The sequence below is a fragment of the Marinobacter changyiensis genome, from assembly GCF_009193265.1.
Taxonomy (GTDB): domain Bacteria; phylum Pseudomonadota; class Gammaproteobacteria; order Pseudomonadales; family Oleiphilaceae; genus Marinobacter; species Marinobacter changyiensis.
This window is the reverse complement of the sequence record NZ_VZZZ01000004.1, coordinates 288,358-519,043: the sequence shown is the minus strand read 5'-3', so window position 1 is coordinate 519,043 and position 230,686 is coordinate 288,358. Positions and strand designations below refer to the sequence as shown.

The window sequence follows — 230,686 nt, the reverse complement described above, 5'->3', positions numbered from 1 at the left end:
CAGGTCACTACGCCCTCGGTTTCTTTGCGTTGAAGCGATGAAGGTACACTTTCCAATCCCGAGCCCTGGATCTGCCTCTGATTCGGAATACCGTGCATGTAAGCATAGCTGCCCTGCCCGCCTCTGGATAAACTCTTACGACGACTCTGGCCCTGCAAGCGTGAGTTGCTTAGCAATTGGAGATGCCTTGGTGACGAAAGAACGAAGTTGGGTTTGGTCGCAAAGCGAACATTCAGATTTGGGGATAACGCCGCGTTCACCGGCTTGTCCGGTGCAACTCTTTGTTAGCATGGCCTTCCATTTAATGCGTGATTAATTATATAAGTTACCCAATCACCTGTTTTTCTGATCAACTGAGGGATACCCACCCCATCCAACCTCAAACAAGGAAACCCATCATGGTCGAAAGCACCGACCTATGAATTTTATGGTTTTGATAGTCGACTATAGTGCGTGTCCTAGTCGACTATAGTGAGTGTCCTTTTAGTCCCTACGACTTGTCCTGATAACTCCTGAATGCGCTCTGTCCCCCGTGATTCGTTCTACGGTATGCACCTCAACGGATTTGCCCCCGGATCTCTCCGGGAGGATTGGCCAACGTGTGCACGTTGACGTAAGCATTTCCCAAGCGCATCGCTGTCAGCACGTCGTCGATACTCGCCCAGCCACAGGCGTTACCGGTACTGGAGCCGGGTTCAGAAACATTCCCACTGGCCAGCGTGCCATCGGGACTCACCGGTCCGCCGCTGAACAGAGTGACGCCTATGGGGCCATTGAAACCCTCGGGCGCGCAGTGGATGTGCGCAGCGACGACGTCCTCGATATTGGCCACGATGAGCCGGAACGACAAGTGATTCGTTGTCCGGTTCATTTCAAAATTGGCCTGACCCTGCGCCCGCGTTTCTATCGCCGGTACCTCTTCGCTGCCGGAGAGGTGGGTGCGGAACCGGTCGGGAGCTTTTCCCTGACCGTTGACCATGCGCAGGACGACTCCGGTATCGCCGAACGGCGTCCCGGTTTCATTGGCCAGCACGTATAGCTCGCCGAATGCATCCTGGCCAAAGCCCAGCAGTGCGAGCCCCAGGGTGTCTCGGTCCCGCAGGTCCAACTCGAAGATGCGATCGTTCTTACCCAGGTAGAACAGCCGGCCACTGTCAATGTATGGCTGTAAGTAGTCGCCAAAAACGTAGCGCCCCATCAGGTTCGGGATAAACGACCCCCGGTAGACAAAGCCGCCGATTACCGCGATGCCCTCGTCGTGATCATACTCGGCCACGGGCTCGACCAGACCCGCCGGCGCGTCACCGGGCCCGCAGTTGAATACAAACCCCGGCTCGGTGCCGTTGGGATGGAAACAGAAGGAGCCCTCCTTGATGGGCCAACCGTAGTTGCCACCTGGAACACCGACATCAACCTCCTCGATGTCATTCTGACCCACATCAGCGATCATCATCTCGCCGGTGTAGGCATCGAAGGAGAAACGGAAAGGATTACGGAACCCGTAAGCGAAAATCTCGCCGACCGCGCCGACGTCGCCGACGAAGGGATTATCCACCGGCACGCCATACTGGCCGTTGGCGGCGTTGCTGCCCTGGGGATCGATACGCAGGATGGTGCCCAGCACGTTGCCCGGATCCTGGCCATTGCCGCCGGGTACGTGGCCGACCCCCTGATCGTCAGCCGCGCCGCCGTCGCCGAGCGAAACGTAGAGCATGCCATAGGGTCCGAACGCGAGCGTACCGCCATTGTGGTTGAACTGTGGCTCGTCGATCCGTAGCAGTTCCGACGGGAGGTGGGATCAACAACGGCGCCGCGCTCGCATGACGGCGCTGGGACCCACCATTCGTTTATGACGCTTTGGTGGTTCGCATCGACCCCATCCGGCATGGTCGAGAAGTCCGCGGGGCCGGCGACCGGCTCCGATGTGTAGGTATAGAGCAGGCCATTGTTGGCGAAGTCGGGGTGGAACGTGAAGCCCAGCAGGCCCCGTTCATCGAATGTGCCCGGCCCGGCGACGCCGAGTGAGACCAGTCGGCCGCTGACGTCGAGAAGCACGCTCTTGTCGCCGGTGTCGATGTCGACAGCCCAGAGGATACCGTTCTGGTCTGACACCACCAGCCGGTCCTGGAGATTGGTACAGCCGGGCACGTCGCCACCCCAGTTCGGGGCCGTCATGCCAACGGCCGACGTTTCAAGAACGATCTGCACTTGTCCCGAACCTATCGGCTCGGGGATCGGATCGTCCAGCGCTTCTTGGGCGCCGGCCACCGTCGACAGAGCCAACGTTCCGGCCAGCAATAGAATGGGGAGATTCGCGTTGCATCGGAGAAGCACGTTTCGCATAAGATTCCCTCCTCACCGCGGGGCACAGACAGGACCCGTCGGCTATGGCCTGATTATGGCCACTGCAATCGGCGGCTAATTCCTATATGCCGCGCCTTCCCATCAACTGCACGGGTACCCCCTAGGCTCTTGGAAAACAGTCGTGCAATGGCCCCTAAAAACCAAAGACTTAAAAGCAATTCTATTTTAGAACGCACCTCGGTAGCTTTCAACCGCGTGATCCACGGCCGAGTCCGAATTCCAGGGTCAGCTATGACCACGCCAACAAGGATATATATGGACGCCCTGGCCTTGTAACATGGACATGGACATGGACATGGACATGGACCGTAAAAACCATGTCAAACCACCACCACATCATCCTTCATATCATGGCTGAGCAAGCCAAGTCTTGGAGCATGGACGAAGTCATCGACCGTTGGCATACCCTATTCAAGGGTAGCGCCCTGACTCAAAGCTATCTCGCTAATAACCCGTTCCTAGAGCATGCTTGGACACCCATCCCAAAGTAATCGATCGCTGGCATACCCTATTCAAAGGTACTGTTCTGACTCATCGATACCTCGCCAACACCCTTCAAACCGAGGCCGAGCTTGATGTCGTCAAAGACCTGGTCGCTAAATGGCGCGAACAACTCACTAGCATCAGTTGGTTCATGCGGGTATTGAACGAGGGCATCGCCCGGGACGCCAATAAAGAAGACCAGTGCACGGGCCGGTTTAGTAAAGACCATCCATGGTCTTTACCGAAGGCTCGCTTCGGTCATGCCAATTCGCTCCCGGCGAATTGGTGGGAAGGACGTCTCAAATCCCAAGCCTTACTGGATACCCGCGCCCTCTCACCGGCTTTTACGACGCGTTGGAGCGATTTGCCCCGCGCAAGATGCGTCCGACCATTGATTTTTTTCGACTCCCCTATCCCCGTCGCAACCACTATTCCGCGGTGATGGCGCAAGGCTCCCTTCCAGTAGGGTGAATCAAGATTTCTGACGTTGAAGGTGGTGCGCTTTCCGACTTCGAGCCGATCTTCATTTGCAGTGCAATCGAACCACCAGGTTGCATCGACCAGACGTGGCTTACCCTCTTCCTGAATGATCAGCCCCCGAATCTGGCGAGCCGAGTTACCCCCAAAAGCCGGATAGATTTGCTCCATCCCTGCCGGTGCTTGGCTTACCAAAGGCTCAAACAGGTCTCCCAGGCCAAGCTCTTCCAGTAGTTCAGCGACTTCCGGACTATCGGTTACGCGACGAATGTATCCACACATGGAGTCCCTCCCGTTCAATGTCTATTAACAATAATCCGTTGCACCTGGTGTGCCCAGCACGAACATTCCGTTGTGTAATCCATACCCTCATACATAGCGGAGCTTATCAACTTCATATCAACGTAAAATCCCATTGGGATTCGCTGGGGGCCTTTGCTGATATCCGGTTGGTTTCGTGCCTGAGGCGCAACACTAGTATGAACACTCTAATTTTTTGCCCTATCATCGCCTCAATCTTCACAGACGCCGACCACTCGGCCGGCTGTCGCAGTCAAATATAGCAATGATCGGGAGATCAATTATGGGTAAGCTTAAAACTTGGCAGGAACAGCTTCAGGAAATGGTCGACAATGGCATCAGTGCCGCTGAGGAAGCGCAGAAGAATCTGTCTGCGAAGCCGTTCGACTACGCTGAGAAGCTCGAAGCGGATGTGCGTGAGTACAGCGTCAAGTCCCTGCACAAGCGTTACAGTGATCTGAGCAGCACTTTGTTCAATCAGCTGCGTTCGGTCAACAACCGTGTAGGCGGTTATGCCGGTAATCTGGTCTCCAAGCTGGAAAAAGAAGCCGTTGAGCAGGCCGACACGGTCTCTGAAGCCGCTGAAGATGCGGGACAAGAAGCGTCACGCACCGCCAAATCCGCAGGTCAGGAGGTGTCACAAACCGCCCAGTCCGCGAAAAAGGCAGTGACTGGTGAGACTTCCGAATCTTCGTCCACCGCCAAGACAGCCAAGTCTGCGCCCACTGCCAAGAGCAGCACCGCCAAGACTCAGGCGTCCACAGCGAAGAGCGAAGACGAGAGCAGCTCTACCAGCGCCTGATGCTGGACCTCCGGGAGTGGTTACGGCCACTTCCCGAGGCAGACAGAAAAGCCGTCCCCCGGGGCGGTTTTTTTTGCGTCTGCCCTAATAGAAATAAATCCCAGATTACGCGCAGTGGATCATCCCCTCCCTCTTCAACTCTGACCCGTTTTCACTGGCTTTGTTTTTTATTCCCCATTGTTACTTCTTATCCGTAATCCTTGGAATTTCGATAGATCAGCACCGGATTACCCAGGGACGCATGATGCAGTTACTGGAAGGAGCATGACAAAGAAAAGGCCCGGCAGCTGACGGAGATGTAGCTGATCGAACCGATGGTAGATCATGAGGAGAACGGGTGGGTGCCAGAGGAAAGAACGTAGCGCTAATCTATTGGCACAGGTCCTCGCCAAGCCGAACCATTTCCTGGCAGCTCATCCTGAGGCCAGGGTTTCAATGCTCGCCCACTGGCTCTGCTGCTTACCCGGCTCGGCGACCACAAACGTATCTCGGCCCATATCTTTCGCACAGTAGAGAGCTTGATCAGCCGCCAGGATCATGTTTTCCAGAGAAGCGAAATCGGCAGCGAGACCCTCGCAGATTCCAATGGAGCAACTGAGGAACTCTCCACACAGCGTCAGGATTTTTTACAGCTCGCCTGTCATACTTTTCCACAGCCTTGTAAAAACACAATGTTATACGCACGGCTCGTTTGTTGCTTGCGTAATCCAAAGATAGAGGCGACGCATCGTCGTTTTCGATTCATCCATACACAGCTGTTCTCGGCCGAGGTGCGCGGCGCCTAAAAGGCCAAAGACGTTTTCTCACAGTAAGAGTGTCTCCAAGCTGCTCAGTGTCGCGCGGAATTCGGCTAACGGAGGAGTCTTCATGTATACCCATCTACAATTGCGAACAAAACTAGCCAGTTTATTGGCAACCGCTCTAGTGACGTTTTTTTGGGCCATCCCAAGTTTTGGTGATGCCCCCTGTAATGAGCTTGGTGAATGCCGGGTTCTGATTGAAATTAATGCCACGGATGGCGATATCGGCTTTCACGTTCTATTCGACGCAGAAGGCTGGCGGCAGGCAAGAATCGTGGGTCCAAACGGGAAGCTGCTGTTCCAGGAACAAGCGCAAAAAGCGCTCGAGGATCAGAAGTTGACAGAAAACTTTTTCGAGAGCGCCGAACCCGTGTGTGAAGCAGGTCTGGTTGAGGAGCCCGGAGACGAGGTAGTGACCCTTCCTGAGTTTCTGGATCGTTTCCAAGCCGGATTCTATGAATTCCAGGTCAAACTGGATAACGGAGGAGTCCTTGCGGGGACGACGCTGTTATCTCACTTCATTCCGGCAGCCCCGGCCGAAGTCGATTTTGATGGCTCCACCATCACATGGAGCTATGGTGACGATCTCGGCGAATGCACCACCCAGCCGGAGGGATTTGTATTGGCAGGCGAAGGTGACATTGTGGCCTACGAAGTGGTCATGGAACCTGACGATGACGCTCTTGCCGCATTCACATACTCGGTGCGTGTTCCCGCTGGCGTAAACAGCGTGAGCGTTCCCTCCAGCTATTTGGCCGCGCTTCCCGCCAATGCACCACTGAAAGTGGAAGTCGGGGCCATTGAGCGACGGCCAAATGGGTCTTTCGGGAACCAGACCTTCTCGGAGGAAGACGGTTTCTGCAACAACTCCGACCAGGAGCTATGCCCTGAAGAAGAGGATTAGCAAACGGATTGACCTTGCTGGAACCGGTAATGCTTTTGTTTTAACTGTTGGCATGTACAAAACATTACCGGTTCCACCTCCGGAACACTCTCTACGCAACCATTCTCATGTTAACAGCTTCACGACGGAGCCACTGGTGAACACGTTGATGTCCGAACCTGCAAGGTTCGAACGCAATGGCCTTGATGGGCTCTGGCAGTTCACTCTCCGATATCAACTTCTCACCTGATCGGTTAATCCAACTAATCCAGCCAGGTGAGGAAGCTGCCACCCGATTCCGGACACCAAGTTTGGCCTGACCTGCCCCAATCACTGCTTAGTCATGTCGGTTAATTTCGACCCTTTACCGGTAGCTAGCGGCGAACTCCAGTGGCGTCTGGTAGCTCGAAGCTGCATGGTGTCGGTTTTTGTTACAATCTTTTCGCCATTTATCGATTGTTCCTCGGGCTGCCCAAAGACCGCGCTCAGAACTCTCGTTTATCGCAAACCCTCTTAGACAGTGTCCGCGACGAAAACAGCCTTAAAGCTGCTCAATAAAGCCGCATGTATCTCTCTGGTTATGCCACCATATTACAGCTGAAGAGTGTCACCATAACTCGGCCGTTCCGGTCGCCAAAGCGAACATTGAAATCTTGTGAAGTATGGAGTCAGAAGACCGCAAACAATCCAAGCTTACATGTCCGAAATGAGACAGACTGAATTGGAGTTCTACAAAAAGCAGGGCTGTGGTTGCCATCAAAGAAAAATCAAAAAGGAGTTGTTTTCAAAGCCTAGACTCTTGAATGGGCTGATTCAGATTTGTCGGTCGCTAATTGCAACTCCACTAGGGTGGCTTTATAGTTGAAACCGCTTGAACGAAAACAGACCCAATTCTCTATTGAGAAACATCAAAAAACATAGATGAAGCCAACACCGATCTCCGCTTCATAATCATTCCGAGATATTGGGCTATCTGAAACGTCACTCCCGTAGACTTCGTAAAGAGCTTCACCGAAGACCTGCCAGCTCTCGTTCAAGTAATTTCGATAGTTAACATTGAAACCAGTTGATCTATACCCGCTATCAACATCGGTTTCTGGAAGACCTGAATCTATGGATTGCTGTGTGTTCACACCAAAGTCCCGGTTGGCTAGCTTACCATCGTGGAAAGTGGCAACAGCGCCAACTTCCCAGCCAGTGCCGTTAGGTTGGCAACCCAAACAAGTTCCTGCGCCGAAAATCCCGAGTGTGCCGATTTCTCCTGTTAATACACGGCCATCTAAAAAGTAGCGCCAATCTTCTGTAAGGGCATGACGCACTTCCAACAGAAATGTCACCCCAGAACTCGATTCGCCTAACCCATCCAGTCTGCCATCTTCTGAATCGCCCTCTTCACGGCCTTCTTCGTAGCCTAAAGAGGTTTGAAACAACCAGGCATCCTTGGCCAATGTTCGCCACCCAATTGCTTCACCTGCCCAGAAAAAAATATGGTCACCAGTTCGCCACTGAACACCCCCAGCCGGATCGATCTCAAGCTCGAATTCGTCTGAACCCTCATAAGCAGACTCATATTCAACGCCCAGCCCAAGCCCAACACCCCAACCATCGCCATTTGTAAAATCGTCGATAGAAGGAAGCGGAACGAGAGGAGCTTTCGTCTCTGTCGCATTTACCAATCCATAACATAAAAGAGCGCCAACAAACGTGGCGACTTGAAGGACTATTTTTTTCATGGTTTCCCCCTAACAAGCAGTAGGTGTAGTACGACTTACTCATCACTATAGATGATTAGTTTTAACTCGCACTCCAACGCTTTAGTTATCATCGTTCCGCGGCCTCATCGAAAAAATGTCCACCTTTTCAATTGACTAAGGCCAAGAAACCCGCTATCGAGACCGCGTTGGGCTTCGCAGAAATACCCCTCGACTTATTGTCGCCCGGCGTTTTCGGGTTTAACGAGGCCCATTCTGAAGATTTCCACAGATTTCACTTATAACTGCACTTATGCACAGTTAACTTCGCCGGGGTTTGATCGATTCCATGGAGTCATTCAACGGCAGACTCCGCCAGGAATGCTTGAACGAGAACTGGTTCCTGTCACTGACAGGTGCCGAGCAGAAGATTGAGACCTGGAGAACGTTCTATAATCAAGTCAGACCCCACTCCGCACTGGGGTGGTCCACATCCTCTGACTACGTCCAAAACACGCTATTTCAGGTCACCTGGAACCGCAATTAGAGCCGGATTTTTCTGGCAATGAGCGGTACTGAAACGGGGTCAGGGTCAATTAACCGGCATTACTAAGTAGTGAGTGGTTCAGTAATTTGGGGCAGGTCAAACTGCCCTTACCTGTGATGTTTAGGTCTTGTTCTCATCCGCCGAAAGCCAAGGTGCCTTTCTTATAAGAAGCTTTGCATCACTTAAATCAATACCGTCCAGGTTTTCGAAAACTCCAGCAATGATCTTCAAAGTCGTCTTGTACCACCGGAAAAATCAGAGCCCACTCCTTTCAGACCATGCCTCATAGATCCGTTCTTCCCACTTGTTCTGGAAAAAAGCGATAGCGGCTTTTTGATCGTCTGTCGAGAGCCTGCCATCGAAGGCCGGCATTTTTCCGCCCAGGGGAGCCCCTCCTTGATTGATCGTGGCCATCAGCGTGTCAAGAGAATGGTGCCAGGCATGGCCCGTTCCATTGAGCGGTGGCGGCGGGTAGGAGCCATCCGTCAATGGTTTCTTCCAACTGAAGGCGCCTTGAGCATTGCTGCCATGGCAGCCTGCACAATTGCCCTCGAATACCTCTGCGCCGCGCTCAACCTGGGCCTGAGTGAACCAGCGGTCTTCTACCGTCTGTTTACCGCAGCCGCCGATTAGCGCGACTGCAAGAACGCCTACTAAGATAGCTACCACATGCATTATTCTCGTTCCTCGATTTTCTTGCGCCTAAAATTCTTCAACCGCGGAATAAAACGGGGAGTTCTGGCTGCATAGACCCGCCAATCGGAGCCGAACGTTTTTGCTGTTTCACGCTCCTCGTGCAAAGACAGGCGCGAGTACATCCAGACCAGCACCGGGAACATGGCCAGCGTTAGCAGCGTGGGCCACTGCAGCAGAAAACCGAACATGATGAGCACGAAACCGGCGTACTGAGGGTGACGAACGTGGGCATACAGGCCGGTTGTGGCCAACTGCCCTGCCTTTTGCGCGGCATACAGGGTACGCCAGCCGGCAGCTATCAAGTAAAACCCGAGCCCAATAAACACCGTGCCTAGCAAGTGAAATGGGCCAAAGTGTGGCGAGCCTTGCCAACCAAACAACATCTCCAGCAAGTGACCACTGTCGTGAGCCAACCAGTTAACGTCGGGATATTGGCTCTGCAGCCAGCCTGACAGAAAGTAGAGCGTCAGCGGAAACCCGTACATCTCGGTGAACAGGGCCACCAGAAACGCGCTGAAGGCACCAAACGAACGCCAATCCCGGCGGGTCTGCGGTTTAAAGAAACTGAAGGCGAAGAAAATAAAAATCGCCGAATTCAGCACCACCAGACTCCAAAGGCCATAATCCGATGCGCCATTAGTCATCGCGCTGCTCTCCACTCTTGCCACGTTGATCTCCGTGGTGGCCGTGCCCTCCATGTCCGCCGTGCCCCCCGTGCATAAAAATATGCATCAGCGGGCAAGCAAGCAGTATCAGCCAGGGCAAGGCGCCAAGCAGGTGAACCTTGTGCTCTCCCCACAGTAAAACCAGTGCGATAACGGCAAAAAGTGCCATAGTGATTTTGAAGCGTCGATCCATGAACGGTTCCTCCGCCAAGAGCAGTTTCAGAACAGGGTACTATTGGGCCTCGAGGGAGATCTGGTGGCCTATCCCATCCAAGGCAATTTCATCAACCACTTCAAGGGATTCCGGGTCGAGCACCCAAAGTTTGTTCTCCGCGCGACTGGTCACCAGTAGCTCACCATCGTAGGGGGAAACAGCGAGATGATAGGGCGCCGGAGCAAGTGCCGAGGTTTCGCGGGTCCCGCTGGCCAGCTCAATCCTGACCACCTGATTGTCGCCCTGACTGGTGGCGTAAAGGGTCTCGCCATTCGGGCTCAGGCCAACGCCATGAGGCGCCTCACCCACTTTATAGCGGTTTGCCACTGTGCCTGTGGCAAGCTCAAGGACAAGAACCTGTCCGGAGGCGACGTCATTCACGTACAGCCGATCGTTGTCCGGTGCCAGCACCATATGCTCTGGACTACCGCCAACCCGCAGGTTGCGCTCGACAAACCAGTGCCCGGTATCCACTAGACTAACGGTACCATTACCGCTGTTGCTGACCAGCAGGGATTGGCCGTCGTCCGTTGCCACCAGGTAGTTGGGAGCGGGCCCCGTTGCCACGGTTTTGACCAGTTTCCCGGATGCCAGATCCACAATGCTGATGCTGCCACTGACGGGATGCGTGGAAACGGCATAACGACCGTCTACTGTCACCAGCACATGGTGCACCGGCCCGGGCACCTCCAGTTTGCGGTCAATCGCCCTTGTAGATGTATTTACAATATAGAGCAGCCCGGTACTCGCTGTTTCTGATTCGGTAGCCTGCCCGCCACCATGATGAGCCGCGTGATCATCTTCGGAAATGCCTTCGGGGCGAGTAACCGGCTCCCGGCGATCAAAAGAAGACAGACTGCTCACAACCAGATATTGGCCATCCGGGGTCAGTGCCGAACCGTGGGTATTCAGGGTTCCTCCAATGGACGAAGTCATTTGTCGGTCTTGCAGATCAATAACGCCGACGGCATTCGCAGTGCCCATCGGAATAAATGCCCGATTTGTGTCTGCGGCCACCGTCAGCGAAAAACTCATAGCGACACTGGCCGTGATTCCTGCAAGCCACTGCTTGCGCAACGAATGTTTCATAAGATGGCCTTTTAAAGTAAGAAGGTTGCAGTCAAATTGCCTCCCCCGGTGTCTGCGCCCCAGGATAGGCATGCTCACTAACGATCAGTGCACCACGCCAAGCTGAAACAAGCCTGAAAACGGTTGAGAAACATGCATCCGTTTGACCAGAATCAATTTTGAACGCTTCAACATGACGATGGAGGCCCAATGCAAGACGTGCCGCAGGCAAATGCGGCGGTACCAAAGAAAATTGGTTGGCATTCTTGCAATCGAGTCGCTCACTTCAACTATTCGTGCACCAGCGGTTTCTCTGACAGCACAATCTGCGGCTTCAGTTGGCCAGTCAATTATTAAGTTAGAACAGCAGCTTATCAACACCCAGGCGCAGATAAAGGAACTCACCAAATCGCTTTCAGAGCTGGAGCAAGACGAAGCAGCCCAGAAAAACAAACTCGAGGATGAAGTTGCTCGGCAGCGGAATACTGAACTAGCGATCAAGGATGCAATTGCGCGAGGGCAAGCCGCACTCACGACGGGTAGCACATCCGCTGACTTCCTTATCAAGACGGGTGACAAATCAAGCTCGCAGAACGGTATTGACTCAGATGACTTAACAGGACTGATCAAACAAATCGTCGATCACATATACGGTGCGAACCATTTTGACGGACTGTGTTTCGAGGCGTACTTGAAAACAGATGCCGCCGATACGGAAGCAATCGCAATGTTGAAGCAAATTTGTGGAACAACTCGTGGCTCAATTTGGACCAATAGAATACGCCCAACAATGGAAATCGACACCCTGGACCAGAGCCATCACCGAGCCGGACGACGACTTTAGCACTTTGTGTGGAAACCGAAATGAGCGCTCTATTCTAGAATCTACTTTAGGTTTGTTTAGCACTTTACGTGGAAATGAGCCGCTAACTAGTTGATTTATGGTTTAGCCGGTTTAGTACTTTCTGTGGTCGATCAGCTCAACTTGATAGCTCGGGAACCTCGGTAACGACTAACGAAATCAGCGACTGTATGTCGCTGATTTCGTGGCAAACCGTCAAGCTATTCCAGGACGTGTTCCTGTCATCCTTAGCTCAATACTTCGCGAATCTCATCCATAATTGCCGCCTGCTCCTTCCGCGCGGCAAGGGCAGTCTCCATATTCACTTTCACGAACCGTACTGACATATTCGGCTGTAACTGGCCAATCAAATCCATGTCAGCCGAAATAACAGTACCTAACATGAAATACCCCCCACCCGACACTGCATCACGGTGCAGCACGATCGGCTCGGACCCGCTGGGTACCTGTATTGAGCCGTATGGATAACAGGCGTCGGTAATGTTGGATGGGTCGGCCCCGGCACTGAACGGCTGTTTACGTTCCACAAACTCAAGTTTGCGTCCGCCCTGAAAGCGATAACCCATGCGGTCGGCTTCGTTAGCGACTTTCCAGGTATCCTCAAAAAAGTTGCTCTGGGCCTGTTCAGTGAGTCGGTGCCAGTAAAGCCCGGGCAGCACACGTAGCTCGGCCGGGTTGGACGGGCCGCGGCGTAGCGCCTTGGGTACCGATAATCCGTCTTTGACCATTTTGCTGCTTGTGCCGAGCGGCAGCGAATCGCCGGGCTGGACAGGGCGGCCATTAACACCACCGAGCGCCCCGATCGCATAGGTCGAGCGGCTGCCAAGGTACATGGGGGTGGTGATACCGCCGGAAATCGCAATGTAGATGCGCGCGCCGGATTTCAGGAAATCGAAGGACAACACCTGGCCGGCTTTCACGGTGAAGGCGGTCCAGGTATCACGCGGCTCACCATCCACTTTCGGTGGCAGTTCCGCGCCGCAGACGGCGACGGTCGCATCCTGGGTGAATTCAAGTTCCGGCCCTACAAATACGGATTCGAGCCCGGCCGCTCCCTCATCATTACCAACAAGCAGATTGGCGGTTTTCAGCGCCAGACGGTCCATGGCCCCACCCATTGGAATACCAAGATGATAATAGCCCGGCCGTCCCAGGTCCTGGATCGTGGTGGCAATACCGGCTGAGATAACATTAACGGTCATAAAGGGCCTCCATCAGCTTGGCGTTGGTACCATCCATATCGGCATTGAATTCGCTTAGCGAAAAACGAACGTTTTTGGTGCGGGGCATGAACTCACCCGCCTGCACCTGTGCAATCGCCGCGTCATACTCTTCCCGGTTGATTGGCTTAAACTTGACGATGTCCCCCGGCTTGAAGAAGACCAGGAAATCCTTCAGATAGGGAACACTCTGCTCAGGGTCATAGATCGGCATCGGGGTAATGCCGAACATCTGGTAGCCGCCGGCGCCACGAACGGAATAGATGCAGGAGAAACTGCCCCCATAGCCAACCGTCTGCCGTGGTGTGTCGGTGCGCGGGCTAAGGTATTTTGGTACCTGGATCTGACGAGACCGGTCGACCATCTGATAGAGAAACGGCAAACCGGATACAAAGCCGACCATGGAAACGAACCAGGGTGCTCCAGAATGCGCATCAATAAATTTTTCTACACTGTCATAGCCATTTATCGAGGCTGCATATTCGATGTCGGTCGCGCTAGGGTCCTGGTGGCGTTCACGGAATCGCATCAGGGTATCGTGCGTCCAGGGATCCTGATAATAGACGGGGACTTCAACAATGCGAGTCTCCAGAACATTGTCGCCCTGCTCCGCCTCGGCTTCCAGTCGCTTCAATTCCTTCATCATGTCGTTGGGGTGAATCACATCCGGATCAAACTTGATCTGGAACGAGGCGTTGGCCGGGCAGATTTCGGTAACGCCCTTGATGTTGGCATTGCGCACAGCGTTGGTCATGGACAGCGAGACAAAGAATGCCTCAAGCGACATTTCTTCGTCGACTTCTACGAAAATGTGCTCATCGCCGCCAAATGTGTATCGACTACTCATGAGTTTGAGCCCCTTTTTGTTTGATGAGATCAAGATTGGTTTCCAGCCACGGCTCCAACCACCGGGTATGGACTGCACCTTGCTGCAGCTCTTCGCTCTCGAGCAAAGCCTGGAACAGCGGTGCGGTGGTGGGCAGTCCCTCGACATAAAACTCGCCCAGGGCGCGTTTGAGGCGCAACAGTGCATGGTCGCGGTCTTCGGCCCAGACAATCAGTTTGCCGAGCAGCGAATCGTAAAAAGGCGGAACGGCATAGCCCGGATAGAGCATATGATCGAAACGCACACCCGGCCCATCTGGAGTGATCAACTTGCCGACGGTGCCTGGAAACGGCATGAAATTGTTGGCCGGATCCTCCGCGTTTAACCGCACTTCAATGGCGTGCCCGGTTCTGTGTATCGTCTCTTGTGTAACTCGCATCTTTGTGCCGCCAGCAATCAAGATCATCTCAGCGACCAGGTCGAAACCGCAGATCATTTCTGTCACAGGATGTTCGACCTGAATGCGAGTATTCATCTCAATAAAATAGAAGTTTCCTGTCTCGTCATCGTAGAGATACTCGATGGTACCGGCGCCTTTATAGTGGACAGCCTTTGCCAACGCTACGGCCGAGCGGTGCAGTTCGTCGCGAGCCCGATCATCCAAAGCGGCCGACGGAGCTTCTTCCCACACCTTCTGGCGGCGGCGCTGCAAAGAGCACTCGCGCTCAAAGAAATGAACGACGTTTTCGCCATCACCTAATACCTGGACCTCAATGTGCCGGGCGCGCTCAATAACTTTCTCTATATAGACGCCTCCATCACCAAACGTTGCCGCCGCCTCCGAGGAGGCCTGGGGAGCAAGCTTCCGGAATTCATCGGCGTCGTGGGCAACACGGATGCCGCGACCTCCTCCTCCGGCCGCCGCCTTGATCATGACTGGAAAGCCAATTTTCTCTGCCATTTTCGCCGCGGCGTCCATGTCCTCTATGACGCCGTCACTGCCTGGCACCGTTGGTACATTCGCTTTTTTTGCCTCACTCCGCGCAGCCGCCTTATCGCCCATCAGGCGGATGGTATCGCCATCCGGTCCTACGAAAAGGAGGCCTGCGGCGGCTACGGCGTCTGCAAAGTCTGCATTTTCGGCGAGAAAGCCATAACCCGGATGGATAGCGTCAGCACCGGTTTCCTTCGCCGCGCTCAGGATCGCATCGATAGAAAGATAGGACTTTGCCGCTTGCGGTGGCCCGATGTTCACCGTTTCATCTGCCATCTGCACGGCTCGACTTTCGGTGTCAGCGTCGCTGTGGACGACCACGGTGGCTATACCAAGATCGCGCGCAGCGCGGATGATTCGAATTGCTATTTCACCCCGGTTGGCAATCAGCAATTTTTGAATGCCTCTGTTTTTCATGATCACCTCAGCTCAGTTCGGCAATAGTCTGCCCAGCCATGACGGGTTCACCATCACCGACCGGAAAGTCGCCAATCGTTCCGTCGGCATCCGCTTTCACTTCATGGAAGGTTTTCATAACCTCGACAAGACCAATGGTGTCACCTTTGGTGACGGTATCACCGACTTGGAAGTAGGCCGGCTGGTCCGGTGACGGTTTACGGTAAAAAGTTCCTGGAATTGGTGATTTCACTTCATGCATAGCCATCGGTAATACCTCCTGATTGTTGTTGTTCTGGCGCTGTCTCAAGCCGTTTCAAGCTGATTGATTGCTTTGCGGACCGCCTTGGCGATGTCAACGGCATTGGGTGTATCGGAGTGAACACAGACGGTTTCAGCGCGCACGATCAGTGACTTTCCGTTGACGCTCTTCACGTGGCCATTGCGCACAGCGTCGAGAACTCGCGATGCCGCGTAACCTGGTTCAACCTCGCCATGCGTCCGGGTGATGATCAGACTTCCGTTATCATCGTATTCCAGGTCGGCAAAGAACTCCGCCAAAAAGGGGATACCACGTTCCTTGTAAACCATCTCCTGCTGGGTGCCAGCCAGGCCAAGCACGGGTACACCATAGACTTCGGCGGCATCGGCAACTGCATGGGCGATGTGCTCCATGCGCGCTGCCATTCCATAGAGTGCGCCATGCGGTTTGAGGTGAGACAGCGCGACACCACTGGCGTCAAGGAAGCCCTTTAGCGCACCGATCTGATAGAGGATGATATTGGCCATTTCCTCACGGTCAATCTTCATTTCGCGCCGGCCGAATCCGGCCAGATCGGGAAGCGAAAAATGTGCGCCAATTTTGACGTTATTCTTGCGCGCCAGTTCTACAGTGCTACGCATGTGGTTCGGGTCGGAGCCATGGAAACCACAGGCTATGTTGGCCTGGGTGATGTGCGGCATCATGCCTTCGTCGTCACCCATCTTGTAAAGGCCGAAGCTTTCGCCCATGTCACAATTCACATCTACATGCATTGTTTGTTCTCCTTAATTCTTGAGAGAGGCAACGTAGCGAAGCCTGATCTGGTCTGCGATGACCGCAAGTATCAGCAGAGTGCCAAGCACTACGGTTTGTAAGTAGGATTCGATTTGCGCCAGGTTCATGCCGTTCTGAATCAGACCGATGAAAAGTGCACCGAGTACGACGCTCTCAAGGCGCCCCACACCACCTCTCAGACTTACCCCGGCGATGACGCAGGCGGCAATTGATTCCAATGGCATCGAAGCGCCAATGTTGGCCTCCCCGGTATCAATTCGTGCCGTCAAAAGCATACCGGCGACAGCGGCGAAAAAAGCGCTCAGAACATAGGTGAAAAACAGCGTGGCTTTGGTGTTAATGCCGGACAGTGATGCCGCCTTAAGATTACCGCCGACCGCATAGAAATACCGGCCCTGAGGCGTACGGTAGAGGAACACATAGAGTGCAATCGCCAGCAATACAGCGACAAAGACTGGCGCGGGCATACCGAGCAGGGAACCATAGCCAAAGGTGTCACTGAAGGCCCGAGGCATCCCGTAAACAGGCACGCCACCGGTCAGGTATAGCGCGACACCGAAACCGACCGATGCCATGCCTAGCGACACCATGAAAGGCGACACGTTGAAGAAGGCGACGCCCGCACCGTTGACGACACCAATCATGACGCCTGCCAGAATGCCGGCCAAACAGCCAACGGCGATGGCCAACCAGACCATGTCGGGAGCCATCGAGAAGATGGTGGCCATCACCAACGCCCCGACCACTGAGCTCAGTGCCAGGGCCGTGCCAACCGACAGGTCAAAGCCCCCGGTGAGCAGGGCCATCATCTGGCCAAGTGCAACAATCATGAGGTAGACCGATTGGCGAAGCACGTTCATCAGGTTTTGTAGCGTGAGAAAATTCTCCGACAACAGCGTGAACACAACCATGGCGATAAACAGGAGAAACGGCAGAATGCCAAGCTTGACGAACAGACGCTTGGTTAAGTTCCCAAGGCCGCCGATAGCTGGCGCGTTCGTCGGAGTAACAGATTGCTCAGCCATTAACAGGCCTCCTTTTCGAAGAAATGGGCAAGCACCTTCTCCTCAGTGAGTTGATCGGCCTGTAATTCGGCCTGAGTCCGTCCATGGAAAAAAACATAGGCGCGGGTAGTAAGATGCAGTATTTCTGGCAAATCAGACGAGATAAGGACGATGGCCACGCCGCCGCGAGCGAGCTCAACAATAAACTCATAGATGGAAGCTCGTGTACCAACATCTACGCCGACTGTTGGTTCGTCGAAAACGATCAGGTCATATTTTCGGGTCAGGGCCCGTGCGAGCATCACCTTTTGTTGATTGCCACCGGAAAAATGTTCGACCGTACGTTCAATCTGCGGCGGCGACAGATTGAGCCGCGTGGTGAGGGCTTCGACCGCCTTTTTTTCGCCACTACGATTGATAAAGATACCTTTTGAAAATGGCTCAATATCGAGTGAAGCGAGCGAAACATTCTCGCGCACCGAACGCGTCATCATCAGGCCCTCATTGTGCCGATCTGCAGGTAAATAGAGGAAACCGTCGCGTATATTGCGTTTTGGTGTATGGCCGGTGATACCTTGGCCATTCAGCATCACAGTCCCGGTACGGATTGCCAAACCACCAAAACAGGCCTGCATCAGCTCCGATTTGCCTGACCCAACCAGGCCGGCCATCCCAACAATCTCGCCAGCCCGCACAGTCATCGATGCGTCGACCACTGCACCGTCGTTCGTCGTGACATTGCTGGCTTCAAGCACCACATCGCCTGGCGCATTCAGGTTCAGCTCCGGAAAAATGGCGCCGACCACACGACCGGTCATAAGCTGAACCAAATCATCCTCCGTCGCTTCCGCCGCATTGACAGTATCGATGTAGCGGCCGTCGCGAAGAACAGTGATGCGGTCGCCAATGCGGCGAATTTCGGCCATTCGGTGAGTAATGTAGATGACTCCGACCCCACGTTTCTTCAAACCCGCGATCAATTCGAACAACTGATCAGTCTCGTGCGTGGTGAGTGAGGCCGTAGGTTCATCGAGGATCAATACCTGGAGCTCGGAGCGAAATGCCTTGGCTATCTCGACCATTTGCTGCTCTGCACGGGTGAGGCGATCGACACGCTGGTCGGGTCTCAGCGCAAAGCCAAGCTCATCAAGCGTCTCTTGTGCCTCACGGCTGATGCGGGCGCGGTCGAGTAGTCCGGCCCGTCTTGGTTCGGCACCAAGAAACAGGTTCTCCTCTACAGTCATTTGAGGGATCAGTGAAAATTCCTGGAAAACTGCAGATATTCCGAGGGACCGAGCGTCGTGAACCGAGGCCAGTGTTACTGGCTCACTTTTATAAGTGATTTGACCGGTGCTCGGCTGGTTGGCACCAGCCAGAATGGAAATCAGAGTCGACTTTCCCGCTCCATTCTCACCGAACAGCACATGCACTTCGCCGGCAAGCAGTTCGAAGTCGACGTCATCGAGCGCCCGAACACCGGGATAATCCTTGGTAATGGCCTGGGTCTGGAGGAGTGGGAGCGGGGTTGCCCCCACCTCCTCACAGCCCTGCTGTTTGTTGATTGAATTCAACATGGCTCATTCTACCGAGAATACAGGGCGGAAACCGTCTGGTGCCAAGGTCGAAGCCGGGTCAAACTCGTCGTAGTTTTCCTGTGTTACCACATAGAGCTTGGGACCGACGTGCTTCAGATAATCCTTGCCTTCCAGTATCCGCACGGCCTGGTCGACAGCGATGCGCCCCTGGATGACGGTGGAATCGGTTGGTGCAGCAAGGATCTGGCCACGTGCGATACCCCGATCAACACCCGGAGCATAATAATAGGAAACTACCTTTACTTTGTCTGCCAGACCGCGTGAACGCAGGATAGGGATCGCCGCTTCTGCTGTGACCGCAGTGCCGACAATGTAATCAAGATCCGGATAGGTCTGGAGGGTATCCTCGACGAGCCTGGCCTGGGCTTCCTTACCGGTGTCACCGTATTTCGTTTCTATCATCTCAATCGCGGAACCCTCTACCGCGCCCAGAAAGCCGGTATTCCCCGCTTCGACCCAGCCGGCACCGGCAGGCCCCGGGAACCAGGCAACTTTCGCGGACTCGCCCCCGGCAGGATGCAGATCGGCCAGGAATTCACCGGCCTTGGCACCCATTTCGCCAAAGGAAACCAGCGACTTGGCAGAGAGCTTGTCGGACGACATGCCGTTGATGACGTCGATGACCGGGACACCTTTCTCACTGATCTCAGCGACCACGTTGTTAAGCCCGTCATAGGCGATGGCGCCGATAATAACGGCATCAGCACCTGCTGAAACGCAATCCTCGATCTGCGAGATCTGGGTATTCAGGTTGGTGTAGCCACCCGCATCAGTCACAGTGGCTGCCACACCGAGCCGTTTGGCTTCTTCGGTGATGCCGTAGTTGACGCCTAGCCAGTAGGCATCCTTCATATGCGGGAAAGAAACGCAGAGATTCCATTTTTGTGCTGCTGCGTCGAGTGGAACGTAATCCGCCTTGCTGCGTGGGCTATCCATGTTGAACGGCGGGGACCAGACTTCGACGGGATAGGGGTACCATTCTTCGGCGATTGCGCTGCCAGATACGGCAAATGCCATTACCATGGTCGCAGTCGACGCGCTGAGAATTCTTTTCATTATTTTTTCTCCTGATATGAACGGAGCGGTAATGCCGCAACACCAATCCCCTTTGGAAAGGCGATCTAAAAACCTTAGGACGGAAGAGCAAATTTGTATAATACGATTTTCGGTGACCCAATATCTTATTAACTGATATCTTGATTTATGCTCCGCGGCGGCTAATGTTTTCATTGCACGGTGGCTCAACCGTCACGGGGGTATTTCTATAAGCACAAAATTAAGGGAAAATTGAAAAGGTACGGCGACTGCAACGACGGAGGACGTCGTTGCCTCAGTGCAATGCGGTATTATTTTTCACTCAGTTTTTTAAATAGTTATTATAAAAAATATGAATATACCTACACTTCGACAAATACGTTACTTCATTGCCGTCGCCAATTTAGGACAGATTTCACGTGCAGCCCTAGAACTCAATGTTTCCCAATCTGCAGTGACGACGGCTGTGAAACAGCTCGAGGAAATCGTTGGAACCCCACTGCTAGCAAGGCATGCTGGTGGTGTGGTACTGACCTACGAGGGCAATATCTTTCTTGATCACGCCCGGCGAATACTGGCTGCGGTGGAAGAGGCGGTCAGGTCGCCGCGTCGCTTGCGCGATGACGTAAAGGGCACTCTTCGTTTAGCAATGACCTACACGGTTTCTGGCTACTATATTCCAACTTACATCGAGCGGTTTCTTCGCGTCTTCCCCGGTGTGGATCTTCAGTTGACTGAAGCGTCGCGAACCGAGATTGAAGACGGGCTATCTTCGGGAATGTTCGATCTTGCAGTGATGCTGACCTCTAATATCGTCGATCAGGAGGGAATATCCTATGAGATTCTGCTGCAATCACGCCGCAGACTCTGGTTGTCAGCGAACCACCCCCTTCTAGACCTGCCATCGATCTCTCTGGCCGATGTTGCTGCCCAGCCTTACATCATGCTGACGGTCGACGAAGCCAGTAACACGACGCAGCGCTACTGGAATCGCACGAGCTATCGACCACATACAATTTTCAGAACGAATTCAGTCGAGGCCGTGCGCTCAATGGTTGCCAGCGGCATGGGAGTCACGATTCTCTCTGACATGGTTTATCGGCCATGGTCACTCGACGGCCGCCGCGTCGAGGTCACCTCACTGTCCGACCGAATACCGAAAATGGACGTCGGCCTCGCCTGGGCCACCAATGTCGAGCAAAACACCGCCGTTTCCGCTTTCCGCGAATTCATGCATGTTGGTGAAGAGCCTGATGTGCGATGAACACACCATCGACACTTTTACATGTTTTTATGCGTTAGAGTGAAAACTGCCGACTGTAAAGCACGGACACGTTTGCCTGCAGAAACCATCTGCCTTCTATTCATAAATCTGGCCAGCGAATTTAGTACTTTATGTGGAAGACCAAGCACCTTCATAAATCTAGACAGTTCGCTTTGGTGCTGCTATAAAATACTAGGATTTAAATAATAAAATCAGTCCACTAAACACTACTTTTCAAATCAGTCTCATCTAATTTTGAAAAATAGGTGGAATATCTCGTGAAGAATTTGAGGCCAAAATTCGCTCATTTCAAATCCCTCCTATAAGTCCCTGATTTCCTGAAGTAGCAAGTCTTACATACGTTTGAAATCTACAATGGACGACCACAGAAAGTGCTAAAGAATAGCTGGATGCCCACTCAAAGTACTCAATTTCCCAACGAAAAGTGCTCAATTTCCACACAAGACGCTCAATTTGGCGTCCGCCGAAACGTAATCAACTTTAGTTAGGAAGTATCTCGTCGCCTGGCCTGCAAAGGTTAATTTAAAGCTCTAAGGTCAGGAATATGGCTCCAGACATATCGTCCTACGAAGTGCGAATATGGCGCCCGAGTCACTCCGATAAGCCCTTGGTTGCCGGAAATAGCAAATCTTATTCGTTTGAAACCCACGAAAACACATTCCGGCTAACTATTCCTGACGGCCAAACTGCCAGCGACCCATAAAGAAATCCAGAAACACCTGAATGCGCGCGGCTAAAGTCGTGTTCCGATAGTAAACTGCGTTTACTAATTCTCTGGGATTCGGACGAACCAAATGATCGGGGAGAACTTCTATCAACTTACCGTGTTTGATATCAGCTTCGACCATGAACAGCGATAGATACGCCAAGCCGTTGCCCGCCAGGCAAAGCTGACGGACCGCCTCACCGCTGCTGGCCCGGATTGTTGGCTGGACTCGAACACCCTCGCCCAAATGCCAGACATTCAGTGACTCTGGCGCTGTAAATCCAACAATACTGTGATGCATTAATTCTTTTGGAGAAGCACAACCACCTCTGCTTTTCAGATATTCGGGTGATGCCACGATGGACAACGGTGAACGCCCCAAAGATTTCGCATGCAGGGTAGAGTCCTCTAGAGGGCCTATTCGAATAGCCACATCAATCCGTCTTTCGAGCAAATCAACAATCTGATCACTTGCTGTTAGCTCAAGCTCAATTTCCGGATAGACTTCCCGGAACTCCCTAACAAAAGGCACGATTTGGTGTAGCAAAAACGGATTGGCGGCATCCACTCTGAGGCGGCCCGCTGGGCGTTGTTTTCGAATGCTTAACTGCTCCTCCGCCTCTTCCAGGTTTGCCAGTCCCGCACGGACCTTTTCGACGAATAGTCGACCCTCTTCCGTCAGATTGATTCTTCGAGTTGTTCGGTTCAGTAACGTGGTGGCCAGGCTTTTTTCAAGCCGAGTAACTGCTCGCGAAACCCTCGTCACAGAAACCTCTGACTGTTCCGCAGCGGCACTGAAACTGCCGCTATCGACCACAGCGAGCAAAAGGAACAGATCGTCCGCCCGACTTTTCATTTTCAATATCCGCAAAAGTAATTTTCACAAAGCGCCGTTTATCGCAAAAGTATGGAAGACCACACTAGGCAACGTCAATCAACTCCAATGGAGATACGTTATGCCTATTGCATTATTTGCACTTACATTAAGTGCCTTTGCAATCGGGACCACCGAATTCGTCATCGTCGGACTGGTTCCAACCATCGCCCAGGATCTGGGCGTTACTCTGCCTTCAGCTGGCCTCTTGGTCAGCTTGTATGCGCTCGGTGTCGCAGTTGGCGCCCCTGTACTTACTGCGTTAACGGGTCGCTGGAATCGGAAATGGGTGCTGCTATCCCTGATGAGTCTTTTCATCATTGGTAATGTTCTTGCCTGGATGGCCCCGAATTACACCTCGCTGATGACCGCCCGAATCCTGACAGGGCTCGCTCACGGCGTGTTCTTCTCGATTGGCTCAACGATTGCGACCAGTCTTGTCTCAAAGGACAAAGAGGCCAGCGCAATAGCCATCATGTTCACCGGTCTAACGGTGGCACTGGTTACAGGCGTTCCACTGGGCACGTTTATCGGGCAGACCTTCGGCTGGCGTGCTACGTTCCTGACCGTCGCTGCCCTGGGTACCATTGCACTGATTGGCAGCGCGCTGCTGGTGCCGAAAAACCTGAAGAAATCAGCGCCGGCCACGCTCCACCAACAGCTTGAAGTCATCACCCATCCGCGATTGCTGCTGGTGTACGCCATGACCGCCGTTGGCTATGGCGGCACCTTCACGGCCTTCACCTACCTGACACCGATTCTGGAGGATGTCACGGGATTTGCGTCTGGCATGGTCAGCGTGCTGCTGCTGGTTTATGGCATCTCTGTGGCCACCGGCAATATCTGGGGCGGCAGGCTCGCAGACCGCCTCGGGCCGACCTCGGCGCTGTACATCATTTTCGGTGGTCTGGCTGCCATCCTCTTTGTGCTTACCTTCACTGCCTACAATCCGATTGCAGCGGTTATCACCCTGCTTGTTTGGGGTGCCTTTGCCTTCGGCAACGTACCGGGCCTGCAGGTCTATGTCGTCCAGCTCGCTGAGCGGTATACGCCTCATTCCGTTGACGTCGCATCCGGATTAAACATCGCCGCATTCAACATCGGTATTGCCGGCGGCGCCTGGCTTGGTGGGCACGTGGTCGAGGATATGGGGCTGATGAACACGCCTTGGATTGGCGGAGTTATCGTCCTCAGTGCGCTTCTCCTGACCCGGCTTTCAGCATCGCTAGACAACCGCAGAACAGCAACTGCATGAGACTTGAGGGGCCTCCCGAGAGGGAGGTCCAAAGAGGTTTGTTATGACTATTTCAAAGTTGACTTCAGGGCCTCCGACCATTGGCCTTGAACTGCCATTGGACAATGACTGGACCCAAAAAAGCCAACGCCAACAGCTAATCCGAAAAATGGACCGAGTTGGTCAAATCACGAGAGCTTTCTTTTCTTTAGTCGAGGCTCAGCCAGTGCTAACCGCCCTTAGCGTCCTCTCCTGTCCAAACAAAAAAAATCCTTTAAAATAATACTATTATGGATTATATCTTCGCCCTCTCCTTTTGCGTTGACGTGTTACCAGAAGCTATCGGTCAGGCACGCATTCTCATCCCGAAAGTTCGTTCATCTCTACAGGGTTATCCAAGAACATCGCTACACAGAAAAGAACTTGGCGCTGCTTCAGATAAGCACTAATCTTGAACTGCGAATCCAAAAATTCCGGAATCAGCAAGGCGGCCCCTACTCCCAGAACTCTCTGCAAGAGCACCTCGCGCCAATGCAGAGCGCGCCTACATTTCGCCTATCTGGTACAACCCTTGAGGCAGGCTCGCAGGAGGCACCATGACGATACTGAAGGAACCTTTTTTTCACTTCCTGGCGCTCGGCGTTTTCATCTTTGCGACCTACGCCTGGCTGGGCGACGGCGACGACGCGGGGCAAATTGTCGTCACCCGCGGCCAGCAGGACAATCTGGTTAGCACCTTCAGGCAGACCTGGCAGCGCCCCCCGACGGCCGAGGAATTCCAGGGACTGCTGGAGGACTACATCCGCCAGGAGATCGCCTATCGGGAAGCCAGCGCGATGGAGCTCGACCGCAACGACATCGTTATCCGCCGACGCCTGAGGCAGAAACTCGAACTCCTGACTGAGGATCTGGCCTCCATGACGCCGCCCACCACCGAGGAGATCGTTGCTTTTTACGAGGTGCACAAAGAAGACTACCGAGCTGACCCACGCTATTCCTTCCAGCAGCTCTATTTCAGCGCCGACCACCGCAACGAAAAAGCCCGTGAGGACGCCCTTGGCGCGCTGCTGCAGCTCGAAGCCGGCGGCAGCGAGGCGGAAACCGCCGCTGACGTCATCTCCCTGCCGCGAGCCATGCGTGACGCCACCCGTCGTGAAGTCGCAGCCACCTTCGGCACCGGTTTCGCTGATGCTCTCGCCGCGCTGCCAGAGGATAGCTGGGCTGGACCCGTGGAGTCCGGGTTCGGCCAGCATCTGGTGAGAATGGCCGGCCACACCGAGAGCCAGATTCTTCCGCTTGTGGAGGTCTGGCAGACCGTGCGAAACGACCTGCTGGCCGAACGACGCCAGCAGGCAGTAGCAGACCTGTATGACAACCTGGCCGACAATTACAGGATCACCGTCGAGCCCTTCATGGGCGACAGGGGGCGCTAGCCCATGCTTTGTCTGAGATGCTGGCCGACATGGCTGTTGCTCTTCAACTTCCTTCTCACGTCCTTGCCCGCGTCGGCCCACGAGGTGCGGCCCGCCTACCTGCGCATCCAGGCAAACTCGGATGACTCCGCAGTGGGTCCTGCCGAGACCTATGATGTGTTGTGGCGCCGGCCCACCGGCGGCGAGGTAGAACTGCTCATCGCCCCCGTTTTACCGGCTAATTGCGAAAGCCGCGGCGAAGGCAGGACCTGGCTCGACGGAGGCGTCGAAACTTCACGCTGGCTGGCCAACTGTCCGGGCGGAATCGACGGCGGCGAGTTGCGTATTGCAGGTCTGGAGGCCACTGTCACCGATGTGCTTGTCCGTTACGAGCGCGCCGACGCAACCACCCAGATTGCCCGACTGACGCCCGACCAGCCCGCCGTTACGCTGACGGAGGCGGAGAGTCTCTTCATGGTCGCCGGTACCTACTTCGTACTCGGCGTAGAGCATATTCTCTTCGGCATCGACCATCTTCTGTTCGTGCTGGCGTTGCTGCTCATCGTTGAAAGCGGGCGCAAGCTGGTGGCTACCATCACCTGTTTCACCCTTGCACATAGCGTTACCTTGGCGGGCGCCTCGCTGGGCTTGGTCAGCGTGCCGGGCCAGCCGGTCGAGGCCGTAATCGCTCTCAGCATTGTGTTCGTTGCTATGGAGATCGTGCACTGGCGTCAGGGGCGGCCGGGGCTCACCCGAAAGGCGCCGTGGGTTGTCGCCTTCGCGTTCGGCCTACTGCACGGTTTTGGCTTCGCCGGGGCGTTGTCAGACATCGGCCTGCCAGAGCATGCGATTCCCTCGGCCCTGCTCTTCTTCAACATTGGGGTTGAGGCCGGGCAAATCGCTTTCGTATTAGCCATGATCGTGTTGCAGATGGGGCTCAGTCGCCTGGCGATGCCCTCCTGGGCCTGGCGGATACCGGTTTACAGTATTGGTGGAATGGCGGCATTCTGGACTATCGAGCGCATCGTCAGTTTTGTTTAGTGGCGCTTTACCATGAGAGTTCGGTCGAGGACATGGGCCAGAACAAAAATGGGCAGCTAGTGTCCCGTCTGGTCTTTTTGAGCGTATTGGCTATTATTCAAAAAAAACGTAGTTAACCCACGAACCGCCAGTCGGCTCATCACAGGGTGGAGAGCTACCATGCCATTCGAAATCAAGCAGACCCACGGAATCCTATCCGGTTTAACCGTTTCAAGTTCGCTCGCTGCAGCACTGCTTACTGTTTCGCCCGTATTCGCGCAGGAATTGCCTGCGCCGCATTCAATAGGTTCAGGCGACGTAAAATATTCACCGTACCTGAAAGAGGACTTCCCGAATCAGGTTTTCTTCGGTGATACCCATCTTCACACGGCCTTTTCCGCCGATGCGGGGCTTGCGATGGCAACGACCACTCCAGATGATGCCTATCGTTTTGCCAAAGGTGAGGAGGTTATTTCGTCGCAGGGTATTCCTGCCCGGCTTCAGCGGCCGCTCGACTTCCTCGTTGTCGCAGACCATTCTGAGAATCTCGGAATCGCCATTGCCCTTGAAGAAAAGAACCCGATCCTCGACTCCAACGATTGGGGGCGAACTCTGGCTGAAACCTACGCGCCCAAGACAATCGACGCGCGCAATGAAACCTATGTCCAATGGTTTGGTGCTGTGAACACCGTCGGAGGCTCCGACCCAATGGAGGGTACAGGGCTTGACGAGACGATGTGGAAACGCGTAACAGAAGCGGCTGAGCGCCACAATCAGCCTGGTAGCTTCACTGCGTTCATCGGTTATGAATGGACATCCGGCCCAAACGGCAACAACCTTCACCGGAATGTGATCTTCCGGGACGGCAAGGAACTCGCTGACCAGATCTTGCCTTTCTCAACCTATGATAGTGACGATCCGGAAGACCTCTGGCAGTGGATGGCAGACTACGAAGCAAAGACAGGTGGCCGCTTACTGGCTATCCCCCACAACGGGAATCTGTCGAACGGACTCATGTTTGATGACGTCACTTTGTCCGGGGAACCCTTGAGTGCTGACTATGCCGAACGTCGCCAGAAATGGGAGCCGATTTACGAAGTAACGCAGATCAAGGGCGATGGTGAGGCGCACCCGATGCTCTCACCAAATGACGAGTTCGCGGACTACTACACCTGGGACAAGGGGAGTTTCGGGGAAGAGCCCAAGACACCGGAAATGCTGCCTCGTGAATATGCGCGGTCTGCCTGGAAGCGTGGCCTGACCTACGAGGCCGAACTGGGCGTGAATCCCTTCAAGATGGGCGTTGTGGGATCAACCGACGCACATACGGGCCTTTCTACCGCTCAGGAAAATAATTTTTTTGGCAAGATAACTTTTGTCGAGCCAACCGCCGATCCGATCCGTTTTGAAGAGCAGATTACCGGACGTTTTACTCCTGATGATCCCTCTGACGATCAGATCGTCGGCGATGGGCTGGCCGCAGGAATCGCGGCTGTCTGGGCTCGTGAAAACACCCGCGAAGCACTTTGGGACGCCATGAAACGCAAAGAGACCTTTGCGACAACCGGCACCCGGATGCGCGTGAGAGTCTTTGCCGGTTGGGGCTTCGAGGAAATTGACCTTCAGCGATCGAATTTTGCGGCCCATGGGTATGAAAATGGCGTCCCCATGGGAGGTGACCTCAGCGATGCTCCTGACGGTGGCGCACCAACATTGCTGGTTCGCGCCCTGCGTGACCCCGACGGAGCGAATCTCGATCGGGTTCAAATTATCAAGGGATGGACAACGGAAGCGGGAGAGCCGAAGGAAAAGGTTTACGATGTCGCCTGGTCTGGCGACCGACAGCCAGGAGCGGATGGCAAACTGCCCCCGGTCGGTAACACGGTAGACTTTGAAAAGGCGGAATACAGCAACTCAATCGGCGAGCCGTTTCTTCAAACTTTCTGGAAAGATCCGGACTTTGATCCCGCTCAACGTGCCTTCTACTATGTCCGTGTTCTTGAGATCCCGACCCCAAGCTGGCTGATGTATGACAGCGTCTTTTTCGGCGTTGAGATCCCTGAAGGAAAGCGCAAGACTCAACAAGAACGGGTCTACACGTCGCCGATCTGGTACACACCCCAAGGCTAGGGAGTCTTTTTTACGGGCCGTGCAGAACTTTTCGAAGCATCCCTCTCTTTACCTTGGCCGTTTCCTGCATTGGTGCATGCGTAATTAGAGTCCTAACCCATTGATTTCTTTTTCGGATAATTCAGTACTTTCTGTGGTCGTCCATGACATGAACGACCACAGAAAGTGCTAAAGAGTAGCCACAGAAAGTACTGAATTTTCACAAGAAGTACTAAATTCGTCGTCGTTACAATGAGCCCGAAATTCCAGTTTGCTGATCCGATCGTCTCCGTCAGCGTCTGTAATCTGCAGAAATCTTAGTCCAAGATCGAAGTCAGTTTTTGCCGGTCGCTCTTTACCTGACTCTGGAACACTCCCACAAGCGAGATCTTCTCCGATACCGCATTGGCGCAAATATACGAGCTCAGACTGATCAATATATTCATTGCCATTACGGTCCGCGCATTTAAACTGAGCTATCGGTGAGTCGGATGTCTTTGTGGCAGTGTCAGAGAGCTCGGAAGATTTCATTGCAGAGCACCCGGTCAGCCCAATGCCTAATGCAAGACCGAGTAAGGTCGATGGTTTTGTTTTCATCTGGCTAATCTCCAGCAATTCGGATAATTTTCAAAGGATTCAATAGCCTTATCAGATTAGGTCACTTTTTAAGGTTTAGGAACACATGGAATAATATCGGGCTAGTCACGAAACCCTTCCCCTAATTCGGATCGCCAAACCCAAACTGGGACAGCAAAAAAGACAACTGGGGTCGAATTCTCCATCTCTGGGTCGGCCTAATGCGAGGTCATGGTCAATCTTGATCAGGACGACGAATTTAGTACTTTGTGTGGAAATTCCGCCCTAACCAGTTGATTTTGGGTTTCAGGCATGGCGTTTTCCGGATCGCGCGGTTCAGAAGTCGCCCGTCTGGCCCGACTTACCCACGTAGACGTAGACCGAAGAGCTCCCCCGAAACGCCACCCTGTGAACCGACACACCCGGATCGGCTGGATCTGGTGATTTGAAATGGGTTGCTACACCGGCTTTGTCGCCGTCCCGGACGCGATCCCTTTCGGCCGATTGCCAGGTGTTTCCAATACACTGGGATGTGGAGCTGACCGCTGTGTCGTAACGTGCGGCGGCCACCTCATCATTGGGCGCATTGACTGAGCAGACATAGGCCGAATCGTTGTTAGCCCAGGACCATATCTCACAGTGGCCCTTGATGATCTGCTCCTTTGCCGAAAAAACTGTCATGGTGTTGAAGTTGTTGGCGCTTCCGCGGTACTGGGCAAATCCCGACGGATAGTCCGCAATAATGGCCTTCAGGGAAGCGCAGGGATCGTCCACGCCCAGGGTGAGCTTCTGGGTAACGGAGCAGCCTGTGAGGGTCAGGGTCAGGCCCAGAATCATTGCAATAAACGGTTGGGGAGTGCGGCTTGTCATGGGGGCGCTCATTCGGTGAAGGATTTTTGGAGTTCGCGGACGACGACGCGAGAAAACTCGCTGGTGGCCTGTTCCAGGGATTTCGGGTCGACGGTACTGGAGAACATCTGCCAGATGGAGTCGCCGGATTCACTGTCAAAGAGTGTGGTACGCAAAACGTATCGGGTTGATTCCTCGAAGCGTTCCGGTATCACCATGGTTTCCATATAGGTAACGGACGCGAGCGGTCCAATGCTTGTTTCCACCGGATTAAACACGACCTGGCCGGGAATGTGGTCAACCTGTTTTTTCTTGTTAACCAGAGAAACGGTTAATACCCCGTCGGCCCCTTGTGGCTGCCCCCGTTGCTGAACCCTCTTTTGCAGCGATTCGGGATCGTCCCAGGGCATCGACGTCACAGGGCCATAGGCTTCAGCTTGGTATCCGGCATTTTTGAGGCGGGCCACCAGGGCTTTCTCCATTACCGCCCGAATTTCCTCATCGGAACTGATCGCCAGCACCAGCAGATTCCGGGGGGATTGCGAAACGTCGGGTGACTTGCGAACGCTTTTTACCTCCGGGCCATAGGCGCACCCGCCAAATAACAGGAAGGCAAGGATGGTGGCGATCAAAAAACCGGTGGATCGGGGGCATTTCTTTGTGGCGTTCATTTTTGATGCATCCATGAAGGAAACCGACTACCACCTGCAAGTGCAGCTTGGGTCATATTCGATAGAAACATAGCAAACATTCACGGCGACGGTATGCCCTCCTCCAGCAATTATCGGACCGCTTGGTCCTCGAATTGCGGGGGGTAACGTTGGCTACTAATGGCAATTCATCCTATGCTTTAATCATAGGAGCAGTTGATTCTTTATCCAATCTTTCATTGGTATCGGGAGTGAATAAAAGAAACCCTGGTGTATTGCACACGGAAAACGCGCATGCAGAAACTCAGCATGCTGCTTGGTCTCTACACCCTCGGCTACAATGCGAAGCCCAAAAAACTCCCCAAGTTTATAAATTGTTGCAATTATTGCGGTATCCATTGGGTCATCCGGCGCATTGAGCACGAAGCTCTTATCGATCTTAAGTTCTCTGATTGGAAGCCGCCGTAGATAATGGAGCGAGGAATATCCGGTACCGAAGTCATCCACCGAGAATTCTATGCCTAAATCGGTTAAACGCGTCATTTTCTGAATAACATCGTCCATATCAGTCGGTAGCGATACACAGAGTCACTGACGCCAGCAATTCGGCAGGCTCGGCGGGTGCTAAGACCATGAGCCTGCTTGAGGTAATCCACCAGTTCTCATCGAACGGCCGGCTTTACAGCTTTTTCAATCACATCCTTCAGCAGTTTGTGATCCAGGCTCAGCTCCGCGTACATCTGCTTCAGAACCCTGACGACCTGTTGGTAGATAGAAGCAACCAGGCGATCTACCGCTCAATCATTCACCGGCTTGTTCATCGCCAACCATTCCGCGACCACTTTATTGCTCGGCCGCGTTCCCTGCTCGGTCACGGCAGCTTCGAAGATTTTCGATTCCTTACTGTCATCCTCCTCGTCCAATTGCCGAAATTCCCTGCGCATTACGACCAGGTTTTTTGCGGCTTGCACGGCGTCTTTTCTTACCGCCATATCCTGGGATTTTATTTGCATGCGCCCGCCGAAGTAGAAGCCGACGATGACACTCAGCAACGCCCAGTAGCCGGTGGGCATGAGGCTGTAGGATTCGGCGATCAGGAGGAACCTTTCCGGACTTAAAGGCGCGATAATAAAAAACGCCAGCACGCCAAAGGTGATGATCGGGCGCACCGCGCGATTTAATCCGTCGATTAGCGAATCCCACCAGGTGCGATTTTTTCGGTCGACGAACTCAGCAGCGAATTGCGACATCACGGCTTTGTCGCGGTCGAGGTCAGCAATGACTTCGACGTGTCGGTGCTGTTCTTTTTCGGTGGCGTTGGGCTTGAAAACCTCGACAACTTCTTTGCCACCCGTGAAAATATCGCCGATTGCGCTCCACCAGGCCATTAGGCTACCTCCTGCTCAAATTCGTCCACACGGTTCATCCAACCTCGGAGGAAAACTTCCTGTGAAGGGCGGGCAGCGACGATGGTGCGGTAAAAGTTGCGCCGCTCTTCCAATAAGGCCTTGAGAAAATAGTCGCCCATGATGTTTTGGGCCCAGGCAGCGGCTTTGGCGGTGTTGGGGCCCATGGCGCCGTCCTCGTCCAGGGGCGGCTCCTTACCAGCCTGGTTGATCACGCTTTGCACGAATTTTATCGCCCGGCGCGGGCCATGGTTGACCGCGCAATCGAAAATAAAAGGCTGAATTTCTTCCGGTAGGCGGTGGATGCGCGGACCTTCGAAGTAGTTGCTCTCGTAGATATCCCGGGCTACGTCTTCACTGAGATTCCTGACTTCGCTTTTTAACGCGGCGCGGCCGATATAACGGGAAAGGGTGTTTTGGGTAATTCCAAAGTTGGTGGGCCCGCCGCGATCGGCGGGGTGGTCCACATAGCCGCCTTCGCGACGCAGTATGTCGTCAATCATTTCCTCGATGCCAGCCATGATCTCTCCTTAAACTGGTCAAGAAGCTATAATGGTGAGGCTGGTTGCCGAAGGACTTCAACACCATCGAACATTAGCCTATCTCGATGTTGCGAAATTCCAACTGCCGTTCCAATGATTTTTGCCAAGAGATGGAATTAGACCTAATTTAAAAATAGCTTACCTGAAAATAAAATCCTGCAGTATTTCTGTGGGAAATCAGATAAACCCAATATTCTAGAATCTACTTCAAGCTTCTTTAGCACTTTGTGTGGAATCCTGAACCCAATTTATTGATTTTCCTTTACTGTGATTCAGTACTTTCTCTGGTCGTCCACCCACCTCTAACCGTTGGGTTTGCTGGCGAGCTCCTTCAGTGCTTCCATAGCCTCATCGATTCGATCGTTGGGTACAAACATGTGGTCGTGATAAAACCCTGCTATGACATTGGTGGTAATGCCCCGCTCGGCAAGCAGGCTCGTCACCACGGATGTGAGCCCCAGAGCTTCAAGACTGGAGTGGCCTTCGAGCGTGATGCGGCGGAAGACTCTGTAGTAGTCCAGGCCCTCGGCCTTTGCCTGCTCCAGAGGAATGACCAGGGTAAGACCTTCCAGTTCGGCAATGCTGACAATGGGTTTCAGCATTTCCAGTTCGCCATACGTTGCGTGAGCCACTGTGCAGTAGACATAGGATGTCGAGTCCAGTTTTGGCGAGAGCTGCTTGATCAAATCCTGAAGAAACTTTGGTCGCTTCATTTTAATATCCTCTGGCTGGATGTCGTGGGCATCTCGAAAATTTAGCACTGTCTGGGTCGTTTAAGGTAATGGAACGAACTCTTCCTCATTTCCAGAAACCTTGGAAGTCTTCCCGCGCTCCAGTCAGCATTTGCCTGGGCAATACGCTGTTTACGGCTCCGGCGTTCCCGAGAAGTATCATTTCATCACATTGCTTCCTCCTAGGTATAACGCTGGATCACACCCGCGCACTTTAGTGCCTCCGAGATGCAGCCGACAAGGCCACCTCCTCCCGCAGCCATTGCAACAAGTGGGTGTAGGCTCTGGTCGCGGCAAACTCGTGCGCGACACGGTCCAGCGCGCGGCCCCATTCGCCGATCGTGGCCTGCGCTGCCTCCAGAACGATTCGGCCAACCTCAGTCGGGGTCAGCGATCGTGTCGTCCGCAGGAAGATCACATGCCCCAGCATGTCTTCAAGAGACCTGATGCGATGGCTTACAGCTGTCTGATGCAACCCCAATCGCAAAGCCGCACGCGACAAGCTGCCTTCTTCGGCGATGGCGATCAGGACCGGCGCAGCGGCCGCTAGACGCGGAATGCGTTCATTCATCTCGGCCAATTAATGAGGCTCTCTCATGCACATATGACTCCGGATGCAGTTCTGACCGTCAAATTTTGCTGACATACTTGATAACACAAGGTATAGCGCAAGGAGACAGTCATGCAAAACCTTCATGATGTGACCACTATCGAGGTGCAGATCATCAAAAGTTTTGTCTCTGGCGACGACATGGGGGAAACCCAGCCGGAGTGGTTCTGGACGCCGACGGTTTGACTGAAACCGAAATGCTAGCCGCTGCCGCGCACCTTGGACTGTCCGAGATTGCCTTCGTATCGGATGCGGCGGGCGGGACTTTCAGGCTCGACTTTTTTACGCCAAAACGGCGTATCGCGCATGGCGGCCGGGCCGCTGGCTTGCCTTCTTTATGACCACATGGACGTCGCGAAGCGCCGCTACCAGATCAAGCAAGGTGAGTTCATGGTCCCGGCTTCACCAAGCCTCATCACGGTTGATCTGGATATTGGGAACGATGGCATTCGCGGGCTGATGGCCGGAGGTCGCGCGCGGCTCGTGGAAACCCGGACCGTACATATCGGACCGACAGGAGTATCGGGGCGAATCGTCAGCTGGACGACTTCGAGACCTTGAGTATGCCAGATCGGGCTCTCCACTATTCCTTTTGGTCTGTTGTGCGCTCTGCTCCGTCAGCCAGATGCGTGCGCCAATGCGGTTAGACGCGGAGTCGAGGAGATCGGCGAGCGCCCGCAACTGCTCTCGTGAATACACTCGGCCCGTGGGGTGGTCGTCCAACGGTTTCCTGATCAAAGGGCTCGTCCTCGGCCAATTCTCTAGTGTGACCGTGTCTGCCCTGGCATCAGTAACTTCCTTAGGGTATGAGTTCCAATTCCTTGCGTATTTCCTCGGCGGTCGGCCGCAACTGGGCGAGCCCCCTCCTCGCCCGCCGCTGAGCCAGATAATACAGAATTGGCGACGCGATAAAGACCGAAGAGCTGGTACCAATCACAATGCCGAACAGCATGGGCAAGGCAAAACTCGCAACGGCCGCTCCACCGGCAATGCCCATGGGCAACAGTGCCAAAAAGGTCGTTACCGAAGTAAACACAGTGCGAGTAAGCGTCGATGAAATACTATTGTTCAGCAGATCCAGCATGGTACGTTCAGGTGTCTTCCGGATGTTTTCCCGGATTCGGTCGAACACCACCACCTTATCGTTGACCGAGTATCCCATCAGCGCGAGTAGCGCCGCGACCGCCGTCAGGTTGAACTCCACGCCGGCGAGGGCGAAAAACCCGATGGTTTTGGTGAGATCCAGTGCAATGGTCAGCGTCGCAGCCCAGGCAAAGTGTGACTCGAAGCGGAACCAGAGGTACGCCAGCATACCGGTACCGGCCAACAGGATGGCCAGAATGGTGGCATCACTGAAGCCACCGCTGACTTTCGGCCCGACCATATCCACCTTCGGGAACTCGGCATTCGGCGCGATCGATGTGACGGCGGTTTTGAGCAATGTCACCTGCTCCCCCGTTGCCCCCGGCGTGCCCTGCTCTGCCGGCAGGCGGATAAGAAAACGCCCATCAGCGCCAGCTTCCTGAATGGCTGCGTCCATAAGGTCCTGGGCCTGAAGCGTGGTTCGCAATTGATCCACCGTTACCCCCTGGGCCTGTACCTCCACAACGGTACCGCCAGTAAAATCAACGCCGTATTTCAGTCCCGGCTGCACAAACAGAGCGATTGCCGCAATGGAAAGCACCGCCGATACCACGAGACCTATCACGCGACCGCGCATGAAATTTACGCCCCGCTCGCTCAGGCGGTCAAGCAAGGCAATACCTGAAATCACTAACGGATCCCGCTCACGGCCCCGGATGTGCCACTCCATGATCAGGCGGGTAACCGCTATCGCTGTAAACAGGGAAGTCACCAGACCTATGCCAATGGTGACGGCAAAACCCCGGACCGGACCGCTGCCAAACAGGAACAGCAGGCTGACCGCGATCAAGGTAGTGATGTTGGAATCCAGAATCGTCCTGTAGGCCTTGCCAAATCCCTCCCGGAGGGCCATCCAGGCTGGCTTCCCCAGGCGGGATTCTTCACGGATACGCTCGTTGATCAGGATATTCGCATCCACCGCCATGCCAATGGTGAGGATAATTCCGGCAATTCCTGGCAGGGTCAGGGTCGCCCCCAGCAGGCTCAGTATTCCGAAGACCAGACCGATGTTCACCGTCAACCCGATACAGGCGATCAACCCCCAGCGTCCATAAAGACCTATCATGAAGGCAATCACCATGGCGGCGCCCAGCAAGCCAGTGGTTAATCCCATGGCGATAGCGTCACTGCCCAGGTCGGGGCCCACGGTACGTTCTTCCACCACATGCAAGGGCGCGGGCAAGGCACCAGCCCGCAGGAGGAGGGCCAGGTTGCTGGCTTCTTTTGCGGTAAATCCGCCGCTGATCTCTCCGCTAGCGCCAATGGCGCTGCGGATCACCGGCGCTGTAATCACTTCACCATCCAACACGATGGCCAGGGGCCGACCAATATTGTCCCGGGTCATGTCCCCAAACAGCCGGGCACCTTTGTCGTCCAGTTTGAAACTGACCACCGGCTCGCTCGTATCCGGATTGAAAGCCAAGCGGGCATCGCGGATGTGCTCGCCCGCCATGGCAACCCGTTTTTCCAGCCTGTATTGTCTGTCTTCATGGGCACCCGGCAGGGTAATCGTTGCTACATCTTCCTCCGCAGTTTCCCGGGCCGCCCATTGAAACGTCATTTTCGCCGTGGTCCCGAGCAATTCACGAATCTCGCTTGGGTCGGCAACTCCCGGCATCTGGACCAGAATGCCGTCGCTGCCCTGGCGAGTGATACTGGGCTCTACCAGTCCGGTTTCATCGAGCCGCCGCCTGACCACTTCCAGGCTTCGCTCTACCGCATCCCTCGAGACACTCGCCCGCCAGGACTCGGTCAGCGTCAGGACCAGGCGCCCGCCATTGATATCGACGTCGAACCGGCGCGTGCCATCCGGTGTTTCCGAAGCCAGTTCACGGGCAAGGCCAACTGCTTCGGACGTCCGTTCGGACTGTCGCACCGGTAGCTCGATACCTTTATCGGTACCTTTATCGGTAATTTGGAGGCGCCCGTAACGAATGCCTGCCTCACGCAAGGAAGCAGTCAACTCGCTGGCAATCGCTTCGTGCTCGCTGGCAAACAGTTCCTGGATATCCGCTTCCAGCAGCAGGTGTGAGCCCCCCTGAAGGTCCAGCCCCAGGGACACCGTGTTCTGCTGGTACCAGTCCGGCAATTTATCGGACAGAGTGGGGGAAAGAAGGCTCGGCAACGCGCTCAGCAACCCGAGCACAATTACCAGGCCGTAAACGACGGCCCGTGTATGCAACGATTTCATGGGTAATCCTCGAAAAAAACTTCACTAACCGACATGGCTGCCCAGATGCACAGCCATGAATAAGCGGAGGACTACGCCAGAGGGGGTGCGCGAAGAAGGGGAATCAGAAAACGAGGTGATGCAGGGGGATATCCCGCATCCGCAGTGATGATGCAGCTGTTGCGGCAAAGACCGGCCCACAAGACCATCGGCCTGTCACGCCACCAGTCGGGAAGATCCGGACCACCATCCGCTACGGCATCGTTCTTGGGGTTGCCGCTCGGAGTCCTGATGGATTCGTTATGACTGGTAACAACCAGGTGATCCAGGTTTCCAACAAACCCATGGTCTGCCCTTGCAGATGAGGCCTGCTGGTGGGTAATTGAGGAGAGAAAAACAAGCAGCAATGCCAGTAGTGGAAGCACTACAAGAGGCATTTGGATCCGTGCGCGAAGAAGGTGATGGTTGTCGTTGGTCATGCTGCGGTCTCAAGATGTCGAATGAATCTTGAAATGCGAACCAACCGAAGTCAACGGATTTGTGTAGCCGGTTAATGAAATTACCTAGCAGGGCTTGAGGATCGAGTAGCGTCAGTATCCGGCCATTATTCGGGCCACAGGAGAAAAAGATACCCGAAATACAGTGCCAGCAGCACGCCGCCCTCCACCCGGTGCAGCCTGCGCCCGGTATACAGCAGCGGGATCAACAGCACGCTAAACATGATCATCACTCCGTAATCCAACGCCGAAATTCCGGGTGCTTCCATGGGCGAAATGACCGAAGCCACTCCCAAAATTCCGAGTACATTGAATATATTTGATCCAACGATATTTCCTATGGCGATGTCAGGCTGCTTGCGGAAAGCGGCAACCAGAGAGGTTGCCAATTCCGGCATGCTGGTTCCCGCAGCGACAATCGTAAGACCGATCACCGCTTCGCTTATTCCGAAACTTCCAGCCAATGCCACAGCATGCTCAACTAGTAGGCGTGACCCAACAACAAGAACTGCAAGACCAGCGAGGATAAACGCAATATCCATACCCCAATGACGTGACTGAGTGACAGCCAGAATGTCCTCGTTATCCGCACTGGCGGGGGAAGCTTCTCTGCGTGCCAAAATAAAGCTCATCCAGGTGTAAGCGACAATTCCAGAAAACAGAAGCACCCCCTCAAAACGGCTGAGTGTTTGATTAAATAGGAGCAAAACCAACAGAAGTGCGACCCCCAGGGCGACAGGGGCGTCTACCTTGATAACCTGGCGGTGGACCGGTATCGGGCACACCAATGCAGTTATTCCCAGAATCACAGCAATGTTGAAAATATTTGAGCCCACCACATTGCCCACCGAGATATCACCCTGGTTAGAAAGCGCCGCTTCCACGCTTACCACCAGTTCCGGTGAGCTGGTGCCAAATGCAACGATGGTCAGACCCACCATCAGGCGACTGAGACCCGCTCGCAGTGCCAGTGACGAACTGCCCCTGACAAGCCCCTCTGCTCCAATGAAAAGGAGGACAAGCGCGAACGCGATATACACAATGTTGGCGAGCAATTTTATCCACCTCTTATTCTGTTAGTGGCGCAATCAGGATTCGTTCTGTGTCCAGTCGTGAGCTACCCTACTCAGGAAGCTGTTGTCGTGTCTGTTTACCCGGCTCGTATACCGAGCGCCTAAAAAACGACCGAAGTATCACTGCGGTAGGCAACTGCAAAATTAACACTTTAAGGTTAGATCATTAATGAATTCCCTAGAAAAAAAGTTCGAGCAGTTTCTGTGGTACTCCCGTTTTCTGGTGCTTATTGCGGTGCTCGCCAGTCTTCTGGGCTCTCTGACGTTATTTATTGTAGGGACTCTGGATATTTTCCAACTGGTGATGGCTACCGTTAATTATTACCTCGGCTCAGGTAAAGAAGACATCCACGATTTTCTGGTGACTGACATCATCATTGCAATCGATATCTATCTGATTGCTGTTGTGCTGCTCATTTTCGGGCTGGGCATATACCGGCTGTTTGTATCGCCCATCGAGGCGTCAGAGGAGAGTGGCAGGAGCCATCCTTTCAATGTGCAGTCGTTTGACGAGCTGAAGAATAAGATTGTCCGTGTGGTGATCCTGGCAGTGATCATCGAGTTCTTCAGAGCAGTTGTGGATATTCGCTTCCTGACACCGCTGGACATCATCTATCTGGCTCTTTCGGTACTGGCCTTGGCGGCTTCGCTGTTCCTGATGGGTAAAAGCCATACCAGTCATCACGATTGACCTGATTGCTCGGAACTGGAGACGGCTTCCAAGGCTTGGTGGGTTACTCTATTTATCCACCTTTTATGGGAATGGTTGAAGGAATGCACCCCCTGCGAACGTTGGAGTAGTGAGTCCCATACGCCTTGACCGAAAGAGACGCCTGGGGTCTCCGACGACAAATTAGTTACAGGTTCGGCTGCCCGATAAAGCGGTTGGTTTCGACCAGACGTTCGCCGCCGTCGTTTACTGGGTCCAGGTGAAACGCTATATCCGTCACACCACGATCAAGGGCCTCCGGCACCGCAGTTACTGATACCGGCATTTCACGCCATTCGCCCGCTTCCACGAGGATGTTCTGATGTCCAATCAGGCTCAGTCCGTCCATACCACTGACACTTAACTGGAAGGTCTGGCTATCCTGACTTTTGTTGAGCACTTTCAGGATATAGCTGTTCTCAATATTCCCCTTTCCGTCGAACCGGAACAGTCCCCTGTCTTTGACCACGTCAAACTCGACCATGGGTCTGGCCATCACAGCCCAGGAAAAGATGGCAATAAACGACACCAGCAGAGCGCCGTAACCCAGTAACCTTGGTCGGAGGATCCTCAGTCGTCCACCTTCCAGCTCCCTCTCACTGGTATAACGGATAAGGCCCGGAGCATAGTCCATTTTGTCCATGATGGAATCGCAGGCATCAATACAGGCCGCGCATCCAATGCATTCCATCTGCAGGCCATCGCGGATATCGATGCCGGTTGGGCAGACCTGAACGCACATCTGGCAATCGATGCAATCACCGAGGCCTTCAGCCTTGTAATCCGAGCCGGCTTTGCGGGCCCCCCGGTTCTCTCCCCTCTGGGCATCGTAGCTGATGACCAGGGAATCCCTGTCCAGCATGGAGGACTGAAAGCGCCCGTAAGGACACATGTGCAGGCAGACGTTTTCGCGAAGCCAGCCGGCATTGAGGTAGGTGGCGGCTGTGAAGAAGAACACCCAGAACGCGGCCATGCCAGTGGTCTGCAGGGTGAACAGATCCGTAACCAGCTGCCGGATTGGGGCAAAATAGCCAACGAAAGTCACAGCGGTTGCCAGGCTGATTGCCAGCCACATTCCGTGCTTTAACGCCCGCTTGTAGATCTTCGACGGTGACAAGGGCGCCTTATCCAGATTTTTGCGTTGGTTTCGGTCACCTTCTGCCACCCTTTCGGCCCACATGAATACCCACATCCAGACACTTTGTGGACAGGTGTAGCCACACCATACACGACCGGCAACGACCGTTATGAAGAACAGTCCGAACGCGCAAATGAGCAGGATAGCGGACAGAAGTATCAAGTCCTGGGGCCAGAAGGTGCTGCCAAAGATATGAAACTGTTTTTCGGACAAATCCCACAACACCGCCTGCCGGACGTCCCAGGACAACCACACGGTACCGAAATACAGGGTAAACAGAATTGTTCCGCCGGCAATTCTCAAGCGTCTGAAAAAGCCCTGGAACTTACGGGTGTGGATTTTGCCGTTGTCATCAGGCCCTACGGCAAGGTTACGTACAGGAATGGCGTTACTCAACGGATACTCTCCCCGACAATAATTGGACTGTCAGGGAGAGTAATGCTCAGCACCTAATGGGCACAGGCTCAATTAATATAATCTTGATGGGTACAGATATGTAGGCACAGTCAGACGTTTCTACTCGTTGTGCAGTAAACCGGGCAATTGCCGGAGAGCGGCCATTCGGGATTTGTTCCAGGGATGGGCGAAGCTAATTCTCAGGCAGTTTTCAAACTGGCCAGATACCGAAAACAGCGGGCCCGGCTTGATGATCATGCCGTGCTTCAGGGCATTCGGGTATGCCGCCAGTGTGTCGACCGTCTCCGACAACTCCACCCAGACGGTCAGGCCACCTTGCGGGGAACTGACGCGTACCTCCCGGGGCCAGGTATGGAGCGACGCAATCAACCTGTCCCTGTTAGCCCTCAGTTCATGGCGCTGACGGCGAAGGTGGGAGGTGAAACTGCCATCGGCCATGTAGTCCGCCACGCCCTGCTGGAGGTACCGGCTGCTGACCAGTTGGGTAACCAGCTTCAGGTGAAGGATCTTGTCGTGCCAACGCGCACCGGATATCCAGCCAAGCCGCAAATCCCGGGACAGGGATTTGGAGAAAGAGCTGCACAGGATCACCCGGTCCTCAACATCCAGGGCCTTCAGCGGATCGGGAGAACGATCAAGTGCAGTATCTCCGTAGATATCGTCTTCGATCACCGCGAGGTCATGTCGTTCCGCCAACGAAAGCAGGCGTTTTTTGTCTGGCTCCGGCATCAACGCACCTCCGGGTGTCGAAAACGAAGGAGATACAATACAAGCTCTTACCTTCCACCGTTCCAGTACTTCCTCAAGGGCATCCATGTCCATGCCCGTTTCCATGGACGTGGGCACTTCCACCGCTTTGAGGCCAAGCTGTTCCAGAAGTTGCAATGCACCATAAAATCCCGGGGATTCGACAGCGACCACAACCCCACGCTCACAGGATGCCATCAACGCCAGAAACAGGGCATGCTGGCAACCTGAGGTGATGCAAAGCTGTTCCGGTGAGACGGTCCACCCCCGCCTGGCATGATGGAGCGCCAACTGCTCCCGCAAGCCGACAAACCCTGCAGGCTTATCGTAATACTGGAAGTCTTCGCCCTTTTGGCGCCTCAGTGCCCGGCCTATCGAACGGTTCAGAGTCACTATTCCTGGCGGAAGGTCGCCACTGTGAAGATCCGGCAGTAAATCAAACGCCGCACTACGGCCCATGATATCCAGCAGCAGATCGCTTACATTTACCGGGCGTGGGGCTTCTATCCGGGCACGACTAACCGGCTTCTTCACTCCGTCCGGCTGCAAGGAAACAAAATAGCCGGCTTTAGGGCGAACCTCGATCAGGCCCTGGGTCTCCAGTCGCTGCAGGGCGTGCTGAACCGTTGCCTTGGACAATTTGTGTTCGGCACACAGTGTTCGGATCGAAGGCAGGCGCTCTCCCAACCGCCAACGCTGCTCCAGGATTCCCTTCAATAACCAGCCTTCCAGTTGCTGATAGCGGTACTCGTCAGTCATTTATGGCCCTTACCCTGTCCTGATGCATCGGCAATTTCATACACCTGCACCTATTTATAATGCAAGTCCGGGCACACTCATCCCCCGATACCATCCGGCTATTCTAGCCTTCAATCTTCAGATTAATTGGATAAACAAACTGACCGACCAATATCGAGCGAACTGAGGTCAAAAACATGAGCAATCTCAGCAATACCATGGAATCCGAATGCAAAATCACGTGAAGTGCTTGCTGTGGTCGTTTACCCCAAAAAAAAGAGGCGGTGCCGAGCACCGCCTCCAGCAAACAAAGTCACAACTTCGGTTAATCTTTACCGTTTTCGGCGGAACCTGAACCGTACTCCTTCAGGATATAGAGCCCACCGTTACGGTCAGACGCATAAATCCATGGCTCATTCGGAACCTTGTAAATTCCCCAGATATCCTGGATGCCGCCGTTTTCAGCTTCGAACTCGGCACCGGCGCGATGGTATCGAGCAACTTCAACAGGAGCATACGGATTGGTGACATCCACTACCACGACACCATCGGAATACCAGGAAATATACGCTTTCACCTTATTCCCACTGGTCTCAACCAGGACATTATGGCTCGAATAGGTTCCTCGGGCGTCGCAATTGCCACCAGGCGCGGTCGAAGCCGAACACTCGGTGTCGAAAATCGAGGCCAGTACGGGATTGGCCGGGTCGGAATAGTTCCAGATACGAATTCCGCTCCAAGGTGTAGAGTTTGGATTGTTGTTGGTCACGACGATTGCGCCAGCTCCTCCGTTTGACGCGTTCACGGACTTCTCCGCAAACGAGCAGGCACCGCGGCGAATGACAGCAATATCACCGGCTCCGAGCGGATTGAGAATCGGATCGCCGTTACAAGCCTGCCCTATCCAGACGAAGTTACCTGCGTACGAACCTTCGCCAAGCGGGGAGTTGTTTCCGCTGAATTCATTGGCCCCGAAGACCGAGCCGGTCAGCGGCCCACTTGTAACTTCCACGCTGGAGGCCGTTATGAACCCGCCGTTGCCTGTCTGGCTTGCTTCAAATGCATCGCCCGTCGAGGTTGCCGCCATCACACCCGGAATGGGGTTGCCGTTGCCGAACGTCACATTGCCAGGGGCAACCGTGGCCTCCCAGGCGCTGAAGTCCTCTTCACCTTCGACCACGATCGTGCCGTCCTCACTAGGCCAGACTGAGTGGCTGTTGACCTCGCCATCGAGTGAGCCATTGGCTGGATCCAGGGCTACCGAAACGAGTTGAGGATTAGCCGGGTCGCTGATGTCCAGGAGAACCAGGCCCGCATCCCAATTGGCAAGGTAAGCTCTGGTGCCGTCGGCGGTGATGGTGACGTCGTGCAGGAATCGGTTTGCAGAAGCACCGAATCCGTCCAGAAGCCAGAGGGCTGCATCCAGGTTTCGACCAAAATCTCCGCTGGCAACTACGCCCGGGTCGAATAACTCTTCTGCACCCCAGTAAGATACCAGCACTGGGTTGGCTGGATCAGTGATCTCGTATATGTGGAAGTTGCCGTAGGCAGTCTCGGTCGTTACGCCCACATAGTCCTGTGCACCCTGGCTGAAGAGCCAAAGATGGTGCACACCAACGTCGGTGATGGACCCAAAGATAGATGGAGTTAGAGGATTTGGGTCGTCAATTCGAACTGACGCCAGGTGGACCGGATTTGATGGGTCGTCAACGTTATAGACCTCATATCCGCCAGGGCCTCCGGCGCAAGATTCGTTTGAATGTACCAGGATATCGCCCGAACTTAATGTCGCCACCCGGACGTCGTTAGTGCGACTACCGACCGGTGACTGGATGATGCCGACAAATTCCGGCTCGTTTTTGTTGTGAGCGTCCCATATCCAGATACCCGCCTCCGGGTCGCCGCCACAAGGGCTATTAAAAGTGCCGGTATACGCATAGTTACCCAGCGCCCAAACATCTAGAGCCGTTTATGGAAGGAAGCTAAAGCCGCGAGTCTGAGTGATGAAGATGTGACCAATTGGCATAGCAAATTTGAGCTTATGGAACCGGATAAGCATCAAAAGTTTTTAGAGATGCTGGATTTTTCTTCGCTGCTCAGGAAAAAGATAAACTGAATTGTTCATCTTGACCCTGACCCCGTATTAGATTCAACGGTGAGCGGGTACTCGAAAGCCCCGCCCTTCCCAAACTAACTATTTGGTCGTGATGCTTCCCTGCGCTCGGCTGGTCCAGGCGCGCCCATCGCCGCGACGGGACATAATGGTCGACGTTCCGCTACCGGTGGCGCCTTCATATGCACCAGTACCGCCCATTACTGTCCAATTCGCTGGCTGATCTTCTGAACCAAGCAAATAGGAAATATACAGCATGTCGCCGTTGTCCGAGATACTCGTGCAATAGCCGGCGCCTCCAGCTTGTCCTGAACCATCGACGCCTTGGTGTCCTGTGCACCATTGGCTAGATACGTCGCCGTCTGCCTGAACCACGGTTGCATGGTTTCTGATGACCGTTCTACCTTTTGTCCCATTAGGCATCTCCACAACTTCCCCCGGGGCAGTTTGTATCCAATAGAGAGTGCTGTCGACCTTCTCGGTATCTGCGACGGCAGTGAACGCTACGCAGATTGCAAAAGCGCCAATTGCGCCGGCATATATTTTTTTCATGATTGCGACCCCTATCAGTTGTTATGACTTTTTTGTTAAAGAGGCGGTGCCGAGCACCGCCCCCAGCAAACAAAGTCGCAACTTCGGTTAATTTTTACCGTTCTTGGCTGAGCCTGAACCGTATTCCTTCAGTATATAAAGCCCTCCATTACGATCGGACGCATAAATCCATGGTTGATCCGGAATCTTGTATATTCCCCAGACATCCTGGATACCACCGTTTTGAGCCTCAAACTCGCTGCCGGCTCGATGATAGCGTGCAACTTCTACCGGATTGGCCGGGTCGCTGACATCCAACACCACAACGCCATCCGAGTACCAGGAGATATAAGCCTTGTTATCCTCAACAATCACGTTATGGGAAGAATAGGTGCCGCGTGGGTCACAGCTGGGATCGATCGGATTGGCACTGCATACGGTGTTAAACGTGGACATCAGGATCGGATTGGCCGGGTCAGCGTAACTCCAGATCCGCATGCCGCTCCAGCCATTTGGAACCACCGCAGCTGTAATCGTCTCTCCCGGAGCACCAATCACCAGTTCAGCAGCGCTCGCCACTCCCATGATCGCGAGGCCCGTGGAGTGCCCCACGAAAACGCCGGGTAATGAAACAGGGGAACCGCCCATCGTGACCAGTGCATCGCCACGGGCTTCGTCATTGAAGACCACCATTCCGCTATAACCGGCGGCGATGACGTTCTCGCCTTTCGTTGTGAAGGCGCATACCCCGCGTTGGATCAGCGCAATCCCGGTGCCCGGCGGCACAGAAGCCACGTCACAGGCCAAGCCTACGTAAGTAGTCTGCCCGCTCATTTCGGCGCCAGGTTCATCGGTAATGGGTGTCGTGATTGATCCCTCAGAGGACGCATAAGTGCCGGCATTCGGCCCCGTATCTATTGCGAACTGAGAGTCGAACGGAGCGAAATCCTCTTCACCTTCAACCACGATAGTACCGTTTGCATTTGGCCAGACCGAGTGGCTGTTTACTTCTCCATCCTCGCTGGTCGGATCAATAGCAATCGATACCAGTTGTGGATTGCTTACATCGCTGATGTCGAGCCTGATCAGGCCAGCATCCCAGTTCGCCAGGTATGCCGTCAGGCCATCTGGGGTAATGGTAACGTCATGCAGAAAACGGTTTTGCGAAGCGCCAAATCCACTTATGAGCCAGCTTGCTGCGTCCAGATTTCGGGAAAAATCGCCGCTGGCAACAACGCCCGGGTCGAATAATTCTTCTGCCCCCCAAAACGACATCAACACAGGGTTTGCAGGATCGGTTATGTCGTAGATGTGGAAGTTGCCGTACGCTGTTTCTGTGGTTACTGCCACATAATCATTTCCTGCCTGCCTGAAGAGCCACAAGTTGTGCACACCAACGTCTTCCACAGGCCCAAAGATTAATGGAGTGATTGGGTTCGGGTCATCAATGCGAACCGATGCCAGGTAGACAGGATTTAACGGATCGTCGACGTTATAAACCTCGTACCCGCCAGGTCCTCCGTCGCATGATTCGTTCGAATGCACCAGGATATCCCCTGAGCCCATTGTTGCGACTCTGACATCGTTAGTGCGGCTGCCAGTTGGTGATTGAATGATCCCGGCAAATTCTGGCTTGATTTTGTTGCGCACGTCCCATATCCAGATACCCGCCTCCGGGTCGCCGCCACAAGGGCTATTAAAAGTGCCGGTATACGCATAGTTACCCAGCGCCCAAACATCGGTTGTCGAGTTTGCAGAAAGCCGTTCTCCGCGGCCGGCTTCGCCGAGGTTCTTGATAACTTTGGCGAACGGCGCATCACTTATGATGTCGGCCACTGCAGCATCGTGTGCCACGAGGGGGGCGCTCGGATCGGCGCGGACAAAGCCGTCCGAAATGCTTAGTAGATGTTGAGATTCGTCATGGGACTCGTCGTGGGGATCGTCAGTAACCACCGGTGGCGGTGCCGCTAAAACCGAGAATGTCATAAAGCTTGAAATGACTATAAAACCAAGCTTGAACGCTTTTAATTGCTTCATAGTGCCCTTCCCTATGCTCATTTTTTATTGTTGTCTCGACGACTACATAATTCCCTCGGACATGAGTTGCGTGGTTTTTTTAGACCAGCGAAAAACAAGCCACATGCATGCCATGCAACAGTTACGGCTTAATTTTAGAGAGTTACGCCAACCAGTGGTTCGGTGGAGGGAGTAACATGTAAAACATTCTGACACTTTATTGTATCTATCGGCTCAGCGGGACAAAGGTAGAGCCGTTTGAGGCCTGGCTGCCATCCTGATCGAGGAACGGCCTTCCAAAAGGAAGGTCTATTAAGGTAATGGTTTAAGTGATTCAGCTTTTTGAGTAGCGGTCTAACCGGCCAGTAATAATTCTCCCGAGATTTGATGGAGGTCATTACGGGGCAATGTCACTTGATTCAATCTAGAAAAGAGTCGAGTAATCGTCGGACGTAGTCGTGTCTCAGGGTAACGACAAAGGATTTCGTGATGAATAGGCTTCTCCCAGCCCTGCTCCTGTTTCCTTTGTTTGCGGTCGCTGCCGAGTCGTCGCCTGGCGGCGAGGAGCTGGTCGATGGAATGGAAGACACCCTCTGGGGCGATTCCAATCATGGCCGCTTTACCATGCGCATCGAGACTGAGTACTGGACCCGCGAGCTGGACCTGGAAGCATGGATGGACCGGCCCGAAAAAACTCTGATTCGCATCCACGCGCCCAAGAAAGAAGCCGGCATCGGCTCGCTACGTATCAAGGATGCCATGTGGAACTACCTGCCCAAGGTGGATCGGACCATCAAGATCCCGCCCTCGATGATGCTACAACCCTGGATGGGCTCCAACTTCAGCAATGACGACCTGGTCAAGGAAAGCTCGTTCGTCAACGACTACAGCCACGAAATCACCGGCAGCGAGGAGCAGGACGGGGTGACCGTCTACCTCGTGCGCTCTACCCCCAAGCCCGACGCTCCGGTCGTGTGGAGCCGCCTGGAATTCAAAATCCGCGATGACCATATACCCGTAGCCGTGACCTACTTCGGCGAGCGGGATCAGTCGGTGAAGGAAATGACCTATAGCGCCATCGAGACCATGGGCGGGCGCCGCATCCCGACCCGCTGGACCATGGTGGATTCCGACGACGCCAAATCCCGCACCGTGATCGAGATTGAGTCCATAGAGTTTAACGTCCCCCTGGAGGAAGAGCTCTTCACCTTGCGCCGCCTGCGCAATCCACAGTGAGGACACGTCATGGCGATTGTGAATGTGGAAAAAACCTCGCGCATCTACCGTCAGGACAGCGTGGCGGTCAAAGCTCTCGATGACGTTTCCGTGGCTATCGAGGCCGGTGAATTCACTACCCTGGTGGGGCCGTCCGGTTCCGGTAAGACCACCCTGCTCAACCAGATCGGTGCCCTCGATGAACCCACCTCCGGCCGTATCCAAATCGATGGTCAGGAGATCACCGGCCTCAACCGCAGGAAGCGTACCGCCTTGCGATTGTGGAAGATCGGTTTCGTGTTCCAGGAATACAACCTGATCGGTGTGCTTTCGGCCCAGGAAAACGTGGAATACGTGCTGATGCTGCGCGGCGTGCCGTTCCGCGAGCGGCGCGAAAAGGCGCGGCAGATATTGGCAGAGGTCGGTCTGGAAGGGATGGAAGGCCGTCTGCCCAACGAACTGTCTGGTGGCCAGCAGCAGCGGGTGGCGGTGGCACGGGCCATTGTCAGCCAGCCGGCCATCGTTCTGGCCGACGAACCCACCGCCAACCTCGACTCCAAAACCGGCGCCGCCCTGCTGGACATGATGCGGCGGATGAACGACGAACACGGCGTTACCTTCGTCTTCTCGACCCATGATCCCATGGTGATGGAGCGAGCCCGCCGGGTGGTTCACCTCAAGGACGGGCGCATCGAACGTGAGGAGCACCGGTCATGATGGCCTGGCTGCGATTGGCCCTGAGCAACCTGAGCGCCAACCGCCGCCGCACCGGCATTACCCTGCTCTCCCTGACCGTCGGTGTGGCCGGACTGGTGTTCCTGTGGGCCTTTATCGACGGCATCAACGCCCAGATGATCAATAACATGACCGGCTACGTGACCGGCGACCTCAAGGTGCACAAACGCGGCTTCCACGACGATCGAGAAATGAACATCGCTTTGCCGCAGCAATGGCAGCTGAGGGAGGCTGTCGCCGATGTCCCCGGAGTGGACGCCGCCACGCCCCGGGTCACCGGCCACGCGCTGGCCAGTCTCGCCGACCAGTCCCGGGCCCTGCAGGTAATGGGGGTCGCGCCAGAGCAGGAGCGCTCCGTCACTCGGCTGGACCGATCCATCGTCCAGGGCCGCTATCTGCAATCCGGTAACGAAATCGTGCTTGGTACGGGCGCCGCCCGGGCACTGGAGGTGGCCCTGGACGACGAACTGGCCCTGGTGGTGCAGGCAGCGGACGGTTCCATTGGCGCCGACCGCTTCAAGGTGGTGGGACTGTTTGAAACCGGCGTGAAACGCATAGACGGCGGTGTGGCGCAGATCCCTCTTGATGCAGCCCAGTCCCTGTATGCCTTCTGGGGCCGGGTTACGGAAATCGCCGCCCGGGTGGATGATCCCGACCGCCTCACCGGTGTCGTGGCAACCCTGGAGACACAGTTGGGCGAGCGTGGTGTGGAAGTCCTCGACTGGCCCGCCCTGATGCCGTCGCTGATGCAAATGGTCGATTTCCACAACGTGGTGACCTACATCGTTATCTTCGTGGTGTTTGTGGTGGTGGCGGCCGGAATCGTCAACACCATCCTGATGTCCGTGATGGAGCGCGGCCGGGAGTTCGGGGTGATGATGGCTTTGGGCACGTCCGGTTCGCGTATTGTGCAACTGGTGCTGATGGAAACCACCCTGCTGGCCCTGGTGGGCTATGCCCTCGGCCTGATCCTGGGCCTGGCCGTGACCACCTATTACGCCAGCCACGGCCTCGACTTTACCGCCTACATCCAGGCCATGGACACCATGCCGGGGCTGAGCGGTATCGTTTATCCCACCACCAGTCCCGGCCGTTGGCTGATCATTGGCGTGGTGGTGATCATTGTGGCCTTGCTGGCCGCTGTTGTGCCGGCCTGGATTGCCAGCCGTCATACGCCCCTGGAAGCCATGGATGCCCATCGCAGCGCCAGCAACCGTCTGCGCCGCGTCCATGCCGACGTCACCGCGAACAATCGTTTCCTGATTTTTGCCCAGATGGCCCTGCGCTCGGTGTTCCGCAATCCGCGCCGCTCCCTGATCACCGCCTCAGCTACCGCGTTCGGGCTCGCCGCCTATCTGTTCCTGTACGGTTTCACCGATGGCTTCTTCGAGCAGATGATCCGCAACTCCACCCAACAGTTGAGTGGCCATGTGCAGGTGATGCAGCGGGGCCATGATGTGGATCTGTCTCCGGCCCTGCGTATCTCCGATACCGCCTCCCGCGTGCAGGCGATGGCGCAGCGGCCCAACGTCGAAGCCGCCGCCCCGCGGGTGCTGGTCAAGGCCATGGTCGCCAATCCCAAAACCAGCCGCCCGGTGGAGGTGGTGGGCGTGGACCCGGAGCGGGAAAGGCAGGTGACCCGATTGGCGAATTACATCATTGAAGGCCAGTATGTGGAACCCGCCGGCGACGGCATCGTGATCGGCCAGAAACTGGCAGACGATCTGGACGCCCGCCTGGGCGACAAGCTGGTCGTCACAGTCCAGCAGGCCAGCGGTGACCTCGCCTCCAGTGCATACCCGATCGCCGGAATTTACCGCACCGGGAGCGACCTGTTCGACAGTGAGTACGTCTTCACCAGTCTCACCAGGGCCCGGACCCTGCTCGGTTTCCAGCCTGACCAGGTCTCGCGTATCGCCCTGCGGTTGCAGGACCGCAGCCAAAGCACGCTCCTGGCCCGGGACCTTAACCGCACCCTGTCCGGCGATCTGGTGGCCCAGGACTGGGAAACCCTGTTACCGGTAGTGATGCAGATGATCGACATGACCCGGATCGACTTTTACCTGATCCTGTCGGTGGTGTTCGTCGTGGTTGCGATCGGTGTCATGAACACCATGGTGATGTCGGTGATGGAGCGCACCCGTGAGCTGGGCGTGATGCTGGCGCTGGGAACGCGCGGCTCCCAGGTAGTGCTGACCATCCTCTTTGAGGCGCTTTTCCTGGCGTTACTGGGCATGGCCGCCGGCAGTATGGTCGGAACGCTGATCGTGGCCTGGTATAACCGCAGGGGGATCGACCTCTCGGCCGTCGCTCATTCATTTGAAGCCGTTCCCGGAGTAACGGACGTGATTTACCCGGTGCTCATCTTCGACCACGTCTGGCTGCCTGGTCTGCTGCTTTTCATCTGCTCCGTGCTGGTGGCCCTGTATCCGGCGCGACGGGCATCAAGACTGGATCCGGTGGAGGCGATTCGCCATGGTTAAGCGCACATGCACTGCAATCGCGGTGAGCCTGATGCTGGCGTCGCCCGCCGGGGCCGACTTCAGCCATTCGGGCTCCCTCAAGAACCTCACTGTGGGTTCGCGTTCGCTGGTGGACGACGATCCGTATGTGTCGAACCTCACCCGTCTGCGCCTGGAACCGCGCTATCGCCAGGGCGACTGGACCCTGGAGGCGGCCTACGATGTGGAACTGGTCACCGGCAGTTTTCTCGACAGCCCCGAGTTCGCCCTGCTCAAGGACGCCCCGGATCCGCGATACTGGGACCTGCAGGGAGAGCTGACCGAATCCGGCGATCTTGTGGCTCGCCACCAGTTGTACCGGGGCACGGTGCAGTGGCGTTCGCCGGCGGGGGATTGGCGTCTCGGCCGGCAGCAGGTGAACTGGTCCACCGCGCTGATCTGGAACCCCATGGATATCCTCAACCCGGTGAGCCCCCTGCAACTGGAACCGGATGAGCGCATCGGCGTCGATGCCCTGCTCTGGGATACGCCCTGGGGCGCCCTGGGCCGGATCAGTGCCGTGCATGCCCCGCAGCATGAGGACGACGAGGCCAGCACCGCGGCCCGGGTCAAGCGCTTCGTGGCCGGTGTGGATGCCAGTGTGATGGCCGGAACCTTCGCCGATGTCACTAAGGCTGGTATTGGCGGCAGTGGTTCACTGGCCGGCACCGGCTGGCGCATGGAAGCGGTGTGGAGCGAGCCCGACGAGGAAGCCAGCTACTGGCAGGCGGTGGCGGATCTCAACTGGTCGTTCCGCAACGGCGTCAATCTTGCCCTGGAATACTTCTACAACGGCCGGCCCGCGCCAGATCCGGGACTGTCTCTCAGCCGCCTGGCGGCCGGAGAGCCCCAATACGCGGACCGCCACTACACCGGCCTCCTGGTTTGGCAGGACATCAATCCATTCTGGCAATACCGTGTGGTCGCCATCCGCAACGCCGACGACCACAGCTGGGTGGTCTATCCCCGCTCCACCTGGACACTGCCGGTGCCCATAGAGGTGTATCTGACAGCTGGCGTGCAGCTGTTTGGCGGCAATGACAACAGTGAATACGGGGCCCTCAACAACCTGGGTTTGTTGGAAGCCCAGTGGTTTTTTTGATAGGCGGGCGAGGCTTTTCTGGCTAAATTGCGCCACGTCAGCTGAATTGCCCTTTTGTTCCGAATCCCCCAATCCAAACGTTTAGGCCAGGACTTGAGCGACCTCCCGGTTAATCCACGAAACGAATGCACGTACTTTGTCCGTGCGAAATTTTGCCTCCGGAGCGACAAGGTAATACTGGTATTCCGCGGGAACTGAAATATCGATTGGACACCGGAGTACGCCTGATTTCAGAAGGTCGGCTACCAGGCTGCACCTCATGAGAGCGACTCCTCGCCCAGCGAGGACTGCTTCGACCAGCGTTGTGCCCTCTGTAACCCGAAGCTTTATAGCGCTGTCAGGTATCACCACTCCGAGTTTGTTCTGAAACGACTTCCACGAAACTTCCATATCGATGGATTCATCGATGAGCCATGGCAGCCCGGCCAAAAACTCAGGTGTCACAGCCTCCACCTCAATGAGCCGACTGTGGCAAACCGGTAAAAGCTTTTCTTCCAATAATGGACGGCATTCCAGGCCGGGGTAATTGCCGTTTCCAAAACGAATGGCGAGGTCGACACCATCACCCTGAAAATCCACCAGCTGGAGATTCGGCTGCAGGCTTAATCGGATGTCGGGATGGGCTGACTGAAACGAATCGATTCTGGGTACCAACCAGCGGCTGGCAAAGGAAGGCACCGCTGCAACCGTTAAATGGCCCGGATCGGAGTCGGGTGCAAAGAGAGCAATCCCTTTCTCAAGCTCTTGAAAGCCTATTTCTACATAACCCGAAAGCTTTCTGCCCTCTGGCGTTAACTTCACCTCTCGCGTCAACCGAACGAACAGCTTCAAGCCAAGAAAATCCTCGAGGCCACGAATGTGGGTACTGACGGCCGCCTGAGAAATATTCAGGGTTTCCGCTGCTGCCTTGAAACTCAGTTCCCTCGCGGCGTAACGAAATGCCTGCAGCGCCCTCAGTGGCGGTAGCTTCTGCATCGTCTGAATCCCAGCTGTCCATGGTTAATGTGAGATTAAGCATAGTTCAATTTTACCCGTTTGTTCCATGGAACTGCGATTGAAAAACTAACGGTGTCAAACATTGCGGAACTCGCAGGCTTGTCCGATTTCATTCTGAAATATCTCGGCATCTCCAAAAGTCAGGATGAACAGGAATTCGAAAAACCAATCTGGAAACGTTGAGGAGTGACGGTCATGAACATTGAGATTCCAATTGTCAGTGCTTTTGTTGACGGCAATTCTGGCGGGAATCCGGCGGGCATTGTTCTGAACGCAGACCGGTTCAGTACTGGCCAAAAGCAAAAGATTGCAGCAGCTGTCGGTTTGTCCGAAACGGCGTTTGTTTCTCCATCTGATTCAGCCGATCTAAAGCTGGAGTTCTTTACGCCAACGCAGCAGATCGCCCACTGCGGGCACGCGACCATCGCTACCTTCAGCTATCTGCGTCAAAACGGTTTGCTGGCAAACGATCAGTCATCCAAGGAGACGATTGATGGGTACAGATCAATCAAGATGGAAGGCGACTTTGCGTTCATGGAACAAAAGGCGCCTCTCTATACGACGCTCAGCGATCCTGACCTTCATTTGACTCTACAGGCACTGGGGTTAGCACAATCAGATCTCATTGATGGCACCGAACCGACGATCGTGAATACGGGCAACAGCTTTGTACTGGTCGGCATTCGCGACGTCGAGAAGATGAAAGCCCTTCAACCTGATTTTTCGATGATCGAGAGGCTGAGCAAGGCGTTCGATCTGATCGGGTTCTACGTTTTTTGCCTGGACGGCGTCGCTTATGGACGGGACGCCGGGGCCCGGATGTTCGCCCCTCGGTATGGAATACGCGAGGAGTCCGCAACCGGCATGGCTGCTGGACCTCTTGCGTGCTACCTGTACGATACACTTGGCGTAGAAAAAGGGGAATTTGCCATAGAACAGGGTCGCTGGATGCCCTCGCCCTCTCCCAGTGTGCTAACTGTGCGGCTCGAAATTGACCACAATGGCAGGATCCAAGGTCTTTACGCCGGCGGAAGAGGTGCCGTGCGAGAGAAGAAAGCCATCGTCATTTAACCCAGGCAATCGATGTGAGTTCGAAGTACTGAATGTCTTCAAACCAACACATCACTGCCATTTCTGCCCTACCGGCACAGGCGACTTTAGCCGACCGGAAATCCGACGAAACTGTTTTTTCAGGAGCCCAGCCGGCCCCTATAGCGGCCAAGTCGTTATCCGTGGTGAAGTGCAGCCAGAACACCACGTCTAATACCCAAGCGTTTGATTTGTGTATTAACGCTGTAAAAAGCGGCCGTGTCATCGCGGCCGCTTTGTCCACCCACTCAATCCTTTTTCTGGAATTTCAACTGCCTGTGGGGCCAACCTATGGCCCCACAAACTGAGCGGTTACTTGTTTGCTGGAACCGGGTCAAGTCGGTCCCCATGCCGAACTCGTTCTTCGGCCTTGTGAACCATCGTGTACGCGTAATCCACGCCCATCCCGTAGGCGCCGGAATGCTCTTTGACCAGTGCCATGACAGCGTCATAGGTCTCTCGGTGCGCCCAATCCCGCTGCCATTCAAGCAGTACCTGCTGCCAGGTCACGGGTACCACACCAGCCTGGATCATGCGTTGCATCGCGTAATCGTGGGCATCAACCGAGGTACCTCCGGATGCATCGGCCACCATGTAGATCTCGTAGCCTTCATCGTGCATCGCTGACAGGGCAAAGGTGCAGTTACAGACTTCTGTCCAGAGGCCAGACACAACAATTTTCCTGCGACCGTTCCGCTTGAGTGCATCCCGAACTTTCTGGTCATCCCACGAGTTCATTGAGGTGCGCTCCAGCAATGGAGCCTCCGGGAATACCTCCAATAACTCCGGATAGGTATGCCCTGAAAAAGTGAGCGTTTCGACGGTTGTGATGGTTGTCGGAATGTTGAAAATCTTTGCCGCCTTCGCCAGGCCTACGGTATTGTTTTTCAGCGTCTGACGGTCAATGCTCTGCACACCGAACGCCATCTGAGGCTGATGATCAATGAAGATTAACTGACTGTTGGCAGGTGTGAGAACTTCCAGTTTGGGGTCGGTCATCTCTTACTCCTTGTTTTCTTTTGGGCAGTTTCAGTGCGGCCAACGCTTTTCAAAAGGCGAAACAACCGCACCCCAGGATTCCCCAAAACGGGGTTTTCAGTGCACGGGAATGCATATCCCAATGATCACAATGGGAATGGCCGTGTGCTAAACAGAAATCCGAACTCATTGGCGCAACATGAGCCGCCTTCGGGTGGGCCTGGTTTCCAAAATGCCTGACTGGAGACCAATACGGGCTTGCGGGAGGGATTGGAGGTGCCAGGGATACGAAATTGTCAGAGGCATGAACGACTTTTCCTCCAACAATGGTCAGTACCGAATGGAGATCTTTAATTTCTTCTTCGGGAATGGAGAAATAATCCGCTGAAAGTACCGCCAGATCCGCGTATTGCCCCTCTGCAAGCGCACCTTTAAGGTCCTGTTCACCCGAAAACCATGCGCTGCCGCGGGTCCATAGACTCAGTGCCTGAGAACGTTCCAGACAACGAGATTTTGGATACAGTGGCAAGCCGCCAACGGTCTTTCCGCTCACCAACCAGTAGAGTGAGACCCACGGATTGAAGCTCGCGACCCGTGTCGCGTCAGTCCCCGCTCCCACCGGGATATTAGCAGCCAGCATATCGATGATTGGCGGTGTACTTTCTGCCTCGCTTGCTCCATACCGCTCCACGAAGTACTCGCCCTGGAAAGCCATTCGATGTTGAATTGCGATTCCACCACCCAACTCATTGATGCGGTCGATACTGGCCGGCCTTACCGTTTCCGCGTGGTCAATAATGAAACGTAACCCGTTGAACGGTGAATCCTTATTGACCTTTTCAAAGACATTGAGGAAGCGCGCTATAGATTCGTCATAAGTGGCATGAATCCGAAAGGGCCACCGGTTCTCGACCAGAAGGCGGGTGACTCGTTCCAATTCGGCGTCCATGTCTGAAACCAGTCGTGGTCGTGGCTGCAAAAAGTTCTCGAAATCAGCCGCTGACCACACTAGATTCTCGCCCGCACCGTTCATTCTGAGCATGTCATCACCATCACCTGGCTTGACCATGCCGACCCACCGCTCATAATCGGCGAATTCCGCCCCCTTCTCCTGGGCGAAAAGGTTGTAGGCTATTCGGAGGGTCATTTCTCCACGTTTATGCAGCTCCCCTATCACCCTGTAGTCATCGGGGTAGTTTTGACCACCGCCGCCGGCATCAATGACGCTGGTGATTCCGAGCCGGTTGAGTTCTCGCTGGAAATGCCGTGAAGAGTTCAACTGGTCTTCAAATCCGAGTGTTGGCCCTTTGGCCAGCGTCGAGTAAAGGATCAGAGCGCTGGGCTCAGCAATCAAAAGCCCGGAAGGATTACCTTGACGATCCTTATATATCACCCCGCCCGGAGGGTCTTTTGACTCCTTCGTGAACCCAACAGCTGCCAGTGCTGCGCGATTGAGCAACGCCCTGTCGTAGAGATGCAGTATAAAGACGGGGGTATCGGGAGCGACCGCGTTTATCTCATCCAACGTTGGCATGCGCTGTTCAGCGAACTGAAATTCGCTCCAACCTCCCACTACCCGCACCCATTGCGGCGCAGGCGTTCGGTCGGCCTGGATTTTCAACATCCTTAATGCGTCCGCGACAGACGGGACGCCCTCCCAGCGGAGTTCCATATTGAAATGAAGGCCTCCTCGAATGACGTGTGTGTGGGAGTCATTCAATCCAGGGATAACGGTGTGTTTATTCAAGTCGATGAGCTTTGTGTTCGCCTCTTTCAACGGCATGACGTCGTTTTCGCGACCGATGGTACGCACCAAACCGTCTCGAATCATGACGGCTTCTGCTCCAGGACTTGAGGGATCCAGTGTCGTAATTCTGCCGTTGTATAAAATTGTCGATGTCATATGACAACTCCTCATGGAACTAAGGAGCGGGAGGAGACAGCAAAAGTTCCTTTGAATCGGTCCAGTCCGCGATCGCTCCGTACCTAAACGTTGCCTCCACTGTCCTCAAGGATCGACGAAATTACGTTACCTGAAGGCCCAGTGACTCTCCGGCGAGAAGACAAAGTAGCAGAAAGGCAATAAGGCATCTGGACGACATGGGAGCCTCTTCATCGAGAATCCTGCCAGGGAGTCGACCGGTCATTGGAGTTTTATAATTATAGCCACAGAGTGCTTCGCTTGGCTTGTGAGAAAGGTCGTTATACCGGCGCCCGAAATCAACAAAAATGGGACCCTGTGGTCGGTCGCAAAGGGCACAGGCGCGTTAGATTTAACCTGTCTCGGGTTAGCGAAATCGAGCATAAAAAATCTGCCGAGCTAACGGACTTGCGGTCCATGCTGGGCAGGGTGTTTTGGCTATGTAAATAATCAATGAAGCAGCGACTTGCCGTTTCTGCTCCCGGGGCTAGCGGCCTCGAAGTTCGAACAGCAAGGCTTCGACACTTTTGTCCGCTTCAATTTCCAATTCTTCCTCTCCAGTAATATAAGCACCATCGCCGGAAGCAAGCGGAGTTTCGTTTAGGGTCATTTCACCTCGTGCCACCTGGACATAGTAAACTCGGCCCTCGCCGGGATGAAATACCGCTTTCTCCCCTTCCAGCTTTACCTGGTACACATTAGCATCCTGGCGAATTGGAACGGAGCCGGCTCTTCCATTGGGTGAAACCACAAGGGTAATCCCCTTTGCACCGGAAAAATCTTTCTGCGCATACCTCGGTTCGGAGCCAGCTTCATTCGGTATTATCCAGATCTGGAGAAAGTTCAGCTTCTCCGTTTCTGATGCATTAAATTCACTGTGGAACACGCCTTTACCCGCGCTCATCACTTGCACTTCACCGGTCTGCAACTGCGATACATTATTCATGGTGTCTTTGTGAGCGATGGTTCCTTCGAGAACATAAGTAATGATTTCCATATCTTTGTGCGGGTGCGCTCCAAATCCAGCGCCTCCATCGACCCAGTCATCATTGATCACTCGCAAGTCTGAAAATCCCATGAACTGCGGATCGTAATACTCGGCGAAAGAAAAGGTATGACGGGAATCCAGCCAACCATGCTTAGCGTGTCCTCTTTCGTTCGAAAACCTTACATTAATCATCGCTACCTCCCCATTAACCATATTAATTCATCAGTCTGACTGATGTACCAAATGAATATATAGTGGTAGTAATAGCAACGAAAGTTCATTTTATCGCACTTTATGTTCAAAAGTTTTGCATGAACAAGAGGCCTTAATATTCAGCTACTCCGCCTACCACCATACCGAATCATCTACTAAATTTAGAGATAAAGTCCCCTTCGCGGATGTCCGGATTAGAAACTGCTCAGAGCGCGGACAGATCAAGGACTCTCGCAACACAACTGACTGGCAATCGCACCGCGCTTAAAGCGGCTGTCTATGCTTGGCCCCTGACTGTCGTAACAATCACGGACTGACACGATGGATAATGAAACAGCGGAACCTACACCAAGTACGCACTATAACGCTGGTCGATCGATCATTATTCGACATATTGTTCGCCCCGAATTCAGGGACCGCTATGAGACCTGGCTCAGACAAATCATCGCTGCTGCGGCTGAATTTCCGGGCCACCAAGGCGTCCATATTGTCCGTCCTTCGGAGGGGAACGACACCTTCGAGATAGCCGTTCGGTTCTCCAACAACAAGGAAGCAGAAGCATGGCTAGAATCAGACATTCGAAAGGAACTGGTTTCTTCTATTGTCTCTGCTCTCGCTTCGGATGAGCAGGTGGAAATAAAAAGTGGAATCGATTTCTGGTTCACACCTCCGGCATCGAAAGCCAAACAGCCGACTCGATGGAAACAATGGTTGCTCACGACAGCTGTGATATGGCCCCTGACCATCATCGTTCCGGTACTGTATAAACCGATATTCGGCATCATTCCGGAACTCTCAGTCTGGGGTATTCGCCATGGAATTGTCGCCGCAACCATCGTTGCACTTGTGGTTTATTTAATCATGCCCCGCGTGGTTCGACTTGTCGCCGGCTGGTTGTTTCACTGAGGCTCAAGTCGAACCGAGGGCTCTGCCTAACAAACATCTGGAGGAACATCTTGTGACACTGAAACTTCATACCATAATCTGCAGCACTCGCCCCGGGCGCGTGGGTCCTTCCGTCGCAACCTGGTTCAATGGTATCGCCAATGCAGAAGGTCTTTTTGACTCAAGCCTGGTCGACCTGATGGACTTCCGCCTGCCGATTTATGACGAACCCAACCATCCAAGGATGCAGAAGTACCAACACGATCACACGAAAGCCTGGTCAAAAAGCGTGTCCAAGGCAGACGCCTACGTATTTGTTCTCCCCGAGTACAACTACTGCCCTCCATCCTCCTTCACCAATGCGCTTGACTATGTCTACAACGAATGGAATTACAAACCCTGTGGGTTTGTGAGCTACGGCGGCGTTTCCGGTGGTCTGCGTTCTGCGCAACTGGCGAAGCAGTTGGTTACGGCGTTAAAGATGATGCCAATGATGGAAGGGGTGATGGTGCAGATGCCCTGGAATTTGTTGGATGACAATAAAGCCTTTTTGCCGAACGAACACCACGAAGCCTCCGGAAAGGCGATGCTGCGCGAGTTGGAGAAATGGGCCAAGGCATTGCGAACTATGCGCCAGGACCTGTCCAGTTGAGGTGCACTGTAATCGTCCCCTTCAAAAACACCAATAAGAACCTAGGGAGGAATCAGTGTGTAAGCAGTTGAAGCCAACATACTGGCGCACCGGTTTGGGTGTCAGAAAACGCAGTTTAAGTGTTCTGGTCTTTGATCTGCTCGTACAGTGCATAACTCCAAAGACCACTGAATTCCCTGAGCAACCCCAGACGTGAATATGGAACAATGCCCGCAGTGAATGCGATGGAGGTCATCAGTATCGGACGCAACCGCAGGCGGCACGCCTCAATGATCGCCTCTAGGTAGGACTTACCCTGGTGATTCGAATCCCGGGCAAAAAATGCCAAGTGGGCTATCTGTGTTCGGGCAAAATTCAAATGTCCCAATGTTGAGGCTTCGGGCCCCAATCGCTCCTCATTCAGATCTATAGAACGTGAATATGTGGCGGATCTCGCCGATTGGATTGGATCGTTTCCATGGCCATCTCCACCCTTATTTGACAGTGTTCTTGTAGATCACGCCGTCCTTCATGATCATGACGAAGTTCTTGTCCGGGTCTGCGACAAGATCCAGGTTCTCCAGCGGATTGCCGTCGACCAAAAGCAGGTCAGCGAGGGCTCCTTCTTTCACCGCGCTGATTTCGCCGGGGTACGGATCGCGGGGCCCACACAATTTGATTAGTTGCGAATTGTCGTAGGTGGCCATTTTCAAATTCTCGTAGGGCGTGAACCAGCGCTCGAGTTTGGCCAGGAACTTGCCCTGTTTCACGTCTAACCCTGGGGTCCAAACTATGTCAGTACCGAAAGCCATTTTTACTCCCAGCTTTTTTGCAGCTTTGTATACACGGTCCGTACCGTCTGTCGTTTGGACCCATTTGGCATGTCTGTCAGGGTCGGGGAAATCAAAGGCGTCTTCATCGTTCAATAAGGGCTGGATGCTTAGCCACGCTGACCTGCCCCCAATAACTGAACCACTCACTGCTTAGTAATGTCGGTTATTGACCCTGACCCCGTTTTATTACCGCTGATTGGCAGAAAAATCTGGTTCCTGGGCGTCAACGTCGATAGATGAGCCTAAATGCTCGCTGCGGTTTACAAATTCCCAGGCTGCTCGCGCAGCAGCCTTGTGAAGCTTCCAGTGTTGGTTTAATGCGTTTTCTGGCGGTCCCGTTTTAGTAATTCCTCGAAATCATCCTGGCGAAGGGGCTTAGAGAACAGGAAACCCTGGGCATAGTCACAGCCGGCACGGGAGAGGAATTGCAACTGCTCGTCCGTTTCAACGCCCACTGCAATCACTTGGACGTCTATCGCGTGAGCCATAGCGATTATGCCTTTCAGTATGCGATCGGGTTTTCCACCCTGACCAGCGTCCTTGATCAGTTCTCTGTCTATCTTGACGCTGTCCATCTCGAACTCCTGAAGAGCCAATAGCGAGAACGGTTCGATACCAAAATCGTTGACTGCCAATTTTAATCGCACATCTGGCAAACCCAGGCTCTTGCTTGGATTGAACCCAGAGGCATGAATGACGTTAAAGGCGGCCGGGGTCAGTTCCATAGTGATCCAGCTCTCGTTAAGGCCAATTTGTGTCAGCCGCGCTCGCCATTGGTCCACAAGGTTTTGGGTAACAAAGGTCGTTGGTGATTCGTTAATGTGGATCGGAAGGGCCTCTCCACGCAGGTCACGCCACCGGATCTGGCATTTCACTGCTTGCTCCAGTACGTACGCGTTGATCTCGTCCGGAATGCGGTGCTGTTCAGTGGTGCTGAGAAAGGTAGCCGGAGTCAAAAGTCCCTTGTGAGGATGATTCCATCGGAGTAAAGCTTCTGCTCCGTATATGGCTCCAGTGCGGATATCGATGATCGGCTGATAATAAACCTCCAGTTGGTTCTCGCTGAGGGCATCATCCAGTTCTCTGCTCAACCGTAGATCCTCGGCTTTGCTTTGCGCCATCGAGGAATCGTAGGCCTGAACCTGCTGGCCTCCCTGCTCTTTGGCAGCGTACATGGCCTGATCAGCATTATGCATCAGTTGGTCCACATCCGTGCCGCCGCCAGGGAAGACCGCCAGGCCGATGCTGCTAGAGACGTGTACCCGGTGAGAATCCACCTCAAAAGTCCGTTCGAGGCTGGTCAGAAGTGCATTGGCGGCTTCTTCCGCACCCTCCCTGTCTGTTTCCTTCAAGATCAGAGTAAATTCGTCTCCACCAAGACGGGCCACCGTATCCATGGCCCGGACCCTGGTGACAAGCCGTTCGGCCACCATCGCCAGAAGCTGATCACCTGCCTTGTGGCCGAGCTGGTCGTTGGCTTGCTTGAAACCATCCAGGTCGACGAATAGCAAGGCAAAGGAGCTATCCAACCGTTGGGCTTCCAGCAGGGTCTGCTCAAGACGATCAATGAACAGCCGTCGATTGGGGAGGCCGGTGAGCAAATCAAAATTGGCGCTTCGCCAGATCTGATGTTCTGCCTGTTTGCGTTCGGTGATGTTCCGAGAAGTCTTCACGACTGCCTCAATCTCGTTTCGGTCGTCAAAAACCGGGACAAATTGGCACTCTAAATACGCCTCATCGCCTGATGGAAAACAGTGACGATGCTCCCAACGCTCAGTCTGGCCAGTAGTAACTGATTTGGTGATTGCATCGTGTATTCCGGAGGCCAACTCCAGATTCAGCTGTTTCGGGGTTTTACCAACAACGTCCCGATGCGTCGCATCGACCAGACCGGCCATAGCATCGTTAAGAAACAGATATTTACCATCCGGTTCGAATACGGCGGCGGGGTCAGGGGATGCTTTCAACATGGTTTCGAACAGGCGCGTTACCTGATTTTTGAGAGCTGAGAAGCTCGACATTGAGGTGGCAACCAACTGGTCGATGGCTTCGTTGAATCGCACCAATTCATCGATGTCCTTTGTGGTGAGGCCTCCCTGCTCATCGCCCCAGGCCTTGGTGACCCGAGCCCGCAGGGCCCGGAGTTCCTGTACCAACTGGTGCATGGACATTTCCTGCCGGAGACGGTGCTTACCATGCTTTTCTCCGATCCCCGAAACAAGGTGTTTGCCTTTGCCAACGGCCTTGCGTGCCACCTCCTCCTTGCTTTGAAAGGTTAAGAGGTCTTCTGTGATGAAATCCAGCATCTCACGGGCATGATCCCTCAGGGCGCGGCTATCTTCACCCTTCAGCTCCGGGGCGATTTCCAACACAGCTTCTTCCCAGTCTTCGAGCAATCGCTCCATGTTCGTCTGGATAAATTGGGCCAGCTTCATAGCGAGGGATCTCTTCCGTTATGTATTGGCGGGTGCCTACGTGGTTCTTTAGTCATAAATAGCTTAGTGGGCGGCAACCCATTAAAAATGGGGCCAGTAAAGCGTGTCAGGATATGCAATCAAGGCTACACATTAAATACAGATTTGACACTAATCTGAGCAGCCTCACAAACCACTTCAGGAAAACCAGCGCTTCTACGTATTACTAAGTGTTCCGTCGAATACCACTGCCAGCACTGATGTACTGGAGAGTGCTTCCTCAAAGATTCCCGCGATATCCGAAGTTGTTCTCAACTGACCGCTAATCCTTCTCTATCATCAGCGACCGGCGTCCATCTGTGCGACAACGAACAGTTGATGGTGTTGTTCTTATTAGTTGGCACCCGCGCCAGCACATCGTTCAGATAGGCATAGGGATCACCGGCCAGGAGTTGTAGCTTTGGTTTTTATTCGTAAAATTAACCTGCTCCCAATCACTACTTAGTAATTTCGGTTAATTTCGATCCTTTTCCCGTAGTTCGATAGTCAGCGGCAAACTCCAGTGGTGTCTGGCAGCTCAAAGCTGAATGGGGCCGGTTTTCATTATAGTCTCGTCGCCAGTTACCGATGATTTCCCGGGCATGGGCCAGATCACGAAACCAGTGCTCGTTCAGACATTCGTCGCGGAAGCGGCCGTTAAAGCTTTCAATAAAACCGTTTTGGGTAGGTTTCCCGGGCTCGATCAGCTTCAGCTCCACACGGTTGTCATAAGACCATTGGTCCAGGGCCTTGCTGGTGAATTCCGGTCCCTGGTCTGTTCTGACAGCCTGCGGGTAGCCTCTGAAGGCTGCTATGGCATCCAGAGTGCGGGCAACCTGGTCACCGGAGATGCCATTGGCTACCGGGATGTCGAGACACTCCTTGGTGAAGTCATCGACAATGGTCAGGCATTTTATCCGCCGACCACACTCCAGTGAGTCCATGACGAAATCCATGGACCACGTCTGGTTCGGAGCTTCTGGCAACACCAGGGGCTGACGCTCTATGGCGATACCTTTGCGGCGTTTGCGCTTTGGCACGGCCAGACCGGCCTCTCGGTAAAGTCGGTAAACCTTTTTATGATTCACGTCTACGCCTTCCCGTCGCAACAGTTGGTAAACCCGTCGCCAGCCTCAACGGTGGAGCGGTAGTGAAACGAAGCGCGGGATAACCCGACGAGAAAACAGGCCCTGCGCTGTGAAATCGGCGTTTGCTCTTGCATCGCCCGCACGGCCTCGTGCTTGTTCTCGACGGTCAGTACTTTCGGTTGAGAGCGGCCTTCAGGGCTTCATTGTCCAGAAGAGACTCAGCCAGCAGTTTCTTGAGCTTGGCGTTCTCGTCCTCGACCGACTTCAACCGGCGGGCTTCTGAAATCTCCATGCCGCCAAACTTCTTCCTCCACGTGTAGAAGGTGGCGTCAGAAATGTTGTGCTTGCGGCACAACTCCTTCACCGGCAAGCCAGCTTCGGCTTCCTTCAAAATGCTGATGATCTGCTCGTCTGAAAATCGCTTTTTCATGTTCATCGTCCTCTGCTGTGATGAACATTACTAAGCTGAAAACGGTTAAGCTAGAGGGGAGCAGGCCAAGTGACCCTCTGAGAATCTGATTGATGTCTCCGACGACCAATTAAGCATTCTCCTGAAATCACGAGCATTGGAGCCTCCGTGTACGAGGAAGATTTGGCGGAAGAGTTCTTAGAGGACGCGAGGAAAGGACTATGAAACGATCACTTCATCTTTCGGTAACCAGACCTTTTCGGAGGAGGATGGCTTCTGCAACAATCCCGACCAGGAGCAGTGCCCTGGCGAATAGGGTTAGCAGACTAAGGTCGTCCACTGTCTAAGTAGATTCCAGTTCCAGGTCTCTGGTGGCCGGCATCGCATTCGCTGGCCCGACAATCAGTAAACCAGCTTCCTTCATCGGCACGGCCAACACTTCGAGCTGGTTTTCGTGAGTACGGTAGCCGCCCATTGTGGCCATGGCCTGCCGCACGTCAGGGTTTCTGAACAGCACGTGTTCCGAAATGCGGTACTGAATCACCAGGCTGTTGCCCCGGCGCATGGCAAAGGCCTGAGCGGGCTCACCGCCCACGGTCGTTTGCCAGGTGGCAAGTAGACGACCACCTGCCAACTTGGCTGGGGCTGAAATGTCAGCGGTATTTGCCGGCGCAGGCAGGTCCGTGAGAGCCACCTTCTGATAGTCTGCCAACGCATCACTCACCATCCGGATATGGTCGTGACTCCTGAGGCCCACGTCGGGCAACAACAGCACCCCGGCGAGCACCAGTGCCACTACCCATCCTCCGGCACCGACCACCGCCGGGCGGTACAAGCCGGTCAGCCATTGCCTGAGATTGAACCTGGAGGTTGTTCTCGGGGCCGGGGCGGAGTAATCCGGTGCGTCTGCAAGCGCCTTATCCAGTCGCTTTTGCAGCTCAAACGGCATGCGAGTTGTCGGCACCTCCTGGAAGCGTCGGCTCATGACCTGCTGACGGGCAACGTCCGCACGACAGGCTTCGCAGCCGGCCAAGTGCGCCTCGACCAAGGCTGTGTGATGGTCATCCAGCTCGCCATCCACGTAGCCTGCGAGCCAGTCCTGAAGTTCGAGGTGGAGTTGAGAAAAGCGCCCGGCTTCTGATTTTTCGACATCGTTCATGTGGGTTTACCGCCGTGTATAGAGGTTGCAGCCAATCCATCCCCGGATTCCGTCCTGATAAGCAGGCTGGCTAAAAGCCGCCGCCCTCTCGATAACCGGCTCATAACCGTGCCCTGTGCAATGTCCAGAACCTCTCCCACTTCCTGATAATTCAGTCCTTCAATATCCCGTAACAAGACAACCTGGCGAAAATTATCCGGTAGCGCCTGCACCGCCTTCATGAACTGGTCATTGCTTTGCGTTTGCACGGCCTGCTCGAACGGTCCGGCGGACGTACAGGCCTGCTGCTGCAAAAATGCGTCGCCGGTGGTGAGCATCGGCGCCAGTTGGTCTCGCCGTGCGTTACGCCTTACGTCATCAGCCACCACCCGATTCAGGATCTTCAGCAACCACGCATACACCGCCACCTGATCGGTAAGCTGCGCGAAGTCACGCCACGCCCGAAGCAAGGCCTCCTGCGTCCAGTCCTCGGCTACCTCCCGCGACTGGGCCTGGCGCAGCGCGACAGCGAACAACCTGTCACGCCAGGGGCGAGTCAGGGCATCGAACTGCTGTTTACTCCGGGCTTTGCGCATCCATAGTGCCTGTATGAGTGCCTATAAGAGTGCCAATATGGGGCCGTACTTCAGGGGTTGCCGGGAACAGCAACCCAGAACGGGAATTTGCCGTCGACAGGCTCCTGGCGTACCACCTGCAGGGACTCCACATCAATAACGGTGATCAGATTGTCTGCCGTCACGGACGCATACAGGTAACGGCCGTCGGCACTTGCGCGCACGCCATGGGGCCCGGTGCCGACTTCCGGATTGGCCACGACAGTGAGGCTGTCAGCATCAATCACCGTCACCCGGGATGCAGAGATGGCTCCCGTGGCCACATACCGACTATTCGGAATCACGTCGATGCCTCCGTGGCCTGCGCCGACCTTGAATACCTTGAGAACCTTCTCACTGTCCAGGTCCAACACACCCACGTGACCAACAAAATCACGAATCCATAACCGACGGCCATCCTCGGAAATATCAATATTGTGGGGGCTATCCAGCCCTGGCGTGGCTATGTCGCGCTGTTTGTCGAGCGTTGTCATATCCACCACGGCTAACGCGCCCTCGCCCTGTAAGGTAACGTAAGCGAGGCTGCTATCCTCGTTAAAAATGATGTTGTGGGGCGTGTCACCCACATTGACCTTTTTGACCAATGACTGGGTTTCCATATCGATGACGGCAATTTCTCCCAGCGTGGTTGCCACGGCAAGGCCATAACGTCCATCGGGGGACACTTTGACGCCCTGCACCACCTTGCCGATCGGAAAGCTTGCCTGAATCTCGCCGTTATCCGTGTCCATGATGTAGACATTGCCGGTCTTGAACCCGGACACCATCAGCTGTTTACCGTCCGGGCTCAACGCAGTGTAGTGAGCGCCCTCCACACCCGGCCAGGTGGACTTTGAAGGGAAACGTTCAACAACACCGGAATTCTGAACTGCAGCATAGATCGGTTCAGGAACGGCCTGCTCTAATGACACTTTGGCCACCGTGCCAGTAGCTGACGCATCCTGAGAGGCGGCCGAGCCTGAACTCTGCTCATCAGTGGCCATGACCGCCTGCCGCAACTGGTGGACGTCTTTCCCAGAGAGATCCTTGCCAGAGAGCGCGCTCACCTCCTCGGCGGTATAGGGTTGGAAATCGGGGGATATTCGCTCCCGATTGCCAAACGCCGTTAACACGTAATTCAGGACATCCGCAATTTGCTGGTCGCTGAGCGAACCGCCCCAGGCGGGCATATTGCCGTTGTACGCTGTTCCATCGACGTTAATCGGGCCGGTCAGGCCGTATTGCAGCACATGGGCCAGATAGTCTCGCCCACCGATACCGCCACTGGCATTGAAGATGTTTGCAGCGAGCCCCTTCTGAGGCGGGAACGACCCGGGAATGCCCTCACCTCCGGCCTGATGGCAGGCGGCGCATTGCTGGCTGTAGACCTCTTCTCCCCGGGCAATACTGTCTTCTCCCGGCGCTGCTGTGACACCACTGGCGCCGGAGAAAAGACCGATTGAAAGCACCAGTTTTAACATCGGCGAAATACGTTGGTTTACCATTGTTAGAGTCCTGATTCCCATGTTGAACCGCGAAGCATTCAGCTACTGGCGGCCGTTGCTGTGACTTCGTAACGTATAGGCCGCGCAAGCTTCACGGGGTCAGAAAAATGTTTACAGTCCTCTACCAAGGCGTCACTGGTACGCGATTTATTCCAACATTTGCGATTTATCGGAAAGACTATAATGTCAATACAGAAGCCCCTTTGATGAGACTTCTGGTTCACTCGCGTGTGAGTCACAACCGTGCGTCCGAAAACATCAGATGGAGGGGAAGACAATGACGTTAACTTCAATCGTACAACGAGGTTGGGCCGCCGTTGGCGCCGGGGATTTTGATAGCCTGGCGGAAGACTATGTCGAGAACATGGTCTTGGTGATGCCGGGACAAGACGATGTTCTGGAGGGCCGGCAGGCGTTTCGGTCGGCCCTGGACGGTCTGGGCGGGATGCTCCCGCCGGGTTTCGAGATTACGGAGCTTCGGTATCTGGAAGGCGAAAATGAGGTGGTCTCGATCGTCGAATGGAAATCGTCGAAGATCGGTGGCTCCCAGCTGTCGGTGCTGTTCCGCTTCCGGGACGACAAGATTTACGAAGAGCGCTGGTTTATAGATACGGAGCAATGGAAACGCGCGTTCTGAGTCGCGTGATCATTTATCATGTTTAATTCCTGTCGCCCATGGGGGAATGGTATTCTCTGCTTTCGTTGAAATTCAACCACCGACTCGACACATTGAGATTGATGATTTCGGCCGTTCACCAAAGAAAACTGCTTCCGACGCTCGTCATGCTGTTTGCATTGGCGGGCTTGTCACTGTCGGTGATTGGCGAGTCATTCTCTCACGGTGTGGCTGAGTTGGCGGGCGATTGGGAGTCACAGCTCAGCGGCTATCCAGGCAGTCAGGACGGGCATGGGCACAGCCACGATTTTGGCGAAGAGCCAGAGACTTCGTCACTGCACCATGACGCTGGAAATCACACCCATGAGACGGTGGACCAGCTAAGAGTTCCGCTTGTTTCCCAAAATCTTACTGTTCTCCGGCAACCGGTGCCCTTTGCCGGTGATTCTCCCCGCAGTTTGCGCTATCGACTCGAACGTCCCCCCAAAGCAGCCCTTCCCGCTTGATTCTTGCCGCTTATGCGGCCCCAGGAAACAAATTCGATTGGAGTCTTTATGTTGTCAAACTGGCTTAGCGGTTGCCGTTGTGTGTCCACAATGGGCGCAGGCAGTCGTCTGTTTTGGATATTTCTGACACTTGGCCTACTGGGTCTGAGTACCGATGCACTCGCTCATGCTGTTGCCCAGGGCGATAAAGGTTACATCCAGGAAATCACCGGTGTAAACCTCATTGCGTTCACCTACCTCGGGGCCAAACACATGGTCACGGGCTATGACCACCTGCTGTTCCTACTGGGTGTCATTTTCTTCCTGTACCGCATGCAGCACATCGCCATTTACGTGAGCCTGTTTGCCCTGGGGCATTCCATCACGATGCTACTGGGGGTGTACTTCAACGTCGGCATCAACAGCTACATCATTGATGCGATTATTGGTCTGTCGATCGTCTACAAGGCGCTCGACAATATTGGTGCCTATCAGCGTTGGTTCGGTTTCCAGCCCAACACGAAGGCCGCGACCCTTATTTTCGGGTTCTTCCATGGCTTCGGCCTGTCCACCAAGATCATCGAATACGAGATCTCGCCGGACGGCCTGATTCCAAATCTCCTCGCCTTTAACGTGGGCGTGGAAATCGGGCAGCTCATCGCCCTGGCCATGATCCTGATTGCCATTAGCTTTTGGCGCAAAACCGACGGCTTTTTCCGCCACGCTTACACCGCCAATGTGGCCATGATGAGTGCAGGTTTCCTGCTTTTTGGTTATCAGCTCACCGGTTATTTTGTCGCCTGATTCTGGAGATTCGCTATGTACAACACCGATATACCAAACCGTGAAGAACTGCCCAGCACCGCCAAACTGATTCGATCAACTGTCATCGCAGCTATTGTGGCATTGGTTCTGCTGGTTACCGCTGTAATGCCCGCTGAGTATGCCCTTGATCCGACCGGAGCAGGCCGACTGCTGGGATTGACCGAGATGGGAGAAATCAAGGAACAGCTTTCCGAAGAGGCCGCCGCAGATGAAGCTGCCCAGATGGTTGCCGTGCAATCCTCGGCTGATCAAAAGGCACCGCAAGTTTCAGAAACTGTGATGGCCGAATCTGCCGAAGAACCGGTCTCTGCTCCCGAAGCAGAGGTTACGGCGACCGAGCCAAAGCCTGCGCTTGAGCCGGAAGCTGCTGAGCCGCAATGGCAGGATGAAGTGCTCGTGGTTCTGACGCCGGGTGAGGGAACCGAATTCAAGCTCACTATGGAAAAAGGTGCGGTAGCCCGATTCTCTTGGGTGTCTGAGGGTGGCCCTATCAACTTCGACACCCATGGCGATGGCAGTGGCCAATCCATCTCCTACGAAAAGGGGCGGGGCGTTCCTGAGGATGAAGGCGAACTTGTGGCCGCCTTTACGGGCAACCATGGCTGGTTCTTCCGCAATCGGAACGACAACGATATCACTCTGGTGCTTCGTACCGGAGGGGATTACGGGCAGTTGAAAAAGATGTTGTGATATTCACCACTGAATAGACGCGACGAAGTTCGGGCCCATGTTTTAATGGGCCCGAACAGCACTTTGTCATGGTTTCAACCCGGGGCGTAGCCACTCAATCCAGTGATTGCTACATCACCAATACCCATCACGCAGGCACCCTCCATCTGGGACCGGATGCGCTCAGGATTGGCCTGGGGACCGCAGTCGAAGGCAATGTCGGCCCGGTGAATGGTGAATTCCCCGGCATCGTCCACCTCCACGTCAAAAACAACAGCGGTGTAGGAAACAAAGCTGTGGTGGAAAGCCAGACCAAGGCCCCTTCCCTTTGGCGTTTCCTTGCCCCAGCCGGCTTCGTCTGTGGCCCGTTCAACCACGCGCCGCTTACGAGCCACGTCAATCGGGTACAGATCCGGATCTTCACCGTAATCCTTGATGGTCTCCAGACCGTTCAGTACATCCATGTCACCGTCGTCAATAATGAAATCCCCGTCCGCATTGTTTTTCATGTGGTCGGGGTTAGCAGTTTTGGCCAATGGCAACAGGCCCAACTGCAGGTCGTATCGGATGCACAATTGCGGCACGGAGACATTGTATTTCTCGGCCATTGCGACGATCGACTCATTCTTGAACAGCTCGCCGTGGCCGACTGGCGAGTACGCCTCAACGAGCATGCCCTGTTGACGTGAGTACTCAATCAGCTCACCCGGCACGTTAGTGACATGAGCCAAAATCTGATTGACCATCGGCGCTGCGGTGCAGGCATTCAGAATGTTGTCGATGTCTTGGGCCTGAAAATTCGACAAGCCAATGGCCCGAAGCTTACCGGCTTTGTAGGCATCTTCCAGTGCTCGCCAGGCGCCCTGGTTTACAGCCACAAACCGGTCATCCTCGCCAAAGTGGTCCCAGGGCTGCGGGCTGTGGATGATCATCAGGTCGATGTAGTCAAACCCCATCCGCTCAAGGGAAGCGTCAATGGCCGAAGCGGCACACTCATAGCTCTTAAATTGTGTTGCCAGCTTGGTCGTTACGAAAATATCTTCGCGGTTTATGCCACTTGCCCTGATACCCGGCGACTTCAGCCTCATTGCCGCAGTCCTGAGCGGGCCAGTCAAAAGGGATTGATTCTTCTCTCGCGGGCTTCCCCGGGAACTGATTTACATGGTTAAGATGACTTGCTAGCCCGGCTGAGCCGCCATCCGCCTGTTACGTCGTTGATGGCTTAGGTAAAGCAGCACGATAGCCCCGAGCAACAGCGCCATAGCGATGTAACGTGAGGCACCCAACGGCAGCTGGGCATTATTCAGCCAACCAAAGTGATCAATCAGCAGGCTCATAACCAGTTGTCCGGAAATAACCGCCACCGTCGCTGCAGCTGTGCCTACACGGGGTACCGCGAAAACAATAGCCAGCATATACACCACGCCAAACAGCGCACCGGTTAACTGCCATTTAGGCACGCTGAAGAGCGTCGCTTGCTGGACTGGTTCAAAAAAGAACATCAGCAAGAAGGTCAGCACGGCGCCCATGATAAAGGTCAGCCAAGCGCTTTCGATGATGCCCGTCTTGGCGCCCAGGCGTCCATTGATAGAAGATTGGGCGGCCAATACCGCGCCGCCCACCAGCAACAGAATAAAGATCAGAGGAAGTACCACAGTATTGCTCCTTAATTACATTAACCACAGAGCCACAAGAATCATGACCAACGCAGCGACCCGGTAGCCGTCTACTTTGCGCTCTTCGCTCCCCAGCCAACCAAAATGGTCAATGGCCATGCTGGCCGCTATCTGTCCGCTTAGAATGCCAACCATAGTCATTCCGACGCCGACCACCGGTGTGGCCAGCGTCAACACGATGACGTACACCGGGCCCAGAATACCGCCCGTCAGCAACCAGCGCGGTTGTTTAAATAACGCTCCCAACTGGCGGCGTGGCACAAACACTAACGCCAGCGAAAGCAGCAATGCCCCCACCATGAAAATGGACAAGGTGGCGGATAAATGGCCAACCTGCTCGCCGAGAGGCCCCAGTAAGCCAGCTTCGACTGACAACCCCATCCCGGCGATAAGCACGCCGAGCAAGATAAGTGCGTGTTGCATACATGGTCCCGCTGAAAGAATGAGAGCCAGCACTGTAGTGAGTTCGTGTTATTGCTACAATTCGTCAAACAGACAAAGGACTATTGCATTTTGGACAACTCACTACGTTTGCTGGCTCTTCGCTTATTCGTTCGCGTTGCCACAAACGGCAGCTTCGCAGAGGCGGCTCGCTACTATGATCTACCTGCTTCCTCTGTTTCTCGGCATATCGCAGGGCTGGAACGAACATTGGGGCAGAAACTGCTGTACCGCCACACACGTGCGGTAAGACTGACCGATACCGGAGAGCGTTACTATCAGGACGTTCGACATGTGCTGGATAGCCTGGACCTTGCCACTGAACAGGTCATAGGCGGCGCCAGGCACCCTCAGGGCCTATTGCGGATTAACGCACCGGTTGCGTTTGGGCGCCTGCACATTGCGCCTTTATTGGCGAGCTTTCAGGACGCCAACCCGGGTGTGGACGTGGAGCTGACGCTGAGCGATGCTTTTATCGACCCTGTGCAGCAAGGCGCAGATGTCGTGATAAGGGTTGGTGCGCTCAGCGATTCGAGCCTGGTTGCACAACAATTGGCGTCGCAAAACTTTGTGGCATGCGCATCCCCTGAGTATCTGGCGCGCAATGTTGCGCCGCGATGCCCGGAGGAATTAAACAAACATAATTGCCTCGTCTATAAAGGCACACGCGGAGTACAAGGGTGGTATTTCCGTGGTAAAGCTAGCGATCAGGCTCAGCATTACCCCGTGAAAGGCAATTTTCACAGCAATAACGCAGAAAGTCTGGTGGAAGCCGCCCTCCAGGGCCAGGGTATCGTGCTATTTCCCACCTGGCTGCTATTCGCGGCGTTGCGCGATGGACGACTTGCTCCCGTTTTGGAACACTACGAAGCTCTGGGTGGAGCGACCCGCGAAGGAATCCATGCGATCTATCCTGAAAACCGCTTGCGCTCATCCAAAGTAGCTGCTTTTTTGCAGCACTTGTCCGTGGAAATCGGCGAGCGGCCTTACTGGGACTGCTGAATTAAACCCTGGACGCCCAATTTAGCAAGTGGTCGTCCAACGGCCTCACGCTTGTTCTCGACGGTCAGCACGTTCGGCTCCAGTGCGGATGTCGATTATAGGCCTGGAGTAAACCTCCAGTTGGTTCTCCCTGAGAGCATCATCCAGTTCCCTGCTCAACCCCATAGGCTCCGATTCGCTCTGCGCCATCGAGGACTCGTAGACCTGCACCTGTTGGCCTCCATGCTCTCTGGCTGCGTATTTGGCCTGATCGGCATTGTCCATCAGCTGATCGACATTCTGGCCGTCATCGGGGAAAAGAGTCAGGCCGATGCTGCCGGAAATGTGTATCGGGTGAGAATCAACGTCGAACGACCGTTCAAGACTGGTCAGAAGTGCCTTGGCGGCTTTCTTCGCACCAACCCTGCCGGTCTCCTTCAGGATCAGGGTGAATTCGTCTCCGCCCAGACGGGCCACGGTGTCCATGGCCCGGACCTTGCTACTTATCCGTTCAGCAACCTGCGCCAGAAGCTGGTTACCGGCCTCGTGACCGAGCCGGTCGTTGGCCTGTTCGAGCCAATCCAGCTCGATGAACAGCAGAGCAAAGGAGCTGCCCTCTCGTTTGGCCTCCAGAAGGGTCTGATCAAGCCGATCGTTGAACAGCCACCGATTAGGTAGGCCGGTGAGCGAGTCAAAATTGGCGCTTCGCCAGACCTGATAGTCAGCCTGTTTGCGCCCAGTGATGTCCCGCGAAGTCTTGACGACAGCTTCAATTTCGTTACGGTCGTTAAAAACCGGGACAAATTGGCAGTCAAAATTTAAGGGTAAACAGTGATGAAACTCCCTGTGCTGAGTCTGACCGGTGGTAACAGTTTTGGTGATCGCATCGTGCAACTGTGTGCTCAAGTCCAAAACCAGCTCAAGTGGGGTTTTACCAATAATGTCCCGGTGCGACGCATTGACCAGATCAGCCACCCCCGTATCGGTAAACAGGCTGCCATAGGGATAGAATATGGCGGCGGGATCAATGGAGGCTCTCAGCATGGTTTCGAGCGGCCGTGTCTCCTGTTCTCTTCGGGCGGAGTAACTCGACACCGAGTTGGCAATTAACCGGTCGATAGCTTCATTAAACCGCACCAGTTCATCGATATCTTTTTCGGTAAGGCCCCGCTGTTCATTGCCCCAGGCCCTGGTTACCCGAGTCCGGAGGCCCCGGAGTTCCTTTATCTGAAGCATGGACAGGCCCTGCTCCAAACGGTCTGTGCGATGCTCTCCATCGATGCTCGAAACGGCGATTTTGCCTTTGCCAAGGGCTTTTCGTGCCGACACGTCGCGAGTCTGGGAGGTCAAGAGGTCTTCGGTGATGTACTCCAGTACCGAACGGGCATGATCCCTCAGGGCGCGGCTGTCTTCGACCTTCAATTCCGGGGTTACTTCCAGCGCGGTGACTTCCAGGTCGTCAAGCAGTTGCTCCATTTTCGTCTGGATAAATTGGGCTAGCTTCAAGGCGATAGGCCTCCTCAGTGATATGCTATTAGCTACTCGCTACTAGCGTGATCTGGGCAACCTCTCCAGGAAAATCAGCGCTTCCAGGCGCTACTACCAATGGTTCGATCGATACCGTCCCCGGGGGTGAGATGCCGGAGAGTACTTGAGCAAAAAACCCCCCGACCCTCGAAATTCTTCACAAGCCCCAGCTAATAATAATTTATCAATAACGCCAGACTTCCATCTGTGCGGTAACAGACAGTCGATGTTGTTGTTCTGAGTTCGCTGCCGGGCCAACCCATTTTGGAGTGTGTCCCCTTAGTAGAACAAGGGAGTTAGCTGCCTCCATTCGAAGCCGCTGTTTTTGACACAGGTCATTCTCTGTACAAAATAAACCTGTTAGGTTGACAAATGCGTTTTAGGGATAGAGCGACTACAGAATCTTACCGGGGGTCAAAGTGGATCGTACCCTTCAATCTCAGGATCGTTATTTTCTGCCGCGACAGAGCTTCCAGTCGCTTATTGATCAGTTGGCCCTGCAAGGATTTAGCTGTGTCGGCCCCACTATGTGGGACGGGGCCATTATCTTTGACCGGCTCGATACGGTTAGCCAGTTACCCCAGGGAGTTAGCGACCGCCAGGCCCCAGGCTACTATCGGTTGGAAAGTGGCGGAGATTCACGCTGGTTCTCATGGGCCAACGGGCCGCAGGCGCTAAAGCCTTATCTCTTCCCCTCTCGCGAGGTACTCTGGGAAGGTACTGTAGACGAGAATGGTGGCCTCAGCTTTAAAGAACGGTTAACCGAACCGGAACCCTTGGCCGTGCTGGGAGTGCGCGCGTGTGATCTGGCAGCGCTTGCGATACACGATGCGCATTTTCTGAAAGGTCCTTCCCCGGATGCCCATTACGCGCGCCGACGCGAGCAACTTTTCATCGTAGCCGTCGATTGCAGCCATCCGGCGTCAACCTGCTTTTGTGTTTCTACCGGAGATGGTCCGGCAGCAACCCGAGGTTATGATATTGCGCTGGCTGAATTGGATGAAGGTTTCATCATCGATGCGGGCAGCGATCGCGGAAAACTGATCCTGGATCAGCTTCCCTTGTCAGAGGTTAACGAGGAGCAGCTTGATCAGACTCGTAGCGAGCTGGACGCGGCGATAGCGGGCCAGACAAGAGCGCTGCCAGAGGGGCCCCTTAACCGGATACTTTTCGATAATCTGGATCACCCCCGATGGGATGACGTTGCCCAGCGCTGCCTGGCGTGCGGCAACTGCACCTCCGTGTGCCCAACCTGTTTTTGTGCGAGCGAAAACGAGGTGCCTTCTCTGGACGGTTTGAGCAGCGAACACAGCCGTGAGTGGAGCTCCTGCTTTACCCAGGGACATTCCTATATCAGCGGCCACGCTATCCGGCCGGACACCCGTACGCGCTATCGCCAATGGCTTACCCATAAACTCGGCAGCTGGATTGACCAATATGGTCGTAGCGGGTGTGTCGGTTGCGGCCGTTGTATCGCCTGGTGCCCGGTGGGCATTGACCTGACGGAAGAAGTAGGGGCGATTTGCAGGGAATCCGGTGATGAGTAATGCCGCCCTGACTCACGGCGGCCATATTTCGCCCCACTCGCCCTCTTTAAAGTCTCGTATGCCAATGGTGGCGGAGGTTATCGATCGCATCCAGGAATCGGACAAGATTTTTACCCTGCGCCTGAGCCTGCACAATCCGGAGCAGCGGCAGGAATACCGGTTCACGCCAGGCCAATTCAACATGCTTTATCTGCACGGGGTTGGCGAGGTCGCTATTTCTATCGCCTCCGACCCGGATGAGCCCCATATTCTTGCCCATACCATCAAGATGATCGGGCGGGTTACCAAAGCCATGGATAGACTGATTGTCGGTTCACAAATCGGGCTTCGTGGTCCGTTCGGCCAGTCCTGGCCGCTAATTCAGGCCGAGGGTGGCGATATACTGGTAGTCACCGGCGGTATTGGTTGCGCACCGACCGTCGGCGTCATTAATTATGTTCTGATGCGCCGGCATCGCTATGGAAAACTCACTATTATCCAGGGCGTAAAGCATGCGGATGACCTGATCTGGCGGGAGCGCTACGATTACTGGCGTACTTTTCCCAATACACAGGTTCTGGTGGCGGCCGATCATGGCGGTCCCCTCTGGCCGTTCCGCGTCGGCCCCGTGACCGAGGTATTCGATGATGCCGGGATTGCTCCTGACGACACCACTGTGATGATGTGCGGGCCGGAAGGCATGATGATCGCCGGCACGAAGGACCTCCTTGAGCGTGGCGTGCCTGAGCAGCGCATCTATTTGAGCATGGAGCGAAATATGCAGTGTGCGGTGGGGCATTGCGGGCATTGTCAGTTCGGCGCTCAGTTTCTCTGCCGCCAGGGCCCCATCTTTCAATATCCCGATGTGAAGCCTTTGTTGGGCATAAAGGGGTTTTAATGGAAACCAGTAGATCGGGAATCAAACCTCGCATGGCAGTGCATAAGTTTGCCTCTTGTGATGGTTGCCAACTGACCTTTCTGAACATGGGTGAGACATTACTGCAACTGGCGGACATGGTCGAGCTGGTACATTTTGCAGAGGCCGGGCCCGTGGCTCCTGACGCGAAGGTAGATATTGCCTTTATTGAAGGCTCGGTAACCACAGAGCATGACCTGGAACGCATCAGGCAGATCCGCTCCCACAGCGGCTTCATCGTTGCCTTCGGAGCCTGTGCCACTGCGGGAGGTGTCCAGGCGTTACGGAATTTTTCGGACGCACGGGAATGGCTCAGTGAGGTTTACGCCACACCGGAGTATATCGATAGCCTCGCCACATCCACACCCATGTCAGACCACGTCAAGGTCGACCTGGAAATTTGGGGCTGCCCCCCAAACAGGGACCAAGTGCTTGGTGCAATCCGGGCGTGGCTATATGGCACCCTGCCAGAGCAAAGCCAGGACAAAGTCTGTATGGAGTGCAAGCGGCAACACGCAGTGTGCGTGCTTGTCGCTAAGGGTATGCCATGCATGGGGCCTGTCACACAGACTGGTTGCGGAGCTCTCTGCCCGTGCTTCGGTCGCGGCTGTTATTCCTGTTACGGGCCCGCAGAAGCACTTAACAGTGCTTCGCTCGCCGGATGGTTCGAAGGGCTGGGCCTCTTGCCGGAGGAAATCACACGTCAATTCCGGCACGTGAACAACAGTGCTCCCGAGTTCCGGGATGCTGCCTCAAACATCATTGCTACGGACGCCGGCCATGGTCGCTAATACACGAACCGTCGCACTGCAGGTTCCGGTTCTGGCCCGGGTCGAGGGCGAAGGCGCCCTGCACCTGCGGATCCGTGATGGTCAAATCGAAGACTTACGCCTGGAGATATACGAACCACCCCGTCTGTTCGAGAAATTTCTTGAAGGCCGCTCTTATGAGGAACTGCCGGAACTGGTGGCGCGGATCTGCGGCATATGCCCGGTTGCCTATCAGATGAGCGCCATCAATGCTATTGAAAGCCTGTCGGAGACGCACCCCGGCCCCTGGGTGCAGGCCATGCGCCGGCTTATGTATTACGGTGAATGGATTCAAAGCCATGCACTGCATATTCATTTACTGGCCGCGCCGGATTTTTTCGGCTACGACAGCGCTATCGCCATGGCCAAGGACTATCCACAGGTCATCAGGCGCGGCATGCGCCTGCAGGATCTCGGCAATGCACTGATTCGCTTGCTGGGGGCACGATCCATTCATCCGGTCGGTGTCAAGATGGGGGGCTTTCATCGGGCACCTTCCGTGCGCGAGGCAACGGCACTGAAAGTCCAACTCGAAGATGCCTTGCAGGATGCACAGGATCTTGTTGCATGGTCGGCGGGCATTGCGGTTCCAGAACGGGACCAGGACGTGACTCAGCTGTCTCTTGAAGAACCGGGCAACTATCCCATTCTTGGCGGCAACATTGCCTCCAACCGGGGCCAGGTTTTTGCCGTTTCGGACTTTGAAGGGCATATTTTCGAACATCAGGTGGCCGGGTCCACCGCCCTGTTCAGTCTGTTCAACGAGCAGCCATACCTGGTCGGGCCTTTGGCCCGTCTAAACCTGAACCTGGACTCTTTACCCGAATCGGTGCGAGCGCTTGCTGTAAACACCGGGATTGACTGGCCATCCGGCAACATGTTCCACAGCATGACGGCACGCGCCATTGAGATCTGCTATGGCATCACCGATGCGATCCGGATTTTAAAAGACTACGGAGAGCCCGGTGCAGCGTCGGTGCCAGTCAAGCCCCCGGCAGGTGTTGGGTATGGCGCTACTGAGGCTCCGCGGGGCTTGCTTTGGCATAGGTACGAACTGGATGAGGCGGGCTTGATCCGGAACGCCCGCATCGTGGCGCCGACCAGTCAGAATCAAGCCCGCATTGAGCGGGATTTGCACTATTCCCTGATGGCCTTAGGTCTGGACAAGCCAGACAAAGAATTGCAATTACACTGTGAGCAGGTCATTCGGAATTTCGACCCTTGCATTTCCTGCGCCACACACTTTCTCCGTTTGTCGACGGAGCGCCTATGAGCAACTGGCGGGTGTTGGGCATAGGCTCCCCCTTCGGCGACGACCAAGTGGGCTGGCGCCTCGTTGCAGCGCTGGAGTCTCTGGACAAGACCACAGCATCGGGTGAGGCCGGTCAATGCTCGGCGTTGGCTCTCGACAGACCCGGCACCGGCTTGATCCACGCGCTGGCGGGGGCCCGGGGAGCGATCGTGGTTGATGCCCTTCAGGGTACGGGGGAACCCGGACGTATTCATCGCTTGTCTGTGGCCGAACTGACACAGGCTAATGGCTGCTTTTCTTCTCACAGCTTCGGCGTGGCCGAAGCGCTAGCCCTCGCGGATGAACTCAAACTGCTGCCACGGTATCTTTTAATTCTTGGCGTCGAAATGTCGGAATCAGCGCCCTCCGAGGATGTATCTCCGGCGGTTGCTGCGGCTGTTCCCGAGCTCTGCACTCTTATTCATGCAACATTAACCGCATGGCGTAGCCATTGGCCGGGCCTCAACCGCGAGGTGAAAACATGTGTCTAGGCGTGCCAATGAAGATCGAAACCATTAATGGCGGGGTTGCCCGCTGTCAAGCCAGAGGCATTTTCCGGGAGGTGAACCTGATGCTGATGGCCGGCACGGCTCTGGGCCCCGGCGATTTCGTGATGGTGCATGTGGGTTATGCGATCCAGAAAATCGGCCAGGCAGACGCTCGCACCTCATGGGAGCTCCATGATCAAATGACGCGGGGCGGTAATGCATGAGCTGAGTCTTTGCCGGAGTCTGCTCCACCAAACGCTGGAGGTAGCAGCGCGGCATCGGGCTGTGGCCGTAACCGCGTTGCGTTTGCAGATTGGCCCTTTGTCCGGAGTCGAGCCCGAACTGCTGAAAACCGCTTTTCCCCTGGCAGCGGCCGGTACCATCGCTGAATCAGCGGTACTTAACCTGACGGCAACCTGCATAGAGGTCTATTGCAAAAGCTGCAATACCAGATGTCAGGCGACACCCAGCCGACTCTGCTGCGCCACTTGCGGTAGCTGTTCCACCCAGTTGGTTAGCGGTGACGAACTGATGCTGGAGAGTGTCGAGCTGACTCTCGACCAACCATCGGCCATACAGTGCCCGTAAGGTAAGGAGCGGATCATGTGTGTAGACTGCGGTTGTGGCAAGCCCCCGGGAATTCCCGAACCACATGAAACAGCGACCATTTCATTATTCCAAAACCTGCACCAGCAGAATCAGGACCTGGCAGCCCACAATCGCGAGCACTTCCGTTCGTCCGGTACACTGGTACTGAACCTGATGTCCTCACCCGGCGCCGGCAAGACCGCACTGCTGGAAGCCACGCTCCGGACGTTGCAGAAGAATCACCGATGCGCAGTTCTGGAGGGCGACCTGGAGACCGAGCTGGACGCACAGCGGATCCGCGCCCTGGATATCCCGGTCGTTCAAATCACCACTGGCAGCACCTGTCACCTTGATGCCCAACTGGTGCACAAAGCCCTCCACAGCATGAATCTGGCGGAAATTGACATTCTTTTTATCGAAAATGTCGGCAATCTGGTCTGCCCTGCGAGCTTCGATCTGGGCCAGCACCTGGATATTGTTCTGCTGTCAGTGACCGAGGGAGACGATAAGCCCGCAAAGTACCCAGTTATGTTCAGAACCGCCGACCTGCTGGTGATCAGCAAATTGGACCTGCTCCCTTATGTGGGTGATTTCCGGATTGACCGGGCCGAAAATTTCCTGCGCGACCTGGCCAGCTCCGCTCCCATTATATCCCTGTCTGCGCGAAGCGGACTCGGCCTCGACGAATGGCTTGCATGGGTGCATGCACAAAAAGCCAAATCGTCCGTTGATGGGGCCATGGCGGTTGAGAATGGAGGCACGGGGTGAGCGCTGAAGCCAGGCACTGGTTGGATCTTATTCACCGGCTGACCCTGAACCGCAGCATCAAGATTATGAATGTCTGTGGTGGCCACGAACGGTCCCTAAGCCTGGCTGGGCTGCGCACCCTATTGCCGCGAAAAATCGAGATCATTCCAGGACCGGGATGCCCGGTGTGTATCTGCCCGGAAGAAGACCTGTATCAGGCCATGCGATTAGCACTTGATGAGCAGGTCCTGTTGTTAGCGTTTGGAGACATGCTGCGGGTGCCCATTAACCTGCCCCGCTCACAGCCACGCTCACTCGATGCAGCGCGGGCCGCCGGCGCCGATATTCGCCCCATTGCCAGCCCTATGGACGCGGTTGCCATTGCGAAGGAACATCCGGAGCGCGAAATCGTCTTTTTTGCGGCGGGGTTCGAGACTACCATGGCACCGGTTGCGGCGCTGTTCGGGGAGAGCCTCCCGGATAATCTTTCCCTGCTCATTTCAGGGCGGCTCACCTGGCCTGCTGTGGCAATGCTGCTTGAGTCAGAAAGGTGTGCGTTTGACGCCCTGATTGCGCCCGGCCACGTCGCCACTATCATGGGCCCCGAGGAATGGCAGTTCGTTCCAAAACGCCATGCTTTGCCAGCAGCCGTGGCCGGATTTACCCCCGAATCCCTGCTTGCGGCGATTTATTCATGCCTGCGACAAACACTGGAGGGCCGGTCCTTTCTGGACAATTGTTATGCTGAAGTTGCGCTCCCGGACGGCAACCCGACAGCGCAACGCTTTCTGAAGAACGCATTTGACGTTGTTGACGCCAACTGGCGTGGCATCGGCACCCTTCCCCGCTCCGGCTTCAAATTGCGAGAGACTCACGCCTCACATGATGCGCGGGATCGCTTTCCCGATCACACCAGCGAGCCACGTCGTCGCGCGGAAGAGATGCCGCCCGGTTGCGCCTGCGCCAAAGTCGTCATGGGCCAGATTTATCCCAGCCAGTGTCCGCTCTACGGTCGGGGGTGCACACCGAAGAATCCGGTCGGCCCCTGCATGGTTTCGGACGAAGGCGCTTGCCGGATATGGTGGGCCAGTGGTGTCCGGAGCCAGAAAGAAGCGCCGACATGCCCCCAGTAGAGGAACGGAGCGCATGCCGCTGGCTGATAACCGGCCGGGTCCAGGGGGTAGGGTTCCGGCCTTTCATCTATCGCCTTGCCAGAGAACTCGGGCTGCATGGCTTTGTGCGAAACCGGTCTGGCACAGTGGAGGTCGTAACCGAGGGTGATGCCAGCAGCATCAACGCTTTTGCGGCCGCGGTGCAACAGCATGCGCCCTCGCTGGCCCGACCAGACATCACTTCCCGCGAGAAAGTCCCTGTCCGGCCTCATAAGGACTTTCGAATCCTCGCAAGCAGCGTCAGCGATGCCGATGTTCATATTCCACCGGATTATTCTGTCTGCACCCATTGTTCCGAAGAAATGCAGGACCCCTCGAACAGGCGCTATCGCTATCCGTTTATCAACTGCACGCAGTGTGGCCCGCGCTATAGCCTCATCAAAGCCATGCCCTATGATCGCTCCCAAACCACCATGAGCGGGTTTCAGTTATGCGGTGCATGCAGGGCAGAATATGAAAATCCGAATGATCGCCGCTTCCATGCCCAACCTCTTGCCTGCAGCGACTGCGGTCCTGAGCTCTGGTATGGCGAGCCGGGGCGCGCAGTGGTTCACGGCAACGAGACCGCACTGGCGGTCGCTGTGGCTCAGCTAAAGTCGGGCCTGATCATTGCTGTAAAAGGTGTGGGCGGCTATCACCTGATGGTCGATGCGCGGAACGAGCGCGCTGTGGCAAGACTCAGAATCCGCAAACACCGACCCCACAAGCCGCTCGCGGTTATGTTTCCTCTAACGGACGATTTAATCGCGTTACATGAGGCAGTAATCGCAGATCACCCGGCTCTTTCGGTGCTTGCGTCACCAGGCAGGCCTGTGACAATCCTGCCCAAACAGCCACAAACAAGTCTGGCAGATTGCATTGCTCCGGGCCTCAGTCAGTTGGGCGCGATGCTGCCTCATAGTCCGTTGCACCAGCTGCTCTTGCAGGACTTTGGCGGAGCTCTGGTCGCTACCTCCGCCAATATAAGTGGCGAACCCGTGGTGACCGAGCCAACAGAGGCCGAAACGCTCCTCGCAAAAGTGGCGGACGGCTTTTTGCATCATAACCGGCCCATTCTGCGTCCGATCGATGACTCCGTGGTTCAGCCCCGGGCAAAGCAACTTCGCGCCACGCGAGCAGGAAGAGGGTTTGCGCCACTTGAACTGCAACTCCCGTGGCCGATCGCCGCTCCCACCTTGGCCACCGGAGCCCACCTGAAAAACACCCTGGCTCTGGCCTGGGACAACCGGGTTGTTATATCACCGCACATCGGCGATCTCGATAGCCGGCGCTCCCAAGCTGTTTTTGCTCGCGCAGCATCGGACCTCCAAAGACTTTATAACGTGAGGGCAGAGGCTGTTATTTGTGACGCCCACGATGGTTATGCCAGCACCCGCTGGGCAAAGGAGTCTGCACTTCCGTTGCAGCGTGTGGGGCACCACCAAGCACACGCCTCGGCGCTGGTGGGCGAATGGCCCGAGGATACCGGTAACTGGCTCGTGTTTACCTGGGATGGGTTAGGGCTGGGGTCTGACGGCACCCTCTGGGGTGGCGAAGCGCTTCTCGGCAGACCGGGACAATGGCGTCGGGCGAGCTCATTCCGCCCTTTTCGTCTTGCGGGCGGCAGCCGAGCCGGCCGTGAACCCTGGCGCAGCGCCGCGGCGCTATGCTGGACTGCGGGTTTTGACTGGAAAAGTTCCCTGCTGGCCAAAGAAGCCTGGCAGAAAGGTCTCAACTGTCACGAAACCTCTTCTGCCGGGCGTCTCTTCGATGCAGCCGCTGCTATGATCGGATTGATGGAGATAGCGAGTTACGAGGGCGAGGCACCAATGTGTCTGGAAGCAATTGCCGACCCGAATATTCCGGCTTTGCCCCTGCCATTGCACCGAGACGCTCAAAACGTCTTGCGCACAGACTGGGCACCGCTGATTCCATTCCTGATGGATGGCAGGCAAAGCCCTGCTGCGCGAGCTGGCCTGTTTCAGGCCAGCATGGCGCTGGCGCTGGTGCAACAGGCGCTCCGGATCCGCGCGAAGCATGGAGAAGTCAATATCGGACTGGCTGGAGGCGTCTTCCAGAACCGTCTTCTGGTCGAAAAAATCCTGGAACTGCTCGACGAGGAGAATTTTACGGTCCGGCTCAATGAACAGGTGCCCTGTAACGACGCTGGCATTTCTTTTGGCCAGGTAATAGAGACTCTTTATGGCGACTTCTGAAAAGGGTTTGATCGAGTTATGCCACGGTAACGGCGGTCGGCTGATGCATCAGTTAATTGAGGATATCATCCGCCCTGCCCTGGCTAACCCGATGCTGGATACGAAACTGGATGCGGTGCAGCTGCCCGTTCTTGAAGGGCCGCCGGTCATAACCACCGATGGCTTTACGGTTCAGCCCCTTGAATTTCCCGGTGGCGACATTGGCTCGCTCGCCGTACATGGCACGATAAACGACCTGGCCGTCAGCGGCGCAGTGCCGCTTTACCTGACTCTGAACCTGTTTATCGAGGAAGGCTTCGAGATAAGCCGTCTGGCAAGGCTGATGAAGAGCCTGGGAGAGGCCGCGGAAGCGGCTGGTGTTGTCGTCGTCGCCGGTGACACGAAAGTACTTCCCCGCGGCCAATGTAGCGGCCTCTATCTGGCGACCACAGGGATAGGTATTCTGTCTCCCGGCACTAACCTGAGTATGGATTTTGTTCAGTCGGGTGATAAAGTGCTGATCAGCGGCCCCGTCGGCGATCATGGTACTGCCGTGATGCTGGCCCGCGAGCAGTTTGGCCTGGCCGGCACCCTGCTATCCGACTCCGCCAACGTCCTTCCGCTGACTCGTGCCCTACAAGACCTGGGTGGCGTTCGTTTCATGCGTGATCCGACGCGGGGTGGACTGGCAACCGTTGCCTGTGAACTGTGCCGAGCCACTGGCCTCGGGATAAACCTCTGGCAAGAAACAATTCCCGTAAGCGAACAGGTTCGTGGCGTCTGCGAGTTACTGGGATACGATCCTTATTATTTGGCTTGTGAGGGCCGTGTCATGGCAGTTGTCTCGGAGCACGATGCGCTGTTGGTACTCAAACGTTGGCAGGCGTTGCCCGCGGGTTCACAGGCTGCAATTGTTGGCGAGATTCAGTCGAGCCATTCCCAGGTGGTACTGACAACAGACTACGGGGGTGAGCGTATCCTGGAAGAATTGGAAGATGATCCCTTGCCACGTATTTGCTGAGCATATAGGGACTCCATTCTGTCCGCCCGCTGCACTACGATTTCCACCTGGAGGTGATTGCACGCGGATCATGGAGGTGGCTAAAACTGGTCCGGCATAGGCTCGGCCTGAGCCTTTCCCGGCTCCTCGATTTCGATCATGGTGGCCTCGCTGAGCAACAGGGTTCCCGCGACCGAGACCGCGTTTTCCAATGCTACGCGCACAACTTTGGTGGGATCGATGATGCCCGACTTCATCAGGTCCACATACGTTTTTTTCGCCGCATCGAAACCGATATTCCCTTTGCTCTCCAGCATCTTGGCGACTACGACGCCGCCGTCCACGGCGGAATTCTGTGCGATCTGTCGTGCCGGTATCTCCAGCGCCTGACGAAGGATCTGCAGGCCGGTGCGCTCATCGCCTGCCGCCCTCTCCTCTTCTTTCAAAAGCTTGCCCGTGCATCGCAGCAGGGCCAGGCCACCGCCCGGCAGAATTCCCTCAGCCACCGCGGCCTTGGTGGCACTGATGGCGTCGTCCAGAGCATCTTTTCTGGCCCGCATTTCCGCTTCGGCCGGAGCACCGACCCGAATGACGGCCACACCTCCACTCAGTCTGGCCAGGCGTTCACGGAGTTTCTCCCGGTCGTAATCCGAACTTGTCTGATCAACCTGGAGGCGCAGTTGCTTTACCCGCGCCGCAATCTGGTCGGGTTGACCGCGACCACCAATCAGAGTGGTGGTGTCCTTGTCGATCACCACACGCTCCGCCTCGCCAAGTTGATCAGGTTGAACGTCTGCCAATGCCGCACCGGTTTCCTCGGCGATCACGGTGCCACCACAAAGGATGGCGATGTCCTCCATCATGGCCTTCCGCCGGTCGCCAAAACCGGGTGACTTGACGGCGGCGCACCGCAGAATACCCCGCAACTGGTTGACCACCAGCGTGGCCAGGGCCTCACCCTCAATGGATTCGGCAATCACCAGCAAGGGTCTGCCGGTCTTGGCCACTTGCTCCAGCAGTGGGACCATGTCCTGGATGCTGCGAATCTTCTGATCACAAATCAGCACAAAGCAGTCCTCCAGAACCGCTTCCATCGACTCCGGCTGGGTCACGAAATACGGCGAAATATACCCACGGTCGAACTGCATCCCCTCTACTACATCCAGTTCTGTCTCGGTACTTTTCGATTCCTCCACCGTGATAACGCCTTCCTCGCCCACCCGCTTCATGGCTTCGGTGACCAAGGCGCCAATCTGGGGATCATTGTGGGCCGAGATGGTGGCAACCTGTTCCTTTTCGAGGTCAGTGGAAACGGGTCTCGACAAGTCATGCAGGGCATCGACGACAATACCCAGACCCCGGTCAAGGCCGCGCTTGATATCGATGGCACTGGCGCCAGCGGTTACGTTGCGCACCCCCTCAGCGTATATGGCATAGGCCAGCAAGGTGGAGGTGCTGGTGCCATCACCGACCACGTCTCCGGTTTTCGCTGCAGCCTGGCGTAGCATCTGCACGCCCAGGTTTTCGGCGGGGTCCTCTAACTGCATTTCCTTGGCGATGGTGACGCCGTCGTTGCAGACTAAAGGATTTCCCCATTTACGCTGGATCAGGACCGACTTTGACTTCGGACCCAGGGTAATACCAACAGCGTCGGCTAACTGGCTGACACCGTTGAGGATCTTTTCTCTGGCAGCAGACCGGAACAACAGTTTTTTGTAGGACATCGATCAATCCTCCTGTTTTTAACCAGCATTTCACTAATTCGGTACGCTGTATTGATCTCGGTCAAGTTCCAGTTCGGGCAGTTTGCGGCGCCTTACCAGTAAAGTTCGAGCAAGTTATCCCCACTGCTTCGTATACCGACTCCGGATTCCCGACTGACCGCCGCCAATCGATCGCCCAGCCAGGTCACATTTTTTGCTGTGGGTTGATGCAGTGCGAAGCCCCTGGTTTCCAGGACCGCCATGTCCAGGCGTTCGAGGTCGCCGCGGTGACCCAGCAGGGGAAAATAGATCACCCGCAGGTTCGGGCGAAACACCTCGTATCCGGAAATCCCCTCGTAATCGTTGATCAGGTCCCCACAACCATAAAGGATCAGCTTATTGCGATAGACTTCGATACCCTTTGGATGATGGGACGAGTGACCGAAAACCAGATCCACGCCCGCTTCATCGATCAGCGCATGGGCGAATGCCCGATGCTCTTCCGGTACGTCGTAGCCCCAGTTGCCGCCCCAGTGCACGGAGTAGACCACAACATCATCGTCCCGACGCAGGGGTTGAATGGCTTCGGCGATTCCGGCTGCGGTCCGCGACGAAAAATCCCGGAGTAAATGGACTCCGGCACGATGGGGGGTGGCTGCCCAGCCGGGGTCAATGCCACTGTTCGTGTGGCCTCCAGCAAGTACCAGTACCCGTCCTTGGCCTGTCGGCTGCACTGCCGGTGTCATCGCTTCTTTGAGTTCATTTCCCGCGCCCGCGGTCTTGATCCCGGCACCACGCAAAACCTCCAGCGTTTGCAGCAGGCCGGTCTTCCCCCAATCCAGCACATGGTTATTTGCCAGGGTACAGACATCCAGTTGCGCTGCCTGCAGGCATGCCACGTTGGCCGGATGCATGCGGTAGTTGATGCCCTTGGGCTGGCAATCGTCACTCGTGGTGACCGCCGTTTCCAGGTTGGCAATGCTGACGTCGGGTAACATCGCCTGCATCAACGGCAAGGCATCCCCCCAGATGTAATCGGGCCCGACATTGCGGGGAATCGGCCCGTAACGCCTTTCCGCCAGGACGATGTAATCCACAGCTGACCGCACCACGGATTCAAACAGAATGGGATCGACGGACCGGGGCATGATCTGATCGATGCCCCGCCCGGTCATCACGTCACCACATAATAGTAGGCGTAAAGAATTCGTCATCCGTGCTTCACCTGATGGGCCAGTGGCAGCTGTTGTTGACATCTGATGTTCATATTTTGAGCCGATCAGCGTTGACTCAACTTGATTGACGTCAAGATCACGCCGGTGCCTGGCCCGGACGACAAACCCGGTACTTTCAGTGGAATTCGACAGGCCTCGATTTCCCGGACTATCCCTTAAGTCTCTTTGGCACTTTGCGTGGGTTAGCGCACAGACGGACATTTGATTCAAAGACACCATCATATATTCATTGACGGCCCCAGATTCAGCCGTTTTGCGTATCCGTCCTACGATTCCACTCGATGGCGACAGGGCCAAAGGAGAGAATGATGAATAAGGCTACATTCAGGGGGAAGGCGAAAGAGCAGTGGGGCGAGCTGAGCAAGGACCGGCTTGATCGGATTGCTGCCAAACGGGACCGGCTGGAAGGTGAGATTCGGCAGGTTTACGCTATTATAAAACAGGTAACCGAAAAGCAGGTTAGAGAGTTTAACGAGATCAACAGGCACTGACCCAATTCAAAGGCATGGCTGGGCCTCGCCACTCCGGGCAGTATATGAGCGTCCGGAACAATGACGCCCAGGGAGGAAAGTGCAGCTGGGTTGGGCTAGAATCAATTATTGAATACCCACAGATGCAGACACCGATATTGCTGTGGTATGAGTCTTTCAGAAATTTTTTGGAGGCATGATAATCATGAGTGGAACAAAAATTGTCGGCTGCCTGCTGGTCTTGAGCTTCTTCGGCACCGCCCTCGTGAGCGCAGAGCCAGCACATGACTACCCGACTCAGGAAAGAGTCGAGTATGTATTTGGATGCATGGAGGAGCTGGGCGGAGCCAATTACACGAGCCTGTACAAGTGTTCCTGCAGCATCGACCGAATTGCAGACGAAGTCAGTTACGACGAATACCTGACGATGGTGACGTTCAAGCGCGGCCAACAAGCGGGTGGCGAGCGACCGGAGGTTCTGCGCGAAGGCGCCATGGCAAGCCGCTACAGGCAATTGCTGGCACAGACCCAGAACAGTGCTGCCGAGCAGTGTGGCATCAATAAGTCATACAGCGCTCGCTAGTGCCTCCCAAGGGCCTGCATATAGTCCTTTTGTACAATATTTAATCAGCGAATTTTCCCACAGTATAGAATAGTGGAATTTAATGGAAATTCCTTTTGCTCAGGCGATGCTTTAAGAGCACAGATCGTTTCCGGATATCTGGCGCAATATAAAAGCAACGCCGATGATGGAGAAAACACCATGGTTACTTCAGTTAAGATTCATCCCTCAGTAGACAATGGAATCCCCCCCACCAAAGAAGGTTTCGCTGGTGGGGAACTTACCTGTCATTGCTCGGAGAATCCGGTCAAGGTAAAGGTAAGCGCCCAGACTGCCCATAACCATGTCTGTGGTTGCACCCAGTGCTGGAAACCGGACGGAGCCATCTTCTCGCAGGTTGCCGTTGTGGGTCGCGATGCCGTGGAGGTAACGGCCAACGAGGACAAGCTGCAGGTGGTCGATCCCAACGCCGTGATAAAGAGACATGCCTGCAAGGAATGCGGAGTGCATATGTATGGCCGGATTGAGGATCAGAATCATCCGTTTTACGGACTTGATTTTGTTCATACCGAGCTTTCGGACGAGCCCGGGTGGGCCGCTCCCACATTTGCGGCATTCGTTTCGTCAATCATTGAAGGCGGCACAAATCCCGACGATATGGACGACATAAGAGCGCAGCTCGAACAAATGGGACTGCCCCCCTATGATTGCCTGTCCCCTCCGCTTATGGACGCAATATCCACTCACAAAGCAAAAGCTGCGGGTGTTTTGCGTTAAATAGGGCTCTGAAAATCTCCCCATCGGTTCTTGCCTGGCCCGAACCGATGGGGGGACGATGGGGAGAGATTCTTTAGACCTGAGGGCTAGCCTTCATCGGGAAGTTTCTCGAATTTCTGCAAAGTGACCTTCTCCACCACGATTCCCTCCGATTCTTCCTCAGCCGGAGTGACACTGCGAAGCTCGAAGATTTCGCCGGGCAAATCCTCCGAGAGCAGGAATTCATAGGTTTTGTTGAGATAGCGGCCCAGTTCTTTGCGACGAACCTGCTCCTCGGCGAAGGGTCGGACGGTGATGCGTTGGGCATTGAGGCGCTCTCCCTTGAATTCGATCGTCACCGGCTCAACCTGGGCATCGTGCTCCAGTGCAAGTTTCATCTGTTTCTGGAAATAGCGCCAATGTCCGCCGGTGGCCTTTGCCAGCTCAAGCATATCCGACTGGAGAAATACCATGATCAAAGGATTTCCCCTTGCCTGGTCGACGACCGGGATCTGATTTTGTCCAATCCTGGTCGAGGCGTCGAATTCCACCCGTTTGGCATCGCTGCCCGGGATCCTGTGAGCAGTGATGATAATGCGATCTTCATAATCACTGTCCCGTGAACCGGTCTGGGACGAGACGTAGGTGTACCTGGCGGAATAATCGTGTCGAGTCAGGTGATCGTTCAGGAACAATAAACTATTCGCTCTTGAGAATTCCGGTTGTTCAGCTACTTCGGGGGTTGCCATCAAGCTGGTTGACAGAGATAGCAGCGCGGCAAGTATCAAGGTCGAAGTGCAATGTTTCACTATCATAATTGTCGCCTCCCATGCGACGAGAGAATCAGGAATGCCGGCCGCTCATCAATCATCGTCATCCTCCTCCTCTACTACCACCTTATCCTCAGGCCGAAGGGGCACTAGCGGAACGTTATAATCCTGCAGGATCGACATGATGGACCCACGGTTCTCATCGATAAAAGTCTGGACCCTCTCGAGCCACTGATCATTGCCATACCGCACAGCCATTGAGATGGGAAAGTCCATCTGCATGCCGTCCGCCGACGTGAAAGGAACAACCTCGATGTCGACATTTTGTATCTGTTGAGCATAGTATCCACCGATGGGGCCCCAGATCAGTGCGACATCAACATCACCATTGACGAGGTCTTTCGAGACCATGTCGCCGGGATCTTCGGTGTAATTCCCGGACTCCCCGCGATAACCACGGAGTTGCTGGCTCAGGCCGTTTTGCACGACCCAGTCAATGGGAGGCGAGCCTGCAAAGCCGCCGATGACCAGATTTTTTCTTTCCTCTTCCGACAGCGCCAGCAGGTCAGCCGGCGTTTTCACGGCGTCTAATCCCCTCCCCTTCACATAGGCAAGTACGTAAGTCGAGCGGTAGTAAGGCAAGGTGGTTTTACCCATTTCAAAGCCGGCGGTCGCACTCATGATAAGGTCGCAAGCGTAACGGTTTTCCGTTGCCAGCCATCGCTTCAGAGTATTGCGCGCGAAACCGAACTGTTCCGCGAGCCAGGTATACTCCACCGGCAAACCAAGCTCTTTTCCGAAAAGTTCCGCAATCTTGTTCTCAAACCCTTCTTTTTCAGCGTTTGAAAAAGGCATGTTGCTGGGATCCGCACACACCCGCAGCACATCCTTGCCTGCTGTGTCCTGCCCCATCCCGATTGCCGGCAGCATCAATAGCAGAAAAACGACGGCTTTGGGTATTGATCGAATGGTGCGAGACGTTTTGACGGTCCTTGGGCCGGCGACTCCCCCCGGCCCTGCCTTTCGCCAGGCCTGAATCATTCCGGCCTCCCGGGGCCGAGGTTGCCATCGGAGCGTGCTTTCAGATAGCCCCATATCTCATCAAGATGTGACGTAACCGCTGTATTGCCTTTCCAGGCGGGCATCACGCTATAACCTCCGGTGGCGCTGTCAAAAACGGTCTTGCCGTTGATGACGACGTCAACGAAGTCTGCGTATTCAAGCTTTTTCAAACGCGTTATCAGGCTTGGCGCAAAACTGCTACCAACGGCATCCTGGCCATGACATTGGGCGCAGTTGCCATTATATTTCTCATAACCGGTGGCCAAGTCTGCATAGGTAAGCCGTGGTGGGTCGAGCCGGCTGGCCGAAGCGCTGTCCGTGTTCTCTGTTTGGGTTGTTTCCGATTCCGAGCCATATTCTGCGCCCATGCTGCTGTAATCATTGACAGCTGGAGTGGTCCGTTCGGCTTGGCTGGGTTCAGGCGATGACCGTTCTTCGCTATAGTCGACGCCCATGTCGCTATAGTCATTCACCACTGGATCCGCGCCTGCGGCGGCGACCTTCTGGGCCTCCGGTGCACTACGGAATTTCTTGTTAATGTGACCTTGGGGTCGTGGCCCTGAGTAACCGCCCTCACCCAAATTGCTGTAATCATTTATTTTTGGCTCCGAACGGGCATCGGAGGATTTATCCTGATTCTGTTTTTCAGGGCTGTCGGCAAGACTGAGCTGTCCGGTGCACGCAAGGCCCAGGGCCAGACAACCAACGATTAGGGGTTTTTTCACTCTCATAGGATAACCTTTCGAAAAAAAGCCCGCCCCGAAGCACGGCGGCGGGCACATCCATTGATTGCGGCCGCGATCGTTACTTCTGGCCGACCATCTGGCCTTCAAGCGCCGAGTCAGGCAATGCAAACACCGTCAGCACTCCGCCCAGTTGGGTGTAGTTTTGCAGATCCTTGTAACCACCCACAGCGCCGAGGCCTGCGGTCGGATCTTCCAGACCGGCAGCCATGCCGATACCGGCCCAGCCACCGATGCCTGACAAAACGCCGATGTACTGTTTGTCTTCGAAGCTCCAGGTGTTGACATTGCCGATGATGCCGGACGGCGTCTTGAAGCTGTACAGCAACTCACCGGTTTTGGCATCGATAGCCTTGAGATGGCCCTCAAGCGTGCCATAGAAGACCACATCGCCCGCCGTTGCCAAAGCACCGCTCCAGACCGAGAAGCGCTCCGGGATTGACCACTTGATTTCGGCGGTGGTTGCGTCCCAGGCGATAAAGGTGCCCATACGCTCACCTTCGATCTCCTTCACAGGGTTAGTGATGTCCCCCGGACCCGGATACATGGAAAGTGTCGCCCCGACGTATGGCTGCCCCGCCGTATAGGCGACCTCGTTCGGTTCATAATCCATGCATACATGGTTTGTAGGAACATAGAACAACCCGGTTTTTGGCGAGAATGCAGCGGGCTGCTGATCTTTCGAGCCCAATGCGGCCGGGCAGATCCCGGTCACGTTTTCCTCGACCTTGCCGGAAGTGCCATACTCTTCATTAAGCACCGGTCGACCGGTTTCCATGTCGATCTCGCTTGCCCAGTTGACCGCAGGATCATACTTGGCAACCTTCAGCAACTTGCCGGTCTCGCGGTTCTGGGTATAACCGAAACCGTTACGGTCAAAGTGCACGACAAGGGGGGTCATTTCGCCGTCGATTTCCTGGTCTACGAGGATTTTTTCATTGACACCGTCGTAATCCCACTCATCGTGGGGAGTCATCTGATAAGCCCATTTGGCCATACCGGTATCTGCATCACGGGCAAAAATGGTCATGGACCACTTGTTGTCGCCCGGGCGCTGGTCCGGATTCCAGGTTCCAGGGTTGCCGGTACCGTAATAGAGAAGGTTGAGATCTGGATCATAGGTAAACCAGCCCCACGTGGTGCCGCCGCCGATTTTCCACTGGTCGCCTTCCCAGCTTTTGAGGCTGGAATCCTTGCCCACTGGCTCGCCGGTTGCGACATCGATGGTCTTCTCCGGATCTATCAGCATCGTTTCATCGGGGCCGGTGCTGTAGGCCCGCCAGATCAGCTTGCCGTCGTTGATATCGTACGCGGAAGTGTAGCCACGGACGCCAAATTCACCCCCGGAGATACCGGTGATGATTTTATTGCCGATGACCAGCGGCGCGTTGGTGTTGGTCTCTGCTTTGGAGGGGTCACCGTTTATGGTTTGCCACAGCACTTCGCCACTCTCTGCATCCAGCGCGACCAGGGTGGTGTCAGCCTGCTGAAGGAAAATCTTGCCCTCGGCGTAAGCCAGGCCTCGGTTCACCGTGTCACAGCACATGACCGGGATGACCGACGGATCCTGGGTCGGGGAATATTTCCATTTGATCCCCTGGGTTTTCAGATCAATGGCAAATACATTGTTGGGGAAAGGGGTGTGAATATACATGGTGCCATCCAGCACGAGCGGTCCGCCTTCATGGCCGCGCAGGACGCCCGTGGAAAACGTCCACGTCGGCTGCAACTGCGCCACATTTTCGGCGTTGATCTGATCAAGTTTGCTGTATCTCTGGCCGGTGTAATTACCACCCCACATAACCCAGTTAGCGGGATCTGCTGCGAGTTCCATGAGATTTTCGCCGCCTATTTTCCCCGCGCTTTGTTTCGATTCCTCGGCGACGGATGCTGTGCCCGTGGCCAGGAAAACCGCCGTGGCCAAGGAGTAGCCTAAAGTTTTGCGAATTTTTCCGTTCATTTTCCTTCTCCTGTCTACCCTGTCTTTTGACAGGGACGATGAGTTACCCCACCTGAATTTTCTTGTTTTCCGAAGAGGAAGAAAGCCGGCATTTGCGACGATACTCTGCTCAATGGGGCGTCGCGTCAGCCTATTCCGGAGATACGGATTCGGCATCTGAGGCTGGATTTCTTTCCTTCATAATGCGCTCGGGAGGATTTTTTAATCTCTTCCCTTACCACTTGGTCCAGAACACGCTCCAAACCACACCGGTCACATGCCTGTGGCCGAAATAGAGAACATCAATAACAGTTAAGGCTGCTTGAGAGTATGCGTCAATATAAAAGGGTCAAAGTCAATGTAAAAAACCCCAAGTGCCCGCCTTGTCGCAACATGAGAGCCGTTCCCATTAAGCAGTTAGAGTGCGCCGGAGCTATTCGGGGAACCTGCGACCGGTTGCGGGCTTATTTGAATCCTCTTTCGCTATGGTTTGAAAACCAGAACCCGTGGCACGATGTTGGCCCTGCCGCCGCCACCCCTGAGTATGAATCCCGATGCTATCCAATAGGTTTTGCGCCGGGGGTCAGGTTTTATATCGACGTAGTCGCCCCAGGCCTGTGCCGTTGGCGGGTGAGTTGAAGCCGCACCCATTGTCATACTCCAGAGTCCTGCGGATGGATCGAGACACCCGACACTCAACGTGGGGTGTCGTCCCCCTGCTCCGCAAAATGCCACTATGCCTAAATCCCCCCTCTGGTTCGGACTGATGGCCGGATAGGCCCACGCCCGATCAGAGTTCCACAGATCCGGTTCATCAATTCGTTCATTGGTGACCTCATCGGCACGCACCACTCTGACGTAGGGATACGGATGCCCGGCGTCGGCAGAGGCTGTCCATGCAGCCCCAACAACGCCATCGCAGTGCCAGCACGCAGTTATCCTGTCGTCCAATCGGTTCATCCAGGCGCTGGTAGAGTCTGCGCTCGAAGCGTATGGGCCGTCGCTCCAGGGGGTGACTGGCACTGAAACCTGCGAGACCTCGCTCTCTGAGTCCGGCCAGCGGAACAGTTCAAGCGACGGGCTGCCGTAACTCAGGCTTGTGAAAATAGCGGTGTTGCCCATACCCCGCGCAAAACGCAATGACCCGAACTGGGTTGTTGACCAGGCTTTGCGTGTGAGTTGCTTGCGGGCTTTCAGTTGATCCAGAGGTAGCCTGAAAACCACCGCTCGTTGCCAGCGATCGGTGGTGGTTGAAAACACGTTGAATGAGAGGAGCAGGTGGGCCTCGGATTCGGCCAGATCCGGATAGTCCAGCCACACCTGAGTCCAGTTTTCCTCAATATCCTGGGGGCGTGTGTCCCACCAGGTCCAGGTGCCCGGCTTGCCCGATGAACTGACAGCTACGCGGATCAGGTTGCCATTGCCGTCTTTGGAAAACTGCAGTAACCAGATCCACAGGCGGCGCGATTTACAATAGTGCACAAGTTGATCGCAGCAGAAGCCAGCGCCCGCGGGGGGCAGCTCCGTGTAGGGGTCAATGAAGGCCCAGGTTTTGCCTCCTGTTGTTGAGCGTGAGCAGAACCAGTTTCCAGTCAGCATTACCCTTTGCCCAGAACTTGCAACGCTGGGTTCGGTGATGGTTCCGGCCTGGCTGCCAGTCGCGGCGAGGTCGAGCTCGAAACGGTCTACGATCGCTGTCATGATCCGCCCTCGCTATCCGGTGGCAGATCGTCGTCAATCTTTGCCTCAGGGGCCTTGGGTTCAGTCTGATGGCGGGCAGGCTGTGAGGGGTTTTCGTCAGAATCCTGTGCTCGGTTTCGGGAAGATTTTTCCGGTCCCGGCGCTTTCCGTCGTGGCGAGATATTGGACTCTTTTTCATCAAAATCAGGCTTGCAGGTGTCTTGTTCACCGGTGCGATCTTCTTTCCCATGTTGGCATTCCGGCGTTTGCACACTGGTATTATGGACCTGCCCTACGCTTCGCTCTTCCTTTTTGCCTGCCATTCAAGCCACCATCAAACGGGTCAGATACCCGCCCATTACGGTCCAGAACAACACGCTGTACCCCTTCTCCCCCACTTCACGATTGATCTTTCTTCCCAGCAAAGTGCAACCGGCCATAACCGGGACCAAAGCACCTGCCAGTAAAAAATGGCTCATGGTAATCAGACCCGACTGACTGAATACCAGAGCCTTGGTCAGGTCCCCAACCATCGAGACCAGTGAAGCCGCCCCGACAAAGTAGAAACGCTCCAGCTGAAGACTCCGGATAGCAACGCCTTTCAAGGGGCCGGAGGTACCAGAGAAACCAGAGGTGCTGCCGGAAAGGAAGGCCAGGAAAACAGCCCAGACCCTGCGAACAGGCCCTTGGGCAACAAAATCCCCGGCGAGGGTGAGTAGCAGCATGATTGCCACCGCGTAGCGAACCCAGGCCTCGGGCATGTGCAGCATCAGCGTGGCACCCAGGGCGCTCCCGACAATGACGGCAGCCGCTAATAACGCAGAAGCAGCCCACGGGAGTGTTTTTCTGTAAACGACCACTTTTGCGATGTTGTTACAGGCCAGAAGTAATGCCGCCACAGCAATTCCCTCCCGGGTGCCGATTGCCAGCATCAGGCCGGGAACGAGGATCAGTGATCCGCCAAGCCCAGCCGCTGCGGACAGCAAAAAGGACGCCGGGATAACCAGCGCCAGTAAAACGAGAGTTAATGCATCAAATTCCATGGTCAGCTTCCTCCTTCAGGGGAACAGTTGAGTTCCTGGCCTGCGCCAGACACTGATCAGGCGAGCTGCTGCGTGGGGCCAGTGTCGGACGAGCCGTTCAACCTGGTCCAGTGCACCGGCGGGCGCTGCCGAAAATTGATCCGCCGTTGACCCCGCGATCGCGACCAGCAGGACGCGGTGCCCGTTGGGCACCCCTGAAAGATCAATATTGATAGAAACAGCTCTTGGCATGCGCGCTGCCAGAGGCACCGAGACTCTGTGCAGAGGGGTGCCATCAGTGGCCAGCGGCACATTCCAGCCCGCCGGTGTTGGTTGCGCCGCGCCGCCCGTCAGGCTTCTGGCGAAGGGCACAAGGTTGGTGCAATCGGTTCCCAACAGCGTGTTCCGGGAGGCATCGGAGCGCCACAAAAGCACGACGAACGCGCCGTTGGCAGCCACTGGCCGGGTGTCACGGTGGTGAAGTAGAACATCCACGGTACTTCGCTCTCGATAAACCTGCCAGACATTAGCGGTATTTCGTCGGGGTACCACCGTCTCCATCAGATCAATTTCAGATCCGGGGAAGTTTGGTACAGCAGCGTTCTGCCAGGGAGCCCGATAGACGCCGGGGGAGCCAGTTTCATCCTGGGCCGCTGCCATCACGGCATTCCATAACGCCGCATCGACGCGCCGTGAACCCGCCGCCGGAAGCGCCAACAGACGGCGATGCCGTTCAACCAGGTCGCCAAACTGGTCATTCCATTGGCCGTCAGGGATGACACTGGGATAGATCCAGCGGAACGCCGTCTGGAATGTCCAAAGCTGGTAGCGGAGGTTGCCGTTCCATAGATTGGAGCCACGGAATGACGGCGGGTTGGTAACCGGGGCTTCCGGTCGAATACAAATGTCGGGGCTGGCAAAAAAGGGTTCCGCTGGCGCGGCCGGTCGACGCCTCGGGTTCTGCATCGGCGTCGGAAACATTCGGCGGTCGTCCAGGGCATGCACCCGCAGGTAGGTTCGGGTCGGTTCGGCTGTCGCCAGATTGACTTCCCACACTCCGCGTGATTGCAGTGCCGCCCGAAGCAGGCGCGGGGAACCCGCTGCACCGGCGGGATCGGTCCAGACGTTCAGGTCCTGAATAGTGGACTCCGGCAGACCATTTACAAACAGTTGCCAGGCGCTGTGGGCATTGCCGGCAATCCTGTTGGCGCGCCATACGGCGGAGGCCGTGCCCACGTAGACCGTGTTTACATTGGAGGGATCCACTACCACCGAGTAGGCCGGGTCAATAGGACTGTTGGGCGACGGAGGCACCGGGGGCAGAATCTGCCCAAGCCCGGTCAGTCGAAATCCTCCTGCTGCGCTGTCGTAGTAATAGCAGCTATCCTGTGCGGGAATGGGCGGAACTGCGGCGACAGCCGCCGTGGTGGGCGAGGCAGGCACCGCAGGGGTCCACTGGCTGGTCTGGCCGGTTCCTGCCAGATAGAAATCGCTGGTACCCGGAACCGGTTCAATATCGGTGAAAAACGTGGCCTGCGGCACGACCAATGGCGCTGCCGGGGCCACCATGCCCGGCGACAGCAGGGTCGTCGATGTCCAGCGTCCGGGATTGGCTGCACTCTCCTGGTACTGAACGACACCTTGATTGAACAGTGCGAGCAACGTTCTTTCATTCGCCCACTTCACCGTAACAATTGATCCGAGTCCGCCTGCAGGCACTCCAAAGGCTAAATTGGCGGCGGTGCTGGGCCCCCGTCCGCCCGGACGGGGATCTCTGGCCTGCACAAAGACACCGGCCGCCGTGATAGGCAGAACCCGCCAGGTATTGGGGTTGCTGGTGCCCAGGTTGTCTGTGATCCAGACTCGGTTGGTCCCCAGTGCAATTCGACCAAGGTTACCAGCCGCACGGGGTATAGCGTCGATTCCTGAATAGAAGTTACTGGCGGCGAACTCTGGGTCGCTCCCTGTCACGTTGTTCGGATTCGGGGGGATGCACGGCTGCACATAGCGAGAGGACGGATCACAGGCCCAGTCTGCTCTTGTGAACTGCCCCAGGACATAATGTGACTGCACCGGGTGGAAAACGACACCGCCGCCATCTCCCTGCATACTGGTTTTCATTTCCCAGACTGTGCTGCCCACCCTCACCTGTCGGCCATTATCCTGGCACCCCAGCATCGCAAAGTGACTGGAGGTCGGGTGATTCGCGCAGAACACGGATTCGATGGAGGCAAGTCCGACGTTCTTTGCAGCAAACGTATTACTTTGTCCGTTTCTCAGAGAAACGAAAACTCCGCCGTCGCATCCCACCCAGATCTGGCTGGAGCCGTCAGGATTACTGGCCTTGCGCAGGCTGTGGACATCGGGATGAACAGCATTACCTATGAGGCCTGGCTGGTTTGCACCATGGGTTGTTCCAGCAGGTTGATCAGAAACACCAGGCGAAGGAACCAGATTGTTTCCATTGACGTCGAAAGCCCAGATAGACGCATTCCAGTTTGCCAACCAGGTAAGAGAACCGCCGATGTAGATACGGTCGGTTCTGACGGGCGGCGGCCCGGCTGCTGTTGTTCGGGTCGTTACCACGATGGCCTGGTCGTAATCGCGCTGTCCCGGCCAGAGATTGGCCGTGGTGGGCACATTATTGAGTGAATTGGCGATGGGGCCAGCCGCACCGGGATTGGCAACCTGCCAGACGTGAGCGACGAGGGGTGCGTTGTTGACCAATGGGTTGGTATCCACCTCTCCCAACACATAGAGGGCATTGTTGTCGTCGTTCACCGCCAGACTCATCCGGCCGAGCAAACGACTGCCGGCAGGCACGGCCGGAGGCGGCTGAAAGTTCATCGTTACCCAGGCAAAGGTGTTGCCGTTATTATCGGAAAAGGCAACGCCTGTGTGCCTGAAGCAGACGAAGAGCCGGTTACCGACGTAGCAAAGGTCGGTAGGATCGGAGAACGAAATTGCAACGCCTCGTGCTGGCGGCACTGTCGGCGCGGGCGGAAACTGCAGTGCGGTCCAGGTGAACGCCAGATTGCCACCGACCATGGACCGGGTGCCCCGGAACAGACCACCGGATGTCGCTGCAATGACCTGATCCGTATCAGCGCCAACCGGAGAGCCGGGAACTCTCACCATGCGGGCGACCGAAACACCTTCCAGAACACCAATGCCGGTCGCCGCTTCCCAGGGGTCTGCGTTCAAGGCGGAGTTTGCCGGTCCCTGGGCCACGAGGATACCCATGCCGCGGGTGGGCACATGCCCGGTCGCACGTTGGCCGGCCCCGATTTCCCCCGTACCCACCATGACAAAATCAGCCGCCGCATTGGCTCCGAATGCCACCAGCAGACAGCCGGACGCAAAAGCGCTGGTGTTGCCACCCAGCCGCCTGGGCTCGTTGGCCCAGCCGCCAAGCGGCTCCCAGGTTGCACCGCCGTCTCCGGTGTACCAAACGCCGCCTTTAGCCGTCCCCGCGTAGGCCCGTTGACCATCGGGGCTGACAGCCAGATCGCGAACCCGTCCGGACACTCTGGGCCGACCGTCCGCCTGCCCCCGCCTGACAACCGATGGTCCGATGGGCACCCAACGGTTGGTGTTGTTGACAGGAAAGGCCATCGGTAAAGGCGCTGACAGCGGTGAAACACCGGGAGCCGGGCCTGGCTCGCCGAATTCACCGATGCCCTCCCGCGTCATCAATGCACGCAAGGACGCTGACAGTGCCTGGTGGTCTACAAACCCCGCGCTTTCTTCGAGAAAGGCTTCCCGGGCCGCTGAATTCTTTTGTTTTTTTGCTTTTCTATCCCGCCTGCGTTCCCAGGCTTTCTCCTCGGTAATGGGAGGGGTTGTGGATGCATCCGTCATGATTCATCCTCCTCGATTATCCGGATCCAACCCTCCTGGAATTCATGGGGCATTCGGGGCAGCAAGGCCGATTGACTCGCTGACACAATCGGATCATCTCGCCATGTCAGCGGTCCGGTGCGTCGGGTGAACTGTTGTTTCTCTCCCAGCAAGTTCACCTTCGGCAACCGGATTTCCTCCGGGTCCACCAGCACAGGCCCTACTCTCACGGAAGGAATAACACGCTTCAATCCTTGATTAATCCATGCGTCATTCAGCGCCAGAGCTTTTCTGGGCAATATGCCCGACGTCAGATGCACTCTGCCTGCCGGCAGCATCAGCAACGTCAACTGGCGGGCCTGTCCCGGCTGGATGTAGAGAGTGTCCTCGCTGAACAGATACGGATGGTCCAGCGGCTGAACGTCAGGGATGTGAACCTGGCCGAGCAAGCCCAGCTGGCCACGGCGGCGGCCCGAATCGCGGGCCAGAGCGGCGATGGATTTGTCAACCAGATGGAAGTGGTCGTAATCGTCATCGAGGAAATAACCTAACAGCGAATCGTCGCTTCTCTGCAGGTCGCCCAGTCGCACGGGAAAAGACTCATCCCGCAAGGCATCGAAGGCGGCTCGTCGGGCTTCAGCGGTTGCTTCAGAATCCACCCGTACGTCGTCCAGATCATCGGGAATATCCAGTCTCAACGTCGCCTTCACCACGGCAATCGGGCGACCAACCAGTCCGGCAACGGTCCCCGATCCAAGCGTACTGTAGGTGTCCACCGTCCAGAGTGTGGTATCGATCGCGCGGAGCAGCGCGGTCAATGAACTCTCGGTTTGAGGCAACTCGCCGTCGCGCTGCCGGACATCTGAGCGGATTACCCCGACCACCAGCTTGCCCAGAGGTGTCGCACTGGCTGGCAGCTCCGCCATCGGGCCAGCTCCCGGTGGCAAAGGGCGTCCGGGCGCGGGTTCCCAACGCACGGCATTGGTCAATTCATGGTGACTGATCTGGCCTAGAGGGTTGCCCTGAATGTCGAAGGCTTCCAGAGACTCATCAATGTGGTCGGGAAGAAGAAAACCCGCTACGGGGTTCACCGCCAGGTCCGGCTCTAATTGATTGACGAACGCTTCTGGCGCCACCGAAGGCTCGCCCTGGCAGGCGGGATCCACCAGCCGAAACAGCCAGCGCGCGCCACTCTGTATTCTTGCAGACATTTTTATGGAGGACGGGGCGTCAGCAATCTCCAATGGTGTGGTCGTGCGAATATTGTCGGTGGGAACATTCAACACCCGCCCGAATGCGTCTACCAACCGAAGCGCACTGAATGTCAGAGTGCCACCGAACAGGGGTAACGGATCAGCGACCACTTCCGGACGATCATCGGCTCCGGGGGTCGAGAAAAACCCACCACTATAATTAAGCCCCAAAAGCTGCTCACGGATGCCATCCAGAGAAGCCGAAGCAAGGTCCAGCGGTTCCAGAAAATCGGCCAGTGACTCCAGCGATCGCTGTTCCGAAGCCGTGAGTGAATCGCCGGTGGCTTCTCGTTCCTGTTCCGCCTTGATCCACCGCTCGATACCGGTATGAAGGGCGGTGCCAAGCCCCCGGCTGATGGGGCTGCGACCGATGATCTCGATCATCTGAACGTCAGCGGAATCTCCGCGGCGGATCAGTTCCAGGTCATCAAGCGCCCAGTCGCTCAGCCGGGTCGAACCTTCCAGTTCAACCCGCCACTCCAGCCACAGGGGGACCCATGGCTGTCGCCAGGCCGTAACCCCCAGGGGGCTGGGGGTGAAACCCTCGAGGTAGGAAGCCCGCGCCAATTCTGCTGCCGCCTGTTTCTTGATGGTGGTATCGAAAAATGCCACCGACCGCCAGCCTTCCTGTCCCGGTGCCTGGGGACTGACCCCACTCTCGGACAGAGTGTACTCCCCGCTGCCGTCGTAACGACCATCGCTGGAAAACAGCCTGAGCATTTCGCCTTCGATGCGATGCTGATATTGCGGCCGGTTTTCTGCCTTGTCAGCGGCTGCATTAGCCAGCCAGCGGCTGCAATAGGGATTGAGCACCATGGCCTCGCGCACGACCGTCAGAACCTCCGGTGGAACGGCACCCGACCCCAGTGTTGGCACCAGGTCGCGGGCTTTAACGACGCCCTTGATTCCTTTTACCGCTTCATTGGGATAGCGGCATCGCAAGCGGCCTTCGTCATCGTATAAACCATCAAAATGATGGCGCAAGCTTGGCCGGGCTCCCTTGATAGCGATTGAGGGCGGCTGAGGGATGAAAATTCTTGGCGCGGGACGTTCCACGGTGCGCCGGTCCTTGAGCGCACCTGTAACAACCTTTTCCTGAATATTCAGTTCGGACGCCTTGGGAGCAGCGCCCGGTTCCCTGAACACCACCTTGTCGCGCCACTTTGGCCGAGGGCTCAAGTTGTCGCCCTTACTCTGCCGTGCGAGCCTGGCCCTACCCTTGCGGCCTACCGTGGTGGCATTCACCGAAGCGGAGTCTTCAGCCCTGAGGTGATCGAACCTGGCTTGAGGCAGCGGTTTACCCGGTAAAGAACTGAACATGTCATCGTGTTCCCGCTCGGCGATATCCCGCAGGCCGTCCTGAGTGCCAACCCGATCAATCAGATCGCTGGTAAAGGCGGCAGCCAGCATTTCCGCTGCCCTTCTCTGAGAAAGGCTGGAACCCAGCGTTTCTGCGCCAAGACCGGTAACAAGATCATCCGTATCAAAACCCGCTGAAACAGCCAGCGACTCACTCCGGGGCCGCTCATCAACGCCGGGTAACGCGGTTTCAACAGGAACACCGGTAATCATCCCGTGAAATAGCGACAGGAACCTGGGTGGTTTCTGGGCAATCAGAACGTTGGCCGCCTTATCGACGGGTAAGGACATCTCCGGGGCAATATCAGCATACGTAAAAGATTCTTCCCTGCCGCGGGCGACGATTTTCGTGGGTGTCGATTCAGTCGGGTGTTTAAACTGGCCTTTGGAGAGTAAGCGCTCCAGCACCGCAAGATCGGGTTCGTTGCTGGGCGGCTCGGCTTCCGGATCAAGGTGCCAGCCAAGCTCTGCCATGACCTCTAGCAGGTCTGCCGTTCTGCTTACGCCTAAAGGATCCTTTTCGATGTCGGTATACCAGCCCGCCACCACATAGGTGGCGACGTTTCTCTCGAAGCCGTCCTTCGCCACTTTCTTCAGCTCTGGCAAGTCTTCCAGGGCATCGTGGAAGCCGAACCGCCCGGCACTTGCACTGTAGGACGCCGTCCATAATGGTGATCCACCAACAGTTCCGTCGAGTCGGTCGTAGGCAGGTTTGTCCTCACTGTCATTCGTTACCCCCCGATACAGATCCAGCGGCGTCAGTGACCCTTTCTTTGCATCCACCACCCACCCCCTGAGCATGGGCCGGGTGATCCCCACGGGAAACAGAGACCGAATCACAACCCAGCAGTCGGGCAACTCGGTCATCTCAAGTTCCCCACCCGATGACGATTCAGCGCCTCTGAGCAGCGCATCGGGTAGCGCCCAATGCAGGTGTATGCCGGGCTCAGGAAGGCTGCCTTCGGCAAAAGGCACAGGATCACCGGGCCCTCCGGTCACTGGCACCAGAGCTTCCGGGTTGGATTCATGAGCCACATACGCCTGAACGTCCACGGGCACCAGTATGCGTTTGTTTCTGCGCAGATTCGGGTCCCAGGTTGTCACAGAGCCCAGGTCGGTATCCGCCCTGACCAACCATGCCCAGCGCTCGTCGAAGACGGCCCTGGTGAGTGTTTTCTTTTTGAGCAAGTGTTTGAACATGTCGGGCCTCACAGCTTGAAGGTGGCATTCACCATCGATTCATACTCGATGGTGGCCCGGAACATGGCACTGATCGGCGGTACCTGGACTTCGCCAAATACCTGCCGCCACGGAAAGCGGATGAGCTGGAGCGCGTATTCCGCGCTGTCGAGGCCATCACTGGCACCGGTTTCAGGATGGGCTGCAAGGGCATCAGACAGACGGCGAATATCCACCACACCGGAGGAGCCAACCCGGAACGGCACGTCCACATCCTTACTGCCATCGCCAGCCAGGTACTCAAAGCTGCTTTTGTCACGGGGCCGCAAGCTGGCAGAGCGTTGATTGCCGTTGTCCTGGTGCATGAATCCGAACTGGATGCCCTGCCTTGGCTCCTCGATGTGAACGACCTTGGGGATGCCGTCGAACAGGCAAAGCAAAACCGCCGGGGCCAGACGTTCGAGACGCAGAAGCCGGATTCGACGAGGGTCATCCTCCGTAAACCGGGCATCATCGCCCTCTTCCGGATCCACATTGAACGCGCGGACATGGAGGCCCGGCCAACCGGAAACGGCAGCGGAACGTAATAGAAAACCGGTGAGGGGTCCGGGCTGACCCGTGAGCCGGGCGACACCCTTTCTTCGTCGGACATTACGTTCCTCGGTGTCCAGCTCTGCGCGAATTGCGGTGTATTGAGCATCGAGTTGTATTCGGTCATCACTGTTGACGGTGCCAACGCTGAGGGCACCCTGCACCAGAGCGTCACTCCAGCGCCGGTCCAGGTAAAACCAGCGAATGGATTCCTGCGGAAGCAGCTCACTGTCCGCGACCAAATTGGCAAAGGGTACGCCTTCCAGTAGCCGCAGCCGCACGAGCCAGTTTCTGAGCTCTGCCGGCATAGCGGTATTGTCGTCGTGCCTGAATTCCGTGAAGGGAGCTCGCGCTGCCTTTTCGAACTCAAGGCCAAGATGCTCCAGAACATCGATATTTTTGTTAATCATGATCCGTCCTCATCAGTGGAACCGGGACGTATTGAGTCACCCAGGATCACGTCCAGAGTGTCGTCCACAAGATCCACCCGGAGTCGATTTGTCACCGGAAATGCCGGACCCGTCAGGTTGTCGTTCAGCAATTTGTTTGAAAGCGCGTTGGACACGAGATCAATCCGTTGCCGGTCCAGATCGGATTCGAGGGCTTCCCGGACATCGATCCGCCCAAGGTCCGCTGCCACCAGGTCATCCCTTGGAATCTGGACATCCCGCAAACCATTGAAGACTTTGTTCAGATCTCCCGTAAAAAGCGCCGGCTCCAGTCCAAGCCCGCGCGCCAGCAGCACAGTCGCCTGACCATCGAATTCCAGTGGACGTCCGGGGGTGACGCGGGGGCGCGGATTGCCGAGGAACCGTTCCGGATTCCTGACGATGGCATCTGCCAAAAAGCGACCTGCCAGAGGGCCTATCTTGTGAAGGTCGATCTTTTCAAAGCCGATACCGAGCAGTTCCTCCCAGAAATTCCGGTTGCTGACCAAAAACGAGTGCAGTCGTGCCGCGTGATAATCCGTCTGACGCCAGCGCATCAGCGCGGCAATGATGGATGGTTGCGAGAGCGTCAGCAGCCGCCCGGTCTCGAAGGCGGTTGCCAGCGAGAGGTCTTCCCTGCCATCGGGAATGACCACTCTGAGCTGGTCCGAGCTATGGGCCAGCTTGAGCCGGTCAGCACCGGTATTTTTTGTGGGATGGGGAACCAGAGGGCCGCGGTACCAGGCCCGGACCCGGTCGCCTTCACGGGTCTGGTGTGCCAGACCGACATGGCCGCTCTCAACAACTTCCAGGGGAAGCCGCCCGCTTAGAGGCTTGGGATCCCCCACATCGCCCAGCAACCGGGAATCGAGGTTGGTCATCAGGGAACGGAAAGTGGTATCGCCGGTAGTGGTAAAACTCCAGTGCAAAAGCACCGGGAAGCGGTATTCCTTATCGAACGGCGTTGCCCCATAGTCATGGACAATGCGAAAAGACTCGGCCATCTGAAGGGCAACCTGAGCCGACGTATTCCTGGCCAGTGCAGCTGCCGACCATTGTCCGCTACCCGCGTAAGGCTTTGCCCCGGCGCCGGCTGCAGCACCGGACTGATACCGGGTGGTATGGGAGCCTTGGCTGCCCGCTGCCAACGGAACCGGATTTGTCAGCTCGCCCAGATCGGCAGGGTTGGTACCAGCACGCGCGGGACCAAGCGCCGTCTCCATAATCAGGTGGTCATCCTGCGCCGCCTGCGCCTGGACCAAAACAGTTTTGGCCAGGAACTCCGTAGCAAATGCCGGTGCCGGATCTGGCGATCGGGGCAGTAGCACATCGTACTGGCCTTCCAGGTTGATCAGGCACGCAAGGTATTTCACCGGCGCGTCATTGCCTTCCGCGTCCTTTCCCGGCAGCGGCAGACGGTTGCTGATCACCACCGCCAGGAACCCGTCGTCATCACCCATCATCAGTTCAGTGTCATGGATGTCGACTTCCCGGGCATGAACCAGCAGGTCAACGTCTCTCCTGGTGGGGAAAACCCGGTCAATCAATGATTTCTTTGCCACCAGGCAATTGCCCTTGGCAACCTCTTTCAATTCCTCCGGATCCTCCAGTTCCACATCCGCTGTTACACAGTTTTCCACGTCCACCGAGGTTTCCAGTTTTGCTTCTCCCTCGGCAATCAGCACCAGAGCAAACCAGGGCGTTTTAGCCGGCGCCCCGACAAGACGCCTTTCCCAAGGCAGCGTCCGGCGCTTGATCACAACCTGTGGTAAGCGGCTACCATAGCTTCCGAACGAGTTGGCTGGTGGGTAGGTGGACAGGATCTGATCCGGCGGCAGCAGATACCTGGGTGACCGTATACGCAGATGCACATTTTCCTGGTCCACGTGCAGATCATGTTCGTCCAGTTCCGTTTCCGGCGTTTGGGCCTCGAAATGCTGATCAGCTCTCAGCCGCCACAGGCCGGCCTCCAGCGGTGGCGGCAGTTTGGCGTAGAGCTTGAATTTACCTTCACCAACAGGCATGAGTTCCTATTCCTTCTGTCTGCATGACCAAATCCGGTTTTACGGCCCCTGTACCGGAATCCATTCGATGTCACAGCGCTCGCCCGATACCGCCCGCAAGCGCGACACCGTGTCTGTTAACCCTTTTTCGGCGACAAGCTCTGCAAGGGAATCTGCATCAGAAACCGCCGCAATCATGCCCGCGATCTCCCTGGCACCACCTTGAATAGCGCGCACTGAAACGCCGGAATTTCCGCCATTGGGGATCACATCGAACAAGAGAACGGATCTGGAACCGGCCTGAACCACCGTGGGTTCGACTGGATCACGTCGATGAGTCGCACCATACAACTCAATCTCCACATCGCTTGCCGCGCGCGCGCTGGCCCCTTTCAGAACAACACCAACACAAGTGATTTGAGCGGCGAATCGGGTTGAAACGGATGCGGCACCACGAGCAAGATCCTGCGCCAGGTGCCAGCCTACCCGGGGGCGACTGTTGGCGCCGTTGAGGGTGAGCACGCATCCAGCCCCCAGGGCCGAACGACCGGACAACCGGATCAGACGTGACTGATCGTGCCAACCTTCCACACGGAGTCCGGTAGCGCGACCGTCATCACCGCCACTGGCCTGCACCGCAATGAGTGCCGTGTGGACCGGCACGTCCAGTACCGTGTCTGTCACCGGCAAGTCGTGCAGCACGGCACCGTTACCAAGCAACATGACCACCCGGGCGGACCCGGAAATGCGCAGCCGAGGCCGGGTGACACCCGAGTCAATCGCGGCATCCGGGCATCGCAGGGTCACAAAATCCCCTGGACGAAGGCTCGATTGGGGTGCCTGTGGAGCAGGGCCGGAGGTGAGACCCCGGACAAAACCAGTTCCGGCGCCTGAGCCTACCCGCCCACCAAGGTAGGACCGCGAAAGACCTGGCACATTGGTGCGGGGCACCGAACCTCTGAGCACAACAGTATCGTCACCGATCCGTGAGGGCGCGTTGGTAAGGTTGAGCTTGATGGGTAAGCTCCGGCCCAGGCGTCCTCGCACCGATTCGGTTGAAGGTGCGGGCCTGCGTTTGATGCGCCCATCTGAAACCGAGGTGGTTGCAGCCCTTAGAGCAACGCCAGCGCCGCTGGCCATGAAACCGGTCACAAATGGCTTGTCGGGTTGACGGATGCCAACGGGGTTAGCGGTCGCCATCTGGCTCACAGCGGGACTCCCGGAGTTTTCCGCTTCCAGCCCATCCATCAAGGTGCCAAACAAAGGCGGTGCCGTTCTTGAGTTTTCATAGATGGCCTGAGCTTTTACGCTCCGTGAGCCGACGGCGAGCAGGCCATCGGGTGTGGCTCCCGCTGGCGCAGCGAACAGGTATTTCCTGGCCTCGTTGAACGCTTCGGGCACAGAGGCGGCAACGGGAGAAAGCCCCATGCCAACGGCGCGGTCGAGATTTGCCAGGCGGCTACTGCCGGTAGCGGACAAGGGCAGAGGCCGGCGGCCTGTCTCGACCCGGTAGTAATCGATTTCCGGGCCGGTCTGGCTGCTCATGTCGGCCGCAGCGACAAGTTTAAGCCTGCTACCCGCAAATATGACGTCGCCTTTTGGCAGCGGGCTTGAAGGCTGATCCGGGTCTTCAGGTGTTCCCCAGACACCGATCGGGAAGGCTTCCAGGCCATAGGTGGGGCCTTCCTCGGTGTCTTTTTCGTCAACCATCCCTTCGACCAGGGGGCGCAGGTCGGCGGTACGATCTACCCAGGGGCCTCCGGCATTCCTTTCAAGCCGGAGCTTCAGGGTGCCGGAGAGCCCGGACGCATTCATAGGGCTAAGGCCCATGGCAACGGGGGTTCCATCGGGCAGCCTCGGCGTTATGGTTTTGTCGACGGCCGGATCATCAAAATCAAATTTGGTCACCGGGGCCGTGGCAACAACCGAGACTTCAAATTCGGCAAAGACTTCAAATGGCTTTTCCCGACTGCCGTCGCTCGATGGTGCCGAGGTGTCGCCATTGGTCGAGGCGGGCAAGCTGCCCTTGCCGGCTGCGCCGGACAGTGTTCGCGCCCTGCCCGGTCCGGTTTCCTCCAGATACTTGGGTACAAAACCGTCCCAATCGACGAATATCCCACGAATCTCCCGGGAGCTTCCGAACCTGACCCTGATATCGCAAGGCCCGATTTCGATGGTCGCCTTGCCCCGGAAATCCGGCCCTTCCACTTCAATTCGGGCGCCCAGACTGATGCTGATCCGGATAGTGCCAAGAAAGGTTTTGATCCTGATACCTGCGGATATCCTTGCATAGGCATCCGCCATGAAATAGAAAGGGTCGAAATACACAATCGCATTGGCACCAAACGCGATTCGCGCCCAGGCGAATCCGAAATCCGCACTGACCTCGACTTCGACACCGGCCATCAGTGCCTCAGAAGTCAGCGCGAAGTAGGCCCCACCCTTAATGACAATCGAATTGGAGACGCGCCATTGGAGCCCGAGCCGCGCAACTATCGGATAACCGGCACGATGGAAGCTGGGATGATACCCGCCCAGTGTCAGAACAAACTGGCCGGCAATTGGCCCCAGCCACCAGGTCGCAAAGGCAAAACCCCCGGTCAGACGCACTTCCGGATAAAGCAGCCAGCTGTTGTCGGTAAGCTGTGCCTGTATTACGAAAAGCCCTTCCGACGACGAGAACCGAGCTAACAGCCCCAACTCGATCGAGACCAGAGCGGCCTGCGGTCTGGGGAGCGCCATTCTCGCCAGACCAAACAGATTCAGTTCCAGGCCATCGCCAATGGAAACCGAAAGCACCGCAATACCGTCCACCAATGAAAAACTGGTGAAGCTGATGCCCGCTGCAAACCAGAAATTTCCCGGCTCCGGCGGAAAGTAGGCCGCCAGTTGCCGCAATTCCTGCAGTGGGTCGCTTGACACGCTGGCTGCCGGGTCCAGTGCCTTGATAAAGGGGTAGTCACCAAACCGGGACAGATCGTCGGGTACGCGCAAGCCCCGCTTTATTCCGAGCCCTCCGCCGATCCCGGTAAGGAAAAATGCCGGTGGCCCGCCGATCGGACCCTGAATGGCGCCAAACACGAAGAATGACGGTAAGCCGTTGTCCTCGTTGTAGCCGCCGAACAGTGACAGTCCGTAGACACCGAACCGGCCCATCAGCATGCCAACATAGCCGATTTTTCCATCCAGGTTCGTTTTCAGAAGGCCACCGGCGATCGACAGGCCTGAGAAGTCTCCCGACACCCCGAGCCCCTGGAGGTCTACCGCCCAGTTATCCAGCTCAAACAGGTCCCCGCCCAGCCAGTGCAGCCCGAGTTCCTCTACTGAGGCAGTCAGACCAAACAAGGAAAGCCGAGCATCAAACAGCAGCGAAATGCCGGTGACGTTGCCATTCACCTCGGTTACGTCGAAGCCGAACTGCTCCAGGTAGAGCGGCCCGAGTTGTCTCTGAATGGCCAGCCACCATGGACCGGGCGGGTCGCCGGCGCGAAGAGAAATCCCCAGGTCCTGCCCCGGTACTTGCTGAATAGCCAGTGACGGGCTGAACGCCGGACGGGCGGAGGGCGACGCATCTTTGCCCGCATCACTCATGATGGTGTTGGCGACAGCGTTATCCCCGCCGGCTGCCGAGGGAACAATGGCAAGTCCGTCAAGCTGTACCCGGACGCCACCGCCCAAACCTGCGGGAACCGCTTCGCCGTAAACGTGGACCCCGATGGCATCAATGCTCATGATGCCCAGGTTCAGGAGCGGACCGGCATTCTTACCAACCCGGACACCAAGACCGGCAAGCGAAAAGCCTGCATTGAGCGCGAAGCTGGCGCCCACTTTTTCCACCAGAAATATCGACAATCCCGGCGCAATGCCCGGCGAGTTGATCCAGCTTGCCACCACTTCAATATCCACGGTGGGGTCGCTGCTGGTCAGTGCTATTCGCTCACCTTCCGGCAGGGAGAGGAAAATACCCGCCAGGTTGCCGTTGCGGGTAAATCCGATGTCGACCTTGTTGTCGATGGTGATCTTCAGGTTATTATCGGCCAGGTTGAAACCAAGCTGGAACACCCGCTTCAGCAGGGCCTCAGGATCTGAGAAGTCGTCAAACAAGGTTGGATCCAGGGTGGCGGACCCGCCGGTAAACAGAACATCCTGCAGTGCATCAACGGCATCCGTGCCTAATGTTCCCATGGCATCGAGCGTAACTCCGGCGGCCATGGATATGGCCTGGGAAAGAAGCGCCAGCCCCACTGAGGCGGGATCGGTGTTCTCGGTCTCTCCGGTCAGACTCGTCTCGACCAGGGCAATTCTCGGTGGGGTCTCGTTCAGCGCCCAGCGAAATTGCACGGATTGGACACCCACGCCATCGGTCACCAGACCAATACCCGCCATTCGCTGAAAGCCGGAACCGGAGATGCCCGCGTCCACACGGGCAACGGGACGCAGCATCAGGCCATTGCCGACGTCAAAGCCGGAGGCTGTATAGGACACCGACATCTGAACGCCTGATTCGCTTACTCGGACCCGGTCAAACCCGATGGTTCCGACGTTGGTAATCGACAGGGAGGCCGAGACTTCAATGGCGGGTCCTGCGCTGCTGGCATCCAGGATGAATTCCACCGGATCCGAGCTACCCAGGGCCAACCGGAAAATACCCGCCGCCACCGATGTTGCGTTGACAAGGGTGCCCGATGGGTCAAGAGCATTCGCCAGTTGACTGATGGCAGACCCCACCAGATTCGGCAGTCGGGCGAACAAAATGCTGGCCGGGTTAGCGGCGAACACCTGTATTCTGGCGTCAGCGAACTGGTCTGACTCAAGCAGGTCCAGGGCGCTGCCCAGCTCAAAAATCGCTGCGGCTACATCTTTTGTCAGCGACGGCGACGGATCGCTGCGCTCGGCGATCAGCGCGTTCAGGACCACCGGAATGGCCATACCCGCGCCGGTGGAAAGAAGAGAGCCCAGTCCCGGTCCGGACGGGTAGACAGGCATCGGCGCAGCGGGAGCCGCCCGAATCAGGTCAATGCGCACCTCCGGAGAAACCCTCAGTGACAGACCCTTGCCATCAAACGTTACGGACGTCGCCATCAATGGCGTGACGGCTCCAGACGTCATAATCGATAAACCACCCGCAACGGCAATGTTTACCGGCGTCGGCCCGAGCGAATGACTGGCGTCGATGGTGACACCAAGCTCGAGCCGGCCACCGTTGACACCGTAGGCGACACCGACTTCATCACTGACCTGGAACCCATCCCCTGAAAACCCTGGTATCAGTAATTGCCCCACGGCATTCAGGGTTTGCACAGACTGGCCAAAGGGGTCGAGTGCCCAATGCCGGGCACCGGACTTCAGCCAGCCCGCCGGGGCGAGGAACAGCGCCCATGGCAACAGGATTCGTCGGGTTGGAAGTTCAGAGGCTGGCGCCAGCAAACCGAGGCCGTCCAGCAAGGTTTCAATTTCCTGCCGGGCGTCTTCAGAGGCGTTGTCACGAAGGTAGTCAGCAAATCCGGCAACAAGGGTTGCGGGTATCAGAGCGGCGCCAAGCTTTGCGAGGTCTTCAGGCTGCGCTGGCGCGAGCAGGTCAATGGTTCTGGTTGCAGGAGCACCCGGCAGACGCCATTCAACCCCAAGACGTGCGGATGCGGACCCGGTCTGGGCACCTCCTGTTAACCGAAGCCCGCCTGCGTCTTCCAGAATTTGTCCAAGACCGGTTGATACCGATGCCGATGCCGCAGAGACCTCGACGGACAAAGAGATGGGCAACAAATCCGCAGCCGTATGGTCTACCTCCACACGGATGTGTCGGTTTGCCAGGTTGACGGTGATGGTGGCGGCATCGATGGTCCACGAGATTTCAGCACCGGTGCCGGAAAACCCGCCAAGCGCTCGTGCGGCACTGGCCATTGACCCGGCCGAACTGCCCAGTGCCGCAGACACTGCAGTGCCCGCGTCTACGATAAGCTCATCCAGACCCTCCGGGTTATAACCCCCGGCCTGAACCAGTCCGATATCGGCCAATAATTGGGTCAGTGAGGATGATGCCGACGACAGACGCGCCACCACTTCGGCCATGATCAGGTGGATCTCTGGCGTTGGCAGGGTGGAGCCCGCCAACTCCGCTCCGTTTTCAATCACCCACCGCTCCCTGCGAATACCGAAGCAGCTGGCCTCATGAAGCGTTATCCGGGCGCCCGAAACGCGAGCGCTGCCCTGAAGGGGCAAATACAGTCGGGCGGAAATCCAACGGACCTCAATATCATTTTGTTCCGCGCCCGGCCCGCCAATCAGCCAACCGTCATGAACGCCGAAATGCAGGTCCACAATGAGTTGGCGCTCTGTCTGTACCGCAAAGCCGTCACCGCTCGCTCCCCGGTCACAAGTGGCAAGCTCCAGAATCGCGCCAGCGCCAACCAACACACCGCCCAGGTCAGCGTCAAAGACCGGAAGGTCGACACCAAGGTGAAGCTTTCGGGGCGGGGTCTCAGGCGTTTCAAATTGTTGGTACCGGTATTCAATCGCGTCAGCCACCAATGCCGCCATACCGGACTCAAGGGTATCCACATCCAGCGCGCCAAACACGGCGTGGACGGGCATTCCCGCGCGACGGGTTTGCTCATCGGCTCGTGGCAGCTCACCCAGCTGTTCGGCTGAAAATCCTGCTGCGACAACGGCCCGGTCGATCACATACCCGAATTGCAGCGCTGGCCCTGACTCGCCGGCGATTTCCTCTTCTGCCAGGGTTTCCTCATTGAGGCGACGAATCAGATCTATCAGCCTGAGGGCGTCGCCACTCAGCCCCGAGCTCAATCCATTGAATGACACCGGACCCCAGGGCGCGCCAACCGTGATTACCTGTTCCACGGTCGTTAGGGTGCTGGCCGCCCTGAGTGCTGCTGCGCCCGCCGCTCCGAAGGCAACGACAGTAACGGCAACGGATCGGTCCTCAAGAACGGTGACCAGCCGTTGAGCTTGCTCCTCGACCGGAGCACGATCGGGTCTTGCCGCTGCGGCGGCCGCAGGGCTGGGGAGACAAACCGACCAGCGTCCCAGAGCTGAGGCGGGAAGAGCCGGGTTCCCGGCGGTGGTGCGGACGTCGAAACTGTGTGTTCCGAAACAATCAGCCCAGATATCTTCGCACCCCACATAGACCACCGAGTCCGGGGCAATACCAGCCGCCTCCTGGGGCAACAGATTCAGGACACCATAGGCCATCAACTCGCGATAACTGAGCCCGGTCAGGTCGACACCGATGACTCCGTCCGGCAGAGATGCAGGCCTGCCAAGCAGACCATCGGTGCCCGTCAACCGGTCCAGCAACGCCCGGAAACCATCAGCCAGGCTATCCCTGCCTGTCATCAAATCATCCAGATCCGGCAGCTCGGTTCCTGCGGATCTGAGGGCCGCGGCCATGGTTGCAGGCTCCGGAGGCTCGCTGTAATCGAAGTATCCGGCGGCGGGCTCATAGCGACCATGAGGGATGGCGCAACCGGGATCCAGCCATGCCGCCAGTCCCGGTGCCTGTGGCTCGGTGGCTATTGCTGCCCGGAATGGTCTCCGCTCATTGCCTGTACCCAGTGGGGCCCATTGCCTGAAGCCACTCAGGAGATAGCACAGCGGACTCATGGCGTGGCGTACATGGTCACAGTGAAGTACAAGATCCCCCATCCACGATTCCAGGGCGGATTTTGGATCAGCGAGCAATGCGGAAAGTGACAGACGTGCGCCATTACCCGGCCAGCCCATCAGGTCAAGGCCAACGTTGATTATGGGTGATTCCATACGCTGCAGCAGCGCCGCAATGGCCTGTTCAAGGGCCTCCCAGTCCGGCGCAAAGGTCACACTGCCATCGTTATGAAATTCCGGCAGCGGAACCGATACCGATATCGTCGTACTGCTGGAGTCCTGAGCGGCCTCAAGCTCAATGTGAAGTTCCGGTGCCTCCACCGCTGCGCTCATCCCCCCGGAGGCACTCCAGCCAACCGATACGCCCACCGAGCGGGCGATGAGGTCCATCGGCCCCAGATCCAGCCTGAGATCGTCCCCACCCGATTCCCGTAACCGCGTGCCGGCTTTAAAGCGACTGAAAAATTCAACCGCCGGACTACTGAAGTTCAGTTTAAGGAGGCGCGTTTCAACAAACACATCCGCGGTCTTTCCCTCAAAGACGCTCTGTTCTACCGCCGCCTGAAGGTCGAAGTGAAGCCAGTCATCATCCCGGGTGACAAGAATAGCTACCGGATCGAGATCGATTTGCCATGGATTCCCTGCTGTGCCATCACCTGAAATTTCAATCGAAGAACCTGTTATAAGCTCCTGTATTGCAGTCAAAACAACAGTCATTGATGTGGGCGATCCCAGCAAAGCGTTCCAGTAAGCGGAGGTCTTGCCAATCGGGTCGGTGATCAGATCTATGGCCGATGGGCCGCTGATACCGACTGGCGGATCAAGCCCTAAAAGCAAGGCAGAGATTTCCCCGGGCCGTCCCAGACTGTTCAGGGCGGCAACCAGAGCGCCATCAACCACGCCACCAGCGGCGTCCAGTGCCGCCTCAGGACTGGACAGGTCCAGCACCTCGTGACTCACCCCTCCCAACGTCACATCATGGGCCGTCAGGGCAAAAGCGGGCCTGCCATCGGACAGCACCAGGCCCACCTTGACCGAGCCCAGCCCGGGATCATCCGGGAGGAGCCCTGAACCCAGTCCTGCCTCCTGTCCAAAGACCGCTGAAAGGGAAAGGTTGGGCAAAGCCCTGACGGATGAAGTGAGGGTCTCCAGGATCAACAGATCAATCTGAGCCTTGGCCTCTGCTCCGGACCGCGGGCGCAATGCACCCTCCAGCCACGGCGTGATGATCAGGCCTCCACCCGAGGAGGACTCGACGCGCAGACCCACCGCCCCGGTTAGCTGGCCATCGCTGAACTCGATCCCGCTGCGAGTGGTATTGACCGTTCCGCCAACCAATGCGGACCATTGCCCGAGCCAGGCGTTCCGGGCGTCGGTATCTGCCAGGATGGATTCAAGCCAGTGTGTAACTGCCGGAATTCCCCTCGAAATCAGTTCTTCCAGAGGAAATGCCGGAATGTGGTTTACCGATCTGAGACCGGCTAAAGCCGTCAGGGCGGCGAACGGAGCTGTGGCGGTATCTGATGTATCCAGTGCTTCCGCCTGCGCCTGGATAAGGCCCGTCATGAACTCGAGGAATTCGCCGCCGAGTTCGTCGATTGAATCGACAGTGAGATCGAAGTCTTTCGGTACGCTGCTGCCAGGTAACTGGAGCCGCCGGAAACCAACACTGAACGTCAGGTCACCGGAAGCATCGGTTGGAACCTTAACCGCCAGACAGACGCCACCGATGAACAACTCGCCCGGGGTCGGTGTCTCGTTGGAGATGCCAACGTCCAGGGAGATGTCGATCCGGGCGTCTGCCCGACCAAGGACCAGCCAGTCAGGTTCCGTGCCGGTGGAATCCAGTGGGCCGGCGCCTTCGCGCGCAAACTGGAACACCGGCACGTGGGCACGAACCGCTACGGAGGGTGTTTCGCTCCCACTTTCGTATTCGATTCCGAAGCCCACTCGCGCGCCATCGCAGGCCTGTCGAACCACCACAAAAATGGTGGTGCCAGAATCCTTGAACAGGGGTACCCAGGTGGCATCACCCTCTGTGTCCCGGTCAGGGGAGCCCAGCACGTCGTCAACGAAGGCAATCAGGGCCTCACGTTGATCGTCCAGGTACATCATGGAGCTCAGGCCACGCTTGCTCCCGGTTGGGGTACCGAGCGGATCCTGAAACCACGGCCCCTGGAGCTCGCCATCGCGGGTCAATCCAACGGCTTCAGCCAGGGTCGAAAACACATCCAGATTCTGGCCTGCGCCCATGTCAGACCTCCGGCATCAACGAAAAGCGGGCAACCGGTTGCAACAATAGCCGGTTCGAAGAGGCACCAATTGATCCTGGAACCAATGGCAATCCCCGCTTATCATTCCCCACCTCCGAACAGATCACGCGAGCAATCTCCAGCAACGCTTCCCACGCAAACGCAATGATGGCATCGCTCCAGGCTGCAACCAGTTCAGCGGGGCCTTCCAGATCCCCAAAAGTGGCCATAACGAGTCCGCTTGGCGCCTGTTTGGTGCCCACGCCGATGGGTACCGGGATGACCAGCTTGCCGTGTTCCTCGCACTCGACGGTGATGCGCAGTGTTACCACGCCACTGGACAGACCGATGCGGGTTTTGTCGCTGTGAATCAGAAGCTCGCTGGCGCCCTGGGTCCAGACCACCAGTGGCGTTGAATTCCGGGGCAGATCCAATACCAGTCGAACGGTTTCACTGAGAATCCGCTGGGCATCTTTGGTGGGAATAGAGAGCAGATCGGGAGACCGGTTGCCAATATCAAGCAGCAAACCGGTATCAATGCGTTTCAACCAGTCGAATCGGCTGAAGTCGATCGAGGAGAGCTGAACGGAAGTTGCCATAGCAATCCCCCTTGCGGCCAAAAAGTGCGCGGGATCACTGACCGGCAGAGGATCAACTTCCTTTCCTCAGATTGCACGGACTGCACAATCAAAACCCTGTTGCGCGGATTTGGGCCAGCGGCCCAGTAACAGCAAACAGCGTCATGATTTCTTGCTATGACAAGTTTCAGTATATGCAGAGACTGAAAGTTTGCAAAAAATTGGCGTAAAATTCTGGCAGTGGATGCCGGAGTAGAAAAACCCCGGTTCCTGGCCAGGTACGCCAAATTCAGAACGTTGCGTGGTCGTCTACCAGCCCTTGGTTTTTATCGGAAAACCCGAACGCGGCCAGCCTTTTTGGCCCGATACATTGCGCTATCGACGCGAACCAGCACGCCTTTCAAGCTGTCCCCCAAGCTTGGGTAGCCAGTGCAGAAGTCGTCGATTGAAAGCTGAACGCGTAACAAAATGGGGGATTGCCTCTCGAATTCAAGAATCGCTGGTTAAATTCTTCATACTTGCGTCTCAACTGTCATATGATGCAAATTAGATAGCGAATCGACATCTTCTGACAGAGTGCAGACCAGAATCTTTCAGTAGTGGTACCGTGCAGTGGACGACTGAATTGCTCGAAAATAATAAGATATGATGGGGATAAAGCAGGCATGCCGACCACGATTCAAGCGAAGCCTCATGATCACGTCGTCCAGTTCTATCAAGACGACACACGGCTTACCAAAGTCGTCGCCGACTATTTCCGGGCCGGCGCTGATGCCGGTGAACGGCTTGTGGCGTTACTGACTCCGCCCCATCGCGAATCGCTACTTGAGCAACTGGCAGCGGACGGTGTGGATACCAGCAGTCTGATTGCTGAGGGGCAACTGGTTATCCTGGATGCCCGAGCCATGCTTGATCGCATCATGCGCAATGGAGTGCCGGTCCACTCTCTTTTCCGGCAACAGTTGCTTACCCATATTGAGACGTCGCCGTCACAGCCGGTGAGGGCCTTTGGTGAGCTGGTCAATCTCTTGTGCGATGGCGGCAATCCTGCCGCGGCAGTGCAGTTGGAAGCTTTCTGGCATAAGGCCTGTGAGCGCCTCCCACTGACCCTGCTATGCGGCTACGATCTCTATGCTTTTCATCAGGAGGGCGGACAGCAGGCGTTCGCAGCGATCTGCAGCCATCATTCCCATGTTCTTCCGGCGGAGGCATCCTTTCCCACGACAGACAAACATCGGACAAAGGGGATTCCACCGCTATGTCAGCAGCCCGATGGCGGTCAGCCCAAGACTGAGCTGCAAGCTCAGGATAAGCGCGCCCAGGACACCTGTGACCAGATTCTGGCCCAGCTGACGGCTCCCGCCTCCGCAGAGCGGGAGACACTATACTCTGCCCTGGAGGGAGCATTGAGCCGTGGTGAAATGGTTTTGCATTTCCGCCCGGTGGTCTGCGCGCAGACCCGCCAGGTCGTAGGCGTGTCCGTGGTACCTCATTGGCATTCGGACAGCTTCGGTATCATGGCGCCGAACCGGTGGATGGAAGCCGCCAGGGAGACAGGCCAAAGTGCCGCCATCAGTCGCTGGCTGCTGGCCGGGGCCTGCCGCCAGGCCATGGGGTGGTATGTTGTTCCGGGTTCCGGGCTACGGATGACGGTTCCAATTTCCGCCAGTGACCTGATAAGTACCGACCTGATTGCCCGGGTCGATGAGGCGCTCGCGGTCAGTGGGCTTCCCGGAGAGATGCTTGAGTTGGAAGTCTCCGAAGACTCTCTGACAGGTTTTCCTCGGCAGACCGAAAACGCGGTCAGACTCCTGAAGGCCCGGGGCGTGCGCCTTGCCGTTGCCGGCGTTGCAAGTGCGAGTTCCATCCTCCAGCATTTCAGCCATTATCCCATGGATACACTCAGAATCAGCGGCACCATAATTGATGGTTGCCTGGACAATCGTCATCACCAGACAACCATTGAGTCGATGATCGTTATGGCCCATCAGCTGGGACTGTCCGTAACCGCCGACAACGTTTCCACCCGAGAGCAGGTTTCCTACCTACAGGAGCTGGGCTGCGATACCCTGCAAGGCAGACTATGGGCCAGTATGGAGTACTGTGAACCCAAACTGGAGACCGCGGCCCGGGCGGCCAGCGACGCGGACCTGTTTTCCGGAATGGATAGCACCGAAAGCCCAGTAACCAACTGGAAAGAAGGCCACGACCTTCTCAGTGCCATCATGGATACCACGTTGGACGGGCTCGGTGTGCTGGAGTCGATTCGTAACGAGGGTGGCACCATCACGGATTTTCACATTCGCAAGTGCAATCATCGTATGTGTGAAATCGTTGAAAACTCGGCCAGCAATCTGATCGGAAAACATCTGCTGGATATACATCCGGGAACCAAGGAAGAAGGCATTTTTCAGGCCTATTGCGCCGTGGTCGAAACCGGTACGCCCCTGCAGATGGAGACTCACTACCTGCATGAGGGCATGGACCTGAGCCTGCGCATTACCGCTGTCCGACTGGGGGATGGTGTACTGGTCACAATGACCGATATTTCTGCCTTCAAGCATTGAGGTTGACGGCGAATTCGGTCAGGGGCGAGTTGCAAACCGCTTATAGCAAAGGCGCTGACGCGTTAAAATACAGTCCTAAAAAAAACCTGGTCAATCTCACCTACACCCACCCTCTTCAGTCATCGAGTGGCCGGCTGGAGATTACTCGAGCGCGGCTTCTACAGCCTTTAGAAAACCTGCCATATCCACCACCTGCTCCGAACCCGGGTCGACCGTTTTGCCCTTGAGGTCTGCGGTGACAATGCCCCTGTCGACGGTGTCGGTCAGTGCTGCCTTGAGGTTGACGGCGTATTCACTCAGGGGCGCATTGCCTTCGCGCTCACCCAGGGTTTCAAGGGCGTTAGCGAGGGCGAAAATCAGGGCGGAGGGGTTAAAGTGGGCTTCGCGACCGTCGCTCTCCAGGTATTTCAGGTAGAGGTCATGGGCGGTGCCATGGGGCGCCTCGAAGAGCATGGTGCCGTCCTTGCTCTCGATGATGGAGCTGGCGGTGGCAAGGCTACCGCCCAGAGCTGCGGAGATATCGGAGAAAATGTCGCCGTCCAGGTTCTGGGAAGGATAGAGTGCATTTCTCGGAGGATCGGTGATCATCTTTTTGAGCTGGCTCGAGGGGCGCATGATCATGAAAGACGGCGGTGGCGTGTGCTCCCGGGCCAGTTCCCGACGCACTTCGGTGATGACGTTGCTGAAGACCTCGTCGTATTCCATGTACTCGCGTTTGAGGCCGAAGTAGACCTCTTTGTCTTTGCGGGAGGCGTCACGGAACACCTGGGCCACCCAGTCCTTGATCGCTTCATGGTCGTTGGACATGAGGAGCATGGAGTCGCCTTTGCTGACCCGGCGGGCATGTTTCTCTTCGCCGTCAACGATCACCTTGAGGATGCCGTCTTCCTGCGCCGGCATGTTGAAGCTGCCGTACTGGTCGCCGCCGCCGGCGCTCATGCGGGAGATGGACACGTGGGCACCGCGGCTGGGAATACCGAACTCCCGGAGCTGGTTGACCAGTTTGAACAGCTTGCGCCCGGTGGTGTTGTCCGGCACCCCCCACAGCGCGCGCTCTGGCGGGTTGGACACGATGCGCGCGGCCTGGGCGTCGATGAGCTCATAGTAGTAGTTCAGCCCCAGATTCTTGATCTGTTGACGGTAGTCGCTGTGGTAGATGTCTTCAATCACCGTGCGCATGACACCGTCATAGCCAGGGATGACAGTGTCTTTCAGCCCCAGGTAGACGTCCCGTTTCTCGTCAATGGCGCGCTGGAAGAAACGGTGGGCCCAGGCTCTGACGTCCTCCACATCGTTGGTGGCCAGCAGCCAGGGGTCACCCTTGCGGATCTCACGGCGGTGCAGCTCCACCGGGTCGCCGCTGCTGCCCACGAACATCAGCTTGACCACCCCCGTGGCCTGGGAGAGCTGGTTGAAGCTTTCCTTGATCCCGCCGAACTCCATGGTGTCTACTTCGATGTCGCGACCGATCCAGTCCGGCCGGCTGATTTTGAGGTTGCGGAACTGGATGTCCTCACGGGTGATGTTGCCGCTGATGCCCTTGCGGATGGCGCCGTTGGGGGATTTGGTGGCCAGTGGGTGAAGCTTGCCGGAATCCACTTCGGGGTGCTTGCGGAGCAGTTCCTCCAGTTGCTGGCGGTTAACGGTCATGCCGGCATTCTTCACCCCCACGCCATGGCGCTGGAGGGCGTCGATGGCCTCAATCACTGCCTGGCCATTGGTCAGCAGGCGGTGTTCCGCAGACAGGTCGATTTCCTCGAGCTGGATGTCCAGGCGCGCGGCCACGAATTTTTCGAGAATCTGCTCGAAAGCAACCTGAGCCATCTCGTCGCCGTGAAGGATGACCAAAGGCGAGGTCACATTAATCCTGCTGTCCATAGATTTCTCCCTGCGGTATTGGCAGTGTAGGCCGATCTTATTGTGCCTCGGACCGGGTTATCCCCAGCTTCTGGTTGACGGCGTCGCGAATCTCCCGGTATCGATCCGGCTGGCTGATCAATGTATCCAGGTCATCCTCCGGAAAAATCTCATGCTTCTTTTTCTTGGCGTCTTCTTTAGAAAAGATAGACGGTAACAACTGTTCCAGACAGCGCAACATAACCTCGGGCGAAACCGACGCCCCGGGCGATGCCCCCAGTAAAGTCCCGTAAGTCTTGTCCTTGGACACGAGGATTTCTGTGCCCATCTGCAAATCCCCGTCTTTGATGATTTGCACGCGTTGGCCGGCTTCGATCGGTTTCCAGTCAAACTTTCTACTCAAGCCCGGAGCAAAGCTGTCCAGCTCCTCTAACATGCTCTTTTCGCCTTTGAAGGTTTCTGAAACCAAATATTTAACCAGGGGGAAATGCTCTAAGATGACATTCAGCAAGCCAGGGATATCATGCAGACGAATCGAGCTAAGGTAATCAAAAAATCCACGACCTCTCTCAAGAACCGGTTTAAAGGACGCGAAAGGACCAAACAATAGGTAATGCTTACCATTCACCACCCGCAAATCCAGATGCGGCACGGACATGGGAGGCGCGCCCACTTTCGCTTTGCCATAGGTTTTTGCCCGGTAATGCCTGGCCTCTTCTTCGCTGATGGTAGCCTGCAAAAATCGACCGCCCACAGGAAAGCCGGTAAATCGATTCCGGAACGGCAAATGGCTTTTTTTCAAAAGTGGGAATGCACCGCCACCGGCGCCGACAAAAAGCACATCTGCCTTATGTTGAACAGGCTTCCCTTTGTTTTCAGCCTCGATTACCCACCGCCCGGTCGGGCTCTTGTGAACGCGTTTGACATGGGTGCCATACTCGATTTTGACCCCCATATCGTTAACTGCATGCGCCGCCATCTGCTCCGTTAGCGCACCAAAGTTAACATCCGTGCCAGTTTCGATGACGGTAGCAGCCATCTTTTCATGGCGCGGGCGCTCGTCCATGATGTAGGGAATCCAGCTCTTTATTTCATCAAAGTCTTCCGAGTAACGCATGTGCTCAAAAAAGTGATGACCCGACATTTCCTTGAATCGCAATCGCAGTTCTTCAATGGCAGATTCGGAAACGATGGTGCAGTGCTTGGTTTGATTGATAAACGTTTTAGGGTCTTTGATGGCGCCTTTTTCGATCAGGTAAGCCCAAAACTGCTTGGCAACATTGAACTGGGCATGGATCTTCAAAGCTTTTTCTACCGAAATGACCTCTTCATCCACTGGGGTATAGTTGAGCTCACAGTTCGCCTCATGGCCCGTGCCGGCGTTCCAGAATGCCGAAGAGTTTCCCGCCCCGGCACCGTCCAGTCTCTCTAAAATGGTGATATCCAGATCGGGTGCCAGTTCTTTTGCCAACGTGGCAAAAGTGGTTCCCATAATCCCCGCGCCGATGATGATTACGTTCATAGAGTCTACTCGCCAGTGTCAATGTGTCTGAAATTGGTCAACAGAGCCTTCTGGCTCGAAAGTACCATGCTTCCGGCATAGCCTGAAAACCTGCTGCAGTCCTTGCCATCCATCTGAAACAGTTAATTCTGACACCACGTTCCAGGCCATAAATGCTTGATGCTCGCCAACACGCAGGTGTGCGCATCGAGCGCCCGAGACCCTTGGTCAATCCGGCGCTTTTTTACTGGTTTGTCCGAGCCCGATACCAGGACTCGAACTCCTCACCAGCCATGGGCCTGCAGAAAAGGAAGCCTTGTGCCTGCCTGCAGCCCCGGGAGCGTATGTAGTCCAGGGCAGCGGTTGTTTCGATGCCTTCGGCGACCACTTCAAGGTCCAGTGTCCGTCCAAGGGCGAGCATCGCATCGGCGACAGCGCGGCTGCCTGCGTCATCTTCCAATTGGAAGATGAATGATTTGTCGATCTTGATCTTGTCCAATGGCAGGCGTGTCAGGTATGCCAGACTTGAGTGCCCGGTACCAAAGTCATCCAGCAAAATGGTGAGCCCCAGGGCCTTTAGTTGAAACAGGACGCGGATGGCTTGATCAATGTCATGCATTACCGAGGTTTCGGTGAGCTCCAGTTGCAGCCGTGCAGGCTCGATGCCATGCCGACTAATAAGCTGTTTAAAACGATTCACAAAGTCCCGGTCGCGAAACTCGACGGCCGAGACGTTCACGGCAATCGGTATCGGCGGTAGCCCGTTGGCGACCCATGCGTTGGACTGACGGATAGCCTCTTCAAGTACCCATTGGCCAATAGGGTTAATAATGCCCGTGGCCTCTGCAACCGGCACAAAACGCTCGGGGCCTATTTCATCATTACCCAGACGTAGCAGAGCTTCAACGCTGACCACTTCGTAGGTATTTATGTCGAAAACAGGCTGGTAGCACAGGTGGAAGGCGTCTGAATGAAGCGCCCGCTTTAACTCCTGTTCGATGCTGATCTGTTGCTTGGTGCCTGCGGCGAATTTTGACGAATAGAACTGGTAATTATTGCGGCCTGCCTGTTTCGCATGATACATCGCCGCATCGGCATGGCTGACCAGAGTATCTATGTCCTTTCCGTCGCGAGGGAAAATGCTGATCCCGATGGAGGACGAAACAAAGAGCGCCAGTTCACCCACCTCATAGGGCTCACTAATTATCCGAGCGAGATGGCGGGCAACATCTGCGGCATAGGAAGGCAGTCTGATGTCCTGGAGCAGAACCACAAACTCGTCGCCTCCCATACGAATCACCAGGTCTTCAGCGCGGAGGTTGCGTGAAAGTCTTTGGGCGATCTTCTTTAGAACTTGGTCGCCGATGTCGTGCCCATGAGTGTCGTTGATAGGCTTGAATCGGTCCAGGTCCAGAAAAAGAACCGCTGCATATTGTGAGGTTCGCAGGTTATGGGGCAGGAGGTGAGCTGCGTATTCGAACAGCATGGCCCTGTTGGGCAAGCCGGTTAACAGGTCGTGCAGCGACGCGTGACGAATTTCTTCTTCAGATTGCTTGCGCACGGTGATGTCCCTGAAGAAAACCGAGAGTCCCTCATCGAGGGCTGGGTAAGCCCGCACTTCCACCCAGGCTTCGCTACCATCGGGAAGCTTGTGAAATGATTCGACAATGCCGGCCTCGTGGGTTCGTCTCACTCGATTGAACAGGTCTTCTACACCAGTACCGCGCATTTCCGGCCATACCTCCCAATGGTCTCTGCCGATGACCTCAGAAGCGGTACGCTGGGTAATACGCATGGCTTCAGCATTAACATGGGTTATAGTCCAGTCAGCGGCTATTGAGCCGAAGCCCTCCGTCATGCTGTCGAGAATATGCTTGCTGTGGTCCCGCTCCCGGCGCAGCTCTGCCTGGACACGGGCGGATTCAATCGCAGCCCATGTCCAGTCCACAACATCCTTGGCAAGGGCTATTTCTTCTGCGGACCAGTGATGGATTTCGGAATCGTGTATGCCCAGCAAAAACGGCAACGACCCGTGCTTGGTGACTGAAATGGCCAGCACCGCCTTTATGTCTCTGTCCTGGTACGCCCGGAGATAGTCGACAGAACGCTCGTCGTTGGTCACATCTCCAAGTGCAAAGACCTGCACAGACTTGACCTGAGCCTCAACCACAGGGCCCAACTCCTCCCATTGCAGCTTGGCCCCAACCATTGAGCCTGCGCCCTCCTTGCTCCATCCAGATCCTACGGTCACGGTTTTGCCTGACTCCGTAAATTCCCCATAGAATACGCGGGTAACTCCCAAAAATCGGCCCAACAACTCGCTTGCAGTGGCCATGACCTCCACCGGGCCCTGGAGCGAACGAAGGCGATCCGTCAGTTTCAAACGGAAACTCTTTCTCCGCTCAGTCGCTTTCAGCCGGCGCAAGGTATCGGACAGCTCACCGTTGACCCGCTCCAGCTCTTCCTGGGCCCGGACCTGATCCGTAACGTCTGTGCCTTCCGCAAAAATGCCATTGACTGTGCTGTCCGCTCCAAATATCGGGCGATAAACAAAGTCGAGGATTCGCTCTGTAGCCGGGCTATTCGGGGAGAGTTGGACCTCATACCTTGCATGCTTTGCCCTGTAGATTTCACCGGTGGAATAAACCTGATCCAGCATGTCGCCAAAGCCCTGCTCAACAGCATCGGGCAAGGCCTCTCTAATAGTTTTACCCAATACCGGACGATGGCCCACCAGTTGCGAATGACTGGGGTTGGCGAACTCATATCGATGGTCTGGCCCACTTGTTGCCACCATTAACGCAGATGCCTGATTGAACATCTGAGTCAGTTGGTCAACCTTTGTGTCGCGCGCCTGAGAGGCAAAAATGATCTCTTCTGTGGCTTCGCTGCAGATTACAAGCACCCCGCCGACCCCAAAGGGGGCACTGGCATCATCTACAGGGCTGAAACTGTATGTCCAGCAGACGTCTTCTTGCCGACCATGGCGGGTAAAGCGTAGCTTGTGGTTGACTTGGCTGACGGTGCCCCGCCCAGCCATAACGCGCCCAATATCTGCGCCTATCACGGCCCAGGTTTCCGGCCAGACCTTACTTGCAGGCTGCCCGAGCGAGTCGGGGTGCTGGTCGGAGCCGAGAGCTTGGAGAAAGGCGTTATTATAGAGCCAGGCGCCGTCTTCGCCCCACAGAGCCGTCATCGGCTGCGCTGTGTTAAGCATAAGGCGCACCAGGGTACGCAGGGATTGTGGCCACTGTTGAGGGCAGCCCAGTGAACTATCGGACCAGTCATGGTCGCGGATCAACTGGCCCATTTCGTCCCCGTCCGCGAGAAAATCAAGTGAAGAAGTTGTGGTCCTGCTTGCTTGCTCTGACATGTTTCGGCTTGGATCTCGGAAATAGGCTTTGGGACCAGTCTACCCTGTTGCTGCGCCGCTGTAGAGCGACGCTAAACGTGGCAGCCAGGTACTGGGTTGCCAGCCAGCATCAATTCCAATTCCAATGCCTCGCCATCGTCTCTATCTCTGATGCTGGCAAAGGCCGGCTGAAATAGTAGCCCTGGAATTGGTCACAATGGTGTTGCCGAAGATATTCCAGCTGGGCTGCTGTTTCGACACCCTCGGCAATCACTTTCATTTGCAGATTGTGACCGAGGCCGATAATCGCCAACGCAACGGCTGCATCGTCGGGGACGCTCATGATGTTGGGGATAAATGCAATGTCAATTTTCAGTTTATCGATCGGAAAGCGACGCAAATAGGCCAGGCTCGAAAAGCCAGTGCCGAAGTCATCGATTGAAATCTGAATACCCAACTGCTTCATATTTTTCAGTGTGGTAATGGTGCATTCAGAATCGGCCATCAGAGAGCTTTCAGTCAGCTCCAGCTCGAGCAACTCGCCATTAATGCCATTTTTGCTCAAACCGGCACGTATATCTGCCTCCAGACAGCCCTCCAGGAAATGACGCCCGGCCACGTTAACAGACACCTGAACAGGGCCGATATCGGTGTGCATCCAAGCGCCAATTTGCTTGCAGACAGTAGTGATCACCCAGCTCCCTACCCTTACAATCAGGCCAGTTTCTTCCAGCATCGGAAGAAAGGCCTCAGGTGACACCAGGCCATGGCCCGGCCGCTCCCAGCGTAGCAGCGCCTCCAGCCCGACGACACGACCGCTGCTGAACTGGACTTTGGGCTGGTAATGCAGCACAAACTCATCATTTTCGATCGCTTGGCGCAGAGCCGTTTCGAGCTCCAGCCGCGCAACCATTTCGGTATTCATCTGCGTGGTAAAGAAACGGAAGGTGTCGCGCCCCGCCTGCTTGGCTTGATACATTGCGGTGTCGGCGAACTTGATCAGGGTATCGGCGTTGTCAGCATCATCGGGGTAGAGGGTAATGCCGATGCTTGCCGTCACTGTCACCTCATGGCCCTGCAGGCTGAACGGCGCGCCGAGGGCATAGCGGATCTTGGTGGCGACCCGCGGCGCCTCCTGCGGCCCATTCGGCATTAAGAGAATCACGGCAAATTCGTCGCCGCCCAGACGCCCGACCGTGTCCCGTACGCGCACGCAATGCAGCAGCCGTGCGCTGATCTGGCTTAGCAACTCATCGCCTGCGGCATGACCGATGGTGTCGTTAATATTCTTGAAATGATCCAGATCAATAAACATGATTGCAACTGTCATGGCTTTATCAGTCGCCAGCACCAGTGTCCGCCTGAGCGTTTCGTAAAACAGCATACGATTGGGTAGCCCGGTTACTGTGTCGTAGTGGGCTAATTGATACATTCGTTGCTCGGCCTGCTTGCGGTCGGTGATATCGCGCAAAACCCCGACAATAACCATGGAATCGCCCGAGCATATGGCGTGCCGGCGCATTTCCACCAGCACCCGGGAACCATCCTTGCGCGTGGCAAACAGCTCTTCGTGAGAGCCGGCAGGGATTTCGGCAATAATGGCGTCTAATTCACACCCGAGCTGTTGCCGCGTAATCGAACTGAGTTCGGCAGGGTCGAGATCAAAAAATTCCTCCCGTGAATAGCCAAACAGCTTGCATGCTGTCGCGTTGACCTCGATAAAGCGCTGGCTGGCGCGATCAATCAGAAAAATCGCATCGGCAGTCGCATCCATGGCGCTCTGGAAACGCTGCAGAGTTGCGGTGCGCGCCTGCACTTGCCGCTCCAGCCTCAAGCTATGGTTGATCAAAAAGTCGCCGAGCGTCTTCAGGCGCAACAGGTTCCGCACTCGCAACCAGAGTTCGGCGCGATCCACAGGCTTGGTCAGGAATTCCTCCGCGCCCGCGCTAAGGCCGTCCAAACGGGCCTGACGATCGATCTGCGCGGTCAGCATAATGATCGGGATATGCGAGGTCAGCTCGTTCGCCTTAATCGTCCGGGCAACCTCATAGCCGTCCATGCCAGGCATAATGATATCGAGCAAGATCAGGTCAGGTGATTGTTCGGCGACGATATTCAGGGCGTCCTCACCACTGGCGGCCATGACGGTTTGGTAACCCTCCGGGCGAAGCAGTGCATCCAACAGTCTGCAGTTCTTTGGTTCGTCATCGACAATGAGTATGGTGGCGGTAGCGGCGGTGGCACGCTCCGCGGTGAGGGCGGCGGCGACATTGCTGGTAATGCTCAACCGTCTCATCGGCTGCGTCCATAGGACTTGGCCAGCTGCGCATCAATAATTGCATACAGCGCCGGGTAGCGCAGGGGCTTGGCGATATACCCGTCGCAGCCGGCAAGCTCGCTTTTTTCCTTGTCCGCTTTCATCGCCATTGCCGTCAGCGCAATGACCGGAATGTGTGCGGTATCGGGGTCCTCCTTGAGTAGCGCGGTCGCAGACAGGCCATCCATACCGGGAAGCTGGATATCCATCAGGATCAGGTCCGGTTTATCCGCGCGTGCCAGGGCTACGCCGGTTTCGGCATCGACTGCGCATTGCACCTCGTGCCCGACTTTGTGCAAGAGCAGCAATGCCAGCTTCGTGTTAGCCGAATTATCTTCTACGAGAAGTATTCTGGCCATTAGGGATTCCTCGATTTGGTGGGCAGCAGCGCGCGCCGGACTTCGGCGATAAAACGTACCTGGCAAAAGACCGACTTTTCGACAATATTGATGACCTGATCCGGGTTGTTACTCAGCGCGGCACGGTCCATCGCCGTAATCGTCTTGGCCGCCACCACCAGGATGGCTATATGCGCCGTTGCGGGATTGCGCTGGAGGACTTCGACCACCTCAAAGCCATTGACCTGCGGCATCATCAGGTCGAGCAGGATCAGGTCCGGCCGCAAACGCTGCGCCAGCGTGATTGCTTCGGCCCCGCCATAGGCGCGTACCACCGCGTAAGCCGGGGTGGGCAGGAATGCCGCAATCACTTCGACAGCCTTGGAATCATCGTCCACCACCAGGATGGTGTGGGTTTTTTGCTCATCGGGCTGTAGCCCCAGACCTGACAGTGACGCTTGCAGGTGAGTCCGGCTGATGGGCTTTTGCATGATCACGGACGCGCTCGGCGGCATGCTCTGATGCTGCGCCGACAAGAACATCAAGCTTCTCTTGGTTGCCATCGGTTGCGGTCACGGGAAGCGGCAACCAGGCGGCGAAACGAGCACCCTGCCCTTCGGCGCTGGCCACTGCGACTGTTCCGCCATGCAATTCGGCGAGCTGTTTGACCATGGCAAGGCCCAGCCCGGTGCCCTCATACTGGCGTGCCAGGCTACTATCAATCTGGCTGAAGGCCATGAACAGCTTGCTCATGTCGGCGACGGAAATACCGATCCCGCTGTCGCTGACGCAAATTTCGAGGAAGTCTTCGTATTCGCTGTCTGCTAACTCGAAGCCCTGAATGGCCCACTCGCCCGGCAACTGGCCGACGCGGGTGCGCCCGACCCTTCTGGCGCCGAGAGTCACGCCTGCGCCAGGCGGACTGAACTTAACGGCGTTCGAGAGCAGGTTGTAGACGATCTGCTTGGTCTTGCGCATATCGAGAAGCGGTACGCCCAGGTCTTCCCCGATGTCGAGTTCAAGGGTGATGTTCTGGGCCGCGGCTTTTTCCTTGACGATCGACAGGCTGTTCGACAACAACGTATCCAGATCGACCGGTTCGAGTTCGAGCGCCATCATGCCGGCCTCAATCTTCGACAGGTCCAGGATGTCGTTGATCAGCGACAGCAGGTGCTGGCCGCTGGTAAAAATATCGTTAATGTACTCATGCTGATCTTGGGAAATGTCGCCCACCAGGCCGTCCTTGAGCGCCTCCGAAAATCCGATGATGGCGTTAAGGGGCGTGCGCAGCTCATGGGACATGGTGGCCAGCGCGGTGCTGGCCTGTTCCAGTTCGGCGTTTTTTTCCTGCAGGGTGCGCTCCCAACGCTGGCGCGCAGTATTGTCGGTGCCAATCAACAGATAACCGATAATTTGCTCGTCGGGGTCGCGCAGGGCCGTCACCGATACCATAGCGGGAAAGCGACTGCCGTCCTTGCGCACATAGGTCAGCTCATAAATATCTTCGATACCACGGGAGGCCTTGAATACCAGCGCCTCAAACCCGGGCGAAATCGACTCTCCCAGCTCCCGGCTCAGGGCATCGGCGCGGTCGATAAGCTCCTGCGGGTCCGAGATATCGGCCGGTGTGATCCTGTTCACCACATCCGAAGCTGCAAAGCCCAGCATGCGCTCTGCACCCACATTGAAAATCTGGATGACGCCTTTTTCATCGGTGGCAATGCTGGAGAAATAGGCACTGTTAAAAATGGCGTCCTGCAAGGCACCGGTCTTGATCTCTGCAATTTGCCGCTGTGATTCGGTGATGGCGTCGCCGGGCTCATCCTCCGGGCCAATGTCTGGAGGGCCCGTGTGGTCAATAGCTTGTTGCATGAACAGTTACACCGGTAAGTAGCACTACTATTCAAGGCGGTGCCACTGTGGGTAGGCTCACGGAACGCTGGACTGAGTGTCGCAGAATCAGGCAAGAGGATGGGGAAACAGCCATACGCATACGCAGGCAAACTAACTAGAGCTGGAGTGTAGCCTAATGCATGCGATTGTGCTGCCGAGATTTTCAGGCCACGCGCTCATCACATATCATGCTCAACGATATCGGCAAAGCTGTTCCTGATCGTTCCGGGGTCAAATCTGCAATGTCACTGGTAGACTTTGGCCATCAGGTAAAGGATCGTTTGGCACAACGGACAGGCCTGCCAATCGGCATTGACCTATAAATTTTTCTCGCTCAATGCGCCCGATGATCGTTGGCAATTGCCGTTCACCAGGTTTGCCAGATAGGTTTCCAGGGGTTCGGGCTTGGCAATGCCATAGCCCTGGACGTAGTCCACCCCGAGCTCAAGTAGCTCATGCAATACACTGGCGCTCTCGACGAATTCGGCAATCGTCTTCAAGCCCATAACATGACCAATATTGTTGATGGCCGCCACCATGGCATGATCGATTGGATCGTTTGCCAAATTCTTGATAAACGTGCCATCGATTTTCAGGTAGTCCACCGGTAAGTTCTTCAGGTAGCCGAATGAGGACATCCCGCTCCCGAAGTCGTCCAGAGAAAAACGACACCCGAGTGTCTTCAGAGACTGGATGATGTGGCGCGCATTGGCCAGATTGGCTATAGCTTCTGTTTCGGTAATCTCGAAACAGATTATCTGGGGTAAAACAGTAAAACGCTTAAAGCAATCGTTTATGAACTGCAGGAAGCCCTCATCCCCCAAAGATGCCCCCGATAGGTTTATCGAACAGGTCGTAACGCGTTCGGAGCCCCACATTGCAAGCTTGGAGAAGGCCGTCTTGAGCACCCATTGATCGATGCCAACCATCAAGTTATAGCGCTCCGCGGTCGGAATGAAGGCCATGGGCGGAACCAGTTTCCCGTCTTTGTCGACCAGGCGCAGCAACACCTCGAAATGCGCCCCGTCTTCTTCGGGACGCTCGGATGGATCAGACGACGTCGGCACAATGGCCTGGCAATGCAAACGGAAACGGTCTTCCTCAAACGCCTCCCGGATGCGCCCGACCCATTGCGTTTGCCGAAACCTGTGGGCCAGTGCCTGGTCATCACTGCTGTAGAGATGGATCCTGTTGCGGCCATTCTCCTTGGCCAGATAGCAGGCATTGTCGGCGGCGTTGAGCAGATCCGCCAGAGACCAGCTACTGTCGCTGAAGTTGACCTGGCCAATACTGAGACCGACGCGAAAAGGCTTTCCATCCCAGGTGAAATTAAGTTCCTCGAGTTCTTCTTTGAGTGCACTGGCAATGCGCTTGGCAACGGGCACGGGGCAGTCCTGCAGCAGGACCCCAAACTCGTCGCCTCCCAAGCGCGCCAGCAGATCGGAATGTCTGAGATGTCCCTGAAGTACCGGGCCGAGGGTGCGCAACAAGGCATCCCCCGCCAGGTGTCCACAGGTATCGTTGATCACCTTGAACTGGTCCAGATCCATGAACAAAAGGCTGTGGGAACCATCCATCCCCCCGGGCGCCTCCAGCAGGTTACGCAATCGTTGCTCAAATGCCTGCCGATTGAGCAGCCCTGTAAGACCGTCGTGGTTTGCCTGGTGGGTTACCTTTGCCGCTAATTTGCGAGCATGGGTGACGTCATGAAACACCATGACAGCCCCGATGAGCCGACCACCCCGATCACGTATTGGCGCAGCGGAGTCTTCAATCGCAAACTCTGTACCATCCCGGTGCAACAGTACCGTATGGTTCGCTAACCCCACGGTGTGTCCATAAGCCAATACGCGCGCAACGGGGTTCTCTGCCGGTTCGCGAGTCTGCTCATTAAAAATACGAAAAACCTCAATCATTGGCCGCCCCCGGGACTCGGCTTCGGACCACCCAGTGAGGGTTTCCGCAATGGGGTTCAGGTAGTTGACCTTACCTTCGGTATCGGTCGTGATGACTGCATCACCGATACAATGGAGGGTCACCTGGGCCAGTTCTTTTTCAGCAAACAGCTGGCTCTCTGCATGCTGGCGACGGGCGACCTCCCGGTTGAGGTCGTTTACGCGCCGGGTGATCTCGATAAAGCGCTGATTGGCCGTACTCTCGACATCGCAGCGTACGATGACTTGAGCTGGCGAGTCCTTGGCTCCCTGACGCCGTGCTCCGTAGGTCGTGTATCGCTCACCGTTTGGACTGCTGACCACGACCAGGCCCCGGATAAAATCCCCACTCCGGACCCAAAGCCTTAGAGAAGAATCCAGCTTAGCCGGATCGTTCGCCAGGTCATGCAGCTGGCTTCCATTTGCCAAGCCTCTGAATGCCCTCAGCGCGGCATGGTTCATATCAATGATCTTACCGTGCGCGGACAGCAGCAGAAGGGGCTCTGGAAGCAGGTCATCCCACGATTTTTTGTTCATGTTCAACCCAAGCGTGGCGTTAAGATTGGAAATATTCCTTTCCTGGCGCAGCTTCGGAGTCTGCGCTGGAGTGGAGGTAAACAATCACTCGGCATCCCGGATCACCCCGGGCTATGGTTTCTTCTAACGTTACTTTGGCGTAGCCGAGACTTTGGGAGGCGATAATGCCGAATACGTTGCTCGTCATCATGCACATGGAGGAGCGTCCTGCCACTTTCTCGGCAAAGGGACAGGCCCGGTTACCAAGCACAATGCGATCGTCATTCTGCTCGATAATGTAGAAGTCGCCTTTGATCCTCTTTTTCAGGTCTACGAGCACGTCTGCGACCTGAGGGCGAGTCAGATTGGAAACACCCAGGGCTCTTTTATAGTCGAGGTCCATTTGATTCCCCATATTCTGGCCGACGATGCTGATAAAACCGGCTGCCTCTTTAAGCCCTACGACATCTTCCAGCACGCCGGAAAGTTCCCGTATCAAGTTGCGAAGAAAGAGATCTCTTTCCAAGGGTATGTCCAGCTGGTTAAGGGGGATGCGTGTGGGACCGGTATCAACCGTTGCCATGATTGGCTCCTGTTGGTTGGTAAGGACGAACGGACCAGGATTGCGCGCGGGGATGACTGATGAAGAATGCCTCTGATTAGGTTGCAATGTAACCGCCGATTAGCAGCATACAACAATGCAAGAGTGTGTTGGATCACTAAGTCCTTACAGTCTGGTTACTTATAGCCCTTGCACGAAATGACCGGTGGCAAAGGCCAGGCCGGCTGCTGTGGTGCCCATGAACAATGTACGCAGTCCCGAGCACCAGGCCGGCAGGCCATATACCGCACTCTTAAGCATACCAATACCGAGGAATACAGCCCCGGCCAGTCCTAGACTGGCCAGGAATTGCGCGGTGCTCCCCAGCCCAGGTAATGCATAGGGCAGCAATGGCAAAGTACCGACTGCCAAAAAAGCAGCAAAGGTAGCCAACGCTGAACGGAGTGGGCTAAGTCCAACAGACGAAAGGCCATACTCCTCTCGCATCATGGTTGCCACCCACACATCTTTATCGTTGCATAGCACTTCAACGACTTGCTCAAGCAGCTCTCCCTCGAAACCCTTTGCACGAAACAGTTGGCGAACCTCTTCGCGCTCGCCTTCAGGCACCAGGTCAATATGCTGACGCTCGGTGCGCTCAGCGCTTGCGATCTGAGCCAGTTGCGCCTGGCCGGCCTCATAGTTGCTCACTGCCATGCTGAAGCCATCGGCAAGCAAGTTGGCAAAGCCCAGCACCAGCGCCACCTGTGGCGAGAAACCCGCGCCGAAAGCACCAGAAACCACTGCAAAGGTAGTAACACAGCCATCAATGCCGCCGAGCACAGCATCGGGTAGTGTCGACGCCCTCACTGGAGTGGCCAGCCGGTCGTGCACCGCCGTAGGTTGGTGGTCACCGAGGAGCCGCTCACGGCTTGGGGTTGGCATAACGAAGCCTCCTGCTGGTCCGGGAAGGATGACCTTAGGAGTATATGCAACTTTCGGTGCTTTTGACCGGGTCCCTCGGGAGCAGCCTCTTACAGCTCAAATTTATCCCAGCAGCTTCAGTCAGCTTCCAATAAAGTAGCTTTGGGTGAGATAGTTCCGCTCTTGAACGTCTTCACTTCTTCAACTTTGAGCGTCGCATACAACCTTGGATGCTCCAGCAATTCATCAATCTCATTGGCTTGGGGAATGTCCTCTGCAAGCCATGTTTGAGCAAACTCCCGTGTCGGCGGAAGGAACAGGGGGAAGGCCTTGTCGTGGTAGGGCTCGAACTTTAAATGGGCATCCCGTGTGATCACCGCACAACTGTATTGCCCATTCGTAAATGGTCGATATAAGGCTCCGAGCAAGAACGGCTGAGTGCCTTCCATAAGATATTGATGCTTTCGACCGTCAATCCTTTTGGACTCGCCTATCCCCGAGGCAACTACGATTCCGCGGTGATGGCGCAAGGCTCCCTTCCAGTAGGGTGACTCAAGATTTCTGGCGTTGAAGGTTGTGCGCTTCCCCACTTCGATCCGTTCTCCGGTTGCCGTGCAATCAAACCACCAGGTTGCGTCGACCAGGCGCGGCTTACCCTCTTGCTGGATGATCAATCCCCGAATCTTACGATCAGGGTTGCCTCCGAAAGCCGGATAGAATTGTTCCATTCCAGGCGGCACCTGCCTTACCAATGGCTCAAACAGGTGCCCCAGGCCAATCTCCTCCAGCAGTCTCCCGACTTCCGGACTATCGGTTACGCGTCGAATGTATCCGCACATGGGAGACTCCCTCCTGGTTTTTCAGTTGTTGAGATAGATCAAAATATCACGCCGATTTAGGCGCATTCTTATAATAGGTTTGTTGCCAGGATTGGATTATTCAACAGGAGGGCCTGGTTTATGCAAATCGGTACTTCAACCATGGATCTGGCCAAGCGGCTTGCGCAGGTCAGCATCAAATTCGAAGCCATCGCGGAACTGCCACTTGATGGCCTGCTCAGACGTATTGGCGATGCCCGGGTTGTCATGATCGGTGAAGCTTCCCACGGAACCTCGGAATTCTACGAAGCGCGGGCCAGAATTACGCAGGCATTGATTGAACGCAAACATTTCAATTTTGTCGCCATTGAGGGCGACTGGCCTGACGCTGCCCGCATCGACCATTACGTAAGACACAAGCAATACCCGGCCTCGGAATGGACAGCATTCGCACGATTCCCGACCTGGATGTGGCGCAATGAAGAGGTCAGGCAATTTGTCGACGGGCTCAGATCCTGGAACTTCGCCCGGGCTGAGACTGGTAAAGTCGGGTTCCACGGCCTCGATCTTTACAGCCTGTATACCTCCATGCACGAGGTACTCTCCTACCTGAAGCAATACGATCCGGTCACTGCCAAACAGGCATTAAGCCAATACCGGTGCCTGCTTCCCTACCGGGATGATCCAGCGGAATATGCCCGGGCAGCCATACGCTCGGGTTTCGTGAGCTGTGAAGCTGCCATACTGGACAACCTGCGAGTGCTATACGAGCGCCAACGCACATTCGCATCCTATGATGGTGAACGGCTATTCGATCTCCTGCAAAATGCCAATCTCATCGCCAGTGCCGAAGAATACTACCGAACCATGTTCTTATCTGAAAACAACGCATGGAACCTGCGTGACACACATATGTTTGCCACGCTGGAGCGGCTACTCGAGCATTATGGGGAAGAAAGCCGGGGCATCATCTGGGCCCATAATTCCCACGTGGGCGATAGCAGCGCAACGGATATGGGACGTAGAGGCGAATTCAATATCGGACGGCTTGCCAGGGCAAGGTTCGGAGATGCGCTGTTCTCTATCGGTTTTGGGACCGATACCGGCACAGTGGCTGCGGCCTCGGACTGGGGCGATGAAATGGAAATCAAAAATGTCCTTCCTGCCCTGCCCGGCAGCTACGAGCGCCTGTTTCACGATAGCGGCGTTTCGATGGCTCTGGTGCCGCTTCGACATGGTGATACGAAGCTTGTACATGGGTTGCGACACGAACGTCTGCAACGCGCAATTGGCGTGATTTACCGACCACAGACGGAACGCCAAAGCCATTACTACCATGCCTGCCTGCCAGCCCAGTTCGACGAGTATGTCTGGTTTGACCGGACACGGGCGATTACACCACTGGACACAACAACCCTTAAAGGGCTGCCCGATACCTATCCTTTCGGCGTATGAATGATTATCCGTTCACAGAGATGTGCCCCACTTTCTGTGGTCGTCAATCAATGTCTGGCCCGGAGTCTTGACGTCGTAAATTACGTTTTGGCCAAAAAATTTGCATGACATCTCCCCGAATTTTGAATAGTTACGAACCATCGGGTTTCGGTTCAAAATTCGGAAGCTGCTGGGTGACCACGATCTGATAGAGACTCTCCCGGACGATTGCTATAAATCGTCCATTCTTCCAATCTGCCGGGCAAGGCGCATGGATTCATGGGTCTCCATCTCTAACAGAGCTTCAAACAACTCTTGTGCTTCCGGTATTTCTGCTTTCTCGGATAGCGTTTTATAAAGGTCCATCACCTGCTCATGGAAATCCATGACTTCCCTGTAAATGCCGTCAAAGTCCAGCTTTGCGTATGGCTCATCACAAGTGCGGTGAGTTTCGATCGGGTTGTGCCGCAGGTTGTCGTAGACCCGGGTTTCCAGGGTATTTTTGGCGCTCTGGTGCTTGAATTCATCAACAATTCTGGCCAGCTCGGATTCGTGAGAGGAGAGATACTCCAGTAGCGCCCTCGCCCTCTCCTCCTCATGTTGAGTTGCGCAATGCTTGAGACAGCGCGACAGGTGTTCGTGCAGATCCCGCGTCCAATCGATCAACTCTCCGAAGGTTTTGATGTCCATAAAGTCCTTTCTCCCTCAAGGACGCTGCTGACTCTGGTACTCCAACATCTGTTCCATCATGAGCTGCATCTGATCCATGCGCTTTTCCATCATCTCAACACGCTGTTCGCTATCCATCCCAGCATCATCTGCGCGGTTGCCCTGGCCATTGCCAGGCTGCTTTTCCCCTTGGTTACCCTGGTTATTCATCATACCCTGACCCTGGCCCATCATGCCCTGACCTTGACCCATCATGCCCTGACCTTGACCCATCATGCCTTGGTCCATCATGCCACCACGCATCATGTCCATATGGTTCTGCATGTACTCCATATGCTTTTCCCGGATGCGCTGGCGCTCGGCATCTGATGTGGCGTTGCGCATTTCCTGCCTCATGTCCTGCATTCGCGACATGTTTTCATTCATTTGCTGCATTTGTTCCTGGTTCATCATGCCCCCACGGGGCATTGGTTGGGAATTGCCATGAGCAACGACCAACACAGGTGCAGCCACAAGAACGGAACACGCAATTAAACGGGTCAATCTGTTCATGAGATCCTCCTTAAAATTTGCATAAACCTGCATCGTTTTCAGTAAAGACCATGAACCTGAATCGTGGCTGAAAACTGGGCTCGGATTAAGGTTAAATCAACAGATGTTGACCTGAATCAATCATTACTCCCCATGCACGGAGCTCATAGATCCACCAAGGCTCGCCCCCGCCTTACCCGAACAATATCCGCCATGATGGCAAGTGCGATTTCGGAAGGGGTTTTGCTACCAAGCTCCAGGCCGATTGGCATGTGAATCTGTTCGATCTCCGCCTCGCTCAGCCCCCCGGTTCGGCGAAGGCGCTCGGCCCGGGTCTGAGAGGTACGCCGGGAGCCCATGACACCGATATAACTGGCAGAGGTTTTGACAGCTGCCATGATGGCGAGATCGTCAATGCGAGGGTCATGAGTGACCGCAACCACCGCCGTGGACGGCGTGCACGCACCGGCTGATGCAATGTATAGCGCAGGAAACTGAGGGATGAACTCAACGCCGTCGGGAAGTTCAAGATTCCGGGTAACTTCTTCTCTTGGGTCACAGAGCACCACGTGGTAACCCAGACTGATGGCGAAACTCGCACAGGCCTCCGCAACTGTTGAGTAGCCGGCAAGGATCAGCTTGGCGATTGGACCAACACGAATGCTGACAACCTCTTCGCCCTCCTTTCGCGCTACTCGTGGCCCAGTTTGCTTTACTTCTTCCAGCCAACTTATGCCATCCGCCAGCCTGACAGCTCGAGCGAGCTCTTTCTCACCGGACAAGGCCTCCCTGATTCCCTCCAGGTGGGCCAGATTCTCGGAGGTCGCGATCATCCGCTCCACCAACACTTCCAGAACGCCGCCGCAAGGCAACCGGACACGGGGGTTCTCGAGCCCATCAACTGACCCGCCATAGCGCACGATGACGGCAGGTAGCGCATACTCACCGGCAGCCAGGCACGCCAGGAAGTCCTCCTCCACACACCCGCCCGACAGCGAGCCCAGGTGAGCCCCATCCGAAGAAGCGACCATGAGTGAACCCGGCTCCCTTGGCGATGAGCCGAAGGTCGACAGTACTGTGCACAGCCAGACCGTCGTCCCCTTACCAAGCCATTCGATGGCCTGTTCAACTACTCGATAATCCAGGCTTTGCATCGTAATCAGCTCACTTGCAGTTGGTCGCCGACAGGTAGACGCCGGATGCGCTTCCCAGTGGCGGCATAAATAGCATTGCACAGGGCTGGCGCCACTGGCGGAAGACCTGGCTCGCCAACACCACCCATGGCGTCATCGGGATTGTCGATTAGGTGCACGCGGACGACTTTCGGCGCGTTCGGCATACGTGGGATCAGGTACTTGTCGAAATTATCCTGCTGGGCAACGCCATCCTTGAAAGACACTTCGCTTTGCAGAGCGATACCAATGCCCATCACACAGGCGCCCTCCATCTGTGAACGGATGCGCTCCGGATTGGCCTGGGGGCCACAGTCAAAGGCAATGTCCGCCCGGTGAATGGTCAGCTCGCCCTCATCGTCCACTTCCACGTCAAAGACAATGGCGGTGTAGGAAACAAAACTGTGATGGAAGGCCAGGCCCAGACCACGCCCCTTCCCGGCCTCGCGCCCCCAGCCGGCTTCCCCGGTGGCTCGTTCAATCACCCGGCGCATGCGAGCCACATCGATCGGATACAGGTCCGGGTCTTCGCCGTAATTCCAGCCATCGCCGACGGTCAGGTTATCAACCTCACGCCCGGGTCCGAGCAGGTCCAACACATAGTCTCGATGGTCCTTACCTGCCGCTATGGCCATTTCGTGGGCAAAGCTCTGGATTGCCCAAGCATGGGGCAGATTATAAACCGAGCGGAACCAGCCGATGCGCACGTGTGCTGGCGCAGGCGGATTTTCCAGCCGGATGGCGGGAATACTGAACGGCATGGTATTAAAGCCCATACCCAGCTCGAATTTCCCTTTATGCTTGGGGTCCGGGGCAAAGAGCGAGGCAATGCTCGGCGACAGGGTCCGGTGGCGCCAACTGGTCGCCTTGCCCTCCCCGTCCAGACCCGCTTCCAGATGATCGACGGAGACCGCGTGGAAGTAGGCATGGTGGATATCATCCTCGCGGGACCACTGCAGTTTGATGGGTTGTCCCTCGAACTCCTTCGCCAGTCGGGCCGCCTCAATCACAAAATCCGGTTTCGACTTGCGCCCGAAACCGCCACCAAGCAGCGTTTGATGAACAGTAACGTTCTCCAGATCCATCTCGAGCAGTCCCGCGATACCCTCGCGAGTGGCCCTCGGGTTCTGAACAGGTGCCCAGGCTTCGGCCTTGCCGTTTTCGATCCTCACCACTGCCACCGGCGGTTCCATGGGAGCCTGTGTCATATGGGGCATGTAATAGGTGGCTGACACCCGCTTGTCGGCCTTTTTTAATGCGGCCTCGACATCGCCGGACTGGCGTATGACCTTCCCGGGGGATTGCGCGGCCTTTTCCAGGGACTCCCGGTAAGCATCAGAGGAGTAGTCGGCATTGTCTCCGGCCGGAGTGTTGTCCCACTCAATTTTCAGGGCTCTGCGGCCCTCCATGGCGGCCCAGGTGTTGGTGGCCACCACAGCAACGCCACCGAGAGGGTTGAATGCGGCGGGCTGGCCGGTGCCTTCAATGCGAATTGTCTTCTTTACACCGGCGACTTTCAGCGCGGCGCTGTCATCCACGCTTTTCACCTTGGCGCCATACACCGGAGGACGGGCCACCACCGCATACAGGGTGTTCTCCAAATCTATATCGGCACCAAAGATCGCCTTGCCGGTGACAATATCCTCACCGTCAATGGCCTTGGGGTAGGCGGACTTGAGTTCACCGTTAATCAGACCGGATTCCTTGCCAATGAAACGCAGTTCGCTGTCTGATTTCAAAACGAGGGCATTCCGGCCTGGAACATCCAGCTCCCTCGCAGCTTCTGCAAGGTCTCCAAAGCCAAGTTCCCGGCCCGAAGCTGGGTGCACCACCTTGTGGATTCCGGCCCTCACCTCATGCACTGGCACCTGCCACTGATTGGCTGCGGCCTGCTCAAGCATCAATCTGGCGGCGGCCGCCGCACGGCGCATGGGATCGTACCAGTGGCGCATGCTGCGGGAGCCATCGGTATTCTGGTTGCCATACTTGCCCTGGTCCCCTTCCGCCTGTTGCACCCGAACCTGGCCCCAGTCTGCCCCCAGCTCATCGGCAGCCACCATGACCAGGCTCGTACGAATACCCTGGCCCATTTCGGCACGGTTGTTGATGATGGTAACCAAGCCATCGGAAGCGATGCGGATAAACACATTCGGGTTATCCACCCAGCCACCGGGCATGGCGCCGGCACCGAACTGGGCCTGCTCATTGGCCAGCCCGAGATCCCAACGGGCAGCCAGCAGGAGTGCCGCGCCCCCGGCCAGCCCTTTCAACAGACCGCGACGGCTGACGTTAGCCAGCAGCAGTTTATCGTCTGAACGGCTCATGAGCTCACCTCCGTGTCCGCGGCCCGCTCAATGGCCGCCAAAATGCGATTGTAGGTACCACACCGACACAGGTTACCGGCCATGGCGTCGACAATTTCCCGGGTTTCCGGTTTCGGGGTTTGCTTCAGCAGAGCCGTGGCATTCATGATCTGGCCCCCCTGGCAATAACCGCATTGAGCCACACCCAGGTCCAGCCAGGCCTGCTGGACCTTCCGGCCAACGGCATCGTCGGCCATGGCCTCAATGGTCGTGATTTCGCCTTTGGCCGCGGAAACCGGCGTAACACAGGAGCGTGTTGCCACCCCATCCAAGTGAACCGTGCAGGCGCCACACTGGGCGATGCCACATCCGAACTTGGTGCCTTTCATACCGACAACATCCCGTATGGCCCATAGCAGGGGCATATCATCGGGTATGTCCAGCTCGTGCCGTTGTCCGTTTATAGTCAGGTTAATCATTACTCTCTCCCATCGTCATTTCGGCGGAGCTGGCGCCGTCATCGATTGATACTCTGAGTTTAGTAGCAACAGCGAGTTTAGTAGCAACAGAGAGTGTCGCCAACCCGCATCAAACCGCACTATTCCCAATAATACCCGGAAGCCAACACAGGGCAATAAACCTGGAAACAGCAAACCACCGGTCGAGTTCGTCGTGCACTCCTTCGGGTATGTACGGCGCTTTTCTCATCCCAGACGCCAAGCCGCCGCATTTGAATCAGTTTCGCGCTTATCTCGGGATTGTTCTCTGAGAGAATAATCGTGCGTTCGAGTACGTTCCGGAGTTCGGGTACGTTGCCGGGCCAAGTGTGCATGTGGACTCGTCGCCGGCATACTGGACCGTCACGCCACAGGAACCGATGGTCGAGGCGTTTATCCGGATGCAGGTTCCCGACCATCCGCTTACTGGAGGTCATCGCAACTGGCGTGGATCAGGCCGCTAAAAAGACGCTGGTATTGGTCGGCCAGTAACGATGCTCGCCAGGGCTCCGGTTGAGAGTGTGGAGGTTGTCGCTGAATGAGATTTTGGAGACAATTGACTGCCGCTTCGGCTTCGAGTTCGACATTCTCTTCAACGCTGGCATAGCGGCAAACCTCCGGGACATATTCGCGATAGGCAAGCCGGTCAGGCGCCAGAGGAATGCACCCCGACGCCATGGCTTCGAGCATTGAAAGGCCCTGAAAATCATGCAGGGCTGTCGAGAGCACAATGTCTGCCCTGGCCAGCAAACGGTCGTAGGCTTGCCGGCTTTCGAGGAACCCCCACTGCTCTATCCGGCTTTCGAATTGTTGATGGATCTGCTCAAAAGCCGGGGGATGGTTCCGGAACTGCTCGCCCACTACACTCAAACGAAAGGGTACTGAGCGTTTCTCGAGGGTCTGTAACAGCTTCAACAGGCGGTCAGGCCCTTTGTCGTATTCCCAGCGGTGGTTCCACAGCAGGTGTGGGCAAGCCCAGTTAATGGTGCCGGGACGGCCGGCAAATAACCGGTCTTCAATCGGTACAGGTAGTACCCGGGATTTCTCCCGCAATCCGGTAATCAAACCCTCGGGTACACCGTCCGGCATGTTGTCGAGAAAATCCCGGGCGCCGCTCAGGAAACTGTCCCGGTTCCAGGCACTGTTGAACACTACGCAGTCCGCGGAGATGGCGCTGTAAAGGTTGACCATCTGGGGCTCGGCACTGGAATTCTGTTTGCGGGACATCGGAAAGGCAAACTGGTTTTCATGCATGTAGAGCACACAGGGAGTGTATGCAAGCTGCGGATGAAGGCCCTTCAGTGTGGCCAGGTCCACCATGGAGGTCGCGATTATCAGGTCCCAGGATTCCTTTAAACAGGGCTCGTTCAGCCAGGTCAGGGCATTACCGCGGATGCGCCAGCGGAAATACCGGGGTGGCAGTGCAAGCGTTTGCCAATGGTAATCACCGAACAGGCCGGTGAGCTGCTCTCGCCAGCGTTTGTGGCTCGCGGCATCGTAGCCGGACAGCAAAAGTATGCGCAGCCGGTTTTCCGGAGGCTGCAACGAATCATTCATCAAGTTACTAACCCGTGCGTTAGTAAGCGGACAGGTGTTTCCAAAACTCGTTGTAAATACTCCCCTGTACGCTTACTTTGTTTCTCATCAGTACTCTCTGCCTCGACGGTGCCCGGTAAATTCTCGTTTGTAGTCAGGCTGAAAACGGAACGAATTAAAGATCGGAAGCCAATGGCTCCAGTTCCAGCGAACGCTTTAATTGGTGATATTCATCGCGATAGACAATTGCCCCCAGAGCCATGACTGCCTTGGTGGTCATGCGTTGAAACTTTTCCTGAATCACGTCCGGAATGTTGGTTTTCAGTCTCACATTCGCCATCTCTATCACAACAGCGCTCATCACCAATAAGGCATCGATTCGTTCAGAACCCATGCTCTTCTCGACGATCTTACCAGCAAGGTCCTTCGCGTCTCGTACAATCGTCTGCTCACCTGGATTGAGTATTCTGTCGTTGAACTGCTGAAACGCCTCGTAACGATCATTGCGCTTGATCTGGAACGCTTCCTTCACTGCCGGGTCTGGCTCGTGTTCCGGGGGCTCGGTGAGGGTAAGGCCATGGAGGCGGAAATCAATTTCCCCTGCCTCGCGCTTCTTTTCATATACTTCCTGTATATTCGCACGGGCAATTTCGGAGGTGGTTTTGAGCGCTTCGGCGGCCACTGCCTCAAAGGTTTCTTTTTCAAGCACGTCCAGTACCCGCCGGATATCGTGGATAGCCAACATTATAGCTGGCCATAATTCGGGGGTCGCGTGTCCAGGGTCCTCAGGAAGTTGGCGCTCAATACTGCGGGCGGCAAAAAAAGCTTTTTCCACCTCGTGGTGGTCAAGTCCAGGATTCCGGATGGCCCACTGAGCGCCAAACTCGTTCAGCTCAGCGATGAGACTCGGGGTAAGAATAAGCAGGTAATACTTTAATCCCAATGGGATCTCTTGCGTCACCAATAACACCTCCAGAAGACACTCCTCTATGGAAACAGTGTAACGGTGACCCGCCACCTTCGCGACAATTCGTTTGCGCCTTTGACAAATCGCTAATAACCCTCGGTCACCACAGGGTATACGATGGAGTGCTACAGTAATCAGTAACGTTCATACGTTTTACCCTTAGGGACCGTACCGCATGCCTTACGCGAGAATCACTGGCACTGGCTCTTACCTGCCGGAAAACATTGTCACCAACAAACACCTTGAAAAAATGGTCGATACCAACGATCAGTGGATTCGTGAGCGTACAGGAATCGAGCAACGTCATATTGCGGTCGAAGGCGAGACTTGTGTTGACCTTGCCGAGCAAGCCGCACGGCGTGCCATTGAAGCCGCCGGTATCTCGCCCGGGGACATTGACCTGATTGTTTTTGCCACCTCCACACCTGACAAGATATTTCCGAGCTCTGCGTGCATTCTGCAAGCCCGGCTCGGTATTCATGGGTGTCCGGCTTTTGATATCCAGGCCGTGTGCAGCGGTTTTGTGTATGCGCTCTCAGTGGCAGACAAGTTCATCAAAACCGGCAGCAGTAAGAGAGCCTTGATTATCGGCGCCGAGGTTTTCTCGCGCATTATCAATTGGGAAGATCGCGGAACCTGCGTGTTGTTCGGTGACGGTGCTGGTGCCGTCATCCTGGAGGCCAATGAAGAAACCGGCATTCTGTCAACCCACATCCATGCTGACGGTCAGTACGAGGACCTCCTGCACGTACCCTACGGAATTGCAGATGGCTATGATCAGGTCAAGGCTGGCAAGGCATTCGTTGAGATGAAAGGTAACGAGGTGTTCAAGATTGCAGTGAATACTCTCGGCAAGATAGTTGATGAGACCCTTACCGCTAACAACATGCAAAAGTCCGATATCGACTGGCTTGTGCCTCACCAGGCTAATCTGCGCATTATTTCAGCAACCGCAAAGAAACTCGGCATGTCCATGGACCGGGTTGTGGTGACGGTGAACAAGCACGGCAATACCTCCGCCGCCTCGATACCGCTCGCCCTTGACGTGGCGGTGAGAGATGGACGAATCCAGAAGAACGAAGTGTTGTTGCTCGAGGCGTTCGGTGGCGGCTTTACCTGGGGTTCAGCCCTGATTCGTTATTGATCACTGAAACCTTGGAGCGGCAACTCCACATCGAGCCGTTGTAGGAGCGGTTTCAACCGCGATCAGGCGCCCAGGCCCTCCCAAAGCTTCGCGACTGAAGTCGCTCCTACAGTTGCAGCAACCCCTCGCCCGCTCTTGTAGGAGCGGTTTCAACCGCGACCAGGTGCGCAAGCCCTCCCAAAGCTTCGCGACTAAAGTCGCTCCTACAGTTGTAGCAACCCCCTCGCCCGCTCTTGTAGGAGCGGTTTCAACCGCGATCAGGTGCGCAGGCGCCCCCTAAAGAATCGCGACGGAAGTCGCTCCTACAAGAGCCGATACGGTGGATCGTTTGGCCGGTGGCCCTCAACCCATCATGCCGAGGCGGTTTCTGGAATTGAGACCCGCGATGCCGTCGAGGCCTTCCAGGTCGATCAAGGTTATGCCTGGCCGGGACAAGTCGATGTACCCCTCATCCCGGAACTGACCCAGCACTCGGTTTACGTGAACAGCGCTCAATCCCAGAGCATCTGCAATGACTGCCTGGGGCAACCGGACCACATCCGGGGCCTGGCGCGTAGGCTCACGAATATCCTGTACCTTGCCTGCCGTCCGGTTTGGACCGTGCTGCCGTACCCGCTTGGACCGTTCTATGCGATGCCGTATTTCAAGCAGAAAGTTTGCGGTGCGCTGACGGGCACAGTAACGCGCAAGCCCCACCAGCCGTTCTGTCAGGATCGCATGCTCACGGGAAATCATATTAATGAGCAACCGAGACAACACCGATGACTGGCAGAAAACCTGGGTGACTTCGGTTTTGTCATAAGCAGTCAATACGCTGTCCGACAACGTCGTCAATCCTGAGCCATGATCTGACCGGGAGAGCTCGTCCAGGGCCACGATCTCGCCCGGAAAATAAATATCAATAATCTGACGGCTACCTTCTTCGAGATGACGGTGCGTAAAGCAGACCCCGTCTTCTACCATATAGAAATGTTCTGAGGGCTCGTCCTCCCGAAAGACAATACTGTTTTTGGGGTAGCGTGCGGTGCAACGATCCAGCCCATTCACAATAAGTAGTTCACGTTCTGATAGAAGCGCCCCATACTCAAAAAAATCCGAAGGCACCTGCTGCGTTTCCTTATCCATGACGTTCTCCTCTGCTTTTTTTCTACACGAATAGGTTGTTCGGCTTCGTGCTGCTTTGATGTCTCTTACTAACCTGACGACATAGCGGAGGTAACACTATTGCGGATACTACCATCATGGATTTCAGAACATTACAAATGATATAACCGCTCTATATTATTGTTTTTAATCATTATATTGAATTCAGTTTTGCGCTGTACAAGGAACAGGGGAAACCAGGTATTAATTAACCGTATTAACAAAAAAGCAGATTCTTTGCTCTCAAACTGAGACAGAGCCTGGTTTCGCGGTTTGAACCTATCGGGTAGGTGGTGCCCCAAGCAAGAAGGCTGGAATCAATTTGGTTTCTAAAACTACTAGGTATATATCGCAATAATATGTAAAGCGATCATCCGATGAATTTGGGGTGCCGTAGTTTTTCGGGCACATCTCACTGACAGAGGGACAAAAAATGGATAAATACCTCAGTATCACTTTAGTCGCGGCGTTATCGGCAGGGCTGACCGGCTGCTGGCTTGATGGCAGCAGTTCCGACAGCTCCGATTCCACCCCCACCACCAACGTCACTGTTATTCATGCAGCTTCCGATGCTCCCCGGGTAAACGTCAGATCCGGCGACACCATCGTGGTGCCCGGAGCAGACTACAAGCAGGCTGCAAGTCTTGAGGTTCCCGTAGGCAGTGCAAACCTGTCCGTAGACGCAATACTGCCTGGAGGCGACTTGCTCGAAGTCATCGGGCCACTTTCACCTGTGTTGGAGGAAGGCATTGATTACGACGTTATCGCCTTGGGTAATGTCGGTGACGATACATTGGATGCTATCCTGCTCGCTGACGACGGCACCCGACAAATGGCCGACAGTGCCCGGGTTCGCGTAGCGCATCTGGCTTCGCTGGCGCCGGAGGTGGACGTTTATGTTTCGGCCCCCAACGCCGATCTTACCGGGGTGGCTCCGACCATCACCTTCGCATTCCCAACCGCAACAGACCCGATCGAGCTGCCGGCAGGTGACTATCAGATCCGGATTACAATTGCCGGGCAAGATGTCACAGAGGCCGCCAACGTCGCCTTTGACAGCCGTACCGTGCCATTACCTGCGGGTTCAGACTTGCTTATTGGGGCAGTCAACAACACCGGGTTCGGGCAGTCTCCGGTCAGCCTGGTTGTCGAGAATGGCGGTGAGATTATCGAGATTTTTGACGCGGAGGCAGGAGTGGGTTTAAAGGCCGTTCACAATGCGTTCGATGCCGGGCTGGTGGATATTGAGGTTGCCGGCACAGTCGTTGCGTCCGGGGTGCAATTTACTGAGGGATTCCCGGGCCTTGGATTAGGGGCTTACGCAGCCATCCCGGCCAATGAGGAGGTTGATGTCAGCATTATCAGCGGCGGGACACCGGTGATTACCGAAACCGTCAACCGTGCCAACGGATCGGCCGTGACAGCCCTCGCCTCCGGCTCTGCCACCGCAACGTCACTCGAATTGATTGCCTTCGACGACAACAACCGGCCACTGGCTACGGCGGCAAAACTCCGGGTGATTCACGGTGCCTCTGCAGCGCCAAACGTGGATGTTTACCTGGTGCCGGCGGACGCAAACGGAATTGGCAACGCCTCCCCGGTGCTGAGCGATGTGCCCTACCGGGCAAGTTCCGGTTATCTGGAACTGCCCACAGGCGAATATGACGTGTATGTGACCGCAGCCGGTGCCAGCAATCCGGTCATCGACGTTCAGGATATCGCCCTGAAAGCGGGCGGGGTATATACCGCCCTGGCGAGAGATGCAGACGGCACAAGCTTTGAACTTCTTGGTCTGGACAATCTTGCGGTTCCGGTCACTCCAGGCAATTAGGTGGTCCTTAAGGTTCAGAGCTGACAGGGTGTTGGTCACTGTCAGTGACAAGAAGGGCGGTAATGTTCAGTTACCGCCCTTCTTTCTTTACGCACTTTTCTCCAATACTGCTTCAACCACCCTGACCTGGTGCCGCTGTTGCACCAGCACAAGCGACACAAAAGGTCGCGTATGGCAGCACTTTCAGTCTCTCAGGGTTAATCGCGGCTCCGCACTTTTCGCATTCATCCCCGATACCCTCCTCAATCCGCTCCAGAGCGCGATTGACCTTGATGAGCTCGGCCCTCACCTCATTCTCAAGGCCGTCGACCACCTCATCATTCTGTCGTTCAACGGCCTGCTCACTAAAATCGGGATCCAGAGCCCCATCCTCACGATGCTGGTGGGCCTGAAACCGCTTCAGTCTCTCCGCAAGGTCGATTCTGAGTTCTTCCAAAACAAGTTTTCTGTCTGACATAAAAACTCACATCCAGCGAATTAGACAATTCTACTTTATACCCCAGAACAAAAACCGGGCTTGACCCAGGTCATCAGCACCTTAACCCGTTACTTCGACGTTATCGTTGCAACATAGTGGGCAACTGCGCTGATTTGCTCAGGGGTGAGAGATCCCTCGTAGGCGGGCATAATCCCTACACCCCCCGTGACTGCTTTTTTTACCTGCTCAACACTCGGGCCAAGCTCGTCAAGACTGGGGCCGATCTCCCCCGCTGCATTGGCATCCGCAAGGGTATGGCAGATGGTGCAGGAAGGCTGGGCCTGCTCAGAAAACACCTTTCGACCGGCTTCAAGCTGCTCGTCGGCGATCGCCGCCAATGAAACAAAAGGCAACGCGCATAAAAATATCAAGCCTTTCACCGGCATTGACTGCACTCCTTGATAAACACTGCAAAAGCAGGCAACCATCGTAACGCTGCCGGCGGATTACGCGACCTTCACGGTAACGCCGTGGTCCTTCCAGCCATTGTGGCCATAGCCCCGTTCGTTTTCTGTGCGGCCTTCCGGCTGAGTGTCACCATCAACATCGGTCGCCTTGCTTACGATCCGGTGTTCACCGGCACTCAAATCAGCTGCCATAACAAAGGGGCGCCAGGCATAAGGACCAAGGTCCGGGCCCAGAAAACGGGCCGGCTTCCAACTCTCGCCACCGTCTGTCGAGACTTCGACTTTTTCAAGCGCTTTCACGCCACCAAAGGCGACTCCGTAAATCATTGTGCGTCCGCTGCCGGCACTTTCAAGTGGTGCGGTGACCCAGGACTTGACGTTCATTTCCCACATTGAAGGCTGATCGGGTGCACCCGGCACGCCCACATCCCGAATCCGATACCCCGATGCCTGAATCTTGGCGTCAGTCTGTTGTTCAGTGAAGGCGAGGTTCTTGACGTATTTCACGTTATTGACGCCATAGTACCCGGGCACTACAAGACGCAATGGCCCGCCATGAGCCAGAGGTAAGGCTTCGTCGTTAAGTTGCCAGGCCAACAAGGCTGTTTCCAATGCCCTGACAGGAACCGAACGCTCAACCATAACGGTTTTCGGGTCCAGTCCGTCCGGAATTTTCTCACCGCCAGTGCCGGTGATGTACTTCATGCCATCCGCCACACCGCCAAGCTCGGTCACAACGTCTCGTAACGGCACGCCTGTCCAGATTGCGCACCCGGCAGCGCCGACTCCCCACTGGGTGCCGCTCGCACCATGGGGAAAAAACGCCCGGCCATTACCGGAACACTGCAACACTGACGTGAGCGTTTCCACTCCTATCCTTTTTAATTCAGCCACGGATAAAGTCCGGGGGTTCTTCACTCCCTCGATGTGCACTTCCCAGGCATCCGGATCCTGGGTGATCTCTTCATTTGGGGCAGTCAGATTGTTGCGAACAAAAAGCCGGTCACTCGGGGTCACAACACCGCTACCAATGGCCCCGCGTTCAGTTTCCATGGTGTTTGCGCTGTGGACGATGAGTGCACTGGCGTCTTTCCAGCTGGTGTAGTCTGGCAACGTTTTCGCTTCAGCCGCTTTCGCAAGTGGCGTAAAGCCCAGCAATGAAACCGCGGCCATTGCGCCTGCGCTGCCCACCAGAAGACTACGGCGGCTTTGGTTTATCTGGTTGTCAGGTGACTTTGTAAGAGGCAGAGATTGAGGTTCGTGGTTCACGGCACTTCTCCATCTTATTGGGATTAAAGTGGCACCACGGTCCCGGAGTCCGGAATCGTTATATCCTTATGACTTATAGTCTCTGATCAAAATATCGTCAATTTGCTTTAGTGGTGTAAATCCGGCGCCTCGCGCTAGTAAGCTGCAGCGCGAGGCTTCAGCCTCCGCCACTCATCCCACCAAACAGACTGGTCAGGATTATCAGGCCGATTATCCAGCCGATGGCCGCAGGCCAAAAATTGACTGACTGGGGCTTTTCCCCGGAGTTGTCGTCCCCTACATCCCTGCCGGCAGGGCTTTGTCGGGGTTCATCAAAGACACTCGGTGGCTTTACCTCACGCAAAGAATACCAGCCAAACCAGTCAGCCAGAAAATGCGACACTTCCGGCGGGAAGGCGCCGTTTTCGGCCATCGGTCGGACTTCTTTCTCAAGCGCCTCGCCTATTTGCTGCCGGATTGCAGTCTGGTCAGAGGGTGGTTCAGCGAGAATCGCTCTCCAGACCTGAACGTCCTTCGTTCGGTAGCTATCGTTGAGCAATGCCCGGATCTGAATGACCGTCTCCCGCACTACCCTTTGGTCACTTTCGGTCAACGGCCGAACCTCTGTACCGAGGTTTGACTCATCCCCATCAGATTCAGCTGGCTGATCAATGGTAGCTGAAGTATCGGTTTGCTCTTCAACGGCTGGGCGGTCGGGAGCCTGGTCGGTGTCCGATAGCGCTTGCCGGTAGGCATTTTCCAACAACGTCTGATCGCCCTGGGAAGCGAACTTCTGCTGCCGTTCAAAAGCTTCGTCTATGACGGCTCGATCCCGGGTCGGTTCTATTCCAAGTACTTCCCAACAGTTCATTCAATCACACTCCGTATCTGCCTGAGGCGTCTCTACCCAAGAAATTCTTGGCCAGAGGCTTACAACGTCTTAAAGATTAAGCTAAGTTAATCATGCCAACCATATCTACATTATAAAACCCGAATCATGTCTATAGCGCCCATTATCTCGTTACGATCTGCTCATCGAACACTGGTCTTTAGCTTATTACCCGTTTTGGCGGCTACGCCAGTCTGTGGTGACCCGTTGGGTCAGGATTTCGACCAGGGATATTCTTTTCTCTTCGACTCCCCTGTTCCCGAGGTGCTCACCACCACAAGGCTCCGGCAGCCCAAATCAAAGGTGCCCGGCAGCACCACTATTATTCAGGGCGATCTTATTCGAGACCTGGGCATCCTCAACCTGGTTGAGGTGTTCCGTCTGGTGCCCGGTATGACCGTCGCTTACGTTGGCAGCAATAAACCGGTGACCAGCTACCACGGCACTGTTGCTTTTGATCAACGACGACTGCAAGTGCAGATCGACGGTCGCACCGCCTACCAGCCAAGTCTTGCCGGTGTAGAATGGAACACCATGCCAGTGGCGATCGGAGCAATTGAGCGCATTGAAATCAGCCGTGGGCCTAACGCCGCCGCCTATGGTATCAACGCCTTTCTGGGAACCATCAACATCATCACCCGCTCTCCTGCTGACAGTCAGGGTGTGCAACTACACAGCACCATAGGCAGCGGTGGCCACCGGGACCATTATGGGTCCGTTGCCGATGCCGTGGATGACTTCAACTGGCGGCTGTCGTATCAGCGGCGCGAGGACGACGGGTTCGATGAGCAGTCAGCCGAGGCTAATGACAGAAGGACCCCTCCCCCCTTTAATAATGGCTACGAATTCAACCATTTCAACTATGACGCTACCCAGGAATTCGGAACCAGTCAGTCACTGGACTTTCGAGCCGGCATCACCGATGGCATTGATGAAGAGGACAAACTGCGCCTGGGGGAGGACTTCGGAGCACAAAATGATCCAAACATCATCGTGGATGATTACTACCTGCAAACCCGGTGGAACACGATACTGTCGAATGAACACTTCTTCCACGTCCAGGTCGCCTATCAGAATTACAATCGTCGCCAACGCTGGCAAACCTGCGCCGACCTGACCGCGATAGCTGGCGCCCCTCCGGGCACGCCCCCGCTGTGTGCGCACACCAATCAGGATATGGAAGAATCCCGTCTCGAATTTGAAGTCCAGGATACGCTGACGCTATCGCCACGCACGAGGCTGGTGTCTGGAGCCGGTTACCGAGAGGACCGGTTCGAATCCGATACCTTTTTCAACGGCAAAGGCAGTACCTATCAGGCACGACTATTCGCCAACCTTGAGTACACTCCGGTCGATTGGTTAACCTTCAATGCTGGCGGTAACTGGGAGAAAACCACCGGCCTGGACGACACATTCTTCTCGCCGAGGCTGGCAGCGAATTTTCAACTCGCACAAGATCACACCTTGCGATTCGTGTTTTCCAAAGCAGTAAGGACACCGGATGCTTTCGAACAACGCGCTGACTGGGGCTATCGAGCCACAAACGTAGAGCCGGCAGCCTTGTACGGAGGCTTCGAGGGACAGCGGGTTGGCCCCCAATTCCAGGCCCCCGGAACCCTTAGGGAAGAGCGAATTATTTCCCGTGAAATCAGCTATTTTAGCCAATATCGTTTGGCCGGTGGGCTCCTTTCCACAGAGCTCAGGTATTTCTACGATCATTTAAGGGACGTTATCAGCGGTTATCTGATAATTGACGAATGGGACCTCGACAATAATATCGCTCTGGATCAACAGGGCTTTGAAGTAGAAGCATCCATGGAATTCCCCTCAAGTCAGTTCCGGGCGACTTACGCCTACATGGACCAGGACGGCGAATACCGTGGTGTTCCAAAAGCCACTGTTGGTGAGGAAAGGGATTTCATCCAACTAGAGAGTCGTCTTACAGTCCGGCATTCAGGCAGCCTCGCCTGGATTCAACGCTATGATTACGACATTTCTTCAGCCGCTGCGTATTATTTTGCCGATGAGTTCAAAACCGGCCCCTTCGAACGGCTGGACTTAAGATTGGTAAAAAGTGTCTACAGGCCTAGACTGAGCTATGAAGTAGCGGTTGTTTTTCAACACTATATGAACAGCAATCCGATCCTGAGCCAGAACAATATAATCAGGGACAGAAACCAGTTTTTCGTTGAAGGCGGGCTCCGATTCTGAAAGCGTCCATGCCGCTTATGAAAAACCGGAGACCAAACCAGGGCTGGTATGATTCGAGCGTTTAATGAGTTCCCACCACAGGCGAAATGGGACTGGCTGACCTGGCTGGTCTGGTTGATTATCTGCTCGTTACTGATCAGCCCACAGCCCGTCGTAGCCCAGGACTCCGGCAATGACAGCAACACCGGATTGGCGGAAACCCCCATTCTGGTCGCCGGTTCCGCCAATACCGCATTTAACGCACACTTCATCAGTCTGCTTAGCCGCGAAATCGGAGATGGTGCCGATATCAGAACCTATACCGAGGATCGCAGCCTTGCCCGGCCCGATGCCCTCGTGATTACCCTGGGTTCCAGTGCACTAAGTCAAATACAGCAGCAACGGCCGAGCCCGCCAACACTGGCCCTGATGATCAGTGAAGCCCAATTCTCCGGTTATCGGGACCGACCGGGCGGGGTCAGATCTGCCATTTACAATGATTTGCCCTTGCTCCAGCAAGCTCTTCTTGGTCACCTGATTCTACCCCAGGCCACACGCATTGCAGCGCTGGCCCGGCCCGGTATGGAAGCAACCTACGATTCGTTGATTGAATCACTGGCGCGGTTCAGCCTCGAGTTACGAGTATTTCCCGTCGACAGTAATGATGCATTGATTCCCACCTTGTCCAGGGCCCTGAGCTATGGCGATTTTCTTTTGGCGGCCCCGGACGAAATGATTTTTAACCCGAGAACAATCAAGCACATTCTGTTGACCGCCTATCGTAGAAACAGAATTGTCATCGGTCCGGATCGTGCCTTTGTCCGGGCGGGGGCGCTGGCTTCAACATACATCCCACTCCCCATCGTTGCTGCTGATGTCGGCGAGCAAATAGCAGTATACAGGGCCACGGGGAGTTTATTGCCCCCGGCCTACCCTCAGGATTTCGCCGTTGCGGTCAACGATCAGGTTGCCCGTTCCCTGAACATTCCCGTGCCAGCCCCGGGCACCCTTGAAGCCCGCTTGAAAGAGCGGCTCAGTGAGCTGTCGCAAGGAGTTCCTCAATGACGCCGACTAACCGGGGCCGCCGTTCTCTCAGTCGTCAGTTACTTTGGCTGGGGGCTCTACCGGCGATCGTGATGTTTCTGGTACTGATGACATTTTTCACGTCAGCCAGACTGGATGACGCCAGAAAAGACATTTACAACAGCAGCCAGGTGCTTGCGGACAACCTTGGCCCTGCCGTTGAGTACGCGGTGGTTTCCGGCAATGAACAGGCACTTGACCAGATACTGCAACAATCCATGCGACGCAGTGATGTGGAATGGATCCGTGTGGTCGATGTCATGGGAAATCAGGTCGGCTTTGCCTCAAGGGAGAACGGCGATGAGGCAGTCGAAGTAGAAAACCGCGTCCAGATATTCGAATCCGAGATACTCCAGCAACCTTTGACCATGCAAAGTGATGACCGTATCGACTGGCTCGAGCCCGATTACAACCTGGGTTCCGGTGCCCTGCGGGTGGGGACCGTTGAAGTCGGCGTATCGGACCGCCGGCTGGAGGTGCGACGCAGCGATATTATCTGGAGCTCCCTGGGGCTGGGTATGGCCTTGCTGGTCTTTACCCTCCTGGTGGTCAACCAGATGCTTACCCGCATCATAGAACCCGTCAGAGGGCTGTCCAAGCGGGTGCAAGACCTGATGAGGCGGGAATACCATCCGACCCAGATCAGCCACAGAGGTACATCTGCCGAATTTGTGGAGCTGGAACGGAACCTCAACGCGCTATCTGAACATTTGGCTAACCTGAAAGTCTCTCGGGACCAGACGCTCGCAATCTCGGAAAATGCCCGGGAGCGGGCCGAGACTGCCAACCTGGCTAAATCCGAATTCCTGGCAGTAATGAGCCATGAGCTAAGGACCCCTCTTAACGGTGTTCTCGCAATGCTTGAACTGGTCACCGAAGAACCATTGACCGATCGACAACGGGACTACCTGACCACCGCGAGACGGTCCACCGAGGATCTGTTGACCGTTATAAGCGACATTCTGGACTTCTCCCGGGTAGATCGGGGCAAACTGGTGCTTGATTTTCAGAAGTTCGATCTCAGGGAGCTGATCGTAAATTGCACGGCCACGTTCCGGCACCCGGCCGATCAACAGGGCCTGACACTGGCTGCACATTTCGAGGGACTCTGGCCGCAACCGGCTGCCCTTGTCCGCGGGGATGCACCCCGGCTGAGACAGGTGATTGCATGCCTGCTGGACAACGCCATCAAGTTTACCGATGAAGGCGACGTTACCATCACCAGTGAATGGGTGACTCTGGAGGATGGCTGCATGATTCTGAACTGCGAAGTGAAGGATTCCGGTGCCGGTATTCCCAGCGAAAGAATGAAAGAAATGTTCAACAGCTTCGAGCAGCTGGACAGTTCCCACTCCCGCCAACACGGGGGTACCGGCATTGGCCTGGCATTGGTGCAGCGCCTGGTGGAATTGATGGGCGGTCACATACGGGTGGAAACGGACCTTGGAATGGGCTCGTCCTTCAGATTTGAACTGCCATTCGAGATCGCCGAGTCCATAGACGCTCCACCAGCGAGAAAGATCTTGCTACCTGAGCCGGCCCCTGCCCCAGAACACCGTTCGCCGGCCCGCGCCCTGGTCGTTGAAGATAATCCTGTCAATCAGCGTGTAGCCACGGCACTGTTGACGCGTCTGGGTTTTGAAACTGACGCCGTCGATAATGGCCAACAGGCGTTGGATCGTGTGCGGGCCAATCAGGATAACTATGAGGTTATCCTGATGGACTGTCATATGCCGGTAATGGACGGATTTGAAGCTACCCGTTCCATTCGTGAGTGGGAGGTTGCCACCGGACTCAGGTTTACCCCCATCATCGCGTTAACCGCGGATGCTTTGCCAGACACCGAAGCCGCTTGCCACGAAGCGGGAATGAACGATTACCTGGCAAAGCCGGTCAGGAAGGAAAATTTGCGAACCGTCCTGAGCCGATGGCTCCATCTTTAACTTGCCACGGGCTCACGCATAGTCACGAATTCTTCCGCCGACGTTGGGTGGATACCGATGGTGCTATCGAAATCAGCTTTGGTTGCGCCTGCCTTCATGGCGACTGCAATTCCCTGCAGTATCTCTCCGGCATCGGGACCTACCATATGAGCGCCCAGAACCTTGTCGGTCTCATCCTCAACAATCAGTTTCATCAAGCTGCGCTCGTCCCGGCCACTCATGGTGTGTTTCATGGGTTTGAACTCTGACCGGTAAATCCTGAGCTTGCCGTGGGACTGGCAAGCTTCCGATTCCGTTAGCCCGACGGTGCCTATATTCGGTTGGCAGAACACGGCGGTTGGAATACAGCGGTAATCCATCTCACCCTTACCATCACCAAACAATCTGCGCGAAAGCACCATGCCCTGGGCGAGCGCAACCGGCGTCAGCTGAGGAGTGCCGATAACGTCCCCAAGCGCAGAAATGGATGGAACGGCGGTCTGAAAGTGATCATCGACCACGATGTGACCAGACGCATTCAACTGAACTCCTAACTCCTCCAGGCCAAGCCCATCTATCAACGCACGTCGGCCTGTGGCTGCCATCACAAGTCCGGTGGTAATGGAGGTGCCGTCAGACAACTCCACCTGATAATGCGGTCCTTCGAGCTGAACTGATTCAATGGTGACACCAAACTTCAGATCGATACCTTTTTTGCGCAGTTCAGTGGCGGTAAATTGCCGCACATCATCATCGAACCCGCGCAAAAACAGATCGCCCCGATAGATCAGCGTGGTTTCAACGCCGAGCCCCGCCAGGATGCCGGCGAACTCAACAGCAATGTAACCACCGCCCCAAACCACGGCCTGTCGTGGTAGCTGGGGCAGGTAAAACATTTCATTGGAACTCAGAATGCATTCTTTACCCGGCAGATCGGGGGTAACCGGCCAGCCGCCGGTGGCAATGGTGATATTTTCAGCCGTATAGGCCTGGTCACCAACCACGACGGTATGAGCATCCCGGCACGAGGCGGTGCCCTCAATAATGATAACGCCGGCGTTCTCCAGCAATCGCTGGTAGATTCCGTTCAGGCGCTCAATCTCGGCATTCTTGTTGGCGACCAGCGTGGGCCAGTCAAAGGAGACGTCTTCTTTCGGTATTTTCCAGCCGTAACCGGCGGCATCTTCGATATCCTCATGAACATGGGAGCCGTAAACAAACAGCTTTTTGGGCACGCAGCCAACATTAACGCAGGTGCCCCCCAGATACCGGGATTCAATAATCGCAACGCGGGCACCGCGCTGGGCCGACATGCGAGCCAGGCGAACACCGCCGGAACCAGCACCGATAACAATCAGGTCGTAATCAAAGTTCTCAGACACTTTTTCTCCTTAAACTACTTTTTGATGACCCTTCAGGCTGAGCTCGCCTTGCTTATGACGGGGCCAACTTCACGGAACAATACGTAATCTTCGTGAGTACCAAGCTGAATCTTGCCGAGGCTGCGAAATCCCATGGACTCATAGAACGGCAGGTAACGGCTGTTGCCGGTATCCAGAACCAGCCCAGAACCACGGGAGTTTTCGGCACATAGCCGTTCCACGGCCTCCAGAATCATCCGCCCGAGGCCACGGTTCTGATATTTGGGGTGCACACCCATCAGAGGCAGCTGATGCGCAAGCGGTTGCGGCAACAAGGCCTTGATCTGTTCGTGGTAATCAAGATAACGACGGGTCGAAGAGAAGCCTGTGGTCAGCACCATACGAATGCGCCAGCTTAATTGATCAGTCAGATTCAGCCGGAGTTCCGGGTCGCCAATAAAAGCTACCGCCACAAGCGTATCGTCCAACATGATACCGACCGCCTCCTGCCGGAGCTCAAAGTACAGGCTGATCAATTCGCGAATGGTCGCCCGGACGCGCTGGTCATAACCGGGGCGGCGATGGTCGAAAAGATAGCGGAACGTCGGTTCATGCCTGTAGGCCTGATAAAGAATGGACTTGGCCTCGCTCAGAGCCGTGTGATCCAACCTGACGACGACGGGTTCCGCTTTGTTATTCTTGTCAGTATTTACGTGTGCCATGTCTTTGCTCCGCTGCCTGCGCTTTTTCGGTACCGCACCTAAATAATTAGATTTCCAGTGTCAGCCTTACTGACACCTGTCCTGGGGAATTGCCACGGTCCATTGCCGCCTGATCAATGGCGATGCCGTATTCGTTATTCAATGTTTCAAGCCATAGTGCAACCTGGCTGAAGGGTGCATTTTCCAACCACACCCGAATGCCATTCTCCCCGCTTGGTTCGAAGCGCTGCAAAGACAACCCGGCTTCACTGGCGGAGCGGGTGACCGTGGACATTAATGCACGGCCGTCGGTAATTTCAGAAAGCGTCGAAGACTCCGTTCCGGAGGCAGCGATCTGCTGAATAGTGCTCCGGTTGGCCTCCATCCAGGAAACCAGCTCCGCAGCATTTTCCCGCGCGCTGGCGGCTTCATCATGGAAGGTGGACACTGGCCGCCAAATCGCGAAGTAGATAATGAACAGAAAAACCGCGACGGTCAAAGCGACTAACGCCTGCTGATCCCGACGTGGCAACTGATCAAACTGGGCCACCAGTTTCTGGACTGATGGATGTTCAGTGAGCTTGGCCAGCATATCAGCCTCCTGAAATCGTAAGGCGGCCACGGGCACCGCTGGATTCGTTTACCACTGAGCCAATTTCAGCGTTCAGTCCGCTACCGGAAATGCCATTACGAAGAGCGCTCAGCCTGGCGAAGCTGTCTGCCCGTAGATCGACTACAAGCTGCCCTCTGGACCGGCTGTAGTTCACCGTATTGAATTCAACGCTTTCCTTGCCTGGCAGGATGGAATACTGATGCCCCGCCTGCTTCATTAACGCCAGAAAATCCGCATTCGGGCCCTGCTGTTGGGCGAGCCGGAGTTGGCCTTCCAGAACACGCCGGACATTTCCTGCATGAGTCTGGCGATCGTTGGGAAACACCTGCCGATACATAGCCATAGCCTGGTTACGGAGCTCATCTGCCTGCTGGTTGTAATAAATACCCATACCGGCTTCCACGCCAACTTGCAGTAAAAACCACAGGCATGCCACTGCAATGGCCGGACGCCAGGCCCGCAATGTGCTGTTGCCGTCCCCGCTCAGGGCATAAGTGCCCTGACACAGATTTATCGGTGAACAGAGATGATGATGGTGGGCGTGTACCAGCAATTCCAGCGGCATCAGCTCCAGGGTCTGCAAACTCACCGCCAGGCGACCAGAACTCTGAAGGTTTTTCAGTACCGGAGCCTGGGCGTGCAAATCCTCCCGGGTACCGTAGGCCGCCACCCGAACTTGTGTTACCACCTCGTCATCCGGCGGCATGGCCAGGGTGTCGGCGAACATCATCAGGTTTCCGACCTGCATTTTCAGCCACTCACCGCGCTGGTTTGAAAGCAAGGCGCTGTCGCCGTCGAGACAAATTGCCCAGTCATGCTCGCTGACGGGAAGCAAAGACGCATCCGGATAAATTGCCTCCAACCGGGCATGAAACCAGTCGGTGAACAGTTCCGACCACAGCCCCATCCTCTGATGATCAATAGCGGCGACCCGAAAACCTTTGTCTTCCCGGTTGCCAAGAGCCAGATGCATTGTGCTGATATCCTGCGCGAGCTGCTCTTCCACAGCAAACGGCAACGCCTGGCGAACAAACCTGGCCTGTTTTGCCGGAATATCCGCAAAACAGAACAAGACTTCTTCTCCGGGGATCAAACCGATCAGCCGAACATGATCCAACGCATTCTGAGCCAGCGTCTGTTCGATGTGCTCTCGGGTATCGGTGGTTCCCTGAGCTTGCGCATCGCCACTGGCATCGACCAGCACCCAGTTGAAAATCTGGTTCTCGGGTTCATTGATCAGGTCCGCAAACGGTGGTACCGGCCGGACATAAAGGCGGTAAAACATAACTGTGACGTCCTTGGTTCAGGAACCCTCAGTAACGCCGAAACGTTCTTTGGTAATTCGGTTCTTCTGGCCGGTATCCCGGCTGACGGTTGACAACTCACCGGTTGGGCTGCGGAACACCGTACTAACCAGGTTTACCGAGCGGTCATCGTAAGTAATTCGTGAGGCAACCTCAAAAAATCGGGTTTGAAGAACAAGCCCCTGAGGCTTGAGTCCCAGCCCGGCAAATTCCGGTAACGCCAGAAAATCCTGGATGTTCTCAAACCTTTCTTCCTGGCGTTGCAACAACACAGATTCGATCTGCGCTGCTGTCAGTTCAGCATGCAGCGACTGCAACACCGGCCCGGTCGCCATATTAACATTGATACCGAGCCCCGCCACCGGCAGCGCTGCTACGTGTGGCATCAAAGCCTGATATTCTTCCTCGGTAATACCTTCAAGTAGCCTGAGTTCACTTACACTCTGAAAGGGCTGATTGGCCGCCCGATACGGCGGATCCTGCATCAGGTACTGGCCGTCTTCGGCGCCGTAAGCATTGACCGTCTGATCGTTTGCGTCAATCCAGTCGATCACTACATTGACGTTGAGGTTGGTGAGGCCCAGCACCACAAACAGTTGCTCAAGGCGATCACGAGCCAACTCATTGACCGCGCCGGATGAATCCACCAGGTCATTGAGATTGATCCGGCCCCCCAGATCGTCGACCTGAATCTCGACAATGCCATCATCCAGCGGCAGCAAGGCGGAATATCGCGCCCAGAACTCGTCCGGACTATCGACAAAGAGGTTGTTTTCCTTGTCTTCCTCGAAGTCCCTGAACAGAATCTGCTTTGCGAAGGCCTCCGCGCCCAACGCGATGCTGTAGCCCTGGTTCTGGGCGAGGTAGTGACCGGCCTTATACACCCTTACGCTTTGGTGTTTTGTCATTCCCGTGGCCAGCATCACAATCAACGTCATGGCCAGCAATACCATAATCAGGGCAACACCGCTTTGTCTAGCACCTGGGTGAGGCATCATCATTGCGGGTTCACCGGTTGCTCGGCAGGCGGTTGCGAGGTGTCATCACCTGGCTCTTCCTCCAAATCATCCGCCGGAGTTTCGAGCTCCTGATTGAATTGCGCAACCGCACCCTGAGCTCCATCCACGTCGAAATCCGGCAGTGTATAAAGCCGCGTCAGCTCTCCGAATCGCTCATGGGTGAGGGATATTTCGATGCCCAGAGGCAACGGCAGCCGGGGCGCACTCGATTGACCGTCCCCTGCCGTACTGTCCGTGTTTTCCGGCGGCCACTCGTCTACCCAGTCCCGTTCGGCATTCATAAAACGAATCTCGAACTCCGTGATGTCTGACAACAACAGCTGGTCTCGGCTCTCTTCTTCCTGACCTTGATCCACCATCACCCAATACCGGCGTCGCAGTTCCTCCCCGGTGTATTCATAGGCACTGCGCTGCAGCTCGCTGCGCCTGGAACCAAGGGGGTTACGCCAGCCCTGGCGGGTCATTACCAGCTCGTAGGCATCGTCCCGACTGCTCAAGGCTGGAGCAAAATCACCGTAGATGTTACGCACAGGACGATTAACCACCTGGGTAATATCCCGACTCATCAGCAGAAATGCTTTCTGTAAACCCTCGAAGTCTGTCGCTACCTCGTCAACCCTGTCCCGTGAGATGATCACACTGGATATCACCTGCCAGACCCCAAGGCCTATGACCGCCGTGATCGTGACGGCAATCAATACTTCCATCAGAGTGAAGCCGGACTGCGTGCGAAGCCTGGGTGGATGAGTCATCGGCCCAATTCTCCGATAAAGCCCGAGAGCGTGTGGACCGGCCTGGATTCATCGCCGATGCCCATAAAGCGCTCAACAGTGACCTCCACACGGCGGATCGTGGGCTCTTCTGTATCAATCACCTCCGAGATCACGAGCCAGCGATACTCGCCATAATCCAGCTCATTGGCGTTCTCCCCGACGCCTGGAAATTCTTCGCTGAGTCGTAATTCGTTCATGCGATTTTCAGCAATCCAGGCGGCCAGGGTTTTATCACGGATGCGCTCATAGCTGTTGATGTACTGGCTGCCCACTTCAGACGCGGCGCCAGCAATAAGGCCGAACACCAACAAGGCAATCAGAACTTCGATCAGCGTGAAGCCGGCTGAAGGGCGGCGGGGAAACGGCATGCTGCAATTCACAGGACGTTCTGCTCCTGTCCAGGGCCGATCCATTCGATGGCATCCAGGCCATCAGACTGCAACCGGTGCAGAGCATCCCGTTGCTGACCGATGGAAAATTCCAGCTCGAAGGGGGTGGTCTCACCGCTTGAGAAAAACACAATACCGGGTCTGAGCTCATCTTCGGCGCTGGCCAGCCTGGGGACGTCACTTTCTATAAAAGGCGTGACCTCTGCCCACTCCGGAAGCGTGCGGGCCCGGAACAGACGCTCGGATTGCCCTGCCCAGCGTCCGCTCTGATCATTGAAAACGACGAATCTATAGGCATCATCGTCGAGAATCAGGCCCAGTTCCTGATTATTGAGAATGGCCTGCTCCGAAGCAGTCTGCATCAGCAGGTATAATTCACGAACGGTATTCTCCAGCTCCCGCCGTTGAGTGCCGCCGCCGAGATTTACAATGGCAAGGGCTGCCAGCAACCCCACCACAATGAGGACAACCAGAATCTCGATCAGGGTAAAACCCGATATTGGTCGCCTGAGTTGCACGGAAGATCAGCCCTCGGGATCCCAGACACTGATATCGGCAGCATCCCCATCACCACCTTCCTGTCCATCGGAACCGTAGGAATACAGATCATAGGGACCGTTGGAGCCCGGGCTGATGTATTCGTAATCCCGGCCCCAGGGGTCTTCCGGTACGCTTTTCAGATAACCGTCCGGGTTCCAGTTGCGCGGCTCGGGACTGCCGCCAGGCTCGGAAACCAAAGCCTCAAGGCCCTGCTGCGTCGAGGGATAGTGGCTGTTGTCGAGTCGGTACAGATCAAGCGCATTGGCAATGTTGCTCATCTGGGTTTTGGCGACGGTGACCCGGGCCTGGTCACTGCGCCCCATGATGTTGGGTGCCACGATGGCGACAAGAAGACCGAGAATTACCATGACCACCATGATTTCGATCAGGGTAAAGCCGCGTTGTGCTGTTGCGTGTTTCATCATCTTGGTTCTCTGTTTTCCTTTAGATTAAAAATGGAACGCCCTAGCCTACAAGATTACTCATATTCAGTATGGGTAACATGATAGCCAGCACAATAATCAGTACAACGACACCCATGATCAACAGCATCATCGGCTCGAACAGACCGACAATGGCAGCGATTTTGGCCTGCAGGGTATTTTCCTGCATCCTGGCTGTTCGCTCCAGCATGCTGTCCAGCTCACCGCTGGCTTCGCCGCTGGCGATCATATGCAACATCATCGGGGGAAAGTACCCAGTCTGGTCCAGCGAGCGGTGCAGACTGCCGCCTTCACTCACCCGCTGGGCTGCGCCCCGTAGTTCCAGGCGCAAAAAATCGTTCGAAAGCACTTCCCCCGCTATGCGCATGGCTTCAACCAGCGGCACGCCACTGGTCGTCAATATGCTCAATGTACTGGCGTAGCGAGCGGTATTGACCCCCCTCACCATCCCCGAAAACAGGGGCATATGCAGCAGCATGCGGTGAAACCGCAACCGGTTGGACTCTTTGCGCAATGACCACCGGAAAAAAACCACGGCCAGTACAATGCCGATAAAAAGGTAGACACCGTAACTACCGAGAAATTCCGACATGACCAGCATGCCCTGGGTTAGTGCTGGCAACTCCTGGCCTTGTTTGACGAACACTTCAATGATGTCCGGCACCACGTAGGTGAGCAGGAAAACCACGATCGCAATCGCCACGAAACTCAGGATCATCGGGTAGATGGCCGCCAGCTGGATTTTCTGCCGCGCCTCTTGCCTGCTCTCGGTGTAATCCGCCAGCCGGTTCAGCACCAGATCAAGATGGCCTGCATGCTCGCCGGCTGCCACTGTGGACCGGTATAGCCGGGGAAACGCGCGGGGAAATTCGCCCAGACTGTCGGCCAGGGTATAACCCTCCATCACCTTGGCGCGGATAGCAATCAGCATGCCTTTGATGCGGGGCTTATCAGATTGTTGTGCCGTGGCTGACAAGGATTGCTCAATGGGAATGCCCGACTGTATCAGCGTTGCCAGCTGGCGGGTCATCAATGCCAGGTCGGCCGCACTGAGAGTACCGCGGCTACTGAGTGGGCTGGCTTTGGTCCGCTTTTCGGCGGCGGGCTCCACCGCCAGTGGCGCCAGGCCTTTTTCCCTCAACTGCTGCCGGACAGCGCGCGGGCTGTCCGCTTCCAGCACGCCGTGTTTCTGCTTGCCTCGCGCGTCCAGAGCCTTGTAGTCAAATGCGGGCATTGCTTAGCTCCGGTGAGTCACTCTGAGAACTTCTTCCATGGTGGTGACGCCATCCAGAATTTTGGTTACGCCATCCGAGTGAATGCTGGGGCCAGATTTTCGGGCTTCGTGCTCGAGTTCAAGCTCTCCAGCGCGCTTGTGAATCAACGAACTCAGCTCCTCCGAGACCTCCACCACTTCATAGATACCGATACGGCCCCGGTACCCCAGATGATTGCAAATATCACAGCCGGTAGCGCGATAAATGGTCGGCGCTGCCGCAGTGTCCTGCTGGAGGAATTCGCATTGTTCTTCAGACGGTGTGTAAGGTTCCTTGCAGTCATGACACAGAACACGGACCAGGCGCTGGGCTACGATACCCACCAGGCTGGACGAGATCAGGAAGGGTTCAATGCCCATATCCATCAAACGGGTAATCGCACCAACCGCAGTATTGGTGTGCAGGGTGGATAACACGAGGTGTCCTGTAAGACTGGCCTGAACCGCGATTTCAGCGGTCTCGAGATCACGGATCTCACCGATCATCACCACATCAGGATCTTGGCGCAGGATAGCCCGCAAGCCCCGGGCAAACGTCATATCTACCTTCGGGTTAACCTGAGTCTGGCCAATCCCGGGAAGGTTGTATTCGATAGGGTCTTCAACGGTAAGAATGTTGCGGCTGCGGTCATTGATTTCCTGCAAACCGGCATACAGCGAGGTCGACTTACCAGAACCGGTCGGGCCGGTGACCAGAAGAATGCCGTAAGGCCGGTGAATCATCTTACGAAGGCTTTTGAGGTCCCGCGGCGCCATGCCCAGAGATTCCAGCCGAATGTTTCCCGCCTGTTTATCCAGTAAACGAAGTACGATGCGCTCACCATTGGATGACGGCATGGTGGATACCCGAATGTCTACTTCCCGCCCGGCGACCCGCAATGAAATGCGGCCGTCCTGAGGCACCCGCTTTTCGGCGATATCCAGCTTGGCCATAACCTTGATTCGCGACACCAACAAGGGTGCCAATGCCCGTTTCGGCTGAACCACTTCGCGCAATACGCCATCGACCCGGAATCGCACCACCAGCCGTTTCTCATAGGTTTCAATGTGAACGTCCGAGGCGCTGGATTTGACAGCCTCCGTAAGAATGGCGTTGATCAAACGAATGATCGGCGCGTCGTCTTCCTGCTCCAGAAGATCCGCGGTTTCAGGCACCGAATCCGCCAGTGATGCGAGGTCCATATCATCGCCAATGCCTTCGACCATCTGCATGGCTTCGGTAGAATCATTCTGGTAGGCCGCATTGAGGGCTTCGTCAAAAGCACCCGGATCGATGGGGGAAAAACGCGCACGGCCGCCACTGACCCGATTGGCTTCCGCCAATGCCGAGTGCACTGCGCCAGGCCGCACCAGAACAATCGGCTCACCGCGATCATCCCTGGTCAGGATTACACCGTTGCGTTTGGCAAACGTAAAAGGTAAACGACCCAGCGGGGCATCCTGCAGCTGGAGATCAGATTCTGTGGTCAACGTAATCCTCGTCCATTTCACCCGTCAGGGCTTTGTTGAAAAACACTTTTGCAGAGGCTACCACAGCAAGGCAAAAAAAGACTGGCAAACCGTCATTTCGACAGGACAAAGCGAGCAATTTTCAACGCCGCTGCAATACGGTCTGGAAAAAACGTCAAAAATGACTACCATGCGATACCTGATATCTGCAAAACAGGCCCCCTATACTGCACTTAAATCTGCTACATTGTAGTTTGAACTACGGACGGATTAAGGAACCCAATGTCTGTAAATGCCACCCGGTTTCCCCTGATTGCCGCTGTTCTCATTGCTCTCTTGATGACCTTAACGCTTGCGTGGCAGGGCTACGGCTTCTGGGTCCAGGAACAGCAACGCGCTGTCAACGCCCGCGCCGTGAATGTGGAAACATCCGCCACGGCGGCACGACAGAGGCCAAACGTGAGTCTGGCCACATTGAACCTGTTTGGCAATGCCGCCAGCAACCCCGGTGCGGAGGAAATAGACACCGAAAATCTGCCTGAAACTAACCTGCGCATCTTCCTTCGCGGCGTTCTTGCCTCCGACGGTGAATTTCCGGCGAGCGCGCTGATTGAAGATTCCAACAGCCGAACCGAAGCCTATATGGCAGGTAATGAAATACCCGGCGGCGCAACGCTCCGGACGATTCTGCCAAACCGGGTCATTCTCGAGCGTAACGGAAAGCTGGAAAACCTGTACTTCCCTGAAACCGACAACCAGGCCGGTTTGTCCGTCGCAGAAAGCCAGATTGCTGAGACCACAGCCAATCAATCGGATGAGACCTACGACTCCCGGTCAGACAGCACCAATGTACAATCCTCGTCACAACCGGCCTCAGACCAGCGTCGGGAAGAGATCAGACAACGGCTTGAACAGTTGCGCGAACGTCTGAGAAACAATAGCAACTGAGACCCTCCCCCTGGACGTCGTGAATGAGCCGGCCTCTCAAAGACCTGATCTTGAACCGGTATACAGCTTCAACGGTGAGGGCCCGTGGCTTATTCAGGATAGAAAGGCCAGCCGCATCGTTGACGCCAGCAGGCTTAGTCGTTGCGCTAGTGTCCCGTCTGGCTAATTCGTTAACCTACTGAGCCACTGAGGGCCTTGATAGCTAGGCGCGGTGGCGAAGGTTTGGTGGTTCCAAATCGAGACGGCGCAACGCGGCTATCAAGGCCCTCAGTGGCTCCCGAAGGGCGAGACGCTGAGGCCTCTGGCCGGTGTTGCCAGCCCTTGATGTGGAACCACCACACCTGCGGACTGGCGCCTTGGCCAGAGGCCTCAGCGTCTCGCAGTAGATTAACGAATTAGCCAGACGGGACACTAGTGGTCTGTAAAAGCGTTGATCCACTCCGGCACATCGTCAGCAAACCTCAACCATTCGCCCTGCTGCAACACCGCCAGACGCTTGTAAGGATGGTCGGCGCTGGAGTTATCGATCAGATGCAGTTCGTCCGCAAGGCCGACGCAATCCCTAACCAGATTGACGGTGCGCGGAATGCGGCCACGCAATTTAGCCTCCGGCACATTGTGGCCACCGGATATCACCCGGCAAGATACCCGTGCAACGTTCAGCTCCGGCGTGGCAAGGTGGAAATAAAATACCTTGATAACATATCCTGCAGCCTTTGCCTCGCCGACAAAATCCAGTTTTGAAGGATGGGAAAATACGGTCTCGAAGCAGAACGTCTGGCGTTCTTCCAGCAGGCGATAACGTTCCTTTTCCGCAATCAGTGCGGCCTCGTAACTGTGTTGTTCGGGCTGATCTGGCCAAAGACTACGGGCAATGTTATCGGCGTTGACCAGGGGAATCCGGTGTTTTGCCAGAAAGGTCTCGTAGAAGGTGCTCTTCCCTGAGCCATTACCACCAACCAGTAACCAAAGCTCAGGCGGCATCATCCCGGTCATAGAGTTTCTCGAAGGTTCCGTTCACGAAGCGGCCGATGGCCCGGCTCCCGTTTGGATAGAGTGCTTCCAGGTAACCTGCATGGGTCGTGGATGCCTGGTAGACGGTTCGATTGCGTTTGATGTCTTTTCCGAGCCTGCCAGAGTCACGGGCTTGGTCAACTTCCGCCCAGAGATTCTCGGACTCCAATGGCTCCGGTTCCACCCGCTCAACCCTGACCTTCTTCAGCCCCTGAGTAAGTGCCATCAGGTCCTCGGCGTTGACCTCATTGGCAATACTGCGGCCGATTTCAGCCCACAGTTCAATCTGTTTAGGCACCGAGCGACGCTGTACCTGGCCTTCCGCCGCTGCGTGGCGCACCAGCATTTCATCGAGCCGAACAGGAATGGACATAGAGCCTCCGTTTAACACAGACTTTCCCCAATCGTAGCGCCTTGCATCTTTTGTTGCAACTTGCTTCAGCCTGTAGGAGCGATTTCAATCGCGATCAGGTGCGCAGGCCCTCTCAAAGCTTCGCGACTGAGGTTGCTCCTACGGTTGCAGCAGCAGGCGCCCTAACCCCGAGGTGCGGGTAACCTGTCTTGCGACGGCCTGGTCGAACACGTTGTTGTCCGGCAGCAGCAGGCTGAACCAGTGTCTGGCGCGGGTGATACCGGTGTAGATCAGCTCCCGGGTCAAGACCGGATTGAGTTTATCGGGCATGACCAGACAGGTATGTGCGAACTCCGAGCCCTGGGACTTGTGGACGGTCATGGCATAGACCGTTTCCACGCCCTGCAACCGGCTGGGCAGTATCCAACGGATGCCGCCGCTACCATCGCCAGCGGCAAATGCGACCCGCAATACGGTTCGGTCAGGCTCGATGAGCTCTTTGCCATCTACCCATTGCCGGGCGGGCAGTTCCAGGGTAATGCCGATATCCCCGTTCATCAGCCCCAGGCTGTAGTCGTTTCGGGTCACCAGTACCGGGCGACCCGGGTACCAGCCCTCTGTGGCGCTGATCAATTTGGCGCGTTTAAGCGCATTGGCAATGGTGTCATTCAGCCCCTCGACACCAAACGGTCCCCGGCGCAACGCGCAGAGTAGCTGGAACTGCCCGTAGGCCTCAAGGGTCGAGCGGGCCCACTCATCGAAGCTGGCCAGGGGCTCCATCGTCTCCGGACGGGTTTGAGCCATATGCCTGAGGTAGCACCCATAGCCCACCGGAGGCGAGATTGTTTTATTCCCGACCAGCCGGTTCAGCCCCGCTTCGTGAAACTGCTGGGCACCGCCACGCACAGCATGTTGGCTTATACCCGATGCCGGATTCTGCCGGTCTATGTTGATCCGGACAATATCCCGGTAACCCTCGCTAAACACCTTGCGGACAGCGCTGGCTGCCATGGCGCTGGTTTCTGCAGGCTGGTTGACGGCGGCAGCCAACTGCCCGATACCGCTGGAGGCGTCAAACCGGTAGCTGGTGCGCAATAGCGTAATTACCTGGTCCAGCGGTCTGCCCTGCTCATCAAGCAACAGTGACGGGATTTCTGCACCGCTGACCGCTTCCAGCCAGCGCGCATTGTCACCGGTATAATGGCCAGCTATGGCACGCTGGCAAAGCTCGCCCAGCACCGCGCCAGCATCCACCGAGGCCAACTGGTCCTTGTCCCCCAGCAGAATCAGCTTCGCTCCGGCCGGCAATGCCTCCAGTACTCGTGCCATCATTTCGATATCGACCATCGAGGCTTCATCAATCACCAGCACATCCACCACCAGCGGATTATCCCGGTCATGACGAAAACGGCGGGAACCCGGAATGCTGCCCAACAGCCGGTGCAAGGTAGTGACCTCGGTGGGAATGGCCCGCCGGCAATGATCGGCATCCGGAAGACCGCTCAAGTCCAGCCCGGCCACCGCTCCGGCAATGGATTCATTAAGTCTCGCCGCCGCCTTGCCCGTGGGTGCGGCCAGCCGGATGCGCAAGGCCCGGGGCTCGGCGCTGGCATTCAGAGCCACGCTCTGCAACCCCGCCAGCAACTTGACCACCGTAGTGGTCTTGCCGGTGCCCGGCCCGCCGGTAATAATGCTGAAGCCATGGCGGGCAGCATTGGCACAGGCAACCCGCTGCCAGTCCGGACCCTCGGAACGGCTTCCGGCCGCTACCGGAAACAACGCCGCCAAGGCCCGCGCCAACGCTATTGCCGAGGCACTTTCAACATCGGCCATCGGCCCGGACTGAGCCATTCGTCTAGTCAATTGGGCGTAAATGGATTGTTCGTATTGCCAGTAGCGGCGCAAATAGAGTCGCAAGCCATCCCGCACCAACGGCGTGTTACCGGCGGCCTCGGAATTTGCACCGTCCGCCACCAACAGCGGGTGTTCGAGTACGGCCTGCCAGGCCGTCAGTGACACGTCTGCCAACAGTTCCGAGGGCAGCAAGGCGTGGTCACGGACTACCTGGTCCTCGGGTGGCAGCGACAGGGCGTCATCCAGCCCTGCCTGCCGCGTGGCCTCCAGATCCAGGCAGACATGGCCACGACCAAGCTGGTGGGACGCCAACGCCGCGGCCAGTAACAAAAGCGAGGAGGCAGGTTGGCCAGCATCGCGCGTTTCCCGGTCGAGGAAACGAACCAGAGCAGCGTCCAGAGCGCGCAACCAGCCCAGCTCCACCCACTGGTCCAGCAGCCGGAAGAGCTCACCGGTGTTGGCCAGCACTGCAGTTGCGGTCAGCGGTGGTTCAGCAGTCTCTGGCGCATCTTCCGGAGGCGCATCCTCGGGCAACAGGTCGTCAAAAAGATCTCTCATACGACCATCTCCGGCTCTGTAAGAACGGCATTTCTGAACAGTTGATCCAGCGCTTCGATCAGCTCCCTGCCCGGCCGGTCCAGGTGAACACCCGCGCTTTCGGAGCCGTTGCCCCGCAAGAACAGATATACCGCCCCGCCCACATGGTGGTCGTAATCGTAATCCGGCAAGCGTGATTTGAGCAGGCGGTGGAGTGCGAGCAAATAAAGCGCGTACTGCAGGTCATAGCGCTTCTCGCTGACGACCCGGGCCATGGCCGCGGGCGTATAATCCTCGTCAGTCGGTCCGATGTAATTGGACTTGTAGTCCGCCACGTAATAGCGCCCCTCGTGTTCAAATACCAGGTCGATAAAGCCTTTCAGCATGCCATTGATAGTCATGTCATCGGCTGCAGGCCTCGAGGTATCTTCGAGGGCATCGAACTCCCGCAGCGTGTGGCGGGTAACCAGCGCATCCAGCGCCCGGGTCGTCACTCCGCTGCTGGCAAACCAGAATTCCAGCTCTGGGATGGCCTGAGTCAGAGCCGCAAGGGCAACCCGCGGCTGGCAGCCATCGGGTTGAACCGGCAACGGCAACTCTCGCTGGACAAAATCTTCGGTCCAGTTAGCCAGAGGTCGGGCCCAGGCTTCCCAGCCCCAGGCTGCGCAACGTTTCTCAAGGATGCCGAGAAAATCCTGCTGATGCTCCGGGGACAGCCCAAAGCCCGCCCGGTTTCGCCACTCCAGAATGCCGTGCAGAAAGGTCCCCGGACCGGCACCACGATAAAAGCCGTGAATACGGCGCTCGGTTTCAGCCGGTCGCTTCAGGACTGGCTGGTCTTGGGTCCGGTCTGCCTCACCCTCTTCATAACGACGCTCTGCGGCCGGGGTTTCGGCCTCCAGATTGCCCGGCGGCATGCTGGATAAAGGCAAACTGATGTTGTAGCGGATAGCAGAGTAGCTGGCGATCCACCAGTCCTCCCTGGCCCTTCGCTCCGGAAGGCGAGCTTCACCAAGGTGAGCAACTGGCGGTGGCGTATAACGTTCACTTGTGGCTACTGGCAGTTCGGTCACGGTCATGACCGACGAGCCTGCCACCATTTTCTGGAGGCCCTCTGCCACGGATGATTGGCCGTCGAGACCCGCCAGATAGCCCAGTGCACTGCGTTGCTCGTCGCCGCCGATATCACAGGCGCCCACCCAGGTGGCGTAACGGGCTCTGGTCAGCGCCACATAGAGTTTGCGGATATCTTCCCCCAGACGCTCCCGATCTGCCCGGGCCAAAGTGTCCTCGTCCGGATCAAAGGTTACCTGCAAGTGGCCGCGCTCATCGTGCCACGAGACAGTTTTGTCCTTCTTGTTGGCGGGCCGGCAGCTGGTTGCAAACGGCAGAAAAACCAGGGGGTATTCCAGGCCCTTGGACTTGTGCACTGTCACCACCTGGACAAGATCTGCATCACTTTCCAGTCTCACCTGCATGGCGTCGGTTTCCTTGCTGGCGTCTGCAATCATCTCTGCCAGCCGGCGGATAAGTGCCTGCTCGCCATCCACCTGCTGACTCTCCTGCTGCAGCAGCTCGGCGATATGCAACACATCGGTCAGCTCCCGTTCGCCACCGCCCTGATGCAGTAACCGCGCAGGCACGTCAAGGTCGGTCAGGATACGGCGAATCATCGCCAGCACACCCTGAGCCTGCCAGATCTGGCGCAAACCCCGGAAACGTTCGATTTCATCTTCCCACGCCAACTCATTACTGCGCAGATGATCCAGTCGCTGCCAGCTCAGGCTGAGCGTGCTGGTGGCCAGCGCCGTGCGAACCAGACGATCCCTCTCCGGCTCCGCGCAGGCAGACAGCCAATGAAGCAGATCTGTCGCTTGCAGGGTTTGCAGCACCGAGCCCCGATCCGACAGATAAACACTCTTTACGCCCCGTGTACTGAGAGCCGCCCGCACTGCCTGCGCTTCGGCACCCTTGTTTACCAGCACTGCAATATCGGAGGATTGCAGCGGTTGAAAATTCCCGGCCTCATCTCTGAAGCCCGCTTTACTCTGTATTCCGAGGTTCAGCAAGCGCACAATTTCGCTGGCACAAGCTTCGGCCACTGCGCTATTCACATCGTCTTTTTTAGCTTTATTGCCGTACGTCCAGAAGCTCATGGCCGGCAGCTCAAAGCCGTCGCCGCTGTCAGGTAGAACAAGAGTTTCTTTCCGGCCTTTGGCGTCAACTGCCACAAACGGCAACGGATTCTCTGCGTCTGTTCCGGCTTGCTCAGGGCTGCGGAACAGAAATGCACCTTCTGGCCGGGTGGTGTCGCCATGGCTGAACACCTGATTGGCCGCCTGCACCATGGCATGGGAGGAGCGAAAGTTCCTGGGGAGAGTGACATGCCGCCCGGCGGTCGCTTGCCGGGCCTGCAGATAGGTATAGATATCCGCCCCCCGGAAGGCGTAGATCGCCTGCTTGGGGTCGCCGATCATAAAGAAGCCGGTATCCGGCCGGTTCTCTTTAACCTTGTAAATGCTATCAAATATCCGGTATTGAACCGGATCGGTGTCCTGAAACTCGTCAATCATCGCCATTGGAAACTGCTGGCGGATGGTGTCAGCCAGATGTTCGCCACCCTCTCCCTGCAGTGCGGTGTCCAGGCGGGTCAGCAGGTCGTCAAAGCCGAGCTCGGCACGGCGCTGCTTTTCCTGCTCCATGCGCCGGGCCACCCAGTGCGTCCCATGCACCAGTAAAGCCTGTTCCGGCACCGGCACCAGGCGCTGATTATTCAGCTCGGTGACTGCGGCGATGAGCGGATGATCTGTCGGCGCCGGCTCGGCTTTCCAGGCCTCCCCGATGCCAGCGGCGGACAAGCGATTCCAGGCAGCGTCTGTTAGCGGCGGCGGGTCCATGGAATCGGTTTCGGTCCACGCCAGTAGCGTGTCCAGCCAGCCCTGGAGAGTCGGAAGCCTGAGCTTGCGACCGTCAAAGGCTTTCTTTGCCTGGGCCTGCTGACAGAGATCCAGAAAGTCGGCGGCCTGTGACGGCAACCCCGGGTGGATGCGGTCGAATACCCGCCGACGCTCAGCCACCAGTTTGTTAAGCAATGCATCGGGAGCCTCCTCGCCCCCGGTCAGGTTGGCTTGCAGTTTAAGCAGCGACTTGAGTTTGCCCTGCAGGTCGTCGGGGGATTTTACCGCGCTGAGGTAGGCTTCAACGGTATCCTCATGCAGAGGTGTGACAAAGGTGCGCCAGTAATCCCGGACCACCTGCCCCAGCAATTCACTCTGATCAGTCTCCAGGTTCTGGTTGAACAACCCGCCGCTATCGAAGGCGTGCTCTTTCAGCATCCGGTTACACCAGCCGTGGATGGTATGGACGGCCGCTTCGTCCATGGATTCCGCCGCCAGTTGCAACAGACGCGCCTGAGCGGGCCATTGCTCCGGCGAATACTCGCCCCGTAGCTGCAACAGCGGGTCCTGCCCGTCGGCATCACTACCAATCGCTTCAGGACCAACACGGAAGGCAGCCGCAGCCTCGGTCAGTCGCTTGCGAATTCTGTCCCGGAGTTCCTTGGTGGCGGCTTCGGTAAAGGTGACCACCAGGATATCCCGCGGTGTCAGCCTGCGACCGGTTTGGGCAATATCCCCGTGACCTAGCACCAGCCGAACGTAAAGCAAGGCGATGGTGAAGGTCTTGCCGGTACCGGCACTGGCTTCGATCAGTCTGCTGCCCTGCAGGGGGAACGTCAGCGGATCAAGGCTTTGATTGCTCGCCATGCTATTCGCCCTCCTGCTTTATGTTTTGCCACAAAGGCTTGTAGAGCTGATCGACCCAGTGATTAAATCGGTCGCTGGCCACCAGGGCATCAAAGTCCGGATACGCCCGTTGCAGGCCGGGGGTTTCATCCCCTTCGCCGGTGAACTGATAACCGCTTTCATAGGCTGCACGAGCTTTGTCCAAAGCTTTGTCTTCCCCTGCCTTGCGAAGCGAGTCGAGGTAGGCAAATGCCGTCTTCGGGGCCACCGGCAACGGTAGATTCATGGCATCGACCCAGGCCGCCATAATCTGCCCAAGGTATGCTTCCGCTTCGGCTCGGGAATAGGGATGGAACGAGACGTCCCCGGCCTTGCTCAACACATGGGTGGTAATGGGCAGTTCGTCCATGGCATTGGCGGCCAGGTGAGCAATCCAGGGGCGCAGGAAATTGGTCCACTTATACTGATTCTTGGCTGTGGTAAGCCCACTGCTTTGCAGGAATATCAGTGCCCGATCTCCGGCATTATTCTGGCGCAGATTGCCGAGCCAGTCTTCCAGCCGCAGCAGATGCTCGCCAAAAGGTCGCTCCAGTGACACCAGCTCTAGCTCCAAAGCACTTGAATAGATAGCCATGAGTTGCTGATAACGTTCGGATAACTCCGGCAGGTCTTTTTTCAGGCGGCGTTGCTGAAGCTTGCCAAGACCGCCCTGAGCCAGAGCTCCCCTGGCCGCCTGCCGGGCTATCCAGGCCTCCAGCCGCGCATCCAGATCCGCGGTCTCTGCTTCTGACTCCGGACCGGCGATCACATGGCGCACCAACTCATCGTTCAGGGCCCAGTTCTCAAGACCATCAAGCACGAAAGGCTCCTCGTCTTCGGCGCCTGCCAGCGGTTGATCAAAATACACACCGAGGCGTTGCCGGAAAAAAGTATCCACTGGGCTGCGCAGGAAGCCGCCGAGAATAGCCAGATTCAGAGGCTCCTCGAACAGCCCTTCTGGCAGATGTGTCAGGGCTGTCATGAGGAATTCATCCGCGCCCTCTTCATTTTCGGCCCCATGGGCTTCCCGCCATTCCCGCGCAAAGGTAAACAGGCGCCGGTCATCGGAACCCTGGAAATAGACCGGGCTGAACGGTTGCAGCGGGTGTTCAGTGCTCAGGCGATGGGAGAGCTGATCCTCTTCCCCAGCCTGATCAATAGGCCGAATGGTGTCGAGGTGGTCCCGTAACTGCGCCACCAACACCGACGGCGGACGTTCAGAATTGTCATTAATACTACGCCCTATCCAGCTGATATAAAGGCTTTTTCTAGCAGACAACAAAGCTTCCAGGAACAGATACCGGTCATCTTCCCGGCGCGAGCGATCGCCCGGGCGGTAGTCACGGGCCATCAGGTCAAAATCCATCGGCGGTTGGCTACGGGGGTAATCACCATCGTTCATGCCAAGCAGACATACCTGCCGGAACGGGATCGCACGCATGGGCATCAGGGTTGCGAAATTGACTTTTCCCGCCAGGAAGCGCTGGCTGAGGCCGCCCTGATCGAGTTCGCCCAACCAGACTTCCCGCACAATCGACAGCGGCAGCTCGGTATCTTCCAGACCACCGTCCCGGCAGGCTTCCACCCAGTCTTCCACCACCTGGTCCAGACGACTGATCACCAGGCCATCGGATAATTCGGTTGCGCTGATAAAATCCTGCTTCAATTCATTCAACGCCTTTACCCACTGGTCCGGCGTCTTGCGGCCGGACAGGCTCTGCCAGTGCCGATCAAGGCGCCGCACCAACTCCTCCAACGAACCTGCCAGGCGGCTTTCCAGACCGCCCACCTCGCTGTAGGGTTCGATCCCCTGCCAGGCTTCGCCGTCGCCCACGGCATATCCCAGCAGCATCCGCTGCAAACCGAAGAGCCAGGTGTTCTGGCTCATGCCTGCAGGCAGATCCAACGCCTCACGCTGCTGTGCATCCAGCCCCCAACGGATATTGGCGCCGCGAATCCAGTCGTGGAGCTGCGGCAGGTCGTCCTGCTGCACGCCAAACCGCTCCCGGACCGCCGGCACATCCAGCAGGTCCAGCAAATCACTGACCGCCAGACGCGATTCCGGCAAGCTCAGCAGCGTCTCCAGTGCCACCAGCACCGGCACCTGGTGACGCTGGCCCTGGTCCGAGATGGTGTAAGGAATGTACCGGTCATCACTGTGCTCAAGCTGGCCGAACACCGCCTGAATGTGCGGGGCATAGGCGTTGATGTCCGGCACCATGACGATAATATCCTGGGGCTTGAGCTCGGCATCAGCACTGAAGGCGGCCAGCAACTGGTCATGGAGCACTTCCACTTCCCGCTGGGCACTGTGCGCCATGTGGAAAGCAACCGACGTATCTCCGTGGTAGTCGGCTGGCTGAGCCTTGATAGCTTCACTGACAGGTCGCAGCTCCAGAATGTCATCCTGCAACGCTTCCAGCAGAGTTGGCTGGCCAGAAGATTCGAACGGAGTCTCGAAGATATCGATTCGATCAAACCAGCCCGCGTAACCGGCCTGGTTATCGTATTCGTCCAGCAGACGGATGTAGTCCCGGCCCTGCTTGCCCCAGGCGGCCAGCAAGGGGTTGGCATAAAGGTGCAGGTTGTTCTCATCCAGCACCTCCGGCATGGAGCCCCGCTTCTCGCCACGGCGGTTAACGGCCCGCAGCAGTTCCCGATCCTCGACGATATCCGCCCAGTAGTAGCGACAGGGATTGTGGACGCACAACAGTACCTGGGCACACTGGCCGAGCCGGCTCAACACCTCCAAGGTTTGCTGTGGCAGCGACGACACACCGAACACAATGAGACGTTTCGGAAGGCCCGGGGGTCGATGTTCTGGCGTCAGACTGGCGGATTCCGTCATGAAGTGGTTATGGACATCAGCGCGGCTGGCGCTACCGAGGTGCTCGCCGATGTCGGCCTGGATCAGGCGCCAGAGTTCCGGCTGCCAGCACTGGTCACCGGTGAGCTCCAGGGTCTGGCCGTTCCGCACCAGAATGTGGTCCTGGTCTTGGGCCCACTCATCAAGCCAGTCGGCCCGATACACCTGATACTGGTCAAACAGGTCAGCAATGCGCTCAGCCAGCTGATAGAGACGGCGATCGCCCTCCTCCCCGGCGAGAAAGCGGGCCAGAGGCGCAAATACTGGCCGGTCCTTGATGGTGGGCAGCAACCGCAACAACCGCCAGGTCAGACGATCCTTGTCGTAGGGGGATTGAGTCGCAACTGCGCCCTCGCCCAGTACGCTGCGGTAGACCTGCCACAAAAAACGGGAAGGCAGCGAAAACGTCATCCCCCCAGCGATGCCAACTCCGGGCTGGACAGGATCATCGTCATCGCGCGCCAGTGCCAGCTTGAGCCATTGCGCGATACCGTTGGAGTGCACCAGAAACACTTCATCATCCAGAGGCGCCAGGGGAAAACGGCGGATTACTTCCACCGTCAATGCCCGCAGATCTTCAAGCCGGTTGGCATGGATGACCTGGAAACCGGTCGGCAGCGAGCCGGTGTTGGCCTGGCTGGAAAGGGCGTCGCCCATGGGTGCTCCTTTTAATGCTGCCTCAAATGCTGTCGGTATATGTCAGCAGGCTTGTCGTAATCCGATACTGTAACAGGCAAAAACACCGCTACAATCGTTTCAATACAAAATCAGAGCCTTATGGGCCGGAAACTTCCGGCAGGAGACAATGAATGCGACGCTGGAATGGTTGGGGGGATGATCAGTTCAATCTAGAATTGCCATCACAAGGCAAACAATTTCTCGCGGACCGCATCGGTTCTGCCCAGGCGCTGACAGACGTCACGCTGGAGTCGGTGCAGGCCCGAGTACCATCAAGCCGACTGCGGCCACACCCGCTCATATCGACAGATGCGGTCGATCGGATTCGTCATGCCCGGGGCCAGAGCCTGCCCGACTGGCTTGCCATGCGCAGTGGCGACTTCCATGTGTTCCCCGATGGCGTTGCCCATCCAAAGGACAGCTCCGATGTGAGGAGCCTTCTGGAATACGCACAGGCCCATAAAGTCCACCTCATACCCTATGGGGGCGGCACCAGCGTGGCCGGTCATATCAACCCGCTGGCCGGTAGGACACCGGTACTGACGGTGGACATGGGGGCCATGAACCGACTAATGGATCTGGATACCATAAGCCAGATCGCAACGTTTGGAGCGGGCACACCGGGACCTCTGGTGGAGTCCCAGCTCCGGGCCCAGGGCTACACCCTCGGGCATTATCCGCAATCCTTTGAGCTGTCGACCCTTGGCGGATGGGTCGCCAGTCGCTCCAGCGGCCAGCAGTCCCTGCGTTACGGTCGTATCGAGCAACTGTTCGCAGGTGGAAGAATCGAAACCTTCCGGGGCACCCTCGACATTCCCACCTTCCCGGCCTCCAGTGCAGGGCCGGATATCCGGGAGATGGTGATGGGCTCCGAGGGTCGCGTCGGCTTCCTGACCGAGATCAAGGTGCGGGTGACACCGTTACCTGCCAGGGAGAGTTTCCATGTAATTTTCTTTCCCCACTGGGAAGCCGCCTGCACGGCCGCCCGCCGGACGGTTCAGAACCGGACCCAGCTGTCCATGTTGCGACTCAGCAACGGGACTGAAACCGAGACCCAGATGGCGCTGGCAGGCCACCCCAGGCTCGTCGCCCTGCTGGAGCGTTTCCTTGGCCTGCGGGGCGTCCAGGCCGGCAAATGCATGATGACGTTTGGTCTGACCGGCACCCAGACCCAGTGCCGCGCAGCCCTGAGAGAAATTCGCAAAATTGCTGGCACACACAACGGTGTTTATACCGGCACCCACCTGGGCAAGAAGTGGGCGGAAAAGCGCTTCACCATGCCCTATCTTCGGGAAGCTCTCTGGCAGCTGGGCTACGCGGTGGATACCCTGGAGACGGCAACCGATTGGGAGAATGTCGACAACCTGATGAACCGCATGGAGCACAACTTGAAGTCTCAACTGGCCTACAGCGGCGAGCGGGTTCATGTTTTCACGCATCTGTCCCACCTTTACCCCCAAGGGTGCAGCATCTACACCACCTACGTTTTTCGGGTGGCCCGGAGCTACGGTGAGACCCTGGAACGCTGGCATGCCCTCAAACACAGCACCTCTGAGGTGATCGTCCGGAATCGGGGCACCATCAGCCACCAGCATGGCGTCGGCAAGGACCATGCGCCCTTCCTGCCGGTGGAGAAAGGTGAGCTGGGTATGCTCGCGATCAGAGCCCTCTGCAACACCTTTGATCCGGACCGGCTACTGAATCCGGAAACCCTGTTGTCCACCGCCGAAACCGTTAGCTCTGATACCAAACGGTCCAGGTCGGAGTGATCATGCAAAAGACTGACCGCCAGACTCGCCTGGACCAGCTGCGGCAAAATACGGACTTTGACGTGGTAATTATTGGTGGTGGCATCACAGGCGCCGGTATTGCCCGCGAAGCCGCTGGCAGCGGTCTCAAAACGCTATTGATAGAACAGCAGGACTTTGCCTGGGGCACGTCAAGCCGTTCGTCCAAAATGGTCCACGGCGGGCTGCGTTATCTTGGCAGCGGCCATGTCGGACTGGCCTTGGACGCGGTGCGGGAACGACAGCGCCTGTTGGCAGAAGCGCCGGGGCTGATCGAGCCGCTAAAGTTTATAATGCCCCACTACCGCAAGCAGTTTCCCGGCCCTAAAGTGTTCGGGCTTTTGCTATGGGCATACGACCGACTGGCCGGTCAGTCCTCCCGACATTTCCTGAGCCCAAGCGAAACCCTGCAATGGGTACCCGGGCTGAGCGCTGAAAACCTGACCGGAGCCAGCGGCTTCACCGACGCTGTTACCGACGATGCCCGGCTGGTGTTGCGCGTGCTGGACGAAGCCGTGGACGATGGCGCGGTTTGCCTGAACTACCTGCGTGCCGCCCGGATCCACCGCACCGATGGGCAGGTTACCGGTGTGACTCTGACGGATACCGCCCCTGAACAGAGCGGAGACGAACAACCGATCAGGGTGAATGCCCGATTGGTTTTCAACGCTACCGGCGCCTGGGCCGACCACTTGCGCGAGCACAGCACCCGTGATGAGCGCATTCGCCCACTGCGTGGCAGCCACCTGATCCTCCCGTTCGACGTACTGCCGGTCTCCTGCTCCGTCTCCCTGATGCACCCGGAGGACAGGCGCCCGGTGTTTGTCTTCCCCTGGCTGGGCACCACCGTACTGGGCACCACCGATCTCGATCATAGCCATGATCTTGATGAAGAACCGGTGATTACCGAGCCGGAGATCCAGTATCTGCTTACCGTTGCCAACACTCTGTTTCCGGGTTGTCCTATCCACCGCAATCAGGTGCTTGGCAGTTGGTCCGGTGTACGGCCGGTGGTCAGCCAGGGCGATGGCAGGAACCCGTCGAAGGAAAACCGGGAGCACGTGATCTGGTCGGACGATGGCCTGGTCAGCGTCGCCGGCGGCAAGCTCACCACCTTCCGTCTGATTGCCCGGGAAGCGCTGGAAGCTGGCGCGAAAGCCCTTGAAAACCTGGTGTTGCGAGATAATGCTCAGCCTGTTTTCCGCCCATGTTCACCATCCGCTCGCCCACAGGGCATCACTCACACTCGGTGGCGACGCCTGACTGGCTACTATGGCCCGTATTTAAAAGACCTAATGGATGCGGGCTCTTTGGCCACCATACCCGGCACCGAAACGCTCTGGGCCGAGGTACTATGGGCGCTGGCACACGGCCAGGTCATCCATCTGGACGATTTGCTCCTGCGTCGAACCCGCCTCGGCATGATGCTTCCAGACGGAGCCTCAACCCTGTTGCCGGAGTTGAAGTCTGTTTGCCAGCAAGCATTGGATTGGGATGATTCCCGGTGGGACCAGGAGCAGAACCGCTACCTCGGAATCTGGTCTGCTGCCTATTCCCTGCCGCCAATGACCGGAGACCGGTGATGCCAGGCGAATCGCTGATCCTCGCGATCGACAACGGTACCCAAAGCATACGGGCACTGCTGTTCGACACCCGGGGCAATCTGGTGGGCAAAGGCAAGCAGGAGATTGAGCCTTATTTCTCCCACCAACCCGGCTGGGCCGAACAACATCCCGAGTATTTCTGGGACAATCTGGGGCTCGCGGCCAATAAGCTATGGCAGAATACCGATGCCAAGCCTGAGCAAGTACGGGGCGTTACCGTCACCACTCAGCGCAGCACCACCATCAACCTCGACACAAACGGGAAACCCCTGCGGCCGGCCATCATCTGGCTTGATCAACGCCATGCGGAAGTGGACGGTCCGATGAAAGGCCCCTGGGGCTGGCTGTTCAAGGCCCTGGGACTTGAAGACACCATCAAGCGGTTCCGAGCTAACGCCCCCGCCAACTGGATAAGCCAGAACCAGCCCGAAATCTGGGCCGCTACCGACAAATTCCTGCTGCTGTCAGGCTACCTCAATTTCCGGCTGACCGGAGAAATGAAAGACTCCACCGGTAGCCAGGTCGGGTATCTGCCCTTTGACTATAAAAAACACCGTTGGGCGGCCTCCCGGGATTTCAAATGGCAGATGCTGCCGCTGACCCGGAGCATGCTGCCCGAGCTGGTCTCGCCTGGTGAGACCTTGGGGCATTTACTGCCCGAGGCCGCTGCTCACCTCGGCCTGCCAGCAGGCTTGCCGGTGATCGCGGCGGCTTCGGACAAGGCCTGTGAAATACTCGGCTCTGGCGGCACCCGCCCTGACATTGGCTGTCTGAGCTACGGCACCACGGCCACCATCAATATCGCTGGCCGTCGCTATGTGGAGCCCACCCGATTTATGCCGCCCTACCCGTCGGCATTGCCGGGGCAGTACTGTTCAGAGGTGATGATCTATCGCGGGTTCTGGATGGTGAGCTGGTTCAAGGAGGAGTTCGGACTGCGGGAACGAACACTGGCAGAACAACGGGGTATCGAGCCCGAAGTCCTGTTCGATGAACTGGTCAATGCAGTGCCTCCCGGCGCCATGGGACTGATGTTACAGCCCTACTGGTCGCCGGGGGTAAAGCATCCGGGGCCAGAAGCCAAAGGCGCCATGATTGGCTTTGGCGACGTCCACACCCGCGCTCACATCTACCGGGCAATTCTTGAAGGCCTGGCTTACGCGCTGCGCGAGGGCAAGGAAAGGCTGGAGAAACGGGGCGGTGTACCTGTCACGAGACTACGGGTTGCCGGGGGCGGCTCCCAGAGTGACGCCGCCATGCAGCTGACGGCGGATATTTTTGGCTTGTCTGCCGAGCGCCCCCACACCTACGAAACCTCTGGCCTCGGCGCCGCCATTGATGCGGCGGTCGGCCTGGGCCTGCACCCTGACTTTGACACCGCGGTTGATGCCATGACAAGAGTGGGACAGGTCTTCCTGCCCGATCCGGATGCCCACAGGCTCTATGACCGCCTCTATCGTGAAATTTACCTGAAGATGTACCCGCAACTGATTCCCCTGTATAGAAAAATTCGAGAGATCACAGGTTATCCTCGGTAGCCACAATCTCCTGTTCCCAACCCCCGCCCAACGCCTTGAACAGATCGACCGATGCCAGCAGCGCTGTAGCAATCGCAATTTTAAGTTTCCTCAGGTGTTTCCCTTCCATGTGCTTCAGGTAAGAGCAGGATGGTTTTATTTCAACTGCGTAAAAAACCGCAAAACCCACTTGATTAATTTTTAATCTGATTCAAAATTATTTTGTGGCAAAAAGGAGTTTTGCTGTCCGTCCTTGACATTTTTTGCCCACGTACCGTAACTGAACACTCCGTTTTTGGCCGTCCTGGTCGTAGCCCCGCTTTGGAGTTCTGTGGTTTCAGTTCACCGTCGCCAAACGACTGTTACTGACTTCGTGGAGTCCGCCATGAGCGTTGATGTAGCCCTGGATAACATCCGGATCAAGGAATTCCCGACCATTAATCTTGCAGGCGGTGTCGATTTTGATCTGGATGAAATCCGGATCAAAGAACTGGCTCCGATCAACATAGGCATTACTGAACTACCCGCCATCAGTATCGGCATCACCGAGTTGCCGGATATCAACCTGAATGCGCAGCTGGCCGTCGACAAGCTACCCCCCATCAAGCTCGACTCCGACAGTACTCTCAAAACGGACAATAACCTCAAAACCGATAACAAGGTGGACCTGGCGCTTGACGTGCGTATCCGGGAACTGCCGCAGTTTGATGTTCAGCTCGGGTTGCGCCCGATGCGCTTTCACTTCCCCCTGAACTACCGGTTCCGTCTGACGTTGTTCGGGATAAAAGTGTTTGACTTCGAGACCTGCGGCGAGGGCATGATCGTCGCCGAGGACTATCAGCCCAAACAAGCGGAGCGATGCGATTAAGCATCGGGGAGACCCACCGTGAAAGGACCCCACAATGGTGAACCGGGCACCGACTGGCATCTGGCCAATGGACCCTATTTTTTTTCGGGCACCCCGGGTGAATGCCGGGGCGAACTGACACTGGTCAACGTTTCGGACAACAAGATCAAGGTCCGGGCACTGGTTACCCAGCCTCCCGATAGAAAGCGGAAGGATTTGGGAGGGCTAATTCCCTTTCGCATTAATCTGGCTGCCCGCGTCCCTCCTCACAGCGAAGTTCGTACCCAGGCCGCTCTGCAATTGCCACTCGATACAGAGCCCGGGCACTATCAGGCAGTCGTCCACTGTGGCAAACACAAGGCTCCTCTCGAAATCGAGGTATTACCGCACCGGGAACTGATAATCGCCCCAACCCATATACGCCTCAGAGGCGCCGTTGGGGAGACGCTGAGTTGCAATCTGACGATCACGAATCTCGGCAACGTGCCTGTTGAGCTCGGTGATGTCGCCATGATCTGGTTGCGGGAACGGGACTGGATCGGTCGCACCCTGGTCTACAGCCTGCGTGAGACCACTGAAACGGACACTTATGAAGATTTTGCCAACCGGTTTTTGCATGACCTCCGACGGGCCATCATTACACCCGCACGCATCTCACTAAAGCCGAAGCTCAAAGCCTCACTGGCGGCGGGAACGACACTGGAACGGAAGCTGAGCATCACTCTGCCCAACGGATTGAAAAAGGGCCGACATTACCTGGGCTTTATCAAGATCTCCGACGATCGCATCTGGATGGAGCTCTACTGCACTGGTGCCCGAGTCCCTGAATCCACGACCGGAACCCCGCAATAAACCATCGGCACAGGAGAACGCCATGATTCGTGCAAACTGCTCTACCGATACCACCTGTTCGCCTTCCGACGGTGCGCCAAAGAGCCTGCCCTCCGGCTATAACCTGATTTTACTGCCACCGCGATTGCTGGCTGCTGCCCTTTATGGCGCCGCTGATGTGGTCAAAAAGACCTTTGATGGCAGCTATTCAGATGCCTGTTCCGTGTGTCATGGCCACCACCCCAAAGGCCAGTCATGCTGTGACCTTCCTGAGACCTGTTGTCCCGACCCGTGCGTTTGTCGGATTCGCTGGAGTGGGTGCCCTGGCGATAGCTTTCGATTCCAGATTCAGGTTACCAATACCTCGAAAACCGAGCGTGAATTCACCCTGGTGTCGGTGCCGTTCCCGTTCACTGAAGAGGTCGTCAAAGTTACGCCCGACAAGAAAACCCTGGCGACTGACGAGTCATTCCAGGCGGTCCTCAGTTTTACGATTCCGGACAGCTTTGCCGGCAGCAACTACTTCACCAAAGTCAAAGTCATCGGGGCCTATGAGCAGTACATCCAGGTCTGTCTGGCGGTTCGTCCCCTTCAGGCCTGCAGTTGTCACATCGTGCAGGGGGATATTCCCAAACGTGTGAAGGCCCATCATTGGTTTCATCACTTCCAGTGCGAGCAGGAGTGTACCGAGCTGTCGAAGAAGGCGAGCTGAACCATGACCGCCACCATCAAACACCGGCGCATTAACCTCAACGACACCTGCCTGCATGTCGCCATCAGCGCCCCTGACAAACCGGACCACCAGCACGTCAGTGCCGCCCGTGCTGCGGTTATTTGCCTGCACGGATTTCCGGAGGGTTGGCTGGGCTGGCGCCCGCTGATGCGGCTGATGCCTGACGTGGCCTTCTTTGCGCCGGACCTCCGGGGCTACCCGGTCTCCGACTACCCTGGCAATGGCTACGATGTTTTCACCCTGACCGACGACATTAACCAACTCATTACGGAACTGGGTCTGGATAAGCCGATCCTGTTGGGACACGACTGGGGCGGTTTTCTGGGGTGGATCTACGCCCATCGTTTTCCGGGCCGTATCAGCCGGTTGGTGGTGGTTAACTGCCCGCATCCCCGCACGCTGATCCGGGCGGTGCTGCACTTTCAGGACTTCCAGACGCTGCGCATCCCGTGGGTGCCGGTCTTTCAGATTCCGCGTTTGCCCGAGCGCCTGCTTACCACTCGACTCGGAAGACGATTGATGGAGCTGTCTTTCACCCTGCGAGAAGGGTCTCAAGGCAACATGGACAGGGACCTGGTACGGGAGATTGTCTACCGCTTCGCACACCCGGAGGATCTGCGCGGCGCCATCAATTACTACCGCAACGTGGTGAGAACGCTGCTTCACGCCAGCACCCGGAAACAGCTGGACGACTTTTACGACAACCCGATTCAGGTGCCAGTAACACTGATCTGGGGACTGGAGGATGGTGCACTTTCAGCCGATGTGGCGCAGGCCAGTTATCGCGATGCCGGTTGTGCGGTGGACTGGCGACCGCTGGTGGGTATTGGCCACTTTGTGGATCTGGAAGCACCGGACCTGCTGGCCCGGGAGCTGGACCGACTGCTGTATCAACAGGAGCAACCGTCGGTCCCGATTGCGACGCGGGAAACGGCGGCGTAGCCCGGGAACAGTGAGTGAGGGATTTGGCGATGGCAAGGAACGAGGCGATGCAAAGAAGTGACAAAGTGGCCAGTGACTACGATGTAATAGTGATCGGCTCCGGGTTTGGCGGCGCGATCACGGCTTGCCGCCTCGCACAGGCAGGGCGGTCCGTCTGCGTACTGGAAAAAGGCCGCCGCTGGAATCGGGTGGATTTCCCCCGCGGTCCGGGAGAAGTCGCTCAATCCACAATCTCCTCCGGCAACCGGCAGGACGCTGGTCGCGGGTTTATCGAATACCGGACGTTCCGCACCATGGATGTCGTCCAGGGCACCGGAGTCGGGGGTGGTTCCCTGCATTATTTCAACGTGCATCTGCGCCCGCCCGCCTTCCTATTTAACCAGCCAGCGTGGCCGAAGCGCATCACCATGAGGCGCCTGCGGCCCTATTACACTCTCGCCGCCGACATGCTGGAAGCGCATCCGGTCACTGACACCCAAGAGCTTGGTCTGCCCCGCCGGACCCAGGTATTTGAGGACGCGGTCAGCAGCCTCGGCCGCCAAGCCGACCGGGTACCCATTTGTGTTCGCTTTAGCGATGAGCACACCGACAGCGGCCAAAAACGTGGCTGCGAGTTTTGTGGTAATTGTCTGCTGGGTTGCCATGTTCACGCCAAAAATACCCTGGATCTCAATTACATCCCGTTGGCGGAACAGCATGGCGCCGTGGTATTGCCGCTGTTTCAGGCCCTCAATATCACGCCTGATGGTCAGGGCTATGCTGTAACCTGCACCGATCTCTCCGCACCGCCCGCCAGTGACCCACGAAGCACAATGCGTAAGTTTCGCGCCCAACAGGTGGTCGTTGCCGCCGGCACGCTGGGCACCAATGAGCTGTTATTGCGCTGCAAACAGCAGTCCCGGACGTTACCCCGGCTCTCCGACCAACTCGGCAAGCGCTTCTCCGGTAACGGCGATTTCATTTTCGCCGGCACCCGTTATCAGAGCCGGGTTGTGGATCCGGGCCGGGGTCCGAGCATTACCGCTGGTGTCGGGTTCCGCAAAGAGAATAACCAGTACATTTATATAGAAGACCTGGGCTACCCGGACCCGTTTATCTGGTATTTCAACAGTGCCATTCCGACGCGGGGGCGGATCGCCCGGCTTTTGCGTCAGACCCGACGCTACCTTGGTGACGCGTTCGGAACCGGACTCAAGTTCGAGCTGGAAGAATTGCTGGAGGATGGTTTCTTCACCCATTTTCTACCCTACCTCGGCCTGGGCACCGATGCCGCCGATGGCACCCTCACCCTCGATGCAAAAGGCGAGATTCATTTGCATTGGTCGATCCGGAAAAGCCTGCCCATGTACCGGGACATGGTCGACCACATGAAAGCTCTCAGTGCCGCCTCCGGTGGCCGGTTCGTTAACAGCTTCTTATGGCGAACACCGCTGATTCGCGTGCCCCTGAGCAAAACCCTGACCGCCCATCCGCTGGGTGGGTGTGCCATGTCCGATACCCCCTTAACCGGAGTAACCAACGACTGCGGCGAAGTCTGGGGCTACAAAGGCCTTTATGTGGCGGATGGCGCACTGATGCCCGCCGCTATTGGCGTCAACCCGTCCGCCACAATCAGTGCGATGGCGGAACGGGTTGCTTTTCAAATGATCCACGGTCGTGAATTGCGCGAGGACGATGCCAGCGTCCCGAGCAATCGCACTACCACCTCAAAAGCGGCCCCGGTCGCGGTCCAAACCAACCCGACCACTACGGTGGTCTGAATTGAAGGATGAAATGTCATGGCCGAACAAACACTGACGCAGCCTGCTCAACAGAAGCCAACCCGACGCAAACAGCCGTCCGCCAAAAAAGCCGCCCCCAGCAAGCAGAAGCAGTCCGCAACCGAACAGGAAACCAAGTTGTCTCCGGTCAAACAATGGCTGAAGCTGTCCCGGGCCGACCTTGATGCACTGTATAAAAAAGCCAAGCCCGGTAACATTCCCCAGGGTGACACCAGAGGCACGGCAATTTTTGCTGGCGGGCCCTTTCCCCGACTTTTTGCCGGCCTAGCAAGAATGCTGGCGTGGCAGGGAAAGGTGTTCGATCTGTTTCCCCCGAGCTATAACCAGGGCGTGGTGGTGAATAAAGTCTCGCCACTGGGGCTCAATCTGATTGTGGCCAAAACTTACCGGGACCAGAGCTGGATGGACGGCAAGGAAACCATCGTGATTGATTACGGCAGCACCTCTCTGCTCGCCCGGGCGATTCGTGACGAGATCCGCGAGGTGGAGCCCGGGGTTTATTTGGGCAAGGTGTGGTGGGGTGAACGGCGGGTACTCGATTTCGCCCTGGAAACCTACCACCCGGTCGCATCGTAACACCCTCGGGACAAAGGCCATGGAAACCGTGACTGCCCGTGCCAGATCGGTTCTGGAAGCGCTCCACCCGATGCCCCAGAACGCGCTTACTATCCGGATACCGGTGATCCAGTCTCGGGAAGCTGACCTGCGGAAAACCCTCGCAATGGTGGACCAGGACCCGGCTGACAACAGCCTACTGCCATTCTCGATGTTCAATCGTCTGCATTTTGCCCGTTTTCTGTTGCTCGAAGGCCCCGACTCCCCGGAAACCTACAGCACGACGCTGATTTTTATGGCGAACGTCGATGGTCCGGTATCCGCGTTTCTGGAGACCCTGGTCCAGACAGCCGCCGACGGGCTTGATCAGATATTCGGCACCTGCAAGGGTTATCCGGCCCGCAGCAAACGTACTCGCGCCACGCGACTGACGTGCTTGCGTAAATACCAGCTGCCCTCGCAGGCGTTTTACATAAACACAGTGGGCCGCACCGCCGATCAGATTCGCCAGGAAGACGAACTCCACGACGCCCTGCAAAGGTTTCTGAGCGACCTCGACCCCGCCGGGTTCAGGTCCGCATGCACGTTGCGGGACGCAGTGATCGAGTATGTCGCCAGCAACCCGGAGCTGGCCTGGGCACAATCCGCCCGCCCCCAACCGACGCGACTCTGGCGGGCGCTGGAGAATATCCGGTTTGCGGGGCTGGCGACCCTGGGCGTTCTCATCATCGCCTGGGGGTGGCCCTTGCTGCTGGCTTGGGTGTTGGCATTACGCATTCGGGAAGACCGGGATGAGGAAGATACCCACCGGCCTGCCCTGAGTCGTCTGAACCAACTGCGGGCTTCCGAGGACATCGCTGCCCACAACCCGTTCGCCGCCGTCGGCTACGTCAAGCCGGGCTGGTTTCGGCGTACGACAGCTCGCGCCTTGTTGGCTACGACACAGGTGGCGCTGAGGCATGTCTTTAACCGTGGTGATCTGGCGGGCATTCCCTGGCTGGGGCTGGACGGAGTCGACACCATTCATTTCGCCCGCTGGACCATGATCGACAACGACCGTCGCCTGCTGTTCACCAGCAACTACGACGGTAGCCTGGAAAGCTATATGGTGGATTTCATCGATAAAGTCGCTTGGGGTCTCAATCTGATTTTCAGTAACGGCGTGGGCTACCCTCGCACCCGCTGGCTGGTGCACGACGGTGCCCGCAAGGAGCAGCGTTTCAAGGATTACCTTGGCAATCACCAGATTGAAAATCAGGTCTGGTACACCCCCTACCCGCACCTGACTGCCGTCAACATTGCCAACAATGCGGCCATCCGTGACGGGCTCCGGGGTCACCTGAACGAACGCCAGGCAATGGCCTGGTTACACCGTTTGTGATTGAGGCAAGGAAGGTCAAATATGGCAGCTTCTGATGCGATCGAATTTGACGATATCCAGGGCCTGGTCGTCCGGGGTTACGGTAGCCTGCCAGCGGCCTGTTATTTGCTGCTGCAAATTACCGACCCCCGCAAGGCTCTGCCCTGGCTGAGAGATCTGGCCGGGCAGATTACCTACGCCAATAACCGGCCGGATCGGCAGGCTATCAATGTGGCGGTGACCTACCACGGACTGGCAAGCCTTCGGATTGACCAGACCATTCTGGAAGGCTTCTCCGATGAATTCCGCTCGGGCATGACTACGCCCCATAAACGCCGCATTCTGGGTGACGATGGTGACAGTGCACCGGAATATTGGCAGTGGGGCGGCCCGGCCACCCCCCAGGTCCACCTGTTGCTGCTATGTTACGCCCGGGATGACCATGTGCTGAACGCATTGTATAACGAGTTGCAGACCGGCATCGCCAGCCATGGCCTGACCCAAATCGCTCGACTGGGCACCGAGCCGCTGCCGGATTTCAAAGAACACTTCGGCTTTCGTGACAGCATCGGTCAGCCCTACGTGGCGGAATTTGACCGCCATGACAAGCGACGTCCTCAACCGGTGCCCTTAGGCGAGATCCTGCTCGGGTATCGTAACGGCTACGACCGCTACACCCAGCGCCCCCTGGTCGACGCTAGCCAGGATCCGGACAGCCAGCTGGCCACCGATCCCGAGGGTAGCGTCCAGCATGACCTGGGGTTGAACGGCACCTATCTGGTGTTCCGGCAATTGGCCCAGGATGTACCCGGTTTCTGGCGAACGCTCAAACACCAGGCCGAAGAGGCCGACCACGAGTCTGCCGACGCTGTCCGATTGGCGGCCAAACTGGTCGGGCGCTGGCCCAGCGGCACCGCATTGGTTCAAGCTCCGGACCAGGACGATCCGACCGTGTCCGACAAAGACGAATTCCAGTACCACGCCACCGATGCCGAAGGCCTGAAGTGCCCTCTCGGGGCCCATATACGTCGGACTCATCCACGGGACAGTCTGGCGCCCGAACCGGGGTCGAAGAAGTCCATCGCCTTCAGCAATCGCCACCGCCTGCTGCGGCGCGGACGGGTGTATGGCAAACCCTTTGATGACAGCCTGGACCCCGCTATTTTTCTCGAGAATCTTGATCGCGAGGATGCCCCCGTCGACCGGGGGCTGCATTTCATCTGCCTTGGCGCCAACGTCGGTCGGCAGTTTGAATTTGTGCAGCACACCTGGGCCAACAATCCCAACTTCAACGGCTTGTACCGGGACCCGGACCCGATCATCGGCAACCGTCACGCCCATGGCCTGCCCCAGGACCGGTTTACCATCCAACGCCGTCCAGCCCGCTGCCAGCTTCAGGGTTTGCCCAGTTTCGTACAGACCCGTGGTGGCGGTTACTTTTTCCTGCCCAGCCGCCGGGCACTGGCGTTCCTGTTCTCAGCGCCTGCGGCCGGTCGCAAACCCCGCAAAACGCCAGGAGATACGTCATGAACCTGATTCCCACTCTTGCTGAAACGGTGTCTGGCCGGCTGATTGGTGTGTTACGGCAACTTGATCCTTACTATCGTGATTCATTTGACCACCTGTTCCGTAGTGGCATTGAGCGTATCACCCAGCGTCTCATTCGGCGGCGTCTGGACGATCAGGGACTCGCTATTGCTGAGGAAAAACCCGAGGCTGACGAAGCCGAAATCACCCAGGCCATCGCCGTCGCCATGTGCCGTTTTCTGGAACTGGAGTATCGCCACACCGGTAAAGTCGCTGAACGCGCGGGTAACACCAAAACCTACGGCCTGGTGCGCTCCCGGTTCACGGTCCGTTCTGATCTCCCGAAACGGCTTCAGACCGGCGTTTTCAGAGCCGGCAGCCAGTACCCGGCTTACGTTCGTTTCGGTGGCCCCGGGCCGAGAGTCGTACCCGATATCAAGGACAACGGTATTCTGAGCATCGGGATCAAGTTGATGGGTGTACCGGGCAAGAAACTGCTGGATGACGAAAAGTACACGGTGGATTTTTCCGGTATCAGCGCCCCCAGTTTTACCACCCCCAATATTCGGGAAAACGTAAAACTGCAGGAGCAGATCGGTCGCGGTACACCGGCCTGGTATTTCCTCAACCCGAAGGATTCCCACTATCTGGATATGGTGATGCAGGGCCTGTATGCCCGAACCCACGCCAACCCCCTGGAGCTGACGTATTACTCCTGTGTGCCCTATCTGTTCGGCCGGGAAAAAGGCCAGTACCGGGCGATCAAATACGCGCTGATCCCACGCATTGACAAAAAATCCGCCGTGGCGGCCATCACCGATAATTACCTGCGCGACGCCATGATCGCTACCCTGGCGCGGACTGCGGTCACCTTCGATTTCGCTATTCAGTTCCAGAAAGATCCCATCACCATGCCCATTGAGGATGCCTCAGTGGTCTGGCCTGAACAGCAATCGCCCTTTATCAGGATTGCCACCCTGACGATACCAAGGCAACGGTTTGACTACCCGGCCCAGGATGCGTTCGCCCGCAACCTCACCATCAACCCCTGGCACACCCTGCCGGTGCACCGCCCGCTGGGCAATCAGAACCGTGCCCGCAAAACGATCTACCTTGCCACCTCGCGCCTGCGGCAGGCGATCAATCAGGAACCACATATAGAGCCTACCGGGGACGAGGATTTTTCGAAGAGGACGGAACCGACAGCAGGATCATCAGGCAAACACAGCCGGGTGGAAGCTAACCCTTCCCGCGTTGAACATGTCGACTGACGGGCGCTTTGGCCCCAGACTTCAGAAACACGCGGCAGATAGCCAGATAGACGAATAACCAGACAGGACAACTGACATGGGAATGACCGCCGCTATAAAGCGCACAGCCAAGGTGATACGCAACCTGCCTTACCTGCCGTGGGTCCTTTCGCCCCTGGATCCGACGCCCCTCTGGTCCGAGTGCAGGCCGGGAAACTACGAATCCGCCCACCACTTTGCCCACGCTCTGCGCTCGGCGTTGTTGCCCCTGTACGCACCGTTTCGGGAAGTGCCCCACCTACCTTACGAAGTCCCTGAACAGGGTGCACCGATCGACGACGATCAGGCCTGGTATTTTCTCAACGGTATCTGTACCGATCGCAGCGTGCTGCGCCTGAATGGCAAAGCCCTGGCCGACCTGTTCCAGCGCCGTATTTACCTGATGCATAATCCATCCGACGGCCTTGTGCTCGACCTGCTCGAATGCGCTGTCGGTCGCACCATGCAACCGATCTCCACGCTCGAAACCAGCGTTGCCGGAATTCTGGAGGACGCATTGGACAGCCATGGCAAAGTGGTGCTTATCGCCCACTCCCAGGGTGGCATCATCAGCACCGGTGCGCTTTACAAGCTCGCCAAGCAACTCATCGGCACCCGCTCTTTGCTTCTCAATAAGCTTGAGCTGTACACATTCGCCAGTGCGGCCACGGAGTTGAAACTGCCGCAGGTGTACGCGGAGCATTTTTACCACACCCGGGACTACGTGGCGCGGATAGGTGTGGCCGGCAACAAGACGCAGTTTTCCGGACGGCTATTTGAACACGACGCCACCGGCCACTTGCTCAATACGCATTATCTGGAGCATTTGCGAGAGAACAAATTTGAGGCGCTGGACGGAAGCAGGAGCCGACTGGTGGAGAAGTTGGCGTTTACGAATACGCCAGGCGCGAAGCTCGCTTCCGACTCGACCTCAACCTCAGGAACCGAGCAGAAGGTCCATTGATCACCTGCACCGGTCGTTGATCAGGTCCGGAGCGCAGTTAATTGTGAATGCCTTCCCGGTCATAGACCGACATGACAGTACCTACCATGGTCGCGACCAGTTTCCGTTGCCCGTCTGAGTGAGCAAAAAGCTCTGCTTCGGCAACGGTAATATTCCGGCCCGCTTTCTTGACTTTACCTATGGCGGTAAAGCGCTCTCCTTTGGCCGGAGATAGCAGATTCACCTTGAATTCAATGGTAAGCACAGCTGCATTGACCGGCATGAGTGAAAAGGCCGCATAGCCCATCGCACTATCAAGCACCGTTGAAACGATACCGGCGTGAATGAATCCATGTTGCTGTGTCAGGTCCGCTTGAAAGGGGAACTCCAGTACCACTGCGCCCGGCTCAACAGACACGACGGATGCATTAACGGTTTTCATAACAGCTTGTCGATCAAAACTATCGTGCACCCTGGCCCGGTAGTCCGAATCGCACGGTATGAAGTGTGATGCCATGTTTGACCTTAAATCCAATTTGCGTTGTGCTGACCTGAGCACTCGGTTGTTCGACTGCCACGAATTAGTCTACGCGAGCTACGACAAACGTGTCAGTGGAAATTACCCCATCGAGAACAACTTTCAGCACGTTCAGAACGATACCGGCTGGATACCGGTGAAAAGACGTTCCTGAAGACCAACTATCTCCGCCCGAGAAGCTTCGAGTGAGATTGTGATGGGTAAGGAACAGGAAATCGGCGCATTGCTGCGCCGACCCGGTACCTGAACTGCTACTTGCCAGAAACATTATTTAAAGCGGGAAGTCGCCGAAGTGATAGAGTTGCTGAGCGAATCCCAGGCGCTTTCGACTCCGGATTTTAAATCTTCCCAAGCGTCATCACCGGCCTTGTTCAGTTCATCAAGTTTTTTTCTGGCGTCATCCTGCATCGACTTCAACTCGTCGACCTTTTTGTAGTACTCCTGCTGGGCATCCGCTTCCTTTGAATCAGCCTTGGCTTTAAGTTTGTCAATTTCTGCTTTCCATTCATCCAGCTTGGCTTGAAGCTTCTTTACGTAGGTGTCTTTCATGCTCATTTCAAAAGTCCCTTATCTTTAGTTTTTTCTCAATTATCGGTTGGTTACACTTGAAGTTACTCATTTGCTACCGTTTTAAGCCACTCCACTCCAAAACGCACCCCAAACCCTTGTAGGTCTGTAGGTATGTGAGCGAGCCCGCCTTTGTGTGTACCGGAAGAGGCCATGTCCACGTGAACCCAGCCGATGTCTTTATCTACAAAGCGCCCAAGCAAGCGTGCCGCATAGATGTGATCGCCGGCCCCTTCAGTTCGGCATTGCAGAGTATCAGCGGCCTTTGATTTCAGGTCTTCATCGTAATCGTCCTCATACGGGAAGGGCCAGACCCGTTCACCACAGCGCTCGCCGGCCTGGATTATGGGTTCGACCCACTGGCGACGGTTGGTGATTGCGCCTGCCATTCGTTGGCCCAGGGCGGCTACAACGCCACCAGTCAAGGTCGCATAATCAATAATGGCACGTGGCTTGCCCCGGGATACCAGGGCAAGCGTATCCGCCAGCACCATACGGCCCTCAGCATCGGTATTAATCAGTTCGATTGTAGTTCCGTTCAAAGCGGTAACAACATCGTTGCATTTGACCGCCCGCGATCCGATGTGGTTCTCCGCCAGAGCCAGCCAGCAATCCACCGGCTGATCAAATTTCAGACGGGTAACGGCAAGCAGAGTGCCGAGTGCTACGGCGCTACCCTGCATATCACCATGCATGCCCAGCATGCCTCCGCCCACTTTCAGGTTGCTTCCACCGGTATCGAAACAGATACCTTTACCCACCAGGGCCAGCGGCTTCCCTTCGGCCCCGGTGGGGCGGTATTGCAGGTGAAGAATGCCGGCGTCCCGGTTCGGGCTGGCTTGAACAACGGACAAAAACGCGCCGGCACCGAGCTCCTCCAGTTGGTCGCGGTCATAGAACTCCGCTTGCCAGCCCTCCTGGCTGGCAAGCGATTCGGCGAAATCCCGATAGATGCCCGGTGTCAAATAGTTGCCCGGTAAATGGGTTAACCAGCGAGCAAGGTTGTTACCTTCAGCGGTGGCTTCAGCATATTGAAAGTCGGCTTTGTCAAAATCCCCGAAAAAGCTGATTGCCTTGAGATCCGTCGATTCAGCAGGCTTGTCGGTGATTCTGGGCAATTGGAACAGCGCTGCGTGGGCAGCCGCCACGAGGGCTTCGGCCATGGCATTCGTGGACAGGGCGTCACCCAGCAGGGAGATGACATTGATCTGCTCCAGGCGCTCCGAAATCAAGGGGCCGATTACTTTGCGCGCCTGGGTCAGTGCTTTGAATCCGTCGAGGTGGTCAGGCACAAAAGCAACCGCAGTTCGCTCCCCGGTCGGACTGGAGAGAAACACCGGATTGTCAGTGTCTGGATAAGCCGAAAGGCGCTGTTCCAGGAACTCGGCCCAGGGTGTGCTTCTTATGGCGTTCCGATCGGCGTCGGGCACCAGAAGTACAACACCAGCGCCCGGCCCGAAATGCCAGGCAGCGGGTATGGATTGGTCTTTCTGGAGCAGCAATTGGGGTAGTCCGGAAAACTCTGGTTTCATGAGTGGTGAGCTCCGAGGAGAGGCTGATTGACATTCTCCACAGTATAGTCTGTTTGCATCTACCCCGGTTACTCCGGGCTTGCCCGCTCGGGAGCCCCTTCTCTTTGGCAATCCTCCCAGTACAACGCCACTACGGCTCACGAAACCCCGAGGTCAGGACTGACTGGAAATGGCGGTAGTTGATAGTTATTGGCATAGAGAGACAAACGCAGCGCGTCAAGGAGGCGAGAGCATAATGTTGCGCTCGTACGACAAAGAGAAGTCACCATGATGGGTGCTTTGTAAATCAAGAAAAAAATTGAAGGCGCGGGCTGGAATCGAACCGGCGTTAACGGACCGAGTTAGCCACAACAGCCACAGGAATGTTGCCGGAATGCCGAGCGCCACCACACGCCGATCTTTTTGACCGACATCAGCATTTTTTTTGATTAAAGGTCAGATTGCCGCCACTTTCCCAACAACCTAACGAGAATATCGACTGGAACAAGCCCTGCGACTGACTAAAATGCCTGCAAATCATGCTACATTCTGCATGACAAGTTACTTTTCAGCAATTTATCGCGTAATCTACAGGTTGAGAGGCGCCGCACTATCTTGAACAGCCGTCAGGCAACCCGCAAAAGGGCCTGGATACTTGCTGTACTCAACTTAAAGGCGTAGCTGTTTCGGTCTCTGAGAAGGTATTCGGAGGTACATATAATGCCAGATAGACAGGACCTGATAATGCCTCCTTCGTCCGCAACCAATATTGGATGCTCGCTGTCTGCCGTTAAGCAGAGCGAACAAAAGTTTTTCGAGTTGATCGAGAGCCTGCCTATGGTCGCGGTGCAGGGCTATAACAAAAAGCGTCAGGTTGTTTATTGGAACGAGGCGAGCAGGCGCCTTTACGGCCATACCCGGGAGGAGGCGCAAGGTCAGTTACTGGAAGATCTCATTATCCCTGACTATATGCGCGCGGGCGTGATAAAAGCGCACCGCAACTGGTTGTATAAAAATATCAGTATTCCGGCAGAAGAAATTGAGATGAAACACAAGGATGGTCGTCTTATTCCTGTTTATTCCAGTCATGTAATGATCAAACAGGATACCGGTGACTGCGAAATGTTCTGCATTGATATCAGCTTGCAGGAGCAGAAAAAGGCCCGGGAAGAGCTGTACAAGATGGCAAATTACGACGATTTAACCCAGCTGCCGAACAGGAGGTTGATGGAGGTTGAATTATCGGCGCGTCTGATCGAAGCAGATCGAATGAAGCGGGCCGTGGCCGTGGTGTTTATTGATCTGGATAATTTCAAGCTGATCAATGACACCCTTGGTCATCATTATGGCGACAAGCTGCTAAGGGCGGTTGCTGAAGCTCTGAAAACAGAAATTCGTAGTTATGACCTGCTGAGCCGGTTTGGCGGTGATGAGTTTGTGTTGTTGTTGTTTGATTTTGATGGGGCCGAGCAAATTCATGAACTCCTACGACGTTTAATCTATAAGCTTGATCAGGGCTTTGTGCTGGATGGAGAGTGTTATCAAGTGACAGCCAGTTTCGGTGTCAGCCTCTATCCCGACGATGGAGGGACGGTAGCTGAGCTGATGGGGAATGCCGATGCCGCCATGTATCAGGCCAAGGAAGGAGGTAAGAACAGTGTCTGTTTTTACACCTCGGAAATCAATGATCGGCTGGTTCACTATCAGGAAGTTACTGCACTCCTGCGACGCGCTATCGCCGTCGACAGCCTGCAACTGTATTTTCAGCCGCAAATTGATTTGAAATGCGGGGGCGTCGGTTCCTGTGAAGCGCTGTTGCGATGTTTCGATGAAAATTCTCAGGCGGTTTCTCCGACTGTCTTTATTCCGGTGGCAGAAAAGTCAGGGTTGATTAATCGTATAGGAAATTGGGTAATCGAAGCGGCTTGCAAGCAGCTTAAGGCCTGGCAGGGTACGGCACTTGAAAAGATACGGGTTGATATTAATTTATCGGGCAGGCAACTGACTAATCAGCACCTGGCGGATCATATTCTGCAGACCCTGCAAAATCATGGTCTGACTCCCGCCCAATTGGGCCTGGAACTGACAGAAAATGAAGTGTTTGGTGGTGATGAGGGTCAGATAAGGCAATTGGAACGATTGAAACGGGCTGGGGTGCATATTTCTATTGACGATTTTGGTACCGGTCATTCGTCTCTGGTTTATTTGCGAAAGTTACCAGTTTGCAGCATCAAGATCGATAGAAGCTTCCTGCACCACGCAATGAAAAATGATGGTGATATGGCTATCATGCAGGCCATGATTACGGTTGGGCACCGTCTTGGTTTGGGTGTGGTTGTGGAGGGTGTGGAAACCCCTGAACAGGATAACCTGGTCAGAGAGTTAGGCTGTAATCAGGCCCAGGGATTTCTGTACGCAAGGCCGATGCCGGCAGATCAGATGCCGACATTTCTGGCTGGTTTCGGTTCAGATAACTGAAACCCGCCTGTTTTCAGGGCTCAGAGGGTGCCCAAAGCCAACTGGATGAGCTGGAATCTGAACATGTACATTGCAACATTCAGCCCGAATACCAGCTCTGAGATCGCTGCTGCGCGCCCCGATTACTGGGAGGAAGACACGTTCGGGCCAACACTTTTTCCACCTGTCGGTTGATCGTTATGCTGTATTATCAATTTCCCATTTGATTCGGCAGGTAGGTAACAATTTCCGGGAAGAGAGTGATCAGAAACACCCCAGCCATCAGCAGCAGGAAATACGGCATTGCGGCCAGCGCAATCCGGATAATATTGTCACCGGTTAGGCCCTGGATCACGAACAGGTTGAACCCCACCGGAGGTGTTATCTGGCTCATTTCCACAACGATGACCAGGTAGATTCCAAACCACAGCAGGTCGATCCCGGCCGCCTGTACCATCGGCAAGATCACCGAAGTAGTCAGTACCACTACGGAGATACCATCCAGGAAGCACCCCAAAAGAATGAAAAATGCCGTCAGTGCCAGGAGCAGCATGTAAGGGGACAGTGACAGTGTATTGATCCAGGCTGCCAGGTCCCGGGGGATGCCGGTAAAACCCATGGACACGGTCAGAAAGTGGGCGCCCACAAGAATGAAGGCGATCATGGTGGAGGTTTTCACCGTGCCCATCAGAGCATCCATGCAGTTGGCCCGGCTCAGGGAGTCGCCACGCCAGGACAACAGGTGCGCCAACGCCACACCTACCGCAGCCGATTCCGTTGGTGATGCCAGCCCGGCGTATATAGAACCGATGATACCAATGATCAGCAAGATCACCGGGATCAGTGGCCTGCTACGCCGAATCTTCTCTGCCAGCGGCAAGGACCCTTCCTCATCAACTGGCACGCCGGACGGGTTCATCTTGGACCAGATACCCACATAGCCAGCGAACATTACCATCAATAGCAAGCCTGGCAGAATGCCCGCCACGAATAACCTGGCGATGGATTGCTCGGTAGCAACGCCATACACAATGAGAATGATTGACGGGGGAATCAATAGGCCAAGGGTGGCGGAGCCGGCCAGAGTGCCCAGGATCTGCTTGCGGTCGTAGCCTCGTTGGGTGAGCTCCGGTATTGACATCTTTCCGATGGTCGCCGCGGTAGCCGCCGACGAACCGGAAATCGCAGCGAAAATACCACAACCAATGATATTGGTATGAAGCAATCGGCCTGGAATGCGACCAACCCACGGGGCAATACCGTTAAACATTTCCTCCGACAGCCGAGAACGAAAAAGCACCTCGCCCATCCAGATAAACATAGGCAGTGCGGCCAGCTCCCAGGACGCGCTGGCACCGTAAAACGAAGTCGCAAGGCTATAGCCTATGGGAATGTTACTTAGGAAATACAGGGCAGCCAGACCGGTTGCTGTCAGAGCAAAGGCAACCCAAAGCCCTGCTCCGAGCAGAATCAGAAGGCCGACCAGAAGCACCAGGCTCATCCAGATCATGTCCATGGTTTCACTCCAGAGGGGCTTCGTCTTTGATATGGGCAAGCCGGCCAGTGATCAGCCCGGCCAATACATCGAGTAAGGCAACCAGAAGCCAGATGAGCCCGACAACCATTACTGCTTGCGGGATCCAGAGCGGAACCGGAACCATACCAATCGACAGGTCACCAAAGTCATAGCTGTCATAGGTCAACAGCACGCTGTACCAGGTGGCGTAGCCGGTGATCGCCAAAGCAATAACCGTCACCAGAAGGTCCAGGGCTTTCTGGATGCTTTCCGGAAGTACCCTGTGCAAAAGGTCAACCCGGATGTGCCCGCCAACCGACAGGGTGTAGGCCAGCCCGGTGAAGGTGGCGCCTAGCAACAGAAAGCCCGCGAGTTCAGCCAGCCCAGGAATCTGGAGGCCCAGGGAATCCATTCCCAGGGCCAGCAGGCCTTTGTCGAGAACTCGTCCGGACACCTGGAGCACAACCATAACCATGATCGCTGTCAGTTGCAGTGCCGAGATGTACCCGCCGAAACGGTACAGAGAGTCCAGAAACCTGCGCATGGATATGCTCCGGGTTGTTTTTTCTGACTAATCAGGGGCTAGAGTGCGCGATAAGCTTCGATGAGCGCTTTACCGTCGTCACCGGCACGCTCCAGCCATTCCTGCTCCATCGTCGCACCAACTTCCTTGAGGCGCTTGACCAGTGCGTCGCTGGGCTCAGACACGACAATGCCATTCTCTTCCATGATTGCGATCTTGGCATCAGTTTCGGCCTTGCTGGCCTCCCATCCACGCTTCTCAGCTTCAACGGCGGCCGTCTCAATAGCTTTTTGCGTGGATTCGGGAAGCCCTTCGAAAGCTCTTGAGTTGACGATAACCATGTTCTTCGGCAACCACAACTGAGCATGGTTGAAGTGACTCAGGTAATCCCAGGCCCGAGTGTTGGCGCCGGTAGACGGGGATGTAATCATGGCGTCGACCCGTCCGGTTCCAAACGCAACCGGAATGTCGGGCACCTCAACCTGAGTTGGAACGGCGCCCAACAGTTCGGCCAGACGTTCGCTCGATTTGTTGTAGGCACGCATTTTTACACCCCGGAGTTCTTCGCCAGTTTCCACCGGGAATCGGGTGTAAATGCCCTGCGGCGGCCAGGGCACTGCAAACAGTAATTTCAGTCGCTGGCGCTCAAGACGCTCCGCCAGCATATCCCGGGACGCCTGGTAAAGTTTCCAGGCTTCGTCGTAGTTGCTGGCCAGAAAAGGAACCGAATCCACCTCAAACAAAGGATCCTCATTTGCCAGTCGTGACATGATCAGCTCGCCGATGGGTACAAGACCACGGCGAACAGAGTTCTTGATTTCGGGGTGCTTGATGAGAGACCCACCACTGTGAACGGTTATGTTCAACTCTCCATCGGTGGCTTCATTTACATCTTTGGCAAACTCCAGAATGTTGGCAGTATGGAAATTGGAATCGCCGTAAGGTGTCGGCATATCCCAGTTGGTCTCTGCCTGGGCGTTCCCGATGACCACAGAAAGCATAAATGCAGCTAGGTACTTAGCGTTCATCTTCATGTTTCCTCCTTTGGCGCCGGAAAAATTCTGACCCGGGCCGCTCGTTCTTGATTGTTGTTGCAGGCATCTCGAGGGACACCAGCCGAACATAATCACGCTTGGACATTGTGCTTTAATTGAACACATTAGTGGACTAAAAAGTGAGCCGTAAACTTTTCATCAATAAACAATACGGATATTACGATCGCAATATCCACGCGGGTAGTTGTAATCTCCGGGCCGAACACACTGGGCCCCACATAAGGAGGTTAGACATAAACGCTGCGGGGCGACAGGGTCACGACCAGCAGGCGCAGTCCGATAGGTCTGAACACTTTCACGCGGGACGATCCCCCGGCAGGATAGGAGGCAGCAATTTCAGGTCCGCCAGTGGCATGGGCCGGGCAAAGTAATAGCCCTGCAGCAGGTCACAGTGCCGGCGGGCCAGATCCTGTTGTTGCTCCCGGGTTTCAATACCCTCGGCCACCACAGTCATATCCATATTGTGAGCCATGGTAATCACCGCCTGGACAATTGCGGCCATCCGATGGTCGGTCTCAATCGCCTGAATAAAGCTGCGATCGAGTTTCACCCGGTGGGTGGGCAAATCCCGCAGGTAACTGAGACTGGAAAAACCGGTGCCGAAATCGTCCAGTGCCACCCGAATGCCCATGGCCTTGAGTGTCTGCATCAGCTCAATGACCGGGCCCGCGCCATCAAGCAGCACGCTCTCTGTCACCTCCAGTTCCAGCAGCATCGGTGTCAGGCCCGTATCCACCAGAATCTGTTGAACATCCTCCAAAAATCCATCTCGCAGGAACTGTAATGAGGAGATGTTCACGGCCACTGGCAGGACACGCCCGGTCTGGGCACTGAAGTCGACCATGTCCCGGCACGCTTGCTGAAGGATCCAGCGCCCCAACGGAATAATCTGCCCGGTCTGTTCCGCAAGCGGAATAAAGTCACCGGGCGAGACCATGCCTCTGGATGGGTGCTTCCAGCGCACCAGGGCTTCCACACTGCGTAGCCGACCACTGACCGTATCCACCAGGGGTTGATAATGCAGCTCGAATTGTTGCTCGTTCAGGGCGGTGTAAAGATCCTGGCGCAAAGCCACGGTGTGCCGGTTTTTTGCCACCTTGGGCCCACGGTACCACTGCCAGGTGTTTCGCCCTTGTCTTTTAGCCTGGCGCAGGGCCAGATCCGCGTACTGTATGAGCTCATGAGGTTGTTCAAGTGGCCGTGCATTACTTGCAATGCCAATACTGGCACTGAGGTGGACTCGTTGATTCTCAACGATGATGGGTTCGGATACTGCCTCAAGAAAACGCTCGGCCAACTCGACGGCCATTTCCCGGCCGTCACAGTCACCCAGAAGAACACCGAATTCATCCCCGACGAGGCGGGCAACAGTCGCCGTATTGCCCGCCACGGTGCCAAGTCGCCGGGCTACAGTCACCAGAACCTGGCTGCCGATCGAGTGACCAAAGCCTTCATTGATGGGTTTGAAACCATCCAGATTCACATGCAGCACGACGACCCTGCCTGGTTGATCTCTGTACTTCTCAAGAACCTCGCCGAACAGTTCCGTGAACGTTTCCAGATTGGGCAAGCCGGTCAGTAAATCATGGCGGGTCTGAAAACGGATCTGCGCTTCCTGTTCCTTTTGCCGGGTGATGTCCTGCTGAATCCCTATGAAATGCGTGCAGGTGCCATCACGGTCCAGAACTGGACGAATGAGTAGGTGATTCCAAAATAACGTCCCATCCTTGCGGTAGTTCCTCAGTACGACGTCCACCTCGGTCTGGTCGCGCAACCCTGCGCGAATCCGGTCAATGCTCGTCAAATCCGTATTGTCGCCCTGCAGAAAGCGGCAATTGTGACCCAGGATCTCCGCCTCGGAATAGCCTGTCATCGTCAGGAACGACGAATTGACGTAAACCAGCGGCAAATCCGGTTGACGTGCGTCGACCATGACGATGCCGTGAGGGCTGGCCTCGACACCCCGCTTAAGCATACGCAATTCGGTATCCCGCTCACTGCGTCGGGTAATATCTCGGCAGACGCCGTATACGCCGACGATGTTTTCCCCAACGACCACTGGGAAATTGGAGATCTCCAGATGGTAGCAATGCCCGGCCTTGTGAGTTGCCTGAATTTCGTAGGTCACCGATTCGCCACGCCGGGCGTTTTTGAAAGCAGCCAGGGTCCGCTCCCGGTAACTCGGCTCCACAAATTCGTTGAAGTGCGCGCCTACGATATCGGATTGTGAATAGCCCGCGATGCACTCTAGCGCCGCGTTGCAGCTCTGGAAATAGCCCTGGAGATCGAGGGCGAAGACACCATCCGGCTGATTGTTGAACAGCGCTTGATGCCATTCCGACAGGGCAAGATGGTCTCGGGTATCGCGATCACGCAGTAACACAAGTACCGCAAGCGCAGCACCACATTCAAGACTTCTTTGATCAAACTCCGTTGGAGACATCGGATAGCGATAATAGGTGGCAAAGGTTCCGAGCAACTCTCCTTGACCAGTAATAATTGGTAGCGACCAGCAGGCTCGCAGGCCTTCGGCCTCAGCGATGTCGTGATACCCCTCCCAGCGCGAATCCTCGCGAATGTCTTCGGTGACAATCAACCGGCGCTCATAGGCAGCGGTACCGCAGGTGCCCAGCTTGGCAATAACCGGCAGGCCCTGCATGACCTCAAGAAAGCGCTCCGAAAACCAGGAACTGGGCACGAGGCTCAACGTGTTGAGTTCCTGATCAAACCGCATGACTGACACCAGAGCTTCCGGAAGAGTTCTGTTGATCCAGACCGTAATTGCGTTCAGGGTTTCGTTCAGCGGCAGTTGCCGGGCAATCAGCTGATGAATGGCCTGCTGGGATTCCAACAACGTCCGATCATCGTTCATGTTGTCTTCCCAATTTGGCAAAAATGCGTGGAGCGCTGACAGGATTGGCGTTAATAGCCCGGGCCTGATGGTGCCTGACTTTACCCGGACTACAAGGACGACCTGGAATAACCACTGCTCAGGGTAGGGAATTCAGTACCAGTTGTATAGTTGCCTCCATCTTCCTGGCGATGTACCGCTAATGAACCCCTATGCAAACACGTCGACACCAGTTTTGCCTTAAAGAGCATCGTTGCAAAAGGCATTACCCTGTCAATGCCGGCGTAATGCCAGCAACGTCAGGTTTTGTACTTGTCGAGTTTGGCCTGCAATTGCTCGACCACGGTCCTCACCTTCTCCGCCGCTTCATTTGTCGACCCGGCATTTTCATCGCTCATGCCTGCCATTTGCCGGATTTCCTCAAGTCGCTTGTTAATGTCCTCGGACACCTGGCTCTGCTGCTCTGCAGCACTGGCCATTTCAATATTGGTGTCGCGGATGGCGCGAACACCCGTGCGTAACTGCTCGATAGCCGCTCCAGTCTCCGTGATCGTGCCATTGGCTTCTTCGGCAAGCCGAGTGCCATCGATGATCACTTCAACCACACTCTTGACCCCTTCCTGCAGGTATTGGATCTGATCCTGGATTTCCTTGACAGAATCCTGGGTCCGGCTTGCGAGATTACGCACCTCTTCCGATACCACGGCAAAACCACGGCCATGTTCGCCGGCCCTGGCGGCTTCGATGGCAGCATTCAGGGCAAGAAGATTGGTCTGTCCGGAAATATTCTCGATAACAGACAAAATGCTGCCGATGTTTTCGGAGGCATTTTTGAGTGATGCGCTGGAACTGACCGAGCGCTCGCCATTCTCAAGTTGTTTGGCGATGGTCCGGGTGGTTTCCTCAATCAGGGCCTGTCCGTTTTCTGCGGAGTGATCGGCTTCCTTGGCCAAATTCTCTGCCCTTGCAGCACTTTCGGCAACGGTTTGGGCGGTCGCGCTCATTTCGTTCATAGCGGTCGCCACCTGCTCCGTTTGCTGGTTCTGACGGTATAGTACCGATTCGGATTCCGAGGCGATCGCTTTGAGATTTCCGGATGCATCCAGCAGGCTTTGGGTCGAGCCCTTGGTGTCCATAATCGTGGTTTGCAGCCGGTCTATAAGCTTATCAAAGCCCCTGGCCATCAGGTCCAACTCGTTGGTTGTGGTCGGATTGAAACGAGCCGTAAGGTCGCCCTCCCCCTGGGCGATGTCGTTGATGGCCTCGTTCATTTTCTGTAGCGGCTTGGCAATGACCAGCTGCACCAGCACCCCGAGGCAGACGATAATGACAAGACCGCCAACGGCAATCATCAACACGGCGCGCGTAATCTGGGCCCAGACCATGTCGGACACTTCGTCCGTTGCGTAGCCGGTAACAACACTGTACCCCCAGGGCTCGAAGGCCGTCTGCTCAAGCTGCCACTCCTCCGGGGTGGTTTCCAGAATCTCGCTAATCTTGTCGATCTCGATCACATCCGAATGCATTCGCACCTCGCCGTGATCATCCACGAGTCCCACGAATCCGTTATCCAGCAGGCGGGCTGAGGTAATGGCGCCGCTCAATTCCGTCAGGTCGGCTGAATAACCCACGTACCAGATACCGACAGTTTCGCCGGCCCTGTTGAGCATGGGGTTGTAGGCGGTAAGGTAGGGGTTACCAAGAATTTCCACCTGGCCAAAATAGGCTTCTCCACGCTGGATGGCTTGCCCGGCTGCGCCGTTGAGGTTCAGCGTGGTACCGGTGGCTCGTGCACCATCCTGTTTCTTTACGTTGGTGGACACACGGACATAGTCCTGGCCGTCCTTCACAAAGAGGGTGGCGGTCCCACCCATAACCGCGGTGACACCATCCACCAGGCCGTAGTTGTTGTTGACCAGTACGTCGCCGAGAAAGAGCGCGGGTGTCTCCTTACCGGCAACCGCCTCGTACCCCTCGATTCGCGGTGCCCCGAGTTGTTGGCCTCTGGCCGTCAACAGGCTCAGGGAACTTTCAACGCGCTTGGCCATGAGATCGTCGGTAACGGACAGAATTCTGAGGACGTTGCCCCTCAACTCGTTGCGCTGATCAAGCACGTCGGTCTCGATGGCATCCCGGGTCTCCCAGGCAATCAAGGTGCTTGCCACAGCCATGATCAGAACAATCAGTGCTGAGACGGTAGTAATAAAAAGATTTCGAATCGTCACATTGACTCCCGGGAAGCCTATTCATTGGGTGGCGAGATTACGGATCAGGGATTGGCGTTATCCATTGATCACACATGCTATTTGAACTATCGGCACTGATGGCAGGAACTGAAGCCGTTGACTGAAAAAAATGGCGCCTGAGGCCGAGACCACAGCGCCTGCGGGCGACAGACATCGTGAGCCGCGTGGGCGGAGAGGATTTTATGGTTTTACTGCCGAATAGTCGAAGAGAGGCAGCCGTAGAGGTGGCGGAAAATCTTCGTCAGACCGTGAGTCAAACTGAATTCCGGTGTGAGAATGATACAGTCTTCGCCACCACGATCAGTGGTGGCGCCCTGGAGATGACAGAGGGCCTTGTTTCAGTTGCGGACCTGGTCGAGCGGTCAGACGGTAATCATTTTTTGGGTGATTATTTGAGTTCCCTGCTCCGGCTGGCGATTACCTGATCAGGCCTGCACCTGCTGGCCTCTTTTCAATCCACCGGGTACCGACAGCAATTGATGTGATCCACGGATCGAGAGAAGATACCGCTTTCCGGCTTCATGGATGAAACCGCGCGCCCTCTGCAAACCAACAACCACAAGAAGGGACTTGCCATGAAACTGAAAGATTCCGTCGCCATTGTTACCGGCTCCTCCTCCGGTATCGGCGCCGCCATCGCCCGCCTGTTTGCCGAACACGGCTGCCACGTGGCGATCAACTACAGTAACAATGAGGATGGCGCCCGAGCGGTCGCCGCCGACTGCGAGAAGCACGGTGTAAAAACCCTGGTAATGCGCGCCGATGTGGCGGAAGACGCCGACTGCCGTGCTCTGGTGGACGCCACCCTGGACCAGCTGGGCCGTGTTGATATCCTGGTAAACAACGCCGGCACCACCAAATTCTGTCATCACGCCAACCTCGACGGCCTCGATAAACAGGACTTTCTCGACCTGTACGCCGTCAATACCGTGGGCCCCTACCAGATGACCCGTGCCGCCGAGAAAGCCCTGCGGGCCAATGGTTCCGGGCACATCATCAACATGGCTTCCATTGCCGGTCTCGCCGGTATCGGCAGTTCCATTGCCTATGCCGCCTCAAAGGGCGCCCTGTTAACCATGACCCGCTCCCTGGCCCGGATCATGGGCCCGGAAGTCCGCGTCAATGCCGTCTGCCCCGGTTTCGTACAGGGTGAATGGCTGAAAAAGGGCCTGGGCGAAACCAAGTACGACGCGTTGCTGGAGAAGACTAAGGCTGCCTCGCCCCTGCACGATGCCGCCTCACCGGAAACCGTAGCCGACGCCTGCCTCGGCCTGATCATCGGGGGCGACCTGACCACCGGGGAAACCATCCTCATCGACGGCGGCGCTCACCTGGGCATGGCGCCGGTCCGTCGCTAACAGCCCTGATCAGAGGGCCCCACTTCGAATCAAAGAGAACGTCCTGACATGAGCAATAAACCTAGCATCCTGATCGTCGGCGCCGGCGCCATTGGCAGTTTTTATGGCGCCATCCTTAAAAAAGCCGGATGCAGCGTCAGCACCGTGCTGCGCTCCGAATACGACGTGGTGAAAGCCAACGGCATAACCATTTCGAGCCCCCTGGGGGATCTCTCCTACCGACCGGACCACGTCTACCGTGGCGGCGACACCCCGGTGGCAGAACCGGATTACCTGATCCTGTGTGTGAAGGTACTGCCGGGCGTGGACCGCGCCGCCCTGGTTAAACCCTGGATGGGCAGCAACACCCGCCTGGTGCTGATCGAGAATGGCCTGGACATCGAACGGGAGCTGGCCGACGCCTACCCGGACAATCCCCTCATCAGCTGCCTGGCCTTCATCGCCGCAAGCCGCACCGAACCGGGCGTGGTGGAGCACAAGGCCTATGGCAAGCTGGTTATGGGCCGCTACCCCAAAGGCATCGACGACAACTGCCGGGAACTGTCACAGCTGTTCATCGACGGCGGCATCAGCATCGACCTGACCGAGCAGGTGGTGGGCGAGCGCTGGCGAAAATGCCTGTGGAACACCCCGTTCAACCCCCTGTCGGTTATCGCCAATGGCGCCGACACGAAAACCATTCTGGACACCGAAGGCGGTGAGGATCTGATCCGCGCCATGATCAGCGAAGTCATGGCTGTGGCTGCCGCCGAAGGCTACCCCATGGACGACAAGGTGATCGAGCAGAACATCGACGGCACTCGCAAGATGCCGCCCTACAAGAACAGCATGGCGCTGGACTACCTCAATGGCCGGCCCATCGAGCGGGAGGCCGTGCTGGGCAATGTGGTGACCATCGCACAACGTCATGGCATTCCGGTACCGCACCTGAACACCGTCCTGGTGACGCTGAAAATGCGGGCGGCGCTGGAAGGCCGTGACTGACCGGAGCACCCCTCCTGGCAGCCAGAGAATGCAGGGCCGGCATGCACCCGTGACGTTGTCCGGCAACGGCCCTGGTGGGATTGAGGCTCGCCGCCCTTCGGAACGGGACTACTGCTGCCCGGGTTACTCCAGCCTGCAGTATCTGGCACTAAGGCGTTCACAGTCTGGAAGTTGGTTCGTTTTTAGAGCAGCATGGTTTTTCCCTTGTCAGTAATCTGACCGGAGGCGTTCATGCTTGGTTTTGAAAGTCGACAGCGCGATGCCGGCCCAGCGAGGTTCACGTTCATCAATGCAGCGGGGAGAACGCCATTCCATCCGCGCCACGAGAAGTCCTTATGAAAAAACGACTGCCCCAGGAAACTAACTCTATCGTTACGACCCTCCAAGACCTCGCACAGTTGGCAGACTATTCGCTGATGGATCGACTGAACTGCGACCCGGACGCAAATGCTATCGGAAATGACCACGCCCCGCGCCAGGTCTTTACCGGCCACTATGTCCCCGTCGATCCTACGCCAATCGAAGCCCCCGATTACGTTGCCCACAGCCAAGACCTGTTTCAGGAACTCGGCTTCGCCGACAGCATGGCGCAGTCGGCTGATTTCGTCCGCGTGTTCTCTGGCGACCTTTCATCCGTTCCGGAACCAATGCGCAAGGTCGGCTGGGCCTGTGGTTACGCCCTTTCCATCTATGGCACCGAATATAATCAGCAGTGCCCCTTCCAGACCGGCAACGGGTACGGCGACGGCAGGGCAATTTCCGTGCTTGAGGCCGTCATCAACGGTCAACGCTGGGAAATGCAGCTCAAAGGTGGCGGCCGGACGCCATACTGTCGCGGCGCCGACGGCCGGGCGGTTCTGCGCTCAAGTGTGCGGGAATTCCTGGCCCAGGAGCACATGCATGCGCTCGGGGTGCCAACATCCCGGTCACTGAGCCTGTACGTTTCGAAAACGGAGAAAGTTAAGCGTCCGTGGTACTCGGAGGGCTCGCGTTCGTTGGATCCAGACCGGCTGATCTCAGAGCCGGTTGCCATCTCGACGCGGGTTGCCCCGTCGTTCATCCGGGTAGGCCAACTCGAACTCTTCGCTCGTCGTGCCCGGAACAAAGCACACCCCAAAGCGATGGAAGAGCTAGAAAAAATTGTATTGCACCTGGTTGATCGAGAATACGGTGACGTCATCGACCATAAACTGGACACCGCAAAAAAAGCGGTGTTGCTTGCGCGCGAGTTCCGCAGCCGACTCACCGCTCTGGTGGCTAACTGGATCCGCGTCGGCTACTGCCAGGGCAACTTCAACAGTGACAACTGCGCAGCCGGTGGCTTCACCCTCGACTACGGACCATTCGGTTTCTGCGAGGTGTTCAACCCGCGCTACCAGCCATGGACGGGTGGCGGGCATCACTTCTCGTTCCTGAACCAGCCGGTGGCGGCGGAGCGCAATTTCCAGATGTTCTGTTCGGCTTTACAGCCGTTGCTGACCGCGCATAAGGAGTGCCTGTGGCAGCTCGACGAAATTCGAAGCGATTTTTCAAAGGTGATGCAAACGCAAATGGAAAGGATGTGGGCTGCCAAACTTGGGCTTGATGCATTTCACGCAGACTTGTTCAGCGAGCTTGAAACACTGATGGTGCAAACACCCGTGGATTACACCATCTTTTTCCGCGAGCTCTCGACCGTGCCTGGCGACATTGGCCCACTCAAGAAAAGCTTTTATAAAGAACTGAATAGTACAGGGGCATTAAGGCCATTGATGCAAGAGGGAGACTCCGAAAGGATGGAAAAGCGCTGGTCAGCATGGCTCACCAAATGGCAACGGCTCACTGGCATCGGTAGCCTCACCGACGCAAACTCTGCGCCGTCCCGCTCTCGCGAGGAGCTTTCCCAACGGATGAAACTCGTCAACCCAAAATACAGTATGCGGGAGTGGTTCGTTGCACCCGCGTATCAGCAAGCGTCCAAGGGCAACTACGCTCCACTCCGGGAGTTGCAGCAAGTCATGACGCAGCCATACGCCGAGCAATCAACTGAAATCGAGGAACAATATTACAGGCTGAAGCCGTCGAGGTTATTCGATGTCGGTGGGCTGTCCCATTACAGCTGCTCGTCGTGACCGAACAAGTAAGGGAAAAGAATCCTAGGCGCAGGCTTGCGATGATGTCGGGTACAAAGGCCAATATCAGCTACGTGATTTACGGAAGAAAGGGATGACCGGTGAATTTCTGTTTTAGGGTGAGAACAACAATGGCGGCCACAAGACCGAAGCAAGTCGCAAACACTACCGATGGGTTCGCCCGCCGGAGCGTTCAAAATCGACACTGAAATCGCTTCGGGATGCCAACGAAGAGTAAAACGTTGTCGCCAATATACCGCCGACTCATGGGCCGTCGCTCTAACTCATTGGAACCAAAGGAGAAATAATGGAGGCGCGGGTCGGAATCGAACCGGCGTTAACGGAGTTGCAGTCCGCTGCATAACCACTCTGCCACCGCGCCGGGAAAGTCCGAAAGGAGATCGAGACTTTTACTGCTTCTCCTGGAACTGGGCCGGGAGATTTTCTGAACCTTAAGACTTCAGACAATTTCAACCGTGCAACCGGATTTGAAATTGGAGCGGGAAACGAGATTCGAACTCGCGACCCCAACCTTGGCAAGGTTGTGCTCTACCACTGAGCTATTCCCGCTTGATCAACGAGGGGGTATTCTACGGATTCGATCGGGTGCGTCAACCGTTTTTTCAAGGTTATGTATTAGTTAGTGATTATCTTGCTACCGTGCTCTCATCATACCTATCCTTTATGGCTCACCCCCAATCAGCAGACAGTTAACAGGAACGATCCGACCATGACATCAGCCGGGCATATTGAGCCTCGGGAGAAGCACCTTAGCATTGGCGGCGACTGGACACTGGCACACTACGCGACCTTGCGGCAGCAGGTCGACCGGGTGGCGGCCTCGCAGCCTGCGGGCAAACAACTCGACCTGCGCCAACTCGGGGGACTGGATACCGCCGGCGCTGCCTTGCTTGCGGAGCTGATGGGAGCAGAGCAGCTACAGGATCTGGCCCGGTCAAGCCCTTATCTGTCGCCTGAACGGCGAGCCCTCCTCGAGACCGTAGCCAGGGCAATGGCATCGGCACCGCCTGCGGAAGCGATCCCAGCCCCCACGATCAGGAGCCAACTCGCAGAGCTGGGATACACTGTTGAAGGCTACTGGAATCAGCAACGCCTGGTGATGGGTTTTACCGGCCAGGTCCTGAGCACCATGGCCCGTCTGTTGCCTCGGCCCCGGCGCTGGCGAATCACCTCGCTGGTCGTCCATATCCAGCAGACCGGCCTTAATGCCCTCCCCATCGTTGCCTTGCTGACCTTTCTGGTGGGTGCCGTGGTCGCATTCCTGGGGGCTACCGTGCTGCGGGACTTTGGTGCCACTATTTATACAGTTAGCCTGGTTGCGCTTGCGTTTCTGCGGGAGTTCGGTGTGCTACTTGCCGCTATCCTCCTGGCCGGGCGCACTGCCAGTGCCTTCACGGCGCAATTGGGCTCCATGAAGGCCAATGAGGAGATCGATGCCTTGCGCACTCTGGGCCTGGACCCTGTCGAATTGCTGGTGGTGCCCCGGGTCCTGTCGCTGATGGTCACGCTGCCGATACTGACCTTTGTCGGTATGCTCAGCGGTATCCTGGGTGGCTCCCTGGTGTGCCTGCTAGCCCTGGACATCTCCACGGCGCAAATCCTGGCGATCCTGCAGCGGGACGTGGCAGTAATTCACTTACTCGTGGGTCTTGGCAAAGCTCCGGTTTTCGCTTTCGTGATCGCTGTCATTGGCTGCCTTGAGGGCTTCAAGGCCAGTAACAGTGCCCAATCCGTTGGCGAACACACCACATCAAGCGTGGTACAGTCGATCTTCATGGTGATCCTTCTGGATGCCATCGCCGCTATATTTTTCATGGAGATGGGTTGGTGAGAGCGCACCCGACAACACCACAGAGCCTGATAAAAATACGCGGTCTGGACAATCGCTTTGGCACTCATCAGGTGCACGAAAATCTGGACCTCGATGTATACCGTGGTGAGATTATAGGTGTGGTGGGAGGGTCCGGTACCGGCAAGTCGGTGCTGTTGCGCAGTATTGTCGGACTGCACCGGCCTTCTGCCGGGCGTATCGAGGTGTTCGGACACAACCTCCAGGAACTGTCCGCGGCGCAGCGCTCGCGAACCGAGCGTCGTTTCGGGGTGCTGTTTCAGCGTGGCGCCCTGTTCAGTTCACTTACGTTGGTGGAGAACGTCGCCCTGCCCCTCATCGAGCATGCGCGGCTGGCCCGGAACGATGCCGAACACCTGGCTGGCGTCAAGCTGGCGCTGACGGGGTTGCCGGGGAGCGCTTCTGACAAATATCCCGCGGAGCTTTCCGGGGGCATGGTCAAGCGTGCTGCCCTGGCCCGGGCCCTGGCGCTGGATCCGGAGGTGCTGTTTCTGGACGAGCCCACCGCGGGTCTCGACCCCATCGGCGCAGCTGCCTTCGACGAACTGATTGTCACGCTCAGGGATGCGCTCGGCTTCAGCGTCTTCCTGGTGACCCATGATCTGGATACCCTGTACGCCGTCTGTGACCGGGTCGCTGTATTGTCACAAAAGCACGTGCTGGTGGCAGACCGGCTGTCCGTGGTCGAGGCGACCGACGATCCCTGGATACGGGAGTATTTCCACGGTCCCCGCGGCCGTGCCGCCCACCAGGCGGCAGCGCCTGAGGAGGCATACTGAATGGAACCCAGAGCCCATCATGTACTGATCGGACTGTTCACTGTGGTCAGTCTCGGCGCGGCCCTGCTGTTCGCGCTGTGGTTGGGACAGACCGGCACAGATCGCGAGTACGTCTGGTATCGGGTGATCTTTGAACGCGGCGTCAGCGGGCTGTCCGAAGGCAACACGGTACAGTACAGCGGAATCAGCGTAGGCGATGTGATGGAGCTGAGTCTGGACCCCGACGACCCTCGCCGGGTCCGGGTGTTGATACGGGTCGACAGCGAGGTGCCAATCAGGCAGGACACTCGGGCCGGGCTGGTGCTGACCAACATAACCGGGAGCATGAGCGTCGACCTGCAAGGCGGAACCCCGGAAAGCCCCCTCCTCGAGGGAGGTCACCGTGATTCACCGACCGTGATCATTGCGGATCCGTCAACCCTGAGTACCGTGCTGGCCTCCAGTGAACAGCTATTTACCAAGATCGACAGTCTGCTGACGAATGCCAACGCGCTTATCTCGGAGGACAATGTTGACAATCTTTCACGCATTCTGATTAACCTAGAGCGCGCATCGACGGGCATGCTGGCGCAAGGGGGGCAGATAGACCAGTTGATGATGCGGCTCACCAGCACCAGCATACAGGCTGAAGAAACCCTCGCCACTTACAGGCAACTGGGTGATAAAGCCAATGCACTACTTGATACCGAGGGCCGCGATATGCTGGCCTCGGCCCGGCGCACCATACTCGCCCTTGAGGCGTCGGCCTCACGCCTGGACGAATTGACAGAAACAAACCGCGGCTCCCTGGACCAGGGTATGCGGGGAGTCGGCGAGCTCGCTCCGGCGCTGCGGGAATTGCGCAGCACAATGCGTAATCTGAACCGTGTGGTACAACGATTGGAAGATGATCCGGCCGGGATGCTGCTCGGCCGTGAACCCATTCAGGAGTTTAACCCTTGATCGTGCCCACTGATTTCAGCCGTGTTGCCATCGTGTTGATGTTTGTCATGCTAAGTGGCTGCACCGTATTCCCTGCGCAACCGCCCCACCGCATGTTCCTGCTGCCGGTATCGGAGGTTCCGGGGTCCACCGGAGAACGCCTTGATCTGACGCTTAGGGTCATCACGCCCCTCGCCGTCGCACCTCTGGACAGCGCCCGCATTGTGGTCCGGCCTGGAGGTAATGAGCTGAGCGTATATGGTGGTGCGCGCTGGAATGAGAATGCACCGGTGTTGTTGCGGGACCATCTGATCGAATCCTTTCGCCGGGACGGACGCTTCGCAAGCGTCGTCAGTGGTGGTAATCCGTCTCGCAGTAACCTGGTACTGGTCAGTGATCTGAATGGATTTCACGCCGAATACCGGGACGGTAAACCAGAAGCCGTGATCCGTCTGGATGTGCAGTTGATCGCGGAGAATAGCCGCGGCACGCTGGCCACCCGGCGCTTCGAAGTCAGCGAGCCAAGCGCCAGCGAGGCACTGGATGATGTGGTAATTGCGTTCGGCAGGGCCAGCACACGTCTGGGCCAGCAAGTGGCTGACTGGGCGGTGTCCCGCCACAATCTTGACTAGTGTGTTCGGTCTGGCTCGCCCGAGAGGCTAGCTGTGCCCCTGATCGGGAAACAGGTCCGGCCAGGCAGCCCTCAGGTAGAGAACCATGGACCAGAGTGTCAGCACCGCTGCTACATAAAGCACAGTAATACCAACGGTGGCACCAACCATGCCCGGTGGAAATGCCAGCAATGTGATGATGGCAACCATCTGGGCCGTGGTCTTGATTTTACCAATATAGGAGACGGCCACACTTCCCCGGCTCCCCATTTCGGCCATCCATTCCCTCAAGGCGGATATGACGATTTCCCGACAGATGATGATCGTCGCCGGTATGGTCAGAAAAATACTGTGGTATTCGTCGATCAGTACCGTAAGTGCCACCGCGACCATAAGCTTATCCGCCACCGGATCGAGGAAGGCCCCGAACGGCGTGCTCTGGTCCCACTTCCGAGCAAGGTAGCCGTCCAGCCAGTCCGTTGCCGCAGCAAACGCAAAAATCGCAGCGGCAGTGAGGTAGCTCCAGCTATAGGGCAGATAAAAAATCACCACGAACACCGGTATCATGACAATACGCGACATGGTCAGAATGTTCGGCAGATTCATGCTTGATTTACTCATTGTGCAGCGCCGCATAGATGGATTCTGCCAGGGACTTGCTGATGCCTTTAACTTTGGTCATCTCATCTACCCCGGCTTTTTTGATTTCCTGTAAACCGCCAAAATAACGAATCAGTTCCCGACGGCGCTTTGCGCCCACGCCTTCGATTCCTTCGAGGGTCGACTGGCGACGTTTTTTGTCCCGACCCTTGCGATGGCCGGTAATGGCGAAACGGTGAGATTCGTCCCGGATATGTTGAATAAGATGCAGGCCGGGCGAGTCAGCCGGCACCCGGAAGACCCGGTCAGTCAGCGCATCGATCAATTGTTCCATACCGGCCCGCCGGGTTACTCCCTTGGCAACACCAATCAGTGGTATATCACTAATACCCAGACTATCAAAGACTTCACGGGCAATGTTCAACTGCCCCTTACCACCGTCTATGAACACCAGGTCCGGTCGCTTGCCGTCGTCTGTGACCATTCGGCGGTAACGCCGGGTCAGCACCTGTCGCATCGCGCCGTAGTCGTCACCGGCGGTTTCGCCTTCGATGTTGTAGAGCCGGTAGTCGCTCTTCAGGGGGCCATTCTCGTCGAAGACGACACAGGAAGCGACTGTATGCTCCCCGTGGCTGTGACTGATGTCAAAACATTCCATCCGCTTGGGGGTTTCCGACAACTCCAGCAGGTCCCGCAAAGCCAGCAGGCGCCGGTATACCGTTTCTTTGCTGGCAAGGTGCGTAAGCAGGGTTTGGCGCGAGTTTGTCATGGCAAGTTCCAGCCAACGCCTGCGTTCGCCGCGCACATTCTGGCGAACCCGCGTGTCCCGTCCCGCAGACTCCGTCAACGCTGCGGCCATCAGGTCCTGCTCATCCACCGGACCTGGAACTATAACCTCCCGGGGCATCTCACGCTGGGTATCGCCGCCAAAATAGAATTGACCCATAAAGGCGCTCAGCAGCTCGGGCTCTGTCTGTTCAATGGAATACCGTGGAAAGTAGTCCTTGGTACCCAACACCCTGCCACCTCGCACAATGATGACGACGATACACACCACACCGGCATCCTGGGCAATACCGATCACATCCGCATCACCGCCCTCACCTTCCATCGACTGCTGTTCCTGGACATGACGCAAGTGGTTCACCTGGTCACGGTACTGGGCCGCTTTTTCAAACTCCAGCTCCGAGGCAGCTTTTTCCATCTCATTCATCAGATCATTGATGATCGCCGGGTTCTTGCCTTCAAGAAACATGGCGGCGTGACGGATATCCAGCTGATAGTCTTCCGGCGAAATGTAGCCCACGCACGGCGCCGTGCATCGATTGATCTGATACTGCAGACAAGGACGCGTTCTGTTTCTGAAATAACTTTCGTTACAAGATCTTATACGAAATACTTTTTGTAGAATATTAAGACTTTCCTTGACGGCGCCAGAGCTTGGAAAGGGCCCGAACCAGGTCCCTTGTCCCTTGCGTGTGCGACCACGGCGGAATGTGAGCGATGGGTAGTTATCGTGGGCTGACAGGTAGATATAAGGGTAGGATTTATCGTCACGCAGCAAAATGTTGTAAGGCGGCCGCAGCGATTTTATCAGGTTCTGTTCCAGTAGCAGCGCTTCCGTCTCGCTACCGGTGATAGTAACTTCTATATGATTGATCTTGCCGACCAGAGCTTCGGTCTTCGGGGCCAGGCCGGAGTTGCGGAAGTAGCTGGCAACCCGTTTTTTGAGATTGCGGGCCTTGCCTACATACAAAACTTCGCCCGCGGCATCGAACATTCGATAGACCCCGGGACGTTCTGTGAGCTGTTTCAGGAAGGTTTTGGTGTCGAACCCCTCGACTGCACCATCAGACCTTGTCGGCATCAAGCAACCCGAGCCTCACGGCCATCAGCGCCAATTCCACATCGCTGGAAATATCGAGCTTCTCGAAAATCCGGTAACGGTAACTGTTGACGGTTTTGGGACTGAGGCAAAGCTTGTCTGAAATGTCCTGTACTTTCTGGCAGCCCACCACCATCAGGGCGATCTGGAGTTCACGCTCCGACAGTCGATCGAATACCGAGTCATTGCCCTCGTCGCCATTGTCACCGACCTGCTTCAGCGCCATTTTCTGGGCAATTTCGGGGCTGATGTATCGCTGTCCCGCATGGGCCATGCGGATAGCCCGTAACATCTCGCGGATGTCCGCGCCTTTGGTGATATACGCGGAAGCACCGGCCTGCATCACACGAGTGGGGTATGGGTCGTCTGCACACGCGGTTACCACGATCACGCGGATGGCATCATCGATGCGAAGAATGCGCCGGGTCGCCTCAAGTCCACCGATTCCCGGCATACGAATATCCATCAACACTATATCGGGGGACTTCTCGCGGACCGCGTCGATCGCCTCCTCACCTGAAGCTGCCTGACCTACCACCTCAATATCTGCGTTGTCGGACAACATCCGGGTAATACCGGACCGGACAAGTTCATGGTCATCAACCACCAGTACCTTGATCAAAATGCACCTCGCGCATGGCTGATTTACAATCGAAAAACATAAGAAGTGTAACGCGTCATGCTACCAAGCGGTACCTGATTAAGGCATTTCCTGAGGACTGGCACTCAAAAATGCCCTGTGGAATCAGTCAGCCTTCGGCCCCAGACCCGCGGTATTCTCTACAGGATCAAACCACACCAGCAAATCGCCTCGCCTGACAGCTTCCGATACCTTGCCGCGTTCACTGAGTGGCGATTCGTTCTCGTTCAAGCCATGAAAGCGAGTGCAGTATTCATCTACCAGCCCCTCGAGTTGATCTTGACTCAACAAATCAGCATCCACTGCAAAGGGCGTCTCTCGTGGGTCTGCCTCGCTTACTCGTGTGGAATCATCAGTCATATCCAAATCCTTGAAAACATCTTGGCGAGAAGCTTAACTGAAGGCCCGCCAGCGTTGATAGATCTACATCAAATAAACAACTGTAACTGGTCACTGGGCACCCGTATCTACTACCGTAAAAAGGCATGGGGCACGCGAAACAGCATGAGTGGAGGAACAAAATGGATCAGCAGCGATGGCGTTTACTCGTCGCGGGACGAGTTCAGGGTGTCTTTTACCGCGCGTCTGCCCAGGCACGGGCTGAGGAGCTTGGTGTCACCGGGTATGCAAGAAATCTTGCCGATGGTCGCGTAGAAGTTCTTGCGGAAGGCGATGAGCAAGCCCTCGTACAACTACTCGACTGGTGCTGGGACGGCCCACCGAAAGCGAGCGTACAGCATATTGATGTTGAGAAAATGACCGGCAACCCGCAATTCAACGACTTCCGTATTCAATAAGACAGTTGCCAAAACACCTCAAAACCATTAAAGTCTGCGCCCTCAAATCAGTACGCTGATCTGAACAGTTTATTGGAGAGGTGGCCGAGTGGCTGAAGGCGCACGCCTGGAAAGTGTGTATACGTTAATAGCGTATCGAGGGTTCGAATCCCTCTCTCTCCGCCAATACAAAACCCCAGCAAATGCTGGGGTTTTTTATTGGCAGATAGTTTGGGTAGAAGAACCCTCGCGGGTTCGACCGGAGCAGGCCCAGCCTGCGTAGGAACGTCAGAGCGAAGCGACGACGGCCCTTTTGACCATCGTGGTATCCATGTGCACCAGCTGGCGCGCCAACACTAACGATACGGGAGGTTGCTCTGGCTGCAAGCGATTGGCTCGTTGCCGTCGCCTCGGTTAAATTTGGGCACTCCCATCTCGGCACCCAGTAGGCCATTCGTACCTCTCAGCGAAAGCATCAATATGTGCAGAACAGACCGAATTGCATCGCTCGTTTTTGGTGTGCGATTTGCCTTTATAGAATCTGGGGTCGGGAACTCGTTTTCGCAGTTTTTTCTCACCAAAAACTGAGCGTCGCCAGATACTGATATATAGAAATAATGAAGGGGTGGGTCGGAATCGTACTGGTGCCAATGAGCTGAAAATACTGCCATATTTATAATATATTCCTTTTATATCATATGCATGTATATATATTTAAGTCAGTTCTACGCTCATTCCGCACCTTTCTATACTAAAAATATCAATAGATTACGTTTTTATTTTCGTTGTGGTTTTGCCATTGAACAACTCTCGATATGCCTATAGATCCGGTGCATTGCCGGTCTCTGAGTACTGGTAATCGTCAATACGCCAAGACCTTCGATTGCGAGCGAGCACCCATCAGACGTACACTTAATGTGTACGCAAATAGAGGTGAAACTCATGCAAACAATCAATGTTCGGGAAACTCGGGAAAAGCTTTCCTATCTGTTGGACGCTGTGGCCGCGGGAGAGGAGATTGTTATCCTTCGTCACGGTAAACCTGCCGCACGTCTGACCTCAGCCCGGCCAGAAAAAATCCAGTTTCCGAACCGGTCTGAACTCAGAGACTCTTTGCCTCCCTCCCGGGAAAGCTCCGCGCAAGTGGTGCGAGAGCTCAGGGACGATGAGCGCTATTGATGGTCTACTTCGACACCAGCGCCGTTCTGCCCTTTTACCGCCAGGAGCATGCTAGCGATCGGGTTCAAGCCATGCTTGAATCACAGACTAGCCCGGTCCTTATAAGCCATTTGACAGAGGTTGAGGTTGCAAGCGCCTTGGCGCGCTGGGTTCGTATGGGAGAGCTCAGCGAACCCCAGGCAAATCGTATCGAAAGTGCGTTCCATGATGATGTCAGCCATGGACGTTTTACCCCCTGCCCCATTGAAACGGCCCATTACCAGCGAGCCAGCCACTGGATTGGAACACGGAAGACAAGTCTGAGGACATTGGATGCACTTCACCTGGCCTGCGCAGAATATCATCAGGCTCGTTTGATCAGTGAAGACCAGGCGCTTGTGAATGCCGCCATTTTCTTTGGCATCGACGCCAGCCATGCCTCAAAGGGCGCCTAGTTACCATGGCTAGTCCCAAGCATCTCACTCGTACACTTTTCGAACACTGGGAAACAGTCGAAGCATGGGTCAGGGCTACTCGGGAAATGCCGGCGTTCTCCGAGGAGCAAGTCCTCGCTGCGATTCGCCAGAGTCAGCCAGCTCTGGATGACATTCAAGTGAGTGATACCCTGCGCAAGCTTCTTGCCAGCGGTGTACTGGAGGTTCAGAGTCGCTCCGAGAATTTTGTGTTAAATGCCCATGTGTTGGAGTTTGTGCGCGGCTTGACTCATGAACACGAATTGGGTACTGAGTTTGCCCATCACTGTCTTGGGTACTAAGTTAATTAACGACCGATCATGGGACACGGTGGGATTGCCTCTCGGAAGAAATCGGCCAGGTCGCTTTAGGTCCGCTTGTTGGCCCCCGTAATGAATCGGGGTTCTTCTCTCCAGGAATTTCATGATGAGTGTAAAAAGACCCAACATTGATACATTGGAAATTATCTCTGACTACTACGGCTTCGACCTGTCCCCTGATGAACTGCGCGAATTTCAGTCCGCCGTTGCTGGTTCGATGGCGATTTATGACCGCCTGGATGAACTTGCAGATGAATCGCTGCCGGTTAAATACCCGCGGGCTGATATGGGCTATCGCCCCGTAGGAGATGACAATCCACTCAACGGCTGGGCATGGAAGTGCTCCGTACCTGGAGCCAAGGAAGGGCCGTTAGCGGGCCGTACGGTGGCCCTGAAAGACAATATTTCCCTTGCGGGCATCCCCATGATGAATGGTTCCCCGATCATGGAGGGTTTTGTACCCCGCGAGGATGCAACGGTAGTCACCCGGCTTCTAGACGCGGGCGCGCACATCATCGGCAAGACAGCAGTGCCTGCGTTTTGTTTTGACGGTGGCGGCTGTACAGGCTATCCCGAACCCCAACCGGTTAATCCCCATGATCCTGACCGCCTGGCCGGGGCATCCTCCAACGGCAGTGCGGTGGTGGTGACCAACAGTGAAGTCGATATGGCACTGGGTGGAGACCAGGGCGGTTCCATTCGACTGCCCGCCTCATGGAGCGGCTGCTACGGAATCAAAGGCACTCATGGCCTTGTCCCCTACACGGGCATTTTCCCCATTGAGATCACGCTTGATCATATCGGCCCAATGGCGCGTACCGCGGAAGATTGCGCCCGGATGCTGGAGGTGCTTGCTGGCCCGGATGGCCTGGATCCGCGACAGTACGACGTGCGCACTGCGAAGTACACAGAATCGCTGAGTGAAGATCTTTCTGGCATGCGCATTGGTATCTTGCGAGAAGGGTTTGGTATTAGCGGTGTCAGCGAGACAGATGTAGATGCTGCGGTTCGAGAAGCTGTCAGCGTGCTGGAAAAAGTGGGGGCTCGTGTTTCGGAAGTGTCGGTGCCCATGCACAGCGACGGGCTCGCGCTGTGGAGTGCGATAGCGTTTGAGGGTGCCACCGAGCTGATGGTCAGGGGCGATGGCTACGGCACGAACTGGCGCGGGCATTACAGCACACAGCTCATGGATTTCTATGGGCGGGCTCGTCGCGCTCGCGGCCATGATTTTAGTGACACAGTGAAGATGACGGTTCTGGCAGGTCACTATATGTCTGAACATTACAATCGGCACTACTACGGTAAGGCGCAAAATATCGGCCGACGCCTGGCACGCAATTACGATGACGCCCTGAAGGAATATGACCTGTTGGTTATGCCAACGACCGCCATGAAAGCCATCTGCAGACCGACGGATAAAAACCTCAACAGCACACTCGCTGGAGCGCTTAGTAATCTGCATAACACTGCACCATTTGACGTCAGTGGGCATCCGGCAATGAGTCTTCCTGTCGGGTTTTCGGAAGGATTACCGGTAGGAATGCAGCTTGTTGGCAGACGCTGGGACGAGTCGACGGTGCTTAAGGTCGCTCATGCTTACCAAGTCGCCGTTGGGTAAAGCTCACGTGCGATACGTCGTGTAATGATAGACGGGTCCTTTTCGAGGCGTCTGAATAGGACCGGGCTAGCAACAACTCGACGATAGAGCGCACAGGACCACTCGTCCCCGGCATTACAATTAGCTGGCACGGACATTCCTTGTCGTCGAATTACCGCCTACGTTGGTGTCCAGAATCATTGAACCACTACACGTCCGCAAAGGAATGCCACCAATATTTTTTTATTCGCTGGACACAGAAAGCTTTCTCGATTTTTGCGAAGTAGAACAACTGGATTTGACAGTTTTTAACAGTCATGCGCGGGCGCGGGTCTAAACTTCCAGGCAAATGGAGCTTTCCGCGCTCAAATGGATGTGCACCCCCTCTAGCTCCTCACTTCCATAGCCCGGACTGGCTTCCATTGACATCCTCAATCCTCAATCAATGAGTGTCCGAAGGACACGCACTCAGTACTCCAAGTCTAGTTAAGAACAAATTTAACTGTCATGAAATGAGAAAAGGATATCTTACATGGAACGAACTATTTCACTGCAGTGCATGCGGCTAGGCATGCTGGCGACGACACTAATCATGGGGCTTGGGTCCCAGCAACTCTTGGCAGGAGCTGAGTACCCCTCCCATTACGGAGCCTCACCTATCAGTTTCGATGCTATCGCAATCCCTGGCGGGGAATTCAATGTCAGCGATCGACAAGCAGGTATTCTGGACAACTACATGTTCTTCGATTCCCGCCAGTACCAAGTTAATTTATCAATTCAAAACAATCGTTATGTTAGTGATGTAGCTCAAGCTGTTTCGGTCGGCAGTTTGTCTGACACAGCTAAAATATATATCCCAGCGTACGATGTTGATGCTTACACCACACCGGTTGGCGACTGTGATGGAGACGATATCCCAGATACCCTTCACCCGGAGGTCAATGAGGTGTACTTCAACGGTGAGTTAATCGGGGAGCTGGCTGGCAACAATTCAATCTGGAAGTTCAATGCGGAGTTCGAGGTTCCCATAGAAAAGGTGAACTTCCCATCAGCGCCTGGTGGCACTGCCACTAACACCGTACAGGTTGCGATTGATGTGAAGAACAAAAATACTGTTCTTTCGTCAGGTGCAGTAGGTTGTAGAGTCTGGGCAACCTCAATCGATTGGGTTGGCATCAAATTCGAGGCGACAGAACCAGTGTATTTCCTTACTGGGCTTTTTGGCGTGCCGACGGCCTTGGAGAATTCCGGATACAGGGAAAAACTCGAGGCTGAGCTTGGGCTATATTCCAAGGTCGTTGGTCATTCTATTCTGACGGGATCGAGGACCTGTTCACCAGGTACATTGGTGGCAGTTGCTGACCATGCGACCAACTTCCTTGCTCAGATTGCTCAAGACGCTACAAATACGGGTACAGCAGAAATACATGCCATAGGCCACTCAATGGGTGGATTGGATGGGCGGCTGGTTTCCCACATGCTTAACTTGGACGAGTATTTGGCCCAGGTAGGCACCATGGATGGGCAGCCCATTCGGCACCCGATCAAGGTCAATAGTCTTCTTACTCATGGAAGCCCCCACTTAGGTACAGTAATTGCCGACTACTCCGCGATCGCATTCGGGAATACTCTTTTCGCAGACATGTGCGATCTGCAGACTAATACATGGGAAGTTGCGAATAAATACTTAGAACTTGGCGAAACAAAGCTGGTGACCATTGGTGCTGATGCCGATGGCGACGGAAATCAGGTTATTGATGCAGCAGAAGCAACTGGGAACCAGGTTCCACCAGACATGAATGGCGTGGATTTAACCTGGGCATCGAATTATCTCTATGGCCAACTGTTTACCTACGACTCCATACGATCCGGATACAGAACAGTTGAGTTGTTCGGTGAAACAATCGAAATTCCATGGGTGATCAGAGATGCATCTGGCCCCAACCCGAATGACACTTTTGTGAGCGACGAGAGCGCAAACGGTGTTGGAACAGCGGTGAGTACTATGAGCCTCGTTGGTAAGAACCACGGCACGATCATTGATGATGAAACTCAAACGCGCGCGCTGGCTGTTGGTAAATCTTCTCTGGGATGGGGTGACCTATGAAACGGATTACGACGTTAATTTTCTTTCTGCTGATGAGCACTTTGACGCAAGCAGCTCAGATGCTTCCAATGATTCAAACCTTCCCCACAGAAGCTAACAGTGTCCTCCATGGTACTTTCCATGTAGAAAGCACTGAGGTTCGGATTTTTGCGGTACATGTGGACTCATCAGGGGTCGCGATAACGCTTCCCGATGGCACCACCATGGCAGAAGGCAACGCGGAGTCTCTAGGGTTCGACTGGACATACTATGAAGACACCAATACTGGAGTTAGGAACCTCAACGTAGTTTCCGATAGCGCCCCAGTTGGAGATTATTCGTTCATCCTGACCTCGGGGCCAACCCCGGCCAGGCTATCGGTTTCCGCGCGGCCCGGACTAAACTTCTTCTCATTTGCGGGAGTTCCGGGAGCACCAATAGAGGTAGGGAAATACTTTGCGGTTGCCATGGCGCTGGGAACTGAGGATGGCCCAGCACTTGGGGCTACCATCACAGCTGAGATCCTGGATGCGTCAGGCCATGTAATATCGACTGCGGCTCTGAAAGATGACGGTGTCTCGCCTGATGAAACAGCCGATGACAGTATGTACACGTCAGTAGCATCCATTAATCAAGTCGGATACTACCAGACACGCTTCAGGATCGAATGGAACGGTCATCAAGGCTTGATATATCAGCCGGTGGCTGTCGCCTCTGCGGGATTTGGGCTGACTGGCGGGTTCACTGTCAATGAAGTGGACAGCAACGGTAATGGCCTTATTGAGGAGGTCGAACTGACGTTTGAAGAATCCGCTCCTCGCGAGGCTGGCGAGCACGAGTTAAGTGTTGCCATAACGGATCTGGAAGGAGGCCGCATTTCAAGTGGTGGAAGGTTCGATGATCCTGCGACTCCATTGACTGCCGTCTTCAGTTTTGACGACCTGAAAAAACTTGGAGCTCAGCCTTGGACTGTTGCAAAGGTCGGCATTATGAAGGATTTCCGAGTCTTGGGGATTCTTAACGATGTTGGAACACTTGATATTGATCCAGGTACCTTGGAACGCCAGCCGATGGTGATTAATGGCATTACCACTGATCAAGGTGTTGATGCTGATGACGACGGGCTATTTGAACGCCTAGACGTTGAAATTGAAGTCGTCACTCAAGCCAGTGGATACTATGGTGTTTCCAGCGACCTAAGATCGCCGGTCCAAGGTAAGTTATCTGATAATGGTATTCCAAGCCTTTACTTAAGCAAAGGCGCCAACAAAATCAGCATGAGCTTTATGGGTGCGGACGTTGGCCGCTCCGGTCTTAATGGCCCTTACCAGGTCTCCAACTTCCTGATCTATCCTAACTTCAACACTCAGCTTAAATTAGCAAAATTAGTGAACCTCGTTGGGGAGACCTCTTATTACACCTGCGAGCAATTTGTTGGTTGTGGTTCAGACCTTGAGGCAGAGATTCTGCGTATCGCAAATACGCTATGCGGTGTCTTGGGCCATCAAATCAAAGCCAAGCTGAACCGTATTCAATCTAAAGAAAGATCGAATCCTGATGTAGCAGAGAGGCAGTTGCAGGCTTTGTATAATCGGGCCACGAACCTCGAAAAATCAGGAGCATGCCTGCCTGCCAAAGGTTGGAGCGGCGATCGTCCACTTTCCTAGAACGCATGCCGGTGCCTATTTATTTAGGTGCCGGCTTGTCCATTTCTGCTTATCCTCTCCTCTCATCCTAGAGTTGTGCTTTTACCCATGTCAGCCGGCCACTCGTTCAGCAGAAATTCGACGGTGAAGTCATCCACCCACTGCAGGTCGTCGATCAGCAGAAGCAGGGGGGGAAGTATTTTCTATCGACTGGTTTTCACGGTCAGGCGTGCATGCGCGGGCCAGTTTGCGTATCTCCTGAAGGGCCACCCGCAGCAGCTTATATTGTTCTTCTTTGTGATTGGCCTAGGAAGATTGACCAAATTCCTGCTGGCCCATGCTGCGCATTTCATCCTGCTTGCTCCAGTCTTTGCCGCTGCGGGCAATATCCATGGCGGCATCGACACCCACTAGCCTTGCGATCACTTTGCCAATCCTTCCCCGCGTC

Annotated in this window: 188 protein-coding genes, 3 tRNA genes and 6 pseudogenes (1 of these 197 cut by a window edge); 77 read left to right on the top strand and 120 right to left on the bottom strand. The window is 56.0% G+C overall.

The window, feature by feature from the left end:
* Positions 1-556 precede the first annotated feature (556 nt).
* Complete coding sequence (locus tag F6Y09_RS13455) at positions 557-1,771, bottom strand: CHRD domain-containing protein (RefSeq protein WP_281348144.1); 1,215 nt, start codon at positions 1,769-1,771, stop codon at positions 557-559.
* A gap of 89 nt (positions 1,772-1,860) precedes the next feature.
* Here F6Y09_RS13455 and F6Y09_RS20170 point away from each other — a divergent pair, with 89 nt between their 5' ends.
* Positions 1,861-2,025 (top strand): hypothetical protein, encoded by a 165-nt coding sequence (locus F6Y09_RS20170; protein WP_179959419.1) that lies wholly within the window; start codon positions 1,861-1,863, stop codon positions 2,023-2,025.
* An 847-nt stretch (positions 2,026-2,872) separates the two neighbouring features.
* Here the strand turns inward: F6Y09_RS20170 and F6Y09_RS13450 are convergent.
* Together F6Y09_RS13450 and F6Y09_RS13445 are read right to left on the bottom strand one after the other, a co-directional pair.
* A complete protein-coding gene (locus F6Y09_RS13450; RefSeq protein WP_152207424.1) occupies positions 2,873-3,076 on the bottom strand; it encodes a hypothetical protein in 204 nt (67 codons plus the stop codon).
* 29 nt (positions 3,077-3,105) lie between these two features.
* Entirely contained in the window at positions 3,106-3,606 is a 501-nt protein-coding gene (locus F6Y09_RS13445; protein ID WP_152207423.1) for an SOS response-associated peptidase family protein, read from the bottom strand.
* Between the two features lie 301 nt (positions 3,607-3,907).
* On the opposite strand from F6Y09_RS13445, the gene F6Y09_RS13440 reads away from it, so the two are divergent.
* Both F6Y09_RS13440 and F6Y09_RS13435 read left to right on the top strand, forming a co-directional pair.
* Complete coding sequence (locus tag F6Y09_RS13440; RefSeq protein ID WP_152207422.1) at positions 3,908-4,426, top strand: hypothetical protein; 519 nt, start codon at positions 3,908-3,910, stop codon at positions 4,424-4,426.
* 867 nt (positions 4,427-5,293) lie between these two features.
* Positions 5,294-6,130, top strand: coding sequence for a hypothetical protein (locus F6Y09_RS13435; RefSeq protein WP_152207421.1), 837 nt, complete (start codon positions 5,294-5,296; stop codon positions 6,128-6,130).
* Between the two features lie 887 nt (positions 6,131-7,017).
* Here the strand turns inward: F6Y09_RS13435 and F6Y09_RS13430 are convergent.
* Positions 7,018-7,842, bottom strand: a complete 825-nt coding sequence (locus tag F6Y09_RS13430) for a MipA/OmpV family protein (protein WP_152207420.1) — start codon at positions 7,840-7,842, stop codon at positions 7,018-7,020.
* 307 nt (positions 7,843-8,149) lie between these two features.
* Here F6Y09_RS13430 and F6Y09_RS13425 point away from each other — a divergent pair.
* Positions 8,150-8,347, top strand: a pseudogene (locus F6Y09_RS13425) (integrase core domain-containing protein); the annotation flags it as partial.
* A 255-nt stretch (positions 8,348-8,602) separates the two neighbouring features.
* Here the strand turns inward: F6Y09_RS13425 and F6Y09_RS13420 are convergent.
* From F6Y09_RS13420 to F6Y09_RS13405, 4 genes are read right to left on the bottom strand one after another with little or no spacing between them, the layout of a single operon-like run.
* A complete protein-coding gene (locus F6Y09_RS13420) occupies positions 8,603-9,022 on the bottom strand; it encodes a c-type cytochrome (RefSeq protein ID WP_152207418.1) in 420 nt (139 codons plus the stop codon).
* Entirely contained in the window at positions 9,022-9,687 is a 666-nt protein-coding gene (locus F6Y09_RS13415) for an isoprenylcysteine carboxylmethyltransferase family protein (RefSeq protein ID WP_152207417.1), read from the bottom strand. The genes F6Y09_RS13420 and F6Y09_RS13415 overlap by 1 nt, the downstream gene beginning before the upstream one ends.
* A complete protein-coding gene (locus tag F6Y09_RS13410; protein ID WP_152207416.1) occupies positions 9,680-9,901 on the bottom strand; it encodes a DUF2933 domain-containing protein in 222 nt (73 codons plus the stop codon). The genes F6Y09_RS13415 and F6Y09_RS13410 overlap by 8 nt, the downstream gene beginning before the upstream one ends.
* Positions 9,902-9,940: 39 nt before the next feature.
* Complete coding sequence (locus F6Y09_RS13405; RefSeq protein WP_152207415.1) at positions 9,941-11,011, bottom strand: YncE family protein; 1,071 nt, start codon at positions 11,009-11,011, stop codon at positions 9,941-9,943.
* A 142-nt stretch (positions 11,012-11,153) separates the two neighbouring features.
* Here F6Y09_RS13405 and F6Y09_RS13400 point away from each other — a divergent pair, with 142 nt between their 5' ends.
* The gene (locus tag F6Y09_RS13400; protein ID WP_152207414.1) at positions 11,154-11,834 is read left to right on the top strand and encodes a hypothetical protein; all 681 of its coding nucleotides are present in this window, start codon (positions 11,154-11,156) and stop codon (positions 11,832-11,834) included.
* A 245-nt stretch (positions 11,835-12,079) separates the two neighbouring features.
* On the opposite strand, the gene F6Y09_RS13395 is transcribed toward F6Y09_RS13400, so the two are convergent.
* From F6Y09_RS13395 to torT, 8 genes are read right to left on the bottom strand one after another with little or no spacing between them, the layout of a single operon-like run.
* Positions 12,080-13,054 carry a 5-oxoprolinase subunit C family protein gene (locus tag F6Y09_RS13395; RefSeq protein WP_152207413.1) on the bottom strand — a complete coding sequence of 325 codons (975 nt, stop codon included), beginning with the start codon at positions 13,052-13,054 and terminating at the stop codon, positions 12,080-12,082.
* Complete coding sequence (locus F6Y09_RS13390) at positions 13,044-13,919, bottom strand: 5-oxoprolinase subunit B family protein (protein ID WP_152207412.1); 876 nt, start codon at positions 13,917-13,919, stop codon at positions 13,044-13,046. Before F6Y09_RS13390 ends, F6Y09_RS13395 begins: the two co-directional genes overlap by 11 nt.
* Positions 13,912-15,309, bottom strand: a complete 1,398-nt coding sequence (locus F6Y09_RS13385) for an acetyl-CoA carboxylase biotin carboxylase subunit (RefSeq protein ID WP_152207411.1) — start codon at positions 15,307-15,309, stop codon at positions 13,912-13,914. The genes F6Y09_RS13390 and F6Y09_RS13385 overlap by 8 nt, the downstream gene beginning before the upstream one ends.
* 7 nt (positions 15,310-15,316) lie before the next feature.
* The gene (locus F6Y09_RS13380) at positions 15,317-15,556 is read right to left on the bottom strand and encodes an acetyl-CoA carboxylase (RefSeq protein WP_179959418.1); all 240 of its coding nucleotides are present in this window, start codon (positions 15,554-15,556) and stop codon (positions 15,317-15,319) included.
* A gap of 38 nt (positions 15,557-15,594) precedes the next feature.
* Positions 15,595-16,323 carry a LamB/YcsF family protein gene (locus tag F6Y09_RS13375; protein ID WP_152207410.1) on the bottom strand — a complete coding sequence of 243 codons (729 nt, stop codon included), beginning with the start codon at positions 16,321-16,323 and terminating at the stop codon, positions 15,595-15,597.
* A 12-nt stretch (positions 16,324-16,335) separates the two neighbouring features.
* Positions 16,336-17,370, bottom strand: coding sequence for an ABC transporter permease (locus F6Y09_RS13370; protein WP_152207409.1), 1,035 nt, complete (start codon positions 17,368-17,370; stop codon positions 16,336-16,338).
* Positions 17,370-18,923, bottom strand: coding sequence for a sugar ABC transporter ATP-binding protein (locus F6Y09_RS13365; protein ID WP_152207408.1), 1,554 nt, complete (start codon positions 18,921-18,923; stop codon positions 17,370-17,372). Before F6Y09_RS13365 ends, F6Y09_RS13370 begins: the two co-directional genes overlap by 1 nt.
* A gap of 3 nt (positions 18,924-18,926) precedes the next feature.
* Entirely contained in the window at positions 18,927-20,000 is a 1,074-nt protein-coding gene (torT, locus tag F6Y09_RS13360; protein ID WP_152207407.1) for a TMAO reductase system periplasmic protein TorT, read from the bottom strand.
* A 331-nt stretch (positions 20,001-20,331) separates the two neighbouring features.
* On the opposite strand from torT, the gene F6Y09_RS13355 reads away from it, so the two are divergent.
* Positions 20,332-21,243: a LysR family transcriptional regulator gene (locus F6Y09_RS13355; protein WP_152207406.1), complete on the top strand. Its 912-nt coding sequence runs from the start codon at positions 20,332-20,334 to the stop codon at positions 21,241-21,243.
* A gap of 689 nt (positions 21,244-21,932) precedes the next feature.
* Here F6Y09_RS13355 and F6Y09_RS13350 read toward each other — a convergent pair.
* Complete coding sequence (locus F6Y09_RS13350; protein WP_152207405.1) at positions 21,933-22,826, bottom strand: LysR family transcriptional regulator; 894 nt, start codon at positions 22,824-22,826, stop codon at positions 21,933-21,935.
* Positions 22,827-22,926: 100 nt separating this feature from the next.
* Between F6Y09_RS13350 and F6Y09_RS13345 the strand changes: the two genes are divergently transcribed.
* The 4 genes from F6Y09_RS13345 (at position 22,927) to F6Y09_RS13330 (ending at position 28,640) form a co-directional block, all read left to right on the top strand.
* Positions 22,927-24,099, top strand: coding sequence for an MFS transporter (locus F6Y09_RS13345; protein WP_152207404.1), 1,173 nt, complete (start codon positions 22,927-22,929; stop codon positions 24,097-24,099).
* Between the two features lie 575 nt (positions 24,100-24,674).
* Positions 24,675-25,511, top strand: a complete 837-nt coding sequence (locus F6Y09_RS13340) for a peptidyl-prolyl cis-trans isomerase (protein WP_152207403.1) — start codon at positions 24,675-24,677, stop codon at positions 25,509-25,511.
* A 3-nt stretch (positions 25,512-25,514) separates the two neighbouring features.
* Positions 25,515-26,531, top strand: coding sequence for a HupE/UreJ family protein (locus F6Y09_RS13335; protein ID WP_152207402.1), 1,017 nt, complete (start codon positions 25,515-25,517; stop codon positions 26,529-26,531).
* Between the two features lie 159 nt (positions 26,532-26,690).
* Positions 26,691-28,640, top strand: coding sequence for a DUF3604 domain-containing protein (locus F6Y09_RS13330; protein WP_152207401.1), 1,950 nt, complete (start codon positions 26,691-26,693; stop codon positions 28,638-28,640).
* A gap of 891 nt (positions 28,641-29,531) precedes the next feature.
* Here F6Y09_RS13330 and F6Y09_RS13325 read toward each other — a convergent pair.
* The 8 genes and pseudogenes from F6Y09_RS13325 to F6Y09_RS13295 form a co-directional block, all read right to left on the bottom strand.
* A complete protein-coding gene (locus F6Y09_RS13325) occupies positions 29,532-30,065 on the bottom strand; it encodes a hypothetical protein (protein ID WP_152207400.1) in 534 nt (177 codons plus the stop codon).
* 8 nt (positions 30,066-30,073) lie between these two features.
* The gene (locus tag F6Y09_RS13320) at positions 30,074-30,715 is read right to left on the bottom strand and encodes a hypothetical protein (RefSeq protein WP_152207399.1); all 642 of its coding nucleotides are present in this window, start codon (positions 30,713-30,715) and stop codon (positions 30,074-30,076) included.
* A gap of 183 nt (positions 30,716-30,898) precedes the next feature.
* Positions 30,899-31,258, bottom strand: coding sequence for an EAL domain-containing protein (locus tag F6Y09_RS13315; RefSeq protein ID WP_152207398.1), 360 nt, complete (start codon positions 31,256-31,258; stop codon positions 30,899-30,901).
* Between the two features lie 5 nt (positions 31,259-31,263).
* Positions 31,264-31,449, bottom strand: a pseudogene (locus F6Y09_RS20575) (IS3 family transposase); the annotation flags it as partial.
* Positions 31,450-31,491: 42 nt separating this feature from the next.
* Positions 31,492-32,082, bottom strand: coding sequence for a 3TM-type holin (locus F6Y09_RS13310; RefSeq protein WP_152207397.1), 591 nt, complete (start codon positions 32,080-32,082; stop codon positions 31,492-31,494).
* Positions 32,082-32,621: a glycoside hydrolase family 108 protein gene (locus tag F6Y09_RS13305; RefSeq protein WP_152207396.1), complete on the bottom strand. Its 540-nt coding sequence runs from the start codon at positions 32,619-32,621 to the stop codon at positions 32,082-32,084. Before F6Y09_RS13305 ends, F6Y09_RS13310 begins: the two co-directional genes overlap by 1 nt.
* Before the next feature lie 323 nt (positions 32,622-32,944).
* On the bottom strand, positions 32,945-33,355 hold the full coding sequence (locus tag F6Y09_RS13300) for an ACT domain-containing protein (protein ID WP_152207395.1): 411 nt from the start codon (positions 33,353-33,355) through the stop codon (positions 32,945-32,947).
* Between the two features lie 232 nt (positions 33,356-33,587).
* Complete coding sequence (locus F6Y09_RS13295) at positions 33,588-33,944, bottom strand: LysR family transcriptional regulator (RefSeq protein ID WP_246180535.1); 357 nt, start codon at positions 33,942-33,944, stop codon at positions 33,588-33,590.
* A gap of 236 nt (positions 33,945-34,180) precedes the next feature.
* On the opposite strand from F6Y09_RS13295, the gene F6Y09_RS20865 reads away from it, so the two are divergent.
* Positions 34,181-34,324, top strand: a complete 144-nt coding sequence (locus F6Y09_RS20865) for a hypothetical protein (RefSeq protein ID WP_425481851.1) — start codon at positions 34,181-34,183, stop codon at positions 34,322-34,324.
* Between the two features lie 458 nt (positions 34,325-34,782).
* Here the strand turns inward: F6Y09_RS20865 and secD are convergent, their stop codons facing one another.
* The 3 genes from secD to F6Y09_RS13275 form a co-directional block, all read right to left on the bottom strand.
* Positions 34,783-37,317, bottom strand: coding sequence for a protein translocase subunit SecD (gene secD / locus F6Y09_RS13285; RefSeq protein WP_152207393.1), 2,535 nt, complete (start codon positions 37,315-37,317; stop codon positions 34,783-34,785).
* A 71-nt stretch (positions 37,318-37,388) separates the two neighbouring features.
* Entirely contained in the window at positions 37,389-37,775 is a 387-nt protein-coding gene (locus F6Y09_RS13280; RefSeq protein ID WP_152207392.1) for a hypothetical protein, read from the bottom strand.
* 125 nt (positions 37,776-37,900) lie between these two features.
* On the bottom strand, positions 37,901-38,833 hold the full coding sequence (locus F6Y09_RS13275) for a calcium/sodium antiporter (protein WP_218944171.1): 933 nt from the start codon (positions 38,831-38,833) through the stop codon (positions 37,901-37,903).
* A gap of 202 nt (positions 38,834-39,035) precedes the next feature.
* Between F6Y09_RS13275 and F6Y09_RS13270 the strand changes: the two genes are divergently transcribed.
* The gene (locus F6Y09_RS13270; protein ID WP_152207390.1) at positions 39,036-39,557 is read left to right on the top strand and encodes a YqhA family protein; all 522 of its coding nucleotides are present in this window, start codon (positions 39,036-39,038) and stop codon (positions 39,555-39,557) included.
* Between the two features lie 166 nt (positions 39,558-39,723).
* On the opposite strand, the gene ccoG is transcribed toward F6Y09_RS13270, so the two are convergent.
* The 5 genes from ccoG to F6Y09_RS13240 all read right to left on the bottom strand — a co-directional run bounded on the left by ccoG (position 39,724) and on the right by F6Y09_RS13240 (position 47,296).
* Positions 39,724-41,109: a cytochrome c oxidase accessory protein CcoG gene (gene ccoG / locus F6Y09_RS13265; protein WP_152207389.1), complete on the bottom strand. Its 1,386-nt coding sequence runs from the start codon at positions 41,107-41,109 to the stop codon at positions 39,724-39,726.
* A 120-nt stretch (positions 41,110-41,229) separates the two neighbouring features.
* A complete protein-coding gene (locus F6Y09_RS13260) occupies positions 41,230-42,636 on the bottom strand; it encodes an aminotransferase-like domain-containing protein (RefSeq protein WP_152207388.1) in 1,407 nt (468 codons plus the stop codon).
* A 304-nt stretch (positions 42,637-42,940) separates the two neighbouring features.
* Positions 42,941-44,185 (bottom strand): LVIVD repeat-containing protein, encoded by a 1,245-nt coding sequence (locus tag F6Y09_RS13255; protein WP_152207387.1) that lies wholly within the window; start codon positions 44,183-44,185, stop codon positions 42,941-42,943.
* 624 nt (positions 44,186-44,809) lie between these two features.
* On the bottom strand, positions 44,810-45,280 hold the full coding sequence (locus F6Y09_RS13245) for a hypothetical protein (protein WP_152207386.1): 471 nt from the start codon (positions 45,278-45,280) through the stop codon (positions 44,810-44,812).
* An 87-nt stretch (positions 45,281-45,367) separates the two neighbouring features.
* Positions 45,368-47,296 carry a PA domain-containing protein gene (locus F6Y09_RS13240; RefSeq protein ID WP_179959417.1) on the bottom strand — a complete coding sequence of 643 codons (1,929 nt, stop codon included), beginning with the start codon at positions 47,294-47,296 and terminating at the stop codon, positions 45,368-45,370.
* A 468-nt stretch (positions 47,297-47,764) separates the two neighbouring features.
* On the opposite strand from F6Y09_RS13240, the gene F6Y09_RS13235 reads away from it, so the two are divergent.
* From F6Y09_RS13235 to F6Y09_RS13220, 4 genes are read left to right on the top strand one after another with little or no spacing between them, the layout of a single operon-like run.
* Positions 47,765-48,511, top strand: coding sequence for an outer membrane lipoprotein-sorting protein (locus F6Y09_RS13235; protein WP_137434385.1), 747 nt, complete (start codon positions 47,765-47,767; stop codon positions 48,509-48,511).
* A 9-nt stretch (positions 48,512-48,520) separates the two neighbouring features.
* Positions 48,521-49,207, top strand: coding sequence for an ABC transporter ATP-binding protein (locus F6Y09_RS13230; RefSeq protein ID WP_152207384.1), 687 nt, complete (start codon positions 48,521-48,523; stop codon positions 49,205-49,207).
* The gene (locus tag F6Y09_RS13225) at positions 49,204-51,708 is read left to right on the top strand and encodes an ABC transporter permease (protein WP_152207383.1); all 2,505 of its coding nucleotides are present in this window, start codon (positions 49,204-49,206) and stop codon (positions 51,706-51,708) included. The genes F6Y09_RS13230 and F6Y09_RS13225 overlap by 4 nt, the downstream gene beginning before the upstream one ends.
* Entirely contained in the window at positions 51,701-52,828 is a 1,128-nt protein-coding gene (locus tag F6Y09_RS13220) for a hypothetical protein (protein ID WP_152207382.1), read from the top strand. The genes F6Y09_RS13225 and F6Y09_RS13220 overlap by 8 nt, the downstream gene beginning before the upstream one ends.
* 81 nt (positions 52,829-52,909) lie before the next feature.
* Here F6Y09_RS13220 and F6Y09_RS13215 read toward each other — a convergent pair whose 3' ends face one another.
* Positions 52,910-53,803, bottom strand: coding sequence for a LysR substrate-binding domain-containing protein (locus tag F6Y09_RS13215; RefSeq protein WP_152207381.1), 894 nt, complete (start codon positions 53,801-53,803; stop codon positions 52,910-52,912).
* Positions 53,804-54,019: 216 nt separating this feature from the next.
* Here F6Y09_RS13215 and F6Y09_RS13210 point away from each other — a divergent pair, with 216 nt between their 5' ends.
* Positions 54,020-54,895: a PhzF family phenazine biosynthesis protein gene (locus tag F6Y09_RS13210; RefSeq protein ID WP_152207380.1), complete on the top strand. Its 876-nt coding sequence runs from the start codon at positions 54,020-54,022 to the stop codon at positions 54,893-54,895.
* On the opposite strand, the gene F6Y09_RS20165 is transcribed toward F6Y09_RS13210, so the two are convergent.
* The 4 genes from F6Y09_RS20165 to F6Y09_RS13195 all read right to left on the bottom strand — a co-directional run bounded on the left by F6Y09_RS20165 (position 54,888) and on the right by F6Y09_RS13195 (position 58,992).
* Positions 54,888-55,157: a hypothetical protein gene (locus tag F6Y09_RS20165; protein ID WP_179959416.1), complete on the bottom strand. Its 270-nt coding sequence runs from the start codon at positions 55,155-55,157 to the stop codon at positions 54,888-54,890. The two genes, F6Y09_RS13210 and F6Y09_RS20165, sit on opposite strands and share 8 nt — an antisense overlap.
* 68 nt (positions 55,158-55,225) lie before the next feature.
* Positions 55,226-55,912, bottom strand: coding sequence for a hydrolase (locus F6Y09_RS13205; protein WP_152207379.1), 687 nt, complete (start codon positions 55,910-55,912; stop codon positions 55,226-55,228).
* A 49-nt stretch (positions 55,913-55,961) separates the two neighbouring features.
* On the bottom strand, positions 55,962-57,809 hold the full coding sequence (locus tag F6Y09_RS13200) for an amidohydrolase (protein WP_425481846.1): 1,848 nt from the start codon (positions 57,807-57,809) through the stop codon (positions 55,962-55,964).
* A 490-nt stretch (positions 57,810-58,299) separates the two neighbouring features.
* On the bottom strand, positions 58,300-58,992 hold the full coding sequence (locus F6Y09_RS13195; RefSeq protein WP_152207377.1) for a pirin family protein: 693 nt from the start codon (positions 58,990-58,992) through the stop codon (positions 58,300-58,302).
* 342 nt (positions 58,993-59,334) lie between these two features.
* Between F6Y09_RS13195 and F6Y09_RS13190 the strand changes: the two genes are divergently transcribed.
* Both F6Y09_RS13190 and F6Y09_RS13185 read left to right on the top strand, forming a co-directional pair.
* Complete coding sequence (locus F6Y09_RS13190) at positions 59,335-59,919, top strand: antibiotic biosynthesis monooxygenase (protein WP_152207376.1); 585 nt, start codon at positions 59,335-59,337, stop codon at positions 59,917-59,919.
* 52 nt (positions 59,920-59,971) lie between these two features.
* On the top strand, positions 59,972-60,550 hold the full coding sequence (locus F6Y09_RS13185; RefSeq protein ID WP_152207375.1) for an NADPH-dependent FMN reductase: 579 nt from the start codon (positions 59,972-59,974) through the stop codon (positions 60,548-60,550).
* 199 nt (positions 60,551-60,749) lie between these two features.
* On the opposite strand, the pseudogene F6Y09_RS20860 reads toward F6Y09_RS13185, so the two are convergent.
* The 7 genes and pseudogenes from F6Y09_RS20860 to F6Y09_RS13150 form a co-directional block, all read right to left on the bottom strand.
* Positions 60,750-60,869: pseudogene (locus tag F6Y09_RS20860) on the bottom strand (efflux RND transporter permease subunit); the annotation flags it as partial.
* Positions 60,870-61,023: 154 nt separating this feature from the next.
* Positions 61,024-61,455 carry an amidohydrolase family protein gene (locus F6Y09_RS13175; protein WP_218944164.1) on the bottom strand — a complete coding sequence of 144 codons (432 nt, stop codon included), beginning with the start codon at positions 61,453-61,455 and terminating at the stop codon, positions 61,024-61,026.
* Between the two features lie 221 nt (positions 61,456-61,676).
* On the bottom strand, positions 61,677-63,797 hold the full coding sequence (locus tag F6Y09_RS13170; RefSeq protein ID WP_152207372.1) for an EAL domain-containing protein: 2,121 nt from the start codon (positions 63,795-63,797) through the stop codon (positions 61,677-61,679).
* A gap of 479 nt (positions 63,798-64,276) precedes the next feature.
* Positions 64,277-65,333 (bottom strand): annotated as a pseudogene (locus tag F6Y09_RS13165) (transposase); the annotation flags it as partial.
* A gap of 322 nt (positions 65,334-65,655) precedes the next feature.
* Positions 65,656-66,471: an anti-sigma factor family protein gene (locus tag F6Y09_RS13160; RefSeq protein WP_152207371.1), complete on the bottom strand. Its 816-nt coding sequence runs from the start codon at positions 66,469-66,471 to the stop codon at positions 65,656-65,658.
* Complete coding sequence (locus F6Y09_RS13155) at positions 66,468-67,046, bottom strand: RNA polymerase sigma factor (protein ID WP_152207370.1); 579 nt, start codon at positions 67,044-67,046, stop codon at positions 66,468-66,470. The genes F6Y09_RS13160 and F6Y09_RS13155 overlap by 4 nt, the downstream gene beginning before the upstream one ends.
* Before the next feature lie 50 nt (positions 67,047-67,096).
* The gene (locus tag F6Y09_RS13150) at positions 67,097-68,569 is read right to left on the bottom strand and encodes a YVTN family beta-propeller repeat protein (RefSeq protein WP_218944163.1); all 1,473 of its coding nucleotides are present in this window, start codon (positions 68,567-68,569) and stop codon (positions 67,097-67,099) included.
* 277 nt (positions 68,570-68,846) lie between these two features.
* Between F6Y09_RS13150 and F6Y09_RS13140 the strand changes: the two genes are divergently transcribed.
* From F6Y09_RS13140 to F6Y09_RS13125, 4 genes are all read left to right on the top strand, one after another.
* Complete coding sequence (locus F6Y09_RS13140) at positions 68,847-69,206, top strand: nuclear transport factor 2 family protein (RefSeq protein ID WP_152207369.1); 360 nt, start codon at positions 68,847-68,849, stop codon at positions 69,204-69,206.
* A gap of 101 nt (positions 69,207-69,307) precedes the next feature.
* Complete coding sequence (locus F6Y09_RS13135) at positions 69,308-69,691, top strand: hypothetical protein (protein ID WP_152207368.1); 384 nt, start codon at positions 69,308-69,310, stop codon at positions 69,689-69,691.
* Between the two features lie 90 nt (positions 69,692-69,781).
* Entirely contained in the window at positions 69,782-70,474 is a 693-nt protein-coding gene (locus tag F6Y09_RS13130) for a HupE/UreJ family protein (protein WP_152207460.1), read from the top strand.
* 15 nt (positions 70,475-70,489) lie between these two features.
* Positions 70,490-71,185, top strand: a complete 696-nt coding sequence (locus F6Y09_RS13125; RefSeq protein WP_152207367.1) for a hypothetical protein — start codon at positions 70,490-70,492, stop codon at positions 71,183-71,185.
* A gap of 92 nt (positions 71,186-71,277) precedes the next feature.
* Here the strand turns inward: F6Y09_RS13125 and F6Y09_RS20570 are convergent.
* The 4 genes and pseudogenes from F6Y09_RS20570 to F6Y09_RS13110 all read right to left on the bottom strand — a co-directional run.
* Positions 71,278-71,595: pseudogene (locus F6Y09_RS20570) on the bottom strand (molybdopterin cofactor-binding domain-containing protein); the annotation flags it as partial.
* A gap of 72 nt (positions 71,596-71,667) precedes the next feature.
* Positions 71,668-72,252: pseudogene (locus tag F6Y09_RS20565) on the bottom strand (aldo/keto reductase family protein); the annotation flags it as partial.
* 90 nt (positions 72,253-72,342) lie between these two features.
* Positions 72,343-72,819, bottom strand: a complete 477-nt coding sequence (locus F6Y09_RS13115; protein ID WP_179959414.1) for a DMT family transporter — start codon at positions 72,817-72,819, stop codon at positions 72,343-72,345.
* A gap of 15 nt (positions 72,820-72,834) precedes the next feature.
* Entirely contained in the window at positions 72,835-73,263 is a 429-nt protein-coding gene (locus F6Y09_RS13110; protein WP_152207366.1) for a DMT family transporter, read from the bottom strand.
* Positions 73,264-73,314: 51 nt separating this feature from the next.
* Between F6Y09_RS13110 and F6Y09_RS13105 the strand changes: the two genes are divergently transcribed.
* Complete coding sequence (locus F6Y09_RS13105; RefSeq protein ID WP_218944161.1) at positions 73,315-74,283, top strand: LysR family transcriptional regulator; 969 nt, start codon at positions 73,315-73,317, stop codon at positions 74,281-74,283.
* Positions 74,284-74,328: 45 nt separating this feature from the next.
* On the opposite strand, the gene F6Y09_RS13100 is transcribed toward F6Y09_RS13105, so the two are convergent.
* Positions 74,329-75,768, bottom strand: coding sequence for a sensor domain-containing diguanylate cyclase (locus F6Y09_RS13100; protein WP_152207365.1), 1,440 nt, complete (start codon positions 75,766-75,768; stop codon positions 74,329-74,331).
* A 440-nt stretch (positions 75,769-76,208) separates the two neighbouring features.
* On the opposite strand from F6Y09_RS13100, the gene F6Y09_RS13095 reads away from it, so the two are divergent.
* Genes F6Y09_RS13095 through hypE form a run of 11 tightly spaced genes read left to right on the top strand, consistent with a single transcriptional unit; the run spans position 76,209 to position 86,521 of the window.
* Positions 76,209-77,336, top strand: a complete 1,128-nt coding sequence (locus F6Y09_RS13095) for a 4Fe-4S dicluster domain-containing protein (protein WP_218944160.1) — start codon at positions 76,209-76,211, stop codon at positions 77,334-77,336.
* Positions 77,329-78,213, top strand: a complete 885-nt coding sequence (locus F6Y09_RS13090; protein ID WP_218944159.1) for an FAD/NAD(P)-binding protein — start codon at positions 77,329-77,331, stop codon at positions 78,211-78,213. The genes F6Y09_RS13095 and F6Y09_RS13090 overlap by 8 nt, the downstream gene beginning before the upstream one ends.
* Positions 78,214-78,245: 32 nt before the next feature.
* On the top strand, positions 78,246-79,022 hold the full coding sequence (locus F6Y09_RS13085; RefSeq protein ID WP_246180525.1) for an NADH-quinone oxidoreductase subunit B family protein: 777 nt from the start codon (positions 78,246-78,248) through the stop codon (positions 79,020-79,022).
* Positions 79,012-80,313, top strand: a complete 1,302-nt coding sequence (locus F6Y09_RS13080) for a Ni/Fe hydrogenase subunit alpha (protein WP_152207364.1) — start codon at positions 79,012-79,014, stop codon at positions 80,311-80,313. The genes F6Y09_RS13085 and F6Y09_RS13080 overlap by 11 nt, the downstream gene beginning before the upstream one ends.
* Positions 80,310-80,822, top strand: a complete 513-nt coding sequence (locus tag F6Y09_RS13075) for a hydrogenase maturation protease (RefSeq protein WP_152207363.1) — start codon at positions 80,310-80,312, stop codon at positions 80,820-80,822. Before F6Y09_RS13080 ends, F6Y09_RS13075 begins: the two co-directional genes overlap by 4 nt.
* Positions 80,823-80,830: 8 nt before the next feature.
* Positions 80,831-81,043 carry a HypC/HybG/HupF family hydrogenase formation chaperone gene (locus tag F6Y09_RS13070; protein WP_246180524.1) on the top strand — a complete coding sequence of 71 codons (213 nt, stop codon included), beginning with the start codon at positions 80,831-80,833 and terminating at the stop codon, positions 81,041-81,043.
* On the top strand, positions 81,036-81,407 hold the full coding sequence (locus F6Y09_RS13065; RefSeq protein WP_152207361.1) for a hydrogenase maturation nickel metallochaperone HypA/HybF: 372 nt from the start codon (positions 81,036-81,038) through the stop codon (positions 81,405-81,407). The genes F6Y09_RS13070 and F6Y09_RS13065 overlap by 8 nt, the downstream gene beginning before the upstream one ends.
* Positions 81,408-81,422: 15 nt before the next feature.
* Positions 81,423-82,175, top strand: coding sequence for a hydrogenase nickel incorporation protein HypB (hypB, locus tag F6Y09_RS13060; protein WP_152207360.1), 753 nt, complete (start codon positions 81,423-81,425; stop codon positions 82,173-82,175).
* The gene (hypD, locus tag F6Y09_RS13055) at positions 82,172-83,287 is read left to right on the top strand and encodes a hydrogenase formation protein HypD (RefSeq protein WP_152207359.1); all 1,116 of its coding nucleotides are present in this window, start codon (positions 82,172-82,174) and stop codon (positions 83,285-83,287) included. The genes hypB and hypD overlap by 4 nt, the downstream gene beginning before the upstream one ends.
* Positions 83,275-85,521, top strand: a complete 2,247-nt coding sequence (gene hypF / locus F6Y09_RS13050) for a carbamoyltransferase HypF (RefSeq protein ID WP_152207358.1) — start codon at positions 83,275-83,277, stop codon at positions 85,519-85,521. The genes hypD and hypF overlap by 13 nt, the downstream gene beginning before the upstream one ends.
* Positions 85,508-86,521 carry a hydrogenase expression/formation protein HypE gene (hypE, locus tag F6Y09_RS13045; protein ID WP_152207357.1) on the top strand — a complete coding sequence of 338 codons (1,014 nt, stop codon included), beginning with the start codon at positions 85,508-85,510 and terminating at the stop codon, positions 86,519-86,521. Before hypF ends, hypE begins: the two co-directional genes overlap by 14 nt.
* 80 nt (positions 86,522-86,601) lie before the next feature.
* On the opposite strand, the gene groL is transcribed toward hypE, so the two are convergent.
* Positions 86,602-88,224: a chaperonin GroEL gene (groL, locus tag F6Y09_RS13040; protein ID WP_152207356.1), complete on the bottom strand. Its 1,623-nt coding sequence runs from the start codon at positions 88,222-88,224 to the stop codon at positions 86,602-86,604.
* Positions 88,225-88,316: 92 nt separating this feature from the next.
* Positions 88,317-89,417 (bottom strand): CapA family protein, encoded by a 1,101-nt coding sequence (locus F6Y09_RS13035; RefSeq protein ID WP_218944157.1) that lies wholly within the window; start codon positions 89,415-89,417, stop codon positions 88,317-88,319.
* A 329-nt stretch (positions 89,418-89,746) separates the two neighbouring features.
* On the opposite strand from F6Y09_RS13035, the gene F6Y09_RS13030 reads away from it, so the two are divergent.
* The 3 genes from F6Y09_RS13030 to gfa all read left to right on the top strand — a co-directional run bounded on the left by F6Y09_RS13030 (position 89,747) and on the right by gfa (position 91,247).
* Complete coding sequence (locus F6Y09_RS13030) at positions 89,747-89,929, top strand: CsbD family protein (protein WP_218944156.1); 183 nt, start codon at positions 89,747-89,749, stop codon at positions 89,927-89,929.
* Positions 89,930-90,113: 184 nt separating this feature from the next.
* Positions 90,114-90,491: a hypothetical protein gene (locus F6Y09_RS13025; RefSeq protein WP_152207353.1), complete on the top strand. Its 378-nt coding sequence runs from the start codon at positions 90,114-90,116 to the stop codon at positions 90,489-90,491.
* A gap of 180 nt (positions 90,492-90,671) precedes the next feature.
* On the top strand, positions 90,672-91,247 hold the full coding sequence (gene gfa, locus F6Y09_RS13020) for an S-(hydroxymethyl)glutathione synthase (protein WP_152207454.1): 576 nt from the start codon (positions 90,672-90,674) through the stop codon (positions 91,245-91,247).
* Between the two features lie 86 nt (positions 91,248-91,333).
* Here the strand turns inward: gfa and F6Y09_RS13015 are convergent, their stop codons facing one another.
* The 13 genes from F6Y09_RS13015 to F6Y09_RS12955 all read right to left on the bottom strand — a co-directional run bounded on the left by F6Y09_RS13015 (position 91,334) and on the right by F6Y09_RS12955 (position 119,566).
* Positions 91,334-92,041, bottom strand: coding sequence for a hypothetical protein (locus F6Y09_RS13015; protein WP_152207352.1), 708 nt, complete (start codon positions 92,039-92,041; stop codon positions 91,334-91,336).
* 48 nt (positions 92,042-92,089) lie between these two features.
* Positions 92,090-93,037, bottom strand: coding sequence for a quinoprotein dehydrogenase-associated putative ABC transporter substrate-binding protein (locus F6Y09_RS13010; protein WP_218944155.1), 948 nt, complete (start codon positions 93,035-93,037; stop codon positions 92,090-92,092).
* Complete coding sequence (locus tag F6Y09_RS13005) at positions 93,034-93,783, bottom strand: c-type cytochrome (protein ID WP_179959413.1); 750 nt, start codon at positions 93,781-93,783, stop codon at positions 93,034-93,036. The genes F6Y09_RS13010 and F6Y09_RS13005 overlap by 4 nt, the downstream gene beginning before the upstream one ends.
* Before the next feature lie 79 nt (positions 93,784-93,862).
* Positions 93,863-95,761, bottom strand: coding sequence for a methanol/ethanol family PQQ-dependent dehydrogenase (locus tag F6Y09_RS13000; protein ID WP_152207350.1), 1,899 nt, complete (start codon positions 95,759-95,761; stop codon positions 93,863-93,865).
* Positions 95,762-96,223: 462 nt separating this feature from the next.
* Positions 96,224-97,441 carry a hypothetical protein gene (locus tag F6Y09_RS12995; protein ID WP_152207349.1) on the bottom strand — a complete coding sequence of 406 codons (1,218 nt, stop codon included), beginning with the start codon at positions 97,439-97,441 and terminating at the stop codon, positions 96,224-96,226.
* Positions 97,438-97,743: a hypothetical protein gene (locus tag F6Y09_RS12990; protein WP_152207348.1), complete on the bottom strand. Its 306-nt coding sequence runs from the start codon at positions 97,741-97,743 to the stop codon at positions 97,438-97,440. Before F6Y09_RS12990 ends, F6Y09_RS12995 begins: the two co-directional genes overlap by 4 nt.
* Complete coding sequence (locus tag F6Y09_RS12985; protein ID WP_152207347.1) at positions 97,744-98,463, bottom strand: sulfite exporter TauE/SafE family protein; 720 nt, start codon at positions 98,461-98,463, stop codon at positions 97,744-97,746. It abuts the gene before it with no gap.
* Positions 98,464-98,478: 15 nt separating this feature from the next.
* Positions 98,479-102,303 (bottom strand): beta propeller repeat protein, encoded by a 3,825-nt coding sequence (locus F6Y09_RS12980; RefSeq protein WP_152207346.1) that lies wholly within the window; start codon positions 102,301-102,303, stop codon positions 98,479-98,481.
* Positions 102,300-106,094 (bottom strand): hypothetical protein, encoded by a 3,795-nt coding sequence (locus F6Y09_RS12975; RefSeq protein ID WP_152207345.1) that lies wholly within the window; start codon positions 106,092-106,094, stop codon positions 102,300-102,302. Before F6Y09_RS12975 ends, F6Y09_RS12980 begins: the two co-directional genes overlap by 4 nt.
* 8 nt (positions 106,095-106,102) lie before the next feature.
* A complete protein-coding gene (locus F6Y09_RS12970; protein ID WP_152207344.1) occupies positions 106,103-107,074 on the bottom strand; it encodes a hypothetical protein in 972 nt (323 codons plus the stop codon).
* Positions 107,071-109,116, bottom strand: coding sequence for a hypothetical protein (locus F6Y09_RS12965; protein WP_152207343.1), 2,046 nt, complete (start codon positions 109,114-109,116; stop codon positions 107,071-107,073). Before F6Y09_RS12965 ends, F6Y09_RS12970 begins: the two co-directional genes overlap by 4 nt.
* A gap of 39 nt (positions 109,117-109,155) precedes the next feature.
* Entirely contained in the window at positions 109,156-118,968 is a 9,813-nt protein-coding gene (locus F6Y09_RS12960; RefSeq protein ID WP_152207342.1) for a DUF6603 domain-containing protein, read from the bottom strand.
* Position 118,969: 1 nt separating this feature from the next.
* The gene (locus tag F6Y09_RS12955; protein WP_152207341.1) at positions 118,970-119,566 is read right to left on the bottom strand and encodes a hypothetical protein; all 597 of its coding nucleotides are present in this window, start codon (positions 119,564-119,566) and stop codon (positions 118,970-118,972) included.
* A 644-nt stretch (positions 119,567-120,210) separates the two neighbouring features.
* Here F6Y09_RS12955 and F6Y09_RS12950 point away from each other — a divergent pair.
* Positions 120,211-122,112, top strand: a complete 1,902-nt coding sequence (locus F6Y09_RS12950) for an EAL domain-containing protein (RefSeq protein WP_152207340.1) — start codon at positions 120,211-120,213, stop codon at positions 122,110-122,112.
* A gap of 141 nt (positions 122,113-122,253) precedes the next feature.
* On the opposite strand, the gene F6Y09_RS12945 is transcribed toward F6Y09_RS12950, so the two are convergent.
* From F6Y09_RS12945 to F6Y09_RS12895, 11 genes are all read right to left on the bottom strand, one after another.
* Entirely contained in the window at positions 122,254-123,990 is a 1,737-nt protein-coding gene (locus F6Y09_RS12945) for an isocitrate/isopropylmalate family dehydrogenase (protein WP_152207339.1), read from the bottom strand.
* Positions 123,991-124,027: 37 nt separating this feature from the next.
* Positions 124,028-125,491, bottom strand: a complete 1,464-nt coding sequence (locus tag F6Y09_RS12940; RefSeq protein ID WP_152207338.1) for a malate:quinone oxidoreductase — start codon at positions 125,489-125,491, stop codon at positions 124,028-124,030.
* Between the two features lie 223 nt (positions 125,492-125,714).
* The gene (locus F6Y09_RS12935; RefSeq protein WP_179959412.1) at positions 125,715-128,780 is read right to left on the bottom strand and encodes an EAL domain-containing protein; all 3,066 of its coding nucleotides are present in this window, start codon (positions 128,778-128,780) and stop codon (positions 125,715-125,717) included.
* Positions 128,781-128,952: 172 nt separating this feature from the next.
* Positions 128,953-131,118: an EAL domain-containing response regulator gene (locus tag F6Y09_RS12930; protein ID WP_152207336.1), complete on the bottom strand. Its 2,166-nt coding sequence runs from the start codon at positions 131,116-131,118 to the stop codon at positions 128,953-128,955.
* Entirely contained in the window at positions 131,115-131,498 is a 384-nt protein-coding gene (locus tag F6Y09_RS12925) for a response regulator (protein ID WP_152207335.1), read from the bottom strand. The genes F6Y09_RS12930 and F6Y09_RS12925 overlap by 4 nt, the downstream gene beginning before the upstream one ends.
* Entirely contained in the window at positions 131,498-131,968 is a 471-nt protein-coding gene (locus F6Y09_RS12920; RefSeq protein ID WP_179959411.1) for a response regulator, read from the bottom strand. The genes F6Y09_RS12925 and F6Y09_RS12920 overlap by 1 nt, the downstream gene beginning before the upstream one ends.
* Positions 131,901-133,349 (bottom strand): sensor histidine kinase, encoded by a 1,449-nt coding sequence (locus F6Y09_RS12915; RefSeq protein ID WP_152207333.1) that lies wholly within the window; start codon positions 133,347-133,349, stop codon positions 131,901-131,903. Before F6Y09_RS12915 ends, F6Y09_RS12920 begins: the two co-directional genes overlap by 68 nt.
* Positions 133,350-133,687: 338 nt before the next feature.
* On the bottom strand, positions 133,688-135,841 hold the full coding sequence (locus F6Y09_RS12910) for an EAL domain-containing protein (RefSeq protein WP_152207332.1): 2,154 nt from the start codon (positions 135,839-135,841) through the stop codon (positions 133,688-133,690).
* Between the two features lie 19 nt (positions 135,842-135,860).
* Positions 135,861-136,403 carry a methanogen output domain 1-containing protein gene (locus tag F6Y09_RS12905; RefSeq protein WP_152207331.1) on the bottom strand — a complete coding sequence of 181 codons (543 nt, stop codon included), beginning with the start codon at positions 136,401-136,403 and terminating at the stop codon, positions 135,861-135,863.
* Positions 136,404-136,562: 159 nt separating this feature from the next.
* Positions 136,563-137,306 (bottom strand): VIT1/CCC1 transporter family protein, encoded by a 744-nt coding sequence (locus F6Y09_RS12900; RefSeq protein WP_152207330.1) that lies wholly within the window; start codon positions 137,304-137,306, stop codon positions 136,563-136,565.
* A 116-nt stretch (positions 137,307-137,422) separates the two neighbouring features.
* Positions 137,423-138,013, bottom strand: a complete 591-nt coding sequence (locus F6Y09_RS12895; RefSeq protein WP_246180523.1) for an SOS response-associated peptidase family protein — start codon at positions 138,011-138,013, stop codon at positions 137,423-137,425.
* Positions 138,014-138,244: 231 nt separating this feature from the next.
* Here F6Y09_RS12895 and F6Y09_RS12890 point away from each other — a divergent pair, with 231 nt between their 5' ends.
* The gene (locus F6Y09_RS12890; protein WP_152207328.1) at positions 138,245-139,558 is read left to right on the top strand and encodes an erythromycin esterase family protein; all 1,314 of its coding nucleotides are present in this window, start codon (positions 138,245-138,247) and stop codon (positions 139,556-139,558) included.
* A gap of 210 nt (positions 139,559-139,768) precedes the next feature.
* Here F6Y09_RS12890 and F6Y09_RS12885 read toward each other — a convergent pair whose 3' ends face one another.
* The 8 genes from F6Y09_RS12885 to F6Y09_RS12855 form a co-directional block, all read right to left on the bottom strand.
* A complete protein-coding gene (locus F6Y09_RS12885; RefSeq protein ID WP_152207327.1) occupies positions 139,769-140,227 on the bottom strand; it encodes a ferritin family protein in 459 nt (152 codons plus the stop codon).
* A gap of 15 nt (positions 140,228-140,242) precedes the next feature.
* On the bottom strand, positions 140,243-140,758 hold the full coding sequence (locus F6Y09_RS12880; protein WP_152207326.1) for a hypothetical protein: 516 nt from the start codon (positions 140,756-140,758) through the stop codon (positions 140,243-140,245).
* Between the two features lie 143 nt (positions 140,759-140,901).
* The gene (locus F6Y09_RS12875) at positions 140,902-141,891 is read right to left on the bottom strand and encodes an XdhC family protein (protein ID WP_152207325.1); all 990 of its coding nucleotides are present in this window, start codon (positions 141,889-141,891) and stop codon (positions 140,902-140,904) included.
* Between the two features lie 5 nt (positions 141,892-141,896).
* A complete protein-coding gene (locus F6Y09_RS12870) occupies positions 141,897-144,233 on the bottom strand; it encodes a xanthine dehydrogenase family protein molybdopterin-binding subunit (RefSeq protein WP_152207324.1) in 2,337 nt (778 codons plus the stop codon).
* Positions 144,230-144,691, bottom strand: coding sequence for a (2Fe-2S)-binding protein (locus F6Y09_RS12865; protein WP_152207323.1), 462 nt, complete (start codon positions 144,689-144,691; stop codon positions 144,230-144,232). The genes F6Y09_RS12870 and F6Y09_RS12865 overlap by 4 nt, the downstream gene beginning before the upstream one ends.
* A 119-nt stretch (positions 144,692-144,810) precedes the next feature.
* On the bottom strand, positions 144,811-145,044 hold the full coding sequence (locus F6Y09_RS20915) for an AAA-type ATPase lid domain-containing protein (RefSeq protein ID WP_484502624.1): 234 nt from the start codon (positions 145,042-145,044) through the stop codon (positions 144,811-144,813).
* An 88-nt stretch (positions 145,045-145,132) separates the two neighbouring features.
* On the bottom strand, positions 145,133-146,266 hold the full coding sequence (locus F6Y09_RS12860) for a tRNA-queuosine alpha-mannosyltransferase domain-containing protein (RefSeq protein ID WP_152207322.1): 1,134 nt from the start codon (positions 146,264-146,266) through the stop codon (positions 145,133-145,135).
* A 154-nt stretch (positions 146,267-146,420) separates the two neighbouring features.
* Entirely contained in the window at positions 146,421-147,206 is a 786-nt protein-coding gene (locus F6Y09_RS12855) for a hypothetical protein (protein ID WP_152207321.1), read from the bottom strand.
* 181 nt (positions 147,207-147,387) lie between these two features.
* Here F6Y09_RS12855 and F6Y09_RS12850 point away from each other — a divergent pair, with 181 nt between their 5' ends.
* The gene (locus F6Y09_RS12850) at positions 147,388-148,356 is read left to right on the top strand and encodes a beta-ketoacyl-ACP synthase III (protein ID WP_152207320.1); all 969 of its coding nucleotides are present in this window, start codon (positions 147,388-147,390) and stop codon (positions 148,354-148,356) included.
* A 342-nt stretch (positions 148,357-148,698) separates the two neighbouring features.
* On the opposite strand, the gene F6Y09_RS12845 is transcribed toward F6Y09_RS12850, so the two are convergent.
* Entirely contained in the window at positions 148,699-149,481 is a 783-nt protein-coding gene (locus F6Y09_RS12845; protein ID WP_152207319.1) for a Crp/Fnr family transcriptional regulator, read from the bottom strand.
* Between the two features lie 451 nt (positions 149,482-149,932).
* Here F6Y09_RS12845 and F6Y09_RS12840 point away from each other — a divergent pair, with 451 nt between their 5' ends.
* Positions 149,933-151,330 (top strand): DUF4397 domain-containing protein, encoded by a 1,398-nt coding sequence (locus F6Y09_RS12840; protein WP_152207318.1) that lies wholly within the window; start codon positions 149,933-149,935, stop codon positions 151,328-151,330.
* A gap of 112 nt (positions 151,331-151,442) precedes the next feature.
* Here F6Y09_RS12840 and F6Y09_RS12835 read toward each other — a convergent pair whose 3' ends face one another.
* The 4 genes from F6Y09_RS12835 to F6Y09_RS12820 all read right to left on the bottom strand — a co-directional run bounded on the left by F6Y09_RS12835 (position 151,443) and on the right by F6Y09_RS12820 (position 154,334).
* Entirely contained in the window at positions 151,443-151,787 is a 345-nt protein-coding gene (locus F6Y09_RS12835; protein ID WP_152207317.1) for a TraR/DksA family transcriptional regulator, read from the bottom strand.
* 89 nt (positions 151,788-151,876) lie between these two features.
* The gene (gene sorU / locus F6Y09_RS12830) at positions 151,877-152,194 is read right to left on the bottom strand and encodes a SorU family sulfite dehydrogenase c-type cytochrome subunit (protein ID WP_152207316.1); all 318 of its coding nucleotides are present in this window, start codon (positions 152,192-152,194) and stop codon (positions 151,877-151,879) included.
* 60 nt (positions 152,195-152,254) lie between these two features.
* Entirely contained in the window at positions 152,255-153,484 is a 1,230-nt protein-coding gene (gene sorT / locus F6Y09_RS12825) for a SorT family sulfite dehydrogenase catalytic subunit (RefSeq protein WP_484502623.1), read from the bottom strand.
* Between the two features lie 157 nt (positions 153,485-153,641).
* Complete coding sequence (locus F6Y09_RS12820) at positions 153,642-154,334, bottom strand: J domain-containing protein (protein WP_152207314.1); 693 nt, start codon at positions 154,332-154,334, stop codon at positions 153,642-153,644.
* 225 nt (positions 154,335-154,559) lie between these two features.
* On the opposite strand from F6Y09_RS12820, the gene F6Y09_RS12815 reads away from it, so the two are divergent.
* The 3 genes from F6Y09_RS12815 to F6Y09_RS12805 are packed head-to-tail and all read left to right on the top strand — an operon-like array spanning position 154,560 to position 159,568.
* On the top strand, positions 154,560-156,563 hold the full coding sequence (locus F6Y09_RS12815) for a TonB-dependent receptor plug domain-containing protein (RefSeq protein WP_246180522.1): 2,004 nt from the start codon (positions 154,560-154,562) through the stop codon (positions 156,561-156,563).
* Between the two features lie 48 nt (positions 156,564-156,611).
* Entirely contained in the window at positions 156,612-157,607 is a 996-nt protein-coding gene (locus F6Y09_RS12810; RefSeq protein WP_152207312.1) for an ABC transporter substrate-binding protein, read from the top strand.
* Positions 157,604-159,568 (top strand): ATP-binding protein, encoded by a 1,965-nt coding sequence (locus F6Y09_RS12805; protein ID WP_152207311.1) that lies wholly within the window; start codon positions 157,604-157,606, stop codon positions 159,566-159,568. Before F6Y09_RS12810 ends, F6Y09_RS12805 begins: the two co-directional genes overlap by 4 nt.
* Here F6Y09_RS12805 and gorA read toward each other — a convergent pair.
* The 11 genes from gorA to gspE are packed head-to-tail and all read right to left on the bottom strand — an operon-like array spanning position 159,565 to position 169,433.
* A complete protein-coding gene (gene gorA / locus F6Y09_RS12800) occupies positions 159,565-160,929 on the bottom strand; it encodes a glutathione-disulfide reductase (protein WP_152207310.1) in 1,365 nt (454 codons plus the stop codon). The two genes, F6Y09_RS12805 and gorA, sit on opposite strands and share 4 nt — an antisense overlap.
* A 32-nt stretch (positions 160,930-160,961) precedes the next feature.
* Complete coding sequence (locus tag F6Y09_RS12795) at positions 160,962-161,630, bottom strand: GNAT family N-acetyltransferase (RefSeq protein WP_152207309.1); 669 nt, start codon at positions 161,628-161,630, stop codon at positions 160,962-160,964.
* A 46-nt stretch (positions 161,631-161,676) separates the two neighbouring features.
* Complete coding sequence (gspM, locus tag F6Y09_RS12790) at positions 161,677-162,201, bottom strand: type II secretion system protein GspM (protein WP_152207308.1); 525 nt, start codon at positions 162,199-162,201, stop codon at positions 161,677-161,679.
* A gap of 1 nt (position 162,202) precedes the next feature.
* On the bottom strand, positions 162,203-163,507 hold the full coding sequence (gene gspL, locus F6Y09_RS12785; RefSeq protein ID WP_152207307.1) for a type II secretion system protein GspL: 1,305 nt from the start codon (positions 163,505-163,507) through the stop codon (positions 162,203-162,205).
* Positions 163,508-163,525: 18 nt separating this feature from the next.
* On the bottom strand, positions 163,526-164,527 hold the full coding sequence (gene gspK, locus F6Y09_RS12780) for a type II secretion system minor pseudopilin GspK (protein ID WP_246180521.1): 1,002 nt from the start codon (positions 164,525-164,527) through the stop codon (positions 163,526-163,528).
* The gene (gene gspJ, locus F6Y09_RS12775; RefSeq protein ID WP_152207306.1) at positions 164,524-165,297 is read right to left on the bottom strand and encodes a type II secretion system minor pseudopilin GspJ; all 774 of its coding nucleotides are present in this window, start codon (positions 165,295-165,297) and stop codon (positions 164,524-164,526) included. The genes gspK and gspJ overlap by 4 nt, the downstream gene beginning before the upstream one ends.
* Positions 165,294-165,686: a type II secretion system minor pseudopilin GspI gene (gspI, locus tag F6Y09_RS12770; protein ID WP_152207305.1), complete on the bottom strand. Its 393-nt coding sequence runs from the start codon at positions 165,684-165,686 to the stop codon at positions 165,294-165,296. The genes gspJ and gspI overlap by 4 nt, the downstream gene beginning before the upstream one ends.
* A gap of 8 nt (positions 165,687-165,694) precedes the next feature.
* Positions 165,695-166,225 carry a type II secretion system minor pseudopilin GspH gene (gene gspH / locus F6Y09_RS12765; protein ID WP_152207304.1) on the bottom strand — a complete coding sequence of 177 codons (531 nt, stop codon included), beginning with the start codon at positions 166,223-166,225 and terminating at the stop codon, positions 165,695-165,697.
* Positions 166,226-166,231: 6 nt separating this feature from the next.
* The gene (gene gspG / locus F6Y09_RS12760; protein ID WP_152207451.1) at positions 166,232-166,669 is read right to left on the bottom strand and encodes a type II secretion system major pseudopilin GspG; all 438 of its coding nucleotides are present in this window, start codon (positions 166,667-166,669) and stop codon (positions 166,232-166,234) included.
* Between the two features lie 43 nt (positions 166,670-166,712).
* Entirely contained in the window at positions 166,713-167,924 is a 1,212-nt protein-coding gene (gene gspF, locus F6Y09_RS12755; protein ID WP_152207303.1) for a type II secretion system inner membrane protein GspF, read from the bottom strand.
* 3 nt (positions 167,925-167,927) lie between these two features.
* Positions 167,928-169,433: a type II secretion system ATPase GspE gene (gene gspE, locus F6Y09_RS12750; protein ID WP_152207302.1), complete on the bottom strand. Its 1,506-nt coding sequence runs from the start codon at positions 169,431-169,433 to the stop codon at positions 167,928-167,930.
* Between gspE and F6Y09_RS12745 the strand changes: the two genes are divergently transcribed.
* Together F6Y09_RS12745 and F6Y09_RS12740 are read left to right on the top strand one after the other, a co-directional pair.
* Positions 169,426-169,665, top strand: coding sequence for a hypothetical protein (locus F6Y09_RS12745; RefSeq protein WP_152207301.1), 240 nt, complete (start codon positions 169,426-169,428; stop codon positions 169,663-169,665). The genes gspE and F6Y09_RS12745 overlap by 8 nt on opposite strands.
* Positions 169,666-169,694: 29 nt before the next feature.
* Positions 169,695-170,360 carry a type II secretion system protein N gene (locus tag F6Y09_RS12740; RefSeq protein ID WP_152207300.1) on the top strand — a complete coding sequence of 222 codons (666 nt, stop codon included), beginning with the start codon at positions 169,695-169,697 and terminating at the stop codon, positions 170,358-170,360.
* 411 nt (positions 170,361-170,771) lie between these two features.
* Here F6Y09_RS12740 and F6Y09_RS12735 read toward each other — a convergent pair whose 3' ends face one another.
* The 5 genes from F6Y09_RS12735 to recC all read right to left on the bottom strand — a co-directional run bounded on the left by F6Y09_RS12735 (position 170,772) and on the right by recC (position 181,422).
* Positions 170,772-171,356: an ATPase gene (locus F6Y09_RS12735; RefSeq protein ID WP_246180520.1), complete on the bottom strand. Its 585-nt coding sequence runs from the start codon at positions 171,354-171,356 to the stop codon at positions 170,772-170,774.
* On the bottom strand, positions 171,334-171,747 hold the full coding sequence (locus tag F6Y09_RS12730; protein WP_152207299.1) for a TA system antitoxin ParD family protein: 414 nt from the start codon (positions 171,745-171,747) through the stop codon (positions 171,334-171,336). Before F6Y09_RS12730 ends, F6Y09_RS12735 begins: the two co-directional genes overlap by 23 nt.
* A 138-nt stretch (positions 171,748-171,885) precedes the next feature.
* Positions 171,886-174,138, bottom strand: coding sequence for an exodeoxyribonuclease V subunit alpha (recD, locus tag F6Y09_RS12725; protein WP_152207298.1), 2,253 nt, complete (start codon positions 174,136-174,138; stop codon positions 171,886-171,888).
* Positions 174,135-177,881, bottom strand: coding sequence for an exodeoxyribonuclease V subunit beta (recB, locus tag F6Y09_RS12720; RefSeq protein ID WP_152207297.1), 3,747 nt, complete (start codon positions 177,879-177,881; stop codon positions 174,135-174,137). Before recB ends, recD begins: the two co-directional genes overlap by 4 nt.
* Position 177,882: 1 nt before the next feature.
* On the bottom strand, positions 177,883-181,422 hold the full coding sequence (gene recC, locus F6Y09_RS12715) for an exodeoxyribonuclease V subunit gamma (RefSeq protein ID WP_152207296.1): 3,540 nt from the start codon (positions 181,420-181,422) through the stop codon (positions 177,883-177,885).
* A gap of 152 nt (positions 181,423-181,574) precedes the next feature.
* On the opposite strand from recC, the gene F6Y09_RS12710 reads away from it, so the two are divergent.
* The 13 genes from F6Y09_RS12710 to F6Y09_RS12650 all read left to right on the top strand — a co-directional run bounded on the left by F6Y09_RS12710 (position 181,575) and on the right by F6Y09_RS12650 (position 197,180).
* Positions 181,575-183,212 carry an FAD-binding oxidoreductase gene (locus F6Y09_RS12710; RefSeq protein ID WP_152207295.1) on the top strand — a complete coding sequence of 546 codons (1,638 nt, stop codon included), beginning with the start codon at positions 181,575-181,577 and terminating at the stop codon, positions 183,210-183,212.
* 2 nt (positions 183,213-183,214) lie between these two features.
* Positions 183,215-184,813: a glycerol-3-phosphate dehydrogenase/oxidase gene (locus F6Y09_RS12705; RefSeq protein ID WP_152207294.1), complete on the top strand. Its 1,599-nt coding sequence runs from the start codon at positions 183,215-183,217 to the stop codon at positions 184,811-184,813.
* On the top strand, positions 184,813-186,372 hold the full coding sequence (locus F6Y09_RS12700; RefSeq protein ID WP_152207293.1) for an FGGY-family carbohydrate kinase: 1,560 nt from the start codon (positions 184,813-184,815) through the stop codon (positions 186,370-186,372). Before F6Y09_RS12705 ends, F6Y09_RS12700 begins: the two co-directional genes overlap by 1 nt.
* Positions 186,373-186,736: 364 nt before the next feature.
* Positions 186,737-187,219: a hypothetical protein gene (locus tag F6Y09_RS12695; protein ID WP_152207292.1), complete on the top strand. Its 483-nt coding sequence runs from the start codon at positions 186,737-186,739 to the stop codon at positions 187,217-187,219.
* An 18-nt stretch (positions 187,220-187,237) separates the two neighbouring features.
* On the top strand, positions 187,238-188,050 hold the full coding sequence (locus tag F6Y09_RS12690) for a COG1470 family protein (protein WP_152207291.1): 813 nt from the start codon (positions 187,238-187,240) through the stop codon (positions 188,048-188,050).
* A gap of 22 nt (positions 188,051-188,072) precedes the next feature.
* Positions 188,073-188,741, top strand: coding sequence for a COG1470 family protein (locus F6Y09_RS12685; protein WP_152207290.1), 669 nt, complete (start codon positions 188,073-188,075; stop codon positions 188,739-188,741).
* Positions 188,742-188,744: 3 nt separating this feature from the next.
* Positions 188,745-189,704, top strand: coding sequence for an alpha/beta fold hydrolase (locus F6Y09_RS12680; RefSeq protein WP_152207289.1), 960 nt, complete (start codon positions 188,745-188,747; stop codon positions 189,702-189,704).
* A gap of 47 nt (positions 189,705-189,751) precedes the next feature.
* The gene (locus tag F6Y09_RS12675; RefSeq protein ID WP_246180519.1) at positions 189,752-191,464 is read left to right on the top strand and encodes a GMC oxidoreductase; all 1,713 of its coding nucleotides are present in this window, start codon (positions 189,752-189,754) and stop codon (positions 191,462-191,464) included.
* 18 nt (positions 191,465-191,482) lie between these two features.
* A complete protein-coding gene (locus F6Y09_RS12670) occupies positions 191,483-192,061 on the top strand; it encodes a hypothetical protein (protein WP_218944153.1) in 579 nt (192 codons plus the stop codon).
* 19 nt (positions 192,062-192,080) lie between these two features.
* Positions 192,081-193,421, top strand: a complete 1,341-nt coding sequence (locus tag F6Y09_RS12665; RefSeq protein ID WP_179959410.1) for a hypothetical protein — start codon at positions 192,081-192,083, stop codon at positions 193,419-193,421.
* Between the two features lie 21 nt (positions 193,422-193,442).
* Positions 193,443-194,930 carry a Dyp-type peroxidase gene (locus F6Y09_RS12660; RefSeq protein ID WP_152207288.1) on the top strand — a complete coding sequence of 496 codons (1,488 nt, stop codon included), beginning with the start codon at positions 193,443-193,445 and terminating at the stop codon, positions 194,928-194,930.
* A complete protein-coding gene (locus F6Y09_RS12655; protein ID WP_218944152.1) occupies positions 194,927-196,198 on the top strand; it encodes a catalase family protein in 1,272 nt (423 codons plus the stop codon). The genes F6Y09_RS12660 and F6Y09_RS12655 overlap by 4 nt, the downstream gene beginning before the upstream one ends.
* A gap of 76 nt (positions 196,199-196,274) precedes the next feature.
* Positions 196,275-197,180, top strand: coding sequence for an alpha/beta hydrolase (locus F6Y09_RS12650; protein ID WP_152207287.1), 906 nt, complete (start codon positions 196,275-196,277; stop codon positions 197,178-197,180).
* 37 nt (positions 197,181-197,217) lie between these two features.
* On the opposite strand, the gene F6Y09_RS12645 is transcribed toward F6Y09_RS12650, so the two are convergent.
* The 3 genes from F6Y09_RS12645 to F6Y09_RS12635 all read right to left on the bottom strand — a co-directional run bounded on the left by F6Y09_RS12645 (position 197,218) and on the right by F6Y09_RS12635 (position 199,796).
* Positions 197,218-197,601 (bottom strand): PaaI family thioesterase, encoded by a 384-nt coding sequence (locus F6Y09_RS12645; RefSeq protein ID WP_218944151.1) that lies wholly within the window; start codon positions 197,599-197,601, stop codon positions 197,218-197,220.
* A gap of 363 nt (positions 197,602-197,964) precedes the next feature.
* Complete coding sequence (locus F6Y09_RS12640; protein WP_152207285.1) at positions 197,965-198,252, bottom strand: sll1863 family stress response protein; 288 nt, start codon at positions 198,250-198,252, stop codon at positions 197,965-197,967.
* A 56-nt stretch (positions 198,253-198,308) separates the two neighbouring features.
* A complete protein-coding gene (locus tag F6Y09_RS12635) occupies positions 198,309-199,796 on the bottom strand; it encodes a M17 family metallopeptidase (RefSeq protein ID WP_152207284.1) in 1,488 nt (495 codons plus the stop codon).
* 699 nt (positions 199,797-200,495) lie between these two features.
* Between F6Y09_RS12635 and F6Y09_RS12630 the strand changes: the two genes are divergently transcribed.
* Positions 200,496-202,253, top strand: a complete 1,758-nt coding sequence (locus F6Y09_RS12630; RefSeq protein WP_246180518.1) for a putative bifunctional diguanylate cyclase/phosphodiesterase — start codon at positions 200,496-200,498, stop codon at positions 202,251-202,253.
* A gap of 190 nt (positions 202,254-202,443) precedes the next feature.
* Here F6Y09_RS12630 and F6Y09_RS12625 read toward each other — a convergent pair whose 3' ends face one another.
* The 5 genes from F6Y09_RS12625 to F6Y09_RS12605 all read right to left on the bottom strand — a co-directional run bounded on the left by F6Y09_RS12625 (position 202,444) and on the right by F6Y09_RS12605 (position 210,402).
* Positions 202,444-203,748 carry a TRAP transporter large permease gene (locus tag F6Y09_RS12625; protein WP_152207283.1) on the bottom strand — a complete coding sequence of 435 codons (1,305 nt, stop codon included), beginning with the start codon at positions 203,746-203,748 and terminating at the stop codon, positions 202,444-202,446.
* 4 nt (positions 203,749-203,752) lie between these two features.
* On the bottom strand, positions 203,753-204,292 hold the full coding sequence (locus F6Y09_RS12620) for a TRAP transporter small permease (protein ID WP_152207282.1): 540 nt from the start codon (positions 204,290-204,292) through the stop codon (positions 203,753-203,755).
* Between the two features lie 38 nt (positions 204,293-204,330).
* Positions 204,331-205,305 (bottom strand): TRAP transporter substrate-binding protein, encoded by a 975-nt coding sequence (locus F6Y09_RS12615; RefSeq protein WP_179959409.1) that lies wholly within the window; start codon positions 205,303-205,305, stop codon positions 204,331-204,333.
* Positions 205,306-205,621: 316 nt separating this feature from the next.
* Positions 205,622-208,198 (bottom strand): bifunctional diguanylate cyclase/phosphodiesterase, encoded by a 2,577-nt coding sequence (locus tag F6Y09_RS12610; RefSeq protein ID WP_152207280.1) that lies wholly within the window; start codon positions 208,196-208,198, stop codon positions 205,622-205,624.
* A gap of 278 nt (positions 208,199-208,476) precedes the next feature.
* Positions 208,477-210,402 carry a methyl-accepting chemotaxis protein gene (locus F6Y09_RS12605; protein WP_152207279.1) on the bottom strand — a complete coding sequence of 642 codons (1,926 nt, stop codon included), beginning with the start codon at positions 210,400-210,402 and terminating at the stop codon, positions 208,477-208,479.
* 137 nt (positions 210,403-210,539) lie between these two features.
* Between F6Y09_RS12605 and F6Y09_RS12600 the strand changes: the two genes are divergently transcribed.
* The 4 genes from F6Y09_RS12600 to F6Y09_RS12585 all read left to right on the top strand — a co-directional run bounded on the left by F6Y09_RS12600 (position 210,540) and on the right by F6Y09_RS12585 (position 214,876).
* Entirely contained in the window at positions 210,540-210,848 is a 309-nt protein-coding gene (locus tag F6Y09_RS12600; protein ID WP_152207278.1) for a diguanylate cyclase, read from the top strand.
* A 150-nt stretch (positions 210,849-210,998) separates the two neighbouring features.
* Positions 210,999-211,781, top strand: a complete 783-nt coding sequence (locus F6Y09_RS12595) for an SDR family NAD(P)-dependent oxidoreductase (protein WP_152207277.1) — start codon at positions 210,999-211,001, stop codon at positions 211,779-211,781.
* Between the two features lie 48 nt (positions 211,782-211,829).
* Positions 211,830-212,765 (top strand): ketopantoate reductase family protein, encoded by a 936-nt coding sequence (locus F6Y09_RS12590; protein WP_152207276.1) that lies wholly within the window; start codon positions 211,830-211,832, stop codon positions 212,763-212,765.
* Between the two features lie 335 nt (positions 212,766-213,100).
* Complete coding sequence (locus tag F6Y09_RS12585; RefSeq protein WP_152207275.1) at positions 213,101-214,876, top strand: protein adenylyltransferase SelO; 1,776 nt, start codon at positions 213,101-213,103, stop codon at positions 214,874-214,876.
* A gap of 308 nt (positions 214,877-215,184) precedes the next feature.
* Here F6Y09_RS12585 and F6Y09_RS12580 read toward each other — a convergent pair.
* Positions 215,185-215,258 (bottom strand) — tRNA-Cys (locus tag F6Y09_RS12580).
* A 113-nt stretch (positions 215,259-215,371) separates the two neighbouring features.
* Positions 215,372-215,446, bottom strand: a tRNA-Gly gene (locus tag F6Y09_RS12575).
* Positions 215,447-215,606: 160 nt separating this feature from the next.
* On the opposite strand from F6Y09_RS12575, the gene F6Y09_RS12570 reads away from it, so the two are divergent.
* Genes F6Y09_RS12570 through F6Y09_RS12555 form a run of 4 tightly spaced genes read left to right on the top strand, consistent with a single transcriptional unit; the run spans position 215,607 to position 219,078 of the window.
* Positions 215,607-216,728, top strand: a complete 1,122-nt coding sequence (locus F6Y09_RS12570; protein ID WP_152207274.1) for an ABC transporter permease — start codon at positions 215,607-215,609, stop codon at positions 216,726-216,728.
* Entirely contained in the window at positions 216,725-217,525 is an 801-nt protein-coding gene (locus tag F6Y09_RS12565) for an ABC transporter ATP-binding protein (RefSeq protein ID WP_152207273.1), read from the top strand. The genes F6Y09_RS12570 and F6Y09_RS12565 overlap by 4 nt, the downstream gene beginning before the upstream one ends.
* Positions 217,526-218,467 carry an MlaD family protein gene (locus F6Y09_RS12560; RefSeq protein ID WP_152207272.1) on the top strand — a complete coding sequence of 314 codons (942 nt, stop codon included), beginning with the start codon at positions 217,526-217,528 and terminating at the stop codon, positions 218,465-218,467.
* 2 nt (positions 218,468-218,469) lie between these two features.
* Positions 218,470-219,078, top strand: coding sequence for an ABC-type transport auxiliary lipoprotein family protein (locus tag F6Y09_RS12555; protein ID WP_246180534.1), 609 nt, complete (start codon positions 218,470-218,472; stop codon positions 219,076-219,078).
* A gap of 27 nt (positions 219,079-219,105) precedes the next feature.
* Here the strand turns inward: F6Y09_RS12555 and pgsA are convergent, their stop codons facing one another.
* The 4 genes from pgsA to F6Y09_RS12535 form a co-directional block, all read right to left on the bottom strand.
* On the bottom strand, positions 219,106-219,663 hold the full coding sequence (pgsA, locus tag F6Y09_RS12550; protein ID WP_152207445.1) for a CDP-diacylglycerol--glycerol-3-phosphate 3-phosphatidyltransferase: 558 nt from the start codon (positions 219,661-219,663) through the stop codon (positions 219,106-219,108).
* 7 nt (positions 219,664-219,670) lie between these two features.
* Entirely contained in the window at positions 219,671-221,524 is a 1,854-nt protein-coding gene (gene uvrC / locus F6Y09_RS12545) for an excinuclease ABC subunit UvrC (RefSeq protein WP_152207270.1), read from the bottom strand.
* A complete protein-coding gene (uvrY, locus tag F6Y09_RS12540) occupies positions 221,508-222,164 on the bottom strand; it encodes a UvrY/SirA/GacA family response regulator transcription factor (protein WP_152207269.1) in 657 nt (218 codons plus the stop codon). Before uvrY ends, uvrC begins: the two co-directional genes overlap by 17 nt.
* 123 nt (positions 222,165-222,287) lie before the next feature.
* The gene (locus F6Y09_RS12535) at positions 222,288-222,542 is read right to left on the bottom strand and encodes a hypothetical protein (RefSeq protein WP_152207268.1); all 255 of its coding nucleotides are present in this window, start codon (positions 222,540-222,542) and stop codon (positions 222,288-222,290) included.
* Between the two features lie 161 nt (positions 222,543-222,703).
* Here F6Y09_RS12535 and F6Y09_RS12530 point away from each other — a divergent pair, with 161 nt between their 5' ends.
* From F6Y09_RS12530 to F6Y09_RS12495, 8 genes are all read left to right on the top strand, one after another.
* Positions 222,704-222,979 (top strand): acylphosphatase, encoded by a 276-nt coding sequence (locus tag F6Y09_RS12530; protein WP_152207267.1) that lies wholly within the window; start codon positions 222,704-222,706, stop codon positions 222,977-222,979.
* A 74-nt stretch (positions 222,980-223,053) separates the two neighbouring features.
* Positions 223,054-223,144, top strand: a tRNA-Ser gene (locus F6Y09_RS12525).
* Between the two features lie 756 nt (positions 223,145-223,900).
* Positions 223,901-224,137, top strand: a complete 237-nt coding sequence (locus tag F6Y09_RS12520; RefSeq protein ID WP_152207266.1) for a type II toxin-antitoxin system Phd/YefM family antitoxin — start codon at positions 223,901-223,903, stop codon at positions 224,135-224,137.
* Positions 224,137-224,571, top strand: coding sequence for a type II toxin-antitoxin system VapC family toxin (locus F6Y09_RS12515; protein WP_152207265.1), 435 nt, complete (start codon positions 224,137-224,139; stop codon positions 224,569-224,571). The genes F6Y09_RS12520 and F6Y09_RS12515 overlap by 1 nt, the downstream gene beginning before the upstream one ends.
* 5 nt (positions 224,572-224,576) lie before the next feature.
* Positions 224,577-224,891: a hypothetical protein gene (locus F6Y09_RS12510; protein ID WP_152207264.1), complete on the top strand. Its 315-nt coding sequence runs from the start codon at positions 224,577-224,579 to the stop codon at positions 224,889-224,891.
* A gap of 124 nt (positions 224,892-225,015) precedes the next feature.
* The gene (locus F6Y09_RS12505; RefSeq protein WP_152207263.1) at positions 225,016-226,527 is read left to right on the top strand and encodes an amidase; all 1,512 of its coding nucleotides are present in this window, start codon (positions 225,016-225,018) and stop codon (positions 226,525-226,527) included.
* Between the two features lie 511 nt (positions 226,528-227,038).
* Positions 227,039-228,613: a lipase family alpha/beta hydrolase gene (locus F6Y09_RS12500; RefSeq protein WP_152207262.1), complete on the top strand. Its 1,575-nt coding sequence runs from the start codon at positions 227,039-227,041 to the stop codon at positions 228,611-228,613.
* The gene (locus F6Y09_RS12495) at positions 228,610-230,259 is read left to right on the top strand and encodes a choice-of-anchor X domain-containing protein (protein WP_152207261.1); all 1,650 of its coding nucleotides are present in this window, start codon (positions 228,610-228,612) and stop codon (positions 230,257-230,259) included. Before F6Y09_RS12500 ends, F6Y09_RS12495 begins: the two co-directional genes overlap by 4 nt.
* Positions 230,260-230,544: 285 nt before the next feature.
* Here the strand turns inward: F6Y09_RS12495 and F6Y09_RS12490 are convergent, their stop codons facing one another.
* A protein-coding gene (locus F6Y09_RS12490; protein ID WP_152207260.1) for an ATP-binding protein crosses the window boundary here: on the bottom strand, positions 230,545-230,686 show its end. It continues 932 nt past the right edge of the window; the window shows 142 of its 1,074 coding nt (coding positions 933-1,074); its start codon lies beyond the right edge, outside the window; its stop codon occupies positions 230,545-230,547.

Excerpts from the sequence above, each read along its gene's own strand:
- F6Y09_RS12640 (WP_152207285.1), bottom strand. The coding sequence starts at position 198,252 with ATGAGCATGAAAGACACCTACGTAAAGAAGCTTCAAGCCAAGCTGGAT.
- gspM (WP_152207308.1), bottom strand. The coding sequence starts at position 162,201 with ATGCTGGCCAAGCTCACTGAACATCCATCAGTCCAGAAACTGGTGGCC.
- F6Y09_RS12685 (WP_152207290.1), top strand. The coding sequence starts at position 188,073 with ATGATTCGTGCAAACTGCTCTACCGATACCACCTGTTCGCCTTCCGAC.
- F6Y09_RS13160 (WP_152207371.1), bottom strand. The coding sequence starts at position 66,471 with ATGAACGATGTCGAAAAATCAGAAGCCGGGCGCTTTTCTCAACTCCAC.
- F6Y09_RS12535 (WP_152207268.1), bottom strand. The coding sequence starts at position 222,542 with ATGACTGATGATTCCACACGAGTAAGCGAGGCAGACCCACGAGAGACG.
- F6Y09_RS12705 (WP_152207294.1), top strand. The coding sequence starts at position 183,215 with ATGCAAAAGACTGACCGCCAGACTCGCCTGGACCAGCTGCGGCAAAAT.
- F6Y09_RS13435 (WP_152207421.1), top strand. The coding sequence starts at position 5,294 with ATGTATACCCATCTACAATTGCGAACAAAACTAGCCAGTTTATTGGCA.
- F6Y09_RS13390 (WP_152207412.1), bottom strand. The coding sequence starts at position 13,919 with ATGAGTAGTCGATACACATTTGGCGGCGATGAGCACATTTTCGTAGAA.
- F6Y09_RS12880 (WP_152207326.1), bottom strand. The coding sequence starts at position 140,758 with ATGAACAGATTGACCCGTTTAATTGCGTGTTCCGTTCTTGTGGCTGCA.
- F6Y09_RS13230 (WP_152207384.1), top strand. The coding sequence starts at position 48,521 with ATGGCGATTGTGAATGTGGAAAAAACCTCGCGCATCTACCGTCAGGAC.
- recB (WP_152207297.1), bottom strand. The coding sequence starts at position 177,881 with ATGGCGAGCAATCAAAGCCTTGATCCGCTGACGTTCCCCCTGCAGGGC.
- F6Y09_RS12970 (WP_152207344.1), bottom strand. The coding sequence starts at position 107,074 with ATGATTAACAAAAATATCGATGTTCTGGAGCATCTTGGCCTTGAGTTC.
- F6Y09_RS13335 (WP_152207402.1), top strand. The coding sequence starts at position 25,515 with ATGCTTTGTCTGAGATGCTGGCCGACATGGCTGTTGCTCTTCAACTTC.
- torT (WP_152207407.1), bottom strand. The coding sequence starts at position 20,000 with ATGAAAAGAATTCTCAGCGCGTCGACTGCGACCATGGTAATGGCATTT.
- F6Y09_RS13345 (WP_152207404.1), top strand. The coding sequence starts at position 22,927 with ATGCCTATTGCATTATTTGCACTTACATTAAGTGCCTTTGCAATCGGG.
- F6Y09_RS13295 (WP_246180535.1), bottom strand. The coding sequence starts at position 33,944 with ATGAATGAACGCATTCCGCGTCTAGCGGCCGCTGCGCCGGTCCTGATC.
- F6Y09_RS12795 (WP_152207309.1), bottom strand. The coding sequence starts at position 161,630 with ATGGCACACGTAAATACTGACAAGAATAACAAAGCGGAACCCGTCGTC.
- gfa (WP_152207454.1), top strand. The coding sequence starts at position 90,672 with ATGGTTACTTCAGTTAAGATTCATCCCTCAGTAGACAATGGAATCCCC.
- F6Y09_RS13205 (WP_152207379.1), bottom strand. The coding sequence starts at position 55,912 with ATGACCGACCCCAAACTGGAAGTTCTCACACCTGCCAACAGTCAGTTA.
- F6Y09_RS12585 (WP_152207275.1), top strand. The coding sequence starts at position 213,101 with ATGAAAAAACGACTGCCCCAGGAAACTAACTCTATCGTTACGACCCTC.
- F6Y09_RS12965 (WP_152207343.1), bottom strand. The coding sequence starts at position 109,116 with ATGCCTGTTGGTGAAGGTAAATTCAAGCTCTACGCCAAACTGCCGCCA.
- F6Y09_RS13125 (WP_152207367.1), top strand. The coding sequence starts at position 70,490 with ATGTACAACACCGATATACCAAACCGTGAAGAACTGCCCAGCACCGCC.
- F6Y09_RS13110 (WP_152207366.1), bottom strand. The coding sequence starts at position 73,263 with ATGCAACACGCACTTATCTTGCTCGGCGTGCTTATCGCCGGGATGGGG.
- hypF (WP_152207358.1), top strand. The coding sequence starts at position 83,275 with ATGCCCCCAGTAGAGGAACGGAGCGCATGCCGCTGGCTGATAACCGGC.
- F6Y09_RS12710 (WP_152207295.1), top strand. The coding sequence starts at position 181,575 with ATGCGACGCTGGAATGGTTGGGGGGATGATCAGTTCAATCTAGAATTG.
- F6Y09_RS13380 (WP_179959418.1), bottom strand. The coding sequence starts at position 15,556 with ATGGCTATGCATGAAGTGAAATCACCAATTCCAGGAACTTTTTACCGT.
- F6Y09_RS13135 (WP_152207368.1), top strand. The coding sequence starts at position 69,308 with ATGATTTCGGCCGTTCACCAAAGAAAACTGCTTCCGACGCTCGTCATG.
- F6Y09_RS12910 (WP_152207332.1), bottom strand. The coding sequence starts at position 135,841 with ATGAACAAAAAATCGTGGGATGACCTGCTTCCAGAGCCCCTTCTGCTG.
- F6Y09_RS13220 (WP_152207382.1), top strand. The coding sequence starts at position 51,701 with ATGGTTAAGCGCACATGCACTGCAATCGCGGTGAGCCTGATGCTGGCG.
- F6Y09_RS13395 (WP_152207413.1), bottom strand. The coding sequence starts at position 13,054 with ATGACCGTTAATGTTATCTCAGCCGGTATTGCCACCACGATCCAGGAC.
- F6Y09_RS13410 (WP_152207416.1), bottom strand. The coding sequence starts at position 9,901 with ATGGATCGACGCTTCAAAATCACTATGGCACTTTTTGCCGTTATCGCA.
- F6Y09_RS12505 (WP_152207263.1), top strand. The coding sequence starts at position 225,016 with ATGAGTGTAAAAAGACCCAACATTGATACATTGGAAATTATCTCTGAC.
- recD (WP_152207298.1), bottom strand. The coding sequence starts at position 174,138 with ATGAGAGATCTTTTTGACGACCTGTTGCCCGAGGATGCGCCTCCGGAA.
- F6Y09_RS13375 (WP_152207410.1), bottom strand. The coding sequence starts at position 16,323 with ATGCATGTAGATGTGAATTGTGACATGGGCGAAAGCTTCGGCCTTTAC.
- F6Y09_RS13035 (WP_218944157.1), bottom strand. The coding sequence starts at position 89,417 with ATGACGAATTCTTTACGCCTACTATTATGTGGTGACGTGATGACCGGG.
- F6Y09_RS13320 (WP_152207399.1), bottom strand. The coding sequence starts at position 30,715 with ATGAACGCCACAAAGAAATGCCCCCGATCCACCGGTTTTTTGATCGCC.
- F6Y09_RS13430 (WP_152207420.1), bottom strand. The coding sequence starts at position 7,842 with ATGAAAAAAATAGTCCTTCAAGTCGCCACGTTTGTTGGCGCTCTTTTA.
- F6Y09_RS13085 (WP_246180525.1), top strand. The coding sequence starts at position 78,246 with ATGGCAGTGCATAAGTTTGCCTCTTGTGATGGTTGCCAACTGACCTTT.
- F6Y09_RS12885 (WP_152207327.1), bottom strand. The coding sequence starts at position 140,227 with ATGGACATCAAAACCTTCGGAGAGTTGATCGATTGGACGCGGGATCTG.
- F6Y09_RS12930 (WP_152207336.1), bottom strand. The coding sequence starts at position 131,118 with ATGAGACGGTTGAGCATTACCAGCAATGTCGCCGCCGCCCTCACCGCG.
- F6Y09_RS12850 (WP_152207320.1), top strand. The coding sequence starts at position 147,388 with ATGCCTTACGCGAGAATCACTGGCACTGGCTCTTACCTGCCGGAAAAC.
- F6Y09_RS13075 (WP_152207363.1), top strand. The coding sequence starts at position 80,310 with ATGAGCAACTGGCGGGTGTTGGGCATAGGCTCCCCCTTCGGCGACGAC.
- F6Y09_RS12695 (WP_152207292.1), top strand. The coding sequence starts at position 186,737 with ATGAGCGTTGATGTAGCCCTGGATAACATCCGGATCAAGGAATTCCCG.
- F6Y09_RS12650 (WP_152207287.1), top strand. The coding sequence starts at position 196,275 with ATGGGAATGACCGCCGCTATAAAGCGCACAGCCAAGGTGATACGCAAC.
- F6Y09_RS12845 (WP_152207319.1), bottom strand. The coding sequence starts at position 149,481 with ATGGATAAGGAAACGCAGCAGGTGCCTTCGGATTTTTTTGAGTATGGG.
- F6Y09_RS12975 (WP_152207345.1), bottom strand. The coding sequence starts at position 106,094 with ATGTTCAAACACTTGCTCAAAAAGAAAACACTCACCAGGGCCGTCTTC.
- F6Y09_RS12495 (WP_152207261.1), top strand. The coding sequence starts at position 228,610 with ATGAAACGGATTACGACGTTAATTTTCTTTCTGCTGATGAGCACTTTG.
- F6Y09_RS12590 (WP_152207276.1), top strand. The coding sequence starts at position 211,830 with ATGAGCAATAAACCTAGCATCCTGATCGTCGGCGCCGGCGCCATTGGC.
- F6Y09_RS12875 (WP_152207325.1), bottom strand. The coding sequence starts at position 141,891 with ATGCAAAGCCTGGATTATCGAGTAGTTGAACAGGCCATCGAATGGCTT.
- F6Y09_RS12560 (WP_152207272.1), top strand. The coding sequence starts at position 217,526 with ATGGAACCCAGAGCCCATCATGTACTGATCGGACTGTTCACTGTGGTC.
- F6Y09_RS12670 (WP_218944153.1), top strand. The coding sequence starts at position 191,483 with ATGGCCGAACAAACACTGACGCAGCCTGCTCAACAGAAGCCAACCCGA.
- F6Y09_RS12820 (WP_152207314.1), bottom strand. The coding sequence starts at position 154,334 with ATGAACTGTTGGGAAGTACTTGGAATAGAACCGACCCGGGATCGAGCC.
- gspG (WP_152207451.1), bottom strand. The coding sequence starts at position 166,669 with ATGAAACACGCAACAGCACAACGCGGCTTTACCCTGATCGAAATCATG.
- F6Y09_RS12915 (WP_152207333.1), bottom strand. The coding sequence starts at position 133,349 with ATGCAACAAGCTATTGACCACACGGGCCCTCCAGACATTGGCCCGGAG.
- gspL (WP_152207307.1), bottom strand. The coding sequence starts at position 163,507 with ATGTTTTACCGCCTTTATGTCCGGCCGGTACCACCGTTTGCGGACCTG.
- F6Y09_RS12955 (WP_152207341.1), bottom strand. The coding sequence starts at position 119,566 with ATGGCAACTTCCGTTCAGCTCTCCTCGATCGACTTCAGCCGATTCGAC.
- F6Y09_RS13080 (WP_152207364.1), top strand. The coding sequence starts at position 79,012 with ATGGTCGCTAATACACGAACCGTCGCACTGCAGGTTCCGGTTCTGGCC.
- F6Y09_RS12655 (WP_218944152.1), top strand. The coding sequence starts at position 194,927 with ATGAACCTGATTCCCACTCTTGCTGAAACGGTGTCTGGCCGGCTGATT.
- F6Y09_RS12860 (WP_152207322.1), bottom strand. The coding sequence starts at position 146,266 with ATGAATGATTCGTTGCAGCCTCCGGAAAACCGGCTGCGCATACTTTTG.
- F6Y09_RS12810 (WP_152207312.1), top strand. The coding sequence starts at position 156,612 with ATGATTCGAGCGTTTAATGAGTTCCCACCACAGGCGAAATGGGACTGG.
- F6Y09_RS12900 (WP_152207330.1), bottom strand. The coding sequence starts at position 137,306 with ATGCCAACCCCAAGCCGTGAGCGGCTCCTCGGTGACCACCAACCTACG.
- F6Y09_RS13370 (WP_152207409.1), bottom strand. The coding sequence starts at position 17,370 with ATGGCTGAGCAATCTGTTACTCCGACGAACGCGCCAGCTATCGGCGGC.
- F6Y09_RS13190 (WP_152207376.1), top strand. The coding sequence starts at position 59,335 with ATGGATAATGAAACAGCGGAACCTACACCAAGTACGCACTATAACGCT.
- F6Y09_RS12980 (WP_152207346.1), bottom strand. The coding sequence starts at position 102,303 with ATGACGGATGCATCCACAACCCCTCCCATTACCGAGGAGAAAGCCTGG.
- F6Y09_RS12835 (WP_152207317.1), bottom strand. The coding sequence starts at position 151,787 with ATGTCAGACAGAAAACTTGTTTTGGAAGAACTCAGAATCGACCTTGCG.
- F6Y09_RS13030 (WP_218944156.1), top strand. The coding sequence starts at position 89,747 with ATGAATAAGGCTACATTCAGGGGGAAGGCGAAAGAGCAGTGGGGCGAG.
- F6Y09_RS12840 (WP_152207318.1), top strand. The coding sequence starts at position 149,933 with ATGGATAAATACCTCAGTATCACTTTAGTCGCGGCGTTATCGGCAGGG.
- F6Y09_RS13445 (WP_152207423.1), bottom strand. The coding sequence starts at position 3,606 with ATGTGTGGATACATTCGTCGCGTAACCGATAGTCCGGAAGTCGCTGAA.
- F6Y09_RS12635 (WP_152207284.1), bottom strand. The coding sequence starts at position 199,796 with ATGAAACCAGAGTTTTCCGGACTACCCCAATTGCTGCTCCAGAAAGAC.
- hypE (WP_152207357.1), top strand. The coding sequence starts at position 85,508 with ATGGCGACTTCTGAAAAGGGTTTGATCGAGTTATGCCACGGTAACGGC.
- F6Y09_RS13365 (WP_152207408.1), bottom strand. The coding sequence starts at position 18,923 with ATGTTGAATTCAATCAACAAACAGCAGGGCTGTGAGGAGGTGGGGGCA.
- F6Y09_RS12520 (WP_152207266.1), top strand. The coding sequence starts at position 223,901 with ATGCAAACAATCAATGTTCGGGAAACTCGGGAAAAGCTTTCCTATCTG.
- groL (WP_152207356.1), bottom strand. The coding sequence starts at position 88,224 with ATGTCCTACAAAAAACTGTTGTTCCGGTCTGCTGCCAGAGAAAAGATC.
- F6Y09_RS12660 (WP_152207288.1), top strand. The coding sequence starts at position 193,443 with ATGGCAGCTTCTGATGCGATCGAATTTGACGATATCCAGGGCCTGGTC.
- F6Y09_RS12610 (WP_152207280.1), bottom strand. The coding sequence starts at position 208,198 with ATGAACGATGATCGGACGTTGTTGGAATCCCAGCAGGCCATTCATCAG.
- F6Y09_RS12890 (WP_152207328.1), top strand. The coding sequence starts at position 138,245 with ATGCAAATCGGTACTTCAACCATGGATCTGGCCAAGCGGCTTGCGCAG.
- F6Y09_RS12630 (WP_246180518.1), top strand. The coding sequence starts at position 200,496 with ATGCCAGATAGACAGGACCTGATAATGCCTCCTTCGTCCGCAACCAAT.
- F6Y09_RS12620 (WP_152207282.1), bottom strand. The coding sequence starts at position 204,292 with ATGCGCAGGTTTCTGGACTCTCTGTACCGTTTCGGCGGGTACATCTCG.
- F6Y09_RS13015 (WP_152207352.1), bottom strand. The coding sequence starts at position 92,041 with ATGATAGTGAAACATTGCACTTCGACCTTGATACTTGCCGCGCTGCTA.
- F6Y09_RS12740 (WP_152207300.1), top strand. The coding sequence starts at position 169,695 with ATGTCTGTAAATGCCACCCGGTTTCCCCTGATTGCCGCTGTTCTCATT.
- F6Y09_RS13355 (WP_152207406.1), top strand. The coding sequence starts at position 20,332 with ATGAATATACCTACACTTCGACAAATACGTTACTTCATTGCCGTCGCC.
- F6Y09_RS13350 (WP_152207405.1), bottom strand. The coding sequence starts at position 22,826 with ATGAAAAGTCGGGCGGACGATCTGTTCCTTTTGCTCGCTGTGGTCGAT.
- F6Y09_RS13405 (WP_152207415.1), bottom strand. The coding sequence starts at position 11,011 with ATGAAACATTCGTTGCGCAAGCAGTGGCTTGCAGGAATCACGGCCAGT.
- F6Y09_RS13150 (WP_218944163.1), bottom strand. The coding sequence starts at position 68,569 with ATGGTAAACCAACGTATTTCGCCGATGTTAAAACTGGTGCTTTCAATC.
- F6Y09_RS13010 (WP_218944155.1), bottom strand. The coding sequence starts at position 93,037 with ATGATTCAGGCCTGGCGAAAGGCAGGGCCGGGGGGAGTCGCCGGCCCA.
- F6Y09_RS20915 (WP_484502624.1), bottom strand. The coding sequence starts at position 145,044 with ATGCACACTTGGCCCGGCAACGTACCCGAACTCCGGAACGTACTCGAA.
- F6Y09_RS12615 (WP_179959409.1), bottom strand. The coding sequence starts at position 205,305 with ATGAAGATGAACGCTAAGTACCTAGCTGCATTTATGCTTTCTGTGGTC.
- F6Y09_RS12945 (WP_152207339.1), bottom strand. The coding sequence starts at position 123,990 with ATGGACAGCAGGATTAATGTGACCTCGCCTTTGGTCATCCTTCACGGC.
- F6Y09_RS12645 (WP_218944151.1), bottom strand. The coding sequence starts at position 197,601 with ATGAAAACCGTTAATGCATCCGTCGTGTCTGTTGAGCCGGGCGCAGTG.
- F6Y09_RS12865 (WP_152207323.1), bottom strand. The coding sequence starts at position 144,691 with ATGATTAACCTGACTATAAACGGACAACGGCACGAGCTGGACATACCC.
- F6Y09_RS13450 (WP_152207424.1), bottom strand. The coding sequence starts at position 3,076 with ATGGTCTTTACTAAACCGGCCCGTGCACTGGTCTTCTTTATTGGCGTC.
- F6Y09_RS13245 (WP_152207386.1), bottom strand. The coding sequence starts at position 45,280 with ATGAAAAAAATATATGCCGGCGCAATTGGCGCTTTTGCAATCTGCGTA.
- F6Y09_RS13225 (WP_152207383.1), top strand. The coding sequence starts at position 49,204 with ATGATGGCCTGGCTGCGATTGGCCCTGAGCAACCTGAGCGCCAACCGC.
- F6Y09_RS13280 (WP_152207392.1), bottom strand. The coding sequence starts at position 37,775 with ATGACCAACGACAACCATCACCTTCTTCGCGCACGGATCCAAATGCCT.
- gspJ (WP_152207306.1), bottom strand. The coding sequence starts at position 165,297 with ATGACTCATCCACCCAGGCTTCGCACGCAGTCCGGCTTCACTCTGATG.
- F6Y09_RS13330 (WP_152207401.1), top strand. The coding sequence starts at position 26,691 with ATGCCATTCGAAATCAAGCAGACCCACGGAATCCTATCCGGTTTAACC.
- F6Y09_RS12990 (WP_152207348.1), bottom strand. The coding sequence starts at position 97,743 with ATGGCAGGCAAAAAGGAAGAGCGAAGCGTAGGGCAGGTCCATAATACC.
- F6Y09_RS13065 (WP_152207361.1), top strand. The coding sequence starts at position 81,036 with ATGCATGAGCTGAGTCTTTGCCGGAGTCTGCTCCACCAAACGCTGGAG.
- F6Y09_RS12925 (WP_152207335.1), bottom strand. The coding sequence starts at position 131,498 with ATGGCCAGAATACTTCTCGTAGAAGATAATTCGGCTAACACGAAGCTG.
- F6Y09_RS12895 (WP_246180523.1), bottom strand. The coding sequence starts at position 138,013 with ATGGAACAATTCTATCCGGCTTTCGGAGGCAACCCTGATCGTAAGATT.
- gspF (WP_152207303.1), bottom strand. The coding sequence starts at position 167,924 with ATGCCCGCATTTGACTACAAGGCTCTGGACGCGCGAGGCAAGCAGAAA.
- F6Y09_RS12935 (WP_179959412.1), bottom strand. The coding sequence starts at position 128,780 with ATGGGCCAGTTGATCCGCGACCATGACTGGTCCGATAGTTCACTGGGC.
- F6Y09_RS13385 (WP_152207411.1), bottom strand. The coding sequence starts at position 15,309 with ATGAAAAACAGAGGCATTCAAAAATTGCTGATTGCCAACCGGGGTGAA.
- F6Y09_RS12730 (WP_152207299.1), bottom strand. The coding sequence starts at position 171,747 with ATGTCCATTCCTGTTCGGCTCGATGAAATGCTGGTGCGCCACGCAGCG.
- gspI (WP_152207305.1), bottom strand. The coding sequence starts at position 165,686 with ATGCCGTTTCCCCGCCGCCCTTCAGCCGGCTTCACGCTGATCGAAGTT.
- F6Y09_RS13090 (WP_218944159.1), top strand. The coding sequence starts at position 77,329 with ATGAGTAATGCCGCCCTGACTCACGGCGGCCATATTTCGCCCCACTCG.
- F6Y09_RS12960 (WP_152207342.1), bottom strand. The coding sequence starts at position 118,968 with ATGGGCGCAGGCCAGAATCTGGATGTGTTTTCGACCCTGGCTGAAGCC.
- F6Y09_RS12665 (WP_179959410.1), top strand. The coding sequence starts at position 192,081 with ATGGAAACCGTGACTGCCCGTGCCAGATCGGTTCTGGAAGCGCTCCAC.
- F6Y09_RS13415 (WP_152207417.1), bottom strand. The coding sequence starts at position 9,687 with ATGACTAATGGCGCATCGGATTATGGCCTTTGGAGTCTGGTGGTGCTG.
- F6Y09_RS12995 (WP_152207349.1), bottom strand. The coding sequence starts at position 97,441 with ATGACAGCGATCGTAGACCGTTTCGAGCTCGACCTCGCCGCGACTGGC.
- F6Y09_RS12700 (WP_152207293.1), top strand. The coding sequence starts at position 184,813 with ATGCCAGGCGAATCGCTGATCCTCGCGATCGACAACGGTACCCAAAGC.
- F6Y09_RS13195 (WP_152207377.1), bottom strand. The coding sequence starts at position 58,992 with ATGATTAATGTAAGGTTTTCGAACGAAAGAGGACACGCTAAGCATGGT.
- secD (WP_152207393.1), bottom strand. The coding sequence starts at position 37,317 with ATGAAATCGTTGCATACACGGGCCGTCGTTTACGGCCTGGTAATTGTG.
- pgsA (WP_152207445.1), bottom strand. The coding sequence starts at position 219,663 with ATGAATCTGCCGAACATTCTGACCATGTCGCGTATTGTCATGATACCG.
- F6Y09_RS13200 (WP_425481846.1), bottom strand. The coding sequence starts at position 57,809 with ATGAGGAGTTGTCATATGACATCGACAATTTTATACAACGGCAGAATT.
- F6Y09_RS13170 (WP_152207372.1), bottom strand. The coding sequence starts at position 63,797 with ATGAAGCTGGCCCAATTTATCCAGACGAACATGGAGCGATTGCTCGAA.
- F6Y09_RS13215 (WP_152207381.1), bottom strand. The coding sequence starts at position 53,803 with ATGCAGAAGCTACCGCCACTGAGGGCGCTGCAGGCATTTCGTTACGCC.
- F6Y09_RS20865 (WP_425481851.1), top strand. The coding sequence starts at position 34,181 with ATGCTAGCCGCTGCCGCGCACCTTGGACTGTCCGAGATTGCCTTCGTA.
- hypB (WP_152207360.1), top strand. The coding sequence starts at position 81,423 with ATGTGTGTAGACTGCGGTTGTGGCAAGCCCCCGGGAATTCCCGAACCA.
- F6Y09_RS13340 (WP_152207403.1), top strand. The coding sequence starts at position 24,675 with ATGACGATACTGAAGGAACCTTTTTTTCACTTCCTGGCGCTCGGCGTT.
- F6Y09_RS13420 (WP_152207418.1), bottom strand. The coding sequence starts at position 9,022 with ATGCATGTGGTAGCTATCTTAGTAGGCGTTCTTGCAGTCGCGCTAATC.
- F6Y09_RS12680 (WP_152207289.1), top strand. The coding sequence starts at position 188,745 with ATGACCGCCACCATCAAACACCGGCGCATTAACCTCAACGACACCTGC.
- F6Y09_RS12530 (WP_152207267.1), top strand. The coding sequence starts at position 222,704 with ATGGATCAGCAGCGATGGCGTTTACTCGTCGCGGGACGAGTTCAGGGT.
- F6Y09_RS12805 (WP_152207311.1), top strand. The coding sequence starts at position 157,604 with ATGACGCCGACTAACCGGGGCCGCCGTTCTCTCAGTCGTCAGTTACTT.
- F6Y09_RS13260 (WP_152207388.1), bottom strand. The coding sequence starts at position 42,636 with ATGACTGACGAGTACCGCTATCAGCAACTGGAAGGCTGGTTATTGAAG.
- F6Y09_RS13000 (WP_152207350.1), bottom strand. The coding sequence starts at position 95,761 with ATGAACGGAAAAATTCGCAAAACTTTAGGCTACTCCTTGGCCACGGCG.
- F6Y09_RS13140 (WP_152207369.1), top strand. The coding sequence starts at position 68,847 with ATGACGTTAACTTCAATCGTACAACGAGGTTGGGCCGCCGTTGGCGCC.
- F6Y09_RS13210 (WP_152207380.1), top strand. The coding sequence starts at position 54,020 with ATGAACATTGAGATTCCAATTGTCAGTGCTTTTGTTGACGGCAATTCT.
- F6Y09_RS13305 (WP_152207396.1), bottom strand. The coding sequence starts at position 32,621 with ATGGCTGGCATCGAGGAAATGATTGACGACATACTGCGTCGCGAAGGC.
- F6Y09_RS12905 (WP_152207331.1), bottom strand. The coding sequence starts at position 136,403 with ATGGCAACGGTTGATACCGGTCCCACACGCATCCCCCTTAACCAGCTG.
- sorU (WP_152207316.1), bottom strand. The coding sequence starts at position 152,194 with ATGCCGGTGAAAGGCTTGATATTTTTATGCGCGTTGCCTTTTGTTTCA.
- F6Y09_RS12675 (WP_246180519.1), top strand. The coding sequence starts at position 189,752 with ATGCAAAGAAGTGACAAAGTGGCCAGTGACTACGATGTAATAGTGATC.
- F6Y09_RS13310 (WP_152207397.1), bottom strand. The coding sequence starts at position 32,082 with ATGGCCTGGTGGAGCGCAATCGGCGATATTTTCACGGGTGGCAAAGAA.
- recC (WP_152207296.1), bottom strand. The coding sequence starts at position 181,422 with ATGGGCGACGCCCTTTCCAGCCAGGCCAACACCGGCTCGCTGCCGACC.
- F6Y09_RS12940 (WP_152207338.1), bottom strand. The coding sequence starts at position 125,491 with ATGAACGTAATCATCATCGGCGCGGGGATTATGGGAACCACTTTTGCC.
- F6Y09_RS12735 (WP_246180520.1), bottom strand. The coding sequence starts at position 171,356 with ATGACCGGGATGATGCCGCCTGAGCTTTGGTTACTGGTTGGTGGTAAT.
- F6Y09_RS13070 (WP_246180524.1), top strand. The coding sequence starts at position 80,831 with ATGAAGATCGAAACCATTAATGGCGGGGTTGCCCGCTGTCAAGCCAGA.
- F6Y09_RS12510 (WP_152207264.1), top strand. The coding sequence starts at position 224,577 with ATGGCTAGTCCCAAGCATCTCACTCGTACACTTTTCGAACACTGGGAA.
- uvrC (WP_152207270.1), bottom strand. The coding sequence starts at position 221,524 with ATGCCGACAAGGTCTGATGGTGCAGTCGAGGGGTTCGACACCAAAACC.
- F6Y09_RS13315 (WP_152207398.1), bottom strand. The coding sequence starts at position 31,258 with ATGGACGATGTTATTCAGAAAATGACGCGTTTAACCGATTTAGGCATA.
- F6Y09_RS12985 (WP_152207347.1), bottom strand. The coding sequence starts at position 98,463 with ATGGAATTTGATGCATTAACTCTCGTTTTACTGGCGCTGGTTATCCCG.
- F6Y09_RS13155 (WP_152207370.1), bottom strand. The coding sequence starts at position 67,046 with ATGCGCAAAGCCCGGAGTAAACAGCAGTTCGATGCCCTGACTCGCCCC.
- F6Y09_RS12500 (WP_152207262.1), top strand. The coding sequence starts at position 227,039 with ATGGAACGAACTATTTCACTGCAGTGCATGCGGCTAGGCATGCTGGCG.
- F6Y09_RS12920 (WP_179959411.1), bottom strand. The coding sequence starts at position 131,968 with ATGCAAAAGCCCATCAGCCGGACTCACCTGCAAGCGTCACTGTCAGGT.
- F6Y09_RS12625 (WP_152207283.1), bottom strand. The coding sequence starts at position 203,748 with ATGGACATGATCTGGATGAGCCTGGTGCTTCTGGTCGGCCTTCTGATT.
- gspK (WP_246180521.1), bottom strand. The coding sequence starts at position 164,527 with ATGATGATGCCTCACCCAGGTGCTAGACAAAGCGGTGTTGCCCTGATT.
- F6Y09_RS13025 (WP_152207353.1), top strand. The coding sequence starts at position 90,114 with ATGAGTGGAACAAAAATTGTCGGCTGCCTGCTGGTCTTGAGCTTCTTC.
- F6Y09_RS13235 (WP_137434385.1), top strand. The coding sequence starts at position 47,765 with ATGAATAGGCTTCTCCCAGCCCTGCTCCTGTTTCCTTTGTTTGCGGTC.
- F6Y09_RS13440 (WP_152207422.1), top strand. The coding sequence starts at position 3,908 with ATGGGTAAGCTTAAAACTTGGCAGGAACAGCTTCAGGAAATGGTCGAC.
- F6Y09_RS13325 (WP_152207400.1), bottom strand. The coding sequence starts at position 30,065 with ATGACAAGCCGCACTCCCCAACCGTTTATTGCAATGATTCTGGGCCTG.
- F6Y09_RS12870 (WP_152207324.1), bottom strand. The coding sequence starts at position 144,233 with ATGAGCCGTTCAGACGATAAACTGCTGCTGGCTAACGTCAGCCGTCGC.
- F6Y09_RS12595 (WP_152207277.1), top strand. The coding sequence starts at position 210,999 with ATGAAACTGAAAGATTCCGTCGCCATTGTTACCGGCTCCTCCTCCGGT.
- F6Y09_RS13270 (WP_152207390.1), top strand. The coding sequence starts at position 39,036 with ATGAATTCCCTAGAAAAAAAGTTCGAGCAGTTTCTGTGGTACTCCCGT.
- F6Y09_RS13300 (WP_152207395.1), bottom strand. The coding sequence starts at position 33,355 with ATGAAGCGACCAAAGTTTCTTCAGGATTTGATCAAGCAGCTCTCGCCA.
- F6Y09_RS13240 (WP_179959417.1), bottom strand. The coding sequence starts at position 47,296 with ATGAAGCAATTAAAAGCGTTCAAGCTTGGTTTTATAGTCATTTCAAGC.
- F6Y09_RS12950 (WP_152207340.1), top strand. The coding sequence starts at position 120,211 with ATGCCGACCACGATTCAAGCGAAGCCTCATGATCACGTCGTCCAGTTC.
- F6Y09_RS13130 (WP_152207460.1), top strand. The coding sequence starts at position 69,782 with ATGGGCGCAGGCAGTCGTCTGTTTTGGATATTTCTGACACTTGGCCTA.
- F6Y09_RS12515 (WP_152207265.1), top strand. The coding sequence starts at position 224,137 with ATGGTCTACTTCGACACCAGCGCCGTTCTGCCCTTTTACCGCCAGGAG.
- F6Y09_RS12570 (WP_152207274.1), top strand. The coding sequence starts at position 215,607 with ATGACATCAGCCGGGCATATTGAGCCTCGGGAGAAGCACCTTAGCATT.